The following is a 218407-nucleotide window of genomic DNA, read 5'->3' as shown; positions in this document are numbered from 1 at the left end:
CCCTTCGTTATCGTTGGGAGTGCAAAGGTAAGAATCTTTTTTTAACTTCCAAATAAAATATTTTTTATTTTTTCAGCCCTTTCAAATCCCTWAACCCAGCTTTTCATTCTTTCCCGTTCCTTCCGAACAGGGTTGCAAAGGTAATCACTTTTTCCTCACCCGCAAGAAATATTTTAAAATAATTTCAAGCTCTTTTCCCTCATCCTTTCAACCTTTTCCCTTCCTCCGAAGCGGGTTGCAAAAGTAGAAAAAAAATCCCTCTACACAAAACCATAGCATGAAATATTCGGTATTGCCCACTTAACTTATTTAAAATCAACAAGAAAAAATTTAATGAAGTTCAGAACTTTTTTAACAGATAGGTGTTTGGGTACCTCGGCACTGCTTAATACCTTACATTAGCACTTGATTTGGTGAACGGCTCATTATATATAGTGAGTTAAATAATACATGTATATATATAAGCCTGCCTGGAGAAATGGTTGTTTGGAACATGGGCTAAGGTTAACTAAACCCGAACCTAATGGAAAACCCGCAAGCTGAGGAACGAAGCGAGGATTTGAAATGGAGGGCGGGATTGACAATAATAGCCGTACAGAACCTGCTTTTCTAAAAAATTTATAGATGTTAAAAATTGTTAACTCCTATTTACTACTCAATTGCTTTGTATAGCTTAGCGCCAATTGTTTTTATTGATGTTATCGTATTATTAATTATCTTTGCAGAATGTTTAAAGTTAAACACATAATTGTATTAGTATTTGTTGCTGCTATTGGTATGGCAGGGTGTAAAAGCCGTTTTGAAAAGTTAAGGGCAAGTAATGATGTAAAAAAGAAATATCAGGAAGGTATTAGATTGTATAACAGCAGAAGTTATAGTAAGGCACTAGTACTTTTCGAGGATTTATCGCAAAAATATCGTGGTAGAGAGGAAGCTGAAGGCTTAAATTTTTATTATGCCAATACCTTGTATAAGTTACAGGATTACACAACTGCCAGGTACCAGTTTAAAAGTTTTGCAGATACCTACCCTGCAAGTAAGGATGCAGAAGAGGCACGTTACATGGCTGCCTATTGTTACTACTTAGAATCGCCTGTTTTTTCATTAGACCAGGAGAATACATATAAGGCGATTGATGCCTTACAGTTGTTTATAAACTTATACCCAACGAGCGAACGTGCCGCAGCTGCTGCTAAGTACATTACAGTATTAAGAGGCAAGCTTGAAGATAAGGTTTTTGAGAACGCTAAAATGTATTTAACTACCGGGCCAAGTAATGCAGACAACTATCGTGCAGCCGTTATTGCTTTAAAGAACGCTCAGAGAGATTACCCGGATATTAAGTATGCAGAGGAAATGGATTTCCTTATGATAAAATCTCAATATATGTATGCTAGGAATAGTGTTCCGGTTCGCCAGCAAGACAGATACAATGAGGCAACCGACTTATATAATGAGTTTACGGAAAATTATCCAAAAAGTAAGTTTACTGATGAGGCTAAAAGGTTAAAATCTGATATTGACGCAGGCATAGCATTTAATAAGCAAGAAATGGCTACCTTTGCAGCCGAACAAGCGAAGTATATGGAAATGCTCAAAAGAACCGGCAAAATAAAAGATACCACGAAAGTTAACAACACCACAGATATTAAAAACAAGTAACACATGAATACTAACAAACCTGCTGTACCAAATACTACGGTTACGAGAAATGTACACGATTTAGATAAAACTACTGATAACTTATATGAATCGTTAGTTGTTATTGCTAAAAGAGCAAATCAGATTTCTAATAACATGAAAGAAGAATTGCATGGTAAATTGGCAGAATTTGCTTCGAGTAACGATAATTTAGAAGAAATTTTTGAGAATCGTGAGCAAATCGAAATCAGCAAGCATTATGAGCGTATGCCTAAGCCTGTTTTAGTTGCTATTGATGAATTTTTGAATGAAAAAATTTACCATAGAAATCCTGCTAAGGAGCAAAAATAATTAGCATAGGGCACAAACCATGCTCAAAAATAAAAACATAATCCTTGGCGTTTGCGGCAGCATTGCAGCATATAAGTCGGCATTTTTAGTTCGGCTACTGGTAAAAGCAGGTGCAAACGTTAAGGTTATTCTTACCCCCGATGGCGCTAACTTCATTACGCCACTTACCCTTGCAACCCTTTCTAAAAACCCCGTTTACACCCAGTATTTTGAGGAAGAGACAGGCGTGTGGAGCAACCATGTAGAACTTGGACTTTGGGCAGATTTAATAATCATTGCCCCAATTAGTGCAAATACATTGGCAAAGCTTTCTACAGGGATTTGCGATAATCTTTTAACTGCTGTTTATCTTTCTGCAAAATGTAAGGTTTATGTTGCGCCTGCAATGGATTTGGACATGTGGAAGCACGAAAGCACGCAGCAAAACATACAGCGAATTACGGGCTTTGGGAATACTGTTATTGCTCCGGGCAGCGGCGAACTGGCTAGCGGGTTAGTTGGCGAAGGGCGTATGGCAGAGCCTGAAGAAATTGTTCGCTTCCTGGAGAATGCGATTAAGAAATCGATGCCACTCTTTGGTAAAAAAGCTATGGTTACCGCCGGACCAACTTATGAAGCAATAGATCCCGTTCGTTTTATCGGAAATCATTCCTCTGGGAAAATGGGTTTTGCTATAGCAGATGAGTTGGTAAGATTGGGCGCCGATGTAACTTTAGTTGCCGGTCCGACAGTTAATAATGGTGTTGAAAGCTATAAACGAATTGACGTTGTAAGTGCTGAAGAGATGTTTAAAGCCTGCTCGGCAATTTTTGAAACTACAGACATTACCGTTATGTGCGCTGCTGTTGCAGATTACCGGCCAAAGTTTGTTGCGAGCCAGAAAATAAAAAAACAAGACAGCGATTTTGTATTAGAATTAGAAAAAACCACCGATATACTGGCTGCACTGGGTATGCGGAAGAAAGGAAATCAAATTTTAGTGGGCTTCGCTTTAGAAACCAATGATGAAGAAAATTACGCGAAGGGCAAGCTGGAGAAGAAAAATCTGGATTTGATAGTTCTAAATTCTTTGAATGATAAAGGTGCTGGTTTTAAATCTGATACGAATAAAATTACTATTTTTAACAAGGCTTTGCAGAAGACGGTTTTTGAGATGAAGTCGAAAACTGAAGTTGCTAAAGACATATGCAAGGCGATTTTAAAAATATTAAAATGATAAAAAGAATTGTTTGTTTATTACTGGTACTTGGCCTTGGAAAAATCCAGGCGCAGGAGTTAAATGCAAGAGTACAGTTATTGGCTCCACAGGTATCGAACATTAGTAAACCAACACTGGATGCTTTACAAAAAACGATTCGCGATTTTTTAAACAACAACAAGTTTACCAACGAAACCTACAAACCCCAGGAACGGATAGACTGCAATTTCGTTATCACCATAAACTCATGGGATGGCGGTTCCGGATATACCGCGGAAGCGCAGATTCAAAGCAGCAGGCCGGTTTTTAACAGCACATACAACAGTACGCTGCTGAATATGAGTGACAAAAACTTCGACTTTTCTTTTAATGATGGGTCAGTTATTGATTTTTCGGACCAGAATTATATTTCCAATATCAGTGCGCTTCTCTCCTACTACGCTTATACCATTATTGGTTTAGATAAGGATAGTTTTAGCAAACTGGGCGGAACAGCTTATTTTAAAAAAGCACAGAATATAATCAATCTGGCCCAGGCGTCGGGCAATTCGGGATGGAGAGCAGCGGATGGATTGCGCAATCGTTTCTGGTTCAATGAAAATGCGCTAAATCCAATATTTGGTGAATTAAGGAGTTTCATCTACAGTTATCATTCTGCTGGTTTAGATCAGTTAACCGACAATGACAAAGGATTAATGCCGATTGTTAATGCGCTCTCTGCACTTCAACAAATGGACAAACAAAAGCTGGGCTCTATTTTCCCGAATGTTTATTTTGCATCTAAAGCTGAAGAAATTACCAATGTTCTTGCCAAGTTAAATACGCAGGAGCGCATGAAGGCTTATAATCTGTTAGCAGAAATAGACCCGGCAAATATTGGAAAATACGAGGGTTTAAAACAGAACTAATTCTTGTTGCAACACTTATAATCTCTTGGAGGATGAAAAAGTTTTTGTTACTTACGATTTGCCTTCTTCCATTAAGTTTATTTGCTCAATCATCTTTCACTATTCGTGGCTTTGGAAAAGGTTTTAAAGATGGTGATAAAATCTTTTTAAGCTACAGACAAAATGGTCAGATAGTTGATGATTCTACTTTAGTGAATAAGGCTACATTCGAATTTAAGGGAAGCATTAACACAATAGTAAGAGGCTATTTATCCAGAAACAACAATCCTAAATATGCTGAAGAGCTATTTGATTCTTTTAGTATTTACATTGAGGCAGGCGAAATTATGCTAAACTCTGCCGATACCTTGAGTAACTCGATTATTTCTGGAACACCATCAAATAATGATTATGCAGAACTCCTTAAAGTATTAGATCCTATTAATAAGCAAATAAAAAAACTAGACGATACTAATAAGGAATTGAAAGATACAGCATTGCTAAATTTGAACAAAACAAAATTAGAAGCTGCATATTATGATACATTTCCTATTCAATTTAACTTTATAGCTAAGCACCCGGATTCTTATGTAAGTCTCCTTACTTTGGGGAGTATGGCCCGTTCATCCAAATTTTTGCCACAGGTAGAACAAAGTTTTACAAAGCTAAGCACCGTACTTAAGGAAAGGCCAGAAGGCAAAGAAATAACCAGACGGATTATTGAAGGCAGAAAAATTTCAATAGGCATGCCCGCAAAGGATTTTATTCAAAATGACATAAATGTAAAGCCAATTAAACTCTCTTCTTACAAAGGTAGGTATGTTCTTGTCGACTTTTGGGCATCATGGTGCGCTCCTTGCAGAGCGGAAAATCCAAATATTTTAAATCTTTATAAGCAATACAATTCCAAAAATTTCACTGTTTTAAGTGTATCTATTGATGTAGATAAAACGAAATGGCTGAATGCAATTAAGCAAGATAAACTTCCGTGGATGCAAGTTTCGGATCTTAAAAAAGAAAATGAAGCGGCTAAACTTTATGGTGTTACGACGATACCATCAAATGTATTAATTGACCCTGATGGTAAAATTATTGCCAAAGATATTAAGGGCAAAGATTTACGTGATATGCTGGCTTCGCTATTAGATTCTAAGTAACCTAAATGTAATTTACTTAACTAATTAGCCCCGACAAACACGAAAATACTTTTGGTTACAACACCTTAACCCTTTGCAGAAACCCTAACCAAAAGATTGTAGTATTGGCGGGAAGGAGGTTAAAAAAGAACCACAGGTTTTGCGCTTCTACCCACTAATAAAATCGATGAGACAGATAACTGTCGCTTGGTAATTAATTAATCAACTTAGAGCAGTTTCTTAAACCCTCTCCTCTCCCAGATAATTGCCGAAAATTACATGCAACATTGTTGATAAAACAATGTTCTTTAGCAACATTATAGGTTCTCATTAAAAAAAAAATGTTAAAATATTTTGTCAATACGAATATCTTCGTACATTTGAATACGAAATAGTTCGTACATCTGTAACATATGAGTAACAACAACATCAAACCAACTGAAGGCGAAATGGAAATCCTGCAAGTGCTGTGGCAAAAAGGGCTTTGCACGGTTCGGGAAGTGCACGAAGCTTTGGATAAAAAGGATTCGGGCTATACCACTACCCTTAAGTTAATGCAGATAATGCACGAAAAAGGAATGGTAGAGAGAGACACCAATCAAAAAACACACATTTATAAGGCCGTTGTGAATCAGGATAAGACCGAAAAACAATTGGTAAATAAGATGATTGACAATGTTTTTAACGGTTCGGCCGCAAGATTGGTGATGCAAGCCTTAGGCAACCACAGCGCAAGTGCGGATGAGATAGAGGAAATAAAAAAGTATTTAGAAAAATTAGAAAAAAACAACTAATATGGAAACTCTGGTACAACAATTTATTAAAGCCTTCGGGTGGAGCATTGTGAATTCGCTATGGCAAAGTGCATTAATTTACGGCGCTTTGTTTATCATCATGTTGGGCATACCTAAAATGGCTGCAAGGCATAAACATAATATTGCTTTCGGCGCTATTGTGTTAATGTTTGGTTGTTTTGTATATAATTTTATTGATCATTTATCGAAATTTAAAGTTGGAAATGCAAGTATAAACAACGCTGCCTCCCCCGCAACTTATCAATATTTTACCAACGTTCCGCAAAGTTTAAGCAGTAAGGTTGAACAGTATTTTCCGCTAATCGTTGTTTTTTACCTTGTGGGTATAACCCTTCAATTGTTTGTAATAACTAAAGGCTATAGTCAGCTTTCAAAATTTAAAAGAAACGGACTTAGTAATATTCCAGAAAGCTGGAAACTAATATTTGAAAACGTTACCGGAAATCTAAAACTTAATAAGGCAATTCAGTTTCATATTTCGGAGCTGGTAAACGTTCCTTTGGTAATTGGTTATTTGAAACCAATTGTTTTGTTTCCGGTTGCGCTTGTAAATCAACTGGACAATGAACAGGTTGAAGCGATTTTGATACATGAACTATCGCACATAAGACGGAATGATTTCCTTTTGAACCTGATTAAAACGGCCATTGAAACGCTTCTTTTTTACAATCCATTTGTTTGGCTGGCGGGAAGGTTTATCCACATTGAACGCGAGCATGCATGCGATGATTTAGTGCTGAAAGTTACAGGCAAACCACTTAATTACGCCCATGCTTTGCTAAAGCTGGAGCTCTTAAAAGACAAAAGCAGTCCAGCTTATTCATTAGCAGCAACCGGCAAGACGCAAAATTTATATCAACGTATTAAACGAATAACCAATATGAAAACGAACTATTTAAATGCCAAGCAGCAAATGGCAGCCCTAACATTAGGCATTGCCTGCTTATTTTCAGTAGCATGGATTAATCCGGCTAAAGATAAAAGTGTAACAAAAAAACCTTTGAATAACCATGCGCTTCAGCTAAACGCAACAGCCGATAAACATGCTGTAGTTTACCTGGATACGACTAAAAAGCACAAAATAAGAATTGTGACAATTGATGCCAATGGAAAGAAAACAGAGTATAATTCCATTAAAGAAATGCCGGATAGCTTGAGAAAAGATATTTACGTAGATGAACTTTTTGGTGGCCGGAGGGCAATGATTTTCAAAAGCGATTCAGCATTTAAATTTAAAGATTCCTTGTTGAGGGCAAAAATATATCGCGATTTTTCTTCACCAGCAGCGCAGGCAAAATGGAAAAAGTTTGGTGAAGATGTTGCTAAACAATATTCATCACCAGAAGCCCAAGCAAAATGGAAAAAGTTTGGTGAAGATGTTGCTAAACAATATTCATCACCAGAAGCCCAGGCAAAATGGCAAAAGTTCGGCGAAGATGTTGCCAAAGAATACTCATCACCAGAAGCGCAGGCAAAATGGAAAAAATTTGGCGAGGATATCGCCAAAGAATACTCATCACCAGAAGCGCAGGCAAAATGGAGAAAATTTGGTGAAGATGTTACGAAACAATACTCATCACCAGAAGCGCAGGCAAAATGGAGAAAAATGGGCGAGGAAATGTCGAAGAAGTTTAATTCCATTGAGGAGCAAAGAAAGTGGCGAAGCGTTGGCGAACTTACCGCAAACTTGCCGAATATTGAAAACTTGGATAAGGAAATTAAACTAAGGATTCTTTCAACTAAAGACATCAAGAGGCTTAAATCAGGAAATGAAGGTGATGCAACAGATTCGGCCTTCGGAGATAATACAGAGGCATATTCGATTAGATCAGGGAAAGATAATATTTTATATCTTGAAGGAAAAAACACGGTACGAAACACCGAAGAATACAAAAAGCTAAAGGAGAAATTCGAGAAACAAGTTAAAGAGCTTGAAGAGAAAATGAAAAAAAAGGAAATAGCTGAGCGGAAGGAAAAACCAGAATCTACTGAAAAGCCTGAACAATAAAACCAACCAAATTATACTAAGTAAAACGGTGAAGATTAATCTTCGCCGTTTTGCTTTTATAGCTGATGTTAAAATAACTTTTTAGTATTTTCGCAATGGTATGCTACAGAAACTTTCAATACGTAATTACGCATTAATAGATAGCCTCGATATAGAATTTGACGAGGGTTTGAACATTATAACGGGCGAGACTGGTGCGGGTAAATCAATCATTTTAGGTGCACTTTCGCTTATTTTAGGTCAACGGGCGGAAAGCAAATATTTTTTCAGTCAAGACAAAAAGTGCATTATAGAAGGCACATTTTTGCTGGCGGATGAAAACCTGAAAACGATTTTTGAAGAAAATGATTTAGATTTTTTTAACGAAACCAGTTTACGCCGGGAAATATCTATCGATGGCAAATCGCGTTCATTTATAAACGACACACCAGTTAACCTAACCTTGCTAAAGCAAATTGGCGAGAAACTAATTGACATTCACTCGCAACATGCTACGCAGGAAATTAACGATTCCGATTTCCAGTTGTTAATTGTTGATTCACTTTCAAATCACAATTCGCTTTTGCTCGATTATAGAAACGGCTTTAAAAAACTAAAGTCGGAAGTTTCGCGACTAAAAAAATTAATTAGCGATGCAGACGAAGCAAGAAGCAGGCAGGATTATGAGCAATTTCTCTTTAATGAATTGGAACAAGCAAACATTAAAGAAGGCGAGCAGGAAGAGCTGGAACAAGAACTCGAAAGATTAACGCATGCTGAAACCATAAAACGGGCCTTACTAACTGCTTCTGGCTTACTAACGGAGAGTGAACCATCTGCCCTGCAATTGCTCAAAGAAGCACAGATACAATTTCAAGGCATCGAAAAGTTCGATTCGTCGATAAATACCTTGTTTGAAAGACTGCGCTCTTCAATAATCGAGATAAAGGATATAGCTGACGAAACTTCGGCAATTGAAGAAAATACCTTACATAGTGCAGAACGTCTTGAAATCGTAAACCAGAGGTTAGATCTGTTCTATTCTTTGCAGCAGAAACACCGGGTCGCAGATAATCAGGCACTCCTAATCATTAAAGAAGAGCTGGAAAGAGACCTGAATCAACTGCTATCGTCGGATGAAAATATTGAGCTGCTGCAAAAGCAAAATGAACAGCTTAAGAATGAACTCACTAAACAAGCCTTGCAGCTTAGTGCTAATCGAAAGAAAGCAATTAAGCTGGTAGAAGAACAAACAGCAAATACTCTAAAAAGAGTTGGAATGCCAAATGCAAAATTGGTTTTAGCTCAAACGGCGGTTACTGAACTAAACAGCGATGGTTTAGATGAGATTAGTTTGCTTTTTACGGCAAATGCAGGCCAGGCTCCGGCGCCGGTAAATAAAGTTGCATCTGGTGGCGAATTATCGAGGTTAATGCTCGCCATTAAAGCGTTGTTAGCGAAACATACTTCCCTCCCAACCATCATTTTCGATGAAATTGACACCGGGATATCGGGTGAGACTGCATTGAAAGTTGGTGAAGTAATTGCAGATTTAGGGAACAACATGCAAGTGATTTCTATCACGCATTTACCGCAAATTGCTGCAAAAGGGAAATCGCACTATTTTGTGCATAAAAATGAAGACGGTAAAAAGACAACCACCGGTATTCGAAAATTAAATGAGGAAGAACGGGTTGGCGTAATTGCTGAAATGTTAAGCGGTAAGAATCCTGGAATATCGGCGATTGAGAACGCAAAAGAATTATTGCGATAATGTTTTTACATTATAAACTAATTATTTAGTTTATATTTGAGTATGAAACAATTGTTATCTCTTTGTTTATTGCTTTGCCTTTCAGGGCTATCTTTTGCACAGCAAACTTTTACGTTATCGGGCGTGGTTAAGGACAAAAAAGGCGAATCGTTGCCCGGCGCAGGAGTATATGTTAGTGGTTACAAAGTCGCTACGGTTGCAGACAACAATGGCAATTTCAAACTGAATTTGAAACCTGGCAATTATGATATTCTTGTTCAGCTGATTGGCTATAAAGCATTAAACCAAAACATAATTATTAGCGATAAAAGCCTGGCAACAAACTTTACGCTACAAGAAGATGCGTTGCAATTAAATGAAGTAACGGTTAAACCAGATCCCAATCGCGAAGGTTACATCAGAATGTTTACCGATTTCTTCATCGGGACCACGCCAAATGCCTTGCAGTGCAAACTTATCAATCCAAATGTATTAATTATCGATTACAGCAACGATGATTCTAAGCTTACAGTGAAAACAAATCAGTTTCTTATCATCGAAAATAAGGCTTTAGGATACAGGATTAAATACCAGTTGAACAATTTTGAGTTTGACAATAAAACGCGTATTATTTATTATGAGGGCTATCCTTATTATGAGGATTTAAAGGGAGGCAAAGGACAAATGAAACGCTGGGCTGCTAAGCGAGAGGTTGCCTACAACGGTTCTACTCAACATTTTTTTAACAGTTTGTATAAAGGAACCTCAATGAAAGAAGGTTTTGTTATAAATAAATTGATAAAACAGCTCGACAAAACACGACCATCAGATAGCGTGATCACTTCAAAGATAAAACAATTTAGAAGTTTGGCTTTGGGCTCATCAAATAAATTAAACATTACGCTTGGAGGCAGCGACTCGTTAAGCTACTGGTTAAAGCAGAAAAATAAACCCAAAGAAATATCTTTTTTAAGTACGAAGGAAGTTTTACCAGATACTTTGGTTAAAAAATATAACGAGAGCATTAAGGGAATGAATTTTACAGACATCCTTTACGTTATTTACAATAAAGAAAGGGAGGCACCCACTTATGCAAACCAAATTGGAATGTCGATTTCCCGCCCTATGGATATGCCCGATTATCAGGTTTCGCTAATCAATCTTTTAGTTGCCCCGGTTTATTTTTATGAAAATGGTGGCACTTACAATCCTCGGTCTATGCTTTATCAAGGTTACTGGAGCTGGGAAAAAATTGCAGATAGCGTCCCGTTAGATTATGTTCCAAACACGCCGAAGAAATAATTTAATCGTATTATAATGTTAAAATTGTTAAAATAGCAAGTCAGTTTTACATTTATTATCCGATTTGGTTACATTCGCTCTTATGATCAAAAGCGCCATCCTGTCTTTGTTTTTCATCTTTTTTGGTTTCATTGCTTTCAGTCAGAACACTTTCTCCATTAGCGGCAAAGTGAAAGATAAGCAAGGCGGTTTACCTGGCGCAGGTGTATATTTAAGTGGTTACAAAATCGCGACTGTCGCAGATAATAATGGAAATTTTTCGCTGCCAAACCTAAAGCCCGGAAGTTACGATCTGCTGGTGCAAATGGTTGGCTACCTACCCTTCTCGAAAAGTGTTATTATTTCAGATAAATCCATCCAACTAGATTTACTTCTGAATGAAAACACTGTTCAACTTAACGAGGTAACGATAAAAGCAGACCCGAATCGTGCCAAATATATCAAGCAGTTTACCGAGTATTTTATAGGTATAACCCCAAATTCTAAACAGTGTAAAATTCTAAATCCTCAGGTTCTAAATGTTGATTTTGATGTTACAAAAAGTCTGCTTACTGTTAAAACCACAGAATTCTTAATTGTGGAAAATAAGGCTTTGGGGTACAGACTTAAATATATGCTCGATTATTTTGAATATAACAGCCGCACGAGGATAATATATTTTTCAGGACATCCTTTCTTCGAGGAATTAAAAGCATCAGCAGCTAAAAAGAAGAAATATATTGATGCTAGGGAAATTGCATATTACGGCTCATCGCAGCATTTTTTCAGGTCGTTATACGAAGGTCGAAGTAAAGAAGAAGGTTTTCTGATAAACAAAATCATTAAAATACCTAACCCAAACCGCTATCCTGAAGAGGTAATTAACCAGAATTTAACTCAAATTAGAACCCTGCCTGAAAAAACTGGGATAAGAAAAGTTGCGGGAAAAATTGATGTTGGCTTGCTTGATTTCTGGACGAAACAAAAAGAGATGCCAAGGTATATAGATAAATTCAGTCGTGCTGAAGTAAATCCGGATACCCTGGTGCACGATTACAATAATAACCTGAAGTGGATAAATTATACCGATGCGCTCTGTATTCAATATACAAAAGAGAAAGAATCACTGGCTTACTCAAACACCGGATTTTGGGTTTTTAGGCCAATGGATGTACCCGAAAATGAAATTTCGGTTGTGAACCACACAACGCCAGACCCGGTTAGGTTTTACGCAAACGGCGGCATTTATGATGCACGCTCCATGCTTTTCGAAGGTTATTGGGCTTATGAAAAAATTGGCGATATGGTGCCAATGGATTATATTCCGATCGTGAAAAAATAATTTATTTTCCACATAATTCAAAAACATAAATAAAAATACTAATAATATTAGCATTTTTATTGCTATGGATGGTGAACAAGATTTTCAATATTTCAAAGGAAGAGGCGCCCAGGTTAATCCGCATAATAAGTTTTTAAAGAATAGTTACGTTAAAGAGCACGATGAAGGGATTGATGATTGGGAGGAAACAGACCATAAAACTACTTTTCTTTTCGAAAGTTCAAAGTCGGTAGTAAATAAGGTAGACAGTCCGGATGTTGGCATGGCTTATTCACTAAATCCATACCAGGGTTGCGAGCATGGCTGTACCTATTGTTACGCTCGAAATTCGCATCAATATTGGGGTTACAGCGCAGGCATTGAGTTTGAAAGGAAAATAATTGTTAAGAAAGACGCACCTACCCTTTTTAAAAAGTTTTTAGAACGTAAAGGTTGGGATGCAACTACAATTTCGCTTTCAGGAAACACGGATTGTTACCAGCCTGCAGAACGAAAATTTAAACTTACAAGGCAATTATTAGAAATTGCATTGGAATACAAGCAGCCAATTGGTATGATTACCAAAAACTCACTAATTCTTCGCGACCAGGATATTTTGCAGGAAATGGCCAGGCAAAATCTTTGTATGGTTTACGTTTCTATTAATAGCCTTAACGAAAGCCTTCGTCAGGTTATGGAGCCGCGAACTACGACGGCAAAACAGCGGTTAAAAATTGTTGAGCAGCTTAGCGCAGCAGGTATACCAATGGGCGTGATGGTTGCCCCATTAATACCTGGGTTAAGTGATCACGAAATTCCTGCTATTTTAAAATCGGTGGCCAGCGCCGGTGCAATTAAAGCGGGTTACACTATTGTCCGCTTAAATGGTGCAATTGGTGGAATTTTTGAAGACTGGTTACGGAAAAATTTTCCAGACAGGTTTGAAAAGGTTTGGCACATGATTCAAAGCTGCCATGGTGGAAATGTTAACGACAGCCGTTTCGGCGAACGAATGCGTGGGAACGGTAATATTGCCCAGATGATTAGCGATAGTTTTAAATTACACTGTCGTTTAAATGGCTTAAATCAGCAAGAGATTATGCTAGATCATACGCTCTTTAAAGTTCCGAGCGACCAGATGAGTTTGTTTTGAAAAATGTACCTACCGGGCTGCGAAATCCTGGGTCCAGTATTTACCATCTTTGGCTGCACCCATTTCTTTAAAATTTGCAGCCATAATGTTCTTACAGTGTCCTTCGCTAGCAATCCAGGCGTCAAATACAGCCTGTTCTGTAGGCTGGCCCGCAGCGATATTTTCACCATAAGTGTTCCACTTGTAGCCTGCAGCCGTAATCCTGTCGCCCGCACTTGCACCATTTAAAGAGGTATGGCTAAAAAAATTATTCACATTCATTGCTTTACTATGTGCGAGTGCTGCCGAAGCCAATAAATCGTTCCAGGTTAGCGGATTTACGGCCGGCATAAAAGTAGAACCGCAATTACAACCCGATTTTCTTTTATTGTTAACCAATTTAAGCATCAAATCTGCATTTAAACCGGTAACAACTGCCGTAGCTGAATTTGCAGGCGCTTCGGCTGGTGTGTCAGCATTTTTTTTGCAGGCTGTAAACAGGAATATGATGCAAAAGCAAAGCAGTAAAGATTTGTTCATTGTGGGATAATGAGCGATGACTTATTTAAGACTTTTGGCGCAAATATAAAACCTTATCCGCTAATAGTAGAGGATTAAAAACAAAAAGCCCCTCAAGTTAAACTTGAGGGGCTCAAAATTATTTGCTAATTTGAAGAATCTTCTTCTTTTGGCTCTTCTTTTTTCTTCTCGCCTTTTTTGTGAACTATGGCGATTAATTCTGTGGTTTTATCGTAATCGATTTCCAAAACATCCCCCTCAGCCAATTCGCCTTTCAAAATTTCCTCTGCAATTGGGTCTTCGAGGTATTTTTGAATTGCTCTTTTTAACGGACGTGCACCGAAGTTACTATCGAAACCTTTATCAGCAATATATTCTTTTGCATTTTCGGTTAAAACGATTTCGTAACCTAATGTATGTACGCGGCCAAATAAGGCTTTTAGTTCGATATCGATAATTCTGAAAATCTCATCCTTACCTAAGCTGTTAAACACTACAACATCATCAACACGGTTTAAAAACTCTGGTGCAAATGCACGTTTCAATGCGCTTTCGATTACGCCACGACTGTGAGAATCTGCCTGATTTGTTTTTGCCGAAGTTGAGAAACCAACACCCTGACCGAAATCTTTTAGCTGACGGGCACCGATGTTCGAAGTCATTATGATAATTGTATTTCTAAAATCAACCTTACGACCTAAACTATCTGTTAACTGACCTTCATCCAAAACCTGCAATAAAATATTGAATACATCAGGATGGGCTTTTTCAATCTCATCTAACAAAATTACAGCGTATGGTTTTCTTCTAACCTTTTCAGTCAGTTGTCCGCCTTCTTCGTAACCAACATAACCCGGAGGCGCACCCACTAACCGTGAAACTGCAAATTTCTCCATGTATTCGCTCATATCAATTTGGATAAGCGAATCGTCGCTATCAAACATGAAACGAGCTAATTCTTTCGCCAATTCTGTTTTACCAACCCCGGTAGGACCTAAGAAAATAAAGGAACCGATTGGTTTCTTCGGATCTTTTAATCCAGCTCTTGTACGTTGAATCGCTTTGGTTAATTTCTTAATCGCATCATCCTGACCGATAATTTTCTCGGCCACTTTATCGTACATGTTCAATAGCTTCTGGCTATCTGTCTGCCCAACACGTTGCACGGGAATACCAGTCATCATGGCAACAACTTCTGCTACATTATCTTCAGATACTTCGTAGCGTTTAGTCTTGGTTTCTGCTTCCCACTCTGCTTTAGCCTTATCTAATTCTTCAATTAAATTTTTCTCTGTATCGCGAAGTTTTGCAGCTTCTTCGTACTTCTGGCTACGAACAACTTTGTTTTTCTCTATCTTAATATCTTCGATTTTCGCCTCGATATCAATGATCGTTTGAGGAACGTGAATATTCGTTAAATGAACTCTCGAACCTGCCTCATCCAAAGCATCAATGGCTTTATCTGGCAAAAAGCGGTCGGAGATGTAACGCGAAGTAAGTGTAACGCAAGCCTGAATCGCTTCATCAGTATAAGTTACACCGTGGTGTTCTTCGTACTTATCTTTAATTCTGGTTAAAATCTCAACAGTTTCATCAGGTGTAGCGGGCTCAACCATTACTTTTTGAAAGCGACGGTCTAAAGCGCCATCTTTCTCAATATACTGGCGATACTCATCTAAAGTTGTTGCACCAATACATTGAATTTCACCCCTTGCCAAAGCTGGTTTAAACATATTCGAAGCATCGAGCGAACCCGATGCGCCACCTGCGCCAACAATTGTATGAATTTCATCAATAAATAAAATAACATCAGTTGATTTTTCCAGCTCGTTCATTACGGCTTTCATACGCTCTTCAAACTGGCCACGATATTTCGTACCCGCAACAAGCGATGCCAAATCTAAAGTAACTACACGTTTACCAAAAAGTACGCGAGATACTTTACGCTGAACAATACGCAAAGCTAAACCCTCTGCAATTGCCGATTTACCAACACCTGGCTCACCAATTAAAATTGGGTTGTTCTTTTTTCTACGTGATAAGATTTGTGAAACCCTTTCGATTTCCTTTTCGCGACCTACAATTGGGTCTAAACGACCTTCTTCTGCAGCCTTGGTTAAATCACGACCGAAATTATCCAGAACCGGAGTTTTAGATTTAATATCCGAAACCTTTTTTGGTGTACTAAAGCTTTCTTCTTCACGATAATCATCATCGCCACCTGTTGATGCGCTATTTGAAATATCGTCTCTGAAACCGTTTTTATTTACTTCTACCTCTTGTTTAAAAACATCATAAGTAACCCCGTACTGCAATAAGATTTGAGAAGCAATGTTATCATCATCTCTCAAAACTGAAAGCAATAAATGCTCAGTGCCAATTAAGTCGCTCTTAAATATTTTAGCTTCTAAGTAAGTAATTTTTAAAACTTTTTCTGCCTGTTTAGTTAAGGGGATATTTCCTAAGTTAACAGTTACACTAGAAGTACCGCGAACAGCATCTTCAATTGAGCGGCGCAACTTACCTGTATCAACCCCTAACGATCGTAAAATTTTGATAGCCATACCATCGCCTTCGCGGATGAGGCCTAATAATAAATGCTCGGTTCCGATATAATCATGCCCTAAGCGGAGCGCTTCCTCCCTACTAAAAGAGATTACATCTTTAACCTGTGGTGAAAATTTTGCTTCCATAATACCTTTCTTAACAGCTCGCCTCTAAACTATAAAATAAATTATAAAAAGTGACTTTACTGTTTTCTTTATTTTATCAACAATTGCGCCATATCAGTGGATAAACAGCCATCTATCAGATTCGATAACGTAAAAATTACCTGACGAATAATATGGAAAAATGTTAAAAACCTAATTATATCTACGTAATAATGCTTTAGCGGGTTTTAAGAGTCGGATTTTCCTGTTCCACGCCGTTTGTCTGCATATTGTAAGGATTTAAACAGACTTTTTAACTGACAATTTGTTTCTCTCAGCTTATGCAATTTACATTTTTTGACAGAAAAATAAAAGACATCTGACAGCTTTTATCATTCTTAAGTTCGTTACCTTGAAATTGAATGGAAAATCCGAAACTTTCACGTCAGCATCGAATTGCGGGTATTGATTATCCAATGGAATTACATATCACCTTTCAGGCTGCTGGTAATTCGACAGCCCAATTCACTAGCGATTAGTTATAGCTATCAGGCAATATGATAAACGTGGATTGAATCAAAACGTTGAGCAGAAATTGAATTAAATTAAAGATAATGATAAAGCACTTTGTATTGGGCCTGTTGTTTTTATCTTTGTAACCAATTTAAAAATTAAGGGCCTTCAGCCTAAACTACACGTAAATTATGTCTGACGAAAAAATAATCTTTTCAATGGCAGGAGTAAATAAAATTTACCCGCCACAAAAACAGGTTTTAAAAAATATATACCTTTCTTTTTTTTATGGCGCCAAAATCGGCGTTATCGGTTTAAATGGCTCGGGTAAATCATCTTTATTAAAAATTATTGCCGGCTTAGATAAATCCTATCAAGGCGAAGTGGTATTTTCTCCTGGCTATTCTGTAGGTTATTTGGCGCAAGAACCAATTCTCGACCCTGAAAAAACTGTACGCGAAGTTGTAGAAGAGGGTGTGGCAGAAGTAACCGCAATTTTAAAAGAGTACGAGGAAGTTAATGAAGCTTTCGGATTGGAAGAAAACTATTCTGATGCCGATAAAATGGAGAAACTCATGGCTCGCCAGGGTGAGTTACAAGATAAAATTGATGCTTTAGGCGCCTGGGAAATCGATTCAAAATTGGAACGTGCAATGGACGCTCTGCGTTGCCCTGATCCGGAAACTAAAATCGGTGTGCTTTCTGGTGGTGAACGCCGTCGCGTTGCGATGTGCCGTTTATTGTTGCAACATCCGGATGTATTATTATTAGATGAGCCAACCAACCACCTTGATGCCGAAAGTATTGACTGGTTAGAGCAGTTTTTACAAAATTACGAGGGAACAGTAATTGCCGTAACCCACGACAGGTATTTCCTTGATAATGTTGCCGGATGGATTTTAGAGTTAGATCGTGGCGAGGGGATTCCATGGAAAGGAAATTACAGCAGCTGGTTAGATCAAAAGGCTAAGCGCTTATCTCAGGAAGAAAAAACGGAAAGCAAACGTCAGAAAACTTTGGAGCGTGAGTTGGAATGGGTTCGTATGGCGCCAAAAGCCCGCCATGCCAAATCAAAAGCACGTTTAGCCAATTATGACAAGTTAGCTTCTGAAGATGGAAAAGAAAGGGAAGATAAATTAGAGCTATTTATCCCGGCCGGGCCTCGTTTGGGTAATGTAGTAATCGAAGCAACGAATGTTACCAAAGCCTATGGCGATAAAGTATTGTTCGATAACCTTAACTTTTCACTGCCACCAGCGGGTATTGTTGGTATTATTGGCCCCAATGGCGCAGGTAAAACAACATTATTTCGTTTAATTACCGGCCAGGAAGAGGCAGATAACGGAACTTTCCGCGTTGGCGAAACGGTGGAGTTGGGTTATGTAGACCAAATGCACAACGATTTAGATTCTGATAAAACCGTTTACGAAAATATTACTGATGGGCTTGACAATATTCAGCTGGGAAATAAAGCGGTAAATGGCCGTGCTTATGTTTCAAAGTTTAATTTTAATGGTGGCGACCAGCAGAAAAAAGTTGGCATTCTATCTGGTGGAGAACGCAACCGGGTACACCTGGCAATTACGTTAAAAAAAGGTGCAAATGTGCTTTTACTGGATGAGCCAACAAATGATATTGACGTAAATACCTTACGTGCTTTGGAAGAAGCTTTAGAAAACTTCGGTGGCTGTGCTGTCGTAATCAGTCACGACAGGTGGTTTTTAGACAGGATTTGTACGCACATTCTGGCTTTCGAAGGTAATTCTGAAGTTTATTTCTTCGAAGGAAATTATTCAGACTATGAAGAAAACCGTAAGAAACGTTTGGGTGATGTTGCGCCGAAACGAATCAGATACAAAAAGTTAGATTAAAAAAAAACTCCCGATGAAAGTCGGGAGTTTTTTTTTGAATGCTTTAATTTCCAATAGTTTTCCTGATCGCTTCGTCGGTTACCACTTCCATTACTTTGTAACCTGCTAAATTGGGGTGTACACCATCCGTTGTGTATTCCGACTTCTGCCCGTTACGTTCATCAACCAATGGGGTAAAATAATCAAGAACAGTGAAATTGTTTAGTTTCGCGTAAGCAACGAGTGCTTCATTAAGTGAAATAATCTGGTCGGCAGTACCTTTAATCGCTTTATTCCATGGGTATTCGTAAATAGGAAGATATTTACAAATGATTACTTTGATGCGGTTTTTTCTGGCAAGTTCCGCCATCGATTTCACATTATTAAGAATTGTTTCGTTATTTACATGGCCCTTACTACCCGCTAAATCATTGCTACCCGCTAAAATAATAACGGCTCTCGGCTTAAGGTTTATTACATCCTGTCGAAACCGAATCAGTAACTGGGAAGAAATTTGTCCGCTAATTCCTCTGTCTATATAGGCATGAGCACTGAAATATTCGGGGTCTTTCTGTTTCCAGAATTCGAAAATGGAGCTGCCCAGAAATACCACTCGCTTCTCCCCCTTTTTTGGCAAACCGATAACTTCATTTTCCTTTTGGTATTTGGAAATGTTTGCCCAATCATCAGAAAAATCTTCCTTTTTAGTCTTGTTTTCGGCTGCATCAGTTTGCGCAGCAGCAATGCCTGCGTAAATTAAAAATGCAGTAAAAATAAACGTCAATTTCATCTTGCTTGGATTACGCTATATATGTTTTGTTATTTGCTCTCCGCTCTTGGCCCTCTTTTATAGATAACCAGCCCATTTAAAAAATTTCGTAAAATCTGGTCGCCACAGGGCTTAAAGTTTTCGTGATCTTCGTTTCTGAAAATATCGCCAAGTTCTGCTTTGGTAACTTTAAAGCCTACTAAATCGCATATTGTTATTATATCTTCTGTTTTTAAAGATAGTGCTACTCTTAATTTTTTTAAAATATCGTTGTTACTCATATTTCTTACTGAATGAATTCTGAATGATTGAATGCTATTTTACACTACTAACTTGCTTGCCCTAATTCCAATGAACCAATGAACCAATGAACTCCTAACTGGCAATTTCAAGTTTAAGTTTTTTTCCTTTTATTTTTTCTCCGCTAAGCGCTTTTAACAGTTTATCTACAAGTTCTCTTCTAACAGCAACATAACTTGTGGTATCTTTAACTTCGATAAGCCCTATATCGTCTTTTTTTAAGCCTCCCTTTTGCAGGAATAACCCAACGATATCAATCTTATTTATCTTATCCTTTTTACCATTTGCGATATACAAAGTAACCCAATCACTTGCTTCTGGCAGTTTATAGTTGTCTTCAAGCGTTTCTTCTTCAATATCCTCAGGCAAATATTTATAATGTTCTTCTTCGGTTACAATTGCATAGGCAGTACCTTTCGCATGCATTCGGGCGGTGCGGCCGTTGCGGTGTATGTAAGCGTCTTCTGTATATGGCAGCTGGTAATGCACAATATTTTGCACCTCCGGGATATCAAGTCCGCGGGCAGCCAAATCGGTAGTAACTAAAATTCTATGGCTTCCATTTCTAAACTTAAGCAAAGCTTTTTCCCTATCGGCTTGCTCCATCCCACCGTGAAAAACATCATGACCCAGACCATGTTCGAAGAGCAAATCGCTAATTCTATCAACTGTTTCGCGATGGTTGCAAAAAACCAGGGTGTTTGCGCTACCGATTTTGCTCAGAAGCTTAAACAAAACTTCAAGTTTATCGGCCGCCGGGGCGGTAACTTTTCTTAATTTTAAATCGGGTTTAGCTTTGATGTCTTTTGAAAAATCGATTTCAACGGGCTGACGCAACTTAACGAAAGCCGGAATTTCGTCCATTTTTGTCGCCGAGGTTAGCACACGTTGTTTTAACGAATGCAAGGAGCCGATAATGAACGACATATCCTGCTCAAAACCAAATTCCAGCGATTTGTCGAACTCATCCAAAACCAGATTTTCGATAAAGGATTCGTCGAAGTTACGATGATCCAGATGATAAGCAATTCGACCTGGAGTTCCGATAAGCACTGCCGGAGGGTGCGCGAGATTGTTTTTTTCAATGCGTACGGCATGGCCGCCATAACAGCAGTTAACTTTAAACGCAGTGCTCATCTGCTTAAAAACCTGTTCTATCTGCAAAGCAAGTTCGCGGGATGGCACAAGAATAAGCGCCTGGACGCCTTTAGTTTCAGGCTTCAGTTTAGAAAGCAATGGCAGTAAGAATGCGAGTGTTTTGCCAGAACCGGTGGGTGCTACCAACACGAGGTCGACATCCTTTTCTGCCGCTTTAACTGATGCCGTTTGCATCTCATTCAGGGCGGTAATATTTAATCTTTTAAGCGCTTGCTCTATCATTACGCCAAAGGTAAACATTTATTGGTTTTGCAAACCCACGAAAATGACTGTTAAAACTTCAGGAATCTCCTCTTGATATTTCTAACGAAAGAAAAATCTAATTTTTGGTCTAATAATAAAAGCATTTTGCCTCTTTGCGACATAGAATTCGTAACTTTCTCATTAACAGCATCAACTGATGAAATAATGCGCTCGGCTAAATCGCCGGCAAACTTGTTGGCTCTACTTTGTTGCAACAATTGGAGTTCTTGAATCAATTCTGCGATCATAGTGATGAAATTTGGTTAAATAATGAATAAATGTAACGTTTAATTACAAACAATTGTTGCAAAAAATATAAAATACTGTTTCACTTGTTGTGGTAACCTGTTGATAACTAAAGTTTTGTTAGCAAATAAACAACAGGATCTTAATACAGATTTAATTTATAGCGCTTATTTTTATAAAACCTGATTACCATTTGTTAACCCCAAAAAAACACAGCGTATGACATGGAAAAAATTTAGTGGCGAAGTGATTCAATCCTCAATCCTTGAAGAGATAGAACTCGCAATCATCAGAGAAACAGAAAACGGACACAAACTAAAGGTTTGTATTGGTACAGATTCGCAGGTTAAAGGTGCTGTTACGGATTTTGCAACTGTAATCGTATTGCTTAGAGCGCACCACGGCGGATTCATGTACATTCATCAGGAGAAATCATCTCAGCAGGTAAGCATTAAAGAACGTATGTTGATGGAAGTTCAAAAATCTATTGAAACGGCTTACTCCATATGCGATTTGCTGGATATTTATGATGTTGCCCTCGAAGTACACGCTGATATTAATACAAGCCCGCAGTTTAAATCCAATAAAGCCTTAAATGATGCAATGGGTTATATTTTAAGCATGGGCTTTATTTTTAAGGCTAAACCCGAGGCATTTGCAAGTTCTACCTGCGCAGATAAAATGGTGCACTAGATTTGTTAAAAGCTTAATTAGGCGTATCTTTAAAATATAAATTCAATGGTATGAAAAAGATATTCTTATTGCTGTTTGCGTTAACAATTACCTGTTCTGTATTTGCACAAATAGAGGATAATAACGCAAATACCAAAATTGGTGATGAAACACCGGTATTTAGCTTTGAGGTAGAAAAAGGCAAAACAGTAAATATTGCCGACTACAAAGGCAAACTGATTTTGATAAATTTATTTGCAACCTGGTGCCCTCCATGCAATATCGAATTGCCCTTGGCTCAAAAAGAGATCTGGAACAAGCATAAAGATGATAAAAACTTTGCTTTCTTCGTATTCGGTCGGGAAGAAGGCTGGGACAAGTTGCTGCCTTATAAAGCTAGCAAGGGCTTTACCTTTCCAATCTTACCAGATTTAAAACGCGAGGTTTTTAACAAATTTGCCAAGCAATCTATCCCAAGAAACATTTTGATTGATGAAACTGGAAAAATTATTTATCAATCTATGGGTTATGAAGAGAAAGAATTTCAGGCCCTGGTTAAAATAATTAACGACAAACTGAAAGCAAAAGCAACAAAATAGGCTTTTGGTTGTTACGTTATAAAATTTATAATTTGAAAACTTACCGGTTAGAATTCACTCAAAAAATTCCTGTTGATTTAGATACAGCCTGGGATTTTTTTTCCTCACCTCTTAATTTATCAGAAATTACACCGAAAGACATGACTTTTGATGTAACTTCTCCAATCACAAAGGAAACAAAAATGTATCCGGGGATGATAATAACCTATAAAGTTTCGCCGCTGCTGGGAATCAAATTAAACTGGATGACAGAAATAACCCATGTAAAGGATAAAGAATACTTTATTGATGAACAGCGCTTTGGTCCGTTTGCGTTTTGGCATCATAACCACAATTTTGAGTCGATTGAAGGCGGTGTACTCATGCACGACATTCTTCACTATGCCATCGGTTGGGGACCAATCGGCTTGATTGCAAATGAAATCGTAGTTAACAGCAAGATAAACGGGATATTTAATTTCAGGTATAAAAAAGTAGAAGAGCTTTTCGGCAAGCTGTAACCTTTTATGCTACCATTTTTTTGTTGAAATCGTTTCGCCTTTTATTTGTCGTTTTTCGGTTTGATAACTAGACAACGCCTTTTTGAGACGCTCTGCAAAGTTAACCGTTTTACTATAAGCAGCCTCCACGATGTCTTTCCATTCTCCTGCGCTGAGTTTGCCAGGCGTTTTTTCTAATGGTGTGGCAATTTTTGTAGTTGGCACATAATTACTGTATCTATCTCTTCCATAGGGGATGTACTCAAAATCTGTAAGCCAAAATCTGTATTTTTTATCTCTGGCTTCGCAGTTTAGCGTAAAGCTCACCTCGCCAGTTGGATGGCTCGCAACCAAAATTGTTTTGTCGATAACCATCACACCCTTCGCAGTAATTGATGAATCGGTACTATTCTGTCTCTTTAGTGTTTTGTTATAAGATTCTACAAACGCCTTAGCCCTCAGCATCAAACTATCCTTACCGGCAGCCTTTTCAACAACCTCATAGTAAATAAACTTTCCGTTATCATCAACTGAAAACTGCTTTTGCTGGGCAGAAACTTTAAGCGCAATCAATAAAAAAAATAAAATGGTTTTATAAGGCATAACGAATTTTATCAAATGAAAAATAAAGATAACAAAAAGCCTCCGGCTAATAAGGCGGAGGCTTATATTCAAAATAACTAAATATTAAAAGGCGTAAACTGCGGCAAGAGAAAACTGGCCTGCATTTGGTGCTACCCCACCTGTTTTATTAACAAACGGTTTATCGCCATTATGGTCCAGTCTAACTTCAGGAATAAAAGTTAAGCCTCCGGATTTAATGTTTGCAGTAAGTGTTACACCGGTGTAAGATGTGCCTTTAACCGCACCAACATCTTTATATTTGAAATATTCACCCCTCAAACCTATGGTTACTGCATCTGCAACTGCAACCTGAGGATATAGTGCAACGCCGGCATAACCGCCTGCATCATCTGCCATATCATAATTTGCCGCATTTAAACCAAGCTTAAAGGCTTTGCTAATCTGGTACGAAGTCGTTAAATCTTCAATGGTGCCATAGCCGTATGGGTCGGCACCCGATAATACGTTTAAGTAAGCTGTCCAGCCTTCTACTGGCGAAACCATCAATTGGCCACCAATACTTGATACACCTCTTGTTGCGCTATAAAGATTCCAATCATTAAATAAACCGGCCATTAAACTTACTTTATCTGAGAATTTGTAAGTTGCTTTAATACCCGCGTTTTGGAACGGACCATTGGTAAACAGGTATGATGTAGAATAGTTGAAATTACCTACTGGCGATATTACTTCGTAGCCGATAAAAGTTCCCATGTAACCGGCGGTCATCGAAAAATTATCAGTAAAATCGTAGTTGATATATAAGTTCTGAATGTGGAAAGAAGAACCGTTTGCAGCTGCATCAGGAATTGATTGTGTTTGCCCACGCGGACCAAACGAAATTTCACCAACAAAAGAAGCCTTACCGGTTTTTTTCTTCAGCGCCAGGTCAATCATTCCCAATGAAACGGAATTATGATCAGAGACAAAGGATGTCGGAATATTAGACCTTTTGGCGAAATCATATTTGTAATACGTATCAACCGACCCGGAAAATTCCAGCGGCGAGGACGGCGTCTCTTGCGCCAGGGCACACGTAGTGCTTGCTATACTAAATATAGCGGTTAAAAATTTCTTCATGTTTGAGCTTTATTGGGGTTTAGATATGGTATTCTTTTAAGAAACTGATTCTGTTAGAGGACTATTTTTTTCAATGTAAACAGCTCGCTCTTCAACAAGCAATGTACCCTGAGAGTACTTCTCATCATGTTGCGATGCATCAAGACCAATTTCTTCTTCTTCATCAGACACCCTGATTGGATTGATTAAGTTAACCAGTTTGAAAATTACGAATGAAACAACAAAACTGAATAGAATTACTATAACAGCGCCTTTTAACTGTGTGATGAAAAATGCCGGATTGCCGTAAAACAAACCATCAGCACCTGCCGCATTAACAGTTTTGGTTGCAAAAACGCCTGTTAATAACATGCCTACAATACCGCCAACACCGTGGCAAGGAAAAACATCTAAAGTATCATCAAGACTTGTTTTTTGTTTCCAGCTAACAACAAGGTTTGATACCACAGCCGCTATAGCACCGATGAATATGCTTGATGGTATGCTTACGAAGCCTGCACCTGGCGTAATTGCCACTAAACCAACAACAGCGCCGATACAGAACCCTAATACTGAAGGCTTTTTACCTCTTGCTACGTCGAAAAACATCCACGATAATCCTGCTGCACCTGCTGCCGTATTTGTAGTTAAGAAAGCAGAAACGGCTAAACTGTTAGCACCCAATGCAGAGCCCGCATTAAACCCGAACCAGCCGAACCATAGCAAACCTGTTCCGATTAAAACGTAAGGAATATTTGCAGGCGGCACTTCTTTGTGCTCCATGTGAGATTTTCTGCGTTTCAAAACCAATGCTCCGGCTAAAGCGGCCATACCAGCAGAGATGTGTACAACTGTACCGCCGGCAAAATCCAAAACGCCCATTTTGAACAAGAAACCTTGGGGATGCCATGTCCAGTGTGCTAAAGGCGAGTAAACAAATATTGCAAATAGAACGATGAATAAGATGTAAGATGTAAAGCGAATACGTTCTGCTACAGCGCCAACTACCAATCCTGGCGTAATAATGGCGAACATTAGCTGAAACACTGCAAAAAGTGAAAGCGGAATAGTTAAGTCTGCACCTCCTTGCAAATGTGGAGCTCCGGAATTTACCCCTTTGAAAAATAAAAAGGTTGATGGATTTCCGATAAAACCGCCAATCGTATCGCCGAAAGCTAAACTGAAACCGATAACTGTCCACAGAACTGTGATTACACCTGCAGCGACAACACTTTTAATCATTGTTGATAATACATTTTTACGATGTACCATACCTCCGTAAAAAAACGCAAGGCCTGGAGTCATTAAGAATACAAGCGCCGCAGCGATTAAAATAAAAGCGATGTCCGGACCGCTATATTTTCCTTCATCAAAGTTCGGGAGCAACGGAACAAAGAGTGATAATATTGCAAATACCATCAATATTACAAAAGGAGCATACTGTTTGACTAAAATTTTACCCATGTTTTTAAGTTTATTTGTTTGGTTTATTAAATAGTTTTGATTTTCTGATTTTATTTGCCTAAAAATACGACTTATTGTAATTTTTACACCATTAAATAGAAATATTCTAATAAAAACTATTAATTTTTACGAAATGGAGCTAAAAATCGATTAAAAAATACCATAGACAAAAAAAACTGCCAAACATTTAGCGCTTTTTTACCAAAAAGAAAATGTATCGAATTAGATGAATTGTAGAATTTTAGCTGAGTTTTCTGGAATATTATCAAAAAAATCAAGCTAAAAACAAAAAGCCTCCCAAATTTGGAAGGTTTTTTGAAAAAATATGTATTTTTTTTAGTTTTTATTGAAAATAAGCAGAACCCTGCACAACACCTCGTTTTTCTATTTCTTTGTCGATATAAGTTTGAATTGAAGATTTATTTAAGCCCCAGTTTGGCGCAATTAGCAAATCCCAATCAGAAATACCGAAAAGTCTTTGGATCACAATATCTGGACGCAGCAATGGAATCAACTCACACAGCAAGTCGGTATATTCCTCTAAGGAAAAAAGTTTGAAAGGCTCCTTTTTATACTTAACGCCCATTATCGAACCCTCTACAATGTGCAAGTGGTGAAATTTTACAAACTTAATTTGAGGAAACCGATTAATTTCGTGAATGTAATTGAGCATCATCTCCCTTGTTTCCCAAGGGAAACCGAAAATTGTGTGCACACACAATTCAAGTTTACTGTTTTCAAGTAGTTTTACTGCTTCTACAAATTCACCATGACTGCAACCTCTGTTAATTTGGTTCAAGGTCTCATCATAAATAGATTCCATCCCCATTTCCAAATCCACATCATACCTATCCGTATAACTTTCTAATAAGGCAACTTTTTCAGCATCAATACAATCAGGCCGTGTGCCTACAGAAAAACCAACCACATCATCTGGATTTACCGAAAGGGCCTCATCATACATCATTTTGAGGTAATGTACGGGGGCGTAAGTATTGGTATTAGGTTGAAAATAAACGATAAACTTATCTGCCTTATAGAAATTCTTGCCACGCTCCATACCTTTTTCCAGCTGCTCGCGGATGGTAGGCATTTTGCGGGAAATTTCAGGCGTAAAAGAATCTACATTGCAATATGTACATCCACCATAACCCTTACTGCCGTCACGGTTTGGGCATGTAAAACCTCCATCAACGATCGTTTTAAAAACCCGCTGACCGTTATATTTTTCACGCAAATGTGTTCCGTAATTGTTATAGCCTTTTATACCTAAATCTACCTGTGTTCCCATTGTTCGCAAAAATACACAAATACTATTAAGTTATCGATAAAGCCATCAGAGATTACAAAAACCAAATAATTAACGGGAAAACAAAACGTTACATAAAAACAACGCCCGAATCAGGTTCGGGCGTTAATCCATTACGATTATTCTTTAGGTTTTGTTAGGTAATATATTGGTACGCCCGCCAGCATAATGGCTACGCCCCAGCCACATGTACTGGTTTTGAAAACTAATAAGCCAATGCAAATTGCGATAGCCACTAAAATATAAAATGCTGGCAACACTGGATAACCGAAAGCCTTATATGGCCTTTCGGTATTGGGTTGAGATTTACGGAGAATGAAAATTCCATAAATGGTAAGGATGTAAAAGATCATTACGATAATGATAACGAAATCCAGCAAATCTCCATATTTACCTGTTAAACACAATGCCGAAGCCCAAACACATTGCGCCCAAAGTGCCCAGCTCGGAACACTTGCTTTATTTAAAACTGCCGCTTTCTTGAAAAACAATCCATCTTTTGCCATTGTGTAATACACGCGTGCGCCAGCCATAATTAATCCATTATTGCAGGCGAAAGTCGAGATCATGATCATAATGGCGATTATATATGTACCGATACTTCCGAAAATTGGTTGTGCCGCAGCTACAGCCACCCGATCATCCGCCGCGGTTGCAATTTCCTGTAACGGCAAAACAGCCAGGTACATCAGGTTTGCAAGTATATAAATGACGCTAACGATAAAAGTTCCTAAAAATAAGCTTAAACCAACGTTGCGTTCAGGATTTCTGATTTCACCGGCAATAAAAGTTACCCCGTTCCATGCGTCGCTGCTGAATAATGAACCAACCATAGCCGCGGCAATACCTGAAAGCAAAGCTTTTCCTGCTACGTCGGTCCAAACGCCCGCTTTTGGATCAAATGAACGTGTAGACCAGGCATCGGCCCAGTTAGCATGCCAGATTTCCGCATTAGCGGCCAAACTGAAACCGAAAATAATTAAGCCAAAGAGCGAGAGTATTTTAATAATTGTTAATATGGTTTGAAGAATTTTACTATCCTTTACGCCTTTACTGTTTATGTAGGTTAATAGAATTATAGTCGCAATTGATACCAGTTGGGCGGCATTTAGTTTGAAGCTGCCCGCATCATATAAAATATTTTTATCGCTTAGCGGTGCGTATAAATAGGCTGCAAATTTTGAGAAAGCTACGCCAACAGCGGCGATAGTTCCTGTTTGTATAACCGCGAAGAAACTCCATCCGTATAAAAAAGCGATAAGCTTATTATATGCCTCTTTTAAATAAACGTACTGACCACCAGCCTTCGGAAACATGGCACTCAGTTCGCCATAACTTACAGCTGCAATCATGGTAACCACGGCTGTTAAAACCCAAATCAAAATTAGCCACCCAGCCGAGCCAACCTGCCTGGTTATGTCTGCACTAACAATAAAAATACCTGAGCCAATCATCGACCCAACGACCAGCATTGTACCATCAAAAAGGCCAAGTGCTCTTTTAAAAGCATTGTCCTGTGGTTCTTTCTCCATAATTAAGTTTAGTTTGTGGCTAATTTATTTAAAAAAAACAATTCGTGGCGACTTGTACTGTATTATTTTAATCGAATAAAAAAATATTTAGCAGTGATGTTAATTTTCTTTTACCTGTTGATCAGTAGAAAATTATTTTATTATATTGCTAAACTAATAACCAAAATCAAAAAATCAATGTTCTTTAATTAAGTACTAACCATACTTATAAGATATGAGCAACAGAACGTTGAACAAATAAATCAAAAACCAAATATCAACTATGGACTTTTTACAAAACAATTTAATTTATGCTATTCCTGCACTTGGCCTTGTTGGAATTATTGTGATGCTGATTAAAAGCGCCTGGGTGAGTAAGCAAGATGCGGGCGACGAAAAAATGCAGGAACTTGCGGGATACATTGCCGACGGCGCTATGGCTTTTTTAAAAGCTGAATGGCGGGTTTTAAGTATTTTTGCAGTTTTTACGGCGGCGTTGCTGGCCTATTCAGGAACGATAACTGAAATTAAGGGAGTACCAATGCACTCCAGCTGGATCATTTCCATCTCTTTTATCATTGGAGCAGTTTTTTCCGCTTCAGCGGGATATATCGGCATGAAAGCCGCCACAAAAGCAAATGTGAGAACAACGCAAGCCGCCAGAACCAGCCTTAAGCAGGCACTAAAAGTTTCTTTTACAGGTGGTACAGTTATGGGTTTAGGTGTTGCCGGGCTCGCTGTTTTAGGTTTGGGAGGATTATTTATTGCCTTTCTACAAATATTTCATGTAACTAATGCAAATAGCGTAGAAATGAGAACCGCTATTGAAGTTTTAACAGGCTTCTCACTAGGTGCCGAATCTATTGCATTGTTCGCCCGTGTGGGCGGTGGCATATATACAAAAGCAGCCGATGTTGGCGCCGACTTAGTAGGTAAGGTTGAGGCTGGAATTCCGGAAGATGATGTTCGAAATCCTGCCACTATTGCTGATAATGTAGGCGATAATGTGGGTGATGTAGCCGGCATGGGCGCCGATTTATTTGGATCGTATGTTGCCACTATTCTTGCTACCATGGTTTTAGGACAAGAAATTACTGTTGTCGATAAATTCGGCGGCATGTCTCCTATCCTGTTGCCAATGGTAATTTGTGGATTGGGCATTATCTTCTCAATCATCGGTACTTGGTTCGTAACTATTAAGGACGAAAAATCAAATGTGCAGAATGCATTAAACTTAGGAAACTGGTCTTCAATAATTATAACTGCGGTTTCATCATATTTTATTGTTAAATGGATGCTGCCAGAAACTTTAAACCTTCGGGGATATGAGTTTTCGAGTATAAATGTATTTTATGCCATCATAGTGGGCCTGGTTGTAGGCACAATAATGAGTGTGGTAACAGAGTACTTTACCGCAATGGGCAAAGGACCGGTAAATTCAATTATTCAGCAATCTTCAACAGGCCATGCTACTAATATTATTGCCGGTTTATCTGTTGGTATGAAATCTACCGTGATTCCAATTCTGGTTTTAGCAGGTGGAATTATGGCATCGTATCATTTTGCAGGATTGTACGGTGTTGCGATAGCTGCCGCCGGCATGATGGCGACTACGGCAATGCAACTCGCAATTGATGCCTTCGGACCAATTGCCGATAACGCAGGCGGGATTGCAGAAATGAGCCAGCTTCCACCCGAAGTTCGTGAGCGTACAGATAATTTAGATGCCGTTGGCAATACAACTGCAGCTACTGGGAAAGGATTTGCAATTGCCTCGGCAGCGCTAACTTCATTAGCGTTATTCGCGGCTTTTGTAGGTATTGCAGGCATTACTGCAATTGATATTTACAAAGCACCAGTTCTGGCTGGCTTATTTGTTGGGGGCATGATTCCTTTTATTTTCTCGGCATTGTGCATTCAGGCAGTAGGTAAAGCAGCAATGGATATGGTGCAGGAAGTTCGACGCCAGTTTAGGGAAATTCCGGGCATAATGGAATACAAGGCGAAACCTGAATATGAAAAATGCGTTGCCATTTCAACAAAAGCTTCTATCCGTGAAATGATGATGCCGGGTGCTATCGCATTAATTACACCTATAGTTATTGGTTTCACCTTCGGACCAGAAGTTTTAGGTGGCTTATTGGCCGGCGTTACCGTTACAGGCGTGTTAATGGGAATTTTTCAGAGTAATGCAGGTGGTGCCTGGGATAACGCCAAAAAATCATTCGAACAAGGTGTAATGATTAATGGCGAAATGTTTTACAAAAAATCCGAACCACACAAGGCTTCCGTTACCGGAGATACGGTTGGCGATCCTTTTAAAGACACATCTGGTCCTTCGATGAACATTTTAATCAAATTAATGTCTATCGTTTCACTTGTTATTGCTCCATACATCGCTGTTAAGGCAGTAGCAGGGGAGCAACGTCAGGAAGTTCGCAAAGAAATCAGGATTCAGCAAAAAACGGATGCTTCAGGTAAAGTAATTATTGATACTTTGGTAAATACAACCGACACGCTCACGCATTAGTTGTAAAAACTAAGATATAATACCATTAAAAGGGATTTTTAACCAAAATCCCTTTTATTTTTCCGTAATTTTTAATTACGTTTGGAACTGAATTAATCTAAACAAAACTATAATATGGGTTTATTTTCTAAAAAGCCGATGCATTTGTTGCTTGAAGAAGCAGGAGATTCTGGCAAAGGCTTAAAGCGTACACTTAGTGCCGGAGCATTAGTAGCACTGGGTGTTGGAGCTATTATTGGTGCTGGTTTATTCGTTCGTACTGCAGCTGCAGCCGCTCAAAATGCCGGACCATCAGTTACAATCGGTTTCATTATTGCCGCTATCGGCTGCGCATTAGCTGGCTTATGTTACGCTGAATTATCATCATCTATCCCAATTTCGGGTAGTGCGTATACATATACCTACGCAACCATGGGCGAGTTGATGGCTTGGGTAATTGGCTGGGATTTAGTATTAGAATATGCTGTTGGTGCCGCTACCGTAGGTATTGCCTGGAGCGAATATTTAAACAAATTACTGGTCGAGGTGCTCCATGTGGCTCCAATACCTTATGAATGGTGCCACTCGCCTTTTCAATCACACCCTGATGGAACGGTTAATGGAATCATGAACTTACCTGCGTTGTTTATCGTTGGTATTTTGAGCTTATTGCTTATAAAAGGAACTTCTGAATCTGCCTTCGTAAATGGCGTTATTGTTATTACGAAAGTTGCCATCGTAATTTTAATCATTGTATTGGGTTGGGGTTTCATTCATGAAGCCAACCACCATCCATATATTCCACCTGCCACAACATATGTCGATCATGCAGGTATCAGTCATAGTTTTGGTGGCTTCTGGGGCGTAGTCGGGGCCGCTGGAACGGTATTTTTTGCCTTCATCGGATTTGATGCAGTAAGTACGGCTGCTCAGGAAACTAAAAATCCAAAAACAGCAATGCCAATAGGAATTTTAGGCTCATTGGCGGTTTGTACTATTCTTTACATCCTTTTTGCACACGTTTTAACAGGTATTGCACCGGTAGAGTTTTTTAGAACGAAAGGTGGCGAAGCTTCTGTGGTTGCCGCAATAAGTGAATATATGACCGGTTATGGCTGGCTTGCTAAACTGGTTACCGTTGCAATTTTAGCTGGTTTCTCTTCAGTAATATTAGTGATGTTATTGGGCCAGAGCCGCGTATTTTATTCGATGAGTAAAGATGGTTTATTGCCTAAAATGTTTAGCGATTTACATCCAAAATTTAAAACACCATACAAAGCCAACCTCGTAATTTTAGTTATTGTGGGCTTGTTTGCTGCCTTTATTCCTGGTGATGTTGTTGGAGATATGACAAGTATCGGTACCCTATTTGCATTTATGCTGGTATGTATCGCTGTTATTATTTTAAGAAAAACAGATCCTGATCTTCCTCGTCAGTTTAAAACACCTTGGGTGCCATTAATACCGGTTTTGGGTGTGCTTGCATGCGGACTGATGATTCTTGGCCTAGGCTGGACAAATTGGTTAAGGCTGTTTGGCTGGTTAGCTTTAGGTTTCATAATCTACTTTGGATACAGTGCTAAGCACTCCGTTTTAGGTAAAACAGGCAAAGGTGTTCACCCAACTGACCCTCCAAAACCAGAAATATTAGATTAGTATTTTTGACCGAAATATTTTAAGCCCTGCGAAAAACGCAGGGCTTTTTTTTGTGTTAAATAATTGTTAATAAATTACCTTTGCACAAAACGTAACCGATGAATTTTTTTCAGGCAATCATAAAAAGCAAGTTTATAGTTTCAACATTATTTCTATTCGTAGTTGGAGCCAATGCCTTTGCGCAAAGAACAATAAATGATGTTATGGATTCGACCACGGTTAATCACTTGCTCATCATATCCAAAAAATACGGTTCGTTATCTTTTAGTGGCTACTTACAACCTCAATTTCAGGTTGCCCAAACAAACGGAACGCAGGCAGAATATCAAGGTGGCAACTTTGGCGAATTTACCAATAACCGTTTCCGGCTAAGGAGAGGCCGGTTAAGGGCAGATTATATGCTGTTAACTGACGATGGAGCACCTTCAACATACTTTGTACTTCAGTTTGATGGCACCGAGCAAGGCGTGTCCGTTAGAGATTTTTGGGGAAGGTATTACGAAAACAAATGGAAAATTCTTGCCGTAACACTGGGTTTATCTGGTCGTCCTTTTGGCAATGAGCTACAATTATCTTCATCGGTAAGGGAGGCGCCGGAACGCGGCCGAATGTCGCAGATTTTAATGAAAACCGAACGCGATTTAGGCGTTACCTTTACATTGAACCCCAGGTGGAAAGATGCCCGCCTTAAAAACATCTCGTTAGATTTTGGAATTTATAACGGCCAGGGTTTAGCGGGAGCCGGGGAGTTTGATAACAGTAAGGATTTCATCATGAGGTTGAGCCACAAACCATATAAGCTAAAATCGTTTACGATAGCTGGTGGTATTAGTACGCTGCAAGGCGGACTAAATCATCGTTTGCCTGTTAGTTATAAGATGGAAAAGTTAAACGGAAACTGGTTTATGTCTAAAGATTCATCAGCTTCTACTCTAAATAAGGTAGCCCCCAGAAGATACTACGGCGCTGATATTCAGCTGTCGACAAACACGAAAAGCTGGAAATCTGAATTTCGGGCTGAGGTAATTACGGGGCTGCAAACCGGCACCTCAACAACCTCAACCACGCCGGGCTCTTATCCTGTTGATAATAAAGCAGTGCCGCTACCATATTACACCAGAAATTTTAATGGCGCATACATAACTTTTGTACAAACCTTGAACAGTACCGATAACCAATTGATATTGAAATACGATTGGTACGACCCAAATACCAAGGTAAAAGGCATGAATGTATCTTCTGCAGCCGGCCTATCTGCAGCCGATGTAAGATTTGATACCTTCGGGTTCGGTCTTCTGCATCACTTCAACACCCACTTTAAAGCTGTACTGTATTACGATGTAATCAAGAATGAATCTACCCAAATTTCTGACTATACAACCGACAGAAAAGATAATGTGTTAACATTGAGAACACAATTCTATTTCTAATAAATTATTTGATAAATAAGGATTTAAGTCAAATTCCTCTACCTTTGTCAAAATTGCCGGCCTATGAAATTCGATTTTATGAAATTTAACCTGAGTGAGATTTTATCTACTACGATGGTTCTTTTTGCCATCATCGATATTTTAGGCGCTATACCTGTGGTGATTGAGCTTCGCCGAAAAGCGGGCCACATCGAATCAGAAAAAGCGTCACTTGTTGCTGCAGGCCTTATGATTCTTTTCCTCTTTTTGGGAGAATCTTTGCTAAAAGTGATTGGCTTAGATGTTGAATCTTTTGCCATTGCCGGTTCCTTCGTGATATTTTTTATAGCGATGGAAATGGTTTTAGGCTTAACAATTTTCAAAGAGGAAGCACCTGAAACAGTTTCGATAGTTCCCCTGGCTTTTCCGTTGATTGCAGGCGCAGGAACAATGACAACCCTCCTATCATTAAAAACAGAGTACCACACTCAGAATATCCTGGTTGGCATAATTTTAAACATACTTTTTGTTTATTTCGTACTAAAAAACACCAACAGGCTCGAAAAGCTTTTCGGTAAGTCGGGTTTAAACATTTTGAGAAAGGCTTTCGGCGTAATTTTATTGGCAATCGCCATTAAGCTATTCAGAAACAACACAGGCCTTTAGGCTAATCTGTAACAAAATTTAAGTATATTTATCTAAACAATAAAGCTAAAATGAACAGCTTTGAAAAATATACCGTAATAATTGGGGCACTTGCCGTTTTAATAGAAGCGTTGAAACATTTGAAAAAAAGTTTTAAAGCCTGGCACAACCATGTTTAATAGTTCTGCTTCGTAAACTGGTGATCTTTTTAATCCTGGTTTTTTTTCAGCAACCTGGCTACAAACATCGTATCTGCATTTTGTTCATAACCTTTAATCAATTCCATTGATTCTAACTCTAACGGGAAGTTATCTGTTATGTATTTAACTACGTCTTCATTTTCTGCAGCAAAAGCCGAACAAGTGATATAAATTAAAGGTTTGCCTGGCTTTAGGTATTTTACAACATTGCCTACTATTGATTTTTGAATTGTTGAGAACTGGCTGATTTTGCGTTCTTCAAAAAAAGTCAGCATCTCTGGTGTACGGCCCCAGGTTCCTGAACCAGTACAGGGTGCGTCGAGAATTATGCCATCAAACGTGTAGTGATGTAAAATTTGGTCGTTATTTTTTAAAAGGTCTAACTCTTTTTTGTGGTATTTCTTAATTCCTGCCAGCCTGAAACGCTCATCTAAATTTAACAATATGCTTTCTCTTAAATCCGTTACCAGTAAATCAAGAACAGGCTCTAAACTATGTAACAGGAGTGTTTTACCACCCGAAGCTGCGCAACAATCCCACCACTTTTCCCACTTACCCGGCCGAAAATAGGTTCCGGTGTGTTGCGAAGATAAGTCCTGAACCTGATAGCTTCCTTCTTTTAAAATATTTTCGAGCTTTGTGCCGTTTGGTAATGATAAAGCGGTTTCGGTAATCTGTTTCACCGGAATCTGTTCTGATTCTAGTGTCGCCATAATCGATGGCGCAGCTTCGGCAGAAACTCTTATAAATAAATCGGGTTGCAGAAAGAACGACTTAAAAAATTGACCGGTATCAATACCATTGGACAAGTGTTTCGCAAAAGGATAAATGTCTTCTAAATTAAATTCGGGGTATTTCGAAGCGATTAAATCTATCTTCTCAATTTGAGAAGCCGTGATTTTGTGCACTAAGTCGGGAAGGTTTTTTTCTACAATTAAGCTCAATGTATCATGGCAAAGGAAATCAGCTATGCTTAATCTTTCCTCAGTTGTGAGCTTCGGCAAAGCCTTCCCTAACCTAAAAAAGCTATAAAGATGTCGCATTGCCCATCTTCTATCCGACGAGCCCATTTGCTTATTCTGCTTAAAATATGCCGGTAAAAATCGATGTAAGGGTAAAGTTCCATCGTAACTTTGCAAAACCTGTTCAAATGCCTTCAGCTGGTGCTCTACTCTCATTCTTTTAATTTATAGCTTTTACTCGATTATATTTAAGGCGAAAATTTTGTATTTCAAAAGCATTAAGCTGGTATTGATATAGCCAAACTGTTCATCATAAACAAAGGCGAAATTATTGTGTAAACCCTTATGTTTTTCTTTGGTTATGTATTGAAGATAATCTTCGCCATAGGTAGCCATAAGCTTCCCGAAATAAAAGCCTTCATCAAAGCCTTTAAAAGCATATTCCCCTGGTTCAAAACCATATTTGCTTCTATATTTTTTGATAAAGCTAATAACATTTGCGCTTCTGTAATCGATTTTGTAGGAGGAACTGATAACCGTATTTAAGCCCTGAAGTTTATCTGCCGGATAATTTTGTTTATACCAAAGCGGGTGACCGAAAAGATTCAAAGCATAACCGCCGGTAGGCAAATTTTTAAGTTTGTATAACTTTTCAATCGTCGGCAACACGAAGGCTCTATCTGAAGATGTAACTACAACCGCATACTGCTTCCCTTTTATCATCTTAGTTTCGAAGGCAAAGGCCGAGGGATATTCCTGTACAATAAATTTACCGTTTGTTAGTGTCTGAAAATATTTTCTAAACGGTGATGCAAATTGTTCATCTTCCGTTTTCTTTGTGTTGATAATCACAATTATTGAATTGGAAGGATTAAAAGTTTTAGAAATATAGGCGGCAATCTTCGTTGCATGTAAATCGATATTATTTACGACTGAAATGAGGTTTGGATTGTTAAAATCAGAAGGCTCCGATGCTGCCAGAGGCGAAACCACAGGAACATTATTTAGCTTGGAATAGTTGGAAATGTATTTGAGCCCTTCCGGAAAAACCGGACCAACAATCATATTACTTTTTCTAAAGTTCTCGTTTTTATACAATGCACCAATGTGGGCGTTATCATCCTGAGTATCGTAAACATTTAATTTAAAATTCAGGCCTGAAGCAGCTGCAGAATCAATGCCTAGTTTAAATCCCTGGTAAAAATCTATCGGCATTGCATACTTTTCTACATCTGCTTTGCTCATTGATTTTAAGTTAACCTCATTCAACTTAAAAGGAATAAGCAGCGAAATACTGGCTTGTGAAAACTTTTTAACAGTTTTCTTTTCAGCAGGCTTTTCTTTCTCAACGGGCTTTTTGACAGGTTCTGTTTTTACCGTAGTAATTTTTGGAGAGCAAGAACCCAAAATTAGAACAGTTACCAAGCCAAGCCAGTGTTTTTTATTTAACATCATTGTATGGTTGTTAACAAAATATGCTGACAAAAGTTATCTTTTCTGTCAGCATATATAATAATAGTGATAAAAAATTAAATCATTGCGATTGATTTCCTATTCCCATTCGATAGTTGCCGGTGGTTTAGAGCTGATGTCGTAAACAACCCTGTTAATACCTTTAACTTTATTTATAATTTCGTTCGAAATTTTTGCGAGAACCGGATAAGGTAAATGACACCAATCGGCAGTCATTCCATCAACTGATTCTACCGCACGTAAACAAATTACATTTTCGTAGGTACGCTCATCACCCATAACCCCAACCGATTGAACAGGTAAAAATATAGCGCCAGCCTGCCAAACTTTATCGTAAAGGCCTGCAGCTTTTAACTCATTGATGTAGATTGAATCTGCATGCTGAAGAATTTCAACTTTTTCTGCCGTTACATCGCCAAGTATTCTAATAGCCAAACCTGGACCCGGAAAAGGATGGCGACCTAAAATAACATCGTCTATACCCAAGGCTTTACCTACTCTTCTAACCTCATCTTTAAACAAGGTTTTAAGTGGTTCAACCACTTTCAGTTTCATAAAGTCGGGCAGACCGCCTACATTATGGTGAGATTTTATGGTAGCAGATGGTCCGTTTACTGAAACAGATTCTATAACATCGGGATAAATTGTACCCTGACCCAACCAGTTTACACCCGTAACTTCGTGAGCAGCATCATCAAAAACCTCTATAAAAACACGACCAATTGCTTTTCTCTTCAATTCGGGATCTTTTAATCCTGCAAGCTGACCAAGAAAGCGCTCTTTAGCATTAATACCTTTAATATTTAAGCCCATGTGTTTGTACTGCTCCAGCACTTGCTCGTACTCATCTTTACGCAGCAGGCCGTTATCAACAAAAATACAATGTAAGTTCGTTCCGATAGCCTTATGCAAAAGAACGGCAGCTACGCTGCTGTCAACGCCGCCAGATAATCCCAGCACAACCTTGTCATCACCCAAGGTTTCTTTTAACTCGGCAATAGTTGTTTCAATAAATGCAGCAGAGGTCCAATCCTGCGAACAGCCACAAATATCTACAAGAAAGTTTTCTAAAAGAACCTTACCATCGATGCTGTGCGTTACTTCAGGATGAAACTGAATGGCATAGGTATCAGAGTTTTTAATGTGATAAGCAGCAACTTCTACGCTTTCGGTGCTTGCAATTAACTCCGCACCTTCTGGCATTTTAGTAATTGTGTCGCCATGGCTCATCCAAACCTGAGAATCGATGTTGATGCCTTTAAATAACTTATTTTCCTGGTTTACGAAACTTAGGTTCGCACGACCATATTCACGTGTTGACGATGCACGAACATCACCACCAGATTTTTGTGCAATGTACTGTGCGCCATAGCAAACGGCTAATAAAGGAAATTTTAAATGATAATTGTTTAAATCAACCTGAGGTGCATCATCCTGACGAACAGAATAAGGGCTCCCGGAGAAGATAACGCCTTTAACATCCGGGGTATTTATATCAGGAAGATTGTTGAATGGATATATTTCACAGTAAATATTCAGTTCGCGAACTCTACGGGCAATGAGTTGTGTAAATTGCGAACCAAAATCGACAATAATGATTTTTTCTTGCATCCGCAAAGATAGGGAAAGAAAGGGAATTGTTAAATTGTTTTGTTGAGTAATTATTAAGAGATTATTGTTTGGTGAACAAGACTGGAATTCGCCATAAATTGAACCCACATTTCGTTTTGTTGCCAACCTATTTGCCAGCAAAGCAACCAATTTAACAATCTATCAATTTAAAGCCTTGCTTTTTTCAGGATTCCATAAGTTTAACTTCCACACCAAATTTTCTCAAAAAGTCCACGCCTTCATCGCTTGGCAAGCCTTTGTAAGCTGCATACGATTTTGAGTAATAAACTAATTTTATTCCGGATGAGAGAATCAACCGGGCACAGGCAATGCAAGGCGATAAAGTTGTGTACAAGGTACAACCTTCAATTTTCGCACCGTTTTTTGAGGCATACAGAATCGCATTTTCCTCGGCATGAAGCGCCAGCGAACAACTTCCCTTGCTGTCGCGGGCACAGCCGGTTTCAGGCCATTCTTCATCGCAATTATGTGTGCCCGCAGGCGGCCCATTGTAGCCTATAGAAATGATACGCGTATCTTTTGTTAATACAGCGCCAACGTGCGCACGAACGCAATGTGATCGCGTGGCAAGCTCAGTCGCCAAGTTCATAAAAATACTGTCGAAGCTCGGTTTGTTAATCATGCATAAAATGAAAAAAGCCACAGAAATATATTTCCTGTGGCTGTAAAATTAGTTTATTATATTTTAATGTCCGCCGGCAATTTTTCTGTCGAAATCGATGCCCTGCGATTTTAAAATTCCGCTAACCCTAACCGCATAAAAAGCGAGGTAAGCGAAGCAAAGTACGCCAACAATATAACTGTGCTGAATACCAGTAAACTCAGATACATAACCTTGCAACCAGCTAATGATGCCGCCACCCATAATCATCATAATTAAAAAACTACTTCCCTGACTCGTGTTTTTACCAAGTCCGCTAACGGCAAGTGTGAAAATACACGGCCACAAAGTGCTGCAAAATAAACCAACACTGGTTATCGCATAAACGCTCACCATGCCGGTTGTAAACATTCCTATTAATAAAGCGCTGATCCCAATAACAGAGAATATTAAGAGCATCCTCGCCGGATTTCCTTTACTTGCCATATCAGCAATGATTAAAACCAAAATTATTAATCCATACACATAAAATGGTGCAAGGTCGTGTTTCGCAATTGCATTAACGGCTAAGAAAATCCCGAAAGCAAGGTAAGGCGCAACAAATCTTAGTATTTTCTGGGTACTAAAGTTATCAGTAAATGCTTCAACAGCGCCAGTCCAGCGACCAATCATCATACTAGCCCAATAAAGCGAAATGTATGGTGCAATATCCTGAATGGCAAAACCCAAATCTTTTTCCATGTATGCCGGAAGGTTACTCGCTGTAGAAACTTCTACACCAACGTAAACAAAAATCGCAATCATACCCAAAACAAGTTGTGGATACTTTAACGCCGAGCCCTTAACGCCCAATTCTTTATCATCAGCCTCTACTAAAGCTGGTCTATCCGGTAAGGATGATAATTTTAAGAATACAGCCACTGCAATAAAAGCAGCCCCCAAAATTAAGTATGGAATTTTTACACTTTCTATGCTGATGTTCGAACTTGCATTTGCTGCCGAACCAAAAATGGCAAAACTCACAACCAGCGGTCCAATTGTAGTTCCGAAGTTATTAATACCACCCGCTAATGTTAAGCGCTGCGAACCTGTTCTTATCGGGCCGAGTGCAATGGCCAGCGGATTTGCCACGGTTTGCTGCAACGAGAAGCCCAAAGCCACAATAAATAAACCCGAAAGCATTAAGGGAAACGAGCCTAAGTTAGCAGCAGGGTAAAACAACAAAGTTCCAACTGCAGATATTACTAAACCTAAAGCGAGGGAATTTTTGTACCCCAGCTTGTTAACAATATCTTGCTTAATTAAAACTGAAATGGCATTATATATTAATGCACCAACGGTGTACGCAATATAGAAAGCCAGAGATACCCACTGACTTTGACTTTGTGTTAAATCGAAAGCTTTTTTAAATACAGGTATCAGGATATCATTACTGGCTGCTACGAAGCCCCAAAAAAAGAAAACTGTTACTAAGGGAATAAACTGCCCCCATTTGGTTTGCGCTTGTTCTTGACTCATTTTAAAATTTAGTTTTAGTGGGGCTAAACTTAAATAAAAAAAATTAAAAAAAAGCCAGTTTTACGAGGCAGCTTGTAACAAAAATAAAGTTGATATGTTTAGCTTTAAATCGCATATTCGCATATTCATAAATAACACAATGCATGTTTGAAGCCATATTGTTAGGTATAGGGGCAGGGATTATTTCGTCGTTTTTAACAGGTCCGGTATTTTTTGCAATGATAAAAACCAGTATCGAAAAGGGCTTCAAAGCTGGTTTTTCTTTAGCTATTGGTGTAATTATTAGTGATGTTATTTTAATAGCCCTTGTGCTTTTCGGCACGCAGTTTTTCGAGTATAAGGCCGATTTTGATAAATATGTTGGTGTGGTTGGCGGATTGTTTCTGCTTGCCGTTGGCATTTACTATTTAGTTTCGAAAATAACAATCCAATACGATAGCGCTACACTGCAAAAAGTGAGTAAGCGTGGCTATGTGTTAAAAGGCTTTTTAATGTGCATATTAACACCATCCACGTTAATGTTCTGGATTATCGTTAGTGGTATTATTTCGGTAAAACTAAATAATATGCTTAATGAGAAGCTGGTGTGCTTTTTCATTGCAATGGCTACACAACTTGCCATTGATGGTGCAAAAAGTTTCTATTCGAGTAAATTACGCTACAAGATTAAAGAAGATTCTTTAAAAAAGCTGAACAAAATTGCGGGTGTTATAATTATATTTTTCGCTTTTTGGCTGGTGATAAAAACTTATTTAAAGTTCTACGCGTAACTAATCGATAACCTTGTCCAAGTCGTAAAGGTCTACATAATCTAACAGGTTACCACCAGCGCAGTTCTTCATATTTTGTAACCTGTAATAGTTTCTGCCATCTTTTTTCATGAATTTCTGAGTACCTGTTTTTTCACATGGCTTGCCTCCGTTATTGTCTTTCACGTACGTTATTATTGTTCCCTCGAAAGAAAGATTATTGGCATCTAATCGCTTAATTTTTCCATCTATTTTTAAAAACTCATTTTTGCTGTTGGTTTGCCCGCCATTGATGGTATAGGTGCCATTAGCTTTCTTTATCAGTTTTGCACTTCCCTGTTCTTCAAAACTTATCCATTGCAACGAAACAGGAACGGTTCTAACCACGTCAATCTCTACTTTGGGTATACTCCTTTTAATGTCGTCTTTCACCCTGCTCAGCGTATCGCCAACCCTGTCAACTTTCGCAGCCAGGCTATCACTTGTTTCGTCAATAATGTCACCAACCTTTTTTTGGCTGTTATCCGAGCAACCCAGAGCCAAACAAGCAACCAGCAACAATAATATCTTTTTCATAACAGTTTTTCTTTGAACCTTAACGTTTTTGGCCGCAAATGGTTTGAGTGCTTAAAATATCCACCTAAAATATGTAAAAAAAATAGCCCGCATAAAATGCGGGCTATTAGATATCTAGTTAGTGTAAAAGAAATTCTGACTTAATAAGCCCTTTGATTATTTCCTTCTTTCCAGTTAACAAAAGCTTTATTTACTACCTTATTGCCGCCCGGAGTTGGGTAATTGCCAGAGAAATACCAATCACCTTTATTTTTCGGACAAGCTTCATGAAGGTTTTCCAAACTTTGATAAATAACTTCTACCTCTGCAACCGTACCTTTTGGCGTGATAATCTGCGCAATTTTTGCCGAAATTTCTTCGGGTGTAAACGGCTTGTAGATTTCCTTAACGTGGTTTACAATTTCTTCTTTTGGCAATAACAATGATGCTTTACATTTAGCGTAAACATCCTCTATCACCTGCCATTGGCCGCGTTCTGTTAACAATTGTATTGCAGCATCAAAAGCAACAAACTGTCCCATTCTGCTCATATCAATCCCGTAACAATCAGGATAACGAATCTGCGGTGCCGATGAAACAATAATAATTTTCTTCGGGTGAAGTCTGTCAACAATTTTAATAATGCTTTGCTTAAGGGTTGTGCCACGCACAATCGAATCATCAAGTGCAACCAACGTGTCTTTGTGGTTATTTATAATGCCGTAAGTGGTATCATAAACGTGGGCAACCATTTCACTTCTATCCGCATCCTGAGTAATGAAAGTTCTCAGTTTAACGTCTTTAACAGCAAGCTTTTCTACACGTGGCGCCATTGATAGGAGTTCATCCAGCTGCTCGTCGCTTAATTGCTCTTTATTATGCAGCAATGTGTTTTTTTGATGATTACGTACGTAACGCTGAACGCCATCTACCAAACCAAAAAAAGCAACTTCGGCTGTGTTGGGAATGAAAGAAAAAACAGTGTTCTTTAAATCGTAATTAACAGCTTGCAATACTTTATCGCTTAACAAACGACCCAGTTGTTTCCGTTCGCGGTAAATTTCAACATCACTTCCCTTTGAGAAATAAATACGCTCAAAAGAGCATGATAGCCGCTCAGTTGGCTCGCGGAATTGTTCCATGCTCACTTCACCATTTTTCTTAATGATTAAGGCATGACCAGGATCAATTTCTTTAACATCTTTAAATTGGATATTGAAAGCGGTTTGCAACGCCGGACGCTCAGATGCTGCTACAACAATTTCATCATCGTAATAATAGTAGGCAGGACGAATACCAGCCGGGTCTCTCATAATGAAAGAATCGCCGTTTCCTACCATTCCGCAAATTGAATACCCACCATCCCAGGTTTTAGCCGAACGGCGAAGGATGTTGGCAATATCTAAATTGTCAGAAATTTTGTGTGTAATCGCAACGTTATCGTGGCCTTCCTTTTTATATTGGTCGAAAAGGTCTTGATTTTCATCATCCAAAAAGTGGCCGATTTTTTCGAGCACAGTAACGGTATCCGCTTTTTCTTTCGGGTGCTGACCTAACTCATACAACTGCTCTAAAAGCTCATCAACATTTGTCATGTTGAAATTACCCGCAATAACAAGGTTTCTGGTCATCCAGTTATTTTGCCTTAAGAAAGGATGGCAGTTCTCAATACTGTTTTTACCATGTGTACCATAACGTAAATGGCCCATTAACACTTCGCCGATAAAGCTTACATTGTTTTTGAGCCATTCTGTATCCTGCATTAATTCAGGCGTATTTTCCTGTATATCTACGAACTTGTTTTGAACATACTCGAAGATATCTGCAACCGCATTTGATGCCATGCTACGATACCGGCTGATATACCTGCTGCCAGGTTTCATATCTAGTTTAATGGTTGCAATACCTGCGCCATCCTGGCCCCGGTTATGCTGCTTTTCCATTAAGAGATATAATTTGTTAAGGCCGTAAAGTGCTGTACCGTACTTTTGCTGGTAGTAAGAAAGTGGTTTTAACAGGCGAATAAAAGCGATTCCGCATTCGTGTTTTATCTGATCACTCATTGTGTGGGTTTGAAGCCGCAAAGTTATCCTTTTAAACAATTACAACCTAAACAAAAATGTTTTCTTTTATACTAGAAATGTAAAGGATTAAATATGAGCAACACCTGATTTTAACGCTTCACCGAAAAATATGGAAGCGTGCTCATCAAAGGCTTTTGGATCACCACTGGTGAAAAAGGCCTTCTCTCCCGTCCTGGATAATCCAGACTCAATTTCAGGATGTCTTTCCAAATAATTTGCCAGACTGTTGGCTACTATTTCACCCTGTGTTAGAATACGCGTTTCCGTTGGAAAAACAGCCTTAAGCTTTGGCAACAATAGCGGATAATGTGTGCATGCCAGTAGAACACAGTCAATAGCTGCAGATTGTGCGGTTAATGCGTTACAGTATTCCTGAACAAAAAAATCAGCGCCGGCCTGTAAATGTTCATTGTTTTCAATTAATGGCACCCACATTGGACAAGCCTGTTGATGAACTTCAATTTCAGGGAAAAACTTTTTGATTTCGAGTAAGTAGGATTCAGAATTTACAGTACCACGGGTACCCATTACACCAACATTGTTCGTGAGCGTGAAGTTGCCTATTACTTCAGCTGTCGGTCTGATAACGCCAAGTACCCTTTTATCAGGATATTTGGAAGGTAAGTCCTTTTGCTGGATGGTTCTCAACGCTTTTGCCGAAGCCGTGTTGCACGCAAGTATCACCAGGCTACAGCCTTTGCTAAACAACCATTCAACACATTCTAAGGTATACTGGTAAATGGTTTCGAAAGCATGGTCACCATAAGGGGAACGGGCATTATCTCCGAGGTAAATATAGTCATACGCCGGAAGTTGCCCGGCAATGGAACGGAACACGGTTAAGCCGCCATAGCCTGAATCGAAAATACCAATTGGTGATGGGTTCTGCATTTTTATTGATGATTCCAGATTACGGCTAAACTTTTTTTAAAAGTGTATTTTTAGTTTGAGCGAATACCCAATTTAGTAAATTATTAACGAACGTAATCCTTTTAAACAAAAAAGCGGAATTAAGTCCGCCTTAATTCCGCTTTTATAGTACTTAATGTTCTTATTTTTTAGGAGCCGGAGCTTTTGCAGTTGCAGTAATGCCTAATTTAGTTTTAACGGCTGCAGTGATGTCGTCACCACCTTCCCAGAATACTAAATTGTTACCACCTTGTCCGTTTGCAACATCGAAAACGTAAGCTAAACCTTTTTCTTTAGCGATAGCCGAAATTGCTGTTGCTACTTTACCTTGAATTGGTTGAAATAATTCGCCTTGTTTAGTACCTAAATCTTGTTGAGCTTTAGTTTGGGCGTCACCAATACGTTTTTGTAAATCCTGTAATTCAGTCGCTGCTGTTTGTAATTCTTTATCAACAGTTTCTTTATTAGCCTCGCTACGGGTTTTTTCTTTCGCCTGTGCTGCTGTTAATTTAGACTGATATTCTTTAATCATCACATCTATTTCAGCTTGCTTAGTTTTACTTAAGTTTTCTAAAGTAGTTTGTGCTGTTTTAGATTCGGGTAAGTTAGCAAATACCTCTTCTGAATTTACGTGACCGATCTTTTGCTGTGCATTTGCCATATTTGCTGTAAACAATAAACCTGCTGCTACAACAAATACGTTAATTAACTTTCTCATGTTTTATTTTACTTTTTATTTTTTTTAATTGTTTTTCCTTAATTCGAGGGGCGAATATACTAATTATTTACACTCCCTGGTTTGTAACCTAATTTTACAATCACATCATTACTAACATCGTAGCTGCTGCTTGCATAAATCATCATTGTTGCTTCACTACTCTTATCGAAAATGAAATCTAAATATTTCGCTTTAGCAATTTGCTTAATAACATCGGCAACTTTATCCTGGATAGGCTTAATTAATTTTGCCCTGCTTTGGAAAAGATCACCGTCTGGACCGAATTTCTGACGTTGAAATTCCTTAGCCGCCTTTTCTTTTTCGATAATTTCGTTTTCACGACGTTTACGCATATCATCAGTTAATAAAACCTGATCTGCCTGATAGGCTTTATACATCCTGTCGATTTCGCTGAAATTCTGATCGACCTGCGCCTGCCATTGTTTCGAAGCTACATCCAGCTGGCTCAATGCAGATTTGTACTCGGGCATATGCTTTAAGATATACTCGGTATCTACATAAGCAAACTTCTGGGCAAAAGCGCCAAAAGTTGTGCAAAGTAAAAATGCTATAAAAAGATACTTTTTCATTTGTGTGTGTGTGTTTAATGACTAGTTTTTATAAGATTAGCTTTCTATAAACTCAACTTATAATGTTTTATTGCATAATTAATTATTTTTTTAATCATAACCAATTAAAATCCACCTAATTGTTGTGCGATACTAAAGTGGAACTGACCTTTATTAGCATCTGGCAAACCAGGTATCGCATCGAAGCCATAACCATAATCAATACCCAGCAAACCAAATATCGGTAAGAAGATACGGGCACCTACACCAACAGATCTTCTGATATTGAACGGATTGAAATCGCCAAACCTATTCCAGGTATTACCACCTTCGGCAAAGGCCAAAACAAAAGCTGTAGCCTGTTGACTCGCAATTACAGGATAACGGGCCTCTAAAACATATTTTGTGTAAATCGGGCTACCTGATTGCTGTGCAATTGTAGGGTCAGAACCAACCGGAATTACGGTATTATTTGCGTAACCACGCATTGCAATTAATTCAGAACCTTGTAAGAAGTCAAATCCCTGCATACCATCACCACCCAGTTTAAATCTTTCGAATGCTGATTGGCCGACTGCCTGAGTATATTGACCTAAGAAACCAAACTGCGCCTGTGCCTTAATTACAAAGTTGCCGGCAACACGTTGAAACCATTGTGAATCGAATTTCCATTTGTGGTATTCCGTAAATCTGTATTTTGTTTTATCAGATGCTGTTGCATAGTTTACGTTGTTAAACAATGAATACGGTGGCGTAGCCTGAACTGTAAAACGGATAAACGAACCTGATTTCGGGAAAATTGGAGAGTCCCTTGAGTCGCGGCTAATCTCTTGTGTTAAGTTTAAGTTGTACGAGGTACCAGTGCTAAATAAGTAACCAGGATAATTCTGCAAAATGTATTGTTGCAGGTTTACAGAGTGCGTTAACTGGAAGTAGTTATCTGGCCAGTTTAATCTTCTACCCAAACTAACCGTTACACCATTTAAACGGATTTTGTAATAACCTTCTGCCCCAACAGCATTACCGCTTGATTGTAATGACGTAAACGCACTTACACCGAAGCTAACCGGTTTCTCGCCACCAAACCATGGTTGAGAAAATGAAAAACTGTAAGACTGGTAATACTTACCGTTGGTTTGTCCACGTAAACTTAATTTTTGTCCATCGCCTTTTGGCAAAGGTTTATAAGCTTTTAAGTTAAATAAATTTCTTAATGAGAAGTTGTTAAAGGTTAGGCCTAATGTACCAATGATACGGCCACCACCAAAACCACCTGAAAGTTCGATTTGGTCAGAAGGTTTTTCTTCTACGGCATATTCAATATCAACGGTTCCATCTGCCGGATTAGGGCGAGGCGTTGGTACGGTTTTTTGCTCATCAAAGTTACCTAAAGCACCAATTTCACGCACGGTACGTATTAAGTCGCTCTTATTAAATTTTTGTCCCGGCTTGGTACGAATCTCACGCAAAACAACTTTATCGTTCGTAATTGTGTTACCCTTTAACGTAATGCGGTTGTTGGTATACTGCGGACCTTCGTAAATACGCATTTCAACATCTACCGTATCATTATAAATTTTCGTTTGAACAGGGTCAATGTTGAAAGTCAGATAACCGTTGTCGGTATACAAACTATTAATATCACCACCGTTTTCACCGCCACCATTAATTTTTTTATCTAGCTTATCTTCACTGAAAATATCACCCTTTTCGATGGTTAAAACTTTATTTAAAACATCAGTACTGTAAATAGCATTACCAGCCCATGTTATTTTACCAAAGTAATATTTTTTACCTTCGTATAAATCCATTTTAATGTTCACCTTTTTATTGTTGAACTGGTAAATACTATCTTTTAAAAGTTCAGCATCGCGATAGCCTTTTTCGTGCATTTTGGCAATCATCTTAACTTTATTTTCTTCGTATTTTTCTTTGCTGAATTTACCCGAACCCCAAAAACGCCACCATGCAAACTGCTTCGGGCTTTTTAAATACTTTCTAAGTTTTGCGGCCTTAAAATCTTTGTTTCCGGTAAAATCGATATGCTGTACTTTTACACGATGGCCCTTATTAATATTTGCCTCTAAAACAACGCTGTTTTCCGAGTTAGGATCTTTTCGGGTAGTGTAATTTATTGTGGTAAAAAAGTATCCCTTATCTAAAAGGTATTTTTTTACGATAGCCGATGTTGTGTTGTATAAATTATCGTTAACGATTTTACCTGTTTTATCATTTAACTTTTCCTGAATGGCAGTTTTTTCTGACTTGCGAACACCTTTTAAATCGATAGAACTTAAACGCGGGCGCTCAACTACCTCAATTTCAAAGTAAACCGTATCCTGAACAAATTTTTCGATATTTAATTTCACATCGTCAAACAAACCTTGCGACCAAAGTGTTTTAATTGCCTCGGACGTAGCTTCGCCCGGCAAAACAACTTTATCACCTTTGGTTAATTTTGATAAGGTTACCAATACTTCTTTATCAAGGTATTCTGTTCCTATAATTTTTGTACCGCCGATGATGAATTCTTTTGGACTAAAATAATCTAGGTCTAAGCCGCCAACCTTCAATGAGGGAGTTGCCGGAGCCTGACCTATAGGACGAATTTGAGCAAAGGCCGGTGTGGCTAAAACTAATAGGATTAAAACTTGAAATATTCTTTTCATTAAAATAATTTGTTCAGTAATGGCCACGAAGGTAGCAATGTTTTACAAAGCAAAATTGCTTTATTTTCCATACCTCTGATGTGGTTACATTTATCGTATAAAAGTGCTGCTAAGTTAATTTAAACCCTTGTTAAAAAGTGTTAAAAGAAAAATTAGTTTAACTGCTCGCTAATTTTGCCAAAACGTCTTTCGCGTTTTTGATAATCTACAATGGCTTCGAAAAGGTTTTCTCGTCTGAAATCTGGCCATAAAACATCGGTAAAATAAAACTCGGTATAAGCCATTTGCCAAAGCAGGTAATTGCTTATTCTATGTTCGCCACTGGTGCGTATCATTAACTCCGGATCAGGAATATTTACAGTTGTAAGTTTCGATGAAAACAAATCTTCATCAATGCTATCTACATCAATTTCGTGGTTTTTTACCGCAGCGGCAATTTTCTTTGCTGCGTTTACAATTTCCCATTTCGAGCTGTAGCTTAAAGCGAGTGTTAAAGTACACTTTTCGTTGTGTGCGGTTTTAGCCATGGCCTCTTTCAAGTCATCGATACATTCTTGCGGGAGCGATTCGATATTGCCGATGGCATTTAATTTAACGTTATTCTTGTTCAGCGTTTCTGTCTCCTTGTTAATCGTGGAAATCAAAATTTGCATCAAAGCATCCACTTCTTCCTTGGGGCGACTCCAGTTCTCTGTAGAAAAAGCATATAGCGTAAGGTACTCGATGCCAACCTCAACACAACCTTCTACAATGTCTTTCACAGAAAGTACACCTTGTTCGTGTCCGAAAACACGCATTTTACCCTGGCCTTTAGCCCAGCGGCCATTACCATCCATAATTACGGCAATGTGCTTTGGCAGGCGGCTATAGTCTATTTGTTCTTTAAATCCCATTAATTATGTCAAAATCAGCTTAAAAGGAATAGCATTTTGAGGATACAAAGGTAAAAGATATGCCAACACTAACAAATAGATAAGTATCTCTTTTTCTAAAATCGCCTCTTTGTACGCCAGGTGCTCCGGTTTGATGTAAAGAAGGATCGGAAATATTCAGTGATGGGTTATCCCCAATAGAGACCTGCCTTACAGGATAAACACCACTAACATCATCAATGTAATCGGTAAATGCCGTTCTGTAGCCGATTTCGGAAAAGATGCTCCAGGCATCCTTATAGTTGTATCTGATGCCACCGCCGTAAGGAATTGTTAAAGCCGTGTTGCTGTAGCCATTTACCTGCCCTTCGGTTGCTAATCTGTCCAGCCGGTATTTTGTTCCCTGGTATTTTATTTCAGGCTTAAAATTTATGAGGCCAACCCCGGCAAATAAATAAGGTGTAAATCGCCTGTTGCCACCATTTATTTTGTAATCGAAAAAATTAAAATCGAAAATTGCGCTACCTTCATTCAATCCGGTTTTGAAACTTAAGTTACGTTCGCGAAACTGTTCGTTGTTTGAATCTGCATCGCTGGCCTGAATCTGCCCGTAATTATAGTTTAATCTAACACCCAGATAAGAGGAAAAGTTATGTTTAACGAAGATACCTGCATTAACACCACTTATTTTAACAGGGTTATTCTGGTTTAAATCACCCATATACCCTGCGCCCCCAGCCGAAACGCCTATTTCCCAGGTAGCAAAAGACTGCGCTTTGGAAATTTGAGCTATTGATACGAGAAGGAGGATGAATAAGACAGGTTTGTTTAGCGCCATACTTAGTAGTTACGGGTATCAATGCCCCATAATAATTTATTCCTTAACGTGTTTAAATAGGTTTCATTGTTAAGACGAATAAGATTTACGCAAAAATCTGCTTTTCTTATGGTAATTTTTACGGAGCGTTCTACGGTAACTGTTCTGCTATCGCAGGATACCAGAAACTTCGACTCTCTAGCTTCTACTTCAAACGATAAATTGTTATCATCGGGAATTATTACCGGACGAACATTTAAATTATGCGGTGCAATTGGCGTAATTACAAAACTTTGAGAATCAGGGTAAATTATTGGTCCGCCGCAACTGAGTGAATAAGCTGTTGAACCAGTAGGTGTTGCAATAATCAAACCATCGGCCCAATAAGAGTTTATAAATTCACCATTCATTGAAGCGTGGATAATCATCATTGCTGAGTTATCGCGGCGATGAATGGTAATATCATTCAGTGCAAAGTTTTCTTCACCAAAAAGGTTATTATCAGATTCTAAACGCAAAAGAGAACGTTCATCTAAAGTGTAATCGCCATGAATTAAAGCAGTTAACGCTGATTCGATTTCTCCTTTGTTAATACTTGCCAAAAAGCCTAAACGACCGAAGTTTATCCCGATAACAGGAATGCCAGAGTTTCTGATCAGCGATAGCGTATCTAATAAAGTTCCATCACCACCCAAACTTAGCAGAACATCAGCATGCTGTTTTAATTCTTCATGGTTATGGAAAATTACAGTGTGGGCTGGCACCTTTATTTTGCCATGCAAAGAATTTTTAAATTTGTGGTGGAGGACCGGTTGAACACCGTGGCGTTTTAAATGATCGAAAACCTCCTGTATGTAAGGCAATACGGTATCATTAAAATCTCTTCCATAGATTGCAATCCTCATAGTAAAAATTAAGCGTTTAAGCGGTAAATTACATTTGATTTTAATTTATCGCTGCAAAAATACCTTATTCTTTTTATATAAATGTTAATTAAAAAATTTCATTGCGTGCTACGCTAGAATTCATCAAAAAGAAATGGGGCAGTGAAGAAAGTCAATCTAAGATTACCAACCGGTATCGGCATTTAATTTATAGTTTGAGGAAAGAAAAATATATGTTGAATTATCTTTAGAAGTTGATACCGCCTTTTGCCAGTTAGACCTGTCATTTTTATTGTAAGCAGAAACCAATTCTTTGCTCAGGCAGTTTTTTATTGTGACGGATTTTTCCGAACTAAAATTGCTGAACAATAAAACTATTCAGATTCAGACAACGAATACTACACGTTTAAGTAGTTCATAAAAGAATCGAAACGCTCTTGAGAACCATCATCGATTTGAGTGTTGTTATACACCTCTTTTACCTGATAATCGTATCGTTCGAAGGACGCAACCAAAGATGTAATCTCAGTTTTATTCACTTTTAACGTTACCTCAAGCCGGGTAGAATCTTCGAAAGAATTTACGTATGATGACAGAATTTGTGCATTATCTGCTTCTACAATTTGAGCGATGTGCGCAAGGGAATTATCGCGGTTGCTAATTTCCAAAACAATGATGCCACCTGGCTCATTAACCGCATATAATTCGGCAACAGAATCGATAATGTTATTTATTGAGATTAAACCGGCGTAATTTTTCTGCTGGTCGAGTACCGGAACTGCTGTTAATTTAAGTGTACTTAACAATCTAAGTACATCGTAAGTATGCGCATTGTTAAAAACGAACGCGTTTAATAAATTTACAGATACATCTTTAATCAAAATATCATGGTTGCGTATTTCGAGTAAATCATCTTCAGAAAGTAAGCCTAAAAACTGCACGTCGTTTACCACAGGCATATGCTTTAGCTTAAATTCGTTCATACGATCTAAAGCTTTCTGCACCGTGTCGTCCGTTTTTATGGGCGGTATAACATTGGATATGATTTCTTCAGCAAACATTATTTTAATAGTATCCTATCTAAAAATTTTTCTAAGTAAGCGTTAAATTGTTCAGGATGCTCCATCATTGGCGCATGCCCACATTTATCAACCCAGTTTAATTCTGAATTGGGAAGCAACTGGTGAAACTCTTCTGCAACTTCTGGCGGCGTTACCTTATCATTTTTGCCCCAGATTAATGAAACCGGGATGGTGATTTTTGATAACTCCTTGCCCATATTGTGTCGAATGGCAGACTTAGCCATTGTTAAAATCCGAATTACCCTTGACCTGTCATTTACAGTTTTGAAAACCTCTTCTACAAGTTCAGGAGTGGCAGTAGCCGGGTCATAAAAAGTGAATTCAACCTTTTCTTTTATATAATCGTAGCTTTCTCTACGAGGAAAAGAGCCTCCAAACGCGTTTTCATACAATCCTGAACTGCCAGTTAGCACCAACGCTTTCACAAACTCCTGGTGCGCAACAGTAAAAACCAGGCCAACATGGCCGCCCAGCGAATTACCAATAAGCACCACCTGCCCAAGGTTTTTAAATTTTAAGAAGCGATGCAAGTATCTCGACAAAGCCTTAACCCCAAGTGTTAAAATGGGTAACTCGTAAATAGGAAGGATAGGAACAACAACACGGTAACGATCTTTAAACTGTTCAATAACCAATTCCCAGTTGCTCAATTCGCCCATTAAACCGTGAAGTAATACCAGTGTTTCACCTTGTCCGGCTTCTACGTATTTAAATCCTTCTTCTTCTGTTACCTGGTATTTCATATATTCTGAATAGTATATTGCTACTAAGTTAGTAGAGTAAAATTAATTTTATGCATTTCTGTTCCATTTTTCTGAAATAAAACGGAAAACGGTACATAAACGGCAATTTCAGCCAACTGAGGTATAAGTTAAATATTTTTCAATCCCTTATACCCGGCACGCGATGTGTGTAAATTTGTTTTAAGCTAATTTCTCTTTAACAATCTCAGCAATTAACTTCCCATCGGCTTTACCGGCAAGCGCTTTATTGGCCATGCCCATCACCTTCCCCATATCTTTAACTGATGTTGCGCCCGATTGTTTGATAACATCCGCAATTATACCTTCAACTTCACCCCTATCTAATTGCTTTGGCAAAAACTGATTAATAACCTCAATTTCTTCCTCTTCTACTTTGTATAAGTCTTCGCGATTTTGTTGCTTGTAAATGTCGGCAGATTCACGGCGTTGCTTAATCAGTTTCTGAAGAATTTTTAATTCCGTCTCTTCGGTAATTTCTTCAGAAGCACCTTTTTCCGTTTTAGCCAAAAGAATTGCGGCCTTTATAGCCCTTAGCCCTCTTAACTGAGCATCATTTTTAGCCAACATGGCTTTTTTTATTTCCTGATCTATTGTGTTTGATATCATCTTCGTTTGATTATTTAATCGTTAATCGGTCAGTTTTAAACCTTATAGCTAAATTAATTTAACAGTTATCCAGCTCTGTTTACAAGTGTAGCTGTTGCCTGGGCTGTAGGCATTATAAGCATATCGTTAATGTTTACATGTTTAGGCCTGCTTACAACATACCATATTGCATCGGCAATATCATCGGCAATTAATGGCTCTAAACCTGCATAAACGTTTTTAGCCCGTTCGGCATCGCCTTTAAACCGCACAACCGAAAACTCCGTTTCTACCATACCCGGGTTAATTGCAGTTACTTTAATTTCATGCTGTAAAAGATCTATCCGCATAGATTTACTTAGTGCATCTACAGCATGCTTGGTGGCACAATATACATTTCCGTTGGGATAAACTTCCTGCCCGGCAATGGATCCGATGTTTATAATGTGTCCGGATTTATTTGGAATCATCCAGTTGGAAACAATTTTCGTAACGTAAAGCAATCCTTTAACATTGGTATCAATCATGGTATCCCAATCTTCTGTATTTCCTTTATCAATTGGGTCTAAACCCTGACTCAGCCCTGCGTTATTAATTAACACATCAACATTTTTCCAATCCGCAGAAATTGTATTAAACGCCGTATTCAGGCTTTCTTTATCACGCACATCAACCAATACCTGCATAATTTCAACTGCATATTTATCTTCAAGGTGATGGGAAATTTTTGCTAAACGGTCTTCCCGGCGGGCAACCAGAATCAGGTTGTAACCATTTTGGGCAAAGCGGTGAGCGCAAGCTTCGCCGATTCCAGAAGTTGCGCCTGTTATTAATGCAATTTTAGCCATTTTTATGAATTTATAATCCCTGGAAAACATTTCACATGCTTTCCTCAATGGCAACAAAGGTAAGTTTTTTTGGATTGCTCTTTTACTCGAAAAACAAACTGAATGTAAAATGACGCAACTTAGTTTTATCAATCGGATTTGCGAAAGCAGTGTTATCGTGCTGTAAAATATCACTCATAGAATACGATAGCTTTAGCTCTGGCGACATTTTGAAGTACTCGAAATATAAATCAAACCCAATCCCTGTTTCGTAAGAAAGGTAATTCCTCTTGTTTTTAAGCAGTTTATTTATTGGTATTTCCCCTTCATCAAAAGTTTTCTTTTTTGAAGCGATGTCCATCGAGTATTTTGCACCGCCAAGCCAGTAAGCCCTAAAATTATTTAACCTGTTCGATTTAATTTTTATTCCAACAGGAATTTCGAACATGGTAGCCTGAACTTTCTTATCAATTGATGTTTGAAAGCTACTTTGTGCATCGAATGTTGGATTTTGCTGAGTACTTACCGGAGCCGGCTCATATTCGTAACGCACCACCCTGTCGCTAAAAATTAATGAAGGTGTAGCACGCAAATCAAAATTTTCAGAAATTCGCCTGTTTACAACAAAGCCCAATCCAAAACCTACAGATGGCGGACTGGAGATTGCTTTCATAGGTTGAGTTACCTGTTTCCCATCAAAAGGGTCGAAATAAGGATCACGCCAGTTTGCATTCTTTAAAATTTTATACTCGGCAGAAATATACTGAAAACTAAAGCCAAAATGTAAGTCTTCATCATCTACACCTCCACCCCAGTTTTGGGCAAATGATGTTGTTGCGATTGTAAAAAGCAGGATGATGAAACTTAATTTTTTTATCATTTAGAACCGGTGTATATCGAACTTATTCCAAACGTAAGAATTTTCTGTTTGGTACTTTTGAAACCTACTTTTTCCATCAAACTTGTAAATTCAATCCCATCCGGGAAAGCCGCCACTGATTCTGGCAAATAACTATATGCCCTGGCATCTTTAGAAAACAGCTTGCCGAAAAAAGGAGTTATATGTTTAAAATAAAAGTTGTATAGCTGCTTCACAGGAAAAACTTTTGGCTTGGAGAATTCCAATACAACAAGTTTACCTCCCGGTTTTAGCACCCTGAACATATCGCTTAATCCTTGCTCAAGGTGTTCGAAATTACGAACACCATAAGCCACCGTGATGGCATCGAAGGTATCGTCGGCAAAATGCAAACCTTCAGAATCGCCCAGTTGAACAGAGAAAGTTTCATTCAGGCTACGTTCATTAATTTTCTTCTTGGCCACTTCCAGCATCCCCTCAGAAATATCAACGCCAATTATTTTTTCGGGATGTAGTTTTTTGATTGCTTCAAAAGCGAAATCACCAGTTCCGGTAGCCACATCGAGCATAATTCTCGGATGGATGGAAACCAATTCTTTAATCGCTTTCTTACGCCATAAAACATCAATTCCTAGCGAAAGGAAATGATTCAAAAAATCGTAAGTGCCAGAAATGTTATTGAACATGGTTGCAACCTGCTCTTTTTTAGTTGCATCCTCTACTTGGTATGGTGTAATATTCTGATTCATGTTGTGTGGCAAAGATAACTTTATTGTTTCACTGTTTAAATTGTTTTAATCGGTGAAATGTCAAATGCGCAGCAGTAAAGCAGTTAAAAAACATCAGACGTTAACCATCCTCTCAAAATTACTACCTTTGTAACATGATTATCAAAACGGCAACATTTGTTTGCAGCAACACCCAAATCTCGGCTTTACCAGCGCCAACAATGCCCGAGTACGCATTTATCGGCCGCTCTAACGTGGGTAAATCTTCTCTAATTAACATGTTGGTTAACCACCACGGACTTGCAAAAACTTCGCAGCGCCCCGGCAAAACACAATTAATAAATCACTTCTTAATTAACGAAGCCTGGTACATTGTGGATTTGCCCGGCTACGGTTATGCCAAAGTTTCAAAAACCAGCAGAGAGAAATGGGAAAAATTTATCCGTGCATACATCACCAAAAGAGAGAGCCTTCAATGTGTTTTTGTTTTGATAGATAGCCGTTTAACACCGCAGCAAATAGATATTGAGTTCTGTTACTGGTTAGGCGAAAAACAAATTCCTTTTGCGCTGCTATTTACCAAAGCAGATAAGCAAGGCATGAATGAATCGCTGAAAAATGTTGCTGCTTTTAAGAAAAAGCTGGGCGAGTTTTTTGAAGAAATTCCAACTACTATTGTAACATCCGCAGAGAAACAAACCGGAAAAGAAGACGTTTTAAATTTCATTTATGAAGTGAATAAAGACTTTGTAAAACCTGTTATCAACAAATTTTAAGCAGTCTGCCGCTCCATAAATTTCGTACATATATAAAAATGAAGAAATACTTTTCACTTGTACTTTTCGCACACTCGGTATTCGCGCTACCGTTTGCCATGATTGGATTTTTTTTAGGTGTTACCACAACAGATGCCCCTTTTAGATGGGAAAAACTACTATTGGTGTTGCTTTGTATGGTTTTCGCACGCAATTCGGCTATGGCCTTTAACCGCTATCTGGATAGAAATATTGATGCTAAAAACCCACGGACTAAAATGCGTGATATTCCGGCCGGAAAAGTATCGGCCAATGAAGCGTTAATCTTTGTTATCGCAAATTGTGTATTGTTTGCCGTAACAACTTATTTTATAAATCCGCTTTGCTTTTATCTATCGCCTGTTGCGTTATTTGTTGTGTTGTTTTATAGCTATACAAAAAGATTTACTGCGCTTTGCCATTTGGTTTTGGGCCTCGGTTTATCGTTAGCGCCAATTGGTGCGTATATTGCTGTTACAGGCCATTTTGCCGTAGTTCCCGTTTTATATTCTTTAGCAGTACTTTTCTGGGTTAGCGGTTTCGATATTATTTATGCCTTGCAGGATGAAGATTTCGACCGTGAAGAAAAGCTGCACTCGATTCCATCTGCGCTTGGTATAAAAAACGCATTAAATGTTTCTGTTTTATTGCACATATTTTCAGCCTTGTGCGTAATCTTACCAATATTTTTTACTGAATTTAGCTGGGTTTATTACGTAGGCATTGTATTTTTCTGTTCAATGCTGGTCTATCAGCACCTGCTTGTAAAACCGAACGACATTAGTAAGGTAAACAAGGCGTTTCAAACCTTAAACGGCTATGCATCTGTAGTATTTGCAATTTGCTTCTTAATAGATGCGTATATAAGAAACAAATGATGAAATGAGCGGATGTTTTCCACCCTTTACAAAGCTTTGCTCCATCATTCAAAAATCACTTATTCAATAGTTTTAAAATTATGATTATCAATAAAAAACCCCGAACATATATTCCCGAAAATTTAACCATTACCTGGGAAGCCTTGGAACCACTTTTTACCGAATTGAAAAACCGGGAAATCAACAGTGCTGATGAATTGGAGCATTGGTTAAAAGACCGGTCAGAATTAGAAGCGGCCTTAGAAGAAGATTTCGCCTGGAGGTACATAAAAATGAGCTGCGACACAGCAAACGAAGAGTTGGTTAAGAATTTTCAATACTTTGCTGAAGAAATAGAGCCAAAGATTTCGCCTTTATCCAATGAATTAAATAAAAAATTTGTTGACAGTCCTTTTATGGATGATTTGGACAAAGAAAAATTCTTCGTTTACAGCCGTGCAATTAAAAAAGCGCTTGAGCTTTATCACAGTGAAAATATTGAATTATTTACGGAATTACAGGTAAAGCAGCAGAAATATCAGGGCATAACTGGCGCAATGAGTGTAGAAATTAACGGGCAGGAATATACGCTTGAACAAGCTTCGATTTTTGTAAAGGATTTAAACCGCGAAGTGCGTGAAAATGCCTGGAAAACGATTCAACAAAGAAGGCTTATCGACAAAGATGATTTGAATATTCTTTTTGATGAATTGATAAAGTTAAGAAATCAGGTTGCGCTGAATGCCGGTTTTGAAAACTACCGCGATTATATGTTTCAGGCTTTGGGGCGATTTGACTACACACCACAGGATTGTTACGACTTTGCAAACGCAATTGAAAAAGAAATTGTCCCGATTTTAAGAGCGCAGGCCGAAAAACGCCGCGAAGCTCTAGGATTAGAAGTGCTGAAGCCATGGGATTTGGAAGTTAGCGTAAGCGGAAAGCCTGCTTTGAAACCTTTTAATAATGGCGAGGAGCTTATTGATAAAAGTATTGCCTGTTTTAACGCGATTGATACAAAGCTTGGCGAGAAACTTTCAACGATGAAAGCGAACAAGCTTTTTGATGTTGAGAGCAGAAAGGGAAAAGCACCAGGTGGCTATAACTATCCTTTGGCCGAAACAGGTGCACCTTTTATTTTCATGAACTCAGCTAATTCACTTCGTGATTTAACGACAATGGTTCATGAAGGCGGCCATGCAATACACACCTTTTTAACGGCGAATTTGGAGTTGAACGATTTCAAACATTGCCCATCGGAAGTAGCCGAACTCGCATCGATGAGTATGGAACTGATATCAATGGATAACTGGAATGTTTATTTCGATAATGAAGAAGATTTAATCCGTGCTAAAAGAGAACAACTTGCCGACGTTTTGAAAACATTGCCTTGGGTGGCCGTGATAGATCAGTTTCAACATTGGATTTATACAAACCCAAACCATACAGCAGCCGACAGAGAGGAAACTTTTAAGCAAATTTACAATCGTTTTGGTGCGGGTTTCGCCGATTGGACAGATTTAGATCAGGAGTTCGGAAATGGTTGGCAGAAACAATTGCATTTATTTGAGGTTCCTTTCTATTATATCGAATATGCAATCGCTCAGCTTGGTGCCATCGCCGTTTGGAAAAATTATAAGGAAAATCCTGCCAAAGCGCTAGATCAGTACCTTGCTGCACTCGCATTGGGTTATACCAAACCGATGAATGAGATTTATGAAACAGCGGGCATTAAGTTCGACTTCAGCGCTGAATACGTAAAAGAGTTAGCTGCTTTTGTAAAAGAAGAACTTGAAAAGTTAGGCTAGATCAGTCAGCTATTAACAAAAAAAGTCGCGTTGTGCTAACGCGACTTTTTTTGTGGGCTAATTTTTTGTGATTTCGTATTTGTGCTGAAGGTTTAGAATAGCCGCCATCGGCAATGTTATCTTCAGGGTTAATTTCCCGTAGATTAAAAAAAAAATCAGCTAACTAAACTTCGGCTTCATCTTGTCTTCTTGTTTTCATAATTAAAAACATCACCAAAACTGAAATCACAATCATCACCAGATAACTAAAACTAAGGTTTCTTTCATCCTTTGCCGGAAACATATTAACAATACCATAACTCAGAAATGACACGATTACGTAGGTGATCCCTCCGGTTAAACCGCCGGCGATTCCAGCATTTTTGGGGAATTTGCTCAGACAAAAGGTAAAATAATTGTTAAATGTAAATCCTGCGCCAATGTGAATAATGAAGGCGAAAAAAATTAACGAAAAGAGGTTGCTAACAAAGTTTAAGCTTAAAATCATTAAAATAACGAAAGCCAACTGAAGTGCAGAGTTAATAGCTAAACGTTTAAAAAAGGGACGGTTAATTGTAGCCTTGCCAATAAAACCACCTACCATCCAGGCAAAGCCCAAAACCAAAGAGCTGTACCCGGCAATAACCGGAGAAAATTTTAACTCATGCTCGATTATAAATGGCCCGGTCATGTTGTAAACCATAACCATGCAGTAGGCCAACCCGAGCATTACAATACCCAAGGCAAAACTTGTGGTTTTAATCATATCGGTATAAATGCTGATAATTTTTCGCAGCTGAAAATCGGTGAAGTGACTTAGGGTTTCGCCACTAAAAACATACTCGAGAATAGCGAAAACTAAGGCAAAACCGGCCAAAAAGTAAAAGTTAGATTCCCAACCGAAAGCGGTTTGTAAATAACCACCTACAAAGGGCGCCACAATTGGGCCGGTAGACCATATAATCGAAAACAGACTTAGGTAATGTTTCAGTTTATCGCCCGAAAAAAGATCTACAAAATAGGCACGTTTGGCCACCACAATTGCACCCACAGAAAGGCCGTGGATAATTCTCATCAAATAAATTAAATAAATATTATGAGTTGTTGCAATAACAATACTGGCTGCAGTAAATATCAGTAAGCTGTACAAGCAAATTTTGTATCTACCGAAACTATCCAGAATACTACCAACAAAAAGTTGCGCTACCCCATAGCTTATCAAAAAAATACTCAGTGTAAGTTGCACCTGAACGCTGCTAACGCCCATTTCTCCTGACATTGTAGGTAATGAAGGTATGTAAATGTCGGTAGCGAAACCAGATAAAGGAATTAGAGCGAACGCTAAAATTGTAGCAATGCCCTGGTTTTTCTCTTTAATGTAGGATGTTTGTTTAGTAACCATTTCGGAATATGTTTAAAATCAAACAGAAGAATCTTTAAAAACTCCCTTCTGATTTAATTCTACGGCAAAAGTATACTTTTAGTTAATTCGACAATTATGCCATTCAAATAATCGCTTATGCTTTGCAAATATTCTGGAATTTTTACATTGCAACAATAAAAATCTGCTCCTAAGGAACGCTTTGAGAAGCTCTAAAAAGAAATTTATATCCTGCTTTAAACGTTTTTAACTGATATTTTTTTAAGTTTGAGGAATACAACAAACCAAAACAGATGTTCGAGAAGCTATTCAGGAAGAAATCAATTTCCAAGATATTACAAGATGCAGCAAAAGGTTATGGCGACCATGAAAGTTCGTTGCATAAAACACTTGGCGTTCGCGATTTAACTGCTTTCGGCATTGCCGCTATTATTGGTGCGGGTATTTTTAGTACCATTGGTAAAGCCAGTGCAGATGGTGGTCCGGCGGTAATTTTTCTGTTTATTTTCACGGCAGTTGCCTGTAGCTTTGCTGCTTTTGCCTATGCAGAGTTTGCTTCAATGGTGCCGGTTTCTGGCAGTGCATATACCTATTCGTACGTTGCTTTTGGCGAATTGGTGGCCTGGATTATTGGCTGGTCGCTGATTATGGAATATGCAATCGGAAATATTACGGTCGCAATTTCATGGTCTGATTATTTCACGGGGCTACTCTCCTCCATCCGAATACCGGCATTAGGCATAGACGGAATTAATATCCCCGCTTGGGCAACAATGGATTACCTAACTGCATTTAATGGCCATAAGCACGCCGAAGCGCTTCTGGCAGCAGGTAAAAATATTGGCGGACTAGACGCTGCCACTGCGGTTGCAAATAACGCCTGGTTAACCGCTCCAAAAATTGGTAATTTTCACTTAGTTGCCGATTTGCCCGCATTGGGAATAATCATTTTTATAACCGCTTTAGTTTACCGGGGCATGAAAGAAAGCAGAAATGCAAGTAACGCAATGGTTGTTGTAAAGCTTGCGGTTATTCTGTTGGTTTTATCAGTGGGCATCTTTTACATCGATACGAAAAACTGGAATCCATTTGCGCCTAATGGCGTTTCTGGAATATTGAAAGGCGTTTCTGCTGTGTTTTTTGCGTACATCGGTTTCGATGCAATTTCTACAACCGCCGAGGAATGCAAAAACCCACAACGTGATTTACCCCGAGGGATGATGTGGGCAATTATTATTTGCACAGTTTTGTATGTTGCAATTGCCCTGGTTTTAACTGGCATTGTAAAATCAGATACGCTCGCAGTTGGCGACCCGCTGGCATTCGTTTTCGACCAGATAGACTTAAAATTGATGAGCGGAATTATTGCAGTTAGTGCCGTGTTTGCAATGGCAAGTGTTTTATTGGTGTTTCAAATGGGGCAGCCCCGCATTTGGATGAGCATGAGTCGCGATGGTTTACTTCCGAAATCATTTTCAAAGATTCATCCAAAATACAAAACGCCATCTTTCGCAACTATTGTTGTGGGTTTTGTTGTCGCCGTACCATCACTGTTTATGAACTTAACCATCGTAACCGACCTTTGTTCTATAGGTACTCTATTTGCCTTCGTGCTGGTTTGCGCCGGAGTTTTAGTACTTCAAAACAGGCCTGATGTACAACGCGGAAAGTTCAAAATACCTTATGTAAACAGTAAATTCATAGTTCCGTTAGCTTTTATCGCGGCTAACGCTTTCGCGTTTATAAAGTATAATAAAGAAACCAAAGCATTTATATTAAACACTCCAAAAACAATTGAAACGGTAACTTTTGTTACTTCATTAAATGGAGATGAGCTAAAAATTATCAAAGAGGAGATTGTGAAAAACGTGGCGCCGCAAATTATCCTTACAGAGAAAGTTGATGCAGAATCATATTTGAGTAATTTACCTGCCGATAAATATGAGCAGTTTATTTCCGCTTCAAATATTCCGGTAGAAAAGAAGTATGAAAGTGGCTGGAGCTTGTTCAAACACAAAATACCGATGTGGATTTTTCTCATCATTTGCGTGTTTATCGCATACTTCAGCATTACTAAAAATCTATCTCTCATCCCTGTTTTAGGCTTAATTAGTTGCCTTTACATGATGTGCGAACTTGGAATTTCAAACTGGATAGGTTTTAGCATCTGGCTTGTAATTGGGTTAGTGGTCTACTTTGCTTATGGCTTTAAACATAGTAAACTGGGCCAGGAAGCCATCAGTTAATATTTTGTTAGATAATCACAAAAAAAAATCCCTAATGCTTTTTAAGCGTGAGGGATTTTTTGTTTTACAAGACCTTATCTAACTTTCTTCTTTACAAAGGCCATAACTGTTATCAGCACCAGACCAGCAAATGAGGCAATAATATATTTGTCTTCATTCGGCCAATGCAAAACCTTTGCCGCAGGGCCGATAAGAAAAAAGCAAATCGCAAGAATTAAAAAAACGCTCCTCATTTAAACCGGCAATCTGTGTAATTCAATATCATCCGGAGTTACAAAAATTAGAGGCACTTTTTCTACATCTACGTAACTGCTATCCAAGCCAAAACTTCTTTCTTCGGATAAACTTAGCTTCTTCAGGATGAAATAATAATCCATAATCTGGCGCTCATAGAAACTTAGTTTCGTAAACTTAGATAAGTGTTTTTCCAGGAGCACAAAGCGAAAATCACCCGCAATTTTATGTTTGTTTAATGAGGTGTATTGACTCGTGATATCGATTTCGCCATTCTTAACCAGTTCTTCTACAACTTTACGGTAAAGCAAATTTACACGTTGTTCGATACGGAAACCTAATCTAAAATCAATACGGATCAATTTACCCGGAATCAGGAATTCTACCTTATAATCGAGCGTATAGGGCTCATCCATAACATCTACGTGTACCAACCAGTAAACATCAGCACGCTTAGGTTCTTTTTGTATAATCGAATAAATAATTTTGGATTCTATTTCAGTTTTGAAATTCGCACTTGTTAAATAAACCAGCTGTGAAGAATATTTTGGAACCGATTCATCACTACTCAATTCGGTTAAAATCTGATAGTAATCTTCAATTTCGACATATTTAACAAAACGATTCTTAATTTTTCTGGCTACGAACCAACTCCACATTATCGTAAACAATAACGAACCAATCATTACTGTAACCCAACCGCCGTGCAAAAATTTGGTTAAATTACTAATCAGGAAAGTGCCTTCAATAATCACATACGTAAAAAAGAAAGTCGCAATTAAATATTTAGGAAAACGCTTACTCCGCAAATAGAAACTCACCAGAATGGTTGTCATGAGCATGGCAATCGTTATCGATAAACCATAAGCCGCATCCATCCTTTCTGCCTTCTGAAAAAGCAGAACAATTCCACAGCATCCAATCCAAAGCATCCAGTTTATAGACGGCACATACAATTGCCCTTTAGAAACTGAAGGATAAACAATTCTGATTTTTGGCCAAAGGTTTAAGCGAACGGCTTCGGCAATAAGCGTAAACGACCCGCTTATTAAAGCCTGACTGGCAATAACAGCTGCCATCGTTGCCAGAATAACCATTGGTACCTGAAAATGGCCCGGCACAATTTGGAAAAAAGGGTTCATTTTGGCACCCGGAATATAAGTTCCGCTATTTTGAAGAATCCAAACACCTTGGCCAAGGTAATTTAAAATCAGGGTCAGTTTCACAAAAATCCAGCTGATGCGAATGTTATTTCTACCGCAATGACCTAAATCGGAGTACAATGCTTCCGCCCCTGTAGTACAAAGAAAAACGCCACCAAGAATTAAGAAAGCAAGTTGATTGGTAACTAATAAATGTATTGCATAATAAGGATTAAATGCCTTAAGGATACTAAAATCCTTTACAATAAAAGAAATACCCAACACGCCCAAAACGGCAAACCACACAAACATTACCGGCCCAAAGAGCTTACCTACCAGGTTGGTACCAAACTGTTGGATGATGAAGAGGATTGTTAAAATGGTGAGTACAATTGGTATTACAGGTACATCAAATTTGTTTGTTAAGCCTTCAATCGCCGAGGTTACGGTAATACTCGGCGTTATAATTCCATCGGCAAGCAACGCACAACCACCAACAACTGCGGGTACAACCAGCCATTTAGCTTTTTTCCTTACCAACGAAAAAAGTGAAAATATGCCCCCTTCACCTTTGTTATCTGCCCTTAGGGTAATTATAACATACTTTATTGTGGTTTGTAAAGTTAGTGTCCAAATGATACAGGAAAGCACACCCAATACATTTGTTGGATTTATATCTTGCTTCCCTCCAAGTATCGTGGTAAAAATCGCGTTTAGTGTATATAGTGGTGAAGTACCGATGTCGCCGAAAACAATTCCCAAACTAATCAGAACTCCGCCGGCAGTTAGCGCATTTACATTTTTATGATTTGACACTTCTTTATATTTTTAGTGCGGCAAAAGTAAACTAACTATAACAATTTAACAACCAATTTATTGTGTATTTTACACACCATGAAATTTAAAATTTATTGTTAAATTGTGTTAAATAATGGCTTTTAAACAAAATGTTTAATTTCTTTGTTTTAAATTAATACATTTGCTATACAATTTGATGAAACTCTACCCAAAGATAACGCTTCTCTCAACAATTGCCTGCATTCTGTGCATGCTAATGTTTTGCGGGATGAATTCTTGGGCTCAACAAACCGATAGCATCCGGATTAGCCTCAAAACGAGGACCAAAAAAGCAAGTAAAATTCCCGAGATAAAAGCCAATATCCAGCCTTATAAACCTTTGTATATGTCGGTTGCCGGCGGGAGTATGTTTAATAGTTACTCGGCAACAAGCAAAAGTACGGCCTTAGTTTCTAAGGATAAGTTGTTAACTATTGTAAAAATCTATCCAAATCCGGTTGAAGACCAATTGAACATCATCTTATCAATTGGAAGAGATGGAACACAAACAACCATCAAAATAATTGATTTATTGGGCAATGAAGTTGTTACGCTAGCCAACGAACGATTAAATTCTGGTGAGCAAACCAAAAGTTTTGTCATCCCATCCCGCCTAAATGCAGGCATCTACTTTTTAAGGGTAGTAGCCGGATCAGAAAGTCAGGTTAAACGCATATCTGTTTTATAACACCATTTTCTTTTCTATTTTTGAGTCGATTTGAAGATTTCAACTCACCATTAAATTTCATATCCAAAGCAAATGAAGATAATCGCCATTGGCCGAAATTACGCCGAACACGCAAAAGAATTAAACAATCCTGTTCCAACCACGCCTGTAATATTTTTAAAACCAGATACCGCTTTATTAAAAGACAATAAGCCATTCTATCATCCCGATTTCTCTGAAGATGTTCATTACGAACTGGAAGTTGTTCTAAAAATTTGCAAGGAAGGTAAACACATTGCCGAAAAATTTGCCGCAAATTATTACGATGAAATTGGTTTGGGCATTGATTTCACTGCCCGCGATATTCAGGCAAAACACAAAGAAAAAGGTCTGCCCTGGGAACTGGCGAAAGCTTTTGATAACTCCGCTCCCGTTAGCATCTTCTTACCGAAAACAGATTTCGAAGATATGTATAATTTAAGTTTCGAGCTAAAAGTTAATGGCGGGCGCAAACAAAACGGGCATACTAAAGACCTGTTGTTCTCGTTCGAAAAGATAATCAGCTTTGTTTCCAAATACATTACACTAAAAAAAGGCGACCTGATTTTCACCGGAACACCGGCTGGTGTTGGAAAAGTTAACAGAGGTGATAAATTGGAAGCTTGGCTTGAGGGCAGGCAAATGTTAAACTTCGATGTTAAATAACCGGATGCAAAAAAAACCGATTTCTACTTTTAAATACTACGCTTCCATTTTTTGTTTTTTGCTTTATGCGACTTCAACTTATGCTCAACAAATATTTAGTTCCAACAAATATCCGCTAACTTATTTCAGGCAACCGCTGGACATTGCACCGCCGGCACTTGCCGGTTCTTTCGGCGAAATTAGAGGGAATCATTTCCACTCCGGCATCGATTTCAGAACCAATCAGCGTGAAGGCTATCCTGTTTATGCAGTTGCGGATGGGTATATTTCACGACTTAGGGTTCAAAACAGTGGTTTTGGTCAGGCGCTCTACATTAACCATCCAAATGGTTTTACCTCTGTGTACGGGCATTTACAAAGATTTGCGCCAAAAATTGCAACGATTGTAAAAAACCTGGAGTATGAAAAAAAATCATTCGAGATTGACGAGTTCCCTAATGAGACTTTAATTCCTGTTCGTAAAGGCGAGGTAATTGCCTGGTCGGGCAACAGAGGCAGCTCGGGTGGCCCGCATTTGCATTTCGAAATAAGAGATACAAAAACCGAAGAAACCATAAACCCGCAGTTTTTTGGCATTGATATTCCTGATAACATTCCGCCGGTTATTTATAGTTTGTACGCTTACCGCCTAAATGGGAAGGTTTTTAATGAAGCTACACCTAAACAGGCAATTGCAATTAGTGGTTCGAACGGTACCTACAAAGCAACTGCGCCAATAAGCCTCACCGGCGAAGTTGGCTTCGGAGTGGTAACAACCGACAGGCACAACGGTTTATCGGGCACCAATGGCGTTTATTCCATCCAATTAGAACTTGATGGCAAAATGATTTATACTTCGGCACTGGAGCGCTTTGCTTTCGAAGATAGCAAGGCCATTAACTCCCATATCGATTATCCCACTTATCTTAATACGAAGAGAAGTATACAAAAAAGCTTCGTAGAGCCGGGTAATCCACTAAGCATTTACAGTAACCTGGTAAACAGCGGACGGATAAATTTTAATGATGCTGAAATTCATCAACTTCGCTACATCATAACTGATTCGAAGGGAAATCCATCGACACTATCCTTTTCTGTGCACGCAGGTTCGGCACCAGCGATTTCGCCGGTTGTTCAACCCGGTATCATTTATCCTTATAACAAAACAAACGAATTTAATACTGACGATATCAAAGTAGTTTTTCCGAAAGGAACCTTATACAGTGATTTGAATTTTACGTACAAAAAGTTGCCCAAACCGCAGGCAAATGCTTATTCAAGCCTACATCAAATCCATAACCGTTATACACCGCTGCATATTGGTTTCGACTTATGGATTAAAGCTGACAACCTCCCCGAAGGCTTGAGAAACAAGGCGCTCATTGCAAATTCAAATGGCTCATCGCAAGGCGGAAACTTTGAGAATGGTTACGTTAAGGCGACACCGAGAAATTTTGGAAATTTCTACATTGCTGTTGATACAATTGCGCCAAGAATTGTTCCGGTTAACATTTCTGATGGGAAAAATATGGCAGGATTGTCGAAAATAATTTTAAGATTAAGTGATAATCTTTCGGGTATCAAAAGTTTTAACGGCTACATAGATGGACAATGGGCGCTAATGGAGTTCGATACTAAAACGGCAACCCTATGGCATACGTTCGACGAGCGCACCACCCCGGGCAAGCATCTGCTCGAGCTTGTTGTTGTTGATATGAAAGACAATACAAGAAAGTATTCAGTAAGCTTCTACCGGTAAAAAAAGGAAGATTCTAGAAATTTGTGCGCTGGGAATATTCTTTAAAACCATCATTTTATGATTAGATATGATAAACTTAAAACTGTCATATTTTAAATAACGATGAACACAATAATGACTTAAACTGTTTACATTGCAAATTGAACCAATTACCTATTCAGAAATCAATAAAACAAATATGGCAGAGTTAAAAGAAGGTGATGTTGCTCCTGCAATTACCTCGAAAGACCAGAATGGAGCAGAAGTTTCTTTAACGGATTATAAAGGACAAACTGTTGTTTTGTATTTTTACCCAAAAGATGACACACCCGGTTGCACTGCCGAAGCATGCGATTTCAGAGACAACTATCAAGGTTTGCAAGCAAAAGGAATTGTTGTTTTGGGCGTTAGTGTTGATGATGAAAAGTCGCACCAAAAATTTGTTACGAAACACAACCTGCCCTTTACTTTACTTGCAGATACCGACCAAAAAATTGTGAACGATTACGGTGTTTGGGCGGAGAAAAACATGTATGGAAAGAAATATATGGGTACAGTTCGAACAACTTTCATTATAGATGGCGAGGGAAAAATTTCGCACATTATTAAAAAGGTTGATACAAAAAACTCAACTCAACAGGTACTCGATTTAATCAATAACTAATTATGATATAGCAGGTAAAATATTACCTTTGCTATGTAACACAACTCTTATTTTAATGAAACATACGATAAAAGAATTAGAAGATATTGCTTCGCAGATAAGACGAGATATTGTAAGAATGGTTCACGGATGCCAGTCTGGCCACCCAGGTGGTTCATTAGGCTGCGCCGATTTTTTTACAGCGCTATATTTCGAAGTTCTAAACTACAATACAGATTTTAAAATGGATGGCGTTGGCGAAGATTTGTTCTTCCTGTCTAACGGCCACATTTCACCTGTTTGGTACAGTACATTGGCACATGCAGGCTTTTTCAATAAAAGTGAATTGGCAACTTTCCGCAAGTTAGATTCAAGATTGCAGGGCCACCCAACTACGCACGAAGGCTTACCAGGCATTCGTGTAGCTTCAGGCTCGTTGGGCCAGGGCATGTCTGTAGCTATTGGTGCAGCATTAACGAAACGTTTAAATGGTGATAAATCTTACGTTTTCACTTTGCATGGTGATGGTGAGTTGCAAGAGGGTCAAAACTGGGAGGCTGCAATGTTTGCGCCTTTTCATGAATTAGATACCTTAATTTGTAGCGTGGATTATAACGGACAGCAGATTGACGGGCCTACTAAAAAGGTACTTTCGTTAGATAGCTTACAGGCTAAGTTCGAGGCTTTTGGATGGCATGTAATCAATACAGATGGCAACGATATGCAGGCGATAGTTGAAGGCTTACATTATGCGAAAACCTTAACAGGAAAAGGCAAGCCAATTTTAAACCTGATGAGTACGCAAATGGGTGCTGGTGTAGATTATATGATGGGTTCTCATAAATGGCACGGAACGGCGCCTAATGATGAGCAATTAGCGGCTGCATTAGCGCAGTTACCAGAAACTTTAGGGGATTATTAATTTCTCCCAATCTCCGTTAAATGGGGATTAAAATTTAAATTTTACACTAACGAATAAAGCTCCTTTAGGGGTTGTGTTTATTAAAAACTGCGAAGCAAACTTTCAACGCAGACAATTCAAAAATATAAAACCGTGAAAAAATACACATATACAGAGAAAAAAGATACCCGTTCAGGTTTTGGTGCCGGTTTACACGAAGCTGGTAAAAAAAATGAAAATGTTGTTGCTTTGTGTGCCGATTTAGTTGGTTCATTAAAAATGGATGCTTTTATCAAAGATTTTCCCGAGCGTTTTACACAAGTGGGTATTGCTGAAGCAAATATGATTGGTATTGCCGCAGGTATGACGATTGGCGGGAAAATTCCATTTACAGGAACTTTTGCCAACTTCTCTACAGGTCGCGTTTATGATCAGATTCGCCAGTCGGTAGCATACTCAAATAAGAATGTTAAAATTTGTGCATCGCATGCTGGTTTAACTTTAGGCGAAGACGGTGCAACGCACCAGATTTTGGAAGATATTGGTTTAATGAAAATGTTGCCGGGCATGGTGGTTATTAATCCTTGCGATTACAACCAAACAAAGGCAGCAACCCTCGCAATTGCGGAATACGAAGGCCCGGTTTATTTAAGATTCGGTCGCCCGGTAATCCCGGTATTTACCGATCCTGACCAAAAGTTCGAAATCGGGAAAGCCTGGATGGTTAACGAAGGTACAGATGTAACCATTATCGCAACCGGCCACATGGTTTGGAAGGCAATCGAAGCTGGCGAAAAGTTGGCAGAGCTTGGTATCGATGCAGAAATAATCAACATTCATACCATTAAGCCTTTGGATGATGAAGCGATCTTAAAATCAGTTAAAAAAACAGGTTGTGTAGTTACCTGCGAAGAGCATAACAAATTTGGAGGGTTAGGCGAAAGCGTTGCCCGTTTACTAACTACTGAACTACCTACGCCACAGGAGTTTGTTGCTACAAATGATACTTTTGGAGAAAGCGGAACGCCTGACCAACTGATGTCTAAATATGGTTTAGATGCAGTAAACATTGTGGAAGCCGCTCAGAAAGTAATCGGCAGAAAGAAATAACATATCAACAGCCTACGTTAAAGACATAAAGAACACAAGGAAATATCCAAACCTTTGTGTACTTTGTGTCTTTATTATTTAATTCCTAATCGTTTTTAATGAAACAAGTTGAAGATTCAGAAATTCTCGCAATGTTTGCCGTTGAGCGCACTCGCAATGAAGCTTTTAATTTGTTATTAAAAAAGTACCAGCAAAAAATATATTGGCACATTCGGCGTTTGGTTCTAAATCATGATGATTGCGATGATTTGATACAGGAGGTTTTTGTTAAAGTTTGGAAAAACCTCGATAAATTCCGGTCAGATTCCCAGCTTTACACCTGGATTTACCGAATTGCAACAAATGAATCCATTACCTTTTTAAATAAGCAAAAGCAGCGAAATAATACACCTATGGACGAGGTTTCAGCTGAACTTGCTGAGAATTTGGTCGCTTCCTCCTACTTTAATGGTGATAAGCTGGAATTGAAACTTCAAAAAGCAATTCTTACACTACCCGAAAAACAGCGAATTATTTTCAATATGAAATATTTTGACGATATGAAGTATGAGGAAATCTCTGAAGTCCTCGGAACGTCGGTGGGTGCCTTAAAAGCATCATTTCACATCGCTGCTAAAAAAATCGAAGCTTTTATCACAAATGATGAAATAGACTATTAAACCTTTTCACTTTAATTGTATCATATATCTGTGATGAATGAAAATTTAGAAAATAACGATTGGATTAAAGATGCGCCTACCCTTGCCGCAATGGCGAGGCGCAATCCCTTCTCCATTCCTGAAGGCTATTTCGACAATTGTGAGGAGGCTGTTTCCAGCTACATTTATTTAGATGGCTTGAAACGAAATACTACTGAAAATGCATTCCTTGTTCCGGAAAATTATTTTGAGGAGCTGACGGAAATGATTGAAACCCGCATTGCTATTGAGCATTCGCTTAAAGCGGATAATAAATTTGCAGTGCCGGAAAATTACTTCGAAACTTTACAAAGCAGAATTACCGCTAAAATTGAAGCAGAGCAGGTCATTAACAAAGAAGCGAAAATTATTCCATTATGGCGACGAAGCTTTGTTAAATATGCAAGCGCAGCTTGTTTTGTAGTGATTTCTTCATTTGGCGTTTATTTTTATCAAAACAACCAAACGGAAGCTAATGTTAATATTCCGCAAATGCAGTCTGCGGACTTAGCTAGTGAACAAATGCTTTACGATATCGATGAAACTACAATCATAGATCATTTAGAGGCACAAAATATATCAAATACAAATACAACTTCTGCCTCAGATACAGAAGTGGAAAACTACATCCTGAATAATTATTCGTCGACGGATTTGGCTCAGGAATTATAAAAATTACTAAAAATGAGAAATTTATTTTTCGCCGCTCTATTGTTTCTTTTACCATCAATGCTTTGGGCACAAAGGCCCCGGGGCGAGGAAATAGAATCGTTGAAGATTGCTTTTTTCACTAAGAAACTAGACCTGTCGCCAGACGAAGCAAAAGTTTTCTGGCCTATTTATAACGATATGCAGGCTGAACAAAACGGGCTTCGTAAAGAACGTTTTCAAAAAATGATTTCGTTTAGAAAAGTTACAGAAATTGATAATTTAACTGATGCGCAAATTCAAAGCTTAATTACCAGCGAATTCGATTTCAGACAACGCGATTTAAACATTGAGAAGAAATATTACAATAAATTTAAAGCAGTATTGCCAATCAAAATTATAGGTAAATACTATCGGGCTCAGGAAGCGTTTAAGCGAGAATTGCTGAACCGTTTTAAGGATAAACAATAGATAAAAGTTCTTGCAGGTAAATCTGTAAGACTTTTTTTTTCTAGTGCCTAAAGTGCTTTATTGAATTATACTCATTAATCTCTTCCTGCTTTTTTAATTCAGGATATTTCAACGATAAACACTTGGTGTTGGAAAACAATTTTATCATTCCCGTTGGTAGAATTTACCGGAGTTCGTATTCAAAATTAATAAAGAAAAACTAATCAACCGCAAAACAGAATTCCATTTCATTTTCCGTATTTTTGCATCATGTTAACACAACGCCAGTTGTTTCTACAACACAATGCACAAACCTCTCCAGAGCCATTAATGCTCGAATTTGTAAAAGCCAGCGGTGTTTATATTTATGATGCACAAGGCAAAAAACACCTGGATTTAATTGCAGGCATTGGGGTAAGCAATGTTGGACATTGCCATCCGGCAGTGGTTAAAGCAATACAGCAGCAGGCAGAAACCTATATGCATTTAATGGTGTACGGAGAGTACATTCAGAGCCCGCAGGTTAATTTCGCAAAAGCGTTGGCCGATATATTACCCGAAAGCTTAAGCTGTACTTATTTTTTAAATTCGGGAACTGAAGCTGTTGAAGGCGCCATGAAATTAGCTAAGCGTTACACGGGCAGAAAAGGCTTTATAGCTTGTAAAAATGCTTACCACGGCAGCACCCACGGGGCGGAAAGCTTAATGGAAAGCGAATTTTATTCTTCAGGCTATGGTCCTTTTTTACCAAACGTTAGCTTTATCGAGCATAATAATTGCTCCGATTTAGACAAAATTACCACAGACATTGCTGCTGTTTTTATCGAACCTATTCAGGGCGAGGCCGGCATCCGGGTTGCAGATTTAGCTTACATGCAGGCGCTGAGAGATAAATGCAATGAAACCAAAACGCTGTTAATTTTTGATGAAATTCAATCAGGTTTCGGGCGGAGCGGTAAAATGTTTGCATTTGAACACTATAACGTTGTACCAGATGTTTTGCTTTTGGCTAAGGGGATTGGTGGCGGAATGCCGATTGGAGCATTTATCAGCTCGCTCGAAATTATGTCGGTACTCTCTCATACGCCCATTTTGGGCCATATGACAACCTTTGGCGGTCACCCGGTATGTTGTGCAGCCGGTTTGGCAACTTTGAGAACTTTGGTCGACGATAAAATTGTTGATGAAGTTGAAGAGAAAGGCCAGCTTTTTAAAAAATTGCTTATTCATCCGGAAATTAAAGAAATTAGAGGCAAAGGCTTAATGCTGGCGGTAGAATTTGAAAACTTCGAAATCAACAAAAAAATTATAGATGCCTGTATTTTAGATGGGCTACTTTCTGATTGGTTTTTACACTGCAGTAATTCTATGCGGATAGCTCCCCCATTAATTATAACACAAGCAGAAATCGAAGAAGCTTGCCAAATCATCCTTAAAAATATTAACTTAGTTCTGGAAAGACAATGATAAATCGGTGTTAAGTGCCAAAGTTATGTAATAACCGGAAAGACTTTTAATATCCTGCTCGTGATGCCAAACCCCTGACACTAAACACCCGTACATGATACTTAACACCAAATATTTGATGCAAAAATGAACGTTCTAATAGTTGAAGATGAAAAGAGCCTGGCGCTCGAAATGGATGAGTTTTTAAGTAATGAAGGGTTTATTATAGAGCACGCCTGGAAAAAATCGTCGGCAGAAGAGAAAATTTTCGTTAACAGTTACGATTTTATTCTGTTGGATTTGGGTTTGCCAGATGGTGATGGGTTTGAAATTCTGAAACAGCTTAAAGCAATTAAAGATCGAGATGACGCGGTTATTATTTTAACAGCCAGAAGTGCGGTAGATGATAGAATAAAAGGTTTGGACGAAGGTGCTGATGATTACTTGCCGAAGCCATTTTCATTAAACGAATTGTTGGCCAGGATGCACGCAATTATTCGCAGAAAGCATAAACTCGAGAAAAACGAAGTCGACATTCATGGATTTCTACTCAATATTCAAAACAGAACCGTTTCATTTTCTGATGAGCGCCTTAATCTGACTAAAAAGGAGTTCGAGATTTTTAATTACCTCGTGTTAAACAAAAACCGGGTAGTTTCGAGAATGAGTTTAACCGAGCATGTTTGGGGCGACATACTTGAAGTAAATTCCGATTCAAATTTCGTTGATGTTCACGTTAAAAATCTGCGTAAAAAATTATCAGCCGTTAATCAAACCGAGTGGTTTGAAACCGTTAGAAGTATCGGTTACCGGATAAACTGTTAGCTGGTAAGTTAATGAAACTACAAATCAAGTTTTCCTTATACAATGCCATCACTAAAATAGCCATTATTTTGGTGTTGGGCGCCATAATATTGTTTTCATTGGATAAGATTGCTTACAATCAGCTCGACAATCGTTTAATAAAGAAAAAAGGGAAAATTATTAAAAACCTTAACGACGCAGAAATTGATAGCCTGCTTAGTAACGAACAGAGTTTTACTGATTATAACATTTTAAAGGAAGAATTTATAATACTTACAGATATCCCCGATAACCAGACAGATTCAGAAGCAAAAATAATTACCGAAAAGCGGGAGATTGAAGGCGATGTTGAATTTTATCGAATTTTAAATTACAAGTTTCTTTATCATACAAACTGGTATAAACTGGAGCTGGGAGAAAGTATGACCGCAATGCAGTCTATAAAAAACTCGATAAGGTTTTATATGCTGGTTGTGCTTTGCGCCTCGCTACTGGTTACACTTCTAACCGATTTTGCTTTTACAAATTTTCTGCTTAAACCGTTTTATCTAATAATTGATAAAAAGATTAACAAGGTTGACGACCCAACTCATTTTAATTATCAGAACATTAGAACAAATACTGATGATTTTAAAATTTTAGATAACAGTATAAACTCGCTGATGCGGAAGATAAATACACTTTTCGCTTTAGAAAAACAGTTTATAGCTAATGTTTCTCATGAGCTTTTAACACCGATTTCTATTCTAAGTACCAGGTTCGAAAACATGTTAAGTACGCCCAACATTCCGGTAGAACACGAAAATAAAATTTTCGCATCGTTAAAAACACTAAATCGGTTAAAGGTTATCATCAACAGTTTGCTTCTAATTTCAAAAGTTGAAAACAATCAATATTTAAAAACTGAAAAAATAAACATCAGGGAAGAGCTAAACGATATTTATGATGATTTGGAAGACAGAATCATTGATAAAAATTTAAAGTACAACATAGATTTGAAAGGCGAATTCAGTTTTAATGGCAATAAGGCACTTATGCACACCTTGCTCGTTAATATTTTAAACAATGCCATCAAATACAATAATGATGGCGGCGAAATCAATGTTCATGGCGAAAGCAAAAATGCCCGCTATAATTTAACAATAGCAGACAGTGGCAAAGGCATGAGTGATGATTTACTCCAGAATGCCTTCGACCGATTTAAGAGAGGCAACACGGAAGAAAATGGCTTTGGCTTAGGTTTGGCAATTGTACAGAGTATTGCGAAGTTCCACAAAATAGACGTGGAAATTAACTCAATCGAAAATCAGGGAACAAGCATCAATTTGATTTTCCCCGAAACGGTATAAATCTGCAAACGTTAAATTTTTAGAGCGCAGGTTCTAAAAAGGCTCATCAGCAACGTTCGTTTTTTAATCCGTTTGCACATTTTTTTTTATCTTGCAGAACCTTCTAATTATAAATCACCCTAAAGCGAATGAAGAAATTTGTAGCAGCAATTGCGATAATCACCTCAATAATGGCATCTTGCCAAAGCGATGATAAAAAATATACAACGGTAGATTCTACAATAATGAGTGAACAACAAGGTGATTACAAAGCGCCAGATGAGTGTTTCACTTATAAAGATAAAGACGGCGGAACTGCATCGCTGGTAATTTACGGTACCGGATCAAACAAAGTATTAGGCAAATTAAACTATATACTTGCCGGCAAAGATAGAAACGATGGGCAGTTCTACGGTTTTATGAAAGGCGATACGATAATTGTTGATTACAAATTCGAGTCAGAAGGCGTATTTTCTAACAGGCAGGTAGTTTGGCTTAGACAGGGCGATAAGATTTTGGAAGGTTACGGCGATGTTTATGAAGCTAACGGAAATGTTAAGTTCAAAAATATAAAGAAATTAACGTTTGGTAAATCTATAATTTTCGAAAAAACTGATTGCAAATAAGCAGGCTTACAAATTTTCAAACCGCTCCCAAAATCCATCAACAGGGAGTTTTGCAAAAATATTTACCGGTTCTTTTTTAACGGGGTGCAAAAACCGCAACCGCCTTGCATGGAGGCAGATGCTGCCTTTTCTACTGCCTCTTGGATAGCCATATTTGTTATCGCCCACTATTGGGCAGCCCATTGATGATAGCTGAACTCTGATTTGATGTGAGCGGCCGGTAAGTGGATCAACTTCTATCAAAAAATAATCGCCAACCTGGGCCAATAGCCGGTAAGAAAGTTCGGCCCGTTGCGAACCCTGTACTTCTGTATTGTAATAAGTTACTACATTCTTCTGAGGATTTTTAACCAGCCAGTGAACCAGCGTTCCCGATTCGTTTGCGGGTTTATTTTTTACAACGGCCCAATAAGTTTTCTTAACCTCGCGGTTTTTAAAAACGGCGTTCATGCGTTCTAATGCCTTGCTGGTTTTTGCGAAAAGGATTACGCCACTAACAGGCCTGTCAAGCCGGTGTACTACGCCCAAAAAGGCACCGTTCGGCTTACTGTATTTTTTAGCGATGTATTTTTTTACCTGCTCATCCAGGGGCTCATCACCCGTTTCATCAACCTGTACAATATCGCCAGCCCTTTTATTAATGGCGATTAGGTGGTTATCCTCAAAAAGTATGTCTGTATCGTTAATTGGCATTATTGGCTAATGGCTTTATCTGCTTGTTAGTGTTTAAAACAAAAAACTAAACTTAATATTGTTCTTTTTCGTTAGGGAAGTCATTTGCTTTAACATCGCGGATATAAGATTGTGCCGCACCTAATATTTCATCATATAAATTAATATACTGCCTTAAAAAGCGGGGCTTAAATCCCTTGGTTAAACCAATCATATCGTTCACAACCAGAACCTGCCCGTCGCAATCTCCCCCAGCGCCGATACCGATTGTTGGAATATTTAAACTTTGCGAAACCTCTTTACCAAGCGCAGCTGGTATTTTTTCGAGTACTATGGCAAAACAGCCTGCGGCTTGCAGGGCAAGCACATCTGTTTTTAACTTATTGGCCTCTTCTTCTTCCTTTGCACGTACGGTATAGGTTCCAAATTTGTAAATGGATTGAGGCGTTAAACCTAAATGCCCCATTACAGGAATACCCGCAGTGATGATTCGCTGAACAGATTCGATAATTTCTTCACCTCCCTCCAGTTTCACCCCGTGCGCACCAGATTCTTTCATAATTCTGATTGCCGAATTTAAGGCTTCTTTAGAATTTCCCTGGTAAGAACCGAAAGGTAAATCGACTACAACGAAAGCACGCTTTACCGCTCTTATTACCGATGCCGCATGATAAATCATCTGATCTAAGGTTATGGGCAAAGTGGTTTCATGGCCTGCCATAACGTTTGAAGCAGAATCTCCAACAAGTAAAACATCCAGTCCGGCATCATCCAAAATGGTTGCCATAGAATAATCGTAGGCAGTTAACATTGATATTTTTTCTCCCCGCTGTTTCATCTCTTGCAAAATGTGCGTGGTAATGCGTTTTATTTCCTTATGTACCGACATGGACTTTATTTTGTTGAGCCAAAAGTATAAAGTTATAATTTAAATTATGCAGTTTAACTTGTGTTAAAATTTAATTGTTAGTGTTGTTACAAAAAACTGATGAAAACTTTAAACTTTTATCGTCGAAAACGCTATCTTTGTACCCCGAAATGGAAGGGATTTATTCATCTTTTTTTGCCCCTAGCAAACACGGCTCTTATGCCGAAAGCCTCCCGTTTTTTAAGTCTTTTTTAAATCATAATCCATATTGTAATTACCATGACTAACTACACCAAGTTACCTGCGATTCTATTACTTGCCGATGGCACAGTTTTTTACGGCAAAGCCGCCGGAAAAATTGGCACTACAACCGGCGAAATTTGTTTTAATACAGGGATGACAGGTTACCAGGAAATTTTTACTGATCCGAGCTACTTCGGGCAGATTATGGTTACCACAAATTCGCACATCGGAAACTATGGTATTCAAAAAGAAGAAATTGAATCTGATTCGATTAAAATTGCTGGTTTGGTTTGCAAAAACTACAACATCGTTTACAGTCGCAAGCAAGCTACAGAGTCTATTCAGGATTACTTTCAAAATGATAACCTTGTAGCCATTTCAGACATCGATACACGGGCTTTAGTTCGTCATATCAGAGATAAGGGCGCAATGAATGCGATAATTTCTTCTGAGATTACTGATTTAGACGAATTGAAAAAGAAGCTTGCCAAAGTGCCTTCAATGGAAGGTTTGGAGCTTTCGTCGAAAGTAAGTACAACAGAACCGTATTTTTATGGCAATCCTGAAGCGAGCTTAAAAGTTGCGGCTTTAGATTTAGGTATCAAGAAAAACATTCTACGCAGTTTCGAAAACCGCGATATATATGTGCAGGTTTTTCCGGCTAAAACAAAATTTGCTGAAATGGAAAAATTCAGTCCTGATGGCTATTTCATTTCAAATGGCCCTGGCGACCCATCGGTAATGCCATATGCAGTAGAAACAATTAAAGAAATACTCGCCGAAGACAAACCGTTGTTTGGTATTTGTTTAGGTCATCAGTTATTGGCAGAAGCCAACGATATTGGCACAATGAAAATGTTTAATGGCCACCGCGGTTTAAATCACCCGGTTAAAAACATCATTAAAAACCACTGCGAGGTAACTTCTCAAAACCACGGCTTTGGTGTAATTCCTGATGAGGTTAGAAACTCTGACAAAGTGGAAATTACACATGTAAACCTGAACGATAAATCTATCGAAGGTATCCGTGTTAAAGGAAAAAAAGCATTTTCAGTTCAGTATCACCCGGAATCTTCACCTGGTCCGCATGATTCCCGTTACCTTTTCGATGATTTTGTTGATGTAATGAAGGGCGAATTGGTTTGGTAAAATTGAATCGGGACTGGCTGGTTTTCAAAGACTGTGCAATTACCTGAACCAGTAACAAATATTAATAAAAATGCGAACCGACAAAGGTTCGCATTTTTATTTTAGGCAGCGTTCACCTGCTGAAAACATCATTTTACCGACATTTTAAAAGTTTGTAAATAAATTAATTTTAAAGGTTCTTAAATTCGCAGTATGGAAAAAAACAAAGCCATCATCAGTGTTAAAAACCTGGTAAAAAAATACGACGATTTTGTAGCTGTACAGGATTTAACTTTTGATGTTTTTGAGAATGAAATTTTTGGTCTGCTCGGCCCAAACGGCGCAGGCAAAACAACCACACTCGAGATAATAGAAACTTTACGCGACAAAACCTCAGGCGAAATCATTGTTGATGGGTTTTCGGTTGATAAGCAGGCGCATGAAATTAAGCAAATTATCGGTGTACAACTCCAGGCAGCCGGCTATTACCCAAACCTAAACTTAATCGAACTAATCGAACTTTTTGCGGGCCTTTACGGTGCCAGCATTAAGCCAATGGATATGTTGGAAAAGGTAAATCTTCAGGATAAGGCGAAGGCAAAATACAAAGCACTCTCTGGAGGCCAAAAACAACGTTTCTCCATTGCAACAACGTTAATTAACCAGCCAAAAGTTATCTTTCTCGACGAACCAACCACCGGCTTAGACCCGCAGGCCAGGCGCAACCTTTGGGATTTGATTACCGAGATACGAAACCAGGGCACAACCGTCGTAATCACCACACACTACATGGATGAAGCCGAGCAACTTTGCGACAGGGTTGCTTTTGTAGAACGCGGGAAACTTATCGCCCTGGATACACCCGATAATTTAATAGATAAACTTGTTGCTTCAGGTTTTGAACGGAAAAAAGAAGTAAAAAAGGCCAATCTGGAAGATGTTTTTATCAATTTAACAGGCAAAGAGTGGAGAGAATAGTGATTTTAAATTTCTTTGAAAAGCACCGTCAGCATTTCAATTAGCGCCACTCCCGCTTTTTGCTATAGTCCCGATGAAAAATCGGGAGCTGCCGCTTCAATCGGGTTTAACAAAATAAAACAGTACAACTATTACAAAACTTACATGCAAAAATACAGCAATACAACAGCAACATTAGCATTGGCGAAGGCGAGTTTCCGCTCTATTATGCGCAGTCCATCGGCAGTGGTTTTTACATTGGCTTTTCCAATAATATTTATTGTAGTTTTTGGCTTTCTTGGTGGTAAAGGTACACACATCGATGTTGGCATTGCCCCTGGCTCGGATGTAAACAATCCTGTAACGGCCATGCTGGAGAAGACAGGAATGATAAGGCTGGTAAAAAATAAATCGAAAGCCGATTTTGACAAGCTGTTGGAAAAAGGAAATGTTGATGCGATGATCGACATACACAAAAGACTAAACTCTGTTGCCTACTCTGTTAATGTTGTTTACACATCCGCATCGATGGATAAAGGGAACATTCTGAAATCTGTTTTAAACAATCTTTTTTACAACAAAACATTAAAGCCATCAGTAGCTGAAATTAAAGAAAGCACGGTTCATGGCCGGGAATACAAAACCATCGATTTTATTTTGCCCGGTCAATTAGGGTTTTCGCTGCTAAGTACAGGCGTTTTCGGAACTGCATTTGTGTTTTTAAGCCTGCGCCAAACGCTGGTAATTAAGCGGTTTTTTGCTACGCCCGTGAAGCGTTCGAGCATCGTTATTGGCGAAGGTGTAGCCAGAATAGGCTTTGCATTACTCGGCGCATTGTTTATAATAACGTTAGGTCACATATTTTTCGGTTTTACCCTGGTTCATGGCGTACTCACCGTTGTGAACATGCTTATTTTAGCAACGCTAGGTATAATTGTATTTATGGGCTTTGGTTTCATAATATCAGGCATCGCAAAGAACGAAAGCATGGTTCCGCCAATATCCAATATTGTAACATTGCCTCAGTTTCTATTATCAGGAACTTTTTTTTCAATAGATGCTTTTCCAGGCTGGCTACAACCAATAAGTAGAGCACTACCACTAACCTATTTAAATGATGCAATGCGGAAAGTGGCCTTTGAAGGCTTAAACTTGTGGGATGTTAAATTCCAGATAATGATTTTAGTAATTTGGGGAATAGCAATTTACGCAGTTGCCGTAAAAGTATTTAGGTGGGAATAGCAAGGTACTTGTATTAAAAAAAAGGGGATAACGCAACAAGCATTATCCCCTTTTTTGTTATTGTAATCTATTAAAGCGCTGCCTTCACCAAGAAAGGCAGTATTTCCTTCTGGAAACTTACGAAGTTCTTACGCACGTCAGAATCACTAACGGATGTAAATGCAAAAGAGAAAACAATACTTTTGCTTGCCTTGAGTAAAAAGGCTAAACCTTCTCTCCTGGCCGGGTTATTTTTGAAATTATCGAGTTGTAAATATGCTGCCAGTAATAATGCTTCTAACTGATCGGACAGGTGTTTTAAAAATTCCTGAGAGTTGGCATTTTCGCGAACAAAATCCCAACCTATAAATTCGTTACAAGCCGTAAAAGAAAGTCGGCTGGTTTTCATAACCAGTGCCTTTAAATGCTCCTCTTCCGAAGCATAACTTACCTTGTTCTGCAATATTTCGTGTAGGTTCTGATCCAGATAATCCATAAGGATACTATCCAGAACCTGCTCTTTACTTTCAAAATATTTATAAATTGTTGCTTTCGCGATGCGTGCTTTTTTAGCAATTTCGTTTACACTCGTTTTGTGGTAACCATATTTTCTAAACAGTTCTTTCGCTGCTTTTTTTACAGTTTCCTTAATCTTTTCGGCTTCCATTTTAGTTAGTTACATGTAAATTAAGACCGGAAATGGCCACTGTGTATTGTTTTAATCCTCGAACGGCCGGCGCTTTTACCGGACTACCATCCTCAAGTAGAAACTTAGCGCCAGAGCATTGATCGGTTACCGTTAACGTTGGGTCATCTAAAGTTACGGCGCATTTTTGTTCGGGATTCACCGTACTGCAACGATCGAATGCAACGTAACCATTGTCCGTTCTGCGGTAAAGCACTAAACCAGCAACACCATAGCCACTTATTAAAACTGCCCCACCAGGACTGCTTAATCTGCTTAAACGCGGATCAGTTAGTGGCAAACTGAAATTTACCCCAACCTCTGGAATATATCCTGTGTCTTTTCCGCAACCTGTTAAAAGCACGAGAACAAATAAAAGGCTATATACAGGCTTCATCATTAAATTAAAGCAGATTTATATTGCTTAAGGAAACGGACATCATTTTCTGAAAACAATCGCAAATCTTTAATCACATATTTTAAATTCGCGATGCGTTCGATACCCATTCCGAATGCAAAACCACTATATTTTTTTGAATCTATACCGCAGTTTTCTAAAACATTTGGATCGACCATTCCGCAGCCTAAAATCTCTACCCATCCGCTATGCTTACACAACTGGCAGCCGGCTCCGTTACAAATGGTACAGGAAATATCCATTTCGGCCGATGGCTCTGTGAACGGGAAATATGAAGGGCGGAAACGAACCTTGGTACCTTCGCCATAAAGCTCCTGTACAAAATAAAATAAGGTTTGTTTCAAATCCGCGAAGGAAACATTTTCATCAACGTATAAACCTTCTATCTGGTGGAAAAAGCAATGCGCCCTCGCGGAAATCGCTTCATTACGGTACACGCGGCCCGGCATAATTGCCCTAAAAGGCGGCTGTCCCTGCTCCATCATACGCACCTGAACGGAGGATGTGTGTGTACGCAAAGCGATGTCCCCCTTTTCACCACCTTTTTTAATAAAGAAAGTATCTTGCATGTCTCTTGCAGGGTGCTCTTCAGGGAAATTTAAAGCAGAAAAGTTATGCCAGTCATCTTCAATTTCAGGGCCTTCGGCTACTGTAAAGCCAAGTTTTGCAAAAATCTCTACAATTTCCCGGCGTACCAATGCCAAAGGATGGCGTGAACCGATTTCAAAACCTTCGCCAGGCAATGTTAAATCCTGGGTATGTGTAGCGCCCTGAACTTGTGTGGCTTCAGTTGCTTCTTTTAAAGTTAAGTATTTCGATTCTGCAAGCTGTTTAAACTCGTTAAGTACTTTTCCTAACGATTTCTTTTCCTCAACAGAAACAGATTTGAAGTCGTCAAAAATTTCTTTAATTACGCCCTTGCTTCCTAAATACTTGATACGGAACTGTTCTAATTCATCTGCTTTTTCTGTTACGAAAGCATTAATTTCTTCAGTGTATTGTGTTATTTTATCCTGTAACATGGCTTCAAATATACGTCAAATTATCTTATATTTTAAATGTGTGCCGGTTCAGAAAATCTGTTTACAATACCATTATAAAAGAAAATGAACCCGAAAACAAAAAAAGCCGCAAATTAATGCGGCTTCAAAAATCTCTTAGAGTTATCAGGAATTAAATTACGCCTAATTCTTTGCCAACTTTAGTAAAGGCTGCAATTGCGGTGTCTAAGTGGTGCTGTTCGTGGGCTGCCGATAACTGCACACGAATTCTTGCTTTTCCCTGTGGTACAACAGGATAGAAAAATCCTATCACATATATACCTTCATCGAGCATTTTTGCAGCAAATTCCTGTGCAACCTTCGCATCGTAAAGCATAACCGGAACAATTGGATGGAAGCCTGGCTTGATGTCGAAACCTGCTTCGGTCATTTTTTCGCGGAAATATTTTGTATTTGCCTCCAATTTATCTCTTAATGATGTGGTTTCACTTAACATATCCAATACCGCAATGGATGCACCCGCAATTGCCGGGGCCAAAGTGTTTGAGAACAAATACGGACGGGAACGTTGGCGTAGCATAGCGATGATTTCTTTTTTACCCGAAGTAAAACCACCCGACGCACCACCTAAAGCTTTACCCAATGTGCCAGTAATAATATCTATCCTATCCATCACATTGAAATGCTCGTGCGTACCACGACCATTTTTACCAATAAAACCAGTACAATGCGATTCATCAATCATAATCAGCGCTTCATATTTATCGGCCAAATTGGCAATTTTATCCAAAGGAGCAACAGAGCCATCCATAGAGAATGCGCCATCTGTAACAATAATTCTGTGCCTGCAGTCTTTCGCGGCAATCAACTGCCTTTCCAAATCTTCCATGTCGGCATTTTTATAACGGAAACGTTGCGCCTTGCACAAGCGTACACCATCAATAATAGATGCATGATTTAGTTCATCAGAAATAATTGCGTCTTCAGCATTAAACAAAGGCTCAAAAACACCACCATTGGCATCAAAGGCAGCGGCATATAAAATTGTATCTTCAGTACCTAAAAACTCAGAAATTTTTGCCTCCAGCTCTTTGTGTACATCCTGTGTTCCACAAATAAAACGAACAGACGACATGCCATAACCATGATTATCGATTGCCTTTTTTGCAGCTTCGATCACTTTTGGATGGGAAGAAAGCCCTAAATAGTTGTTTGCACAAAAATTGATTACTTCTGCCCCACTGCTAACTTTTATATCTGCGCCCTGTGGCGTAACAATAATTCTTTCGCGTTTAAATAGTCCTGCGTTTTCAATTTCTTCTAACTCTTTTTGAAGTACAGGTTGTAATGTTTTATACATGGCCTTAATGTGTTGATTGCCTTCAAAGTTATAAAAATGCCGGAAGAAAAAGGGGCGAAAATGAAAAATGGGCAATGTGTGCTCAAAATTTCCAGCTGAAAACCGAATGCCTGCTTACATTTATTTCGATATTAACAAACTTTAACACCTGCCTGTATGTATAGTGTAAAAACTTATTCGATATTTATAGCTTAACCGGTAAACACCTATGATAAAATTCTGCGCACTCGTAATCTTTTGTTCCATTACCAGCTTTGTGTTTGCACAACAATTTACAATTGCAGGCACCATAAAAGATATCAGCGGGCAACCGGTTCCTTTCGCATCTGTTTACATTAAAAGTACCACTAAGGGCACCTCGGCCAATGTGGACGGCAAGTACGAAATCAAATTAAACAAAGGTGAGTACACGCTAACTTTTAGGGCTGTAGGCTATAAACAGCAGGAACATATCCTGCGAGTTTCAGAATCGTCAACGCTAAATGTTTCTTTAACATCAGAAAGCTATACCTTAGAGAACGTTACCATTCGGGGCAATGCTGAAGACCCAGCTTATGAAATTATCCGCAAGGCGATAAAACAGCGGAAAGTACATTTAGAGGAAGTAAACGCTTTTACCTGCGATGTTTACATTAAAGGTGTGCAACGTTTAAAAAGCGCACCAAAAAAGTTTATGGGTCGCGATATCAGGAAGGTAATGGAACTCGATACAAACCGACAGGGCATTATCTATTTATCCGAATCGCAAAGTAAATTCAGCTTTAAGAGGCCAAATGAAGTGCACGAAGAGATGATTTCATCTAAAGTAGCCGGGAGAAACAATGCCTTCAGTTTTAATAAGGCATCTGATTTGATTATCAATTTTTATGATAATTACCTGCTCGAAAACAAACTCAGTGCCCGAGGCTTCATTTCGCCAATTGCAGACAATGCACTTTTTTATTATAAATACAAATTACTTGGTCAAACGCAGGAAAATGGCGAAACCGTAAACAAGATTGAAGTTATTCCCCGCCGCACAAACGACCCGGTGTTTAGAGGTATCATTTATATTATTGATGGCAGCTGGCGGATCTACAGCACAGATTTATTCCTCACTAAAAATGCCGGAATCAACTTTATCGATACCCTGAGCATAAACCAGGAATTTACCAAAGTAAATGAAGCTTACATGCCAACAGCTGTAAATTTTCAATTTAATGGAAATGTGTTGGGATTTAAGTTTGCAGGCTACTATGTTGGTATTTACAGCAATTACAACATCTCCCCTGTGTTTCCAAAAAACTTTTTCAGCGGTGAAATTTTAAAGATTACGAAACTGGTTAACAAAAAAGATTCTATCTACTGGAATACAAATAGGCCGATTCCGCTCACTCCCGACGAAAAAATTAATTATGTTGTGAAAGACAGCATTGCAAAAAGAAAGGAGTCGAAAACTTACCTCGACTCGCTGGAAAAGGAAAACAACAAATTTGGTGTCGGAAAGCTTTTATTGAGGGGTTACAGCATCAACGACAGATATGACAGCGTTTACATTTCGTTTGACCCGGTCTTGCGGTCTTTATTTTACAACACGGTAGAAGGCTTTGCAATTAAATATGGTGTTACCTATCGAAAAGTATTTGGCGACAGACGTTCGTACAGCATAAGGCCAGAGCTGCGGTATGGTTTTGCAAACCAGAAACTCACAGGGAGCCTCACCGGAAGTTATTTCTATGATCCGCTTAAGCGGGCCAGCATCGGTGCTTCCTTTGGTAACGGTATTTTCGATCTTAATAATTTAGGCTCGATGACCTTACTAGGCAATACGATTAACACCTTGTTGTATGAAAAAAACTTTCCGAAGTTTTACGAAAAATCGTTTTTCAACTTTAACACAACCAGGGAAATTGCCAGCGGGCTGCAGGCATCTGTAAGTTTCGACTATACCAGAAACCACACACTCACAAATACTACCGATTTTAAACTCTTCGACAATAAAGACCGGGAATTTACCTCAAATAATCCCTTTTATCCAAATACTGAAACACCACTGTTTCCTACATATACCTCGGCAAGTGCGTCAGCAAGCCTAACATACACCATTGGCCAACAGTATATCACCCGGCCTGATGGAAAATTTTATACAGAATCTAGATTTCCCCGGATAACAGTTTTATATAAGAAAGGCTTTAACGGATTACTCGGCAGCGATATCGATTACGACTTTGTAAAAGCAGAAATTTATCAGGACAGAATTGGCTTGGGCTTATGGGGATACACGTCGTTTCTTGTTGGAGCGGGGAAGTTTTTAAACAACGCTAAAATGTATTATCCTGAATACAAACATTTTGCCGGTAACATTTCTACAATTTTTCCTCCAAACTTAAGAAAGTTTCAATACCTGGAATTTTATCAGTTTAGTACCAATCAGCAATATTTCGAGGCGCACCTGGAACACAATTTCGCAGGCTTTTTCTTAAATAAAGTTCCATTATTACGCAAAGCGAAGCTTGAAGAATTTGTTGGTGGAGGATATTTGTCATCGCCCGAAAAGAGAAATTACAAAGAGTTTTATTTTGGTTTGCAGCGCCTTGTTTTAAGGGTAAGTTATGGTTTCGCATATGATGGTGCCAAGAAAATATCGCAGGGTTTTAGAATCAGTTACGGCTTTTAAGTTTTAGGAGTAAGTTTCAAAGCCTTTAGCTTCTACCTTTTTTTATTATCTTTGTAACGCTTTAAACGCCGTTTGCAACGGTATCAATGCGTTATGAAAAAATATCAGACACTACTTTACTATTGCTATAGTTACATAGCAGACGCGGAACAATTTGCCGCCGACCACTTAAAATTTTGTAAATCATTGAATTTAGTTGGCAGAATCATCGTGGCCGACGAAGGTTTAAATGGTACTGTTTCGGGTACGGCGGAAGCCTGCCAGGCTTATATGGAAGCCATACATGCCGACCCCCGTTTCGCTAAAACTGAATTCAAAATTGATGATGTAGAAGAACCTTCTTTCCTTAAAATGCATTGTCGTTATAAATCAGAGATAGTCCATTCAGGTTTAAGAGATACGTCCATTATTAACCCGAATGAGAAAACCGGCAAACATCTCGAGCCAGTCGATTTTATGAAAATGAAAGATGATGATGATGTTGTTATCTTGGATGTACGTTCTAATTATGAGCATAACTTAGGGAAATTTAAAAATGCAATAACACTTGATATTGAAAATTTCCGTGATTTCCCTGAACAGATAAACCAGCTAGCCCAGTACAAAGACAAAAAGATTTTAACCTATTGCACAGGAGGCATTAAGTGCGAAAAAGCATCTGCATTGTTGCTTCACCACGGATTTAATGACGTATACCAGTTACACGGCGGAATCATAAAATACGGTAAAGAAGCCGGCGGTAAAGATTTCGAAGGTAAATGCTACGTATTTGATAACAGAATCGCTGTAGATGTTAATGCAGTCAATCCGTCAATTGTTTCGGTTTGCTTTAATTGCGGAAAAACGACGCCAAAGATGATAAACTGCGCAAACCCCGAATGCAATGAACACATTACGCAGTGCGATGATTGTGGCGAAACCTTGCAAGGCTGTTGCTCCATTGCCTGCACAACCAATCCACGCAAACGCCCATATGATGGCACTGGCTACTACGTAAAAGTTCCTCAACCGGTAACAAAAAAAGCTGAAATTGTAGGGTAAGCCTGCTCCTGCTTTATTTACACCGATGACCTTACATTAGTTTTCAATCGTATGTAACTATCAGTCTAAAAAGATGATTTCAGCAAGAGCCTGTTTTTTTAAGGGGTTTAATGCATATTGTGCTAAAAACTTAAGCCTCGTTTGCATTCATTACTTGTTAAGCCTAAATTGCACAAGATAATTCGGCTGGCAATGCCCGTTTAGAAATATTTGATTTTAATACTTCCCTACATTTTCATTATTTTGGTAAAAAAGGTGTTGACGAAAATTTATAAATGCGAAAAATACTGAGTTGCCTTTTCTTATTTTTAATCCTCACTGCAAAAAGTTATGCCGCTGACATAAAAAGCATCGGTGTGCCTTACATAGAAAATTACCCTAAAGCCATATATGCATCTGGCAACCAAAACTGGAGTATTGCAAAAGATAAAAATGGTGTGATGTATTTCGGCAATGCCGAAGGCCTTCTAACCTATGATGGCCGCTACTGGCAAAAGTATAAAATGCCGAACAACCAAATTGTTCGCTCGGTTGCAACAGACGAAAATGGAAAAATTTTTACGGGTGGCTTTGGCGACTTTGGCTACTGGTCTTTCAAACACAATAGACTAACATACACATCACTAACCAAGCTCATTCCCAAAGCTGATCAGTTAAAAGATGAGATTTGGAAAATTCATATCTACGGCAATAAAGTTATTTTTCAGTCTTTCAGCACCATTTACATTTATGCGAACGGGAAAATTACAGTCCTGAAAAATGCCAGCAATTTTCTGTTTTCTTATAAAATTGGTAATCGCTTTATTGTTGAGGACAAAGGCTTGTATGAACTAAAAGGCACGAAACTCGAATTTATTCCGGGCAGCGATGTAATATGCAAAACCGGAGTGCTTTCCATCCTACCATTCAAAGAGAATACCTTACTTATCGGTACCGGCAAAAACGGATTGTTTTTATTCGACGGGAAAACATTTAAGCCTTTCAATACACCGGCAAATTCATTTTTATCGGCATTTCAATTAAACAACGGGGCGAAAATTCTCGATAAATATTATGCTTATGGAACCATTTTAAATGGCATAATCATTATCGACGAAGCAGGAAATATCATCCAAAGAATTAATAAATCGAGCGGACTGCAAAATAACACAGTTTTAAGCCTTTATAGCGACAACGAGCAAAACCTTTGGGCTGGTTTAGATAACGGCATCGACAGGATTGAACTTAACTCGCCACTATACTTCTACCTGGATAAAACCGGCGTTTTCGGTACCGTTTATTCGAGTGTTATTTTCAAAGGAAAAATTTATCTTGGCACAAATCAGGGTTTGTTTTACAGCGAATGGAAAGATGCTGGCCAGTTTTCCGATCTAAGCTTCAGGCTTATACCTAATTCTCAAGGGCAGGTTTGGGAGTTAAACATTATCGACGACCAGTTGCTTTGCGGCCATAATAATGGAACCTTTAATGTAGTGGGCGATAAAATCGAAAAACTAACCACTTACAGCGGTGGCTGGACAATTAAAAAATTAAACAGTAACCCAAATTTACTTATCCAGGGAACCTACACGGGCTTGTTGCTCTTCAATAAAAATGCATCAGGAAAGTGGCAGTTTTTCAAGAAAATCGCAAATTTCAGCGTTCCATCCAGGTATGTTGAACAAGACAATAAAGGGGAAATTTGGGTTAGCCATGCCTACAAAGGCCTTTACAAGCTGAAGTTGAGCAGCGATTACAGTGCTGTTGTATCGAACAAGTATTATGATGAAAAAAGCGGCTTGCCCACAAACTATAATCTAAACCTTTTTAATTTAGAAGATAAAATTGTTTTTGCCAGTGAAGCCGGATTTTACACCTACGACAACTTAAGCGATCGGTTTTCGAAATATACGGTATTAAACAAAGCACTAGGATCTTTCGCCTCTTCGAACAAAATTATCGATGCGGGCTCAAAAAAATATTGGTTTATTAACCATGGCAAAACTGCCCTTGCCAATTTTGGTGTGCCGGGTAAAATTTCCATAGACTCTAATCGCTTTAGTGTGCTTGATGGTAAAATGGTTCAATACTATGAAAACATAAGCCGGATTAGCAGTTCAATTTATTTAATTAGCGTAGATGATGGTTTTGTGTTCTACAATGCAAATCAAAAGATACAGTCGCAAGCCAATAGACTTCTACAAAATGTATTAATAAGACGTATAGAAGACATAACCGACAAATATTCGATAATAAGCGAAAATGGAAATGACGGTTCTGAAATTGAAATTAAAAACAACAGAAACAACATCCGGATTTCTTTCGCATTACCTTATTACAGGCAAGCGAAAATAAAATTCCAATACTACCTGGAAGGCTACTCCAAGGATTGGTCTGACTGGAGTTATGCAACTCAAAAAGATTTTACAAACTTGAGTAGCGGAAAGTATAAGTTTATGGTTCGGGCTAAAATAAACGATTCTAAAGTTACTGAAATTACAACTTTCGAATTCAGAATCCTGCGCCCATGGTATTTTAGCAACCTGGCGCTGCTGTTTTACGCACTAATAATTATCGTAGCCTTAATAATGGGTAAACGAATTTACGAAGCAAAATTGCGGAGAGACAGTCAAAAAATTAGCGACAGATTACAGGCCGAGCAGGATGAAATTTTGAAGCAGGAATCGGAAGCGAATGAAAAGCAGATTACCAAGTTACAAACGGAAAAGTTGCAGGCAGAGCTGGCCTCAAAAAACCGCGAGCTGGCTAATTCTGCTATGACCCTGGTGTACAAAAATGAGTTGTTGCAAAAGCTAAGTGAAGAAATCCTAAAACTTAAAGATGAAAACGGCAAAAAGCTGGCTGATGAACAGGTTCGAAGAATTCAAAAAGTTATAAACGACGGCATGAATGATGAACGTGACTGGCATTTGTTTGAAAACAGCTTTAACGAAGCACATGAAAGCTTCTTTAAGAAACTAAAAATCGGTCACCCTGATTTAGTTCCGAACGACCTCAAACTCTGCGCATACCTTAGGATGAATATGAGCAGTAAAGAAATGTCGTCATTGCTAAACATCACCCTTCGTGGCGTCGAGATTCGCAGATATCGCCTGCGGAAAAAACTGAATGTTCCTCACGATAAAAACCTTACAGAATTTTTGATGGAGCTTTAATCATCAACTATTTCCGCTTGAAAAGTTCAATGGTCAGAAATACACAACTCAGATTTTTAACAGTACTTTAACATCTTTCATCATTTCAACACTACATCATTACCTCTCATAACAAGTTTTCAACCCTTTCAAAACACTTCGTGTACATTCTACACTTGTGTAGTCGTAATTAATCAGTTACAATCCAGAAAAGTGCGTTTTCAGGCTGTTTCGGCAATTGGTATATCAGTTTGAGATACTACACATTCGACTATGATGTATTAATGTAGAGGTGCAATTGCTTGCACAAGCGGAAAAACAACCTCACATTTATCGTAACAATTAAACTAAATTTTAATAAAGCATGAAAAGAATTTTTACAAGAATTTCTGTTCTGGCCGGAATTTGTTTACTCGCAATTAACGTAGCATTTGCGCAAAACATTACCGTAAAAGGTAGGGTTACAGATGGAGGCGACAAAACCACCATCCCGAGCGTGAGCGTGTTAGTAAAAGGGACACAAATTGGCACTCAAACAGATGCATCAGGAGCGTACAGCATTAGCGCACCGGCAAATGCAACTTTAGTATTTCAATACTTAGGTTACACCCCGCAGGAGATACCTGTTAATAACCGAACAACCATTAATGTAGAATTGGCATCATCCTCACAGCAGCTCGATCAGGTTGTTGTGGTTGGTTATGGTACACAGCGCAAAATTGATGTGACTGGTTCTGTTGCAACAGTAAAAGGTGATGACATCGCTAAGCAGGCCTCAACAAATGCCATTAGTGCCTTGCAAGGTAAAGTGGCCGGTGTATCTATCACGAACAACGGTGCACCAGGTTCTTCGCCTCAGATTACCATTCGTGGTACAGGTACAATTTATGGTAACACAGGTGTACTTTATGTTGTTGATGGTGTTTGGTACGATGAAATTAGCTTTTTAAACCCAGCTGATATCGAAAACTTAAGTATTTTGAAAGATGCATCATCTCAATCTATTTATGGTATCAGAGCAGCAAATGGTGTTGTATTAATTACAACCAGAAAAGGTAAAACCGGCGAACCTGTAATCAGCTACAATGGATCAATCGGATTTAAAGCGGTAACAAACCAGGTAGAGATGGCCAATGCCACTGAATACGCAACCATCATCAATGAATTATCTGCTTCTAACGGCGCAAATGCATTATTTGCAAATCCTTCATCTTTCGGTACAGGAACTAATTGGTACAACCAGGCATTCAGAAATGCATTGCAAACCAATCACCAGGTTTCGGTAAACGGTGGAACGGAGAAAACAACTTATAACTTCTCATTAGGTTACACAAATGAGGATGGTATTGTTAAAACCCAGAATTACCAACGTTATACTGCAAAACTTTCTAATGATTTTCAGCTTGCAAAACCTTTGAAAGTTGGTTACACAGTCTCAGGAACTGCTATCAACACAAATGATATCGATGGCGGTATTTTCCGTCAGTTATATGCAGCCGGGCCAGTAGTTCCGGTTTATTATGCTGATGGTAGCTATGGCGATGCGAATGATTTCAGTTTAGGCGGTGGTAACAACTTCAACCCTCAGGTAACGCTGGATTATTTTAACCAGAAATCTAAAAATTATAGAATGACTGGTAATGTTTATGCAGAATTAACATTTTTGAAAAACTTTACTTTCAGAACCAGTGCTGGTGGCGATTTCGGCCAAAACGAAGTAAGAGGCTACACACCTGTTTATTCAGCAACACAAGGGCAGAGAACAACACAAAGCACCCTAAACATTAACAGGTCCGAAACCAGAAACTGGATTTTAGAAAACACGCTGACCTATAAAAACACTTTCGGAGACCATAACATCACCGTTTTAGCAGGTACAACGGCTCAACGTAGAAAATCATATTTCATCAATTCTACTGCATTCGATGTTCCTTACACAAGTGATGGCGATTTGTATCTTTCTTTAGGTACAGCGGCAACCCGAACAGTTGTTGATGGTGGTAGTTTAGCTACATCGAACTCTTATTTCGGTCGTGTAAATTACTCTTATAAAGATAAATATTTGTTAAATGCGACACTTCGTGGTGATGCCGCTTCACAATTTTTCGGTGGTGGCGACCTTTGGGGTTACTTTCCTGCAATCGGTGCTGGCTGGGTAATTACAAACGAAAATTTCATGAAAGACCAAAAAGTAGTTAACTATTTAAAGCTAAAAGGTTCTTGGGGTAAAGTAGGTAACGCAGGTGTACCGGTTAACCCGACTACTTTAACGGTAGCGCAGGGCGGTAATTTGGTTGCCTTCTTTAATGGTGTAGGTTATACTGGCGCTAATGTTAACTCTTTGGTACCTTCGTTCTTAAATTGGGAGCGCACAACCGGTACTGATATCGGCATTGAGGCCAGATTCCTGGATAATAAGTTAAGTATTGAAACAGGTGTTTACAATAAAAAAACCGAGCAGGCGATTTTCGCAATTCCAATCTTATCGTCTATTGGAACAAGTTCTGGTACTCAGATTGGTAATCAGGCAGATTTTCAAAATCGTGGTTTTGAATTTTTAGCTACCTATGCGGATAAGACGAAAAGTGGCTTCAGCTATTCAGTTAGTGGTAATATTGGTATAAACAATAACAAAGTTCTATCAGTTGTTACAGGCTTAAACCCAATTTACGCTGGTGGAGCGGGTATTGCAAATGGTGCTTTGGCAACACGTACCATTCAAGGTGGTGCAATTGGTGAATTTTACGGTTATAAAGTGGCTGGAATTTTCCAAACCGCAGCAGAAGTTACTTCTTCAGCGCAACCTGGCGCCAAACCTGGCGATTTTAGATACATTGACCAAAATGGCGATGGTGTAATTGATGGAAAAGACCGCGTTGTGTTAGGTAATCCAAATCCAAAATTTAACTACGGCATCAACACAACCTTCGGCTACAAAAACTTTGATTTAACAGTAGATATTCAAGGTGTTGCGGGCGTTGATGTTTACAATGCAAATATCGCTTACCGTTTTGGTAATGAAAATTTCAGCAAAGACTTTTATGATAACAGATGGCATGGTGCTGGAACTTCTACTACCTATCCTTCTGCTAATGTAGGGTCTAACTCAAACTCGGCTCCAAACTCATTCTATGTAGAAGATGGTTCATATATCCGTGTGAGAAACATTCAGCTAGGTTATGCATTACCGTCAATGTTAATGAGCAAATGGAAAATACAAAGAGTTAGGGTTTTTGTTGATGCACAAAATGCGATAAACATATTCGGTTACAAAGGCTTCACTCCAGAAATTGGTGGTACGCCAACCAATGCAGGAATTGATGCAAGTGTTTATCCTTTGTCAGCCATTTATAGATTCGGTCTACAAGTTACTTTCTAATAAACAAAGCAATGAAAATTTATAAAAATAATTATATACAAAAGATAGGCCTTATTGCTTTATGCTCTGGTCTGTTGATATTGCCTGCATGTAAAAAAAGCTTTTTAGATGTAGACCCACAAGCACAACAACCTGCTGTTAGTTTTTGGAAAACACAGGATGATGCAACTAAAGCGGTAAATTCTATCTATGCCAACTTAAGAAGCTGGGAAAATACAGCATTCCCGGCACTTGCAGTTGAAAGCATTGCAGGTGATGACGCTGAAAAAGGAAGTTCTGCAAATGATGCAAGCTATCTAAATGGCTTCGATTCGTTTACAGTTACATCAACCGAAGGCCAGTTGCAAGGTTTCTGGACAGGTCAGTATCAAAACATCAACCTTTGCAACCAGGTTTTGGATAACATTCCGGCAATCACCATGGATGCGAACCTTAAGGCCCGCTATATCGCGGAAGCTAAATTTGTTCGTGCTTATTCGTACTTCAGGTTAGTGCGTGCTTTTGGTGACGTGCCTTTGCGTTTAAAAGTACCAAAAGATGCAACTGAATTTAACATCCCAAGAACACCTAAGGCGCAAGTTTGGGCTGCTATTGAGCAAGATTTGAACGATGCTGCAGCAACTCTGCCACAAACCTATCCGGCAACAGATTTAGGTAGGGCAACAAAAGGTGCCGCACTGGCTTTACATGCAAAAGTTGCTATGTATCAGCAAAAATGGGCAGATGTACTTGCTTATACCAATACAGTTATGACCATGGGTTACGGTCTTGTTCCAAATTATGAGCAAAGTTTCCGTTTGAACAATGAAAACAGTGTTGAATCTGTTTTCGAAATTCAGTGTGAAATCAGACCGGCGATTGCAGGTTCAGCAACTTCTCAGTATAGCCAGGTGCAAGGCGTAAGAGGTAGCGTTGGAGGTTGGGGTTTCAATGTACCTACCGCCGCATTAGCTGCAGCTTACGAACCAGGCGATACAAGAAGAGATGGAACAATTATTTTCAGAGGTGAAACTACTCCTGAGGGTGACGCCATTGACCCAACTGGTGATAATCCAATGTATAACCAAAAATCTTACGTTCCGTTTAGTTTAATTATAACTGGCTTTAACGAAGGTGCACAACAAAATGTGCGGGTTTTACGCTACGCAGATGTTCTGTTAATGAACGCTGAGGCTGCTAATGAGCAAGGCAACCCAACTTTAGCTAAATCATCTTTAAATCTGGTTCGTGCACGTGCCAGAGGTGGTGTAGCAGGCGTTTTGCCTGATGTTACCACATCTGATAAAGATGCGCTACGTACCGCTATACAAAAAGAGAGACAAGTTGAACTGGCAATGGAATCCGATCGTTATTTCGATGTAATCCGTCAGGGCCGTGCAGCCGCTGTATTTGGTCCGAAAGGCTGGAAAGCTAATAAGAATGAAGTATGGCCAATTCCTTCAACAGAAATTGATTTAAGTGCAGGTACTTTAACACAAAACCCAGGTTATTAATCGCTTAATTTAAAAAAATGAAAACAAAATATTTTTTATTGATGGCTGCTGTAGCCCTGGGCTTATCATCTTGCCAAAAAGAATTTGAGCCGTCTAGTTATGCGCCAGCTTTAAATATTGGTGGTTACACCAGTGCAAAACAAGTTGCGCCCAGCAGTTTAGCTGCTTACTGGGCTTTCGACGGAAGTTTGGTTGATAGCGTATCAAACGGTGGAGGAACTAACACTGGAACGAGTTTTGGAACAGGCATCAAAGGTAAATCTCTACAAGGCGCTGCCAATAGCTATGTGCTTAGTGCGCCATCTGCAAAAGTAACGGGGCTTACAAGTTTCACCTTAACAGAGTGGATTAACACGCCGCCACCTTCAAATGGTATTGTTGGTTTATTCAGCCTTTCAAACAAATCTGAATTCTGGGGAAATATTGAAGTCTTCGTGGAAAACGGAAGTACCAACGAAAATGGAAAATTAAGAATCCACATTAACAAAGGCGGCGATAAAACTTACGCTGCCGATAATGTATTAAACCTTTTCGGAAAATGGACAGCTTTAGCCATTTCTTACGATGCAACTACAGGTTCGGTTAAAGTTTATGTAAATGGTTCGAGAGTTAGCGCTGGTACAGTTACTGGCTTAACTGGTCCGTTAGCTTTTACCAATTCAGGTAATCTGGTTTTCGGAACGGTTCAATTCCAAACCAATCCAAGCCAAACAACAGGCACGGGTAAACAAGACTGGGCTAGTTTCTTAACCGGCCAGATTGATGAGGTTAGGTTGTACAATAAAGCATTATCTGACGAAGAAGTTGGATACCTTTCGAAATTAGAAGCAAGAGGCAAATAATTCTTTTATTACTCAAGCTGAAGGCAATTAAACAATAAAGGGTTGTCAAAATTGACAACCCTTTTTAATTCTACACGATGACAAAAACATTTCCTTATTTAATGGTTGTCTTACTTTTTGTTTTTGGATGCAAAAAAGGAAGTACGCCAACACCAGTCGATCCACCTGTTACACCCACGTCTTTTTCGTTCTCCGACTTGAAAGTAAACGGCACTTTTACCGGCTTTACTTACTATGGATTAAACAATTCACCTGTCGTTAAAATAACCTTTTCATCTCCTATCAATCTTTCTTCCGTTGCCGGCAACGTTACATTTACCGACGCAGCAGGAACGGCAATTCCCTTTACCTCAACTTTAGAAAACAACGATAATACGGTTGTGATTACCCCAACTGCGGCTTTACAACCCATTACAAAATATACTTTAACGGCCACAACAAATCTACTGTCGAAAACAGGAAGTAAGCTTCAGAGCAGTGTTGCCGTTAACTTAATTACAGCAATTGATGAGACCGATAAATTTGCCAGAATAAGCGATGACGAATTGCTAACCCTGGTTCAAAAACAAACCTTTAAATATTTTTGGGATTTTGGTCACCCAACAAGCGGACTGGCACGCGAACGGAATACCGCTGGCAACACGGTTACTTCCGGCGGTTCTGGATTTGGTATAATGGCCATAGTTACGGGCATTAGCCGGAATTTCATTAGCCGTGCCGATGGTTTGGCGAGGCTGCAAAAGATGGTCGCTTTCCTGAAAACTGCTGAACGATTCCACGGCGCTTATCCACACTGGCTAGATGGAAATACTGGAAAAGTTATTCCTTTTAGTACAAAAGATAACGGTGGAGATTTGGTAGAAACATCTTATCTGATGGCAGGGTTGATAACTGCCCGTCAGTTTTTTAACGGCGCAGACGGCAACGAAACCGCTTTAAGAGCTGATATCAACAACATTTACAATGGTGTAGAATGGAGCTGGTATCGTAAAGATAACAGTAGCACACTTTACTGGCATTGGAGCCCAAATTATAACTGGGATATGAATTTGCCAATAAAAGGCTGGAACGAGTGTCTGGTTACTTATGTCATGGCTGCTGCCTCGCCTACTTTTTCAATTCCAAAAACTGTTTATGATGCCGGTTGGGCTCAGAATGGTGGCATGAAAAACGGAAATACCTATTACGGCGTTCAACTTCCATTAGGGCCAGCCAATGGCGGTCCGTTATTTTTCTCGCATTATTCATTTATGGGCATCAACCCGAAGGGATTGACGGACGCCTATGCAAATTATGAGACCCAAACCAAAGCCCACACTCAAATCAATTATAACTACTGCGTTGCAAACCCACTGGCATATTATGGCTATGGACCGAACTGTTGGGGTTTAACCGCAAGCGACATTAAGGGAGGCTATACAGCAAGTGCGCCAGGTAATGATGTGGGCGTTATTGCCCCTACTGCAGCACTTTCATCTTTCCCATACACACCTACTGAATCTATGCAGGCGCTAAAATATTTCTATTACAAACTTGGCAATAAAACCTGGGGCGATTATGGCTTCTATGATGCCTTTTCTCTGCAGGATCAGTGGTTTGCTTCATCTGCTCTTGCTATAGACCAGGGACCAATTATTGTCATGATAGAAAATTACCGTACAAATTTAATCTGGAATCTATTCATGAGTGCTCCTGAAGTAAAGACCGGGATGCGTAATTTAGGTTTCAGTAGTCCAAACCTTTAAAATACCTTCTACCAAATGAAATTTATATTCAGATCTCTTTTCGTTATTTTAATTACCTCGGGTATTCAATGCACAACCAATGCACAAACCTTTGAAACGATAAAAACTGCACCTCCAATTAAAAAAGGTTTATCAGACGATGCTTTGCTTGATGTAGTTCAAAAACAAACCTTCCAGTACTTTTGGGATGGCGCTGAACCCAACTCTGGCGCCGGCCGGGAGCGGTATCACGCAGATAACATTTACCCCGACAACGATAAAGGTACGGTTGCAACAGGTTCTACCGGCTTCGGTTTAATGGCTATTTTGAGTGGAATAGATAGAGGCTATGTAACTAAACAACAGGGTTTTGAGCGTTTAAACAAAATCTTGACTTTCCTTGAAAAAGCAGATCGTTTCCATGGCGCCTGGCCACACTGGATAGAAGGGCGCAGTGGTAAAGTTCGTCCGTTCGGTAAGAAAGACAACGGCGGCGATTTGGTAGAAACTTCCTTCGTTGCCCAGGCATTAATTTGCATAAAAGAGTATTACAAAAACGGAACATCACAAGAAAAAATGCTTTCTGAAAAAGCTAATGAACTTTTTCGGGGTATCGATTTCAGCTGGTATCGCAATGGCGGACAAAATGTGCTTTACTGGCACTGGTCGCCGGAATATGCCTGGGAAATGAATTTCCCGGTTAAAGGTTACAACGAATGCTTAATTATGTATGTAATGGCGGCGGCCTCTCCTACACATACCATACCTGCAGAAGTTTACCACGAAGGCTGGGGCAGAAACGGTGAAATTAAAGCAAAATTTAGTGTGTATGGCCATCCATTCACAATGGACTACCAGGGGCAAAAAAATTCGGTCGGACCGTTATTTTGGGCCCATTACTCATACTTGGGTTTAAATCCGAAGGGCTTAAAAGACAGCTACGCTGATTACTGGGAGAACAACGTTAACCATACGCTCGCCATCCACGATTATTGTGTTGCCAACCCTAAACATTTTAAAGGTTACGGCCAAAACAGCTGGGGCTTAACAGCAAGTTACTCGGTTAAAGGCTACGCAGCGCACAATCCTCAGGAAGATTTTGGTGTGATTTCGCCCACAGCGGCAATTTCGTCAATTCCATATACACCAAAAGAATCTATAAAATTTATCAGGCATCTTTACGAAGATTTAGGTGATAAAGTTTGGGGGAAATACGGTTTTTATGATGCTTATTCTGAAACCGACAATTGGTATCCAAAAAGATATCTAGGAATAGACCAGGGACCAATGGTTGTGATGATAGAAAACCATAGATCTGGTTTGCTTTGGAAGTTATTTATGCAAAACCAGGATGTAAAAAATGGTTTAACAAAACTCGGATTTGAGCACCCAACATTAAAAAAATAGCATGAAGAAAACGTTGCTCTTACTTGCAGTTACGCTGATTTGTTTTATTGCCGCGGCTCAAAAACAAAAAACATACTGCAACCCAATCAACATTGATTATGGTTACACGCCTTTCGAATCTTTTACGGAATGGGGAAAGCATCGTGCAACTGCCGATCCTGTAATTGTCAATTACAAAGGCGATTTTTACCTGTTCAGCACCAACCAATGGGGCTACTGGCATAGCCCGGATATGTTGAACTGGAAATTTGAAGAAAGAAAGTTTCTTCGCCCATGGAATAAAACGAAAGATGAACTTTGTGCACCTGCTGTTGGTATCCTCGGCGATACAATGGTTGTGTTCGGTAGCACTTATACAAAAAATTTCACCCTGTGGATGAGTACAAATCCGAAAGGAAATGAATGGAAACCGCTGGTAGATTCATTGGAAATCGGCGGTTGGGACCCTGCTTTTTTTACTGATGACGACGGACGCTTTTACATGTACAATGGCAGCAGTAACAACTATCCGGTTTATGGTGTAGAGCTTGATAGAAAAACTTTTAAACCCATCGGAACGCGAATGCCGATGTACATTTTAGAATCCTGGCGCTATGGCTGGCAGCGTTTTGGAGAAAATATGGATAATACTTTTCTCGATCCTTTTATTGAAGGCGCCTGGATGACTAAGCACAATGGAAAATATTATTTTCAATACGGGGCACCCGGAACCGAATTTAGTGGCTATGCCGATGGTGTTGTAGTTGGCTCTAAACCATTGTTTTACGATACTCAATTTACGCCACAATCAGACCCGCTGAGCTTCAAAGCGGGGGGCTTTTCTCGCGGGGCCGGGCACGGCGCAACCTTTGAAGATAACAGCAAGCAATACTGGCACGTTTCTACGAGCATTATCTGTGTTAAAAATACCTGGGAACGCAGAATAGGAATCTGGCCGACAGGCTTTGATAAGGACGATGTGATGTGGACGAATACCGCCTTCGGCGATTACCCGCTTTACCTTCCTTCTGAAAGAAAAGAAGGCGGTGCGGCAGGGCCGGGATGGATGCTAATTAACTATAAAAAGCCGGTAACCGTTTCTTCAACATTAGGTGCTTTCAATGCAAATAACGCAGTAGACGAAAGCATAAAAACATATTGGAGTGCAAAAACCGCAAATAATGGAGAGTGGATTCAAACAGATTTGGGAAGTTTGGCCACAGTAAATGCAATCCAGATTAACTATGCAGACCAGGATGCAGAATTTATTGGCAAACAAACCGGAATATACCATCAATACAAGATTTTATCATCAACTGATGGAAAAAAATGGACTACTTTGGTTGATAAAAGCAAGAACAAAACTGATGTTCCTCATGACTATATCGAGTTGGAGCAACCAGTAAAAACCAGATTTATCAAAATGGTAAACATCCATATGCCAACAGGCAAATTCGCCATTAGCGGATTAAGAATTTTCGGCAATGGAAATGGTGCCAAACCCGGTGAGGTTAAAAATCTGATTGTGCTGAGAACCGAAAAAGATAAACGAAGTGCTTATATCAAATGGCAACCGGTTGATAATGCTTTTGCATACAATCTTTATTACGGCACCGCACCAGATAAACTTTACAACTGCATCATGATTCATGATTTAAATGAATATTGGTTTAAAGCAATGGATCTGAAAAAAACATACTATTTCAGCATTGAAGCAATTAATGAAAATGGCGTTTCAAAAAAGACTGACGTAAAAACAGTTGAATAAATTTAAAAGAACAAACACACGAATACTAATGAGAAAAGCGAACATCCTATTTATTTTACTTGCGGCTATAGCCGTTAGTTCTTCAGCGCAAACCAAAAAACCCATTTCCGCCGATGAGGCAAAAATGAACACTTTTATTTCCAATCTAATGGCGAAAATGACCGTCGATGAAAAAATCGGTCAGCTAAATTTACCGAGCTCGGGCGACATTACCACCGGACAGGCGAATAGCAGCGATATTGGAAAAAAAATAAGGGCCGGACAGGTTGGTGGATTGTTTAACATTAAAGGTGTCGACAAAATTTCAGCCGTTCAAAAGATTGCGGTTGAAGAAAGCAGAATGAAAATCCCTTTGCTTTTTGGGATGGACGTTATTCACGGCTACAACACCGTCTTTCCTATTCCGTTGGGCATGAGTGCAACCTGGGATATGTATGCGGTTGAAAAATCTGCAAGAATTGCAGCAGTTGAAGCGAGCGCAAGCGGTATAAACTGGACATTTTCTCCAATGGTTGATATATCCCGCGATCCGCGTTGGGGCCGTATATCTGAGGGCAATGGTGAAGATGCTTTTTTAGGTTCTGCGATAGCTAAAGCTATGGTTAAAGGTTATCAGGGCGATCTTAAAGCAAACAACCAGATTCTGGCCTGCGTAAAACATTACGCATTATACGGTGCAGCAGAAGCCGGTCGCGATTACAACACCACTGATATGAGCAAGGTTAGAATGTATAACGAATATTTACCGCCATACAAAGCCGCTGTTGACGCCGGCGCAGCAAGCATCATGGCTTCGTTTAACGAAGTTGATGGCATTCCGGCCACCGGAAGCAAATGGTTAATGACAGAGGTTTTGCGCAATCAATGGGGCTTCAAAGGTTTCGTGGTGACAGATTATACAGGTATCCCTGAAATGATTGCACACGGTATGGGCGATTTACAAACCGTTTCTGCATTGGCTTTAAACGCAGGTGTAGATATGGATATGGTGGGTGAAGGTTTTCTTGGAACGCTTAAAAAATCTTTAGCACAGAAAAAAGTTACAATTGAACAGATTAACAGTGCCTGCAGATTAATCTTACAGGCTAAATACAAGCTTGGATTATTTCAAAACCCATACAAATTTTGTGATCCGAAACGAGCAGAAACAGAGGTTTTTACCCCGCAAAACCGCCAGGCCGCACGAGAAATTGCAGCAGAAAGCTTTGTTTTGTTAAAAAATCAAAATAATACTTTGCCATTAAAAAAATCAGGCACAATTGGTTTAATTGGCCCGCTTACAGATAATACAGCCAACATGTATGGAACCTGGAGTGTTGCTGCATTATTCGATAAATCGGTAACAGTTTTGCAGGGAATGAAAAATGCTTTGGGTGAAAATGCTAAAATTTTAACCGCTCGTGGTTCTAATTTCCTGGCAGATTCGGTTGCAGAACATCGCTACGTTAACATACACAACAATACTTATACACGCGATTCGAGAACTGAAGAAGAACTGATTAAGGAAGCCGTTAATGTTGCCAAAAAATCCGACGTGGTCGTTGCTGTGTTGGGAGAAGGCTCGGAATTTACCGGCGAAAGCAGTAGTGTTACTGACATTCAGATTCCGCAGACACAAAAGAATTTGTTAAGGGCCCTGGCACAAACGGGCAAACCGGTAGTATTGGTTTTATTTACCGGACGGCCTTTGGCTTTAAACTGGGAAAATGAAAATATTCCTGCAATATTAAATGTTTGGTTTCCTGGAAGTGAAGCCGGAAATGCCATTTCCGATGTCCTTTTCGGTGATGTAAATCCATCAGGAAAACTTAGCGCAACTTTTCCTCAAAATGTTGGTCAGGTGCCAATTTTTTACGCACACAAAAACACGGGGCGCCCACTTGCAGAAGGCAAATGGTTCGAAAAATTCCGCTCCAATTATTTAGACGTAAGTAATGAGCCACTTTACCCGTTCGGCTACGGCTTAAGTTATACAACTTTTACCTATGGTGATATTAAGTTAAGCTCAAATACCTTAACGAAGGGCAAAAGCATAACCGCGACAGTAGCAGTTACAAATAATGGCTCTGTTGGTGGTAAAGAGGTTGTGCAACTTTACACCAGAGATTTAGTCGGCAGCATCACCAGACCTGTTAAAGAACTGAAAGGTTTTCAAAAAATATACTTCAAAGCAGGGGAGACTAAAAATGTAACCTTCTCCATTTCTGAACAAGATTTGAAGTTCTATAATTCAGATTTAAAATTTGTAGCAGAACCAGGAGACTTTAAAGTCTTTATCGGTTCAAACTCCAGAGATGTTAAAGAGGCATCTTTTTCATTTAAGTAAAGCGTTAAAGAATGGTTAGTTAAACCCCAGACTATTGCAAAATGGCTGGGGTTTTTTAATTTTGTGTATGATGAAAACATTTCTAACCTTATTTCTGGTAGCATTTGTACTTTCTACTAAAGCACAGGATTTTAACAAATACGAAAAAGGAAGTTACATAAAAGGGAGCGATTCGATCTTTTACAGAGTTCTTTTCCCGGAGCAATTTGACGCGTCTAAAAAATATCCGATACTATTTTTTCTACATGGAAGTGGCGAAAGAGGAAACGATAACGAAAGTCAGCTGGTTCACGGTGGCAAACTATTTCTTAAGGATGAGGTTAGAAAAAACTTCCCGGCGATTATTGTCTTTCCTCAATGCCCCCCAAATGATTATTGGGCAAATGTAATAATCGCACCAAATGCCCAGGGCAAAAGAAGTTTCAGTTTCGTTGAAGGGGGCAGGCCTACAAAAGCCATGCATGCATTGCAGGCAGTGGTAAAAGATTTTCTCAAAAAACCTTTTGTAAATAGAAATCAGGTTTATGTTGGTGGGCTATCTATGGGAGGAATGGGAACTTATGAATTGTTGAGAAGGCAGAGAAAAACTTTTGCTGCTGCCATCGCCATTTGTGGTGGTGACAACACTAATAACATCAATAAATACAAAACCGTGCCTTTATGGATTTTCCATGGCGCAAAGGATGATGTTGTTGATCCGGCCTTTTCAATCGCAATCTCTGAGCGGTTAAAAGTAGTGGGCAATGAGGTAAAATTTACGCTGTATCCGTTAGCTAACCACAACAGTTGGGATAGTGCATTTGCCGAACCGGAGCTATTGCCCTGGTTATTTTCGCACAAAAAAAATTAGAAAAAACAAAAAAAGCTCCGGAGATAATTAATTCCGGAGCTTTTTTTCTTTGATTTGGTTAATCTATTCTGCCATGTTATGGTAAACAGCCTGAACGTCGTCGTCTTCTTCCAGCTTATCGATTAATTTCAAAACATCAGCGGCCTGTTCTTCAGTTACCTCGTGGTGCGACAATGCAATACGCTCCAGTTTTGAACTCTTCAATTCAATGCCTTTTTCTTCAAGGGCTTTTTGAAGCGAACCAAAGTTTTCGAAAGCACCCTGAGCAACTGCAACATCGTTTCCATCTTCATCAGCCTCTACGTACAATTCCTCCAGGCCGGCGTCAATTAGCTCAAACTCTAATTCTTCAAGGTCGAGCCCTTCTGCAGGTACAAAACGGAAAACAGATTTACGGTTAAAAACGAAATCCAAAGAACCTGTTTTGCCTAAAGAACCATCGGTTTTATTAAAATAGCTACGAACATTTGCAACTGTACGGTTCGTATTATCAGTTGCGGTTTCTATTAATACAGCAACACCATGCGGCGCATATCCTTCGTAAACAATTTCTTCATAATTAGCCATCGATTTATCGGAAGCACGCTTAACAGCCGCCTCTACCCTATCCTTAGGCATATTTACAGCCTTGGCATTTTGCATTGCTGTACGTAAACGCGAGTTAGTTTCAGGATTTGGACCCGATTCTTTAACAGCCATTACAATGTCTTTACCAATTCGGGTAAATTGTACAGCCATTTTAGACCAACGTTTAAATTTTCTTTCTTTTCTAAATTCGAATGCTCTTCCCATTTTTTAATATCACTATTTGGTATTTAGTATCAGTTGGTTGGCATCAGGTATCGCTTAAACACGCTGAGCCTTTTACCCAAAACCCTTTACCCTATTTTTTTAAGTTATTTAACATATCAACAGTCAGTTTCGATAAATCGAATGCCGGTTTCCAGTTCCAGTCATTTCTTGCCACGCTGTCATCTATAGAACGTGGCCAACTATCGGCAATTTGCTGACGTGGATCTTTGTCGCTGTAAGTTAATTTAAATTCAGGAATATGTTTCCTGATTTCGTCAGCTAAAATTTCTGGCGTGAAGCTTACACCGCCGAAATTGTAACTGCTTCTAACCGAAATCTGGTCTGCAGGCGCATCCATCAATTCGATTGTTCCTCTAATTGCATCTTCCATGTACATCATCGGCAGTTCGGAACCTGCATTTAAAAAACTTTGATAATTACCTTTTTTTAATGCATCATGGAAAATATGGATTGCGTAATCTGTTGTACCTCCACCCGGAGCTGCTTTCCAGCTAATTAAACCGGGGTAGCGGATGCTTCGTACATCCAAACCATATTTCTGATGGTAATACTCACACCAACGTTCTCCTGCGAGTTTACTAATACCATAAACCGTATTCGGATCCATAGTGCAATATTGCGGGGTACCATCTTTTGGCGAATTCGGACCGAAAACAGCGATAGAACTCGGCCAATAAACTTTTGCAGTTTTATACTCTAATGCTAAATCTAAAACATTTAGCAAACCGTTCATATTTAAATCCCAGGCAAGTTTGGGGTTTTGCTCACCAGTTGCAGATAATAATGCAGCGAGCAGATAAACCTGAGTTGGCTTATATTTTTGGAAAATGCCTTTAATCATTTCCTTATCTAACACGTTAACGAACTCGAACGGTGCCGAGTTTTTGATATCATAATCTGGCCGGCGAATGTCGCAGGCAACAACATGATCATCACCATATATTTTACGTAACATGGTAACCAATTCCGTTCCAATTTGCCCGTTAGAACCTAAAACAACTATATTTTCCTGCATATTTTCTCTAAAACTTGAGCAAAGGTAAAAAATTGAGATAAAAGCACTGTAAAATATTTAAAGTAAGTAGATCCTTCACATCTATTTTTTCCAATAAGCCACCGCAAACGTTTTAAAAGCGTTTCTACGCAATAAATAAAGTCCAGAAGAAATAATTTAGTACACTTACTTAGAGTCAAATATAATACGAGACCTCTTCAACCCGAAGATTTTACAGATTTAGTAAATCGCCTTAAGTTAGGAGAAGTGGCTACGTATGGAAAGATTTTATTAAGTTTCAGTTCAGAATAATTATCGCAGGCATACCAAAAAACGGGAGATAAGATTATTACCCGGGAACCTGTTGAAAACATTTTTATTTCGTTGTAGGAAAAACTTGAAACCGCAGCCATAAAAGAAATTACTTGTTTGGAGCCTTAAAATTAGTGGTGAAAAACCACATAAGAGCCGAAGTAATTGCCAACAAGTACATCGAACGTGAACAAATTGCTTAGAGGAAAACAGCCTCAAAAACCGCAGGTATAGCATACATTTTTGCAGAAAAGGATTTAGTGAGAAAAGACGTTTATCAAAGCATTACGGAAAGCTACAATCACATTAAAAATTAGTTGTTAGTTTGGCAGCCTGAGCATGTTAATTAAACGAAGGGAAATTTATTAGTAAACTATAATTTCATTAGCGCTAAATGTAATTTTTACACGAAGTTAAGATTGTTCAAAAAGGGCTTTAAAGATAGTTTAGAGCAAATAATTTTTTGCTATTTAGAACAATTCCATTCGGTAACAATCGCATTGCAGACAAGTAATTTACCAAAATTTTAACAGTATTTATCCCATATTTTCATTAATATTACCAACCAGTATATAGATAATAAATATATAAAATACACATAAACGATGCATAGAAGAGAAGCACTAAAAAACGTTGCATTTCTACTTGGAGGAGCGATTTCTGCAAGTACGATGGGCGTTTTGTTCGAAAGTTTTACGCTCCCTGAAAACGAAAAGAACTTCGTATCCTATTCTTTACAGGATGAAAAGATTTTTGCCGAATTTGCCGATGTAATTGTTCCCGCTACTAAATCATCTGGCGGAGCGAAAGCTGCAGGATTGGGCAAATTTATTCCAATGATGATGCAGGATTGTTACCCGAAAACGATGCAAACATCGTTCGCTAACGGCTTCAAAGCGCTTCAGGAAAAATCGATGAAAGATTTTAAGAAAAGTTACGCAACTTTAACAGCTGCTGAACGAACCAAACTGATGGTTGATTTAAGAGCAATGGCATTGGCGCAAAAAGAAACTAAATCAGAAGAAAATAAGGATTTGGTCTATTTCTTCGTTACCGCCAGGGATTTGACTTTATTAGGTTACTATTCTTCAGAAATTGGCTGTACGAAGGCACGCGAATATGTGCTTATTCCTGGCCGCTATGATGGTAGTGCACCATTAAAGCCAGGTCAAAAATCCTGGGCTACTTAATTTCTAACCACAACAACAAAACATCATGAATTTAAATACAAATTTAAAAGCTGAAAATACTTACGATGCTATTGTTATAGGATCGGGGATTAGTGGCGGCTGGGCTGCAAAAGAACTTACAGAAAAGGGCCTGCGTGTTTTAATGCTCGAGAGAGGAATGAATATCGAGCACATTACGGGATACGAAACTGCAATGAAAAATCCATGGGATTTTAAACATGCCGGTAGGTTAACCGAAGAACAAAAACGCACACACCCTGTTCAGAAACGAGATTATCCATACCAGGAGGCGAATGAAAAATGGTGGGTAAACGATTTAGAATGTCCATATACCGAAGATAAAAGATTCGACTGGTATCGTGGTTTTCACGTTGGTGGAAAATCATTAATGTGGGGACGCCAGAGTTATCGCCTTAGTGACCATAACTTTGAAGATAATGCTAAAGACGGGCATGGCAGTGACTGGCCTCTTCGTTATGCAGAGCTTTCACCATGGTATGATTACGCGGAAAAATTTGCAGGAATCAGCGGCTCAAAAGAAAACTGGCCAACCTGCCCTGATGGCGAATTCTTACCACCAATGGATTTAAATGTGGTTGAAAAATCGGTTAAAGCCCGCGTGGAAGAACATTATAAAAGAGAAAGAATTATTATGATAGGCCGGGTTGCAAATTTAACCGTGCCGCATAAAGGCCGTGGCAATTGCCAATATCGTAATCTATGCAGCCGTGGCTGTCCTTTCGGTGCCTATTTCAGCACACAGTCTTCAACACTTCCTGCGGCAATGGCAACAAAGCGTTTAACCTTAAGGCCATATTCTATCGTGAACCACATCATATATGATAAGGACACTAAAAAAGCTAAAGGGGTAATGGTGATTGATGCGGAAACCAACAAAACGATGGAATTTTATGCAAAAATCATCTTCGTTAACGGCTCTACGTTAGGTACTACATTCGTTTTATTAAATTCTACTTCAGAAGCACATCCAAACGGATTGGGTAATTCAAGCGGCCAGTTGGGTCACAATTTAATGGATCACCACTTTCGCTGCGGCGCATCTGGCGAGGCAGAAGGTTTCGACGATAAATACACTTATGGCCGCCGTGCCAACGGAATTTATGTTCCAAGATATCAGAATATTGGTAATGATAAACGCGATTACCTTCGTGGCTTTGGCTATCAGGGCGGTGCAAGCCGTTCAAACTGGCAAAGTGATGTCGCCGAACTTTCGTTTGGTGCGGGCTTGAAAGAGAAAATGACCACACCAGGAAACTGGACAATGGGCTTGGGTGGTTTCGGCGAAATGTTGCCTTATTACGAAAACAAGGTTTACATCGACAAAACTAAAAAAGACAAATGGGGACAGCCGGTATTGGCAATTGATTGCGAATACAAGGAGAATGAGAAAAAGATGCGTATTGATATGATGAACGATGCTGCTGAAATGCTGGAAGCTGCGGGAATGAAAAATATCAAAACGTATGACAACGGCTGCTACCCAGGTATGGCAATCCACGAACAAGGCACAGCAAGAATGGGTAACGACCCGAAAACTTCTGTACTCAATAAATGGAATCAGATGCACGAAGTAAATAATGTTTTTGTTACCGACGGAGCATGTATGCCATCTATTGCATGCCAAAACCCATCATTAACATTTATGGCCCTAACTGCACGTGCGGCAGATTATGCAGTAAAAGAATTAAAGAAAAATAACATTTAACAAAAAGTTCAATGCAAAAGGTTTAAGGTTTGTGGAAGCGTTCCATTTACCTTAAGCCTTTTGTCATTATCTTACACCTTATGCAAAGAAAACTTAGAATGGGCATGATAGGCGGTGGAAAAGACGCCTTTATCGGGGCCGTACATCGCCTTGCAGCTAACATGGATGGTTTAATTGAACTATCTGCGGGTGCTTTAAGTGTAAATCCTGAAGTTGGATACGAATCAGGTAAAATGCTGTTCCTTCCTGACAGCAGAATTTACAAAAACTATGAAGAAATGTTGTCTAAAGAAAGTGAATTGCCTGCCGGTGAGCGCATTGACTTTGTGACAATCGTTACCCCGAATTTCGCACATTTTGCACCCGCAATGATGGCGCTGGATTTAGGCTTCAACGTAGTTATAGAAAAACCTATGACCTTGACCCTGGAAGAGGCTAAACAACTTGACGCCAAAGTTAAAGAAACTGGCCTGACACTTTGTTTAACTCATACATACTCTGGCTATCCAATGGTTAAGCAAGCAAAACAGATGGTTAGCGAAGGCATGTTAGGGGCTGTTAGAAAGATCGTTGTGGAATACCCGCAGGGTTGGCTAAGTACACTTTCTGAAAGAGAAGGAAATGCACAAGCCGCCTGGAGAACTGACCCTTCAAAAACCGGAAAAAGCGGTAGCATGGGCGATATTGGTACGCATGCAGCACATCTGGCTGAATACATCTCAGGACTAAAAATTGCTAAAATCTGTGCTGATTTAAGCATCGTAGTACCTGGAAGAGCAATAGACGACGATGGAAATGTGTTGCTCAAATTCGACAACGGCTCAAACGGCGTTTTAATTGCTTCACAAATTGCAGCTGGAGAAGAAAACGCACTTAAGATTAAAGTATACGGTGAAAAAGGCGGCTTAGAATGGCATCAAATGGAACCAAATACCTTGGTTGTTAGGTGGTTAAACGAGCCGGCTCAGATTTATAGAACGGGTAACGGATATATGGGCAGCTTCGCTAAGCACAATACACGTACGCCAGGTGGACACCCTGAGGGTTATCTGGAAGCCTTCGCAAATATTTATAGAAATTTTGCGTTAACAGTTGATGCTAAGTTGAATAACCAGCAACCAACACCAGAAATGTTGGACTTTCCGAATACCGAAGATGGTGTCAGAGGGATGGCTTTTATCGAAAATGTGGTAAATTCCAGTAATGCTGACCAAAAATGGTGGGACTATAAAATTTAATTGATTATGACTACAACAAAAGGACCTGCAGTATTTTTGGCTCAGTTTATTAGTGATGAAGCTCCATTTAATTCATTAGAAAGTATCTGTGAGTGGGCAAAAGGATTAGGTTTTAAAGGTATCCAGATGCCAACACTAGATTCGAGGTTTATCGATTTACAGAAGGCAGCTGAAAGTAAAACTTATGCAGACGAGCTTAAAGGTAAAATTGCGTCGTATGGCTTGGAAATTACTGAGCTATCTACACACCTTCAAGGCCAGTTGGTTGCCGTTCATCCGGCATACGATGATTTATTCGATGCCTTTGCGCCGAAAGCTGTTCATAAAAATCCTGCTGCAAGAAAAGAATGGGCTGTGCAACAGATGAAATATGCAGCAAAAGCATCACAAAACTTAGGCTTAAACGCACACGCTACTTTTAGCGGATCGTTGCTCTGGCAATACTTTCACCCCTGGCCTCAACGCCCGGCGGGATTAGTTGAGGAAGGTTTTGCTGAACTGGCAAAAAGGTGGACACCAATTTTAAACGAATTCGATAATTGCGGGGTTGACGTTTGTTACGAAATTCACCCCGGAGAGGACTTATTCGACGGAGAAACATACGAAATGTTTCTTTCTGCTGTGAACAATCATCCTCGGGCATGCTTATTGTATGATCCATCTCACTTTGTGTTGCAACAATTAGATTACATTCAGTACATCGATTTTTACCACGAAAGAATCAAGGCTTTCCACGTTAAAGACGCAGAATTTAATCCTACAGGCAAACAAGGCACTTTTGGTGGATACCAAAGTTGGGCAAACCGTGCCGGCAGATACCGTTCGCCTGGTGATGGCCAGGTTGATTTTAAAACCATTTTTAGTAAATTAGCTCAATATGATTTTAAAGGCTGGGCTGTTATGGAGTGGGAATGCTGCATAAAAAATCAACAGGATGGTGCCCGAGAGGGTGCAGAATTTATCAAAAACCACATTATCAAAGTAACTGATAAGGCTTTTGACGATTTCGCAGCATCTGGAAGCGACGCTGAATTCAACAAAAAAATATTAGGTTTATAAATAAAATAGAAAACACACACAATGAAAACTTGCCAAATCCTTTTTTATAAAACGATTTAGGCAAGCTGAATACCTTTAAAAACAATACACACACATGAAAAAAACATTTTTAATTTTAGGCGCAGTGGTCATCTTCATGGCGTCTTTCTCGAAAGCAGATTTAACAAAGGAAAAGGCTGTTGCAGCAATCGCAACAAAAAGCAACCATGCTGTTTTTCAGGTATCACCTGGCGAAAAACTGATTAACAAGTCGGATTGCCTGGGATGCCACAACAAGACCAATAAAATTATAGGTCCGGCTTATGTAGACGTTGCAAAGAAATATCCTGCAACAGAAAAAAACATAAATTATTTAGCTGATAAAATTATTAAGGGCGGAACAGGTGTTTGGGGTACAATGCCAATGACAGCGCATGCAACCTTAAAAAAGGAAGATGCTAAATTAATGGCAAAATACATTTTATCATTAAAAAAGTAACAACCTGATAACAAACCCTATTGAATAATGAAAACAGAGCAAGAAAATAAAAACACGGGTAACCGCCGTGATTTTATTAAAACCAGCGCCATCGCTGCCGCTGCATTTATGATTGTTCCACGCCATGTTTTAGGTGGAAGAGGATTTTTAGCACCAAGCGATCGCTTACTCGTTGCCGGTATCGGTGCGGGTGGTAAAGGGCAAAGTGATATCGCAATGTTTGCGAAAAGCGGCAAGGCCGATATCGCTTTCTTATGTGATGTTGACGATAGAAGAGCTGCAGCAAGTGTAAAAGCTTTTCCGAAGGCAAAATATTATAAAGACTGGAGAGAATTGCTAGATAAAGAACATAAAAACTTTGATGCAGTTTCCGTTTCTACGCCCGATCATAACCATGCCGTTCAAGCTCTGGCGGCGATGCAGCTAGGTAAGCATGTGTATGTGCAAAAGCCATTAACACACGACATTTACGAAGCTCGTATTTTAACCGCAGCAGCAAAAAAATACAAAGTAGTAACTCAAATGGGTAATCAGGGTGCATCTAATGATGGTCCCCGCCAAATGAAGGAGTGGTATGAAGCCGGGCTTATTGGCGATGTACACACGGTTTACGCATGGACAAATCGCCCGGTTTGGCCTCAAGGTATTCCATGGCCTGATAAAAAAGCAGAAATTCCAAAAGAACTGGACTGGAACTTATGGCTTGGAACGGCTCCTGAGAAAGACTATGTTGATAAACTGGTTCCATTTAACTGGCGTGGCTGGTGGGATTACGGAACCGGCGCTTTAGGCGATATGGGCTGCCACCTGATTGAGGCACCATTTAGTGTATTAAATTTAAAGTATGCAAAAGAAGTTGAAGCCAGCGTTGGCTCTGTTTACGTTGATGAGTTTAAACGCGGTTACTTTCCGGAAAGCTGCCCGCCTTCTAGCCATGTAACTTTAAAATTCCCTAAAACCAATAAAACCAAAGGCGATGTAACATTGCATTGGATGGACGGGGGTATACAACCAGAACGGCCTCAAGAGCTCGAAGCAAATGAAACCTTTGGCGATGGTGGAAACGGTACACTGTTTATCGGTACGAAAGGTAAAATGATGAGCGAAACTTACAGTGCAAATCCGAAACTTTTACCACTAAGCAGGAATAACGACATCAAAGTAGCCGCAAAATATGCACGAGTTCCCGATGGCGCAAACGGACACTATAAACAATGGGTAGAAGCTGCAATTGCTGGTTACGGCAAGCAGGAAGTTAGTTCTCCATTTGAAATTGCCGGCCCGTTAACAGAAGCATTACTAATGGCCAATTTAGCAATCAGAAGTTTCGATATCCAAAAAACCGTAAACGGGAAAGTTACCTATCCTGGTCGTTACATGAAAATGCTTTGGGATAATGATAACATGAAAATCACCAATTTCGACGAAGCCAACCAGTTCGTGAAACGCGAATATCGTAAAGGCTGGAATAGTTTAACACTTTAATAAAACCACATTATTTACAACTTACCGGGCAAATTGACTTTATTTTTGCCCGGTAAATTGTAGTAACAGTAAATAAATTATAATGAAAAAAATATTGTTTTCTGCCTGTATTTTATTGGCAGTAACCCAAATATCGCGTGCTCAAAAAGGTTTTAAGCCACTATTTGATGGCAAAACGACTACCGGCTGGCATACTTACAACAAAGCCACCGTGGGCAGTGCATGGCAAGTTCAAGATGGCGCATTGCATCTCGATTTAGCCACAAAAGGTAAAGATGGCGGCGGCGATTTGGTTACAAATAAAGCCTACGGAGATTTTCACCTGAAGTATGATTGGAAAGTTGCTCCAAAAGCGAATAGCGGTTTAATCTTTTATGTTCACGAAGATCCTAAGTTTGGCGCAACCTATTCAACTGGTTTGGAAATGCAGGTTATCGATAACGATGGCCATCCAGATGGAAAAATTACAAAACACCGTGCAGGTGATTTATACGATTTAGTTAAAAGTTCTTCTGAGCTCGTTAAGCCAGTTGGCGAATGGAATTCTGCAGAAATCATAAGCAAAAAAGGTAATTTAACCTTGATATTGAATGGCGTTACCGTTGTAAAAACCACATTGTGGGATGACAACTGGAAAGCGCTGGTTTCAGGAAGTAAATTTGCAACCTGGAAAGATTGGGGCACTTTTAAAACAGGCAAAATCGCCCTGCAAGATCATGGCGACGAAGTTTGGTATAAAAACATTTCAATAAAAGAACTATAACAAAGACATTTTAAGTGGCGGTGCAAATTAACTGAGTTGCCGCCTTATACCTCTATTAACTTTTTCTAAACCAAATAACCAAATGAATAGCACTACTCGCTTTAAACTCTCTTTTATGATGTTCCTGGAATTTTTTATCTGGGGCGCATGGTTTGTTACTTTAGGCACTTTTCTGGGTAACAACTTAAAAGCAACCGGTGCTGAAACCGGCGCTGTATTTTCGACGCAATCCTGGGGGGCAATTATTGCGCCTTTTATTGTCGGCTTAATTGCTGATAGATATTTTAATGCAGAAAGAATTTTAGGTGTTTTACACATTATTGGTGCAATTTTGATGTATCAAATGTATAATGCCACAGAAATCAGCGTCTTTTATCCTTACGTTTTAGGCTACATGATTTTGTTTATGCCTACACTTGCACTGGTTAATTCTGTTTCATTCAATCAGATGAAAGACCCGGAAAAAGAGTTTTCTAACATTCGCATCTGGGGAACTATCGGCTGGATTGCAGCTGGATTACTTATCAGCTTTTTCTTCCACTGGGATTCGAAAGAAGGAACTGAATCGGGACTGTTGAGAAACACATTTTTAATGGCTGGCATCGTGTCGTTGGTTTTAGGACTATTCAGCTTTACGCTGCCTAAAACACCACCAAAAGTTACTGGCGAAAAAATTACGGTTTCTGATGTGTTAGGCTTAGATGCATTGAAACTATTGAAAGACAAAAACTTTCTAATTTTCTTCATTTCATCAATATTGATTTGTATCCCGCTTGCCTTCTATTACCAAAATGCCAATCCATTCCTATCGGATATCGGTATGGATAACCCAACCGGAAAAATGACGATTGGTCAGGCGTCGGAGGTAATTTTCTTATTATTTATACCAGTGTTCTTTAAGCGGTTCGGCTTTAAAATGACCATTTTGGTCGGTATGTTGGCCTGGGCGGTACGTTATGCCTTGTTTGCGTATGGAAACGCGGGAGAATTAAGCTTTATGCTAATTTTAGGGATTGCTTTACATGGTGTTTGTTATGATTTCTTCTTTGTATCCGGCCAGATTTATACCAACTCTAAAGCCGGCGAACGCTTTAAAAGTTCTGCGCAAGGCTTAATTACGCTGGCTACATATGGTGTTGGCATGCTTATCGGATTTGCCGTGGCAGGAAAAATTTCAGATGCCTATAAATCAGCCGAAGGTGTTATCGATTGGAAAATGGTTTGGATAATCCCGGCCGGTATCGCTTTGTTAGTATTTATACTTTTCGCATTGGTTTTTAATGATAAAACTAAAGCCGAAATAGAGCCTAAAACAATTTAAAAATGCAATCGAAATTAAACAGAAGAAACGCCTTGAAAAATATCATTGCCGGTACAGCCGCAATAGGTGTTACTTCCGGTTTTTCTGCATTGGCTATGGCTGAAGAAGATTTAACTAAACAATTCAAACTGAAAGGAAACATTAATCACGCTGTTTGCAGGTGGTGTTTCAGTAGTCTGGATGTGGAAACGCTTTGCATTGAAGCAAAAAAGCTTGGTATAACCGGAATAGACTTGGTTGGACCTAAGGATTGGCCTACGTTGAAAAAGCATGGCTTAACATCGAGCATGTGTAATGGCGCAGAAATCAACCTTGTTGATGGTTTTAACGATAAGAAATTTCATGACCAGCTAATTGCCAGTTATACGGAGATGATCCCTTTGGTGGCGGCTGCAGGTTACAAAAATCTGATTTGCTTTAGTGGAAATCGCCGGGGCAAAGATGATGAAACGGGATGGAATAATTGCGCTGAGGGATTGAAAAAGTTAATGCCACTCGCCGAAAAACATGGTGTTATTTTAGTGATGGAGCTTTTAAATAGCAAGGTTAATCATAAAGATTATCAATGTGATACTACGCCATGGGGTGTAGAACTCTGTAAACGTGTAGGTTCTGAGAACTTTAAACTGCTATACGACATTTATCACATGCAGATTGATGAAGGTAATGTTATCAGTACAATCAAAAGCAGCCATAATTACATTGCTCATTACCACACGGCCGGCGTACCAGGTAGAAATGAGATTGATGATTGTCAGGAACTTTACTACCCCGCAATAATGAAAGCCATATTCGAAACAGGCTTCAAAGGTTTCGTAGCACAAGAATTTATACCTAAAAATGCAGATAAACTGGCTTCGCTAAAAAAAGCCATTTCAATTTGCGATATTTAAAAATTATGATATCCAGAAGAAATTTTTTACTAAATAGCAGCATGGTGGCTGCAGCTGCACTTTTAGCGCCTTCATTTGCATTTGCTGCACGCGAACAGGTTGTCGGACTTCAATTGTACTCACTTCGTGATGATCTTCCAAAAGATGTAAAAGGTGTTCTGGAAAAAGTAGCTAAAGCTGGGTTTAAGGAAGTAGAAACTTACGGTTTTTCCATAAAAGATCAATTTTGGGGCTTAACGCCTCAGGAATTAAAAAAAATCCTGGACGACAACGGTCTGAAAGCTGTTAGTGGCCATTATAGTTATCTAATTAATGATAATGAAGCAGAACTTAATGCCGCGATAGCCGCTGCAAAAGTTTTAGGAAGTGAATATGTTACTGTTCCATGGTTGGATGAAAGCATTAGAAAAACGGCCGACGACTATAAAAAATTAGCAATAAAAATTAATAAAGCCGGGCAGGTTTGCAAAGATGCCGGAATTCGTTTGGCATACCATAACCACAACTTCGAGTTTGATAAACATGGAGACACAACTGGTTATGAGATTTTATTAACCGGAACCGATAAAAGCCTGGTCGATTTTGAACTGGATTTGTACTGGGTTGTCCGCTCTGGAAAAGATCCGATAAAACTTTTTCAGGAAAACCCGGGCCGCTTTACCATGTGGCATGTTAAAGACATGGATAAAAACAAAAAAGAGTGGAACACCGAGGTTGGTCAAGGTTCTATTAACTTTAAAAGCATTTTCGCCGCAGCAAAGCTTTCCGGCATGAAGCACTTCTTTGTAGAGCACGAAACCAATTATAAGCCAAATCCAATCGAATCCGTTGCTGCCAGTTGTGCTTACATAAAAAAAGAACTGATTTAACTTAAGCCTACCATGAATTCTAGAAGAACATTTATAAAACAGGCCGGCTTAGCAGCAGGGGCAGCATTGCTGATACCATCTTTCGCATTTGATAAAGTGAAGAAAAATGTTGGCTTGCAATTATATTCTTTGCGCAAAGAGTTACCTAATGATGTACGGAGTGTAATTGAAAAAGTTGCGCAGGCTGGTTTTAAGGAAGTTGAAACCTATGGGTTTGCTAATGGAAAATTTTGGGGTTTAACACCTAAAGAGTTCAAAAATTTGTTAAAGGACAACGGTTTGAAAGCACCTAGCGGCCATTACGGTATGGATGAATTCAGCAAAACCGGCAATACAGATAAACTTAAAGCTGATATAGAATCTTCAGCTGCAATTGGTGGAAAATACTTCACCATTGCTGGTGCGCATGTAGATATGGCTAAGGGCATCGATGGTTTTAAAAAAGTAGCAGATGATTTTAACAAAGTTGCTGCTTTGGCAAAGGAATCGGGACTGAAGTTTGCATATCACAACCACGATTTTGAATTCAAAAAGCTTGGTGATACAACAGGTTATGATGTTTATTTAACCGAAACAGATAAGAATCTTGTTAATTTCGAGCTTGATTTGTACTGGGCCGTACGCTCTGGAAACGATCCGCTTGCGTTGTTTAAAAAATATCCGGGTCGCTTCACGATGTGGCACGTTAAAGATATGGACAAGGCAAAACCGGAATGGAACACTGAAATCGGTAAGGGTTCAATTGATTTTAAGGCAATTTTTGCTGAGTCAAAACTATCTGGCATGCAACACTATTTTGTAGAGCACGAAACAAATTATAACCCAAATCCTATTGAATCAGTTGCTGCGAGCTGCGCATACATTAAAGCTAATCTAATATAATATTGAAAACTTTGAGGAGTTTGCAGTTGCGTCGGCAATGCAAACTCCTTAAAAATTAATAATTTGGCTAGCTTGCAAATCTGAATGCTACTTGTTTAATTTTCCTGCCAACACACAGGTATTTTTAAATCGATGCGTGTTGCCATTCAAATCGAAAACATCAAATAGGACAACATAAATTCCAATCGGTGCCGCCTGGCCGTTATCCGTAAAGCCATCCCATCTTAAAATGCCTTTCGTACCGATGCTTTGATTTCTCAGCAAACTTTTAACTAAGCGCCCTTTGTCTGAATAGACAGCAACAGTTGCAAAAGTAGAATTTTCGGCGACCTGATAATCGAGAACCAGTACATCTTCAAAATTATCGCCATCGGGCGAAAAGGTTTTACTCAAAAGTTTAACGAATCGCTCCTCTCCATTTGTTTTCTGTGAATTTTTGTAAGTTGGTGTACCAAACCCTGCTGATGCAGCAGCAGATGTAAAATTTCCCGGCTCATTTGCGCCTCTTGTAAACGAAATCCGTTCTAAAGACACACCGTTCGGGTCTTGCAGCAACGCAATGTGCATATTTTCTGTGTAGTCAAATCTATCGAGCTGAAGATTATTGCTTAATAAAACTACAGACCCTTTATCGTTATTATAAGATGGCAGCGCATTTAACTGGACAAAATTGTCGGGGTTTTCGCAGGTGTAGCCAGCCTTAACGCTACTCGTATTCGTACTTGCAACCCAGTAGGTTTTTGGCAACATAAGTGTAGTTTTAACAGATAAATTTTAAATGTTGGCCGCCTTCCCATCGGCACCGAGATTAGCTAGTTGCACGTCTTTTAAGTCCAGGACTTGATTTGAATTATTGTAAATTTCTACAAAGTCTACACCTCCAACTTTTGGATTGAACAGCACCTCAGAAAGCAGAATATCATTTAAAGCAATCTTCTTTGCTATGAAGAGTTTTGCTGTATTTTCTGTTGCACTAATAACATTCCCGGCGCAGTCTGTAAGTTTTGTAAGCGTTAATTTATGCTCTACTCCTCTTGTGATTTGAGACGAAAATTTGAGGATTGACACATTAAAGCCGGCTTCAATTGTGGCAGACTTTGGGTTGCCAATACCATTGTTTATTGAATAACTAGCAGGATTAGCTGCCGACAAGCTGTCGATAGCCTTGGAAAACTCTACCCTGACGGTTATACTATCGATTACGCTTGCCGACAATAATTTTGGAATTTCGCTGCTTATCTGGCTACGGTAAACCGAGTTCGGTTTTCCGGGGGTGCCACCCGAAACATCATTTGAGGCCGACCAGTTTTGCGTGCCACCACAAACATTTTTCGGGTCGACTAGCTCTAAGCTATAGCCGCCTTTTTTCTTTTGCTCATCTTTATACCAGGTATCGTAGTAAGCAACTTTATCAATAAGATTACCCGTGTTGTCAGTTAAAGTAAGCATATCTTTGTCATTATTTAAACTCGGCCATGGCGAAATTCCAATGGTTTTCCCATAGGGTTTAAATAGCAATTCATCGGCTTGTGTGGTAAGAATAAAGTGTTGATTTGGCTTAATCGTGTCGCGAAGAAACGTGTAGGTTGAGGTTTGGTCGGCGTATTTCCACCCTGCTGTCAAAATGTATTCACTTGTAGTATTCCAGATTTCTACAAATTCTTTCTGTGGCAAGGAAGGGCTTCCCGAGGGATTGGCAAATATTTCGTTAATAACTAAATCGCCATATTTTGGCGTGTAAGTTTTAATGTGAACAAAATTGATTAAACTATTCGCGGCAATCCCATTACCGGTTACATCTTTTACATTATTAACGCCCAACGTATAGTTCCCAGAAATTAATTCTTTCGGGAAAGTTAACCTGTAAACATTGGCTAATGCAGTAGAACTAGCACTTGTTGGAGCACCGTAACCACCAGATAAGTTATAGTTATTTGCAGCGCTGGCCGAACTTAAATCGACAGGTTTGGAGAAAGTAATATCCAGATTGAAGCCATCAACAACAGATACGCTTTTAATTGTTGGCGGTGTTGTATTCTCAGTTAAATCATCGATGCTAAAATCGTCAAATATGAACTGGTTGTATCTTGATGCGGTGGCATATCTGCAAACGAGACCTGAGAAACTGGATGTTACGAAACTTTTGTCGACCACGCTTTTCTCGAGGGTGAAGTTATTGCCACCGGTTATGTCGGTAAATAAATCCCATTTACCAAACGCGTCTCTGGTCACTTTTATCCTTGCTAAAAAAAGAGCAGCACTCGCCCTGGTTTTTTGATTTCCTGTGAGGATACGTACGGTAGAAGTTCCCGTTTGCTTGTACAGGTGGCAGGCATCGGCCGCTCCAGTCTCCCCTATCTGAATAAAATAACCATTTAAGCTGCCCTTCAGGTTTTCTTTGTCGGCACTGAGGTAAATCCGTACAAAATTAGTTGTGCTCGGGTTAAAATTTAACCGCACTAAAAAGGTCCAGCTTGCGTTTAAACTTAACTGATTTGCCGTGGAAAGCGAAATGGTTTGCGAGGCAAGCTGTTGCCCTTGCGATTGCAATTGCTTTTGAGGATTAACCTGAAAGTAACTTACATCACCGTTCCAGAGGGGATTTTGAGAGAAATTGCCGTCAGAAAATGAATCATTAACCTGGCAAAAGATAGTTTTGGAAAATAACAATAGGGATATAAGCAGAATTTTCTTCATATTTGGGCTTATATCAAATGTTTAATAAATATAATAATTAAAATTAAGAATGAAAGTAGCAGTAGTTGGTGCAACCGGTTTGGTTGGTACCGTAATGTTAAAAGTATTGGAGGAAAGAAATTTCCCTTTAACAGAGTTAATTCCCGTAGCATCAGAAAAGAGTGTTGGCAAGGAAATTACTTTTAAGGGTAAGAAGTTTCCAATCGTTAGCATGGATACTGCTATTGGCATGCGACCAGATATCGCTTTGTTCTCTGCCGGTGGAAATACATCGTTAGAACATGCGCCACGGTTTAAAGAAGCCGGAACAACAGTTATCGATAATTCTTCTGCATGGAGAATGGACCCGGCAATTAAATTAATTGTACCGGAAGTAAATGCGCACGAGCTTTCTATCGATAATAAAATTATTGCGAACCCAAACTGTTCTACCATTCAAATGGTGGTGGTTTTGAAACCGCTGCACGACAAATACAAAATTAAACGTGTTGTGGTTTCTACCTATCAATCGGTTACGGGAACAGGAGTTAAAGCGGTTGAGCAATTGATGAACGAACGTAAAGGAATTGATGGGCCTAAAGCTTACGCCTACGAAATCGACTTAAACGTACTTCCGCATATTGATGTTTTCATGGACAATGGATATACCAAAGAAGAGATGAAAATGGTTAAGGAAACGAATAAAATCATGAGCGATGACAGCATTAAAGTTACCGCAACTACTGTTCGTATTCCAGTAATGGGTGGTCATTCAGAATCGGTAAATATTGAATTTGAAAACGATTTTGACTTAGCAGAAGTGCGTAGTATTTTAGAGAAATCACCTGGTATTATCGTTGTGGATGATGTTGCAAATCTAAAATATCCTATGCCAAAAGATGCTCATGAAAAAGATGAGGTTTTTGTTGGCCGTATTCGTAGAGATGAATCTGCACCGAAAGCACTAAACCTTTGGATTGTTGCCGATAATTTACGTAAAGGAGCTGCAACCAATGCGGTTCAAATTGCAGAATATTTAATTCAGAAGGAATTAGTTTAATTTTTTAAGCCGGAAGGTTTCGAAAATCATTAATAAGTAATTACCAAAGTGATGTGTTTGTTACACATCACTTTTTTTATTTCATTTATTTTTGCCACATGAAATTTTTTAAGCCTGCATTATTTTTTATTTTCTTCTCTGTCACTTGCTTTGCTCAAAATAGAATTCAAAACCTGGAACGGGCTTTCAATACGTTATTGGCTGATGAACAGGCAAAACATGCCATCACATCACTTTGTGTTTTAGACGCCAACACGGGCAAAACACTGTTTGCTAAAAATGACCAAATCGGTTTAGCCACAGCATCAACCTTAAAAACCATTACCGCTGCCACTGCCTTTAGTATTCTTGGTAAAGATTTTCAGTTTCAAACAACCCTTGCGTACAGTGGAAATATCACCACCGACGGAACGTTGAAAGGAAACTTAATCATCATCGGTAGCGGCGACCCGACTTTAGGTTCGTGGCGTTACCAAAATAAAGAGAATGCAGTTTTAACGCAGTGGGTTTCCGCAATAAAAGCTGCTGGCATAAAAAAAATTGAAGGCGCTATCATTGGCGACGACAGGATTTTTGGCACACAAACTACGCCTGAGGGTTGGGTTTGGCAAGATATTGGAAATTATTATGGAGCAGGTACTTCCGGTTTAGCCTGGCGGGAAAATCAGTTCGACATACACCTAAACCCAGGTTTGAGCGCAGCGAACGAAGTTAAAGTGGTTAAAGCCGTGCCAGAAACTCCTTATATAAAAATTGTAAATGAGTTAAAAACTGGTTCTTCGGGCAGTGGCGACAGAACCTATGCCTTCCTCCCGCCGTATAGCAACGTTGCTTATTTACGCGGAAGTTGGGGAATGGGGATTTCCAAAGCGGGTATTTCTGTAGCACTACCCGACCCTGCTTTTGACTGTGCGTACCGCCTGCAGGATACGTTAAAAAGACTGGGAATTCCCGCTGTGCAACCGGCTACAACAACGCGGTTAATGGCGTTGAATAATCAGGAAATACCTGCCATAACTCAAAAAATAAATACAATCAGTTCTCCCAATTTAAGCGAGATCACCTATTGGTTCCTCAAGAAAAGTATAAATTTATATGGAGAAACGCTTTTGAAAACTATTGCGTTGAAAGCCGGAAAGACCGCTTCAACATCAAAAGGAGCAGAAACGGAAATAAGTTACTGGTCAGAAAAAGGAATTGATAAATCTGCACTGAATATTATCGATGGTAGCGGATTGTCGCCCGGCGACAGAATTACGACTTCGGCAATGGCTGGCATTTTATTTCAAATTCAAAAGGAAAATTGGTTTCCCGACTTCTACAAAGCCTTACCCGAATACAATGGCATGAAAATAAAGAGCGGAACCATAAACGATGTTTCTGCTTTCGCTGGCTACCATACCGATTCTGCAGGAAATAAGTATGTAATTGTAATAAACATTAACAACTACAGCGGAAGCGGCATTAATAAAAAGTTGTTCCGCGTGTTAGATGAACTGAAATAAGGAAATCGGGTTGCGCTTAATAGGGTAAGTGCTTAGCTTAACGGCCTTACCTGAAGATTAATTCCGGCTTCGCTTAAAACGCTCTTTACATCAATCATTGCCTCTGTTCGCACCTCGCCCGCTACAGATAAATCGGCAACCCACAATAACGTCCGTATGCCAACTGCGTATTCGCCAAAATCCTGAACAATAATCACGGGTTTTGGCAAGGGAAGGATCCGCTGGTTTTTTGCCAGCTTATCTGCGATTAAATTTATCACCAGTTCAATGTCAGTTTCGTAAGGGATGCCAACGGTGAACTCGACGCGTTTGCTCCTGTCCTGCATGGTCCAGTTAATTAAATGTTGCGACAATAAATCTCCATTTGGAACAATGATATCCGAACCCTCGGCACTGTGTATTTTGCTGGAACGAACGCCGATTTCTTTTACAACACCGGCTTTTGTTCCAATCTCAATCTGGTCGCCAATTTGAATTGGCCGTTCAAAAGCGATGATTACACCCGAAACGAGATTATTAACGATGTTTTGCAAGCCAAAACCTATACCAACACCCAAAGCACCTAACATTATCGATAGCTTATCAATCGGGATACCGGCTGCTGCAACTGCCACTAAAAAACCAATCGTCCAGATGGCCAGTCTAATCAGCAACATCATGGAGTTTAGGCTATTCCGTTTACCGCCTGCAACTGCTTTTTCGTGCCCAAAGAAGAAGCTTATAAAGCTCGAAATGATTGATGAAAGCCAGATAATGCAAATAAATATAGCAATGCTTGCAAAGGTAAATTTGTAACTGCCGATACTTCTGATTTCGTTAAAAAACTGCGATGTAGCGCTGGTTAACAAATCGTACAAGGTGATGTTTCTAACAAATGAGACGAAAAACACAACAGCAGCAATAAACCATAAATACCGCTGCAAACGAAACTGTAGTTCCTTATAGTTGATAAAATCAGAGAACCGGCTGGATTGATAAGCCTCTGTTTGGAGGTAAATTGCTTCTAAAACCAGCGTGCAAAAAACTTTAAGTGTTACGCCCAGCATCAAACATTGGATTGCGCTTACCCCAAAAATTTTTGCTAATGATAATCGTCCTGTCAAGTTGAAAACCAGCGACAAGAAAATTTGGAAAATGGTAAAATACACCAAAGCTTTTGTTGCCGGTGAGGCTTCTATTTTAACAAACAAATTGGTTTTGCTTTTGATGATTTGAACGCATATTGCCAGGAGTAACAGTGCTGCAATAAATAGCGCCCATCGTTCGCCAAATGCCGAATCGAGCAAGATATCATCTAATGCGAAAAACACCCACAGCGTGGATAAGGAAAACCAGATTAAGCGGCCGAACTTTGTTAAGAAAGGTATTAAGAGGTAAGATAGCGCTAATAAACGGCACAGCTCTAAGGCATGGAGCATGGACATGGTGGGGTTACCGAAAAGAAACGGCACGTAAGTAAAAAAAGCGAAGAGTGAAGCAATTATAACGTTCCTTTTTAAAAATTGAACCTGAGCTAAAATGCTTTCTTTTTCATCAAGCTTTTTTACCCGGCGCATATTTGACACCATCCACGCGGTTAAAGCGGCAAAAATTAACAAACTGAGTACCACAACGCCAATTTTCCCGGCGAGGTAAATAAAAATAATTTTTCCTGAGCGCTCAAAGGCCTTTGAAATTACCTGCGAAAAAGAACTATCATATTGCCCAGGCTTTGCTTTAAATAGTGGCGCCTCCTCCTGCGACCACATATTTATTTTCTTGGAAATAGACAGATAAACCATATCTGAAGAAAGGTTTTTTGTTTGCAAAAGGTTAACCGATATGTGGCTGCTTAGCAGGTTAATATTTGCCAAAATTTTCTTTTGAGTAAGGTTCAGTTTATTTCCCTCTACCAAAACATCGGCTATTTGAGCTTTCAAAGTAGAATCTTCAACATCAGCCTTTAAACTCTTGTCCGTTAATATCTTGTTTAAATCGGTTTGGGTTTTATTAAGCTGTAGGCAGTATTCGGCGAGTATTGCCTTGTAAGTTGTTAAGTTATCAGCTACCTCTGCAAGCATAATCACAGAGCTGTTTAAACTGCGCAAGTTCATGTTGCTGCCGTTTTTTTCAAACCTTGCTTTAAATCCCTTCACCTTTTTTTCGATGGCAGGTAAGGCATCTTGTATTTTACTTACATCAAAACCTCGTTGTAAAATAAATTTACTTCTATCAATAGTAAAATTATAAGTCTCGATTTTTGTAACCAATAGCGGAATTTGCGCCTCATCTATCTGCTTTGCTGGTTTATTTAGTAGCGAATCTTTCTTCTGCTGACAAATGCCCCGGGCTGAATACAACAGCATGAATGCGAGCGAAAAAGCAATGAAACTGCTCTTCTTTAAACTTGTTAAAGACATATATCTATTTTAAAAATCTTGGAGATGTATTATGTTTCTGATGACAGGGAAAGCAAAAGTAAGATTTATAACGACACAAATTTCCGATTTAACCTTTCAACACATGAAATAATTTGTAGATTGAAAAACAAATTAAACTACATGTTAAAGCACTTCTTGTTTCTCAGCTTGCTAGTACCAATCCTTTCGTCTGCTCAGATTAAAATTACACTTAAGATCAGCATTTCGCAAAAAACCACCGACAGCTTGTTCGTTGCAGGCAACTTTAACGATTGGAACCCGAAAAACGAGGCGTTCAGACTCAAACAAAAGGATAGCTTAAATTATACCATAGCACTAAATTTACCTAAGGGCAGCCACGACTTTAAAATTACGAGAGGAAGTTGGGAGAAGGTAGAATGCGAAAAAAATGGCAGAGCTATTGAAAACAGAAATTTAAATTTGACTGTTGATACCAGTATGAGTGTTAATGTTGCAAACTGGGCGGATAACTTTAAACAAGTGAAACAAGAATATCATTACGGCGACCATGTGCAGGTGGTGGACTCGGCGTTTTTTATACCGCAGTTAAACAAGCATCGGCAAATCTGGATTTATTTACCGAAGGGTTACTCAAAATCAACAAAGAAGTATCCTGTGATCTACATGCATGATGGACAAACTTTGTTTCATGCAAACCCGCCCCGTGCTGATGAATGGGCAGCAGATTCTATAATGGATAGCCTGATACGTGATGGTTTGAAGGAGATGATAATTGTGGGAATAGACAATGATGAGCAAGACAGGCTTAAAGAATATAATCCATATGATAGCAAATATGGTAAAGGAGAAGGCAAAGCTTACGTTTCTTTTTTAGTTGAAACCCTGAAACCTTTTATAGATGCCAAATACAGAACCTTTAAAGATGCTAAGAATACAGCCATTGCCGGCAGCTCCATGGGCGGATTAATTTCTTTGTACGCAATATTGAAATATCCGGAGGTGTTCGGTTCGGCAGGCGTTTTCAGTCCTTCGTTTTGGATAGCGCCAGAGATATACGCAGACGTTAGTGCTAATTTATCCCGCTTAAAAAACAATAAAATATTTTTTGTGGCCGGCGATTTGGAAGGGTCGGAAATGATTGAGGATATGAAAAAGGTTCATTCCATTTTGAACCCTGATGGTTTAAATAAAAACATGATTTTAGTTGAAAAGGAAGACGGCAAACACAAGCAATGGTTTTGGCACCGTGAATTTGTGCCTTTTTTAAAGTTCATAGCAAAATAATTTCGTTGAATGTTGATGATGGCAACTCCATGCTAACTGGTTAGAAACATTCGCTCGCCGAAGAATTACCGGATTTAAGTTATTTAAACCCGATTGCAGTGAAAACCAAAAGCTTTTTCTGCTTTTATTGTAACAAAAAGCGGGACTGGATATACCCAAAAGCTTCAGTAATTGCTTTCCAAAATATTGATGTCAACTCAAAACCTGGGCACTCGTCAGGCTTAATTTAGTATCGTAACATTAACGCCCAAAACGCTTTTATTAATTAAAAAATATACTAACTTTGGTGTTAAGCTTAGTAATTGTATTTTATACACTAAGCAGGTTAAAAATCAACAAAAAATCAAATAAAATGAGCATAATCGTTAATGTCCATGCCAGACAAATCCTCGATTCGAGAGGCAATCCAACAGTTGAAGTTGAAGTAGTTACAGAAGCAGGCGCTTTTGGCCGTGCAGCTGTACCAAGCGGTGCATCTACCGGGCAATATGAGGCTGTTGAGTTACGTGACGGAGATAAATCTACATATTTAGGTAAAGGCGTTTTAAAAGCTGTTGAAAATGTGAATACCAAAATTGCTTCGGCTTTGAGAGGTATTGATGTTTTTGAGCAAAACGCAATTGATAAACTGATGTTGGAGCTTGATGGTACTGAAAACAAAGGTAACTTAGGCGCCAATGCAATTTTAGGCGTTTCTTTAGCCGTGGCTAAAGCTGCTGCTGATGAAATTGGCCAACCACTATACCGTTATATTGGTGGCGTTAACGCAAATACTTTGCCTATTCCGATGATGAATATCATTAACGGTGGTTCTCACTCTGATGCACCTATCGCCTTCCAGGAGTTTATGATTATGCCTGTTGGCGCACCGTCTTTTTCTGAGGCATTACGTTGGGGAACAGAAGTTTTCCACAACCTGAAAAAAATTCTTCACGATAGAGGCTTATCTACTGCTGTAGGAGATGAAGGTGGTTTTGCACCAACATTTGATGGTACTGAAGATGCGATTGAAACGGTTTTAAAGGCAATAGAAACTGCTGGTTACAAGCCAGGTTCTCAAATCTGTTTAGCTTTGGATTGTGCTTCATCTGAGTTTTACAAAGATGGTAAATACGATTATACGAAGTTTGAAGGTGCTACCGGCGTAATTCGTTCAAGCGAAGAGCAGGCTCAATATTTAGCCGATCTTTCTGCAAAATATCCAATTATCTCTATTGAAGATGGTATGGACGAAAATGACTGGACTGGCTGGAAAAGTCTAACAGATAAAATTGGCGACCACGTTCAGTTGGTTGGTGATGATTTATTTGTAACGAATGTTACCCGTTTACAACGTGGTATTGATGAGGCTACTGCAAACTCGATCCTGGTAAAAGTTAACCAGATTGGTTCTTTAACTGAAACTATTAATGCTGTAACTTTGGCTCAAAACAACGGTTACACTTCGGTAATGAGTCACCGTTCTGGAGAAACTGAAGATGTTACCATTGCTGATTTGGCTGTTGCATTAAACTGCGGACAAATTAAAACCGGTTCTGCATCACGTTCTGACAGGATTGCAAAATACAATCAACTATTACGTATTGAAGAAGAATTGGGTGAAAATGCTCGTTTCATCGGTTCAAAATTTAAATACGCTAAGAAATAAACAGATATTATTGAGCTTTTGCGGGGACTTTTATTAAAATGTTTCTGCAGGCTTAACCTGACATCTAGGTTTAATGTTAACAAGTTGAAAAACTTATTTGTGGAACATCCGGAGATTTTAAATCTTCGGATGTTTTTTTATACATTTACGCCGTCAATATCTTAATATGAAACGTTTAATAGATCTTTTCCGCAATAAGTATTTCCTGGCTACGGCTGCTTTTGCTGTGTGGATGCTGTTTTTCGATAAAAATGATATGATGTCGCAATACGAATACCGTAGCCAGGCGAACAAGTTGCAGGAAGAAAAAGAATATTTCGAAAAGGAAACCGCCCAGGTTAAAAAGGATTTAAACGAATTAAGCACCAACTTAAATACCGCCGAAAAGTTTGCCCGAGAAAAGTATTTCATGAAAAAAGATAACGAAGATGTCTTTGTTATTATTCATGAAGAGAAAAAAGACTAATCAGAATGGTTAGGAGTTCAGGATAGACTTCGAACGATTAACCCGCTCTATGCTCCACATTTTATACATCATCGCAATTACGGCTGAGGCTATGACTGCAGCGCTTTCTGCTGGCAGAAGAGATATGGATTGGGTTGGTGTTTGTATCATTGCCTGGGTTACGGCTTTGGGCGGTGGTACGGTTAGAAACGTGTTATTTGGCCACTATCCTATGAGTTGGGTTGAACATCCTGAATATTTGGTTATTACAGCAGTCGCAGCGTTATTTGCTGCTTTCATCGCATCTGTTATGACGAAACTCAAAAAACTATTTCTTTTTCTTGATGCGATGGGCCTTGTTGTTTTCACGATTATTGGTTGCCAGGTTGCACAACAAATTCACTTACCATACTTAATTGTTTTGTTTAGCGGCATGATAACAGGTTGTGCGGGCGGGGTTTTACGTGATGTATTGTGTAATGAAGTTCCATTCTTGTTCCGCAAGGAAATTTATGCAAGTGCCGCAATTGTAACCGGAGGCGTTTATATTGGGATAGAACATTTCCACGGAAGTGAGTTTTTAGCCACTATCCTGGCTACAGTTATTGGTTTAACGCTGCGCTTGCTGTCCATAAAATATGAATGGCATATGCCTAAGTTTGTCTATAAAGACGAATGGCATTAAAGATTAAAGGCTAATTAGCGAAGCTGGCTGTACCAAATGTAAATTAATTTCAATTTACCTCAGCTTGGAGAGAACACGACTGGATGAAACATTTTGAAATTACAGTTCGCCGTTTCTTTTCCTTAAAAACCATTCGATGCTTAACAAAGCCACAATGAATGCGAACAACCATTTAAAATTGATAAGATCATCATATTTACGGTCTTCATAGCTAATGGTTTTTATGTTTTCATTCTTTAAAATTTCATCTGCAATCTTCAATAAATCGGCAGGCATAAAAAGCTTTCCGTTGCTTTGTTTCGATATGGTATTAAGCAACTGATGATTGGCGGTTGTCTGCTGATATTCTGCAATCAGGGCATTTACATAAAAACTTCCGGCGGCACTAAACTTTTGTCCGCCTAGAGAAGTATTCGCTAAATAAGAATAATTCCCTGCGGGCATGGGCCCTGCATCGAGTTGATAGGCATTTTCTGTTCTCGAAAACACATAATTGAATATTTTTCCAGCATCGCTTTTTACCTGCAAGCTAACTTCCGGTTGGTTAACCGGCTGATAACTTTCATTATAAAGTGTTGCATTAAACTGGATATTTTCATTTTCATCAAAGGCAGATTTTGAGGCGAAAACCTTGAATCTTCTTTTGTCGTCTTTTACGGAAAGGTATTGCACCGTGTTAGCAATCAAATTGTTCAGGCTAGATTGTTCCGTTTCGTTCTCTGCAACTGAAAGCTTCCAGCGCCACAATCCTTCCCCCATTAAATACCCTGCCTTTAAACCATTTTCGCTGGTAAAAAACAATAATGGCTGTTGCGTACTTACTTTACCGATTCGCTGATTAAAAATTATAGATGCACTTGCATTTAAGGTTAATCTGCCAAATGGCATTAACAGAGGGTCGAAAGTGGAGACCTGCTTTTTGTTTTCTTCAGATAATTTAAAACTGGTGAAATTGTTCGCAAAAGCAGGATAAACTTCCTGAATCGAGCCGTTGGCTGAACTCAAATTTACCTGATTCTGAAGTTGGTTAAAAGCATTGACGTTGCTTTGCGCACCCAAAATATACCAAACGGGCTTCTTTAAGGTTTTAACTCTTTGTAAAAAAGAAGCCGAAAGATTTTGAACATCCGGCAACTGGTATAACACAATTAAATCAAATTTAGAAGGATCTATTGCATTCAACTCATCTGCCAGCGCAAGTTTCGCCTCATAATGTTTGTTAAGTGTAATGGCTTCTCTTAAGACCCCCAAATCGGGATGCGGGGCAGCCGCAGCCAGCAGCACTTTTTGCCGGCCATCAATTACCTCGACATAAAAAGTTTGTGAATTATTTTTTGTGGTGATTTCATTTGGTACCGTCCCTAGTTGAACGGAATACTTTTGAACACCAATTTTGTTTGCATGTAATTTTACCGGAATCGTTTTTAAAAAGGAATTTCCATTGATGGTAATGTTCTGCTGCCCGACTTTTGCACCATTCTTACTAATGGTTAAAGCCGTGTTTTCCTTATCACTTTGGAAGGCCTGAACCTGCACTTCAACGGTAAAATCATCATCAAGGTAAACGATGTCGTTGTAATTCACATTTGAAATCAAAACATCACGCTTCGGAACGCTATCGCCCAGGGCAATGCTATACACCGGCGCATTAATTTGGTTGATGTTGTATAAAGGATTTCCGCCGTGGTTGAAAATACCATCGGTTGCTAAAACAACTGCACCAACGTTTCTATTGGTATATTCATCTCTAATTTTTTGAAAAAAGGCAGAAGCGTCTGTTAATTTTCCCTGGTTCTTAAAATCAAAGCCATTACTAACTGAATCGCCAAAACTGTAGGTTTTTACTTCATACTTATCCGAAAGTTTATCCTGTAAAGCCTTAAGGTTTTGTTCGTATAACTTTTGGTTGAAACCGGCCGGCCTAATCTGACCAACAGAAAGAGAATTATCCTGACCGATAATGATGACAGGTTTATCTAAGGTATAATTCAGTGTTTTAATTAATGGCGCAAATAGTAGCCAGGCAATAGCGGTTACAGCAAAAATTCTGGCGGCGGTTAAAGCAAATTGTAACTTTTTATCGAGGTTTTTATTACCTCTATAAAGTAACCATGCATATAAAATACCTAATGCGAGGCAACCCAGAAAATACAAAATAGAAGTACCGGCAAAAAAGCTATTCATATTTTATAAAGATGCTAATTTTGATTTTAACCGCAAAGAAAGGTGCAAAAGCTTTTATTATTGGAAATTTTAGCCGTTGATTTTTGCCAGTGAAATACTTTAAGTACATAAAAACGGTTTACACCAAATTCAAATGATCATTTTCGTGGCAAGCTTTGCAAATAAATATTTAGCTTTAGCCAAAGCAAGTTTATGAAAATACTCTTTTTAACGTTTCTGCTATCACTTAGCATTATGGCCAATGCACAAAACAATTTTAAAGCAAACCAAATTAAATTCGAAAGGGTAGCAAATGCATATGGCGGGAAGTGGGAAAGTTTGAAGAAATCTATCCAACAGGCTGGTTATGGAACTGATTTTTCGATGCTGATAAACGCTTACAAAGCCGAAGCAAAATTAGAAGTTTGGCTGAAAGCCAAATCAGACAAACAATATTCACGCTTTAAAACTTACGATTTTTGCGCACATTCGGGCACTTTAGGTCCAAAAGTTATTGAAGGCGACGGACAAACGCCAGAGGGGTTTTATTACATCAACGTTTTTAATCCCATAAGTAGTTTTCACTTATCCCTTGGTGTAAATTACCCAAATTCAGTTGACTCAGCGAGAACTGGAGCAGACCGAAAAACAGGAGGAGACATTTACATTCACGGCAATTGTGTAACGGTAGGTTGCATCCCCTTAACTGACGATAAGATAGATGAAGTTTACATTTTAGCTGTAGAGGCAAGGAATTCTGGTCAGGATAAAATTCCAGTTAATATTTATCCATTCAAAATGACAAACGCGAACATACAAAAGTATTCAACTCAATTTCCTGCACAGCTTAGCTTTTGGAAAAGCTTACAGCCAGGTTATTTGGCTTTTGAGAAGCACAGAAATATGGCAAATGTTAAAGAAATAAAAGGGAAATACATTTTGAGGTAAAAGCTAAAAGGCGTAAGGCTTAGGATAAAAACCCACCTTACGCCCATCTATATTTTAATAACTCTGGGAAAGAAAACCCGCTTCGCATAACCATCATAGAAACTATAAAAGGTGGAAGGTAAACCCTCCAACTAAAACCTTAAAGCCTATACTTTCTTTTACAGCATACCACCGCAAACAGAAAGCGTTTGCCCGGTTACGTAAGCGCTCATATCTGATGCGAGGAACACACAAACATTTGCAATATCTTCGGTTTCGCCAGCACGTTTTAATGGGATATCCTTTTCCCAGCCTGCAACAACTGCAGGGTCTAAAACCTCAGTCATTTCCGTGCGGATAAATCCTGGTGCAACTACGTTAGCACGAATATTTCTTGAACCTAATTCTTTAGCTACAGATTTTGTAAAACCAATAATACCGGCTTTTGATGCCGCGTAATTCGCTTGTCCGGCGTTACCTGTAACCCCAACAACCGAACTCATGTTAATAAAAACACCTTTGCGGGCTTTCATCATCACTTTAGAAGCAGCCTTGGTTACATTGAAGATAGATTTTAGGTTGATATTGATTACATCATCCCAGTTTTCTTCGCTCATACGCATGAGCAAGCCATCTTTGGTAATGCCCGCATTATTTACAACGATATCAATTGTTCCAAATTCTGCAACTATATCATTTATTAATTGCTCGGCCTGGTCAAATTTTGAAGCATCTGAACGGTAACCTTTAACTTTTGTACCAAAGCTTTGCAATTCCTGCTCCAAAGCCTCGCCTTTTTCTACTGATGATAAATATGTAAATGCTACGTTTGCACCTTGCTCAGCAAATTTTTCGGCTATTTTACGACCAATACCTTTAGATGCACCTGTAATTAATGCTGTTTTTCCTTCTAATAATTTCATTTTTTTTATTTCGTTTGTCAGTCTCTATATTGTTGTCAGTCTGAACTTGCCGAAGACCATTTAGTAATCTTCGTTGAAGACAATCTCAATTTTACTTTTTTAAATTTAATAATCTCACAATTTCTTCCTAATTCTCCTTAAGCGACGCTTCTTTATTGAAGTTACTGAATTAATTGCTCTTCACTACGCTTTCTTTGTCTTGTTGAGTTCTAGGAAATATCAATTTTCCGTCCACAAGCTCAGAGAGCAAGATAGTTAGTTTAAACCGCCGGTTCCTGCTGACTCAAACAGTGAAAACTGCCCAGCCCCCAGATAATATCTACAGAATTAATACCAATCACCTTCCTATCCGGGAAACAACCCTGAATAATTTCCAAAGCTTTGCCGTCGTTAACATCATCAAAAACCGGAACAATTACGGCAGCGTTTGCGATGTAAAAATTGGCGTAAGATGCAGGCAAACGCGTATCATCGTAAATTACCGGCGAAGGCATTGGCAGTTCAACAATATTAAGCTTACGGCCATCTTTTAGTTTCATTGCGCTCAAAGCCGCTAAATTTTCCTGCAATAACAGATAATTTTCATCCAACGGATTACTTTCAACGGCTGTTAAAACGGTATCTTCATTCACGAAGCGGGTAATATCGTCTATATGTCCATCAGTATCGTCGCCTACAATTCCATCTCCCAGCCACAAAACCTGGTCTTGCCCGTAATATTCAAGCAAGTACTTTTCAATCTGCTCTTTGTTTAAATGCGGATTCCGATTTTCGTTAAGTAAACAAGCCGTTGTGGTTAAAACTGTACCGGCACCATTAAATTCTACCGAGCCGCCTTCCATAACAATATCAGGGTTAAACAAGGGCAAGCTAAAGTGTTTTGCAATCTTTGTGGGTATAACATCGTCCAAATCATAGGGAGGATATTTTCCGCCCCAGGCATTATATCCCCAATCAACTACAACCTTTTCGTTACCTTTCTTTAGAAAAGCAGGACCATGGTCTCGGCACCATGCATCATTTGTTTCGTTAAAATAAAATTCAATCTGCGATAAGTCAGCCTCCACCTTAGAAAGTTCAGCGATGGCTGAAGCTTTCATCTCTTCATCCTTAACATTAATGCGCACTTTTTCACCTTCGGCAATGGCTTTAATAAACTCGCAGTAAGGGCCATATATTGCCTCAATTTTCCCCGGCCAGCTCGCCTCTTTATGTGGCCAGCTTAACCAGGTTGCTTCGTGTTTTTCCCACTCTGCAGGAAAAACATAACCCTGTTTTTTGGGCGAATAATCGAATTGATTGAGTTCTAAATAGTCTTTTGGAGGGAAATTTGACATTTCGTTTCGTCTTGTAAGTTTGGAGGTTGCGCCCGTCGAATTTTTCTCTTCGACGCGGCTTGGCTAATGCCCAGATAAGCTTTTAGGTTTACCTATTTAATCTCCGTCAATATATCTTTTTGTAATTGGCTGGTAAGAGTCAATCCTTCTATCCCTTAAAAATGGCCAGTGTTTACGCATAAAATCGCTTTGATCTAAATCCAGCTCAACAACTTCCGTTTCCTCCTTATCGTGCGATGCCAGATAAAGCAGCTTGCCTTGTGCATTCGTTGCAAAACTTCCGCCCCAAAACTTCATTCTGCCTTCCTGTTCAAAACCAACGCGGTTTACACTTACAACAGGAACGCCATTTGCAACCGAATGTGAGCGTTGAATGGTTTGCCATGCGTTATATTGGTCCTGGTTTGTTTCTTCATCCTGAGTTGTATCCCAACCAATTGCGGTTGGGTAAAACATAATATCTGCCCCCATTAAAGCTGTAATGCGAGAAGCTTCAGGATACCATTGATCCCAGCAAATCAGGATACCAATTTTAGCAAACTTCGTTTCGAAAACTTTATAGCCTAAATCGCCCGGTGTAAAATAGAATTTCTCGTAATAAGCCGGGTCGTCTGGAATGTGCATTTTACGATACTTACCCAGATAGGTGCCATCAGCATCTAAAACTGCCGTTGTATTGTGGTACAAACCTTCCGCACGTTTCTCAAATAACGAAGCGATAACAACAACACCTAATTCTTTAGCCACAAGTTGCAAAGCGTTAGTAGATGGACCCGGAATCGCCTCAGCTAAGTCGAAATTGTCATAATCTTCAACATCGCAAAAATACAATGACGTGAAGAGCTCCTGCAAACACACAATTTGTGCGCCTTTGGCAGCTGCTTCCCTAACTTTTACAATCGCTTTATCTAAATTTTCCTGCTTATCTTTAGTACAAGTCATTTGCACCAAACCAACCTTTACTTTCTTCATTTCTTTAAATTTTATGAGAGATTAATAGTATGAGTGAGTTTGCAAAGCATTCAATCATTCATAATCCGGTCATTCTAAATTAGGCTGCAAAGTTACTATTTTGTTTAAAAGTAGAACGGCATATTTATGTAATTGTTTTTTCGAAAAGCAAGGGCAGCATTTCAAACCTACGCCAGTCGGGCTATCCGTTTTAGCTATTGCTGCCCTTCAGCTACGCTCAGGACAGCAATAGGCTGCCACTTCTATCCCGTTTAGAAATGCCTTGATACTGCTCCTATCTTAAGTTGCACGCTGTTTAATTTTGCTAAAGCCATTCTTTATATTCAGGCAGCTAAAGCAGCCTGCAATAAATAATCAAACTGCATTTCATTACCGTCTGGCTTCAGCCGACGGAAATGAAAAAAGGGGCATTGATTTTCATCAAGCCCCTTTCACAATAAAAATCAAATTACGGGTTAATGTTATCTCGTTTAGGCTTAGGTTTTGTTTCCACAATTTCGGCAACTGTTACAACCTCTTTTCTTTGTTGTTGCGGGTCCATTAGTTCCATTAATTTCAAGCCCAATAAGCCATCCATCGCAGAACCACCGTTGTTTGCGCCATTACCACCAATCAATACATCAGGTATCAATTTTACGTTACCTTTTGATAGTTCTTCGGTGATTTTATAACGGGTAAAGTTTTCGCCACCCAAAGCTTTCACGGCCAATTCATAAGCTTCGGCGGTGGATTTACCAACTGCGAGAATTTTTCCGGCTTCGGCGTCGCCCGTTAGCGAAATTTGTTCAGCCTCTGCAGATGCCCGGAGTTTAATGGCTTCAGAATCGGCCTGCGCTCTTGCTTTTGTTGCTTCGGCTTCGGCATGGGCCCTCATCTTAGTCGCTTCAGCTTCTGCGCCAACGGCAAGTTTTACACCTGCGGCATCACCTTCAGATTTTTTAACCGTAGCACTGGCTGTACGCTCTGCTATTTCGACACTTTGCTGTGCTTTAACAATGTCTTTTTGCATATCGGCAATTGCGGTTTCTTTTTCCATTCCCTGGCGGGTTTCCTGCGCTTGCTTTTGCGTTTCGTAAGTTACCTTTTGCTCCTCAGCAATTTTACGGTCGGTTAAAGTTTTCATTAAAGATTCTGGCGGAACAATATCACCAATCAGGGTGTCAACGGCGTTTACATTATATTCATCAAGCACTTTGCGAATATGTTCTTTTGCCGATTCCTGACGTTCTTTACGTGTACTTAGAAAAGCAATAACGTCACTGCCCTGCGCTGAGTTACGGAAGTAATTACCAATGGTCGGTTCTAAAACCTGCGAAACCAAATTAACCATGTTGCCGAAGCGGGCAATAACTTTAGGCGCTTCGGTAGTTGGTACGTGGATAATTTGTGCCACATCTAAATTAAACGGGAAACCATCTCTTGAGCGCACGGTAATGGTTGATAAGTTCTTATCGAGGTTGTGGGCTTCACTCCGGGCGGAAGCCCAGTTTAAAACGAGGTTAGTCGTTGGCACCAATTCAACTTTCATAATGTACTTGTTAATTGGGTACTTACCCGGACCGAGTGGTTCAAGCCATACACCTTTTGAGCCTTTAGCCACAATATTGCCATGTTTAAAATCAGCACCGGTTAAATCACTTCCCTCTGTACCAATAAAAGAAATTACAACGCCTACATATCCGATTGCGATTTCGGTCATCGGGATTTCTTCCAGCTGAATTGCCCAGGGATTAAGGTTGTACGAACCTGCCAAAATTACCTGGGGCTGCAAACCGCGGTTACCACCATGTTTAATAAAAGCATCGAAATCCTGAAAATTGTTGTGGCCTTCAACAAGTTTACCCGCAATCTGATTGGCCTCTATTGGCAAACCATCAAGTGTGGTTACAATACCCACCATGCTTTCCTGAATGCGAATCATATCGGTAACCGAAACCTGAAAAAGCATGGTATTGATACGATAAGAGCCGGAAGTGATGTAAGAAGTTTGCCGACCGCGTTGACCACCATTCTCAAGAAACTTCACAGCATCCTGAAAATTATCAGACTCTACCCTTTTTCCGAGGATGTTTCCTGTCGGAATTTCAGAGCCATCTTTGGCCATGATGAGTCCGATTTTACCTTCCGGTATTACGGTAAATTGTTCCATGGTTACACTATATTGCCAAAACCACATTCCAAAATACAAGCCTGGCGCCAATGATTTTCCCTGAAAACCAGCTTCGCCTTTTACCGCAATTATACGTCCATCGGGCAGTTCTCTTGCTGCGCCAAATAACACAAACTTTTTGGTAATTAAGCCAATTCTATCTTCGGGAACAATAACCATCCCGAACAAGAATCGTAAAATATATTTGTATAAAACGATGCACAACAGTGCCACTAAAACCCACCAGTAACTAGAAATGAGCGCTTCCATAATGATATGTATTTTCTATTTTTTTTATGCTGATAAACCATTTATCAAGCATTACATTGATAGCAAAACAAGTGCTTTGTTACGCTTTTTAGAACCTTTTTCGAATATATATTTTCATGGCATTTAAGGCCTTAAAGAGAGACCAAGGCAGCGTTTCGCATCCAGGCCACCTGCACTTGATATTTATGGCGATCATCAATTAGAGTTGATAAAAAACTCATCTCCATCAATTTTGTAATCACTCTATTTAAGTAGGGAAAACTTGAAACTGTACTGTCCTTTTAGACGTAAAAAATGTCCTGTTTGCAGCATATCATCTTGACTAATAAAATAGACATTTTGTTTTTTACGAAGCCTGACAAAGAGACTATTGTAATTAAACCCGATTGAACGGACGCCAATTTTCTTCAAATTGGCTGGAGGGAAAGCGGGACTGTTAAATGCGAAAGGAACAGAACCCTGCTTTCCAAAAAAAAAATTGTCTTAAGTTAGGATTAATTACACCCCTATTTCTTCCCTATATTCCTGCTGCAATTCAAACAGGCATTTGGCACACAAACAGCCATCGTAAAGTTCGGAGATGTACTGCACTTCGTTGATGCTTAGCTGAACTACGCTGCACTGGCATTTAGTGTAAGCGTTTGCCTTGCACTCAATAGCGGTGCCGCATCGCTCGCAGGGAATGATTTCGTGTTTGCTATGTTTCAAAAGGTTGTTCATTGGTTCACTGCTCAGTAGTTCATTGGTATCAGGCGCATTGAAAACTAATGAACCAATGGCTAATGAACCATTAAACTAAATCAAAAGTAAGGACAAAAAATAAGGTTTTGAGCTTTTGCCCAAAACCTTATAAATTTATTGCTTTACAATGTTCATGTTTGCTGGCGAATTAGAAAGTAATGAACCAACGGCTGATGAACGATTGATTTTATTAACCTGAACAGCTGATACAGCCTTCTTCCATTGAGCAAACTGGCCCGTCTACAATTTCTTCCGCAACCTGGTCTTGCGTCATCTCAGCCGGAATAACCGCCTCGATAGCTTTACCACCCTGGTTTTCTACTGTAAACTTAACTGCCTGCGATGCCGCCTGGGTACGCAGGTAATACATACCTGTTTTCAAGCCTTTCTCCCATGCATAAAAGTGCATTGAAGTTAATTTCGACGTATTTGGAGCATTTACAAATAAGTTTAGGGATTGCGATTGACAGATGTATGCACCACGATCTGCAGCCATATCGATGATGTTACGCATCTTAATTTCCCAAACAGTTTTGTACAGTTCTTTAATATAGTCAGGAATTGATGGAATAGCCTGGATTGAACCGTTAGCCAATATGATTTGATTTTTCATATCGTTGTTCCACAAACCTAGCGCTACTAAATCTTTCAGCAAGTGTTTGTTTACAACAACGAACTCTCCACTTAACACGCGACGAGTATAGATGTTTGAAGTATATGGCTCGAAACATTCGTTGTTACCCAAAATCTGAGAAGTAGAGGCTGTTGGCATTGGCGCAACTAATAAAGAGTTGTATACTCCATCTTTAACTACTTTTTTGCGTAAGGCACTCCAATCCCAACGGCCGCTGTCTGGCGTTACATTCCATAAGTCGAACTGGAATTGACCTTTTGATAATGGCGAACCTTTAAACGTTTGGTAAGGACCATGTTTTACAGCTAAATCGTTAGAAGCTGTCATCGAAGCGAAATAAATCGTTTCGAAAATATCTTTGTTTAAGCGTTTTGCTTCATCGCTTTCGAACGGTAAACGCAACAAGATGAATGCATCAGCCAAACCCTGTACACCTAAACCAACCGGACGGTGGCGCATGTTCGAGTTCTCCGCTTCCTGAACCGGGTAATAGTTATGGTCGATGATTTTATTCAGGTTTAACGTAGCCTGATAAGTTACATCGTATAATTTTTGGTGGTCGAAAGCACCGTTAATTACGAAACGAGGCAAAGCAAGCGACGCTAGATTACAAACCGCAACCTCATCTTTAGAAGTGTATTCTATAATTTCAGTACATAAGTTAGAACTCTTAATTGTACCTAAGTTTTGTTGGTTTGATTTACTGTTCGCTGCATCTTTAAACAACATGTAAGGCGTACCGGTTTCAATCTGCGAATCTAAAATCGCGAACCAAAGCTCCTGCGCTTTAATTGTTTTACGTCCACGGCCTTCAGCTTCGTATTTAGTATATAAATCTTCGAATTCTTTACCGAAACAATCTGCCAAACCTGGTGCTTCGTGCGGACAGAACAAGGTCCATTCGCCGTTATCTTTAACACGCTGCATAAACAAATCGTTAATCCACAGGGCGTAAAATAAATCGCGGGCACGCATTTCTTCTTTACCGTGGTTTTTACGTAAATCTAAGAACTCGAAAACATCGGCATGCCAAGGCTCTAGATAAATTGCAAATGCGCCTTTACGCTTACCTCCACCTTGATCTACGTAACGGGCTGTATCGTTAAATACACGTAACATTGGAATGATACCATTACTTGTACCGTTTGTACCGCCAATGTAAGAACCAGTAGCACGTATGTTGTGGATGCTTAAACCAATACCGCCAGCACTTTGTGAGATTTTAGCAGTCTGTTTCAACGTATCATAAATCCCCTCGATACTATCATCTTGCATGGTTAACAAGAAACATGATGACATTTGTGGTTTTGGGGTAGCAGCATTAAATAAGGTTGGTGTAGCGTGTGTAAACCAACGCTCGCTCATTAAGTTATACGTTTTGATTGCACTTTCGATATCTTCTTTATGGATACCGACAGAAACACGCATAAACAAATGCTGAGGACGTTCTACAATTTTGTTGTTTACCTTTAAAAGGTAAGACTTTTCTAAAGTTTTGAAACCGAAGTAATCGAATCCGAAATCGCGATCGTAAATGATAGAACTGTCTAAAATGTCCTTATTCTTTTCAATAATCTCATAAACATCATCAGCGATAAGCGGTGCCGCTTTCTGTGCTTTTGGGTCGAAATATTCGTACAACATTTTCATTGTACCCGAGAATGACTTAGTTGTGTTTTTATGCAGGTTGGAAACCGCGATACGCGATGCGAGCAAAGCATAATCCGGGTGTTTTGTGGTTAATGATGCAGCAGTTTCTGCGGCAAGATTATCCAACTCTGAAGTAGTTACACCATCATATAAACCTTCGATTACCTTTTTGGCAACGTCGATCGGGTCTACGAGTTCTGGATTTAAACCATAGCACAGCTTTTGAATCCTAGCCGTGATTTTGTCGAATTGCACCGCCTCTTTGCGGCCATCTCTTTTTAGTACGAACATAGTTTACGAGATTTTTAAGCCCATCCCAACCCTCCACAAGAGGAGGCCCTTTCAAGGCGAATTTTATATTTAGTAGCGGGTATCAAGCATCAACACTTGCGCTCGCGTATGTAATTTGTTTATTTTTATTTTGCATTAAGGTTACATCGTCCCTCGCCATGACGGCGACTGGAAGCTTTCTGCTTTAACCTTTGTGCTTTAAGCTTTTCTTAAAAGTCTTCATCCAAAGAGAACGCTTGTTTATTATTATCTGCAGATGTTAACACTCCGCTTTTTTGATAATCGCCAACGCGTTTCTCGAAGAAATTTGTTTTTCCCTGTAATGAAATCATTTCCATGAAATCGAACGGGTTTGTTGCGTTGTATATCTTTTTGTAGCCCAATTCCTGTAACCATCTATCGGCTACGAATTCGATGTATTGGCTCATTAACTTTGCATTCATACCAATTAGGGCAACTGGCAAGGCATCGGTTATAAATTCTTTTTCAATTTCTACTGCATCGCTGATGATTCCGTGAACGGCTTCCTCACTCAATTTGTTGCTCAACATACTGTAAAGCAGGCAGGCAAACTCGCAGTGCGAGCCTTCATCTCTTGAAATCAATTCATTACTGAAAGTTAAGCCTGGCATTAGGCCACGTTTCTTTAACCAGAAAATAGAGCAGAAACTTCCACTGAAGAAAATGCCTTCAACGGCAGCAAAAGCTACTAAACGCTCTGCGAAAGTTCCGTTTTCAATCCACCGCAATGCCCATTCAGCCTTTCTTTTTACTGCCGGAACAGTATCAATAGCATGGAACAAACGGTCTTTTTCTTCAGGGTCTTTAATGTAAGTATCAATAAGTAAAGCATAGGTTTCTGCGTGGATATTCTCCATCATAATCTGGAAACCATAGAAACAGCGGGCTTCTGGCAATTGCACTTCGCTCATGAAGTTTACTGCAAGGTTTTCGTTAACAATACCATCACTAGCAGAAAAGAAAGCGAGAATGTGAGAGATGAAATGTCTTTCTCCATCATTCAGGTTATCCCAGTGTTTCTGGTCATCAGAAAGATCAATTTCTTCTGCGGTCCAAAAACTAGCCTCGGTCTTTTTATACATGTCCCATATTTTAGGGTACTTTATGGGTAAAAGCACAAATCGGTCTTTGTTTTCTTGTAGTAGTAATTCCTGTTCCATACGCTGATATTTTTTAATCTCATTATAAACAGAGCCGACAAAACCACGCATCCATCAATTTTATATGATGATTGTAACGTCTTTTATCAAAACTCTTTTAGTGAAAGTGCTAACTCCGTCGCCTTGCAAACAACTTGTTTTTTAGTTTGGGAAATTTCACATCCGCAATAGAGAAATGCATTTGTAAATTCCTAAAAATTAAGCTTTTGTAACTGTTTTAAAGGGTAAGAAGTTAAAGAACTTTGTTATAACAAATATATATACCGCAGCCCTTTTTCGATGATCAAAGTTGTTAACACTAACAAGATTTTAGTGGATAAATGCATCAGCTAAATATCATTTTCAGGCGAAAAAAAAGCTAATCATTTCTTTTTAAGGGTTTAGGAAACCTAAATGATTGTTAATAACTTAAATTGGGGGTTAAATTAAGGCCGAAATTCAGTATTACTAATACTACTCTAATGTATAACTGAGTTTAACTCTGGCAACGCCTTTAGTAAAGATACCAATCTGTTTAGCAGCACGTTCAGACAAATCGATAGCAAGCTTTTTAGAGAATGGTCCGCGGTCGTTCACCTTTACAATTACCGATTTGCCATTGTCTGGATTGGTTACGGTAATTAGCGTACCTAGTGGCAAAGTACGATGTGCGGCAGTAAGTTTTTTTGCTCTGTATTTTGCGCCGCTTGTGGTTCGGCGCCCTTCAAATTTTCTGTGGTAGTAAGTTGCTAGAACTGTTTTTTTAACGCTATCTGGTTCATTTAACGACCCAGAATTTTGTGCTTTACCTTGTAAAAACAAAAAACAAAAACTTAATAACAGAAAATATTTCATAGGCTAAAATTTCATTACCGAGCCTGCAAATATAAGCATTTAGTTTATAATCAATAATTTGTGGAAAAACTGCAGCCCAATGGGCATAAAATCAGATAGTGTAAACACCAAATTTTTGTTAGAAAACCAACAAATTTCTTCAACCGAAAGCTCAAAGAAATTTAATAAAAAAGGCGTACAACTTATCGCTGTACGCCCTTACCTAACCTCACTATACCCACCTTATTTTTTATCGGCAACAAAATTCATTGAGATAGAATTTACACAATGACGGGTGTCTTTATTGGTAAATCCTTCGCCCAAAAATACGTGCCCCAAATGTGCGCCACAGTTAGCACAAACAATTTCTGTACGCGAACCATCCGGATCGGGAATTCTTTTTACAGCACCTTTAATTTCATCATCAAAAGCCGGCCATCCGCAGTGTGCATCAAACTTACTTTCCGAACGGTACAATGCAGCATTGCAACGTTTGCAGGTATAGGTGCCTTTATCTGTTGTGTGTTCGTATTTGCCGGTACCAGGATACTCGGTGCCTTTATTTACAATTACTCTTTCTTCTTCGGGTGTTAATGGATTCCAGTTCATTTTCTTCTTCGGTGTAATATTTTCTGATTGCTCGGCTTGCTTTACTTCTTTTCTGTCTTGCTTTTGAGCGCAGGCTGATAATCCCGTAATTAAGACAACAGCTGAGACCAAAAATAGTTTATTTAACAACGTTTTCATACTCCAATATACGCTACAAATTTCATTTTGGTTTGCTGGCCTTGCCGATTGCTTTAGTGTTTACAAACTGATGATAAATAATGGCCCTTAAGGATTGGTAACCGCTGTTTTGTGATGCGGTAATGCTTCCAATCTGCAAATCGATCACTTTGAGAAGCGGGACAGCAGAAATTAGCCGGCGCAACAACTGTGACGGGGCGAGGCCAAAAAAAAGCGTCTCGGGATTAACCGAAACGCTTTCTCTTTATAAATGTTTTGAAATCTTATTTTGCTAATTCTTCTGCCATTGCAGCACCAATTTCCGCAGGACTTTCAACAACGCGAATTCCGCACTCACGCATGATTTTCATTTTTGCAGCAGCTGTATCATCGGCACCGCCAACAATAGCACCAGCATGGCCCATTCTACGTCCTGGAGGCGCAGTTTGCCCAGCAATAAAACCAACTACCGGTTTTGTACCATGTTCTTTAATCCAACGGGCAGCTTCAGCTTCCATACCACCGCCAATTTCACCAATCATGATGATACCATGGGTTTCCGGGTCATTCATTAATAATTTAACCGCTTCAACTGTTGGCGTGCCAATAATTGGGTCGCCGCCAATGCCAATAGCAGTGGTAATGCCCAAACCAGCTTTAACAACTTGGTCTACAGCCTCATATGTTAATGTTCCGGATTTAGAAACAACACCAACATTACCTTTTTTGAAGATAAATCCTGGCATAATACCAATTTTAGCTTCATCAGCAGTAATAATTCCCGGGCAATTCGGACCAATCAAAGTCACATCGCGGTCTGCAATATATTCTTTCACCTGAATCATATCCTTTGTTGGGATACCTTCAGTAATACAAACAATCACTTTAATACCACCTTCGGCAGCCTCCATAATCGCATCAGCAGCAAAAGCAGGTGGAACGAAAATGATAGATACATTTGCTCCTGTTTTATCAACAGCATCTTTAACAGTATTAAAAACAGGCTTATCTAAATGTAATTGCCCACCTTTGCCAGGCGTAACACCACCAACTACGTTTGTACCGTATGCAAGCATCTGCTCAGCATGGTAAGTTCCTTCGTTTCCGGTAAAACCCTGAACGATAACCTTAGAATCTTTATTTACTAAAACGCTCATGTATCAATTTTTTTTGTGCAAAGCTAATATTATTGACTGGAAAGTCAAGCCTAAAAATAGATTATTTAGCCCGTTTTTTCAGGAAAATGTAAGTAATTTATTTATGGCGACTACAGCCCTGCTTTACACTACAATACTTTTCCAACCAAACAGGTTTTGCAAACCTTTTCGGTTTTGTAAAAGCATTTTCGTTGCAATCAGGTTTATTTAACAAAAGTAATTCGCTTTTGGCAACAACCATACAAAACGCTTAAATTTACTCGAGCCGAGAGCGGAATGGCTGAAGCGAAGAACTTGGAGCTCAAAGCAAAAAGGTTAAAGCAGAAAGGTAGAAGCGAAAACCTTTGCGGCTAGGCCTATAATGGCCCAAGAATTTTTAATTTTTAGGTTGGAAAAGTTATGAAAATACAAATTACATTTATAATCATGCTTCTCTCGGCGCTTATGTGCACCGGGCTAAAAGCACAAACACCCGATACGGCAAAATACATTTTACAAAACGATGCCGAAGTGGCAAAAATAGAACCGGGAACGCATAACGGGGGTGGCGAAACCATTGGTTACAATTTCTTTGGCGAGGCTAAGAATCTCAAAACAGTTTTCCGAAAAAGGGTTTTAAAGCCTGGGTCATCCATTGGTTATCACCTCCAGAAAGAAGATGAAATTTATTACGTTCTCAGTGGCAACGGCACCATGCAAATGAACGGCAAAACCCTTGCGGTAAAACCTGGCGACGCCATTTTAACAAGGCCCGGAAGTTCTCATAGCATTAAGCCGAATGATGATAATGATCTCACTATCTTGATTGTTTACGAGAAAAAGTAGCTCAATTTAAGGACTAAAAATCCTTTGTTAAGTGGTCGGCATTGCTAATGCCGAACAGCAGAAATAGAATTAAATCAACATAAAAAAAGCCGAACCAATTTTTCATTGGTTCGGCTGTGGGTATATTTTTTTTATTTTAAACGGCTTTATCTTCCGTTTTTGGTTTCGGTTCCGCTTTCCAGCCTTTAGCCCACTCGGCCTGAGCAGCTTCATCATGGAAAGTCCATGCCACAAAGCGGCTAACTTTTTGTCCCTGGCTCATTTGAACTGTTGTAACTTCGAAAGCCTTGGCCTTAATTAGCGCACTGTAAATGCTTTTTAAGTTTGCACTTTTAGACACCAGCGACGTAAACCATAAACACTGATTGGAAATTTGAGCACTTTGAATAATCATCTGCTCTACAAAAGCACGCTCACCACCAGGGCACCAAAGTTCTGCTTTGTTTCCACCGAAGTTTAAAACATGTTTTACTTCTTTTTCGTTGCCACCAAGGTTGCGCCATTTTTGTCGGGTTCCCTGCTCTGCTTCTTTTAAAGATGAGTGAAACGGCGGATTACACACCACTGCATCAAATTTTTCTCGGGCACCTACAATACCTCTAAAAATCCCCATTTTTGAAGACTGCAAACGAATTTCAACCGCACCTTGTAAAGATTTGTTGGCATCAACAATGCGCTTCGCTGATTCTATTGAAAGCGGATCGATATCAGAGCCAACAAAGTTCCAGCCATACTCCTGATGACCAATAATCGGGTAAATACAATTAGCGCCAACGCCAACATCAAGCACTTTTATATTGCTACCTTTCGGAAGTTTTCCATCATTACTCGAACCTAAAAGATCGGCCACGTAGTGAATGTAATCTGCCCGGCCAGGTATTGGCGGACAAAGATAATCTTTCGGAATATCCCATTGCGGAATATTATAAAAGTGCTTCAACAACGCCTTGTTCAAAGCTTTTACTGCACTTTGATCAGCGAAATCTATTGAATCATCGTCATGTTCGTTTTTAAAAACAAAGCGTTTCAATTCTTTTGATGTTCCGATAAGTTGTTTAAAATTGTAACGCGAACGGTGTTTGTTGCGTGGGTGTAGCTCGCTTTTCTCCGAGCGGGCATTTTCTTTCTGAGCCAATGTGCTGTAATTTAATTAAACAAGCTGTGTGCTTATTTCTGCCTCAAAGATACAGAAAAGAGTTGGGAGTAATTCTACCGCCAAAACAGCTATACTTCTTCTGCTTTCTCTATTGATGCCGGTTGAATCGCTTTCAGGTATTTTTCATGGTCGAACTGGTTCTCGCTTTTTGCAATAACTATGGTTGCAACGCCGTTACCGATAACGTTAGTAATTGCCCTCGCTTCACTCATAAATCTATCCACACCAATTAAAATTGAAATGTGTTCTATCGGCATTATCTTTAATGCGGTAAGGGTGGAAACCAGTACAATAAAACCACTCCCTGTTACGCCAGCCGCCCCTTTAGAGGTTACCATAAGCACGCCTAAAACCGTAATTTGCTGGCCGAGAGATAAATCTACATGGAAAACCTGGCAAAGAAAAATCACCGCCATCGCAAGGTAAATCGCCGTTCCATCCAGGTTAAAAGAATAACCGGTCGGGATAACCAAACCAACTACAGATTTTTCGCAACCTATGGCTTCCATTTTCTGCATCATGCTCGGCAAAGCAGATTCTGATGATGAGGTGCCAAGTACAATCAGAATCTCCTGACGGATAAACTTAAGGTATTGCCATAGGCTGAAATTATAATACCGGCAAATGCCATTCAGCACAATAAAAATGAATAAAATGCAGGTAAGGTAAACAGAGCCCATCAGCTTTGCCATACCAACAATGCTTTGTAAACCATGCGTACCAATGCTGAAAGCCATACCGCCAAAGGCACCAATTGGCGCTAAACGCATAATCACTTTCATAATTTTGAATAAAACCTTTGAGATTTTATCGAAAGCGTTTAACACAGAGGTGCCTTCGCCACCCAGCTTGTTTAAACCATAGCCAAATAAAATTGCAAAAAGCAAAATCTGTAAAATGTTTCCCTCTGCAAAGGCTGCAACAACATTATGCGGAATGATGTGCAGAAAAAACTCTGCCCAATTCATGTCCTTCGCCTGTTCTGCGTAACCGGCAATCTTTGTGGTATCGCCAGCTTTGGCAATCATCCCTGCCCCTGGTTTAAGCACATTTGCAACCACCAGGCCAATAGCAATTGCAACCGTGCTAACAATTTCAAAATACAAAAGCGCTTTCCCGCCAACTCGACCAACTTTTTTCATATCACCCATGTGCGCAATGCCCAAAACGATAGTAAAAAAAATTATTGGTGCGATTAACATGCTTATCAGGTTTATAAAGCCCTGACTAATAAGCTTTGCTGTTGGCGCAAAACCAGGAAAATAAGTACCCACAAATATGCCTATGGCTATAGCCAGGATAACCTGAAATGTGAGGTTAGAAAATACCTGCTTTATTTTTTTTATAGAAATCATTACCCGATGTAAAAGAGTTAAAATTTGTTGCGTCTAAAATGGATTATGGTAATATGTCGATAACGTCGCCAGCGGTAAAAATCCCGAAATCAGCATGGCTAAATTTAATTAAATGTTTATCCGATACTTCTAAATTTTGAGGTCTTGCCATTCGTATTACCTGACTTTCGCCCACAACAGCTGCTTTACCTTCATGAACGATGATGGCTGTACTTTCATCAATCCCCACGCATACCAAATCAGGATGCGCTGCCAGTGCTGAAATTAGTCTGTTGTATCGGTTTCGTTTTAGAAAATGCTGATCAATTATGGTGTTTTGAAGTAAGCCCAATCCCTGTTCAAACTCAATATTTTTATCCCAAAGCTTATTAAAGGTTTCTTTATAAACGGTATCTAAAAGTTGCTTTCCGGTAATCATAAACCTACTCATCACCGCCGGACCAGCGCTGGTACCGGCAATTGTGGAACCGCTTTTGTAGGCCTGGTGAATTGCATTGTAAACTGGCGTATTTAAAACAGATTGCATGAAACGGCTTTGATCACCACCCAAAATGTAAATAAGTTTTGCAGATGACAGTGAGTCAATCCATTTTTTATCATTTACATTGTGCTTGCTGAAATTGAAATTTCGGACCTGATAGCTACCTATTTTCTTGAGTTGAGCGGCTATGCTTTTGAAACCCGAATCGGGAATTGTGCTGGCCATTGGCAATACAATAATATAATCACTTTGATTTAGACCTGCCGTTTTCAGCATTTCCTCCATTAAAGCATCTGAGCGGTTGCCGCCCCCAATTATGAACAAATTGCCCTTACTTTGAGCTTTAATCGTAAGGACACTAATGCATAAAAAAAGTGATACCAGAAGTATTCTCATTACTTGTAGATGTTAACCTCTATTTTTCCATCCGCGGTGATAGCGCCTCTGTACATCCCTTCAGTATTAAATGGCATCGTTATGTTTCCTTTCTTATCTAAGGCAATTAAGCCGCCATCGCCACCCATTTTCCCAACTTTATCCAATACAATTTTTGATGCCTCTGCAACACTCAAACCTTTGTACTCCATCAAATCGGAAATGGTTTTTGCAACCACGTTCCGGATATAATATTCTCCCCAGCCGGTACAAGAGACCCCGGCTGTTTCGTTGTTGCAATAAGTACCGGCACCAATAATCGGAGCATCTCCAACACGTCCGTATTTTTTATTGGTCATGCCACCTGTTGAAGTTCCAGCTGCCAAATTGCCGGCTTTATCCAAAGCGACGCAACCAACGGTACCGAATTTATAATCGTGATTTTTACTTCCAAGAAGCTCTGTTTTTTTGCTGCCATGATCTAAAACTGCCTTGGTAGAATCTTCCTTAATTGCTTGTTGCAAGCCATCCCAACGCTCTTTTGTCCAAAAATATTTCGGATCAACAATTTCCAGACCCGCATCTTTAGCAAACTGGTCAGCACCCGAGCCAACCATCATTACATGTTCAGATTTTTCCATAACTGCACGTGCAGCTGAAATTGGGTTCTTAACTGTCGTAACACCAGCTACGGCACCCGCCATCAATGTTTTCCCGTCCATTATTGCGGCATCAAGTTCATTTCGGCCATCATGCGTAAAAACTGCTCCCTTCCCTGCATTAAAATGAGGGTCGTTTTCCATTACATGGATTGTTGCCTCTACAGCATCCAAACTGCTTTTTCCAGCCTGAATCTGAGCATAACCGGTTTTCAAAGCCTGGGTTAAAACCGCTATGTAAGCTGCTTCCTTTTCAGGCGTCATATTTTTTTTCAAAATAGTTCCGGCACCACCATGAATAACCATAACATACTTTTTCTGCTGGGCAGAAATATTTAGAACTAAAAGGGAAAAAATTAGCGTTGCAAAAATTTTTAAAGACTTCATCTTCTATCGGATTTTAAAAGATGTTAAATTAAGAAATTAATCGAAATATTAGATTAGGCTTTGGCAATACCTTCAGAAGAAAACTGCAAATCGTACAACTTTTTGTAATAGCCGTTCAGTTTTAGCAATTGCTGATGCGTACCCTTTTCCTTTATTTCACCCTTATCAAGCACGATAATCTGGTCAGCTTTTTGAATTGTAGATAGGCGGTGGGCAATTACAATAGAAGTTCGACCATCCATCAGGTTATCGATAGCCTTTTGAATGAGCAGTTCGGTTTCCGTATCAACCGATGAAGTTGCTTCATCCAAAACTAAAATTGCGGGATTGTGAACCAAAGCCCTGATAAACGAGATGAGCTGTGCCTGCCCAGCCGAGAGCGTAGAACCCCTCTCCATCACGTTATATTGGTAGCCGCCCGGTAAACGTTCAATAAAATCGTGGGCACCCACTTTTTTCGCTGCGTTTACAACCTCTTCAATTTTAATCTGAGCGTTATTTAAAGTGATGTTATTCAAAATTGTATCCGAAAAAAGAAAAACATCCTGGAGCACTGTTGCAATATGGCTTCGAAGGTAATCGAGCTTAAAATCGTGGATATCGATGCCATCGACGGTAATTTCGCCCTTTTCAACTTCGTAAAACCTGTTTAAAATATTTATTGTTGATGATTTTCCGGCACCGGTTGCCCCAACTAAAGCAACAGTTTCACCGGCCTTTACTTCGAAAGTTAAATCTTTAAGCACATAATTTTCATCGTTATAAGCAAACCAGACATTTTTAAATTTGATATCGCCTTGTAATTTTAGCGGAGCAGCTGTACCGGCATCAGGCGTTCGCTCATCGGTATCTAAAATTTTAAATACCCGCTCTGCACCAACCATGCCCATTTGCAAGGTGTTAAATTTATCTGCCAGCTGGCGGATAGGTGTGTAAACCATCCCCAAATACATAATGAACTGGGTGATGGTACCCGGTGTTACATCTATCGGATTAGAAAGGATGCTCTTTGCCCCGAACCAAATGAGCAAACCTAAAGACATGGCAGAGATTAACTCAACTACCGGAAAAAAAATAGAATAGTACCAGTTAGAACGGATATTCGCATCGCGATACCGCTTATTAATAGCATAAAACTTTTTGTACTCCTGACGTTCGCGGGCAAAATACTGCACAATTGAAACGCCTGTAATGTGTTCCTGCAAAAAGGTATTCAGGTTAGATACCTCGTTACGAATTTCCTGAAATGCTACCTTGATGGCTTTCTGAAATTTGCGTGTAGCCATAATTAATAGCGGAACAGGCAAAAGCACTACTAAACTCAGTTCCCAATCGGTATAAAGCATAACGCCAATTATCACAATAACCTGCAGGGTATCGCCAATCATGGATATTAAGCCTTCTGAAAAGATATCGGCAATGGTTTCCAGGTCGGAAACGGTTCGTGTAATCAATTGACCAATAGGCGTTTTATCAAAAAACTTTAGCTTTAATTTTGTAATGTGATTGAAGACATTGATTCTTAAATCGCGAATAACCGACTGACCTAAAGTATTGGTTAACAAGGTATGGTTGTACTGAATCAGCGTTTGCAATAGCAACATCACAACCATTAAAATTGTCATATTCACCAGTCCGGAGTATTTGCCGGTGAGAATGTAATTATCCAGCGTATATTTTATTAAAAAAGGCCGTACCGGAGAAATTGCAGCCAATAGAATTGTTAGAACAACCGACCAAACAAACACAGCACGGTAAGGCTTTACGTATTGAAAAATACGTTTCAGCAATCCTGTATTATATACTTCGCCTGTTACTGCCATGATTTTAATTTTAGAATGTTTGTTTTTGAATCGGTGAATGGCTCCTCACCTTCATCCAAAAAGCAATCACGCTTTAATACTTACATTTATATATGGGTACTTAACGCTAACCAAATACAAGCCGCAAGCCGGTACAGATTGCCCTGCATTGCTCCTGTTTTTACTGTCTATTATATTTTTAAAATCTTCTATTCCAATTTCTCCTTTTCCTACACGCACCAAAGTACCCACAATGGCCCGAACCATGTTTCGAAGAAAGCGGTCGGCCTCGATCGTGAAAACGAGTCCTTCATTTTGCGTTTCGAAACCTGCTTGCATAATTTTACAATTATTGGTAAAAGTTTGCGTATTCGATTTACTAAAGCAAGAAAAATCAGTATAATTTAACAATTCTTCTGCCGCCTTATTCATTAAACCGATATCCAACCTGTCTTTCATTAGCCAGGAACGGTTTATTTTAAAAGGATCCTTATCAAAATGAAGGTAATATTTGTAGGCTCTTGCTGTCGCATCAAACCTGGCATGTGCATCATTATGCACCGGCAAAATTCGTTTAACCGCAATTTGATAAGGAAGCATTGCATTTATACCGGCTACGGCAACCAAAACTTTTTCTTCAGCGCAGTTTTCGACATCGAAGTGTGCAAAAAACTCAGTAGCATGCACCCCTGAATCTGTTCTTCCACAGCCCAAAGTTTCAACTGGTTGCCTAAAAAAAACCGACATGGCTTTGTCGAGCAGCTCCTGAACGGTTACGGCATTCGGTTGAGTTTGCCAGCCGTGATATAAGCTGCCATCATAAGCAATTTGTATGAAATACCTTTTTTTAGTCAAAGCGATGCAAAAATACTTTTTCCTTTTATTAGATAAGCTTGCAAAATGGAATTAAATATATATTTGTACAATTTATTAAATTAACATGATACAAAGAGTACAATCTATCTGGCTTTTATTGGCAACAATTGCTTTAGTTTTGATGCTGTTTTTACCCATTGCGGCAAAAGAAACAAATAGTTCTGAATCGGAAATTTTTACAAATGGTCTGCACCAAACATTTGCTACCAAAGGCGGTAAAACTTTAGAAACGCATACATTTCTTCCACTTTTAATTACAAATATTGCCGTTGCCGTAATGTGTTTTGCAAACATTTTCAATTTCAGAAAAAGAAGTTTGCAAAAGAGATTAGTGATTTTCACAATTGCAGCAATTGCAGGTTTCGCTTTCTGGTGCAGCGTTTATGCCAAACAACTTCCTGGTGGCGTTGATGGTGCAATTTTCGAAGTTGGTGCCTACATGCCCGCATTGGCGATTTTGTTTTGCGTTTTGGCAATTTTTGGGATTAATAAAGACGAAAGATTGATACGCTCTGCTGAAAGGTTGCGTTAAGATGTATTCTGTTTTTGCCCTTTAAACCCGATTGTAGCGAAAATACTTTTACCCCTCAAGAGCTTGTGTGAATTAAGGGGTAAAAGATTGCAGCGTAAAGCGGGGCTGCTTTAACCGATATCAAGAGGCTTTGATTTTCAAAAATTTAATAAATATCTCTTAACATTGTGACTGCTAATCTGCATCTCAGCCATCATTAGTTAGCCTTCTTGCCTTTTCCATCATTCCTTTCTTCCTTATTTTCAAATATTTAGCTTAAAAAAGTATTTATTTAACGAGCAAGAAAATACGAATTATTAACCGTACCTTTGCGGCTTAAATAAATAAAAGACGAATGACAAACCCATTTCAATTATTGGGGATAAGTGATGACGTCGTTAATGCCGTAAAGGACCTTGGATTTGAAACTCCAACGCCTATTCAGGAGCAAAGTATTCCTGTACTGTTAGAAGGCACTAATGATTTTGTTGGTTTGGCCCAAACAGGAACAGGAAAAACAGCCGCATTTGGTTTGCCGCTGTTAGAACTAATCGATTTTAAAGTAACAAAACCGCAGGCATTAATTTTATGCCCAACGCGTGAGTTATGTTTACAAATCGCTAACGACCTTAAAAACTTTTCTAAAAACGTTGCTAATGCACATGTTGTTGCCGTTTACGGTGGCGCAAACATTATGCAACAACTACGCGAAATACGCCAAGGCGTTCAAATCGTAGTGGCCACGCCCGGCCGTATGTTGGATATCATTGGCCGTAAAGCCATCGATTTTTCAAATGTTAAATATGTTGTGCTTGATGAAGCCGACGAAATGTTAAACATGGGTTTCCAGGATGACATTAACGACATTTTATCAACCACTCCTGATGACAAAAAAACCTGGTTATTCTCGGCAACAATGCCTGCAGAAGTTCGCCGTATAGCAAAAAACTATATGGATAACCCTGTAGAATTAACTATGGGCACAAAAAATACAGGTAACGTAAACATTGAACACGAATATTATATTGTTCGTGCCCGTGATAAATACGCTGCCTTGAAACGTATTGTAGATTTTAACCCTGAAATTTTTGCAGTAGTATTTTGTAAAACCAAACTGGATACACAAGATGTTGCCGAGCATTTAATAAAGGATGGCTATAATGCTGATGCTTTACACGGCGATTTATCGCAACAACAACGTGATAAAGTGATGCAACGTTTCCGTGAGCGTAACATGCAGTTGCTAATTGCTACCGATGTTGCTGCACGTGGTATAGATGTAAACAATGTAACACACGTAATTAATTACTCTCTACCTGATGAGATTGAAAGTTATACCCACCGCTCTGGCCGTACCGGCCGTGCTGGTAAAACTGGTATTTCCATCTGTATTATCAACTCAAAAGAGGTAGGTAAAATCCGTCAGCTGGAACGTATTATTGGCAAACAGTTTACTAAAGCTGAATTACCTACAGGATTTGATGTTTGCGAAAAACAATTATTCTCGTTAGTACACAAAGTACATAATGTAGAAGTTAATGTGGAGCAAATTGACCAGTACATTCCTCGTATTATGGATGAATTTAAAGATTTATCTAAAGAAGATGTAATTAAACGTTTTGCTTCATTAGAGTTTAACCGCTTTTTGGATTACTATTCTAAAGCACCAGATTTAAATGCAGCAGTTGGCGATGACCGTGGCGAAAGAGGTGAGCGTGGTGAAAGACGTGGACGTGGTAGCGATGGTTACACCCGTTTATTTATCAACTTAGGTTCGGTAGATGAATTTACCCGTGGCGATATGTTATCTTTTATCTGTAATAATGGTAAAATTGCTGGCAAAAGCGTTGGTAAAATAGATTTAAAAGGTGTTTTCTCCTTCTTTGAAGTTGAAGATGCTGTTGCTGACAAAGTATTTGAAGGCTTTAAAGCTGTTGAATTTAATGGTCGTCAGGTTCGCATTGAAAAAAGCGGAGATGGCGGTCGCGGAGAAGGTGCAGGCGAAAGACGCGGTGGCGGTGAAAGACGTAGCGGTGGTTTCGGCGGCGAACGCAGAAGCGGCGGTGGCGGTGGTTACCGTGGCGGAAGCGGAAGTGGCGAGAGAAGAAGCTCTGGTGGTAGCGGCAGACGTGAAGGCGGAAACAGCGGCGGTGGATTCAGAGATTTCTCTGGTCGTAGCCGTGATGAAAAAGGCGGAAGCCGTGAAGGCGGAAGTGGTCGCAAAGAAGGTGGAAATCGTGAGGGTGGTAGCGGCGAACGTCGTAAAAAGTGGTAAATCACTAAAACCAAATATTTTAGGAGCCGTTCTGTTTATTCAGAGCGGCTTTTTTTATTTATGAAAGATATCCCCCGAAACTTAATTCCACGCCATCAATTTGGAATGCCTCCTGCTTTGAAAACCATCCACATTTTAATTGAAACCTAGCGGTTGTGCCCTATCTCATAACCGACAGAATATGAAAAAATTCATTATTAACAGAATGTGAATATTATATTTAACAATTATATCTACCATCTTATGCGTTATTTAAAGCTTGCGATTCTAATGATGCCTTTCCTAATGGGAAATCGTCTTTCTGCACAACAAAATTCACGTGATCAAAAAATGCAATGGTTTGCTGATGCGAAGCTTGGAATTTTCATCCATTGGGGCATTTATTCTGTAAACGGTATTTCCGAATCATGGGCTTTTTATAATAACTACATCAATCACGATGCTTACATGAAGCAGCTTGAAGGTTTCGACGCTTCGAAATATAATCCGCAGGAATGGGCTGATTTGATTAAAGAAAGCGGTGCCAAATACGCTGTTATTACCACAAAGCATCATGATGGCGTTTCCCTATGGGATACAAAAGCACCCAATGCAACCACCACACTCGGGAATAGTGCGGCAAAAAAAGACTTGATTACACCATTTGTAAGCAGCCTGAAAAGAACCGGCTTAAAAACTGGCTTATATTTTTCGTTACCCGATTGGAGTTATCAGGATTACAATATTTTTACCCGCGAACGAAGTCGGTACGACATTAAAAAAGAGCCAAACCGATGGAACAAATTTTTAAACTATTACCAGGCGCAGCTTAGGGAAATTTCTAATTTGTATCATCCAGATTTGCTCTGGTTTGATGGCGATTGGGAACACAGCCCGGCAGAATGGCAAACCGATAAAGTAAGAAACCTGTTAACAGCGGATAATCCTAATGTGATCATAAATTCCCGGTTAGACAGTCATGGCGATTATGCAACGCCGGAACAAGGTGTGCCCGTGGTTAAACCACAAGCCAGATTCTGGGAATTATGTTATACGATGAATGATTCGTGGGGTTATCAGCCATACGACAATCATTATAAAACTTCTAACATGATAATCCGCACGCTTGTAGACTGTATAAGCATGGGTGGAAATTTGTTGTTAGATATTGGACCGAAAGCTGACGGCACTATTGCGCCCGAACAGGTAAAAATTTTGAAAGACCTGGGCAGGTGGACCAACAAACATGCAGAAGCCATTTACGAAACACAGGCTGGAATTCCGGCTGGCCATTTCGCGGGTAAAAGCACTCTGTCGAAAAACAAGCAGGTTCTCTACCTCTATCTCGATTATAAAGGCAAAAACGGCGTTTTGCTTAGCGGCTTGAAATCTAAAATAACAAATGTGGAACTGGTTGGAAATAATGCGCCGGTAAATGTGACAAAGTTGAATGAAACTGATTACACCTTTAGCTTAAAAGAGGATGGTTTTGATAGCGATGTCACGGTTCTGAAAGTGTCACTAAATGAACCAATCGAGCTTTCAGCAGCAAAACAAAAACCGGTATCGATAAATAATCTACTTGCTGATGCCGGGAAATCAGTCAATTTAACTAGACTCAGCATCGATTTAAATATCGGTATAAACATTTTTCAAGGTACTAACCTTGCTGCTGATGGATTAAATTTCAAATCAGGCGTTAAAAATTTTAGTGCCGAGGTAAACGACTGGATAATTAAAAATGCTGAGGCTTTATATAAAACCACTGCCGGCATCCCTGAAGGGCATTATCAGGGAAGAACGGCCTTATCTGTAGATAAGCAAACTTTGTATTTGTTTGTTGAAGGCGAACCTACCGGACCGATTGCGATTAAAGGGTTGAAAAATAATATCAGCAGAATCAGGGTAGTAGGTGAAGGAACTATGCTTCCGCATGAAATTTATAATAAGTTATACTGGAGCAAAATTCCTGGAATCGTGTACATCCCAATTCCGAAAGATAAGCTCGACAAAAACCTCACAGTTATAGCCGTGCTCTTAGATGGACCTATTAGCTTATATCGCGAAGAAGTTGGGGCCATAGAAAGCAATTTGTAATTATTTAAAAATTGTAAAATAGTTATTCAGCTTTATGATTATTCTTAAATTGCATTACTTTCGCTAATTATGCAGGCAAAATACATTTCCTACCAGGAAACCGGTTCCTTTTCGAAGTTAGTTTTAGATTATATTAACAACGAAGAGGCGCTCAAAGCTTTTTACAGTTACCGGCCCGACATGGAAGGCCTGGCTGAAGCGATTGAAAAACGAAAGTTTCTGGGCGATAGAAATGTTTTGGCTGATGTACTAAAACATCAATACAGGCATATTGCAGCCAACAAATCTGTAACAAAAAATATTGAGCTTCTCGCATCAGATAATACTTTTACAGTAACTACCGGCCACCAACTAAACCTTTTTACCGGCCCGCTGTATTTCATTTATAAAATTGTAACGGCCATAAATTTGGCCATCGAACTGAAAATAGCACACCCGGATAAAAATTTTGTTCCTGTTTATTGGATGGCAACAGAAGACCATGATTTCGACGAGATTAACCATGTAAGTGTTGATGAAAAAAATATTAGCTGGATACAAAATACCAATGGTGCTACCGGCAGATTAAGCACAAAAACGGTTGCCGCAGCCGTGTTGGCTTATCAGGGTTACCTTGGCATTTCTAAAAATGGAAAAAGGATTGCAAAACTCGTTCAACAAGCTTATTTACAACACGATAACCTTTCAGACGCCACCAGATATTTAGTTAATAACCTCTTCGAAAAATACGGCCTCGTTATTGTTAACGCAGATGAGCCTTCGCTAAAAAAACTGTTTTCGGGTTTTGTTACCGCCGATATTACTCAGCATAACAGTTCAAAAAACATTAGCGAAAGCTCCGCAGAGCTCGAATCATTAGGTTATAAAAGCCAGGTTAACGGTCGGGATATAAATTTCTTTTACCTTAAAGACGAACTTCGCGAGCGACTGATTTTTGAAAATGGGCAATATAAGGTGAATCATACTGAAATCAGTTTTTCTGAAGAGGAGTTAAAAGCTGAAATCAGTAACCATCCGGAAAGATTTAGTCCGAATGTGGTAATGCGCCCGATGTACCAGGAAGTTATTTTGCCAAACATCGCCTACATTGGTGGTGGGGCTGAAGTTGCTTACTGGATGCAATTGAAGGCTAATTTCGATTTCTATAAGGTTGATTTTCCGGTATTACTGCTCAGAAATTCGGCGTTACTTATCGATAAACGGAGTGCCGAAAACCTGTATAATTTAGGTTTTGCACTGGAAGACATTTTCTTGCCTGTTGAAGACTTAAAAAACATCTGGGTTAGACGCAACTCTACTGCTCAACTCGCCCTGGCGGATGAAACGAGGGCTATAAACAGCACTTTTGACCAAATAAAGCTTAATGCTTACAAAATTGACAAAACGCTTTCGGTTTCAACAGATACAGCGAAGCAAAAAACAAATCACCTTTTAGCTAATCTTGAAAAGAAATTATTCAGGGCAGAAAAGCGTAAACATGAAACTGCTTTGATGCAGATTGAAAATGTAAAGAAAAGGCTTTTTCCAAACGGAACGCTTCAAGAGAGGATTTTAAACATTGCACCTATGTATGTAAATTATGGTGAAGATTTTCTGTCATCCTGTATAGAAAATTTCGAACCATTGGGTGGCGATTTTACGCTACTTTTACCATAAAGAAATATAACAGCTGTAATATTCAACTTTAGCCAATAACATAAAGGCGTTATATTAAAAAGCTAAGCGTTGTAATTTATGCTGTGTTCCTTAATCAACAAATAAGAATGAACTTTATAACCTTTACCGAAACCAACCTTAGGGCTTTTACCTACGGTGTTTTCAAAAAAATGGGTTGTTCTGATGAACATGCCGAGTTGGCAACCGATGTTTTGGTGCGCTCAGATTTACGTGGAATTGATTCTCATGGCGTTGCTCGCTTAAGTGGTTATGTAAGGTTATGGGAGAAAAATAGAATTAATGCAACGCCTGATATCAGAATTGTACATGAAACGCCAACAACCGCTACCGTTGATGGTGATGCCGGTTTAGGCTTGGTTGTGGCACCTTTTGCAATGAAAGTAGCAATCGAGAAGGCTGAAAAATATGGTACTGGCTGGGTTTCAGTTAAAAACTCAAACCACTTTGGCATTGCCGGTTACCATGCTTTAATGGCTGTAGAGAAAGATATGATAGGCATCAGCATGACTAATGCCAGTCCGCTGGTTGCGCCAACTTACGCCAACGAAAGGTTGTTGGGTACAAACCCAATGTGTTATGCTTTTCCGGCTGGAAAAAATCCTGCTGTAGTTGTAGATATGGCTACAGCTGCCGCCGCAAATGGTAAACTGGAAATTGCCCAGCGGGCAAATAAAAGTATTCCTGACGGCTGGGTTCAGGATAAAAATGGAGAAAACTCAAACGACCCGAATGAATTAAAAAATGGCGGTTCGCTGTTACCTTTAGGGAGTGATAAAGACCACGGCAGCCACAAAGGTTATGGATTGAGTGCAACAGTCGATATTTTATCGGCAGTGCTTTCGGGCGCAAATTATGGCCCCTGGGTACCGCCTTTTGTCGCCTTTTTAGAACCGTCGGCAAACCCTGTTGGCGAAGGGCTTGGCCACTTTTTAGGTGCAATGCGTGTAGACGGTTTCCGACCTGCGGCCGACTTTAAAGAACATTTAGACAATTGGATATATCGTTTTAAAAGTGCAAAAACAGTAGATGCCGATAAAAAAGTAATTATTCCGGGTGAGCCTGAACATGAGTTTGAGGAGGAAAGAAAGGTAAACGGAATCCCTCTAATTGATGTTGTAGTAAACGATTTAAATGAACTTGCCCAGAAGTTAAAAATTGAAGGCTTAAAATAATTTTTTATTTTTCGACCGTCAGATTAGCTTTCAACTGTAAATCCTTGCTAGATGAACCGATCATTATTCTGAAGTCGCCAGGTTCAATTTCCCATTTCAATTGCTTATTGAGTATCTGAAATGCCTCAGGGCCTAGCTCGAGTATAACTTCCTGCTCCTCTCCGGCTTTAAGGTAAACTCTTTTAAAATTTTTAAGCGCCAAAACGGGTTGTGCAACGCTCGACAAAATATCCCGGAGGTATAGCTGAACCACTTCAGTGCCGTCATAATTGCCTGTGTTTTTAAGTTTGAACTTTACAGACACCTTGTCGCCAGCCTTAATTCTATTTTTCTCAATCGTCAATTCGCTATACTTAAACTGAGTATAACTTAAACCGTAGCCAAACGGAAACAGTGCTTCACCACTTAAATTATTGTAATCATCGCCACGGCCAGTTGGTTTATGGTTATATACCAGCGGCAATTGTGCTTCATGTACAGGGTAAGTTATGGGAAGCTTTCCAGATGGATTGGAATTGCCAAATAAGGTTTCAGCAACGGCAGTTCCACCAGCCTCACCGGGGTACCAGACATTTAAAATCGCCGGTACATCGTCAATCCAGTTCTGCATGTTTATCGCGCTCCCACCAACCAGTAAAACAACTACCGGCTTGCCTGTTTTTGCCATTTCCTTGATCAGTTTCTCCTGGTTTCCGGGTAAATTCAGCATTGCCCTATCGAGAAACTCACCTTCTTTTATACCAGCTGCAATTACAACTATGTCGGCATCTTTAGCCAGATTTTTCGCTTTTTCAAGCTCAGAAAATGTTTTATCTTCAACCTCATAGTTCCAAACCAACTTAATGTGCGCATTTCCTTTAGGTTCCCTAAATTCAATTTTAACCGGATAAGATTTGTTCCCCTCGAATGTAAAATCTGCCAACCTGGTGTGGTAAGAACGCTTATCCCACTGGTCTATAAGCAAATTGCCATTGATAAATAAGCGGTAACCATCGTTTCCTTCCAAACCGATTTTATAGGTTCCTGATTTGAGGACCTTTAAGTCACCCTGCCATCGAACAGAATAATTGTCGCTACTCAAATGCTCATCAGGCGCATAGAGCGTCCACATAAAATCCACTCGTTTATCAATTCTTTTAAACACGGGCGCTCCCGATAAATCTGTAGAATTAAAATATTCAGCCGATAAACCCTTCTTCCCGCCTGAAGTCAAAAAAGCGGAATCTATTACCACATAATCTTGAATGCTGCGAAAACTTCCCTGCGTATAATTAACGACCACATTTTTTGCGTAACTTTTGATACCATCCAAAATACTGATTTTACCTTTTCCTGTGCCACTATATCCACCCAAACGAGCTTCAGTTGCATCTTCACCCAATACCAAAATGTTTGATTGTTGCTTTAAAGGCAAAACCTGTTTGTTGTTTTTTAGCAAAACAAAAGATTCCAAAGCCGCTTGTTTAACCAGTTTTTTATTAGAAAAATCAGTAAGCGAAGCCTTGGCATCGCTTTCAGAAACGTAAGGATTTTCAAAAAGGCCTAACTCGAATTTTGCACGTAATACTCTTGAAACGGCATCGTCTATTCTTTCCTGAGGGATGCTACCATTTAGAAAGGGTGGGATGAAAAGCTTGTAATGGTCATACTCGACCTGAAAAATAACATCGAGGCCACCGTTAAACGCTTGTACCGTTGCTTCTTCATAATTAGCTGCAGTGTTGTGGAGCACATTCGCCCCTCCTACTGCGCCGGCATCCGAAATTACAAAACCCTTGAAACCCCATTGCTTTTTTAAAACATCCGTTAAAAGCCAGTAATTTGATGTTGCTGGCGTTCCATCAACGCTGTTGTAAGAAGTCATCACCGAACGAATGTTTACAGTTTCAACCGCATCCTTGAATGCCGGGAAATGAATTTCCTCTAAAAATCTTTCATTCTTTTCTATTGGGTAACTGTCCCGTCCACCATCTCCAACATTAGCAATGAAATGCTTCGGCGTTACGACCACGTTTTCCCTTTCTATTGCATTCATAAAAGCGTGTCCGAGTACCTTTGTTAAATATGGATCTTCGCCATAAGTTTCTTCCGTTCTCCCCCAACGCACATCATCGGCAATGTTGATAACAGGCGCTAACACATCTCGAATACCCCTTAATTTCGCTTCCTTGGCGATGGATTTGCCTATTTGGCCTATCATTAAGGTGTCAAAGGTGGCTGCAAGACCAATCGACTGAGGAAAAGCTGTTGCGCCTTGTCGTACTAAACCATGTAAAGCCTCGTCGAAAACGAGCATTGGAATGCCAAGCCTTGTCTCTTTTACAAAATAACGCTGAAGCTGATTTACTTTTTTCGCGAGCGTAAAGGCATTTTCAGTTGTATTGTAACTCAACATTTGCTGGGCTTCGCCGCCACCGCCCGACTGTGCACTAATTTGAAGTCCAAAAATTCCGTTTTTATAGATGCCATTTTTTATTCCGTTAACATCGCCCGGAACCATAAATAGCTGCCAGAATTTTTCCTGAGGCGTCATCCTCGATAAAAGATCCTTTACCCGTTCATCTATACTTATTTTTGGATTTTTATAGTTTGCCTGCGTATTGATTTTGTTTTGCTGGGCAAATAGGCTACAATTTAAAGTAATTAAAATAAGCAGGATGATGACAGTTTGGGATTTCATTTTATAATTTTAATATTAGTTTTGAGGACTAAACTCAAAAGCCAGAGCAGAATTTGAATTTATATTTTTTGGAATCTCTAAACTAACAGTTCCGTTCGCTTCCTTCCATTTTACGTTTTTACCCGTCGAAATTAGTTTAACATCCGATCCTTTCTTTGGTACATTCCCGCTCCAGTTAATTTTAGCTGGCAACTTCTCATCAGCTGTTAAGCAATAGATTGCAAAAAGTTTTTTACCATCCTTAGCCTGTGTAAACCAGGTTTGCCCGCTGTGGTAGTTTTTTGCAGCCCTTGTATTGTAAATGGCCTTACCATTGATGGAGGTCCACTTTCCAATATCTTCTAGTTTTTTTGTCACCTCAGCAGGAAAAGTTCCGTCAGGTTTTGGCCCGACGCCTAGCAGCAAGCTGCCACCTTTTGCTACAATTTCCACCAACTTATTAATAACCTCCGAAGCAGATTTGTAGTTGTCGTTTGGCACAAATCCCCATGCCCCACCCAACGTCATGCAACTTTCCCAAGGATAGTCTAACTGTTTTTCGGGAATCTTTTGTTCAGGAGTTTGGTAATTCTCATAGAGCCCGTGGACGGTCCTATCCACCATAATTAAACCAGGCTGCGCTTTTCGTGCCATGTCTGCAATTTTTGGCATATCAATGTCCTGACTCCATTTCGGGATATTTGCTCCCCAGGACAAAACTTCTGCATTAACGGATTCGAGGGGACGAACCCAGCCACCATCAAGCCACAAGATATCTACGTTACCATAATTGTGCATCAGCTCGCCGATTTGGTTGTAGGTGAAATCCTTAAATTTATTCCATCTCCACGGATATTTTCTTATGTCGTAATTGTTGTTTCTGTCCGCCGTAGCGTATTTCTGCCACCAATAATATTGAGAATGCCAGTCGGGTTTAGAGAAGTAAGCACCAATCATAAAACCTTCCTTTCTAAAAGCGTCGAAAACATATTTAGCAACATCAGCTTTAGGGTTGTTGGCAAATGGGCCTTTAGCTATACTAAAATCAGATTGTTTTGTATCAAACATGGCAAAACCGTCGTGGTGCTTGGTTGTAAATACGAGGTATTTCATGCCTGCATCCTTTCCTGCTTTTGCCCACTGGGTTGGGTCGAACTTTGTAGGATTAAACTTTTTGCTAAAATCCCAGTACCATTTCTTGTAGTCATCATATGATATAGTCGAGTCTCGCTCAATCCAATCTTCAGAACAAATAGACCATGATTCTATAATACCTGGAACTGCATACAATCCCCAATGGATAATCATTCCAAACTTTTTATCCTGCCAGTTATCTAATTTCTTTTTTACTAATGGATCAGCCGGCGCTTCGTAATGTGAAGATTGCGGCATAATGTCGTTTTGCTGGGCGCTTGCAAGCTTAGCTATTGCAATTAAACTTGTTAATAAAATGTATTTTACCTTCATTACATTTTTGAATTATTTTTTTTCATTTTTACATTTTGCAGCTGGTAAGCGGCTATAGCCCTACCCTGCACTTGCCCGTTTTCTATTGCAGGCCTATAATGAATGCCGCCGTACAGCCTGCTTATAGCCGCTTCATTTGCAGCATCATTAAACGAAGTAAACTTTCTTACGGGCAGGCCATAGTCGATTTCGGTATTGTCATCAAAGTTAAAATTATCGCCAAAAATTTTGGTTAAAACCACCGCCGCCGCTGTAGATGCAACACTATGTCCGCTTGGATATTCGGGAAAAGGTGGTGTTTGTAGAATAGGCTGCCAGCTTTCATCAATATTGGCATTTATAAAAGTTTCAGGCCTGATGTAATTACGCCTGTATTTTTCATCCCAACAGCTGATAAAGGCATCGAAAAGCGAAATGCATGTAGCAGTATAAGTGTAGCTGCTTTGCGCATAGCTTAGTTTTTTCGTTCTGCAGGCAATGCCGGCAATGGATATCCAATGTGCCCCTGGCGATATCTTTTTCGTTGCATAATTCATGTGCCCGTTTACATTTAAAAAAAACGGGTTACAGTCCCAAAATTTGGCAATACTTAGATTCTGACTATTTAAATTCTTAACCGTGAGGTATACCTCGTTAGCGTTTGCATAAAACGGACTGTCTTTATCTTTGCTGTAAACTGGTGGAGCGGCAGGTTTAAACTGATCAGCTGTTTTTAAAAACAGTGGCCTGATCTTATTCCAGTAAGGTTCAACGGCAGGCATATAGCCCGGAGGCGTTGGCGCCCAGTTACCTTCCTTTTTTACAATGCTGTAGCGTCTTGATTTTCGGGTTTCCTTATAATTATCCTTATCAACCCAGAATAAAATAGAATCAGCAACTGTTTTTCCATATGCCATAGAATTTTCTACAACATCGTCCGGATAACCTTTCGTTTTATACCATTTTAATATGCTGTTTAGGCTATCGAGCGCTACCGCATCTGAAAAAACAAGCCTTTTAGCAACCTGCCAATAAGCATAAGTTGATGATAATGAATAGCTTATTTGCTTGGGACTGAGATTCGGTATACCGCTAAAACCGTTTAACTGGCCGGTTAAAGACAATAACTGCTTATCTTTTTTAGCTTGCACCTCGTAGGCGGCTATGTTTGCGTACGCAAAAATCCGGCTCGCAACGGGAGGTGAAAATATATCATTTACAATAACATCAGACAGCGCTTTTTGCGACCTGTGCAAAGGTGTTGGGTCGCTTTCACTACTTTGCCATTGGGCATTTACAGTTATGTGAATACAAAAAAACAAAAGGGTTAAACAGGTTTTCATGATTCAGTTTATTAGTTATTAACTTTAATTACTTGTGCTTCATCGTTGTTTTTGACTACAATGATTCGCTTTGAAGGGCCATTAATTTCGAGCATATTGCGAACATCGCCATCAATATACAGCCCCGATTCATAGGGAGAGACAGCTTTGAAGTTCCCTTTTCCATCGCCAGTTAAAAGCAAACCCAAACTTGCATCAGCCTGCCCGAGCTGAACCCTGTAAGGATAAAAATTCCCGCTCAACAGGATATCTTTTATGCCGTCTTTATCAAAATCATCGATCACAATTCCCCAAACTCTCGAAAATTGAGCTTCAACAGATAAGGGTTTTACAGAGAATTTTCCATTACCGTCATTAATCAGTATAAGTGATTGAAGCTGTTTGCAATAAAATTTTTGACTTTTATCTATTTGCTCAGGAGTGAACAGCTGATCTATAGAAACCTCAGCGTAAGACCGATAATTTAAGAATTTCTTTTTGAATTGAACCATCTGGTCGAGTAGTTCGTCTCTCGAAGCCATAGGGTAGTTTTTGCCCTGTATATAATAGCACATGATGGGGTCTAAAACGCCGTCTTTATTAAAATCGTCAGCAAAAATCGTCATTGGTTGTTCTTGCGTTGTTTTGTATTGATTATTTATGCCGCAGTTTCCTACCACAAAGTCCATCTTACCATCGCCATTTACGTCCATGGCAGAAATCTTGCTCCACATCCCTTCGGTATTTTTTAACCCAGCATCTTCATCTTGTTTTAAGCTGCCCTTACTATTTTTAAATATCATCAACGGCATCCAATCGCCTCCTATCAAAAGTTCGGGGTAACCATCTTTATTCAAGTCTTGCCATAGTGCTGTAACCACCATCCCGGGATACTCCAATTCTGGTGCAAGTTCTTTGGTTATATCTGTAAATTTGACTATACCGTTTGCGGTTTCATTTTTAAGCAAGAAACTTTTGCTGCATAAGGGAAACGAACCCGGTTTACTCATACCACCAACAAAAACATCTATTTTTCCGTCGTTATCAAAATCGCCGGTAGAAATTGCCTGCTTACTACTTAACATTTTAGGTAAAGCGCCTTTGGCTTTGCTAAAATTGCCTTTACCATCGTTGAAATATAGGCGGTCCTGATATTCGGGCGCACCGTCGTCATATTCATTGCCACCACTTACAACCCATAAATCAACTGACCCATCGCCATTCGCATCGAAAAAAACGGCGTTTACATCTTCGCTTTGTGCATCTTCTTCCCAACATTTGGAATCAGCAACATTGAAACTTCCATCTTTCTGGGCTATAAATAACTTTCCCGGTTGGCCGATTGCACCGCCAATAAAAACATCTTCAAGTCCGTCCTTATTCACGTCTGCTTTAGCCATAGCCGGGCCAAATTTCGACAACTCATAAGGCAACAGGGTTTCTCCTTTAAAATCGATAAATTCATTTTCTACATGCTTGTATTGTAAATGAGATTGCAGTGTTACATCAGTAAAAACAGGCTTTTTCGCAATAACATCGTTTTTTATGATTTTGGCTTCCTCGTATCTGATGGTGAGCATTTGATTGGATTTTACATTTTGCAGCAAACTTTCCTTACCATCTGGCCAAACAACTCTAACGCGATCTGCCTTATTTTGGCTTCCCAACCCGAAGCAGTTTATTGGATCTACGCTTGATTGGTAACCACGTACGACATATTTTTCCTGGTATTGCGAGTTCTCTGCCGACTTTATATAAATTTTGGCACCCAAAGCTTCCGTATTTAAGCCAGAACCCACTAATTTGATTTTTAAATAGTTGGATTTTGATTGTTCCGCATTATTTTTATACACCATTACAGGAGCGTTAATGGTACAAATTATTAAATCCAAATCTCCATCATTATCCAAATCTGCGTAGGCAGAACCATTAGATACAGAAGGTGCGGAAATACCCCAATCTATTGTTTTATTGGTAAACGTTAAGTTTCGGTTATTGGAAAAAATATAGTTAGAAATTTGATTGGAAGGCATTTTTTTTACTAAATCGAAAGTTTGAAATTTCAAATTTCCCTGCTTTAGCGACTCCTTCTGCGCATTTGAAACCGTATATTTTAGAAAATCCATATCTGTAAAATCCCTCAGATAGCCATTGGATATAAATAAATCTTTCCAACCATCATTGTCAAAATCGGCAAAAAGTGGTGCCCAGCTCCAATCGGTATTGGAAACACCCGCCAGCTGCCCGATTTCACTAAAGCGCAAATACCCATCCTCTGCGGTACCTTCATTCAAATGCAGCATATTTCGCATTTGCTGTTTATAGTAACCGCTATCTAACAATAAATGATACTGGTCGTATTCATCAGCGCCTTTGAGTAGTTTTTGCCGGCGATTATCTTCCGGCAACATATCCAAGGTAACAATATCGGGCCTCGAATCATTGTTATAATCGGCTATATCAGCGCCCATCGAATACTTGGATATATGCTTTAATGAATGCCGGATGCGCTCGGAAAAAGTGCCGTTTTTATTGTTTATGTACAAGCAATCTTGTTCGGTATAATCACTGGATGTATAAACATCAGGCCAGCCATCATTATTTATATCGCTCACGGTAACGCTTAATCCAAAATTTAAGGCATTATTTATAATTCCCGAACTTAATGTAACGTCTACAAAAGCAGGCTTACCATCTTTGGAATCATTTCTGAACAGGCGGTTTCCAAATTTCATATTTGGGGTTGCCCGTGTTTTTCTGGTATTTAAGAAGGGTTTATAGGTTTGATTTGAGTGGTTGAGCAGAAACATGTCCAAATCGCCATCATTATCGTAATCAAAAAACGCCGCCTGGGTAGATTGAGTTCCAACGGCATCAAGGCCATAAGCTGTCGCCATTTCTTTAAAAACAGGCTGCCCGGCTTTTAAACCCAGGTTAATAAAGAGCTCATTTTTAAGCTTATCATCAGGGAACTTGCCCGAATGGCACACATAAATATCAGGCAAACCGTCGCCATTAATGTCTACCACACTAACACCCGTTGCCCAGGTGCCATTCCCCTTTACGCCAGCCTTATTCGTAATGTCATCGAACTTAAAATTGCCTTTGTTCAGGTACAACTTATTGTCGCCTGAGTTTGATGAAAAGAATATATCAGACAGTCCATCGCCATTAAAGTCTGCTATACCCACCCCTGATCCATTATAAAGATATTCGTAATTCATGATATGCAATGAATCCGTTTCTATTACCTTATTTACAAAACTGATATTCGTTTCTTTAGAAGGCATCAACGTAAATAGTGTGTTTTGTGCCTTAACCAAACCCACGGTAAATATTAAAACAGAAAACAGGGCTGGAACAAATAATTTAATTTTCATAATGTTTTAATTTGCTGGGATGTTTTCTCTGGCAATAAATTTTCATCAGCAATCAGAAAGAATGCATCAAAAAATGTTTCGGGCGATAAGGTTAGTCTTCGATTTAGCTGTGCGCTATTTTAAAATAATTTCTTCGTCATGTTCTCGATACGGCAGAAACACCAGCAATAATGTCATCATTTCATCTGTCGATTTCATATCATTTGCTGAATAAACGTTTCGTGGCGGGCTGCTCGGGTTATCTGGATTATCTTTCGAGTTATCATAGGTACCCTCAATGGTTAATACAGAGCCCTTTGGTATTTTAATAAGCTTTTTGAACTGATAAATTTCCTGCCATCTGAAATCCCAGGATGGGATAGAGACCAATTTTACCGTATCACGGGCAGGAGTTACCGCATAAGCCTTAAAAACCTTGCCCAGGTAATGCATGTGCGGCCAAATGTAAAGCAAAGATTGGTCTTGCGGTGTTGTAATCTTCAGCTCAAATTTTCTTATTGAATCTGCAGGGATAAAAAAATATGGGTCAATTGATTTTTCGCCGACGCCGGCAGAGCCCAGACTGATAACTTGTACCTTCCTTTCTATAGGTTCCTTTTTGAAAAAAAAGTTTATTCCTGAAACATTGCTCTCTTCTTTTGATGTTGGCGCAAAGTGAACAGTTAACAATATTACCCCGCGTTTGGGCATAATCCATCCAAAATTATTAGGATACGATTCGTAAGACGTTCCTGGAATCCAGCCTCCATAGTAAGTCATTGTTTTTTTAAATGGAAAATACTGTGCGTACTTGGTTCTGTCGTCTTCAGTAAGGTTCAAAAAATCGGCTCCCTGTTTTATATCGATATCATCTGGTACAGGATGAATCGCGAAGTTGGCATGATGAACTACCTTTTTATTTGATGAAATGAATTCTATGGCTTCCACGTTGCGCTCTGAACCAATATCGAAAGGAATTTTGAATACAATAAATCGCTCCTTGTTATCGCCCAAAACCTTAAAAGCAGATGCAGTTTTTAAAGTGAGGTCTGGAGTACGGGTGTATTGGGTTCCTTCAATATAAGTTTTAGCATCTTTTTGTTGAAATTGATTTGGATTTCCAATTGGCATTTTATCATCAACCCATTTCGCAATTAGCTGCTTTTCTCCGGCCGTTAAAGAGCGGTCGTTTTTAAAGTCTCTGTAGTGATTATCTGGTTTCCATGGTGGCATGTAGCCCGACTGAGTTACCTTTTTTACAAAGCTGCCTCGTTTTGCAACATCCTCGTAAGTTAACAACGAAAATGGCGCCGCCTCACCCGGCCGGTGGCATGGCTGACATTTATTTTGAATAATACGGGCAACGTCTTTATAATAAGTAACCTTTTGTGCGTTTGCTTTGGCTACGCAAACACATACAATGAACATGGCTACAATGCCTTTAAAAATATAATAAAATAATTTATTCATTATATATCATTTATTAAACATCCGATAGGGGTTGTTTCTTTATAACTAATTTTTCCTTTTAACAAATCGGATATGGCATCTTCCAAATACTTTTGGGTAACCACTAATCGTGTTTTACCTAAGGATGTAGGCCAGTTATCTATCATCCCTTTGTAGGTGATGGCACCTGTTGTATTTATGAGAAAAACCTCTGGTGTAGTTGTCGCTTTTAAATATTTCGATATTTCTTTATCGCGGTCGCTTAATAATTCAAAATTAATTTGATAATCAGCTTTAAGCGCCTTAATTTCTTTTAATGAATAACCTTTACCCGGAACGATTCCATAAAAGGTAATTTGTTTATTCGAGTTTTGGAGTTTAACCAGGCCTGGTAAGTAGTTTTTGCATAAAGGGCATTCCGGACTTAAAAAAATGAGTACTACCGGTTTGCTTAAACTAATTTTGCCAGCCTTACCATCTACCCCAACTAAATTAATGGATTTAATTCCCGAAACTGATGCAAAGTTCTGTGAACTGGCAAATTCAGCATTAAAAAGTATGGCAATGAAAGTTACTACTGCAATGGATAACTTTATTAGCTTCATTGTGTTGATATTAAAAAACCCCTAATAAACTATTAGGGGTTTTAATATTAGCAATTATTTTTTGTCCCACCAAACGCGGCCGAAAGCGTCGTTCGGACCAGCGCCAAAGTCAGGGTTTTTAGCCATTTCTGCTATAGCAGCCTGTTGGTTAGCATAGTTTAAGTTTGAAGAGCTTAAAATTTCGATACCTGCCCTGCGAGCTAATGGTAAAATTGTTCCATTTGCTTTCAGTTCAGACCAAGCTAACACCGAAGTGGTATTTGGGAAACCAGTTCTTTTCCACCATGCCCATGCTTCAAGCGGTTGTCTGTAAAAATCAAGGTAAGCCTGACAAGCAATTTGTTCTGCCGCTTTAGCTGCATCAAATTTCACCCCAACCTGATTGTAGTAGGCATCTACACTCGAAGTTGCAACAGCGTTGAAGTTCGAAATTTTTGCGTCAACAGCTCTATCGCTGTAAAACTGAACAGATGCGTAAACACCATTTTTGTACCAGTTTTCTGCTACATCGGTAGTAACACCACGTGCCGCAAAATCTGCTCTAAGGAAGCAATACTCTGCATAGGTTAAGATAGGGAAGAAACCTTTTCCCGTACCAGCGCCTAAACCGTCATTTTCGTTATAGTTTGGCGTAAACAATCTGTGCTGTAATTGCGATAGATTATTAATTGATGAATACAATGCCGCGTTTGCAGGTAATTTTGCTGCATCCGGGCTCGTAAAACTTCCTACATAATTTCCAGCCTGATTGGGACGGTAGTATATAGATAATCTTGGGTCACCTTTAGCAACCATAAAATCTAACACCGGTTTACCCGCTGCAAAGTTTCCTGGGTTGTAGTTTCCTGATGCATCAGCAAAGGTAGGTCCAACTTTAAGCATCCAAGAATCGCTCGGTGCAGTCATTTGTACCGGATCTGCCAAAACTTCTGTTGCAATTGCTTTCATTTTGGCCGGGTCAACCTTCATCAAACGTGCTGCGATTTTAAGACGTAAAGCATTCGCGGCTTTTGTCCATGAAACCACATCTCCATTAAAGAACGGATCGTTACCGCCAAGGCTAATCTGCGTTGCCGCCTGATTCGATTTTAAAGTTGCAACCGATGCTTTTAATTCTTCATCAACTTTTGCAAAAACTGCTTGCTGAGTGTCATAAGCCGGCGTGATGGTTCCACCATACCTAGCTTGAAATGCCTGAGTATAAGGAATGCTGCCGTTTATATCACTAACATAAAATGCATAGTACGATAAAAGTACTTGAGAAATCGCTTTCATTTTAACCCTTGCATTTCTGTCTGCATCCGGCATCGATTCTATGTTCTTCATTGCATCAACCAAAGCTGGTGCCAAACGACCATAAAATATTTTGCTGTAGCGGGTATTAAATTGAGAACCAACGTTATTAAAATTTAGTCCGTTACCCGTATTTAGCGTGCTATACTGCATCCAAAGATTTGCTGCACGATAAACATCAGCGAAATACTCAAAATCATCTTGCGAGCCACTCGCCGCTTTCAAAAATTGATCTTCTGGTTTAATCGTGTATAAAGTTTCAGGATTTAGGTTTGCTTCCACAAATTTTTCCTTCTTACAGCCTGTACCTAATAACAGGGCTGTAGATATCAAGAAAAAATATTTTGATTTATTTATAATTTTCATATCTGTATTATTTAAGAATTAAAACGATGCCCTGATGTTAAAGCCTAAACTTCTCACTAGTGGCCAACCTCCGTATTCTGCGAAAGCGCCTGCTCTGTTACTGAAAATACTTTCAGGGTTAATGCCATCTTTAGCTGTTTTATATAAATATGTTAAATTTCTACCGGTTAAATTCAGGCTTAAGCTATTTAATTTAACTTTTTGCAAATATTTGCTTGGAACCGAATAACCAACAGTTACCTCACGAAGCGCTACCCAAGAGTTCTCGAACACAGAATATTCTCTGATACCGCTAGACCACTGGCTTAGGTTTTCATAATAAGCATAGGCAGGTATTGGTTTTAATAAGCCTTGTTTAACTGCTTCAGCATAACTCATTCCACCTAAATCTACACCATTAGCTTTTAATCCATCATTTAACACGCCATCAGGAATAATACCATCATGTTGTAATACGCCGTTTGCATCCGTATATGAAATACCGCCTGATGCCTCATCTCTACCGAAAAGTGAGTTTGCGAAAGAGCCATTGGCAGATCCATATTGATGCGTTCCTGAAGCCATTAAACCTCCGATTTTAGCATCAATCTGAAATCCTATAGTAAAGTTTTTGAAAGAGAAATCCTGTCTGGTACTCGCCAAATAATCTTCCATCATTGTACCTAAATCCTTTTTAGTTCCGTCGTAATCTTGCGAACGTACAAAAGTATAGTAACCACCTGTTGTACCATAACCGGTGTTACCCAATACTTTTTTACCATTGCTTGGGCTAGCAACTGGATTACCGCTTGCATCTTTCTTTTGATAGTAAGAAAATGCCGAACCAGTAATAATTTCGCCATAGTAGCCACCCACTTTAGCAACTGAAGTAATGTCGTTACCAAACGCTAAATCTAAATCGTATGTATCAACTCCCGGTACCAGTGAAATGATTTTGTTTCTGTTACGTGTGAAGTTCACTGATGCATTCCAGTTAAAATCTTTAGAAACAATTGGCTTGCCTGTTACTAAAATCTCAATACCTTGATTTTGAATATTTCCAGCATTTAAAGCCTGAGAGTTAACTCCAGACTCTGCTGGTAATGAAAAACTTAAGATTTGATTTGTCGAATTTCTTTTGTAGTAAGACATATCAAATGCTAAACGGTTTTTAAAGAAACGGATATCAGCACCGATCTCCAATTCTTTTGTTAACTGGTTTTTTAAGTTAGCATTTTTCAAAATCGCATCAGAAAATCCATAAACCGATTGATTTCCGTTGTTGGCATTATTGAAACTTCCATTCAGGTTATAATAGCCAGCGCTGTTTGTGTACTGTGCATCAGCATCAAGACCTGTATAAGAATACGCAGCTCTAATTTTACCAAAAGACAGAATAGAATTACCATCCTTAAAGGCTGGAAGTTCTGTAAATACAAACGAAAGCCCTACACTTGGGTAGAAGTAAGAATATGCGCCTGAACCATCTCTGTAAGTAAGCGTAGAAGACCAGTCATTTCTTGCACTAAAGTTAAATGTAAGCATGTTTCTCCACGATAAGTCACCGTATAAATAAACTGCATCTGTACGTTTACCTGCATTCGGGAATGCTCTTGTATTAGCTGGGTTTAGTGAATTTGATATTGAATAAACATCTGGTATTTTCAAGCCACCATTGGTGAACGAGGTATTGTAAAGGCCAGAATTGTTGATGTTTTTTTGATATGTTTCTGCGCCAAGTGATGCATTCAATTCAAAATCGGTACCGAAAGTTTTCGTGGCGTTTAACAAACCCTGAATTCTAAATGATTTATTTACCGACTGTGTAAGTTCATAATCTCCACCTGCAAACGCGATACCCGAACCTCTGTTTTTGCGTTCATACTGCGTACCGTAGTAACTTGTGTTTGTTCTCAATAAACCAGATAACCAAGGAGTAAGTTTAATATTGAAATCTAAATTTGCGATTAAATTATTCTCCTTTTGTGTTCTGTTATCATTTTGAAGCGTGTAAGCTACACCACCGATTCCGTAAGGATCATACAAAGCAGCGTTGCTTGAATTTAACGAGCCGCCTGTAACCGGGTTAATATTGTTGTTAACATAGCTGGCAATATCAACATTTCTCGGACGGTAGTAAGTAAAAGCAAATAAAGGATTATTACCACTTCCTTGTCTTGCCGGGTTAAGTGAATTGGAAACACTATAGTTAACACTCGCATCAATAGAGATTGCTTTCGATATATTTTGCGTTGCACGCAATGCAAAAGCGTCTCTTTTTAATCTGTTACCAGGTAAAACGCTGGAGTTGTTTAAATTGGTGTAAGATAATCTGTAAGTTGTATTTTCTGATGCACCTTCAACAGATACGTTAGTATTGATGAATTTTCCCGTTTGAAAGAAATCTAAAGGGTCGTTCGCTACCCATGGACGCATCACGCCATCTAAATCTTTTACCATTCTACCATCTAAACGCGGACCAAATGAATATCCACCAACATAGTATCCTGCAGATTGATCTACAACATCCACACCGTTAGCATCTTTTGCAAAAGTTGGAGATATACCACCGCCATATTGATTTTGCAGGTCTACAAACTTATAAGCATCATCGAATGATGTTGTTTGTGCTACAGAAACACCAAGGCCTTTGGTTTGTCTACCTTTTTTGGTTGAAATTAACAAAACACCATTCTGCGCTTTCGAACCATATAAAGCAGAAGCAGCAGCACCTTTTAGTACCGTAATATTTTCGAAATCATCTGAATTTAAATTCTTCATTATGTTTCCAAAATCTGCATTATCTCCCCATGAATCTGCACCTGAAGTACCTTGTTCAAGAAGCACCCCATCTAACACAATCAGCGGCTGTGTATTATTACCTAAAGAGGCATTACCCCTTATTCTGATTCTTGAAGATGACTGCGGCCCACTGGCACCCTGGTTTATCATTACGCCGGCAACCTTTCCCTGTAACGCATTAATAACGTTTGCGGTATTGGCTTCGGCTAATTCTGTACCACTAACTGCAGTGGCAGAATAACTTAACTTTCTTACATCTTTCTTTACACCAAAACCGGTAACAATTACTTCGTTTAATACTTTAGAATCATCTTCCATAACAACCGTTAGGTTAGCTGAAGCGGATAGTTCACGCGTTGCCAAGCCTACTGATCTGAAGATTAGCGTTGCGCCATCTTTTACATTAAGTGTGTATTTACCCTCGGCGTTGGTAGAGGTTCCATTTTGAGTGCCTTTCTCTACAACACTTACGCCAGGTATTGAACCTCCTCTCGAGTCTTTAACTGTTCCAGTTACAGTTCTCTGTGCAAATGCAGCTATTGTTATGATAGATAACAACAGCGTACCTAAACACTTTAAGTACATTTTTTTCATAATTAGTTTTTTAGTTTGAATATTTATTTGTTTAATTTAAGGGAGTCGGGTTGTTGTTCCTTTCTTTTAATCCATAAGTTATAGGTTTTGAATTTATTTAAATAAACTATTTTCTATGATTAAGCTGGCTGCAGCAAGTAATTCTGCTTCATCAGATAAGTTCGAGATTTTAATGGTTGTTTGTTCCGCAATACGCGGAATACAGAATTCGTTTATCGCTTGTTGAATTGAGGGAATTAACATTTTTCCTGCTTTCGCGCCTCTGCCGCTAAGAACAATACATTCCGGGTTAAGGATATGAATTAAAGTTGATAAGCCTTTGCCAATTTTAAAGGCAGCTTTCGATAAAATAGATATTGCTAACGGGTCCTGGGCATTTACTGCAGCTAAAAAATGGTCTCCGTTATGTTTGCTTTTATCTTTAAACAGTTCTTGCATACTCGATTCTGCGCCATTCAATAAGGCCTTTTCTGCATTATCAGCCATAACAAGTAAAGAAGTGTCAACTTCTAAACAGCCCCTCTTGCCGCAAGAGCAAAGATTGTCGCTATCTGAGAGTGGTATATGGCTAAACTCACCGGCGTAACCACTGCTACCTCTGTAAAGCTGCCCGTTAATTATCATTCCCAAACCTGTACCCCAGCCAATGTTTACAACCATAACATGTTTACGCCCAACTGCCTCGCCAAAATTTAGTTCTGCAAGGGCAATTAAGCTTGAATCATTATCTATAAAAACCGGAAGCTTCAACGCGTTCTTCAGGTAGCTTTGTAAGGTGCTTCCATCTTTAGTTTTCAGGTAAGAATTATTTGCCCCGGTTTCTACATTCACAAATCCGGGCATCCCAATACCAATCCCGAGTAAATATTTACGGTCTATTTTGGAAGCATTTATACTGTTTTCAATAAACTTTATTAAACCGTCAAGATCATCCTTCTCAACGTTAAATTCAAGGTGTTGTACTGGTAATATCGCCTTGCCAGACAAATCATAAATGATTAGCCGGGTAATGAGCTGATCCATAGCTACGGCAACGAGATATTTGTTGTGGGATGGGTTTAATAGAAATGTTGATGCCCGCCTGCCGCCGGTTGAAGGCGCTAAACCCTGTTCAAGGATAAAACCTTCTGCAATTAAACTGTTAACAGAGGACGTAACCAGAGGCACGCTTTTTTGAGTAAGCTTACTCAAAGCAGTTAACGATAATACTTTTTTATAGTATAGATGCTTAATAATATTGGCCCTTAACCGCTGGTTTTTCTCAGTTATTACAGACATCTATTTGGATTTGTAAACAAACTTAATAATTTTTTAGAAAAGAAGTGTAAACTTAATAATTTTTTTTTAAAGTTTTTTATCCAAATAAAAAAGGCTTTAAATTACTTAAGGCCTTTTTTAATTTTGCATAAATGCTAGTGGATCCCCCGAAGCAACCTACCCCATCTTATTTTATTTAATAAAGAAGCCGTACTATCCCAGCTCATCCAAATAAACAGCGCCTTACCAACAACGTGATCTTCCGGCAGAAAGCCCCAGTATCGGGAATCAATGGAGTTATGCCGGTTATCGCCCATCATCCAGTAGTAATTCATTTTAAAAGTGTAGCTGGTTGCCACCTTGTCATTAATGTACCAAACATTATTTCTTTGCTCAACCTTGTTTCCTTCGTAAGTTCTTATTGCCCGATAATACAATGGCATCGTGTTGCTATCAATTTTAACTGTCCAACCCTTGGCCGGAATTTTAACCGGACCGAAGTTGTCCACATTCCATTTCCGGTTTGTATCCAATGGGAAAAGGTCGCCATCGTTTACAGACGGAGGTTTTACAAAAAGCTCAGCCGATTTTATAAAGTCCAGCTTTCTTAACTTCTGAGCCATTTCTTCAGTTCCATTTGCAACATATGTATTTGCATTAACCTGTTGCATCTCACCAATTCTGAAGCCGAGATCCTTAAATACGTCAAAGTTTATATCAGTAGTTTTCGTTTCTATCTTGTAAGGCATTTGCCCGGTGTTCTTCAACAGTTCCTGTTTGCCGTTAATGCTAACAACACCATTTTTCATACTAACTACGTCGCCGGAAATGCCGATGCATCTTTTTATTATATTTTCCCTTTTATCAACAGGGCGGCTGGTAATTGTGTATTGGCTATTAACCGCTTTCCAATCTGATTGGCGTAGCAGCGTGTAATAGCTGGTTTCCTGATTTTCAAGTGCCACGGTATCGCCAACCGGCAAATTGAAAACCACAATATCATTTCTTTTAATTTCTGATAATCCAGGCAAACGGCGATATTGCCACTGAACACCATCCCAGTAGGCTTTGGTTCCGGTTATTGGCATGGTGTGGTGTGCAAAGGGAAAAGCTACGGGTGTCATCGGAATCCTGGCGCCGTAGTTTACTTTGCTTACAAACAGAAAATCGCCGATTAACAAAGACCGCTCCATTGAACCGGAGGGAATGGTATAAGCTTCAATAAAAAAAACGCGGATTATAGTTGCAGCTACAACTGCAAAAACAATGGCATCAACCCACTCACGCGTTTTGGTTTTCTTCTTTTTATTGCCATCTGTTTCTTTTTGCCAAAATTTCCATTTCATAAAGATTAGTTTAGTTCTTTTTGGTGCATATAAACAACACAAATCTTAGATACCCGACTTAAAGCTTTGTTACACCGCCTAGTATCATTAAAGTTAAGCACAAAAAAAGCGGGTGACTTTATGTCCCCCGCTTTCAAGTATCGTTTGTATGGTTAATGAATACCTCTAAGCAATCGGCTCCAGCGTATTTTATGCAGAAATGATGCTTCGCTATCCCAACTCATCCAGATAAACAATGCTTTACCCACAATGTGATCTTCTGGCACAAAACCCCAATACCGAGAATCTGCAGAATTGTGGCGATTATCGCCCATCATCCAGAAATAGTTCATTTTAAAAGTGTAGGAAGTCGCGATTTTATCATTTATATACCAATCATTCCCTTTTTGCTCTACTTTATTGCCTTCATAGGTTCTAATGGCCCGGTAATATAATGGCATAGTATTGCTGTCAATTTTAACCGTCCATCCCTTTGCAGGAATTTTAATAGGGCCAAAGTTATCGCGGTTCCAAACCCGCTTCGGATCATGCGGAAAAACGCCACCGGCTTCAATCTCCGCACTGGTTGCGGCATCCATATTTACACTTTTTACAAAATCCAAGGCCCTCAACTCATCTGCCATTTCAGGAGAAATATTTACCACATAGGTATTTGGAGCTATTGCAGGATTATTTCCAAGGTCTAATTTAAACTCATCAAGTGCTGAGTAGTTAAAATCCATCGTTTTAAAAATGAGGCGGTAAGGCATCATGCCGGTGCTTTTTAAGGGCTCATCTTTGCCATTTACATTTGCCACACCGTTTTTCATGCTGATAACATCGCCGGAAATCCCAATGCACCTTTTAATAAAATTTTCACGTTTATCAACCGGGCGACTAATAATTGTAAACCGGCTATTCACAGCTTCGCGGCCGAACTGCCGTTTCAAATCATAGTAATTTGAAACCTGATCTTCAACTGCTACAGTATCACCTTCGGGGAAGTTAAATACCACCACGTCATTTCTTTTCACGTCAGATAAACCTGGCAGACGATGGTATTTCCATTGTACGCCGTCCCAATAGGCTTTTGTAGAAGTAGTAAGCGGCATGGTGTGGTGGGCGAAAGGAAATGCAACAGGCGTCATCGGAATACGGGCGCCGTAATTCACTTTGCTCACAAACAGGAAGTCGCCGATGAGCAACGAACGTTCCATAGATCCAGATGGAATGGTGTAAGCCTCAATAAAAAACACCCTGATAATTGTTGCCGCTACTACCGCAAAAACAATTGCATCAACCCATTCGCGGGTTTTGGTTTTCTTCTTCTTATTGGCATCCGTTTTCTTCTGCCAGAATTTATAATTCATATTTTATGTTTAGTTGGTTAACTGATTAATTGCATAAACGGTTACCTGTTATCTGTTTTTTTATTCGGTATGGTTACAACAAATATGTATCTGTACCAATTTGATTTATTTTTGCGCTTTGCGTTCTCGCTTTCAGCGTTATTCAAAGATATCAGTAATACTAAAAAATCCTTTTTTATTTTCCAGCCATTCTGCCGCTACAACGGCTCCTAAAGCAAAACCTGCTCTGCTGTGTGCGGTATGTTTAATTTCAATTTCATCAACTTCACTACTGTAAATTACCGTATGGGTGCCGGGGATATTTTCAATTCTATGCGATTCGATAAGAAGTTGTTCGTTCGTTGGAAAAACCTCTACGTTTGTGCCTACAACCTCATTTAACCATTCAGATTTTCTGTCCAGGTTATCCACAATGCCTTCTGCAATTGTAATTGCGGTTCCGCTTGGCGAATCTAATTTCTGCGTATGGTGAATTTCTTCGACCTGAACCTCATAAGCAGGGTAATTATTCATGAGTTTAGCCAGTGTTTGGTTCAATTTAAAAAATAAATTAACCCCAATGCTAAAGTTTGAACCATAAAGCAATGTATTGTTGGATGTATTGCATTCGTTTTTTACTTCCTGCAATTTACCATACCAACCTGTTGTACCCACTACAACGGGCACATTTGCATCAAAACAGGTATAAATGTTGTTCAAAACAGAATCTGGTGTACTAAAATCAATGGCTACGTCTGCAGCCTTTAAATTCTGACGGGTTAGATCTTCCTGGTTATCAATTGAAATTTTTAAAACGATTTCGTGGCCACGTTCTAGAGCAAATTTCTCTATAATCTGCCCCATCTTGCCATATCCTAAAAGCGCAATTTTCATTAGATGATTATTTATTTATCAAGTTAAAACCTTAAAGAGACTTTCAAAGCCGGCATAGTGTTAAAACCATACATCGAATTTGGGTTAGTCATTAAGGATGGTGTAATTTTTATCGCAACTGAATCATCAATATTAAAGAAATTTAACCTTGCTGCAACATAAGCGTCTATAACCTGCACTGCATAAACTGCGAAGTACGAAAAGATAATGATTTGGGTATTTCTTTTATAAATGGCCTGAGCGTCAGTAACATTGGCATCACCATAACGAACCAAATCGGGGTTAACAGGTTGCTTCTTTGTTGGGTCGGTTGTTAGTTTGTTAAATGCCCTAACCTGCGCTTCTTTCAGAAATATTTTATAATTGCTTCTGTTGTCGATGTAGGAAAGCGTGAGAAGCGTAAAACCACCATAAATGATACCAACTTTACTTAAGGTATACGTTTTCTGCCAGAAATGACCGGCTTTTTCGCCCCGGGCATTTAGCTTGTCGTTTAATAACTGGTTGTTATACAGTTGCCCCCAACCGGGAATAATCAGCGATTTAAAAATAGCTTTCCGGCCGGCAATTTTACCCGGATTAATGTATTTAACTTTTGCCGTATCTTGTTTTTTGGAAGATGAATCAATCCTTACCGGCCTTTGAATAACTGCCCGCGTTGTATCTAATGGCTTTAAAACAGTATCCCTAACCTGGGCAGAAGCCAGATTTACAAACAAAAGTGCTGGTATTGAAAGAAATATTAACCGCTTAGCTTTTAGCATTACCAATCTAATAATTCTAAAATTCTGTTGAGGTCATCATCACTAACAAAAGGAATTTCTATTGCGCCTTTGCCATTCTGACTTACCTTTAGTTTTACGCGGGTAGCAAATTTTGAAGCTAAATCATCCTGAAGTTTCTGATACTGGAAAGATGCACTTTTTGCTTTTGGCTTATCTTCTATTTTAAGCGGGGCATGCTGCAAGTTTCGAACCAGTTCTTCCACTTTCCGAACAGATAAACCTTTGTCTAAAATTTCCTGGTGAATAAACAATTGTTTGTCAACGCCATCAACACTAATTAAAGCCCTTGCGTGGCCCATAGAAATTCTTTGGTCGCGTATGGAGGCCTGAATCGCTGGCGGAAGTTTCAGTAAACGTAGATAGTTTGTAACGGTTGTCCGATTTTTGCCAACGCGTTCGCCTAACTGCTCTTGCTTTAGGCCCACTTCGTCAATCATGCGCTGAAAACTCAAAGCAACTTCAATTGCATTCAGGTTCTCTCTCTGAATGTTTTCGATTAATGCCATTTCCAACATCTGCTGGTCGTTAGCACTACGAATGTATGCAGGAACCTGCGTTAAGCCGGCAAGTTTCGATGCTCTGAACCTTCGCTCACCAGAAATCAGCTGATATTTATTGGCACCAATTTTTCTAACGGTAATTGGCTGTATTAAACCCTGAATTTTAATTGAATCGGCAAGTTCGTTTAATGCAACCTGGTCAAACTCGGTTCGAGGCTGGTATGGGTTGGTTTCAACTTCAGTTAAACTTACATGGCTAATGTTACCAATCTGTTCAGTTTCGCTAACGGCATTTACCTGCTGTTTGGGCGGATGAGCAGATTCGCTGTCATCTAAAAGCGCACTTAACCCTCTTCCTAAACCTGTTTTTCGCTGAAAAGATGTCATCTATAATTTATAAAGTTGCTGTATCAATGTTTTCTTCCTCTTTTAGCAAGCCGTTTTTCTTAACGATTTCACGTGCAAGATTTAGGTAATTAATTGCGCCTTTGCAATTAGCATCGTGCATAATTACCGAAACGCCGTAACTCGGTGCTTCACTTAAACGGGTGTTGCGCTGAATAATTGTATCGAAGACCAATTCATGGAAATGAGTTCTTACCTCTTCTACAACCTGGTTTGATAAACGCAAACGCACGTCATACATGGTTAGCAAAATACCTTCAATTTCCAATTCAGGATTTAAACGGTTTTGAACAATTTTAATTGTATTTAACAGTTTTCCTAAACCTTCGAGAGCGAAATATTCGCACTGAACCGGAATGATAACAGAGTCTGCTGCTGTAAGTGCATTAATTGTAATTAAACCCAGCGATGGAGAACAATCTATAATGATAAAATCATATTGATCTTTGATTTTTTCCAACACCGCTTTCATTTTGTATTCGCGGTTATTTAGGTTAATCATCTCAATTTCGGCGCCAACAAGGTCTATATGCGCCGGCAATAAATCCAAATTGGGGGTATCAGTTTTCTGAATTGCCTGTAGCGGGTCAATATCATTGATGATACATTCGTAAATACTGTCTTTAATATTTCTTGGGTCGAAACCAATACCCGAAGTCGAATTGGCCTGGGGGTCAGCATCCACTAATAGAGTTTTGTATTCTAGCACAGCCAGACTGGCAGCGAGGTTTATTGACGAGGTTGTTTTACCAACACCACCTTTTTGATTTGCTAATGCAATAATTTTGCTCATCTATGTATCAGAAATTTACTTAACGCTTATTTATTGGAAAATAACACATGCTTATTAATCGACAAAAAGTTCTATTTTTGCGTTGTCTACGCCCTTTTTCTCAATCAGCTAAGATACAAACTATATGGCAATTTTAGCAATTAGGGCATCTGCGTTTTAAACATCTTATTAACAATTTATCCATGATTACCATTATAGCTGCCACGAACAGACCGAATAGCAATACGTTAAAAGTTGCCAAGTATTACCGGCAGCAACTTAAAATCAAGGGCTTAGACGCTAACTTATTAAGTCTGGAACATTTACCACCTGATGTGTTAAATACAGATATGTATGGCAAACGTTCGCCGGCTTTTCAGAAAATTCAGGATTTGATAAACGATACAAACAAATTTTTATTTGTGATGCCGGAGTATAATGGCAGTTATCCTGGTGTTTTAAAGGTTTTGATTGATGCTTCGACATTCCCGGATAGCTTTTACGACAAAAAAGCTGCTCTGGTTGGCATATCATCAGGAAAATACGGAAACATTAGAGGCGTTGACCATTTTACCGGTGTTTGCCATTATGTACATTTGAATGTTTTACCCCTGCGCATACACATTCCAAACATTAAAACAGAGTTAGATGCTGAAGGAAACTTAATTAAAGAGGATACCCTTAAGTTTACAAATGAACAGATTGACAAGTTTATTCAATTCTAATTCAGGCTTTGGCCAAATTTAACTAACGATTTCGCTAAGTGAGCGGTACCAAACCAAATATCAACCTTATTTTTACTGACTAAGCGCCGAATCTAATCCATTTATCGCCCTCGTGCCCGAAAATGAACGAGCCTGGATGAATCATTTCTGCTATATCTTCGATTAAAGAAACTGCATTTTCTGCAGAACGACCACGATTTACATCATCGTTTAATAAAATTATCCTGTTGTTCTTTACCGCCTGCCAATCGGCATTTAAACTGGCGGGAATTTCACGCATTAAATCTGTCAAGGTTTTTCCAGGCTGGTAATAAATTACGAAAGCAGCATTAAAAACGTCAGTTTCCAACAGCCCACCGGCGAGCGTAATTTCTTCCGATAAAATATAACCTGGGTTATTATTCACATCGAGCAAGGCAACAGGCATTTTATCCATAAACTTAATTTTATGCTCAACAATAGCTAAACGTTCCTGTAAATCTTCCTGCTTGGTGCCGTCGAGGCCAATAAATAAATCGTTTAAAAAAGACATCTCCATTAAATTTATTAATTTGTGCAAAAATAACATTCCTTACCGCATGCGAGGCTCATTTAAATATATATTTTGGATTTTTTACAGCATTATTTTCATTTCATGCAAAGAACCGGCAGACAATAAAAACAAAAAGATTTTCAATATTAATTTGGATCAGGGGCTAACTTCTTTAGATCCCGCGTTTGCACGCAATCAAAATGCCATCTGGATGACTAACCAGGTTTTTAATGGCTTAGTACAGATAGATGCTAACCTGCAAACCGTGCCCGCAATTGCTAAAAGCTGGCAAATTTCAAAAGATGCCTTAACTTATACCTTTAACCTTCGAAATGATGTATACTTCCACGACGACCCGATTTTTAAAAACGGCAAAGGGAGAAAAGTTGTAGCCAGCGATTTTGCCTACAGTTTTTATCGTTTGATAGACCCAAAAATTGCCTCATCTGGCGGGTGGATTTTTAGCGACAAAGTAAAAGATGAGCGAAATTTTATCGCCTTAAATGATTCTACTTTCCAGATTAAACTCGTTCGCCCTTTCCCACCTTTTATGAGTTTGCTTACCTCTCAGTACTGCTCTGTTGTACCAAAAGAAGTTGTAGAGCATTATGGAAAAGATTTTCGAAGCCACCCCGTTGGAACCGGCCCTTTTAAGTTTAAATACTGGAAGGAAGGCGAAATTTTAGTGCTTTTAAAGAACGAGCACTACTGGGAAAAAGATTTGAATGGGCAACAAATGCCTTATATTGATGCACTAAAAGCTTCATTTATAACGGATAAGCAAAGTGGATTTATGAGTTTTCTGAAAAAAGATCTGGACTTTTACTATAGTGTTGATGGAAGTTATCGGGACGATATTTTAACGAAAAGTGGAAAAATGACTTCAAAATATAAAGGCAAGTTTACGCTGAGAAAAGGCCCGTATCTTTGCACCGAGTACGTTGGCATTCTGGTAGATTCCACATTAGATATCGTTAAAAATTCGCCACTAAGGTTTAAAAAAGTCAGGCAGGCAATAAATTATTCAATTGATAGAGATAAGCTGATTAAGTACCTAAGAAACGGCATTGGCATTGCGGCAACGTCTGGTTTTATTCCCAAAGGGATGCCAGGTTTTGATAGCGCCGCGGTACATGGCTATCATTACAATCCAAAACTTGCCGCAAAACTGCTTACCGAAGCCGGTTTCCCGGAAGGCAAAGGCTTACCTGAAATCACTTTGAACACCACCACAACCTATAAAGATTTAATTGAATTTATCCAGGGTGAGTTAAGTGCAATAGGCATCAAAACTAAGATTGATGTAAGTCCAAGTGCAAGCTTAAGGGATTTGATGTCGAAAAATAATGTAAACTTCTTCCGTGGAAGCTGGATTGCGGATTATGCCGACGGAGAAAATTACCTTTCAATGTTTTATTCAAAAAATAAGGTTCCATACGGACCAAACTATACAGCCTTTTATAATAAAGCATTCGACAAACTATTCGAAGAAAGTTATTACGAGCCTGATAACGAAAAGCGTTTTAAGTTGTATCGCCAGATGGACCAAATGGTGATGGATTATTCGCCTGTAGTTCCTGTATTTTATGATCAATCGGTGGTTATGCTGCAAAATAATATTAGCGGTTATCCGATGAATCCGCTGAGTTTAATGATTTTGAAAAGAGTAAAAAAGAAATAAAAAAAACTCCCGGTTAAAACCGGGAGTTCTTAATTTATATTCGATTGGGTTTTTAAACTTATTGTTGTACGCCACCCATACCGCCACCTTGTTGCTGCTGGTCTTGCTTAATATCGTCGTTTTTAATTTTCTTTTTCTCCGTAAATTTAAGCTTACCAAAAGTATAACTAAAGTTTAGCGTGTAGTTACGCAGCGGGTAATAAATATTCTGGCTTTGGTAAATTGTGCCTGTTTGGTTTACCGCATTATTGATTGTTTTGATATGCAAATCGCGGGTAAACGGATTCAGGGTTCCTAAACCAATACTTCCTTTTTTCTTAAATATTTCTTTTTTGAGGGATGCACCGTAAATATAGAAAGGGTCGGTAACACCTTGATATGTACGTCTTTTAGAAGTGATTACATTAAATAACTCGAAGTTAAAACCTTTACCGAAACCATAAGCCGAACGCACAAACCAGTTAAAATTGAAAAACGTACCGGTATTTACATTGGTTGTGTTATTCACTACCGAATAAGTATTTCCGGAAAAGTTAGTCATCAAAGTCCATTTTGGTTTAGGATTGTAAGATGCGAAAACGTTGAAACCATAAACTGGTGCAGTACCAACGTTTATATATGATGTAAGCGTTTTATTTACGCCATTTTCAGTTATCGGCGAAATCGAATTTTCGATAACATCACTTGTGCGGCGGTAGAAAATCGATGCATTAATTATCGACCCTTTAATAAAAGTATTGTATCCCAACTCTAAATTATCACTTAACTCAGGGCTTAATTGTGGGTTACCCTGCATAATGTTAAACTGGTCGCTTTCATTACGGAAAGGGTTTAGATAAGATTGCGAAGGCCTTTGTACGCGACGGTTATAGCTAAGTTTAATTGTACCGCCACCTTTTAAATTTTGAGAAATTATCGCACTTGGAAACAAGTTCAGATAATCATTTTTTTGAATTCCACTTGTTTGCGTGTTAAAGTCAATTCGGGTATATTCAGCTCTTACACCCCCTTTAAACTTTAGTTTCTTAGTTAAATCGAAACTAATTACACCGTAAGCGGCACCAACGTTTTGGTTGTACTCAAAATCTTGGGCGCTATTGTCGAACTGACTTTGAATATCACGCAAAATTGCTTTTGCACCAACTTCTAAAGTTGTCTTTTTATTAAACGGATAGGTATAATCTGTTTGAAAAGTATACTCATTATTTTTACCTGTATTATTGCTTATCGTAAGTAAACCCGTTGGATAAACTGCCGAGGTAAGCAAGTTACTAAAGCTCGTTGGCGTGCGGCCTGTAGATAATTGTGCGGAAACAGAAAATTCTTCTCCTTCTTTTTTACTGGTTTTTCTATAATCCACGTTCCAGTCTAAATTTCTGAACGTCATATCCATATCACCAATATTGGAAGCCGCCAAGTTATTTATAAGGTAGTTGGTTTCGCTCGGACCGCCGTTCGAAAAGCTATTCAATTTTACAGTTGTACTAATGTTGTTGTAAGCGTTGAAATCGTAATCGAGGCCGAAACTTCCATTATAACCATTGCGGCTCCATTTCGAAAACCCACTTTGAGAAATATTATTGGTTGTTCCGTTTAAATAAGTTGTATTAGTGATGAATTCTGTTTGAGATCTCTGTGCATAAGCCAGGTTTGTACCTATACTCGTATTAACACTTAAGCGCCCGGTTTTAGCAGTTAAGTTAAAAGAACCATTGTTTTGGCGTGTACCAGCTGCTGCGTTTACCGAACCACTTACTCCTTGCGCATTTGATTTTTTGGTGATGATGTTGATAATACCGCCAGATCCTTCTGCATCGTATTTTGCAGACGGGCTTGTTATTACTTCAACTGTTTTAATCTGCTCAGCAGGTATCATTTTTAATGCATCAGCAACACTACTAGCCATCGTACCAGAAGGCTTACCGTTTATTAAGACACGGACAGCACCGCCACGAAGCTGGATATTACCTGTCGGATCAACAGATAGCATTGGCACCTTACGCATTACATCGGTAGCATCACCACCGGCATTTGTTCCATCTGCCTCAGCGTTATAAACCATTCTATCAATTTTATTTTCGATAATTGCCTTGGTTCCGGTAACCTGTACATCGGCCAGGTTATTTTCTGTTGATGAAATTAAAACGTTACCAAGGTTAACATCTGGCTTGGCCGGCGTTGTTGTTACCAAAATTGATTTCGTGCGATAGCCCATAAAACCAATCACTAGTTTATAGGCATCAGGAGCAACGTTTTGAAGCACCAATTTTCCTTTATCATCCGTTACGCCACCATTAACAGATTTATTATCCTTAACTTTTAGTAAAGAAATGGTTGCATAATCTATTGGTTTTTTGTTGGCAGAATCTAAAATTGTAATCGAAACACGACCTGAAACAGTCGCTTTTTGAGCACCTCCCATTCCAAATTGAGCTTGAGCATTAAAAAATATTCCCAGGATGAAGGTTAGTAGTAGAATTCGTTTCATGTTAATAAATAGTATTTTGTAATTAGTCTGCGCAAATTGCAATTTGTTACATGTCAACAAAATAGTTTTTACGCAAAGCAGGTTATTTGGTCGGCAAAGGTGCGACTTTTATCGGTAAATATGATCGGAAATATCAGACTGTTAAGCGAAAAGCTCAATGAGCAGAAAGGATAATGGCAAAAAAAATGGACGAAGAGCCATTTGCTCCTCATCCATTCAGTCGTTTTCTGCGAAAGCAACGTAATTGTGCCGCAAAATTATTTTTTTTTACCTCGAAGTATTATTTGGCCTGGTGTAAACGAGTTGCATTACATTAATATTTCGCATGGCGAAAGCTGCTTCGCAATAGTTCAGGTAGTAATTCCATTTACGGATAAAATTATCATCAAAACCCAAAGCCTTTACTTTATCGAGGTGTTTATTAAATTCTATGTACCAAAGGTGAAGTGTTTTAGCGTAATCTAAACCCATATCCTTTAAATCAACCAGCGTTAAATCACCGGTGTTGTTAACCGCTTTGTTTATCGCAGCAACCGATGGTAAAAGCGAGCCGGGGAAAATATGCTTTTGAATCCAATCTACTCCATTTCTTAACTTATCGTATCTGCTATCTGGCGAAGTAATTACCTGCAGAGCAAAAATACCATCTTGTTTTAAGAGGGACTGGCACTTTTCAAAATACGTTTCTAAATACTGATGGCCAACGGCCTCAAGCATTTCGATAGAAACGATTTTATCGAAAGTACCTTCTATGTTGCGGTAATCCTGAAGAATTATAGACACTTTATCTTCCAAGTCTGCTTCTTTAACACGCTCAATGGCCAGTTTTTGCTGCTCTTTTGATATGGTTACAGAAGTTACCTGGCAGCCGTAATTTTTTGCCAGAAAAATCGCATTTCCACCCCACCCACTACCAATCTCAAGTACATGATCAGTAGGTTTAATTTTTAACTGCTTTGCCAGTCTATCGTATTTGGCATATTGTGATTCTTCTAAGCCAACACTCTCATCCAAAAAATAACCGCTAGAATAGGTCATCGTTTTATCTAAAAAGGTTGAGAAGAAATCGTTGTTTAAATCGTAATGCTCCGAAATATTTTTTTGAGCGCCTGCAAGCGTGTTTGCCCGGCGTACATGCGTAAGTTTGTTTAGAACTTTAAAAACGTTAAGCGCCACCGATTTTACTTTGCTACCGGTAACCGAAGGTGCGTTTTCGATGTTTAACAGCACCCATTTCACCACATTTGTTATGTTGGTGGTATCCCAGAGTCCGGAGGTGTAGCCCTCGCCAAAACCGATATCGCCATAAAGCGCTATCGATTTAAAAAAATCGGGGTGGTTAACCTGGATATTGGCAGAAATCTTGTCTTCACCATCGCCGAAGATCAATACCTCCCCACTTGTTAAGGTAAGTTCCAGTTTTCCCAGCGTCATTTTTGAAAGTGCGTTAAGCACCACTTTTTCGAAAAAACCTGTTGATGTTTTAGTAGCAGCAAGCGTATTCATAATCTTCTAAATCTATTTTGTTTGTGGTTTGTAAGGTTTATATACGTTGCGTTGCAGTTCAGGGTTTTTTGCCTTCGGATGAAAAGATAGTTTTTTTAGCCATAAACGTAAAGCCTGCCAGTGAATCATGCCCATTATTTGCAAAGGGATGAAAGGAATTGAACAGAAATATCCTATTAACGCACCATTCGTTAGTGGCTGGCGCTTCCCAAACAAAGTACTGATAAAAAACTTGTTACCGTTTTTATCAAGGTCATCGATTTTTATTTCGAGTTTGTCACCAGGTACTTTTAAACTAAAATCGAAGGAATCATCGTGGTCTATAAACGGCGATACATAAAAATATTTTGTGGTAATCTTTTTAAACACATCTCCCTTTAATTCTTCCTGTCCGAAAAAGAAAAGTTTCATCTCGCGGTAAGTATTGCTAATTTCTGCAACGCAGCAAACTGGTTTCTCGGTTTCATCGAAGCAGAAATAGAAAGAAACAGGATTAAAATTATATCCCAAAACATTCAGATTGGTCAGCAATTTTATCTTCAGGTCCTTTCCCTCAACACCGTTTTGCTTAAGGTAATCTTCCATATGTTGGCGGGTGCTCTTGGTCTTATCGGGATTTTCTGCTGGTAACTGCAAATGTTCGGCATCTTTGAAAGAGAAAAGATTAAATCTATTCCGGCTGAACCATCGAAGTTTTTCTGATATTAAGTCCAGCTCATCCAAATCGATGTAAAACATATATACATTGTACCAAAAAGAATGCTTCTTTGGCGCAAGGCGATGATGCATAACTTTCGCAGTATAAATGCTTGATGTGAAGTGTGGAGTTACAGACATTTAATTCTTAATCTACAATATTTTCTTATTATCCGTCGGCTTAAGTACGACGGCGCCGGATGTAGCATAGTGCGTAATTTGGAGCAAAATTACCTCCCTGCGCTCAGAACGGCAGCAAAATCAAACTAGAGGCCTTTGCACAAATCCACTGCACTCTTGTACGCATCTTCGTGGAAACCATATTTAAAATAACTACCGCAATAATACACAGGTCCGTTTTGATTTAGCTCGTGCAACCTTTCTTGTGCCTGCATTGCCGGAACATCAAACAATGGGTGATGATAATCGATTTCTTTAATCACCTTATCAGAATTTAACGTTGCTGATGGATTTATTGAAACAAAGTAGTTGTTTTTCTTTGAAACGCCTTGTAAGTTATTCATCCAATAAATGGTGCTCGGCAACAATTTTTCACCTTGTTTTTCTACCCTATAGTTCCAACTGCTCCATGCTAATTTCGCCTTTGGCATTTGCTTTTCATCGGTATGCACAACTGCTTTGTTAAGCTGGTATTTAAATTTCGAAAGCAATTCAGTTTCTAAAGCTGTTTTATCTTTTACAATTTGGAAAGTCTGGTCGGCATGACTAGCCATAATAACTTTATCAAATTCAAACTTTTCGCCACTGGCATTCTCCACTTCAACTGTTCCATGTTGTAATCTTTTTACAGAAACAATTTTGTTATTAATTTTAATTCTATCTCTGAAAGGTGCAATTAATTTTTCGCGGTAAGATTGGCTGCCGTTTTCCAACGTGTACCATTGGTGCTGAGTATCGAGGCCTAAAAAACCATGGTTTTTGAAAAACCTGATTAATGTAACAGCAGGGAAATCTAGAATTTGTTCCATAGGTGCACTCCAAACCGCGGCGCTCATCGGAATTAAATATTGCCAAAGCATATCATCGCTATAGCCAAATTCTTTAAAAAACCTGCCGATGGAGTAATTTTGATATTCAGGCTTGTCTAAAATTTCTACGCTTTGCTTGTTGAAACGGTTAATCTGCATCAACATTTTTAGGTAAGACAAATTAAATAAATTTTTGCGTTGGGCAAATAAATGGTTCAATCCCGAGCCGCTATATTCCAGTTTTTTAGGCAAAAACTGAACACTGAAAGACATATCTGTTTTAATAACCGGCGCACCAATTTCGGCGAACATTTCAGTTAAATTAGGATACGTTTGATAGTTAAAAACCATGAAACCACTATCAAGGTAGATGTTTTTTTCTGCTCCCGTCCCCGCTTCATCCGCTTCCTGGAGTGTAATTGTATTGGTATGACCGCCAATATAATCTGCCTGCTCAAAAACGGTAATGTCGTACTTGTTTTGGAGCTTGTGGGCGCATCCCATGCCTGCTATTCCGGAGCCAATAATGGCGAGTTTTTGCATAATATAAACTGAATTGAGGGTTTAAAATAGATGAATGATTTTTTAGTAAGTAGCCTCCAAAATATTGATGCTGATAATTAAGCGTGGCTGTTAACCGGTCGCTTCAGTTTCCGGCAACCAACCTTAACTGTTAATTATTTTTTTTCGAATAAGTAATGGCAAACCATCCATTCATTGCCTTTATTGTAATTAAACAATTCTGCACAACTCATGTAAAATAAGCGCCAGTAAACCCACCATTTTACGGCCTCGTCTTTACCATACGTATTTTCCAGCAGCGGCATAATTTCCTTCTTGTGCTTGTCCATATTGCTTAGCCAGGCTTCAGCCGTTTTGCCATAATTACTTCCATTTACAACCCAGTGTTTGTCGATTTTTAAATCATCGTTAAAGTAAAAAAACAAATGATTTGAGGGCATAATTCCACCGGTAAAGAAATATTTACTCATCCAATCGGTTTCGTCAATTACCTCAAATTTGTAGGCTAATGTTTTATGGGTAAAAATATGAACGAAGAGTTTACCATCAGCCTTTAAGAAACCGGCTACTTTATTAAGCAAAAATTTATAGTTGCGCATGTGCTCAAACATCTCAACCGAAACAATTCTGTCGAAACTGTCTGCAATGTTAAAGGTATTCATGTCGGCGGTTAAAACCGTTAAGTTTTGAATGCCTCGTTGCCTCGCAGTTTCATCGATAAAAACTTTCTGTGTTGCTGAATTTGAAACAACCGTAAAAGTGCTTTTCGGGAATTTTGCCGACATATAAAGCGACAAAGAACCCCAGCCGCAGCCAAGTTCCAGCACATTTTGTCCGCTTTGCAAATCGGCTCGCTTGCAAGTTAAGGCTAACATATCATCTTCCGAAGTATCTATATCTTTTACGCCGGGTTTCCAGTAACCACTACTGTATTTTAGGTTTTTGCCAAGGCAATACTGAAAAAACTCGGTAGGTAATTCATAGTGTTGCTCGTTTGCTTCAGCGGTATTCACGGCAATTGGCGACTGCTTTAATTCATCAACCAAATCCATAAATTTTTCCTGTTGCAACTCTTCGTCGCCCAGCGTTTCGTCATCCAGGCGCTGTTTGCAAAGCTTTCTAATTCCCAAACGCAACGCGGTATCGGGCAATTTGTCGTTTTCTAAAAGTTTATCGTACCACATATATTAAGGTAAAAAGGGTTGTAAGGTGAAGGGTTTAAGATTTCTTGAACCATGGAAAAAAGGCACTGGTAGTTTTCTGGTATTCTTTGTAAGCCTGGGGTTTGCTTCTTAAATTTTGCTCCTCGTTATTCGGAACGCCGGTTACTTTGGTTAATAAATATAAAATTATCGCCGGACTGATAACGGCTAAAATTCCCCACGGCGACGCCAGGGCAAATATGAAGTATGCCATCCAGCTTAACCATTCGAAAAAGTAGTTTGGATGGCGGCTGAAGTACCACAAACCGGTGCTGCAAACCTTGCCTTTATTTTTCGGGTCTTTTTTAAATGCCGCAAGTTGTCTGTCGGCTACCATTTCGCCAAGAAAAGCAATTATCCAAACCGCTAATCCGAGGTACTCTAAAGCCGAAATCTCGGTAGCCGTATTTGCTGCAATGATAAAAAAAGGTATAGCGAGCAACACGTTAGAGATGGCCTGAAACTGGAAGAAAATGAAAAAATTCCTGTCGGCTTTTTCGCCCCACTCACTGCGAAGTTGCTGATATCGACCCTCCTCTTCATGTAAATGACCAATTACCCGCTGCCACAAATGGATACCCAATCTCAGTTCAGCGATAATAAATACAGAGCAGATTAAAATTCTCCGGGCTTCAAAACCTTCGGATAGGAAGAAAGTTATCAGTGCTATTACCGGGAAATTCAGCGCCCAGAAAACATCAACAACGCCGGCATTTTTAATTCGCTTGGCCCAAAGCCAAACCAAGGCCATAATGGTGCAACAAGCGATTAAAGATATGAGGGCAATTAACAGTAAATGTTGGTAATCCATGTAAGGTTTAGGTTTATGCTCAAGATTTGAGTAACGGATTGCCGCCAAGGTTTTACCCTCCACCTTCAACCTTATACCTGCTACCTTTTTACGAGCAATTCTTTTATTCCCTCGCCCTCTTTTAGCTTAAACAAATGAACTAAAACATAGGCAAGAGTGGCAATACTTCCTAAACATACGAACAAAATTGTGATAGAGATTTTAAGAATAATGCTTTTTTCTTTATAAAACATCCAAAGGGTAATGATGAAGATGTTAGCATAAAAATCCCAAAGCGTTGCCCTCATCCAGGGAATACCGCCGAGAAAATCCCATTGCTCAAACAGATTACTTTCAAGCGAAGTTGAAATAACTTTGTAGCACATGAAAATCAATAGTGCAGAGAAAATAATCTTGAGAAAATTTATCATAGGATGAGATTTAATGTTCTTTTTTCGAAAAGCAAGGTATATTTAAAATCGGCTCCGAAAGCCCCGCCATCCGCGTTACTTCGCTACGCTTCGTGCCCGCTTTTGTCGGGTTTAAATAACAGGAGCCAGTGCAGGCCAAAACGAAAAATATCCGTGCCCATTATTTAAACATCGCCAAGCTTTATCCAGCTTATTAAACTAAACTTTTCTAATCTTAATAATCTTCATCCAGTGCAATACCTTCATTACCGGGTAGGTAGGGTCAAACTCCCACCATTTGGTTGCAAAATTCGGACTGTTTGGCTTTTTATGGTGATTATTCTGAAACAACTCCCCCATCAAAAGGAAATCCCAGGGTAACGAATTTTTACTATGGTCTTCGTTATCATGGTTAGCGTAACCATATTTGTGTCCGCACCAGTTTACAATGGCACCATGCAATGGTCCCATTAAAAAATGAACCGGCAACAAAATAAATAACCACCAATGGTTGGCAAAAATAAGGTAGAAACCGATATAAAATAAGCCGCAGCCAATTCTCCATAACCAGGAATTTCCAATTTTATCCACAATTGGCCATTCCGGATAATTGCCCTGAAAAGCAGGCTCAGGTTGAATTTTAAACTGCAAATAGTTCATGTACATGTTTTTGGTTGCAATCATCATCCCGAAAACATCTTTAAAGAAATGAGGTGAATGCGGATCTTTTTCGGTATCGCTGTATGCATGGTGCATACGGTGCAGAATTGCGTAAGCCCTTGGATTTAGAAAAGAAGAACCTTGGGAAATAAGTAAAACCAGGTAAAAGAATTTCTCCCAGAAAGGCTCCATCTTAAACATTTTATGCGATGAATAGCGGTGAAGAAAAAAGGTTTGACTAAAAAGGGATAAGAACCAATGGCAAAGAAAAAAAATGAAAATGATCATGTATTGTGTGTATACTTAATAAACGTAAAAAAGCTACGTTTAGTTTTTGATGGCCTTGAAACCATCATATTGAGCTAATGTTAAAATGCAAATAATCCTGTTCCAAGAGCCGGAACAGGATTTGAAAATATTTTTTACCTGCCGAAATCGTCCTGAACTCTAACGATGTCGCTTTCATCTGAAGGGTTTGAGGCATCAGTATGTTGCCAGATTTCTGCTACAACGCCCCAGTCATCTAAACCAATTAAACGGTGGCGTTCGCCTTGCTGCAATTTTATTTGCTGTTTCGGAGCATATTTTTTTACGTCTCCTTCTTCATCCGTTTCGCTGGTTTTAATGCCAACTGTTCCGGTTACTACTTGCCAAATTTCGGCTCTGCGGTGATGGTATTGCCACGAAAGGCGTGTATTTGGTGCAACAATTAAAATTTTCGGACTCAATTTACCGCCTATTTTCAAACCTTCTACATCTAATCCATCAAAATAAGTATCGGCGAATTGTTGGGCCTGAGCTTCATCAATTACAAAGAAACCACCCCAAGGCCGGGTTTCATCGCGGTTTACTACATTAAAACCTTCAATTTTTAAACGTTGTGCTACGTTATCGAATATTTCTTTTTTGTCGTTTTCCATAATTGGCGTAAAAATAATGCTTTGAAATTAAAAAAGCCCTTTCGGGCTTTTTATTTTTTCACAATCAAAACTACTTAATTTCAGTTATGGTAATATCTGTTGCCTGGCCTACAGATTGAACAATGAACGGAAAAGCAGCACTATTCATAATCCACAATTCCTGTTTCCCATCTTCACTAACCACGTGAAAAACATCAATCTCTTTCCCACTTATTTTAACAACTCCGGTATCCGGCGACTTAACTTTAAATTTTTGGCCGCCATAAGTAAATGCCTTGGTTTCACTCAGCATTTTAAAAGCGGCTTTAGAGATAATTCCAAATGTTTCTGTATCTCCTAACTTGGTAACCCCTAAAGCGGGCTGCGTAACTGCTGCAAGCTGAGTTCCGCTTTCTACTGCTTTTTCGCTCATTTCGAAAGCGCCATCGCCATAACCATCAACAGACCAACCAATGCTTACCGGCGCAGTAATGCTCTTAACAGTTAATACCAAAGGAAACTCTTGTCCCTGAACAAAAGCACTGGCAGACATTACGGTACCAGCTTTAATTTCGGGAATACTTTTTTGCGCTTTCGCCCCCACAAAAATGGCGAGGCAGAAACAAACAGCGATAATCTTTTTCATAATAAGGAAGTTTTTTTTGAAGATAGCTGTTTTTCAGTAAATTAAAAATAACGCACAAAAAAAACCTCCACGTTTTTATTTGGAGGTTTTATTATTTTTTGCCTTTAACAGGAATTAGTTTTCTAAGATGTTTTCTAAAACAGTTTCTATAAATATCAATTTGCCGTTATCCCAGGTTTTTGGCGAAGACAAATCTTCAATAATTGTTCTGATTTTATATTCGGGAATATTTCCCAGGCATCTAAATTCAGTAACCAGGCTATATGAGTTCATATCGCCGAAACCCCTTAATTGCTTTACTTTTTGCAAAAAAGTACATAACTCGGATTTTTGTTGTGGATTTTCCATGCCGCAAATTTAAAGTTTGCCCTAAGTAATCATACATTCAAACTCGCTTTTTGAAATTATTTGTGTTGATATAGATCAACATTTTACGATTTTCATCACGTTCTTTAAAACATATAGACTTTAACTTCTGACAGGCCTTCGGGACCCCAGTCTTTCAAAGCTGCTGTAATGATAGCACTTAAACCTTTATTGGTTGTCGATTTTCCTTTTGTTGGCGGTAAAAAATCTTTTTCAGGAACGGTTGTTTCAGTAACTTTTGTAGCAAACCAAGTCATATTTTCATGCGGCAAGGCTAAACCTAAAATCATTCCGGGCAGCCCCGTAAAAGATTCCGGGCCGCCCGAAACCTCAATCTGATTGGTAAAATAAGCAACAACGTAGATAGAATCCATTATTAATGCATTCGCCCTGCGGCAATCGTAACCTGCAATTTCTCTTGTTTCATCCGTAATTTTCCAGTTTATTTTTCGCAAACTATCTTTTACCAGGTAGAGTTCTTCGTAAACATTTTTCTGACTTAAACTGGTATTGCTATCAAAGTCAGTCAAAATCGTGTTTCGTAAATCAGCAAATGCGTCTCTTGAAAGCCAGGTATTGCCTGCAGCTTCATCGGTCGGCTGCCATTTGTAAATACTTTTGTTTCTGTTAAAGCTCAGGGTACTTTTAGACACTTTAAACTGCGGATTTGTTTTTTTGTATTGGTCAAAAGCGGGTAGATAATAAGTTTCATTATCCTTATTAATCTTCTTTTTTATGATGGCATACATATTCGATCGTTTTTCGAACTCTATCGTACCGTGCTCTACAAAGTGTGCATTTTGAGCCAAAGCATTTCCGCTAAATAAAACAGCGGCAAACAGCAGTATATTTATATATAGGTTTCTCATAATTATTTTTGTGTTTTAGCAGTACCACCCATTTTTGTAAAATCCCAGATTACTGAGAACATAAAATACCTTTTAATAGTTGTGTAACTGGTTTGCGAAATGTTGCTATTGGAAGCCGATCTGTCGAAGCCAACATTCTGATTTAAAATATCGTTAACGCTTAGCAACAATTTTAGATTTTCTGCTTTGAAAAATTTCTTTATTATTGATGCATTCCAAAGTACCCGCTCAAAAGTTTCGTTAAACCTTTGCGTTTTACCTCTAAATTCATATTGAACATCGGTGCCAATTTCCAGCTTGGCAGGCAATTTCACATTTCCATAAAAGTACCCATTTGTTCCCCAACCATCGCTGATACCGAAATTCCCCACACTGGCTCGAGATATATTATAAGTCGGACCGAAACGAAGATAAAAGTTATATTTTTTATCTTCATATTTCGACAAACTTACACCAGTCTGGTAGCTATAGTTTTTGGTATTGTTTAACTCATTGTTTATATAATTATAAGATGAGCTGCCGTTTGCACCTACAGATAAGCCAATATTTAAGGCCGCAAGTTTTAATTTCTTGCTCATGTTGGCATATAAGTAAAAATTAGTCGGGGTTTTATCAGCGATGTTAACCGAACGGATAGTGCTTTTACCAGTTGTTGCGTCCGTAATCACATCACTTACTATTGGATTGTTAACAAACCCGTAAGAGCCGTTTAGCCAAATAGATTGGTCGCTGATTATTTTGTAAGAATTGTAACTTGCGGCAAAATTACTTCTAAAAGATGGTTTCAAATCCGGGTTTCCAAGCACAATATTTAATGGGTCTGTGTTTACGCGAATAGGCTGAATCTGCTCGAGCGTTGGCTGATTGGTATTGCCGTTATAACTTAGTCTAAACGATTTTTGTTGAGAAAAACGATATTGAAAAGATGCCTGCGGCATGTAATTGATAAAGTTCCTGTTGTAAGTAACGTTGTTATAAAGGTCTGCCTGCTTAAAATTTACGCCGCTTAATTTCGAACCAAAGTTGATTACGGATTTTCCCTTCTTATAATTAAATATCGCCCCACCCTGATTGATAAGTTGATCAAGTTCGTAATCGTTGCTGAACTGCGTATCTAAAATATCATAATTACCACTGGCCGATTGGTTGAAAGATTTACGGTCCGATTTGCCATTCATTACATTTAAACCATAGTTAACAACCAGGGTAAGCGCTTTAGACAAGGGTTCTGTATACACCAGATTGGATCTGAATGCGCTATTGGTGATGTTATTTACTTTGTTCTGGTTTATCAGACTATCGCGGGTACCCGCGGCACTGTAAAATTTATTGTCAGAATTTAAAAATCCATCGCTATTGGTTTTGTTGAGGGATTCGATGAGACTTAAGGATAGTGTTCGGCCTTTTTTCTTAAACCGTTTAGATAACAAGGCGCTCATGTTAAACACTTGCTCATCAACATTATTTTGTAGCGTTCTGTCTGTAGAGTTTAGCAAATCATTATTGCCATCGCGGGTAACCGTGTTAAACTTATTGTCAGTATTACTTTCTTTAAGCGTTCCATCAACACTAACCTTCAGGGTAAAAGTGGTGTCCAGTTTAACTTCGTAGGTGAAATCCAGTTTCTGGCGAAACATATCATTACTGTTGTACTGGTTGGCAATGGTATTAATTACCCCATTCGATAAGTTATTCTGATTAATTGTATTTTTCTCTCCGGTAACTCTTATCGAACCGATTTTATAATTCGTGTTTAAAGATTCCTTGTCTTTATTCCATTTACTATCGAAATGTATGCCGCCGGTGCGTGCAACAGGGATGCCCTCACCATTGTACTGGCCATCATAATTATCAAAATCATCGTTACCGACACTCGAGAACGTGTAACCTTGATCACTATCCTGCATATTTGTGCCACCATATTTATCGCGGTCGTCCCAGCCTAAACCAACTGTTCCGGTATTACCGAAAATTCCGTAGGCAGAGAACTTCTTCTTGCCCCAAAATTTATTGAACATACCCTGACCAGTGTAAAATTTATCTGTGGCGATACCACCCTGTAACTTTCCGAAGTATCCGTTCTTTTTGTCTTCTTTTAATTTTATGTTTAGGGTTTTGGTTTTCTCACCGTCATCAACACCTGTAAAGCTTGCCTGGTCGCTCGCTTTATCATAAAGCTGAACGGATTCTACCATATCAGCACGAAGGTTCTTGGTAACCAAGGTTGGGTCATCACCAAAAAATTCTTCACCATCTACCAAAACCTTTGGTACACTTTTGCCTTGCGCAGTAATTTTACCATCTTTGTCAACCTGAAAGCCTGGAAATTGCTTTATTAAATCTTCTACTTTCGCATTAGCTTCAATGTTGTAGGCTTTAGGGTCGAATTCGGTAGTATCGCCCTTAATCTTAATCGCATTTCTATTGCCTTTAATAATTACATCGGCCAAAATTTTTGCCATCCCAGTTAAGTTGATATTCTTAAAATCTTTAACCTCTCTGGTCGAATCCAATGTAAAGGCCTCAACAAAATCAGCATATTTCGGATAGGTAACTAATAATATAAACTTTCCGTTTTTTAAGCCGCCAATGGTAAATGTTCCATTCTCTGCCGAACGCGTAAATTTTACCAAAGTAGAATCTTTTGCATTTAAAACTGAAATGGAGCTTTTGTAAAGTAGCGTTGTTGATGCGGTATCAATAGTTTTGCCTTTAATGGTGTGTGGAGTTTGCGCTTTAAGGTATGAGGAAATCAGCATTAAAAGGCATAGGGAGAGCAGTCGTGTTATCATTAAGTAGTTTGGTTTTTCACCGTCTAATGTAACTAATATTCTAGTTAAAAGCGCCTCATAACACTATTTTTACGTGAACGTTAAATACTTTAACAATTTGAAAAAACGGCGAAATTTATCGTCGAAACATGGTGTACTTTAAGCTAAAATCTGCTGAAGCAATTTTATTTATTTGCTGGAAAACCCAAAAAATACGGCCGGCAGTATTTAAAAATAATGATGCAAGAAACACTACTTTTGAATCGACTTACCCAATGCCTATGAAAACCCTGTTCCGAATAACACTAGCTTTAGCCTCGTTCTTAATGTTCCGAAACGTTTGCGTTGCGCAAACCGTTAGTGAGCCGGCAAATACGCCTGTTGAGTGGTCTGAATCTTATCCGCCTTTTAGGATTGCCGGGAATTTATATTATGTTGGCACTGCCGATTTGGCTTGCTACTTAATAGCTACTCCAAAGGGAAATATTTTAATAAACACCGGACTTGCAAACTCTGCTGAACTTATCGAAACGAGTATCAAAGTGCTCGGTTTTAAACTTGCGGATACAAAAATATTGCTCACTACCCAGGCACATTACGACCATATGGGCGCCATGGCGGCATTGAAGAAAAAAACTGGCGCAAAGGTTTTCGTAAACAGTCCGGATGCGCAGGTAATGATAGATGGAGGCAAGTCAGACTATGCATTGGGTAAGGGTTTAAGTACCTATTTACCGGTTAAACCCGACAAATTATTGAAGGATGGAGCAATAATCAGTATTGGCGGCACTACGCTTAAAATGCTTAGTCATCCGGGGCACACCAAGGGTTCTTGTAGTTTTATATTCGATGTGAAGGATAAGACAAGAACTTACAAAGTCCTTATCGCGAACATGCCAACAATTGTTACGGATAAGAAATTCAGCGATGTTAAACAATATCCCAACATTGCGAAGGACTACGAATTTACGCTGGCCGCGATGAAAGGCTTAAAATTCGAAATATGGCTGTCTTCTCATGCAAGTCAGTTTAACCTACAAAAAAAACATAAACCCGGCGATTCTTATAATCCCTCTGCATTTTTCGACCGGGCTGGTTACGACCAGGCCTTGGCAGAATTAAAGGCGCAGTACGATAAGAAAATGCTCGATAAATAATTTAGAAATCTGCGGTTCTTATAGTTCAGCTAAAAAATAGAATGGAGTTGAAATCGCATAGCGAAGTTTGGCTGGCAGCAGTTAGCGGGTATTAGTCCCACATGGTTCCTGCCAGGCCTAGCACTAAACTCATCCATAACCCGATGAAATAACCTACAAAACTTAAAACTAAGAACACTTTCCCAGTCCAGCCTTTTATTTTTCGAAGTGGCTCTGTAACGTCATAACACAGGCCAACAATTGCACCCAAAAAAGGTGTTAACAATAATGGTTTTATGCGCCAATAATCGCCCCAACTTGGGTTTCCGCTACCAGCACCGATTACAAAAGCACTTATAACGCCTAATGCAATTATTGCCCCTACGGCCATTCTTTTGCCTAAAGCAGGTGTAAAGATGGATTTTCTAGTTAGATTTTCTGTTTGTGTCATATCCTTTATTGATTAAACAACACAAAAATATTAATTTACTTTGAATTTCAAAGTGCTTTTTAAATTATTTTTTCCCGCCTGCTAATTGGCTTATAACTTTATCGCCCCAAAGAAAAGCCATCAAGGCAGTTATCGCTGGCTTCTTCGACTATTTTCCGAATATTAAAATGTTGTGCAATAGAAACTTATATCTTAAAAAGACTTTCCAATCTTTTCGGCTAATGGCGAAATTGACCGGAATTAGAACCTCAGATTAAATAGGATAATTATGCGCTGAGAAAAGCCGCATGAAAGTAAATTGAAAAATTAACTTGCAAAAAAATTTGAATTCAATATAATTTTAAGGCATTTAAACGTCTAAAAGATCTTCAATCGTTCGTATTAAATTTGAGGAATTAAATGGTTTTCCAATAATTGCATCGGCATCGCATTCTATTTCGCCAATTTCTTCGTGCGTTAGCGCCGTAAGCATTATTATTGGAATGTGCTTTGTAGATTCGCCGGTTTTTAATTGATTGCAGATTAACCTCCCATCACCGTCGGGTAGCCAGATGTCGAGTATAAGCAGGTGTGGGGCGAAACTTTCCATTGCATCGGCAAGCGACGTTGCCGAAGAAACGCAGCAAACCCGATAACCTTCACCTGTAAGCATCGCATCCAGACCAGTAAGTGCAAGTGGGTCGTCATCCAGAAACAAAATCTTCTTTTCCATAGGGGTAATTTAACGAGGTCTGAAAATTAAAGCAATATCAGATTTTGAATTCGATTTTCACATTAAATAAGTATTCAAAACGTCAAAATTTTATTTTTTCATTTTTAAAACCTACCTTCATGTGCGAAGGTGTAATATTTTATAATCCATTAACAATAAATCAGTTAAACAAATCCAAAACTCTCAATATGGATAATTCTGAAAAAATTGCACAGCTTAAGGTTCTGGTCGCACAAAAATCAGGACTTGATTACATCAAACCTGAAGACTGTAAAGGCCTTTCCGAACAGATTTTCATCAAAACAAACAACTATTTATCCGAAAAAACTTTGAAGATGTTTTTTGTTGAAAACAGAAAAGAGGCCACGCCTTTTATTCTAAATTGTTTAGCGCAATTTGCAGGGTTTGGCGATTGGAACCAATATCTTGAACTTAAATCTTAAGTAAAATCTTTAAATCCCTCACCCGGCCACTAACCATAGCATAAATACCTTTAGGCACTGTATTTTTTTTGATTCTAGCTCCCCGCAAAAATCCCCTTAAGTTTTTAGTGTGCTACTGTCCAGATACTCCATCGCCTTTCTTGTTTCAACTTCCCGCTAATATTTGACCCGGCTTTCTCAAGCCATTATTTTATAACTGCTTTGAACGGTAATTGTTTTTGATAAGGTAATAAACCGGAATACCCACTAAAGTAATTAATAAACCTGGCCAGGTAAAACGTGGTTTATAAACGATAAGCAACAGGCAAAATGCCATGCCCATTGCAATATAAATGATTGGAAGCACCGGATAGCCAAAGGCCTTATACGGACGCTCGGCATCCGGCCGTTTTTTGCGAAGGATAAAAATTCCAAAGATGGTTAGCATGTAGAACATTACGACAACGAAGGAAATCATATCAAGCAAATCGCCATATTTACCACTAACACACCATATGCACGCAAATAAGCATTGAACCCACAGGCCAAAACCCGGAACTGAATTTTTATTAAGCGTGCCAACCTTTTTAAAAAACAAACCGTCTTGCGCCATAGAATAGTAAACCCTTGCGCCAGCCATAATTAAACCATTGTTGCAGCCGAAAGTAGACACCATAATCATCACGGCAATACCAATTGTACCCGCCGTACCAAATATGTGATTTGCTGCAGAAACAGCAACCCGATCTTTATCTGCATAGGCAATGTCATGCAGGGAAAGCATGCCGGTATACATTATATTAGTGAGAATATAAAGAATGGTTACAATGATGGTTCCAAGCGCCAGACTTAAACCAATATTTCGGGCCGGATTTTTAATTTCCCCCGCAATAAACGTTACATTATGCCAGGAATCGCTACTAAAAATAGACCCGACCATAGCCGCAGCAATTGCGCCAAAAGCAGCCAGCGTAGAATATGACGATAGCGTATTACCGGCAGACAGACGCCCCAGGTGCCACATGTTTGTCCAGTTGTTCTTCCATACTTCGCCATCCAAAAAATATAAACCAAAAATGATTAGACCGAAAAGGCTGAGGAGTTTTGTTACCGTAAAGCTTGTTTGAATAATTTTACCGGCATTAACGCCCTTGTTGTTGATGTAAGTGAGTAAAATAATTATTGCTATGGCAAGCAACTGGGCCGGCGAAATGGTTATAAATCCTAAATTGACGGCTACAATATCTTCGCTTAAAGCAGGTATCAGATATGCTGTAAATTTTGCAAAAGCCACACCAACTGCGGCGATTGTAGCAGTTTGTATAACCGTAAAAAAACTCCATCCATACAAAAAGCTAATCAACGGATTGTAAGCCTCCTTTAAATAAATGTATTGTCCGCCGGCTTTAGGGAACATTGCGCTTAATTCGCCATAGCTTAATGCGGCAGTGAGTGTCATAAAACCAGTTATCAGCCAAACAATAAGTAACCAGCCAGAACTGCCCACATTACGGGTGATGTCTGCGCTAACAATAAAAATGCCCGAACCTATCATGCTTCCCGCAACCAACATGGTGGCATCAATTAACTTTAATGACGATTTAAATTGTGTATTTTCTGCTTTCATAAGTTTTCACATTAATTTGCCGGTCAGGAAATTTACGGTTTGCCAGGTTGGTCATAAAACTTCCAGGATGTGGTAAAATCTCTGGTTAAGGGTTGATTGGTTAAGGTTGCGCGAATCATTTCTACCGGGATAAGATTTTCTTTAATTATTGAATCATGAAATTGTTTAAAGCTCATTTTACCGCTATCAACAAGCGCTTTCTTTAAGGCAAAAAGCTGCAAACCTCCGGTTAAATAAGCAATCTGGTAAAGCGGACTATAATTTCCCTGGAATGACCTACGCACTTCACCTTCGGCATTGGCACGCTCATGCCCCACTCTATCCACCAGGAAATCGACACATTGTTGTGGCGACCATTTTCCAAGATGGTAGTTGAGTGAAAAAAGTATTCTTGCACAGCGATGCATGCGCCAGAATAACATACCAATTTTTTCTTCGGGCGTTTGCGCAAAACCTTCATCGTAAAGTAAAAGCTCCCAATACAAAGGCCAGCCTTCCAAACTGAAAGGTGTTTTAAATGGGTCCCTATAACCTTTATAGCGGCTGTTCATATAATATTGAAAATGATGGCCTGGTAATAGTTCGTGTTGAACTGTGCCCCTTGAGAAATATGGATTATTGCCCCGCATGCTCATTAACTTGTCATCTTCCTGCATGCTATCCGTTGGATAAGAGATGCTGATTTCTCTCCCGCCTGTGAAAAAAGGATTTACAAGTTGCCTTTCTGCAGACATCATTACCATCCCCCAGGTTTCCTCTGCTAGAGGTGGAATGTCGATAAGGTCATTTTCTTTAATAAATTTTAATGCATCTTCCTGGAGTTTTACAATAAGTTCAGGTTGCCTGCCTAAAGGCACGTAACTGTTTTTTATTTTTTCCTGTGCTTTTTTCCAGTCTTTCCCAAACCCCATCGCGGCTGATGCTTTTAACAATTCAGCATCGCAAAACTCAAACTCTTTACTGGCTATTTGCACAAGTTGTTCCGGACTATAAGGAATCATTTCAAAATCCAGTTGCCTGATAAGTTCTGTTCGTCCAACCGGAAATCCTTTTATCCCCAATTTATCGTGCTTGCTAATAAAAAGGCTATCGTTTTTAGCCACGAAACCCGCAGCATAGCTGGCTAAGGCAGAATCGGCCCGGGCATAAGGCTTTGGTACCCACCAGGTAAATGTGGGCTCATAATTCATATAAAACTGATAAAAGCCTTTTAACCGGTATTTCAAACTTAGGGCAATTTCTGCCGCCGTTTTTAACTGTTCCGAATTAAGTTTATTTGTGTTTTTAAAGTTTACAGATGATGAATCGATCAGCTTAGCGGTTGAGTTTAGCTGCGCCGCCAAAAGTGCGCCATCCTTGTAGGTTCCTCTTCTGCGAAGCGCTTCCAGGCTGTAAATAGAATCTGCAAAGGGGAAATACTTGGCCAGTGTTCGGTAATTTAGCTCCTCCTGGTTAAGGAGTGAAATTGAAGCCTCAATCTGTCGCTTTAGCAAAATGTAATCTACTTTGCCATAAATGCTGAACGAATCAAAACTCAGCGCTTTTAATTTTGAAAGATAGCTGTTATTTAAATCTTGAAGCCGCTTCCGTTGAAGAGGGCTTTTAAAAGTAGTTAGTGGCGATATATAAAAGCCACCAGTGTAAAAAGGATAGTAAAAGTCGTTTATGGCATCTACATCCTTCTGATAACCAATAATTGCCGTCCCCATTTCGCTCGTTTGCTCAAAAAGGCTCGGGTTTTGAGCGCAAAGTTTGGTAGAAAAAAAAGTGCATAAACCTATTGACAGTAATGCATACAAAATCAAATTATTGCGCATAAACTAAATTTGTTAAAAGCAGACAATCGCTGTCGCATCTGATGAACAGGATGAGACAGTTTCGTTGGAAAATAGATAGTTACATGACATAGCCTCGCCGTGCAGTATCGAATCAGGGATATTAAAAACAGCTAACCTCAGGCCATTCAATAAGGATAACCTAAGGCTTTACCGTTTAAAAAAAAATAAATCTTTCCTGTTTACAGACTAACCTGGTTTGGCATTCACAAAGCTGAAAATATGTATATTAACTTCATCATTCGAATCTTTACAGCATAATGTGAAAATATGGTTGCAACCAGATAATATTAAACAGTTATGTCTTTCAGACCTGAAATAGCGATAACTGAATGGCCAGATGATAGGTACTTATTTGTCTAGCTGTGTTCAATTGAAAGCTGTAAGCTTGCGGCATAATCCAAATTTAAACTGGATAAAAAATGCGTAGCATTTGCAAATTGTAAAGCTTATTTCCTTAAATATTTCCATTAATTTAGCTAAGGCACCGGCGAACCGTCAGCGAGTGGCGAAGTTATCCGCCAATAGTCTATAATTATAAGCCTTAAACATTTTCACCAGCGTGCAGAAAGTAAATCAAACCAAAATATCAAAATATGAGAAAAGTTATTACAACAGTTATTTTATTCTTTTTCGTGGTCAACTTTACCTACGGAAAAGATTTTCAGGTTAAGTCTCCCGATAAGCAGATAACCATTACAATAACCACAAACAATAAGCTTTATTGGAGCATTCGCTACAAGCAGGACCTAATTCTGCAACCCAGCCAAATTGCGCTAAGTCTAAAAAATAAACTTGAGCTGGGGATTAACCCCGTTCTACTAAAACAGAGTTTATACAGTGCAAATGAAACCATTTCGGCCGTTGTTCCTGTTAAGAGCCAAACGATAGCAAACAATTACAATGAACTTAAACTCGATTTTAAGGGCGGCTACAGCTTATACTTCAGGGCTTACAATGATGGCGTTGCGTATCGTTTTCAAACGGATTTAAAAGATGAGATAGAAATTGAACAGGAAACGGCCGATTTCGATTTTGGCAGCAACAACCGTGTTTTCTGGCCTCAGGAAAGCGACCCGAATTTCTTGTCGCATTTTGAAAGTTTGTACAAGGATTCTACCATCAACGCATTTAACGAGCAACAACATGCCGCTCTGCCAATGCTGATTTATGCTAAATCGGGTGTGAAAATGCTTATCAGCGAATCGGACCTGTATGACTATCCAAACATGTTTCTTTTTGGCACTAATGGAAATAAGTTAACAGCCGGTTACCCGAAAAATATTGCCGAAAGTAAGCCTGTTGGAGATAGAGGTATCAAGATTACTAAACTGCAGAGTTATATCGCCAAAACTAAAGGCAGCAGAAAATTTCCATGGAGAAGCATTGCCATTTGCCCCGAAGACAAAGATTTGCTCGTTAATAACCTCACTTACAAACTATCAACGCCATCTGCAATAAACGAAACCAGTTGGATAAAACCGGGCAAAGTAGCCTGGGATTGGTGGAACGACAATAACATTTACAATGTAGATTTTAAAGCAGGAATTAATACGCAGACTTACAAATATTACATTGATTTCGCCTCGAAGTTTGGCCTGGAATACATTATGCTGGATGAGGGCTGGACTAAAACAACGACAGACTTACTCCATACCACACCTGATGTAAATTTGCAGGAAATTATTGCTTACGGTAAAAGCAAAAAAGTTGGCGTGTGGCTGTGGACATTATGGGGCCCGCTCGATGCCGACATGGAAAATATTCTGGCAACCTATGCCAAATGGGGAGCAGTAGGTGTAAAAGTAGATTTTATGGCCAGAGCCGACCAATATATGGTGAATTTCTATGAACGTGTTGCCGCAACTGCGGCGAAGCACCACCTGATGGTTGATTTACATGGCGCATATAAACCAGTTGGCCTGAATCGTAAATATCCGAATGTGCTTAGCTATGAGGGTGTTCGCGGACTGGAGAATAACAAATGGAGCACAGACATTACACCGGCACATAACGTTACCCTTCCGTTTATCAGAATGGCTGCCGGACCAATGGATTATACACCTGGGGCTATGATAAATGCCAATAAAAAAGACTTTAGCATTGTATACAGCGAACCCATGAGCATGGGCACAAGGGCACATCAGGTAGCTATGTATGTAATGTATGAAAGCCCCTTGCAGATGCTGGCCGATAATCCGTCGAATTATTTAAAAGACCCCGCCTGCACGGAATTTATCTCCCGGATACCCACCACCTGGGATCAAACAGTAGCGATTGACGGCAAGGTGGGCAGCTACGCAATCATCGCCAGGAAAAAGGGCAACAAGTGGTATATTTCCGGCATGACAGATTGGAATGCCCGAAGTTTTAATATTGACTTGAGTTTTCTGGACGATAAAACTTACGAAATGGATGTTTTAAGTGATGGCGTGAATGCAGACAGACATGCGTCTGATTATAAAATCAGCCATTTACAAACTACTAAAGGAAAGAAAATCACCATCAACCTCGAAAAAGGCGGAGGTTGGTGCGCCATCTTATCGCCACAACCTTAGGCTAAACCAACTATTACGGCCATCAGTTAAACGAAACTGGTGGTCTTTTTTGTCGCCAGAACCGAAATCTTTTTCACAAAAAAAGGGTGCCCGGTTAAAGGCACCCAACTAATCAAACTTAACAAAAGGTTTTTAATTAACATCCCACCATAGCCTATCGCCCAGTTTAGCTTTTTGCTGTGGTTGAGGATTTGCTGTAATTTCTGCATTTGGATAAAGTACCCTTCTTGGTATTTCAGAAAGTGCATTCTTAACCTTTACCAAAGCCGGAAATCCGGTTCGGCGCCAATCGGTATAATTTTCTGGATTGAGAAAGTTGGATACGCCCTTTTCCTCGATAATTAAGCGAAGCGCATTTGTAGCGGTAAGTGTTCCTCTCAATGCCAGGTAAGTATTTATATCTGCAGTACTTACGCCTACCTTTGTCATATGTTGGCGCACACCGTCTTGATAGAAAGGTTGTGCTGCCGCAACACCAGAAACGATAAGCGAAGCTTCTGCTTTAATGAACAAAGCTTCAGTGTAATTTATAAGGTAATTATTTGCGCCTGCACCGGCGTAAAAATCACTGGGAATGGAGTAAGATTCCAAACTTCCAATGTCTTCCAAACCAATTTGCCTACCGGTATAAAGTCCCGTTTGCTTGGCCGGGCTAACCATTTTACTCAGCCTTGGATCGTTTCTGGTTGCAAAACTATTAACGAAAGTGTTGGCAAGCACATACGTTGTGCCTGGTAAAAAATTCTGTTGCCATGGGTTTTCTGCGCCCGCAGCACCACTAAATGCAATTTTAGCATCGTCGTTGTTACTCTGCATACCATTATTTAATGCAGTTAAAGCAAGTTGTGCCTGTGCAGCCGGTGTTATACCTGGCGCTTTGCTTAAATGGAGGTAGTAACGTGCCTTTAATGTGTAGGCCAGCTTACTCCACTTTGCCATGTCGCCTGCGTAAATATAATCGTCGCTTCCTGGTGATGAACCGGTATTTCGTCCAATATCGGCTATGCCCTCATCAAGCAGAGCTTGAATTTGAACGTAGATTTGTTGCTGGCTGTCGTAACTCGGGTTTGGAACTTCGACACCTAAAAAGGCTTTGCTGTATGGCAGATCGCCCCAGGCATCTGTAGCATAGCCCAATGTATATGCGGTTAATATTTTAGCGATGGCACCATATTTTGAATTGCCATTTGTAGCCGCTTTCGCTTTTAATAAAACAAGGTTGTTCAATGTTCTTACGTAAACATTATTCCAATCGCCATCCATATCTACGTTGTACATAAGGTAGGTACCCGCATTGGGCGCAACCTGGTTAAGCGCAATAACCTGCATATACTGTTGCAAAACCAAGCTTAAGTTTCCATCGCCACCTGCGTTAATATTTTGCGAAATCAGCATTTCGATAGGCGGAAGCATCAACGATTCCTTTACGTCTATCGGCCGGTTAGGGTCGTCGTTAACATCTATGTATTTTTTGCATCCCGCAAGAACGAAGATGAAGGCAAAACCTAAAATAAAATATATCTTTTTCATGTTATTTCTTTCTAATTGTTATCACCTATAAAGTCAATTTCAAACTAAAATCAATCGACCTCGACGTTGGTGTTGAAAATGAGTAAATTCCCTGTGCGCCGTTTGAAGAACCGAAAGAACTCACCTCAGGATCTCCACCTGTAAAGTGTGGTGCATAAATCCAAAGGTTTCTGCCAGTAACCTGGAAACCCAGGCCTTTAAAAGGTGTTTTCTTTAACCAGGCAGGTTTAACGTTGTAACCCAAACTAACGTTTCTTAATTTTACATAAGTTCCGTCCTGAATAACCGACTCCAGTACGCTATTAGCCCTTTGATAATAAGCCTGACCAGAAACTGAAATTGTGTTTGGCTGCCCTGTAGTAGCATTTACGCCATCAACAATACGTGGCCCGCGATCTTCGGTTACTTTTGGCGTACCATAGAAATAGCCATAACCATCAACGTTATTTTGTATGTCGCCTCCTTTTTTCATATCAAAGGAAAAGCTCAATGAAAACTGCTTGTATTTAAAATTGTTGACAATACCTGCCATCCAATCCGGGTTAATATCGCCAACAATGCCTTGTTCATCCGCTGCAAAGGGAAGGCCTGAATCATCTGTTAACAACTTACCTGCGGCGTTTCTGGCGTAGCGGGTACCGTAAATAACGCCATAAGGCTGGTCGACAAAGATAAATGTAAAGCCATTTCCAACCTGAGTTAAATCTTTATAAATTGAAAGCACTTTATTTCTGATTCTGCTGTAATTAAATGTTAAATCCCAGCTAAAATTCTCTGTTACAACCGGTTTTGCATTTAACAAAATTTCTATACCTCTGTTGCGCATCGATGCAGAATTTACACTTGTGGAGTTGAAGCCTGTAGACGGTGCGAGTGCAACCGAAGGAATAATGCCATTTTTGGTTTTCTTATCGAAATAGGTAACTTCCAGTCCTAGCCGATTTTTGAAGAAACCAGTTTCCAACCCGACCTCAAATTCGTTTATACGCTCATTTTTCAGGTTTGGGTCGCTCAGCGTTCCGCTGATTAAGAACCCGGATTGCCCCTGATAAGGGAATGTGATATTTCTAATCGTTTGCGATTCATATGGCGTTAGCAGGCTATACGGACCAATACTCGCATTACCAACGGTGCTGTATGATACCCTCAATTTGCCAAAGTTCATCACATCAGCCAATCCTTTTGAAAAGAAGTTAGAGAAAATAAAACTGGTAGCAGCAGAGCCATAAGGATAGAAACGGTTATTTGTTGCCAAAACGGATGTTCCATCGTACCTGCCTGTTAGCGAGAGGATAATAAACTTCTTGTAATCAATATTCGACTGGAGGTAAAAACCAATTTTTCTTGTCAGGTAACTTGTTTCTGAGAACTTTACGGTTGAAGTTGATGCGATATTATTAAAGCCTGGAATGGTAATGCCCAAGCCGTTCGCATAAGCATTTTCAGAGTAGGTAGAAATGATGTTATTACCTAACAAGGCTTCTAAGTTAAAATCGCCAAAGCTTTTGCTTGCGTTAACGATTAAATCGTTATTGTACTGCCTAAAATTGGTATTGCTGTTTACAATTCTTCCATTAGGATTAGAAACTGACAGCAGCGACTCTGTGTATTTGCCTTGCTCTACATATACATCGGCACCGAAACGTTCGGTAATGGTTAGCCAGTTTAGTGGTTTGTAATCGGCGGTAAAGGTCGGCAAAAAGCGATTTACAATAGATGTTTGGCTAATATTATCCGTTACCCAATAAGGATTGTTTCTTGAAAAACGGTACAGGCGCTGCGTTCCATCTGGGTTTGTAGCCGGTTGCAAATCGTAGGAAACCGGTGCGGAGAATATGGTCCAAACCGGACTTTCGAGCGCATAGCCCTCCGGAACTTTTTTGTTCTTTGTGTTTGCGTAGTTTAGCGAGAATGTAATATTCAAATCTTTAACTACTTGTGTGCTGAATTTGCCAAAAAGCGTATTTCTATCAAATGATGTTGATGGAATTGTTCCCTCCTGGGCTAGGTTTGTGTAAGAAAGGAAATATGAGCTGAAAGCACCACCGCCGTTTAAACT

General features: G+C 39.2%; 176 protein-coding genes (1 of these 176 cut by a window edge). 80 read left to right on the top strand and 96 right to left on the bottom strand.

From position 1 onward, the window contains the following. Window positions 1-726 precede the first annotated feature (726 nt). From ASG14_RS06550 to ASG14_RS06500, 11 genes are all read left to right on the top strand, one after another. Complete coding sequence (locus ASG14_RS06550; protein ID WP_056870171.1) at window positions 727-1662, top strand: outer membrane protein assembly factor BamD; 936 nt, start codon at window positions 727-729, stop codon at window positions 1660-1662. 3 nt (window positions 1663-1665) lie between these two features. Further along, a complete protein-coding gene (locus tag ASG14_RS06545) occupies window positions 1666-1992 on the top strand; it encodes a DNA-directed RNA polymerase subunit omega (protein WP_056094546.1) in 327 nt (108 codons plus the stop codon). Between the two features lie 19 nt (window positions 1993-2011). Then, window positions 2012-3208 carry a bifunctional phosphopantothenoylcysteine decarboxylase/phosphopantothenate--cysteine ligase CoaBC gene (gene coaBC, locus ASG14_RS06540; protein ID WP_056870170.1) on the top strand — a complete coding sequence of 399 codons (1197 nt, stop codon included), beginning with the start codon at window positions 2012-2014 and terminating at the stop codon, window positions 3206-3208. Then, window positions 3205-4098: a DUF4835 family protein gene (locus ASG14_RS06535; RefSeq protein WP_056870275.1), complete on the top strand. Its 894-nt coding sequence runs from the start codon at window positions 3205-3207 to the stop codon at window positions 4096-4098. Before coaBC ends, ASG14_RS06535 begins: the two co-directional genes overlap by 4 nt. A gap of 32 nt (window positions 4099-4130) precedes the next feature. Continuing rightward, a complete protein-coding gene (locus ASG14_RS06530; RefSeq protein ID WP_056870169.1) occupies window positions 4131-5234 on the top strand; it encodes a TlpA disulfide reductase family protein in 1104 nt (367 codons plus the stop codon). 392 nt (window positions 5235-5626) lie between these two features. Further along, window positions 5627-6007: a BlaI/MecI/CopY family transcriptional regulator gene (locus tag ASG14_RS06525; protein WP_056870168.1), complete on the top strand. Its 381-nt coding sequence runs from the start codon at window positions 5627-5629 to the stop codon at window positions 6005-6007. Window position 6008: 1 nt separating this feature from the next. Next, on the top strand, window positions 6009-8036 hold the full coding sequence (locus tag ASG14_RS06520; RefSeq protein ID WP_056870167.1) for a M56 family metallopeptidase: 2028 nt from the start codon (window positions 6009-6011) through the stop codon (window positions 8034-8036). Between the two features lie 100 nt (window positions 8037-8136). After that, entirely contained in the window at window positions 8137-9789 is a 1653-nt protein-coding gene (gene recN / locus ASG14_RS06515; RefSeq protein WP_056870166.1) for a DNA repair protein RecN, read from the top strand. Between the two features lie 42 nt (window positions 9790-9831). Beyond that, a complete protein-coding gene (locus tag ASG14_RS06510; protein ID WP_056870165.1) occupies window positions 9832-11070 on the top strand; it encodes a carboxypeptidase-like regulatory domain-containing protein in 1239 nt (412 codons plus the stop codon). Between the two features lie 82 nt (window positions 11071-11152). Beyond that, a complete protein-coding gene (locus ASG14_RS06505; protein ID WP_056870164.1) occupies window positions 11153-12391 on the top strand; it encodes a carboxypeptidase-like regulatory domain-containing protein in 1239 nt (412 codons plus the stop codon). A gap of 64 nt (window positions 12392-12455) precedes the next feature. After that, complete coding sequence (locus ASG14_RS06500) at window positions 12456-13523, top strand: PA0069 family radical SAM protein (RefSeq protein WP_056870163.1); 1068 nt, start codon at window positions 12456-12458, stop codon at window positions 13521-13523. Window positions 13524-13532: 9 nt separating this feature from the next. Here ASG14_RS06500 and ASG14_RS06495 read toward each other — a convergent pair whose 3' ends face one another. Next, window positions 13533-14042 carry a CAP domain-containing protein gene (locus ASG14_RS06495; RefSeq protein WP_056870162.1) on the bottom strand — a complete coding sequence of 170 codons (510 nt, stop codon included), beginning with the start codon at window positions 14040-14042 and terminating at the stop codon, window positions 13533-13535. Window positions 14043-14167: 125 nt separating this feature from the next. Next, entirely contained in the window at window positions 14168-16714 is a 2547-nt protein-coding gene (locus tag ASG14_RS06490) for an ATP-dependent Clp protease ATP-binding subunit (RefSeq protein ID WP_056870161.1), read from the bottom strand. A gap of 662 nt (window positions 16715-17376) precedes the next feature. Between ASG14_RS06490 and ettA the strand changes: the two genes are divergently transcribed. Beyond that, window positions 17377-19056 carry an energy-dependent translational throttle protein EttA gene (ettA, locus tag ASG14_RS06485; protein WP_056870160.1) on the top strand — a complete coding sequence of 560 codons (1680 nt, stop codon included), beginning with the start codon at window positions 17377-17379 and terminating at the stop codon, window positions 19054-19056. Window positions 19057-19099: 43 nt separating this feature from the next. Here ettA and ASG14_RS06480 read toward each other — a convergent pair whose 3' ends face one another. The 4 genes from ASG14_RS06480 to ASG14_RS06465 form a co-directional block, all read right to left on the bottom strand. Further along, window positions 19100-19825: a GDSL-type esterase/lipase family protein gene (locus ASG14_RS06480; RefSeq protein WP_082491376.1), complete on the bottom strand. Its 726-nt coding sequence runs from the start codon at window positions 19823-19825 to the stop codon at window positions 19100-19102. A gap of 29 nt (window positions 19826-19854) precedes the next feature. Further along, window positions 19855-20085 (bottom strand): DUF1456 family protein, encoded by a 231-nt coding sequence (locus tag ASG14_RS06475; RefSeq protein ID WP_056870159.1) that lies wholly within the window; start codon window positions 20083-20085, stop codon window positions 19855-19857. Between the two features lie 94 nt (window positions 20086-20179). After that, on the bottom strand, window positions 20180-21502 hold the full coding sequence (locus ASG14_RS06470; RefSeq protein ID WP_235528531.1) for a DEAD/DEAH box helicase: 1323 nt from the start codon (window positions 21500-21502) through the stop codon (window positions 20180-20182). 32 nt (window positions 21503-21534) lie between these two features. After that, window positions 21535-21753: a hypothetical protein gene (locus ASG14_RS06465; RefSeq protein ID WP_056870158.1), complete on the bottom strand. Its 219-nt coding sequence runs from the start codon at window positions 21751-21753 to the stop codon at window positions 21535-21537. Window positions 21754-21970: 217 nt separating this feature from the next. Between ASG14_RS06465 and ASG14_RS06460 the strand changes: the two genes are divergently transcribed. The 3 genes from ASG14_RS06460 to ASG14_RS06450 are packed head-to-tail and all read left to right on the top strand — an operon-like array spanning window position 21971 to window position 23522. Continuing rightward, entirely contained in the window at window positions 21971-22444 is a 474-nt protein-coding gene (locus ASG14_RS06460) for a ribonuclease H-like YkuK family protein (RefSeq protein WP_056870157.1), read from the top strand. A 50-nt stretch (window positions 22445-22494) separates the two neighbouring features. Beyond that, window positions 22495-23022, top strand: a complete 528-nt coding sequence (locus ASG14_RS06455) for a TlpA disulfide reductase family protein (protein WP_056870156.1) — start codon at window positions 22495-22497, stop codon at window positions 23020-23022. 32 nt (window positions 23023-23054) lie between these two features. Continuing rightward, window positions 23055-23522 (top strand): SRPBCC family protein, encoded by a 468-nt coding sequence (locus tag ASG14_RS06450; protein ID WP_056870155.1) that lies wholly within the window; start codon window positions 23055-23057, stop codon window positions 23520-23522. A gap of 9 nt (window positions 23523-23531) precedes the next feature. Here the strand turns inward: ASG14_RS06450 and ASG14_RS06445 are convergent, their stop codons facing one another. The 5 genes from ASG14_RS06445 to ASG14_RS06425 form a co-directional block, all read right to left on the bottom strand. Then, the gene (locus tag ASG14_RS06445) at window positions 23532-24104 is read right to left on the bottom strand and encodes a DUF4468 domain-containing protein (RefSeq protein ID WP_056870154.1); all 573 of its coding nucleotides are present in this window, start codon (window positions 24102-24104) and stop codon (window positions 23532-23534) included. An 84-nt stretch (window positions 24105-24188) separates the two neighbouring features. Further along, the gene (locus ASG14_RS06440; protein WP_056870153.1) at window positions 24189-25205 is read right to left on the bottom strand and encodes a porin; all 1017 of its coding nucleotides are present in this window, start codon (window positions 25203-25205) and stop codon (window positions 24189-24191) included. Between the two features lie 36 nt (window positions 25206-25241). Next, the gene (locus tag ASG14_RS06435) at window positions 25242-26648 is read right to left on the bottom strand and encodes an ammonium transporter (protein ID WP_056870152.1); all 1407 of its coding nucleotides are present in this window, start codon (window positions 26646-26648) and stop codon (window positions 25242-25244) included. A gap of 343 nt (window positions 26649-26991) precedes the next feature. After that, entirely contained in the window at window positions 26992-27939 is a 948-nt protein-coding gene (locus tag ASG14_RS06430; protein ID WP_056870151.1) for a TIGR01212 family radical SAM protein, read from the bottom strand. 137 nt (window positions 27940-28076) lie between these two features. Beyond that, window positions 28077-29489 carry an APC family permease gene (locus ASG14_RS06425; RefSeq protein WP_056870150.1) on the bottom strand — a complete coding sequence of 471 codons (1413 nt, stop codon included), beginning with the start codon at window positions 29487-29489 and terminating at the stop codon, window positions 28077-28079. 262 nt (window positions 29490-29751) lie between these two features. On the opposite strand from ASG14_RS06425, the gene ASG14_RS06420 reads away from it, so the two are divergent. The 4 genes from ASG14_RS06420 to ASG14_RS06405 all read left to right on the top strand — a co-directional run bounded on the left by ASG14_RS06420 (window position 29752) and on the right by ASG14_RS06405 (window position 35708). After that, complete coding sequence (locus ASG14_RS06420) at window positions 29752-31998, top strand: sodium-translocating pyrophosphatase (RefSeq protein ID WP_056870149.1); 2247 nt, start codon at window positions 29752-29754, stop codon at window positions 31996-31998. Between the two features lie 114 nt (window positions 31999-32112). Continuing rightward, the gene (locus tag ASG14_RS06415; RefSeq protein WP_056870148.1) at window positions 32113-33633 is read left to right on the top strand and encodes an amino acid permease; all 1521 of its coding nucleotides are present in this window, start codon (window positions 32113-32115) and stop codon (window positions 33631-33633) included. Between the two features lie 98 nt (window positions 33634-33731). Beyond that, window positions 33732-35063, top strand: a complete 1332-nt coding sequence (locus ASG14_RS06410; protein ID WP_056870147.1) for a hypothetical protein — start codon at window positions 33732-33734, stop codon at window positions 35061-35063. 78 nt (window positions 35064-35141) lie between these two features. Beyond that, the gene (locus tag ASG14_RS06405) at window positions 35142-35708 is read left to right on the top strand and encodes a MarC family protein (RefSeq protein WP_056870272.1); all 567 of its coding nucleotides are present in this window, start codon (window positions 35142-35144) and stop codon (window positions 35706-35708) included. A gap of 187 nt (window positions 35709-35895) precedes the next feature. Here the strand turns inward: ASG14_RS06405 and ASG14_RS06400 are convergent, their stop codons facing one another. The 5 genes from ASG14_RS06400 to ASG14_RS06380 form a co-directional block, all read right to left on the bottom strand. Next, complete coding sequence (locus tag ASG14_RS06400) at window positions 35896-37065, bottom strand: RNA methyltransferase (RefSeq protein WP_056870146.1); 1170 nt, start codon at window positions 37063-37065, stop codon at window positions 35896-35898. An 18-nt stretch (window positions 37066-37083) separates the two neighbouring features. Then, on the bottom strand, window positions 37084-38304 hold the full coding sequence (locus tag ASG14_RS06395) for an ABC transporter substrate-binding protein (protein ID WP_056870145.1): 1221 nt from the start codon (window positions 38302-38304) through the stop codon (window positions 37084-37086). 96 nt (window positions 38305-38400) lie between these two features. After that, a complete protein-coding gene (gene guaA / locus ASG14_RS06390) occupies window positions 38401-39933 on the bottom strand; it encodes a glutamine-hydrolyzing GMP synthase (RefSeq protein ID WP_056870271.1) in 1533 nt (510 codons plus the stop codon). 184 nt (window positions 39934-40117) lie between these two features. Continuing rightward, window positions 40118-40576 (bottom strand): dCMP deaminase family protein, encoded by a 459-nt coding sequence (locus ASG14_RS06385; protein ID WP_056870144.1) that lies wholly within the window; start codon window positions 40574-40576, stop codon window positions 40118-40120. 63 nt (window positions 40577-40639) lie between these two features. Continuing rightward, window positions 40640-42073: an MFS transporter gene (locus ASG14_RS06380; protein WP_056870143.1), complete on the bottom strand. Its 1434-nt coding sequence runs from the start codon at window positions 42071-42073 to the stop codon at window positions 40640-40642. 143 nt (window positions 42074-42216) lie between these two features. On the opposite strand from ASG14_RS06380, the gene ASG14_RS06375 reads away from it, so the two are divergent. After that, window positions 42217-42843 carry a LysE family translocator gene (locus ASG14_RS06375; protein ID WP_056870142.1) on the top strand — a complete coding sequence of 209 codons (627 nt, stop codon included), beginning with the start codon at window positions 42217-42219 and terminating at the stop codon, window positions 42841-42843. Here the strand turns inward: ASG14_RS06375 and ASG14_RS06370 are convergent, their stop codons facing one another. From ASG14_RS06370 to ubiE, 15 genes are all read right to left on the bottom strand, one after another. Further along, on the bottom strand, window positions 42844-43398 hold the full coding sequence (locus ASG14_RS06370) for a hypothetical protein (protein WP_056870141.1): 555 nt from the start codon (window positions 43396-43398) through the stop codon (window positions 42844-42846). It lies immediately after the preceding gene. Between the two features lie 140 nt (window positions 43399-43538). Next, window positions 43539-45440: a class II glutamine amidotransferase gene (locus ASG14_RS06365; RefSeq protein ID WP_056870140.1), complete on the bottom strand. Its 1902-nt coding sequence runs from the start codon at window positions 45438-45440 to the stop codon at window positions 43539-43541. A gap of 87 nt (window positions 45441-45527) precedes the next feature. After that, complete coding sequence (gene murI, locus ASG14_RS06360) at window positions 45528-46352, bottom strand: glutamate racemase (RefSeq protein WP_056870139.1); 825 nt, start codon at window positions 46350-46352, stop codon at window positions 45528-45530. Between the two features lie 160 nt (window positions 46353-46512). Beyond that, window positions 46513-47088 (bottom strand): OmpH family outer membrane protein, encoded by a 576-nt coding sequence (locus ASG14_RS06355; protein ID WP_056870138.1) that lies wholly within the window; start codon window positions 47086-47088, stop codon window positions 46513-46515. A 59-nt stretch (window positions 47089-47147) separates the two neighbouring features. Continuing rightward, a complete protein-coding gene (locus ASG14_RS06350) occupies window positions 47148-47678 on the bottom strand; it encodes an OmpH family outer membrane protein (protein ID WP_056870137.1) in 531 nt (176 codons plus the stop codon). Window positions 47679-47782: 104 nt separating this feature from the next. Continuing rightward, window positions 47783-50326, bottom strand: a complete 2544-nt coding sequence (bamA, locus tag ASG14_RS06345) for an outer membrane protein assembly factor BamA (RefSeq protein ID WP_056870270.1) — start codon at window positions 50324-50326, stop codon at window positions 47783-47785. A 152-nt stretch (window positions 50327-50478) separates the two neighbouring features. Further along, complete coding sequence (locus tag ASG14_RS06340; RefSeq protein WP_056870136.1) at window positions 50479-51219, bottom strand: isoprenyl transferase; 741 nt, start codon at window positions 51217-51219, stop codon at window positions 50479-50481. A gap of 19 nt (window positions 51220-51238) precedes the next feature. Beyond that, window positions 51239-52036: a DUF6089 family protein gene (locus ASG14_RS06335; protein WP_056870135.1), complete on the bottom strand. Its 798-nt coding sequence runs from the start codon at window positions 52034-52036 to the stop codon at window positions 51239-51241. Between the two features lie 2 nt (window positions 52037-52038). Continuing rightward, complete coding sequence (locus ASG14_RS06330; RefSeq protein WP_056870134.1) at window positions 52039-52920, bottom strand: NAD kinase; 882 nt, start codon at window positions 52918-52920, stop codon at window positions 52039-52041. A gap of 377 nt (window positions 52921-53297) precedes the next feature. Then, window positions 53298-53960, bottom strand: a complete 663-nt coding sequence (locus ASG14_RS06320; RefSeq protein ID WP_056870132.1) for a CBS domain-containing protein — start codon at window positions 53958-53960, stop codon at window positions 53298-53300. Then, complete coding sequence (locus ASG14_RS06315) at window positions 53960-54724, bottom strand: alpha/beta fold hydrolase (RefSeq protein WP_056870131.1); 765 nt, start codon at window positions 54722-54724, stop codon at window positions 53960-53962. Before ASG14_RS06315 ends, ASG14_RS06320 begins: the two co-directional genes overlap by 1 nt. A gap of 180 nt (window positions 54725-54904) precedes the next feature. Continuing rightward, a complete protein-coding gene (locus tag ASG14_RS06310) occupies window positions 54905-55351 on the bottom strand; it encodes a GatB/YqeY domain-containing protein (protein WP_056870130.1) in 447 nt (148 codons plus the stop codon). Window positions 55352-55416: 65 nt separating this feature from the next. Beyond that, window positions 55417-56178, bottom strand: coding sequence for an SDR family NAD(P)-dependent oxidoreductase (locus ASG14_RS06305; RefSeq protein ID WP_056870269.1), 762 nt, complete (start codon window positions 56176-56178; stop codon window positions 55417-55419). 82 nt (window positions 56179-56260) lie between these two features. Beyond that, window positions 56261-57037 (bottom strand): outer membrane beta-barrel protein, encoded by a 777-nt coding sequence (locus ASG14_RS06300; protein ID WP_056870129.1) that lies wholly within the window; start codon window positions 57035-57037, stop codon window positions 56261-56263. After that, window positions 57034-57765 carry a bifunctional demethylmenaquinone methyltransferase/2-methoxy-6-polyprenyl-1,4-benzoquinol methylase UbiE gene (gene ubiE, locus ASG14_RS06295; protein ID WP_056870128.1) on the bottom strand — a complete coding sequence of 244 codons (732 nt, stop codon included), beginning with the start codon at window positions 57763-57765 and terminating at the stop codon, window positions 57034-57036. The genes ASG14_RS06300 and ubiE overlap by 4 nt, the downstream gene beginning before the upstream one ends. Before the next feature lie 134 nt (window positions 57766-57899). Here ubiE and yihA point away from each other — a divergent pair, with 134 nt between their 5' ends. The 3 genes from yihA to ASG14_RS06280 all read left to right on the top strand — a co-directional run bounded on the left by yihA (window position 57900) and on the right by ASG14_RS06280 (window position 61203). Continuing rightward, window positions 57900-58520: a ribosome biogenesis GTP-binding protein YihA/YsxC gene (yihA, locus tag ASG14_RS06290; protein WP_056870127.1), complete on the top strand. Its 621-nt coding sequence runs from the start codon at window positions 57900-57902 to the stop codon at window positions 58518-58520. Window positions 58521-58558: 38 nt separating this feature from the next. Continuing rightward, window positions 58559-59416: a UbiA-like polyprenyltransferase gene (locus ASG14_RS06285; RefSeq protein WP_056870126.1), complete on the top strand. Its 858-nt coding sequence runs from the start codon at window positions 58559-58561 to the stop codon at window positions 59414-59416. Between the two features lie 80 nt (window positions 59417-59496). Next, window positions 59497-61203, top strand: a complete 1707-nt coding sequence (locus ASG14_RS06280; protein WP_056870125.1) for a M3 family oligoendopeptidase — start codon at window positions 59497-59499, stop codon at window positions 61201-61203. A gap of 163 nt (window positions 61204-61366) precedes the next feature. Here the strand turns inward: ASG14_RS06280 and ASG14_RS06275 are convergent, their stop codons facing one another. Next, window positions 61367-62584, bottom strand: a complete 1218-nt coding sequence (locus ASG14_RS06275; protein ID WP_056870124.1) for an MFS transporter — start codon at window positions 62582-62584, stop codon at window positions 61367-61369. A gap of 272 nt (window positions 62585-62856) precedes the next feature. Here ASG14_RS06275 and ASG14_RS06270 point away from each other — a divergent pair, with 272 nt between their 5' ends. Next, window positions 62857-64809, top strand: a complete 1953-nt coding sequence (locus ASG14_RS06270) for an amino acid permease (RefSeq protein ID WP_056870123.1) — start codon at window positions 62857-62859, stop codon at window positions 64807-64809. Window positions 64810-65042: 233 nt separating this feature from the next. Here the strand turns inward: ASG14_RS06270 and ASG14_RS06265 are convergent, their stop codons facing one another. Continuing rightward, entirely contained in the window at window positions 65043-67001 is a 1959-nt protein-coding gene (locus ASG14_RS06265; RefSeq protein WP_056870122.1) for a KUP/HAK/KT family potassium transporter, read from the bottom strand. Between the two features lie 250 nt (window positions 67002-67251). Here ASG14_RS06265 and ASG14_RS06260 point away from each other — a divergent pair, with 250 nt between their 5' ends. The 13 genes from ASG14_RS06260 (at window position 67252) to ASG14_RS06200 (ending at window position 78744) form a co-directional block, all read left to right on the top strand. Further along, window positions 67252-67710: a T9SS type A sorting domain-containing protein gene (locus ASG14_RS06260; protein ID WP_235528530.1), complete on the top strand. Its 459-nt coding sequence runs from the start codon at window positions 67252-67254 to the stop codon at window positions 67708-67710. Window positions 67711-67782: 72 nt separating this feature from the next. Further along, window positions 67783-68394, top strand: coding sequence for a fumarylacetoacetate hydrolase family protein (locus ASG14_RS06255; RefSeq protein ID WP_056870121.1), 612 nt, complete (start codon window positions 67783-67785; stop codon window positions 68392-68394). Window positions 68395-68398: 4 nt separating this feature from the next. After that, the gene (locus ASG14_RS06250) at window positions 68399-70132 is read left to right on the top strand and encodes a M23 family metallopeptidase (RefSeq protein WP_056870267.1); all 1734 of its coding nucleotides are present in this window, start codon (window positions 68399-68401) and stop codon (window positions 70130-70132) included. Window positions 70133-70310: 178 nt separating this feature from the next. After that, window positions 70311-70775 (top strand): thioredoxin-dependent thiol peroxidase, encoded by a 465-nt coding sequence (gene bcp / locus ASG14_RS06245; protein ID WP_056870266.1) that lies wholly within the window; start codon window positions 70311-70313, stop codon window positions 70773-70775. Between the two features lie 55 nt (window positions 70776-70830). Next, window positions 70831-71676, top strand: coding sequence for a transketolase (locus tag ASG14_RS06240; protein ID WP_056870120.1), 846 nt, complete (start codon window positions 70831-70833; stop codon window positions 71674-71676). 132 nt (window positions 71677-71808) lie between these two features. Further along, entirely contained in the window at window positions 71809-72765 is a 957-nt protein-coding gene (locus ASG14_RS06235) for a transketolase family protein (RefSeq protein WP_056094733.1), read from the top strand. Between the two features lie 98 nt (window positions 72766-72863). Then, the gene (locus tag ASG14_RS06230) at window positions 72864-73424 is read left to right on the top strand and encodes an RNA polymerase sigma factor (RefSeq protein ID WP_056870119.1); all 561 of its coding nucleotides are present in this window, start codon (window positions 72864-72866) and stop codon (window positions 73422-73424) included. A gap of 33 nt (window positions 73425-73457) precedes the next feature. After that, a complete protein-coding gene (locus tag ASG14_RS06225) occupies window positions 73458-74114 on the top strand; it encodes a hypothetical protein (protein ID WP_056870118.1) in 657 nt (218 codons plus the stop codon). 12 nt (window positions 74115-74126) lie between these two features. Next, window positions 74127-74561, top strand: a complete 435-nt coding sequence (locus ASG14_RS06220) for a hypothetical protein (protein WP_056870117.1) — start codon at window positions 74127-74129, stop codon at window positions 74559-74561. A gap of 249 nt (window positions 74562-74810) precedes the next feature. Continuing rightward, on the top strand, window positions 74811-76007 hold the full coding sequence (locus ASG14_RS06215) for an aspartate aminotransferase family protein (RefSeq protein WP_056870116.1): 1197 nt from the start codon (window positions 74811-74813) through the stop codon (window positions 76005-76007). Between the two features lie 126 nt (window positions 76008-76133). Continuing rightward, entirely contained in the window at window positions 76134-76811 is a 678-nt protein-coding gene (locus ASG14_RS06210; RefSeq protein WP_056870115.1) for a response regulator transcription factor, read from the top strand. Window positions 76812-76822: 11 nt separating this feature from the next. Beyond that, window positions 76823-78139, top strand: coding sequence for a HAMP domain-containing sensor histidine kinase (locus tag ASG14_RS06205; RefSeq protein WP_056870114.1), 1317 nt, complete (start codon window positions 76823-76825; stop codon window positions 78137-78139). Window positions 78140-78267: 128 nt separating this feature from the next. Beyond that, window positions 78268-78744 (top strand): hypothetical protein, encoded by a 477-nt coding sequence (locus ASG14_RS06200; protein WP_056870113.1) that lies wholly within the window; start codon window positions 78268-78270, stop codon window positions 78742-78744. 6 nt (window positions 78745-78750) lie between these two features. Here the strand turns inward: ASG14_RS06200 and ASG14_RS06195 are convergent, their stop codons facing one another. Together ASG14_RS06195 and panB are read right to left on the bottom strand one after the other, a co-directional pair. Continuing rightward, entirely contained in the window at window positions 78751-79437 is a 687-nt protein-coding gene (locus tag ASG14_RS06195) for an RluA family pseudouridine synthase (protein ID WP_056870112.1), read from the bottom strand. Window positions 79438-79489: 52 nt separating this feature from the next. Then, on the bottom strand, window positions 79490-80305 hold the full coding sequence (panB, locus tag ASG14_RS06190; RefSeq protein ID WP_056870111.1) for a 3-methyl-2-oxobutanoate hydroxymethyltransferase: 816 nt from the start codon (window positions 80303-80305) through the stop codon (window positions 79490-79492). A 258-nt stretch (window positions 80306-80563) separates the two neighbouring features. On the opposite strand from panB, the gene carA reads away from it, so the two are divergent. The 3 genes from carA (at window position 80564) to ASG14_RS06175 (ending at window position 83854) form a co-directional block, all read left to right on the top strand. After that, a complete protein-coding gene (gene carA / locus ASG14_RS06185) occupies window positions 80564-81676 on the top strand; it encodes a glutamine-hydrolyzing carbamoyl-phosphate synthase small subunit (protein WP_056870110.1) in 1113 nt (370 codons plus the stop codon). A gap of 192 nt (window positions 81677-81868) precedes the next feature. After that, window positions 81869-82633, top strand: coding sequence for an ABC transporter ATP-binding protein (locus tag ASG14_RS06180; RefSeq protein ID WP_056870109.1), 765 nt, complete (start codon window positions 81869-81871; stop codon window positions 82631-82633). Between the two features lie 15 nt (window positions 82634-82648). After that, window positions 82649-83854: an ABC transporter permease gene (locus tag ASG14_RS06175; protein WP_235528529.1), complete on the top strand. Its 1206-nt coding sequence runs from the start codon at window positions 82649-82651 to the stop codon at window positions 83852-83854. 70 nt (window positions 83855-83924) lie between these two features. On the opposite strand, the gene ASG14_RS06170 is transcribed toward ASG14_RS06175, so the two are convergent. The 4 genes from ASG14_RS06170 to kbl form a co-directional block, all read right to left on the bottom strand. Continuing rightward, window positions 83925-84500: a TetR/AcrR family transcriptional regulator gene (locus tag ASG14_RS06170; protein ID WP_056870108.1), complete on the bottom strand. Its 576-nt coding sequence runs from the start codon at window positions 84498-84500 to the stop codon at window positions 83925-83927. 1 nt (window position 84501) lies between these two features. Then, entirely contained in the window at window positions 84502-84918 is a 417-nt protein-coding gene (locus ASG14_RS06165) for a hypothetical protein (protein WP_056870107.1), read from the bottom strand. Further along, window positions 84918-85958 (bottom strand): phenylalanine--tRNA ligase subunit alpha, encoded by a 1041-nt coding sequence (gene pheS, locus ASG14_RS06160; protein WP_056870106.1) that lies wholly within the window; start codon window positions 85956-85958, stop codon window positions 84918-84920. Before pheS ends, ASG14_RS06165 begins: the two co-directional genes overlap by 1 nt. Before the next feature lie 151 nt (window positions 85959-86109). Beyond that, on the bottom strand, window positions 86110-87297 hold the full coding sequence (gene kbl / locus ASG14_RS06155) for a glycine C-acetyltransferase (protein ID WP_056870105.1): 1188 nt from the start codon (window positions 87295-87297) through the stop codon (window positions 86110-86112). 208 nt (window positions 87298-87505) lie between these two features. Between kbl and ASG14_RS06150 the strand changes: the two genes are divergently transcribed. From ASG14_RS06150 to ASG14_RS06100, 11 genes are all read left to right on the top strand, one after another. Beyond that, a complete protein-coding gene (locus ASG14_RS06150) occupies window positions 87506-89953 on the top strand; it encodes a DUF5686 and carboxypeptidase regulatory-like domain-containing protein (protein ID WP_056870104.1) in 2448 nt (815 codons plus the stop codon). Between the two features lie 93 nt (window positions 89954-90046). After that, on the top strand, window positions 90047-90994 hold the full coding sequence (locus ASG14_RS06145) for a rhodanese-related sulfurtransferase (protein WP_056870103.1): 948 nt from the start codon (window positions 90047-90049) through the stop codon (window positions 90992-90994). Between the two features lie 275 nt (window positions 90995-91269). Further along, the gene (locus ASG14_RS06140; RefSeq protein ID WP_056870102.1) at window positions 91270-94149 is read left to right on the top strand and encodes a triple tyrosine motif-containing protein; all 2880 of its coding nucleotides are present in this window, start codon (window positions 91270-91272) and stop codon (window positions 94147-94149) included. A gap of 343 nt (window positions 94150-94492) precedes the next feature. Then, window positions 94493-97507, top strand: a complete 3015-nt coding sequence (locus tag ASG14_RS06135; RefSeq protein WP_056870101.1) for a TonB-dependent receptor — start codon at window positions 94493-94495, stop codon at window positions 97505-97507. A gap of 11 nt (window positions 97508-97518) precedes the next feature. Further along, complete coding sequence (locus ASG14_RS06130; RefSeq protein WP_056870100.1) at window positions 97519-99000, top strand: RagB/SusD family nutrient uptake outer membrane protein; 1482 nt, start codon at window positions 97519-97521, stop codon at window positions 98998-99000. 17 nt (window positions 99001-99017) lie between these two features. After that, the gene (locus ASG14_RS06125; protein ID WP_056870099.1) at window positions 99018-99842 is read left to right on the top strand and encodes a LamG domain-containing protein; all 825 of its coding nucleotides are present in this window, start codon (window positions 99018-99020) and stop codon (window positions 99840-99842) included. A gap of 77 nt (window positions 99843-99919) precedes the next feature. Beyond that, the gene (locus tag ASG14_RS06120) at window positions 99920-101587 is read left to right on the top strand and encodes a glucoamylase family protein (protein ID WP_056870098.1); all 1668 of its coding nucleotides are present in this window, start codon (window positions 99920-99922) and stop codon (window positions 101585-101587) included. Between the two features lie 15 nt (window positions 101588-101602). Beyond that, a complete protein-coding gene (locus ASG14_RS06115; protein WP_056870097.1) occupies window positions 101603-102973 on the top strand; it encodes a glucoamylase family protein in 1371 nt (456 codons plus the stop codon). 1 nt (window position 102974) lies between these two features. Continuing rightward, a complete protein-coding gene (locus tag ASG14_RS06110; protein WP_056870096.1) occupies window positions 102975-104720 on the top strand; it encodes a discoidin domain-containing protein in 1746 nt (581 codons plus the stop codon). 28 nt (window positions 104721-104748) lie between these two features. Then, window positions 104749-107046 (top strand): beta-glucosidase BglX, encoded by a 2298-nt coding sequence (gene bglX, locus ASG14_RS06105; protein ID WP_056870095.1) that lies wholly within the window; start codon window positions 104749-104751, stop codon window positions 107044-107046. Window positions 107047-107113: 67 nt separating this feature from the next. After that, entirely contained in the window at window positions 107114-107896 is a 783-nt protein-coding gene (locus tag ASG14_RS06100; RefSeq protein ID WP_056870094.1) for a dienelactone hydrolase family protein, read from the top strand. A gap of 63 nt (window positions 107897-107959) precedes the next feature. Here ASG14_RS06100 and ASG14_RS06095 read toward each other — a convergent pair whose 3' ends face one another. Continuing rightward, complete coding sequence (locus tag ASG14_RS06095) at window positions 107960-108688, bottom strand: YebC/PmpR family DNA-binding transcriptional regulator (RefSeq protein WP_056870093.1); 729 nt, start codon at window positions 108686-108688, stop codon at window positions 107960-107962. A gap of 91 nt (window positions 108689-108779) precedes the next feature. After that, on the bottom strand, window positions 108780-109724 hold the full coding sequence (locus ASG14_RS06090; protein ID WP_056870092.1) for an NAD-dependent epimerase/dehydratase family protein: 945 nt from the start codon (window positions 109722-109724) through the stop codon (window positions 108780-108782). Between the two features lie 896 nt (window positions 109725-110620). Here ASG14_RS06090 and ASG14_RS06080 point away from each other — a divergent pair. The 11 genes from ASG14_RS06080 (at window position 110621) to ASG14_RS06030 (ending at window position 121919) form a co-directional block, all read left to right on the top strand. Further along, window positions 110621-111205: a gluconate 2-dehydrogenase subunit 3 family protein gene (locus ASG14_RS06080; RefSeq protein ID WP_056870090.1), complete on the top strand. Its 585-nt coding sequence runs from the start codon at window positions 110621-110623 to the stop codon at window positions 111203-111205. Between the two features lie 25 nt (window positions 111206-111230). Continuing rightward, window positions 111231-112931, top strand: coding sequence for a GMC oxidoreductase (locus ASG14_RS06075; protein WP_200940317.1), 1701 nt, complete (start codon window positions 111231-111233; stop codon window positions 112929-112931). Between the two features lie 80 nt (window positions 112932-113011). Beyond that, the gene (locus ASG14_RS06070) at window positions 113012-114169 is read left to right on the top strand and encodes a Gfo/Idh/MocA family protein (RefSeq protein ID WP_056870088.1); all 1158 of its coding nucleotides are present in this window, start codon (window positions 113012-113014) and stop codon (window positions 114167-114169) included. 6 nt (window positions 114170-114175) lie between these two features. After that, window positions 114176-115228: a sugar phosphate isomerase/epimerase gene (locus ASG14_RS06065; protein ID WP_056870087.1), complete on the top strand. Its 1053-nt coding sequence runs from the start codon at window positions 114176-114178 to the stop codon at window positions 115226-115228. A gap of 94 nt (window positions 115229-115322) precedes the next feature. Then, window positions 115323-115706, top strand: a complete 384-nt coding sequence (locus tag ASG14_RS06060; protein ID WP_056870086.1) for a c-type cytochrome — start codon at window positions 115323-115325, stop codon at window positions 115704-115706. A gap of 27 nt (window positions 115707-115733) precedes the next feature. Further along, complete coding sequence (locus ASG14_RS06055) at window positions 115734-117191, top strand: Gfo/Idh/MocA family protein (RefSeq protein WP_056870085.1); 1458 nt, start codon at window positions 115734-115736, stop codon at window positions 117189-117191. Between the two features lie 82 nt (window positions 117192-117273). Continuing rightward, window positions 117274-117954: a DUF1080 domain-containing protein gene (locus ASG14_RS06050; protein WP_056870084.1), complete on the top strand. Its 681-nt coding sequence runs from the start codon at window positions 117274-117276 to the stop codon at window positions 117952-117954. 82 nt (window positions 117955-118036) lie between these two features. Further along, window positions 118037-119275: a nucleoside permease gene (locus ASG14_RS06045; RefSeq protein WP_056870083.1), complete on the top strand. Its 1239-nt coding sequence runs from the start codon at window positions 118037-118039 to the stop codon at window positions 119273-119275. Window positions 119276-119277: 2 nt separating this feature from the next. Beyond that, window positions 119278-120168, top strand: a complete 891-nt coding sequence (locus ASG14_RS06040; RefSeq protein WP_056870082.1) for a hydroxypyruvate isomerase family protein — start codon at window positions 119278-119280, stop codon at window positions 120166-120168. Window positions 120169-120173: 5 nt separating this feature from the next. After that, window positions 120174-121037, top strand: coding sequence for a TIM barrel protein (locus ASG14_RS06035; protein ID WP_056870081.1), 864 nt, complete (start codon window positions 120174-120176; stop codon window positions 121035-121037). A 12-nt stretch (window positions 121038-121049) separates the two neighbouring features. Then, window positions 121050-121919 carry a sugar phosphate isomerase/epimerase gene (locus ASG14_RS06030; protein ID WP_056870080.1) on the top strand — a complete coding sequence of 290 codons (870 nt, stop codon included), beginning with the start codon at window positions 121050-121052 and terminating at the stop codon, window positions 121917-121919. A gap of 87 nt (window positions 121920-122006) precedes the next feature. Here ASG14_RS06030 and ASG14_RS06025 read toward each other — a convergent pair whose 3' ends face one another. Both ASG14_RS06025 and ASG14_RS06020 read right to left on the bottom strand, forming a co-directional pair. Further along, window positions 122007-122669 carry a FlgD immunoglobulin-like domain containing protein gene (locus ASG14_RS06025; RefSeq protein ID WP_056870079.1) on the bottom strand — a complete coding sequence of 221 codons (663 nt, stop codon included), beginning with the start codon at window positions 122667-122669 and terminating at the stop codon, window positions 122007-122009. A gap of 24 nt (window positions 122670-122693) precedes the next feature. Then, window positions 122694-124616, bottom strand: a complete 1923-nt coding sequence (locus ASG14_RS06020) for a lamin tail domain-containing protein (RefSeq protein WP_056870078.1) — start codon at window positions 124614-124616, stop codon at window positions 122694-122696. 49 nt (window positions 124617-124665) lie between these two features. Between ASG14_RS06020 and ASG14_RS06015 the strand changes: the two genes are divergently transcribed. Both ASG14_RS06015 and dacB read left to right on the top strand, forming a co-directional pair. Then, window positions 124666-125655 carry an aspartate-semialdehyde dehydrogenase gene (locus ASG14_RS06015; RefSeq protein WP_056870077.1) on the top strand — a complete coding sequence of 330 codons (990 nt, stop codon included), beginning with the start codon at window positions 124666-124668 and terminating at the stop codon, window positions 125653-125655. 98 nt (window positions 125656-125753) lie between these two features. Further along, window positions 125754-127160: a D-alanyl-D-alanine carboxypeptidase/D-alanyl-D-alanine-endopeptidase gene (gene dacB, locus ASG14_RS06010; protein ID WP_056870076.1), complete on the top strand. Its 1407-nt coding sequence runs from the start codon at window positions 125754-125756 to the stop codon at window positions 127158-127160. Between the two features lie 32 nt (window positions 127161-127192). On the opposite strand, the gene ASG14_RS06005 is transcribed toward dacB, so the two are convergent. Continuing rightward, window positions 127193-129559, bottom strand: coding sequence for a mechanosensitive ion channel family protein (locus tag ASG14_RS06005; RefSeq protein ID WP_056870075.1), 2367 nt, complete (start codon window positions 129557-129559; stop codon window positions 127193-127195). A 141-nt stretch (window positions 129560-129700) separates the two neighbouring features. Here ASG14_RS06005 and ASG14_RS06000 point away from each other — a divergent pair, with 141 nt between their 5' ends. The 4 genes from ASG14_RS06000 (at window position 129701) to ASG14_RS05985 (ending at window position 133603) form a co-directional block, all read left to right on the top strand. Next, window positions 129701-130825, top strand: coding sequence for an alpha/beta hydrolase (locus ASG14_RS06000; RefSeq protein WP_162238713.1), 1125 nt, complete (start codon window positions 129701-129703; stop codon window positions 130823-130825). Window positions 130826-131177: 352 nt separating this feature from the next. Further along, window positions 131178-132473, top strand: a complete 1296-nt coding sequence (gene eno / locus ASG14_RS05995) for a phosphopyruvate hydratase (protein WP_056870264.1) — start codon at window positions 131178-131180, stop codon at window positions 132471-132473. 166 nt (window positions 132474-132639) lie between these two features. Next, window positions 132640-132939 (top strand): septum formation initiator family protein, encoded by a 300-nt coding sequence (locus ASG14_RS05990; protein WP_056870073.1) that lies wholly within the window; start codon window positions 132640-132642, stop codon window positions 132937-132939. Window positions 132940-132988: 49 nt separating this feature from the next. Beyond that, the gene (locus tag ASG14_RS05985; protein WP_056870072.1) at window positions 132989-133603 is read left to right on the top strand and encodes a trimeric intracellular cation channel family protein; all 615 of its coding nucleotides are present in this window, start codon (window positions 132989-132991) and stop codon (window positions 133601-133603) included. 99 nt (window positions 133604-133702) lie between these two features. Here ASG14_RS05985 and ASG14_RS05980 read toward each other — a convergent pair whose 3' ends face one another. Continuing rightward, on the bottom strand, window positions 133703-135787 hold the full coding sequence (locus ASG14_RS05980; protein WP_056870071.1) for a hypothetical protein: 2085 nt from the start codon (window positions 135785-135787) through the stop codon (window positions 133703-133705). Window positions 135788-135979: 192 nt separating this feature from the next. Here ASG14_RS05980 and ASG14_RS05975 point away from each other — a divergent pair, with 192 nt between their 5' ends. Then, entirely contained in the window at window positions 135980-136714 is a 735-nt protein-coding gene (locus tag ASG14_RS05975; protein ID WP_056870070.1) for a murein L,D-transpeptidase family protein, read from the top strand. Between the two features lie 158 nt (window positions 136715-136872). Here the strand turns inward: ASG14_RS05975 and fabG are convergent, their stop codons facing one another. The 10 genes from fabG to sucD all read right to left on the bottom strand — a co-directional run bounded on the left by fabG (window position 136873) and on the right by sucD (window position 149537). Then, window positions 136873-137616 (bottom strand): 3-oxoacyl-[acyl-carrier-protein] reductase, encoded by a 744-nt coding sequence (gene fabG, locus ASG14_RS05970; protein ID WP_056870069.1) that lies wholly within the window; start codon window positions 137614-137616, stop codon window positions 136873-136875. A 260-nt stretch (window positions 137617-137876) separates the two neighbouring features. Next, window positions 137877-138953: an agmatine/peptidylarginine deiminase gene (locus ASG14_RS05965; RefSeq protein WP_056870068.1), complete on the bottom strand. Its 1077-nt coding sequence runs from the start codon at window positions 138951-138953 to the stop codon at window positions 137877-137879. A gap of 96 nt (window positions 138954-139049) precedes the next feature. Further along, window positions 139050-139925 (bottom strand): carbon-nitrogen hydrolase, encoded by an 876-nt coding sequence (locus ASG14_RS05960; RefSeq protein ID WP_056870067.1) that lies wholly within the window; start codon window positions 139923-139925, stop codon window positions 139050-139052. 448 nt (window positions 139926-140373) lie between these two features. Next, window positions 140374-142344, bottom strand: coding sequence for an SPFH domain-containing protein (locus ASG14_RS05955; RefSeq protein ID WP_056870066.1), 1971 nt, complete (start codon window positions 142342-142344; stop codon window positions 140374-140376). 498 nt (window positions 142345-142842) lie between these two features. Next, window positions 142843-143064 (bottom strand): cysteine-rich CWC family protein, encoded by a 222-nt coding sequence (locus ASG14_RS20000; protein WP_082491372.1) that lies wholly within the window; start codon window positions 143062-143064, stop codon window positions 142843-142845. Window positions 143065-143275: 211 nt separating this feature from the next. Beyond that, window positions 143276-145660: a ribonucleoside-diphosphate reductase subunit alpha gene (locus ASG14_RS05950; protein ID WP_056870065.1), complete on the bottom strand. Its 2385-nt coding sequence runs from the start codon at window positions 145658-145660 to the stop codon at window positions 143276-143278. A 209-nt stretch (window positions 145661-145869) separates the two neighbouring features. Then, on the bottom strand, window positions 145870-146892 hold the full coding sequence (locus ASG14_RS05945; protein WP_235528528.1) for a ribonucleoside-diphosphate reductase small subunit: 1023 nt from the start codon (window positions 146890-146892) through the stop codon (window positions 145870-145872). 402 nt (window positions 146893-147294) lie between these two features. Beyond that, window positions 147295-147675 (bottom strand): septal ring lytic transglycosylase RlpA family protein, encoded by a 381-nt coding sequence (locus ASG14_RS05940; RefSeq protein WP_056870064.1) that lies wholly within the window; start codon window positions 147673-147675, stop codon window positions 147295-147297. Between the two features lie 222 nt (window positions 147676-147897). Further along, window positions 147898-148401 carry a methionine-R-sulfoxide reductase gene (locus ASG14_RS05930; RefSeq protein WP_056870062.1) on the bottom strand — a complete coding sequence of 168 codons (504 nt, stop codon included), beginning with the start codon at window positions 148399-148401 and terminating at the stop codon, window positions 147898-147900. 263 nt (window positions 148402-148664) lie between these two features. Beyond that, window positions 148665-149537 (bottom strand): succinate--CoA ligase subunit alpha, encoded by an 873-nt coding sequence (gene sucD / locus ASG14_RS05925; protein WP_056870061.1) that lies wholly within the window; start codon window positions 149535-149537, stop codon window positions 148665-148667. A gap of 399 nt (window positions 149538-149936) precedes the next feature. Between sucD and ASG14_RS05920 the strand changes: the two genes are divergently transcribed. Beyond that, window positions 149937-150362 (top strand): cupin domain-containing protein, encoded by a 426-nt coding sequence (locus tag ASG14_RS05920; protein ID WP_056870060.1) that lies wholly within the window; start codon window positions 149937-149939, stop codon window positions 150360-150362. 136 nt (window positions 150363-150498) lie between these two features. Here the strand turns inward: ASG14_RS05920 and rlmF are convergent, their stop codons facing one another. The 6 genes from rlmF to truA form a co-directional block, all read right to left on the bottom strand. Beyond that, a complete protein-coding gene (rlmF, locus tag ASG14_RS05915) occupies window positions 150499-151497 on the bottom strand; it encodes a 23S rRNA (adenine(1618)-N(6))-methyltransferase RlmF (protein WP_056870059.1) in 999 nt (332 codons plus the stop codon). 89 nt (window positions 151498-151586) lie between these two features. Then, window positions 151587-152873: a C4-dicarboxylate transporter DctA gene (dctA, locus tag ASG14_RS05910; RefSeq protein WP_056870058.1), complete on the bottom strand. Its 1287-nt coding sequence runs from the start codon at window positions 152871-152873 to the stop codon at window positions 151587-151589. A gap of 43 nt (window positions 152874-152916) precedes the next feature. After that, window positions 152917-153750, bottom strand: coding sequence for a cyanophycinase (locus ASG14_RS05905; protein WP_056870057.1), 834 nt, complete (start codon window positions 153748-153750; stop codon window positions 152917-152919). Next, on the bottom strand, window positions 153750-154775 hold the full coding sequence (locus ASG14_RS05900) for an isoaspartyl peptidase/L-asparaginase family protein (RefSeq protein ID WP_082491370.1): 1026 nt from the start codon (window positions 154773-154775) through the stop codon (window positions 153750-153752). Before ASG14_RS05900 ends, ASG14_RS05905 begins: the two co-directional genes overlap by 1 nt. 53 nt (window positions 154776-154828) lie before the next feature. Next, window positions 154829-156598 (bottom strand): ABC transporter ATP-binding protein, encoded by a 1770-nt coding sequence (locus ASG14_RS05895; RefSeq protein WP_056870056.1) that lies wholly within the window; start codon window positions 156596-156598, stop codon window positions 154829-154831. A 66-nt stretch (window positions 156599-156664) separates the two neighbouring features. Then, window positions 156665-157432, bottom strand: coding sequence for a tRNA pseudouridine(38-40) synthase TruA (gene truA / locus ASG14_RS05890; RefSeq protein ID WP_056870055.1), 768 nt, complete (start codon window positions 157430-157432; stop codon window positions 156665-156667). 85 nt (window positions 157433-157517) lie between these two features. On the opposite strand from truA, the gene ASG14_RS05885 reads away from it, so the two are divergent. The 5 genes from ASG14_RS05885 (at window position 157518) to ASG14_RS05865 (ending at window position 165164) form a co-directional block, all read left to right on the top strand. Then, window positions 157518-157985 (top strand): DUF4293 domain-containing protein, encoded by a 468-nt coding sequence (locus ASG14_RS05885; protein WP_056870054.1) that lies wholly within the window; start codon window positions 157518-157520, stop codon window positions 157983-157985. 334 nt (window positions 157986-158319) lie between these two features. Continuing rightward, entirely contained in the window at window positions 158320-160239 is a 1920-nt protein-coding gene (locus ASG14_RS05880) for a DEAD/DEAH box helicase (RefSeq protein ID WP_056870053.1), read from the top strand. Between the two features lie 330 nt (window positions 160240-160569). Continuing rightward, entirely contained in the window at window positions 160570-162315 is a 1746-nt protein-coding gene (locus ASG14_RS05875; RefSeq protein WP_235528527.1) for an alpha-L-fucosidase, read from the top strand. A gap of 69 nt (window positions 162316-162384) precedes the next feature. Then, entirely contained in the window at window positions 162385-163971 is a 1587-nt protein-coding gene (bshC, locus tag ASG14_RS05870; protein WP_056870051.1) for a bacillithiol biosynthesis cysteine-adding enzyme BshC, read from the top strand. A gap of 107 nt (window positions 163972-164078) precedes the next feature. Further along, window positions 164079-165164: an Ldh family oxidoreductase gene (locus tag ASG14_RS05865; protein WP_056870050.1), complete on the top strand. Its 1086-nt coding sequence runs from the start codon at window positions 164079-164081 to the stop codon at window positions 165162-165164. 4 nt (window positions 165165-165168) lie between these two features. Here the strand turns inward: ASG14_RS05865 and ASG14_RS05860 are convergent, their stop codons facing one another. The 15 genes from ASG14_RS05860 to ASG14_RS05790 all read right to left on the bottom strand — a co-directional run bounded on the left by ASG14_RS05860 (window position 165169) and on the right by ASG14_RS05790 (window position 188346). Further along, complete coding sequence (locus ASG14_RS05860; protein WP_056870049.1) at window positions 165169-167844, bottom strand: glycoside hydrolase family 3 N-terminal domain-containing protein; 2676 nt, start codon at window positions 167842-167844, stop codon at window positions 165169-165171. Between the two features lie 15 nt (window positions 167845-167859). Beyond that, the gene (locus ASG14_RS05855) at window positions 167860-169290 is read right to left on the bottom strand and encodes an alpha-L-fucosidase (protein WP_056870048.1); all 1431 of its coding nucleotides are present in this window, start codon (window positions 169288-169290) and stop codon (window positions 167860-167862) included. Next, window positions 169290-170612 (bottom strand): vanadium-dependent haloperoxidase, encoded by a 1323-nt coding sequence (locus ASG14_RS05850; RefSeq protein WP_056870047.1) that lies wholly within the window; start codon window positions 170610-170612, stop codon window positions 169290-169292. Before ASG14_RS05850 ends, ASG14_RS05855 begins: the two co-directional genes overlap by 1 nt. A gap of 11 nt (window positions 170613-170623) precedes the next feature. Continuing rightward, a complete protein-coding gene (locus ASG14_RS05845; RefSeq protein WP_082491368.1) occupies window positions 170624-173971 on the bottom strand; it encodes a VCBS repeat-containing protein in 3348 nt (1115 codons plus the stop codon). A 114-nt stretch (window positions 173972-174085) separates the two neighbouring features. After that, window positions 174086-175420 carry a calcium-binding protein gene (locus ASG14_RS05840; protein ID WP_056870046.1) on the bottom strand — a complete coding sequence of 445 codons (1335 nt, stop codon included), beginning with the start codon at window positions 175418-175420 and terminating at the stop codon, window positions 174086-174088. Next, on the bottom strand, window positions 175420-176004 hold the full coding sequence (locus ASG14_RS05835; protein ID WP_056870045.1) for a redoxin domain-containing protein: 585 nt from the start codon (window positions 176002-176004) through the stop codon (window positions 175420-175422). Before ASG14_RS05835 ends, ASG14_RS05840 begins: the two co-directional genes overlap by 1 nt. Before the next feature lie 54 nt (window positions 176005-176058). Beyond that, on the bottom strand, window positions 176059-177663 hold the full coding sequence (locus ASG14_RS05830; protein WP_056870044.1) for a SusD/RagB family nutrient-binding outer membrane lipoprotein: 1605 nt from the start codon (window positions 177661-177663) through the stop codon (window positions 176059-176061). A gap of 18 nt (window positions 177664-177681) precedes the next feature. After that, on the bottom strand, window positions 177682-181038 hold the full coding sequence (locus ASG14_RS05825; RefSeq protein ID WP_200940316.1) for a SusC/RagA family TonB-linked outer membrane protein: 3357 nt from the start codon (window positions 181036-181038) through the stop codon (window positions 177682-177684). Window positions 181039-181131: 93 nt separating this feature from the next. Beyond that, on the bottom strand, window positions 181132-182316 hold the full coding sequence (locus ASG14_RS05820) for an ROK family protein (RefSeq protein WP_082491366.1): 1185 nt from the start codon (window positions 182314-182316) through the stop codon (window positions 181132-181134). Window positions 182317-182450: 134 nt separating this feature from the next. Further along, window positions 182451-183641, bottom strand: a complete 1191-nt coding sequence (lepB, locus tag ASG14_RS05815; protein ID WP_056870043.1) for a signal peptidase I — start codon at window positions 183639-183641, stop codon at window positions 182451-182453. Window positions 183642-183793: 152 nt separating this feature from the next. Beyond that, the gene (lepB, locus tag ASG14_RS05810) at window positions 183794-184990 is read right to left on the bottom strand and encodes a signal peptidase I (RefSeq protein ID WP_056870042.1); all 1197 of its coding nucleotides are present in this window, start codon (window positions 184988-184990) and stop codon (window positions 183794-183796) included. A gap of 138 nt (window positions 184991-185128) precedes the next feature. Continuing rightward, window positions 185129-185863, bottom strand: coding sequence for a 4-hydroxy-tetrahydrodipicolinate reductase (dapB, locus tag ASG14_RS05805; RefSeq protein ID WP_056870041.1), 735 nt, complete (start codon window positions 185861-185863; stop codon window positions 185129-185131). Window positions 185864-185886: 23 nt separating this feature from the next. Continuing rightward, window positions 185887-186627 (bottom strand): DUF5683 domain-containing protein, encoded by a 741-nt coding sequence (locus ASG14_RS05800; RefSeq protein ID WP_056870040.1) that lies wholly within the window; start codon window positions 186625-186627, stop codon window positions 185887-185889. Beyond that, window positions 186627-187535, bottom strand: a complete 909-nt coding sequence (locus tag ASG14_RS05795; RefSeq protein ID WP_056870039.1) for a ParB/RepB/Spo0J family partition protein — start codon at window positions 187533-187535, stop codon at window positions 186627-186629. The genes ASG14_RS05800 and ASG14_RS05795 overlap by 1 nt, the downstream gene beginning before the upstream one ends. Window positions 187536-187542: 7 nt before the next feature. Then, window positions 187543-188346: a ParA family protein gene (locus ASG14_RS05790; protein ID WP_056870038.1), complete on the bottom strand. Its 804-nt coding sequence runs from the start codon at window positions 188344-188346 to the stop codon at window positions 187543-187545. A 182-nt stretch (window positions 188347-188528) separates the two neighbouring features. On the opposite strand from ASG14_RS05790, the gene ASG14_RS05785 reads away from it, so the two are divergent. Next, window positions 188529-189050 (top strand): NADPH-dependent FMN reductase, encoded by a 522-nt coding sequence (locus ASG14_RS05785; RefSeq protein ID WP_056870037.1) that lies wholly within the window; start codon window positions 188529-188531, stop codon window positions 189048-189050. A 79-nt stretch (window positions 189051-189129) separates the two neighbouring features. Here the strand turns inward: ASG14_RS05785 and ASG14_RS05780 are convergent, their stop codons facing one another. Then, the gene (locus ASG14_RS05780) at window positions 189130-189582 is read right to left on the bottom strand and encodes a hypothetical protein (RefSeq protein WP_056870036.1); all 453 of its coding nucleotides are present in this window, start codon (window positions 189580-189582) and stop codon (window positions 189130-189132) included. A 211-nt stretch (window positions 189583-189793) separates the two neighbouring features. On the opposite strand from ASG14_RS05780, the gene ASG14_RS05775 reads away from it, so the two are divergent. Continuing rightward, on the top strand, window positions 189794-191263 hold the full coding sequence (locus ASG14_RS05775; RefSeq protein WP_235528526.1) for an ABC transporter substrate-binding protein: 1470 nt from the start codon (window positions 189794-189796) through the stop codon (window positions 191261-191263). Window positions 191264-191321: 58 nt separating this feature from the next. On the opposite strand, the gene ASG14_RS05770 is transcribed toward ASG14_RS05775, so the two are convergent. From ASG14_RS05770 to ASG14_RS05710, 13 genes are all read right to left on the bottom strand, one after another. Beyond that, window positions 191322-193751 carry a TonB-dependent receptor domain-containing protein gene (locus ASG14_RS05770; protein WP_056870034.1) on the bottom strand — a complete coding sequence of 810 codons (2430 nt, stop codon included), beginning with the start codon at window positions 193749-193751 and terminating at the stop codon, window positions 191322-191324. Between the two features lie 267 nt (window positions 193752-194018). Then, window positions 194019-195257, bottom strand: a complete 1239-nt coding sequence (locus ASG14_RS05765) for a cyclopropane-fatty-acyl-phospholipid synthase family protein (RefSeq protein ID WP_082491364.1) — start codon at window positions 195255-195257, stop codon at window positions 194019-194021. A gap of 12 nt (window positions 195258-195269) precedes the next feature. Continuing rightward, window positions 195270-196094 (bottom strand): DUF1365 domain-containing protein, encoded by an 825-nt coding sequence (locus ASG14_RS05760; RefSeq protein WP_082491363.1) that lies wholly within the window; start codon window positions 196092-196094, stop codon window positions 195270-195272. A 125-nt stretch (window positions 196095-196219) separates the two neighbouring features. Beyond that, window positions 196220-197485 (bottom strand): NAD(P)/FAD-dependent oxidoreductase, encoded by a 1266-nt coding sequence (locus ASG14_RS05755; protein WP_082491362.1) that lies wholly within the window; start codon window positions 197483-197485, stop codon window positions 196220-196222. Between the two features lie 134 nt (window positions 197486-197619). Next, a complete protein-coding gene (locus tag ASG14_RS05750) occupies window positions 197620-198648 on the bottom strand; it encodes a cyclopropane-fatty-acyl-phospholipid synthase family protein (protein WP_056870031.1) in 1029 nt (342 codons plus the stop codon). Window positions 198649-198682: 34 nt separating this feature from the next. Then, on the bottom strand, window positions 198683-199477 hold the full coding sequence (locus ASG14_RS05745; protein WP_056870257.1) for a DUF1295 domain-containing protein: 795 nt from the start codon (window positions 199475-199477) through the stop codon (window positions 198683-198685). 80 nt (window positions 199478-199557) lie between these two features. Then, window positions 199558-199887, bottom strand: a complete 330-nt coding sequence (locus ASG14_RS05740; protein ID WP_082491358.1) for a DUF1475 family protein — start codon at window positions 199885-199887, stop codon at window positions 199558-199560. A 198-nt stretch (window positions 199888-200085) separates the two neighbouring features. Next, window positions 200086-200814 (bottom strand): acyl-CoA desaturase, encoded by a 729-nt coding sequence (locus ASG14_RS05735; protein WP_056870029.1) that lies wholly within the window; start codon window positions 200812-200814, stop codon window positions 200086-200088. 134 nt (window positions 200815-200948) lie between these two features. After that, on the bottom strand, window positions 200949-201446 hold the full coding sequence (locus tag ASG14_RS05730; protein WP_056870028.1) for a phosphoheptose isomerase: 498 nt from the start codon (window positions 201444-201446) through the stop codon (window positions 200949-200951). 70 nt (window positions 201447-201516) lie between these two features. Next, complete coding sequence (locus tag ASG14_RS05725; RefSeq protein ID WP_056870027.1) at window positions 201517-202071, bottom strand: hypothetical protein; 555 nt, start codon at window positions 202069-202071, stop codon at window positions 201517-201519. Between the two features lie 114 nt (window positions 202072-202185). Next, entirely contained in the window at window positions 202186-202419 is a 234-nt protein-coding gene (locus ASG14_RS05720; RefSeq protein WP_056870026.1) for a hypothetical protein, read from the bottom strand. Between the two features lie 104 nt (window positions 202420-202523). After that, complete coding sequence (locus ASG14_RS05715) at window positions 202524-203306, bottom strand: GLPGLI family protein (protein WP_056870025.1); 783 nt, start codon at window positions 203304-203306, stop codon at window positions 202524-202526. Between the two features lie 2 nt (window positions 203307-203308). Beyond that, entirely contained in the window at window positions 203309-206098 is a 2790-nt protein-coding gene (locus ASG14_RS05710) for an outer membrane beta-barrel family protein (RefSeq protein WP_056870024.1), read from the bottom strand. 260 nt (window positions 206099-206358) lie between these two features. On the opposite strand from ASG14_RS05710, the gene bla reads away from it, so the two are divergent. Then, the gene (bla, locus tag ASG14_RS05705) at window positions 206359-207234 is read left to right on the top strand and encodes a subclass B3 metallo-beta-lactamase (RefSeq protein ID WP_056870256.1); all 876 of its coding nucleotides are present in this window, start codon (window positions 206359-206361) and stop codon (window positions 207232-207234) included. Window positions 207235-207325: 91 nt separating this feature from the next. Here the strand turns inward: bla and ASG14_RS05700 are convergent, their stop codons facing one another. Both ASG14_RS05700 and ASG14_RS05695 read right to left on the bottom strand, forming a co-directional pair. Continuing rightward, window positions 207326-207664, bottom strand: coding sequence for a hypothetical protein (locus ASG14_RS05700; protein ID WP_056870023.1), 339 nt, complete (start codon window positions 207662-207664; stop codon window positions 207326-207328). A 349-nt stretch (window positions 207665-208013) separates the two neighbouring features. After that, window positions 208014-208376, bottom strand: a complete 363-nt coding sequence (locus ASG14_RS05695) for a response regulator transcription factor (RefSeq protein ID WP_056870022.1) — start codon at window positions 208374-208376, stop codon at window positions 208014-208016. Between the two features lie 188 nt (window positions 208377-208564). Here ASG14_RS05695 and ASG14_RS05690 point away from each other — a divergent pair, with 188 nt between their 5' ends. Then, window positions 208565-208819 (top strand): hypothetical protein, encoded by a 255-nt coding sequence (locus ASG14_RS05690; protein WP_157274844.1) that lies wholly within the window; start codon window positions 208565-208567, stop codon window positions 208817-208819. 190 nt (window positions 208820-209009) lie between these two features. Here the strand turns inward: ASG14_RS05690 and ASG14_RS05685 are convergent, their stop codons facing one another. Then, window positions 209010-210425, bottom strand: a complete 1416-nt coding sequence (locus ASG14_RS05685) for an APC family permease (protein ID WP_056870020.1) — start codon at window positions 210423-210425, stop codon at window positions 209010-209012. Between the two features lie 32 nt (window positions 210426-210457). Further along, window positions 210458-212242 (bottom strand): DUF885 family protein, encoded by a 1785-nt coding sequence (locus ASG14_RS05680; RefSeq protein WP_056870019.1) that lies wholly within the window; start codon window positions 212240-212242, stop codon window positions 210458-210460. A 614-nt stretch (window positions 212243-212856) separates the two neighbouring features. On the opposite strand from ASG14_RS05680, the gene ASG14_RS05675 reads away from it, so the two are divergent. Then, complete coding sequence (locus ASG14_RS05675; RefSeq protein WP_056870018.1) at window positions 212857-214818, top strand: glycoside hydrolase family 97 protein; 1962 nt, start codon at window positions 212857-212859, stop codon at window positions 214816-214818. Window positions 214819-214950: 132 nt separating this feature from the next. On the opposite strand, the gene ASG14_RS05670 is transcribed toward ASG14_RS05675, so the two are convergent. Both ASG14_RS05670 and ASG14_RS05665 read right to left on the bottom strand, forming a co-directional pair. Then, entirely contained in the window at window positions 214951-216348 is a 1398-nt protein-coding gene (locus tag ASG14_RS05670; protein ID WP_056870017.1) for a SusD/RagB family nutrient-binding outer membrane lipoprotein, read from the bottom strand. Window positions 216349-216373: 25 nt separating this feature from the next. After that, window positions 216374-218407 carry the 3' portion of a SusC/RagA family TonB-linked outer membrane protein gene (locus ASG14_RS05665; protein WP_056870016.1) on the bottom strand. The gene runs 975 nt beyond the window's last position, so only the last 2034 of its 3009 coding nucleotides appear in the window; its start codon lies off the right edge, out of view — the gene reads right to left on this strand; its stop codon occupies window positions 216374-216376.

Origin of the sequence: Pedobacter sp. Leaf194, assembly GCF_001423945.1 — a bacterium.
Lineage (GTDB): Bacteria > Bacteroidota > Bacteroidia > Sphingobacteriales > Sphingobacteriaceae > Pedobacter.
Note: the sequence above shows the minus strand (reverse complement) of the source record. Positions and strands in the feature narration are given on the sequence as shown.

Excerpts from the sequence above, each read along its gene's own strand:
- ASG14_RS06550 (WP_056870171.1), top strand. The coding sequence starts at position 727 with ATGTTTAAAGTTAAACACATAATTGTATTAGTATTTGTTGCTGCTATT.
- ASG14_RS06545 (WP_056094546.1), top strand. The coding sequence starts at position 1,666 with ATGAATACTAACAAACCTGCTGTACCAAATACTACGGTTACGAGAAAT.
- coaBC (WP_056870170.1), top strand. The coding sequence starts at position 2,012 with ATGCTCAAAAATAAAAACATAATCCTTGGCGTTTGCGGCAGCATTGCA.
- ASG14_RS06535 (WP_056870275.1), top strand. The coding sequence starts at position 3,205 with ATGATAAAAAGAATTGTTTGTTTATTACTGGTACTTGGCCTTGGAAAA.
- ASG14_RS06530 (WP_056870169.1), top strand. The coding sequence starts at position 4,131 with ATGAAAAAGTTTTTGTTACTTACGATTTGCCTTCTTCCATTAAGTTTA.
- ASG14_RS06525 (WP_056870168.1), top strand. The coding sequence starts at position 5,627 with ATGAGTAACAACAACATCAAACCAACTGAAGGCGAAATGGAAATCCTG.
- ASG14_RS06520 (WP_056870167.1), top strand. The coding sequence starts at position 6,009 with ATGGAAACTCTGGTACAACAATTTATTAAAGCCTTCGGGTGGAGCATT.
- recN (WP_056870166.1), top strand. The coding sequence starts at position 8,137 with ATGCTACAGAAACTTTCAATACGTAATTACGCATTAATAGATAGCCTC.
- ASG14_RS06510 (WP_056870165.1), top strand. The coding sequence starts at position 9,832 with ATGAAACAATTGTTATCTCTTTGTTTATTGCTTTGCCTTTCAGGGCTA.
- ASG14_RS06505 (WP_056870164.1), top strand. The coding sequence starts at position 11,153 with ATGATCAAAAGCGCCATCCTGTCTTTGTTTTTCATCTTTTTTGGTTTC.
- ASG14_RS06500 (WP_056870163.1), top strand. The coding sequence starts at position 12,456 with ATGGATGGTGAACAAGATTTTCAATATTTCAAAGGAAGAGGCGCCCAG.
- ASG14_RS06495 (WP_056870162.1), bottom strand. The coding sequence starts at position 14,042 with ATGAACAAATCTTTACTGCTTTGCTTTTGCATCATATTCCTGTTTACA.
- ASG14_RS06490 (WP_056870161.1), bottom strand. The coding sequence starts at position 16,714 with ATGGAAGCAAAATTTTCACCACAGGTTAAAGATGTAATCTCTTTTAGT.
- ettA (WP_056870160.1), top strand. The coding sequence starts at position 17,377 with ATGTCTGACGAAAAAATAATCTTTTCAATGGCAGGAGTAAATAAAATT.
- ASG14_RS06480 (WP_082491376.1), bottom strand. The coding sequence starts at position 19,825 with ATGAAATTGACGTTTATTTTTACTGCATTTTTAATTTACGCAGGCATT.
- ASG14_RS06475 (WP_056870159.1), bottom strand. The coding sequence starts at position 20,085 with ATGAGTAACAACGATATTTTAAAAAAATTAAGAGTAGCACTATCTTTA.
- ASG14_RS06470 (WP_235528531.1), bottom strand. The coding sequence starts at position 21,502 with ATGTTTACCTTTGGCGTAATGATAGAGCAAGCGCTTAAAAGATTAAAT.
- ASG14_RS06465 (WP_056870158.1), bottom strand. The coding sequence starts at position 21,753 with ATGATCGCAGAATTGATTCAAGAACTCCAATTGTTGCAACAAAGTAGA.
- ASG14_RS06460 (WP_056870157.1), top strand. The coding sequence starts at position 21,971 with ATGACATGGAAAAAATTTAGTGGCGAAGTGATTCAATCCTCAATCCTT.
- ASG14_RS06455 (WP_056870156.1), top strand. The coding sequence starts at position 22,495 with ATGAAAAAGATATTCTTATTGCTGTTTGCGTTAACAATTACCTGTTCT.
- ASG14_RS06445 (WP_056870154.1), bottom strand. The coding sequence starts at position 24,104 with ATGCCTTATAAAACCATTTTATTTTTTTTATTGATTGCGCTTAAAGTT.
- ASG14_RS06440 (WP_056870153.1), bottom strand. The coding sequence starts at position 25,205 with ATGAAGAAATTTTTAACCGCTATATTTAGTATAGCAAGCACTACGTGT.
- ASG14_RS06435 (WP_056870152.1), bottom strand. The coding sequence starts at position 26,648 with ATGGGTAAAATTTTAGTCAAACAGTATGCTCCTTTTGTAATATTGATG.
- ASG14_RS06430 (WP_056870151.1), bottom strand. The coding sequence starts at position 27,939 with ATGGGAACACAGGTAGATTTAGGTATAAAAGGCTATAACAATTACGGA.
- ASG14_RS06425 (WP_056870150.1), bottom strand. The coding sequence starts at position 29,489 with ATGGAGAAAGAACCACAGGACAATGCTTTTAAAAGAGCACTTGGCCTT.
- ASG14_RS06420 (WP_056870149.1), top strand. The coding sequence starts at position 29,752 with ATGGACTTTTTACAAAACAATTTAATTTATGCTATTCCTGCACTTGGC.
- ASG14_RS06415 (WP_056870148.1), top strand. The coding sequence starts at position 32,113 with ATGGGTTTATTTTCTAAAAAGCCGATGCATTTGTTGCTTGAAGAAGCA.
- ASG14_RS06410 (WP_056870147.1), top strand. The coding sequence starts at position 33,732 with ATGAATTTTTTTCAGGCAATCATAAAAAGCAAGTTTATAGTTTCAACA.
- ASG14_RS06405 (WP_056870272.1), top strand. The coding sequence starts at position 35,142 with ATGAAATTTAACCTGAGTGAGATTTTATCTACTACGATGGTTCTTTTT.
- ASG14_RS06400 (WP_056870146.1), bottom strand. The coding sequence starts at position 37,065 with ATGAGAGTAGAGCACCAGCTGAAGGCATTTGAACAGGTTTTGCAAAGT.
- ASG14_RS06395 (WP_056870145.1), bottom strand. The coding sequence starts at position 38,304 with ATGATGTTAAATAAAAAACACTGGCTTGGCTTGGTAACTGTTCTAATT.
- guaA (WP_056870271.1), bottom strand. The coding sequence starts at position 39,933 with ATGCAAGAAAAAATCATTATTGTCGATTTTGGTTCGCAATTTACACAA.
- ASG14_RS06385 (WP_056870144.1), bottom strand. The coding sequence starts at position 40,576 with ATGATTAACAAACCGAGCTTCGACAGTATTTTTATGAACTTGGCGACT.
- ASG14_RS06380 (WP_056870143.1), bottom strand. The coding sequence starts at position 42,073 with ATGAGTCAAGAACAAGCGCAAACCAAATGGGGGCAGTTTATTCCCTTA.
- ASG14_RS06375 (WP_056870142.1), top strand. The coding sequence starts at position 42,217 with ATGTTTGAAGCCATATTGTTAGGTATAGGGGCAGGGATTATTTCGTCG.
- ASG14_RS06370 (WP_056870141.1), bottom strand. The coding sequence starts at position 43,398 with ATGAAAAAGATATTATTGTTGCTGGTTGCTTGTTTGGCTCTGGGTTGC.
- ASG14_RS06365 (WP_056870140.1), bottom strand. The coding sequence starts at position 45,440 with ATGAGTGATCAGATAAAACACGAATGCGGAATCGCTTTTATTCGCCTG.
- murI (WP_056870139.1), bottom strand. The coding sequence starts at position 46,352 with ATGCAGAACCCATCACCAATTGGTATTTTCGATTCAGGCTATGGCGGC.
- ASG14_RS06355 (WP_056870138.1), bottom strand. The coding sequence starts at position 47,088 with ATGAGAAAGTTAATTAACGTATTTGTTGTAGCAGCAGGTTTATTGTTT.
- ASG14_RS06350 (WP_056870137.1), bottom strand. The coding sequence starts at position 47,678 with ATGAAAAAGTATCTTTTTATAGCATTTTTACTTTGCACAACTTTTGGC.
- bamA (WP_056870270.1), bottom strand. The coding sequence starts at position 50,326 with ATGAAAAGAATATTTCAAGTTTTAATCCTATTAGTTTTAGCCACACCG.
- ASG14_RS06340 (WP_056870136.1), bottom strand. The coding sequence starts at position 51,219 with ATGGGATTTAAAGAACAAATAGACTATAGCCGCCTGCCAAAGCACATT.
- ASG14_RS06335 (WP_056870135.1), bottom strand. The coding sequence starts at position 52,036 with ATGGCGCTAAACAAACCTGTCTTATTCATCCTCCTTCTCGTATCAATA.
- ASG14_RS06330 (WP_056870134.1), bottom strand. The coding sequence starts at position 52,920 with ATGAGGATTGCAATCTATGGAAGAGATTTTAATGATACCGTATTGCCT.
- ASG14_RS06320 (WP_056870132.1), bottom strand. The coding sequence starts at position 53,960 with ATGTTTGCTGAAGAAATCATATCCAATGTTATACCGCCCATAAAAACG.
- ASG14_RS06315 (WP_056870131.1), bottom strand. The coding sequence starts at position 54,724 with ATGAAATACCAGGTAACAGAAGAAGAAGGATTTAAATACGTAGAAGCC.
- ASG14_RS06310 (WP_056870130.1), bottom strand. The coding sequence starts at position 55,351 with ATGATATCAAACACAATAGATCAGGAAATAAAAAAAGCCATGTTGGCT.
- ASG14_RS06305 (WP_056870269.1), bottom strand. The coding sequence starts at position 56,178 with ATGGCTAAAATTGCATTAATAACAGGCGCAACTTCTGGAATCGGCGAA.
- ASG14_RS06300 (WP_056870129.1), bottom strand. The coding sequence starts at position 57,037 with ATGATAAAAAAATTAAGTTTCATCATCCTGCTTTTTACAATCGCAACA.
- ubiE (WP_056870128.1), bottom strand. The coding sequence starts at position 57,765 with ATGAATCAGAATATTACACCATACCAAGTAGAGGATGCAACTAAAAAA.
- yihA (WP_056870127.1), top strand. The coding sequence starts at position 57,900 with ATGATTATCAAAACGGCAACATTTGTTTGCAGCAACACCCAAATCTCG.
- ASG14_RS06285 (WP_056870126.1), top strand. The coding sequence starts at position 58,559 with ATGAAGAAATACTTTTCACTTGTACTTTTCGCACACTCGGTATTCGCG.
- ASG14_RS06280 (WP_056870125.1), top strand. The coding sequence starts at position 59,497 with ATGATTATCAATAAAAAACCCCGAACATATATTCCCGAAAATTTAACC.
- ASG14_RS06275 (WP_056870124.1), bottom strand. The coding sequence starts at position 62,584 with ATGGTTACTAAACAAACATCCTACATTAAAGAGAAAAACCAGGGCATT.
- ASG14_RS06270 (WP_056870123.1), top strand. The coding sequence starts at position 62,857 with ATGTTCGAGAAGCTATTCAGGAAGAAATCAATTTCCAAGATATTACAA.
- ASG14_RS06260 (WP_235528530.1), top strand. The coding sequence starts at position 67,252 with ATGAATTCTTGGGCTCAACAAACCGATAGCATCCGGATTAGCCTCAAA.
- ASG14_RS06255 (WP_056870121.1), top strand. The coding sequence starts at position 67,783 with ATGAAGATAATCGCCATTGGCCGAAATTACGCCGAACACGCAAAAGAA.
- ASG14_RS06250 (WP_056870267.1), top strand. The coding sequence starts at position 68,399 with ATGCAAAAAAAACCGATTTCTACTTTTAAATACTACGCTTCCATTTTT.
- bcp (WP_056870266.1), top strand. The coding sequence starts at position 70,311 with ATGGCAGAGTTAAAAGAAGGTGATGTTGCTCCTGCAATTACCTCGAAA.
- ASG14_RS06240 (WP_056870120.1), top strand. The coding sequence starts at position 70,831 with ATGAAACATACGATAAAAGAATTAGAAGATATTGCTTCGCAGATAAGA.
- ASG14_RS06230 (WP_056870119.1), top strand. The coding sequence starts at position 72,864 with ATGAAACAAGTTGAAGATTCAGAAATTCTCGCAATGTTTGCCGTTGAG.
- ASG14_RS06225 (WP_056870118.1), top strand. The coding sequence starts at position 73,458 with ATGAATGAAAATTTAGAAAATAACGATTGGATTAAAGATGCGCCTACC.
- ASG14_RS06220 (WP_056870117.1), top strand. The coding sequence starts at position 74,127 with ATGAGAAATTTATTTTTCGCCGCTCTATTGTTTCTTTTACCATCAATG.
- ASG14_RS06215 (WP_056870116.1), top strand. The coding sequence starts at position 74,811 with ATGTTAACACAACGCCAGTTGTTTCTACAACACAATGCACAAACCTCT.
- ASG14_RS06210 (WP_056870115.1), top strand. The coding sequence starts at position 76,134 with ATGAACGTTCTAATAGTTGAAGATGAAAAGAGCCTGGCGCTCGAAATG.
- ASG14_RS06205 (WP_056870114.1), top strand. The coding sequence starts at position 76,823 with ATGAAACTACAAATCAAGTTTTCCTTATACAATGCCATCACTAAAATA.
- ASG14_RS06200 (WP_056870113.1), top strand. The coding sequence starts at position 78,268 with ATGAAGAAATTTGTAGCAGCAATTGCGATAATCACCTCAATAATGGCA.
- ASG14_RS06195 (WP_056870112.1), bottom strand. The coding sequence starts at position 79,437 with ATGCCAATTAACGATACAGACATACTTTTTGAGGATAACCACCTAATC.
- panB (WP_056870111.1), bottom strand. The coding sequence starts at position 80,305 with ATGTCGGTACATAAGGAAATAAAACGCATTACCACGCACATTTTGCAA.
- carA (WP_056870110.1), top strand. The coding sequence starts at position 80,564 with ATGACTAACTACACCAAGTTACCTGCGATTCTATTACTTGCCGATGGC.
- ASG14_RS06180 (WP_056870109.1), top strand. The coding sequence starts at position 81,869 with ATGGAAAAAAACAAAGCCATCATCAGTGTTAAAAACCTGGTAAAAAAA.
- ASG14_RS06170 (WP_056870108.1), bottom strand. The coding sequence starts at position 84,500 with ATGGAAGCCGAAAAGATTAAGGAAACTGTAAAAAAAGCAGCGAAAGAA.
- ASG14_RS06165 (WP_056870107.1), bottom strand. The coding sequence starts at position 84,918 with ATGATGAAGCCTGTATATAGCCTTTTATTTGTTCTCGTGCTTTTAACA.
- pheS (WP_056870106.1), bottom strand. The coding sequence starts at position 85,958 with ATGTTACAGGATAAAATAACACAATACACTGAAGAAATTAATGCTTTC.
- kbl (WP_056870105.1), bottom strand. The coding sequence starts at position 87,297 with ATGTATAAAACATTACAACCTGTACTTCAAAAAGAGTTAGAAGAAATT.
- ASG14_RS06150 (WP_056870104.1), top strand. The coding sequence starts at position 87,506 with ATGATAAAATTCTGCGCACTCGTAATCTTTTGTTCCATTACCAGCTTT.
- ASG14_RS06145 (WP_056870103.1), top strand. The coding sequence starts at position 90,047 with ATGAAAAAATATCAGACACTACTTTACTATTGCTATAGTTACATAGCA.
- ASG14_RS06140 (WP_056870102.1), top strand. The coding sequence starts at position 91,270 with ATGCGAAAAATACTGAGTTGCCTTTTCTTATTTTTAATCCTCACTGCA.
- ASG14_RS06135 (WP_056870101.1), top strand. The coding sequence starts at position 94,493 with ATGAAAAGAATTTTTACAAGAATTTCTGTTCTGGCCGGAATTTGTTTA.
- ASG14_RS06130 (WP_056870100.1), top strand. The coding sequence starts at position 97,519 with ATGAAAATTTATAAAAATAATTATATACAAAAGATAGGCCTTATTGCT.
- ASG14_RS06125 (WP_056870099.1), top strand. The coding sequence starts at position 99,018 with ATGAAAACAAAATATTTTTTATTGATGGCTGCTGTAGCCCTGGGCTTA.
- ASG14_RS06120 (WP_056870098.1), top strand. The coding sequence starts at position 99,920 with ATGACAAAAACATTTCCTTATTTAATGGTTGTCTTACTTTTTGTTTTT.
- ASG14_RS06115 (WP_056870097.1), top strand. The coding sequence starts at position 101,603 with ATGAAATTTATATTCAGATCTCTTTTCGTTATTTTAATTACCTCGGGT.
- ASG14_RS06110 (WP_056870096.1), top strand. The coding sequence starts at position 102,975 with ATGAAGAAAACGTTGCTCTTACTTGCAGTTACGCTGATTTGTTTTATT.
- bglX (WP_056870095.1), top strand. The coding sequence starts at position 104,749 with ATGAGAAAAGCGAACATCCTATTTATTTTACTTGCGGCTATAGCCGTT.
- ASG14_RS06100 (WP_056870094.1), top strand. The coding sequence starts at position 107,114 with ATGATGAAAACATTTCTAACCTTATTTCTGGTAGCATTTGTACTTTCT.
- ASG14_RS06095 (WP_056870093.1), bottom strand. The coding sequence starts at position 108,688 with ATGGGAAGAGCATTCGAATTTAGAAAAGAAAGAAAATTTAAACGTTGG.
- ASG14_RS06090 (WP_056870092.1), bottom strand. The coding sequence starts at position 109,724 with ATGCAGGAAAATATAGTTGTTTTAGGTTCTAACGGGCAAATTGGAACG.
- ASG14_RS06080 (WP_056870090.1), top strand. The coding sequence starts at position 110,621 with ATGCATAGAAGAGAAGCACTAAAAAACGTTGCATTTCTACTTGGAGGA.
- ASG14_RS06075 (WP_200940317.1), top strand. The coding sequence starts at position 111,231 with ATGAATTTAAATACAAATTTAAAAGCTGAAAATACTTACGATGCTATT.
- ASG14_RS06070 (WP_056870088.1), top strand. The coding sequence starts at position 113,012 with ATGCAAAGAAAACTTAGAATGGGCATGATAGGCGGTGGAAAAGACGCC.
- ASG14_RS06065 (WP_056870087.1), top strand. The coding sequence starts at position 114,176 with ATGACTACAACAAAAGGACCTGCAGTATTTTTGGCTCAGTTTATTAGT.
- ASG14_RS06060 (WP_056870086.1), top strand. The coding sequence starts at position 115,323 with ATGAAAAAAACATTTTTAATTTTAGGCGCAGTGGTCATCTTCATGGCG.
- ASG14_RS06055 (WP_056870085.1), top strand. The coding sequence starts at position 115,734 with ATGAAAACAGAGCAAGAAAATAAAAACACGGGTAACCGCCGTGATTTT.
- ASG14_RS06050 (WP_056870084.1), top strand. The coding sequence starts at position 117,274 with ATGAAAAAAATATTGTTTTCTGCCTGTATTTTATTGGCAGTAACCCAA.
- ASG14_RS06045 (WP_056870083.1), top strand. The coding sequence starts at position 118,037 with ATGAATAGCACTACTCGCTTTAAACTCTCTTTTATGATGTTCCTGGAA.
- ASG14_RS06040 (WP_056870082.1), top strand. The coding sequence starts at position 119,278 with ATGCAATCGAAATTAAACAGAAGAAACGCCTTGAAAAATATCATTGCC.
- ASG14_RS06035 (WP_056870081.1), top strand. The coding sequence starts at position 120,174 with ATGATATCCAGAAGAAATTTTTTACTAAATAGCAGCATGGTGGCTGCA.
- ASG14_RS06030 (WP_056870080.1), top strand. The coding sequence starts at position 121,050 with ATGAATTCTAGAAGAACATTTATAAAACAGGCCGGCTTAGCAGCAGGG.
- ASG14_RS06025 (WP_056870079.1), bottom strand. The coding sequence starts at position 122,669 with ATGTTGCCAAAAACCTACTGGGTTGCAAGTACGAATACGAGTAGCGTT.
- ASG14_RS06020 (WP_056870078.1), bottom strand. The coding sequence starts at position 124,616 with ATGAAGAAAATTCTGCTTATATCCCTATTGTTATTTTCCAAAACTATC.
- ASG14_RS06015 (WP_056870077.1), top strand. The coding sequence starts at position 124,666 with ATGAAAGTAGCAGTAGTTGGTGCAACCGGTTTGGTTGGTACCGTAATG.
- dacB (WP_056870076.1), top strand. The coding sequence starts at position 125,754 with ATGAAATTTTTTAAGCCTGCATTATTTTTTATTTTCTTCTCTGTCACT.
- ASG14_RS06005 (WP_056870075.1), bottom strand. The coding sequence starts at position 129,559 with ATGTCTTTAACAAGTTTAAAGAAGAGCAGTTTCATTGCTTTTTCGCTC.
- ASG14_RS06000 (WP_162238713.1), top strand. The coding sequence starts at position 129,701 with ATGTTAAAGCACTTCTTGTTTCTCAGCTTGCTAGTACCAATCCTTTCG.
- eno (WP_056870264.1), top strand. The coding sequence starts at position 131,178 with ATGAGCATAATCGTTAATGTCCATGCCAGACAAATCCTCGATTCGAGA.
- ASG14_RS05990 (WP_056870073.1), top strand. The coding sequence starts at position 132,640 with ATGAAACGTTTAATAGATCTTTTCCGCAATAAGTATTTCCTGGCTACG.
- ASG14_RS05985 (WP_056870072.1), top strand. The coding sequence starts at position 132,989 with ATGCTCCACATTTTATACATCATCGCAATTACGGCTGAGGCTATGACT.
- ASG14_RS05980 (WP_056870071.1), bottom strand. The coding sequence starts at position 135,787 with ATGAATAGCTTTTTTGCCGGTACTTCTATTTTGTATTTTCTGGGTTGC.
- ASG14_RS05975 (WP_056870070.1), top strand. The coding sequence starts at position 135,980 with ATGAAAATACTCTTTTTAACGTTTCTGCTATCACTTAGCATTATGGCC.
- fabG (WP_056870069.1), bottom strand. The coding sequence starts at position 137,616 with ATGAAATTATTAGAAGGAAAAACAGCATTAATTACAGGTGCATCTAAA.
- ASG14_RS05965 (WP_056870068.1), bottom strand. The coding sequence starts at position 138,953 with ATGTCAAATTTCCCTCCAAAAGACTATTTAGAACTCAATCAATTCGAT.
- ASG14_RS05960 (WP_056870067.1), bottom strand. The coding sequence starts at position 139,925 with ATGAAGAAAGTAAAGGTTGGTTTGGTGCAAATGACTTGTACTAAAGAT.
- ASG14_RS05955 (WP_056870066.1), bottom strand. The coding sequence starts at position 142,344 with ATGGAAGCGCTCATTTCTAGTTACTGGTGGGTTTTAGTGGCACTGTTG.
- ASG14_RS20000 (WP_082491372.1), bottom strand. The coding sequence starts at position 143,064 with ATGAACAACCTTTTGAAACATAGCAAACACGAAATCATTCCCTGCGAG.
- ASG14_RS05950 (WP_056870065.1), bottom strand. The coding sequence starts at position 145,660 with ATGTTCGTACTAAAAAGAGATGGCCGCAAAGAGGCGGTGCAATTCGAC.
- ASG14_RS05945 (WP_235528528.1), bottom strand. The coding sequence starts at position 146,892 with ATGCGTGGTTTTGTCGGCTCTGTTTATAATGAGATTAAAAAATATCAG.
- ASG14_RS05940 (WP_056870064.1), bottom strand. The coding sequence starts at position 147,675 with ATGAAATATTTTCTGTTATTAAGTTTTTGTTTTTTGTTTTTACAAGGT.
- ASG14_RS05930 (WP_056870062.1), bottom strand. The coding sequence starts at position 148,401 with ATGAAAACGTTGTTAAATAAACTATTTTTGGTCTCAGCTGTTGTCTTA.
- sucD (WP_056870061.1), bottom strand. The coding sequence starts at position 149,537 with ATGAGCGTTTTAGTAAATAAAGATTCTAAGGTTATCGTTCAGGGTTTT.
- ASG14_RS05920 (WP_056870060.1), top strand. The coding sequence starts at position 149,937 with ATGAAAATACAAATTACATTTATAATCATGCTTCTCTCGGCGCTTATG.
- dctA (WP_056870058.1), bottom strand. The coding sequence starts at position 152,873 with ATGATTTCTATAAAAAAAATAAAGCAGGTATTTTCTAACCTCACATTT.
- ASG14_RS05905 (WP_056870057.1), bottom strand. The coding sequence starts at position 153,750 with ATGAGAATACTTCTGGTATCACTTTTTTTATGCATTAGTGTCCTTACG.
- ASG14_RS05900 (WP_082491370.1), bottom strand. The coding sequence starts at position 154,775 with ATGAAGTCTTTAAAAATTTTTGCAACGCTAATTTTTTCCCTTTTAGTT.
- ASG14_RS05895 (WP_056870056.1), bottom strand. The coding sequence starts at position 156,598 with ATGGCAGTAACAGGCGAAGTATATAATACAGGATTGCTGAAACGTATT.
- ASG14_RS05885 (WP_056870054.1), top strand. The coding sequence starts at position 157,518 with ATGATACAAAGAGTACAATCTATCTGGCTTTTATTGGCAACAATTGCT.
- ASG14_RS05880 (WP_056870053.1), top strand. The coding sequence starts at position 158,320 with ATGACAAACCCATTTCAATTATTGGGGATAAGTGATGACGTCGTTAAT.
- ASG14_RS05875 (WP_235528527.1), top strand. The coding sequence starts at position 160,570 with ATGCAATGGTTTGCTGATGCGAAGCTTGGAATTTTCATCCATTGGGGC.
- bshC (WP_056870051.1), top strand. The coding sequence starts at position 162,385 with ATGCAGGCAAAATACATTTCCTACCAGGAAACCGGTTCCTTTTCGAAG.
- ASG14_RS05865 (WP_056870050.1), top strand. The coding sequence starts at position 164,079 with ATGAACTTTATAACCTTTACCGAAACCAACCTTAGGGCTTTTACCTAC.
- ASG14_RS05860 (WP_056870049.1), bottom strand. The coding sequence starts at position 167,844 with ATGAAATCCCAAACTGTCATCATCCTGCTTATTTTAATTACTTTAAAT.
- ASG14_RS05855 (WP_056870048.1), bottom strand. The coding sequence starts at position 169,290 with ATGAAGGTAAAATACATTTTATTAACAAGTTTAATTGCAATAGCTAAG.
- ASG14_RS05850 (WP_056870047.1), bottom strand. The coding sequence starts at position 170,612 with ATGAAAACCTGTTTAACCCTTTTGTTTTTTTGTATTCACATAACTGTA.
- ASG14_RS05845 (WP_082491368.1), bottom strand. The coding sequence starts at position 173,971 with ATGAAAATTAAATTATTTGTTCCAGCCCTGTTTTCTGTTTTAATATTT.
- ASG14_RS05840 (WP_056870046.1), bottom strand. The coding sequence starts at position 175,420 with ATGAATAAATTATTTTATTATATTTTTAAAGGCATTGTAGCCATGTTC.
- ASG14_RS05835 (WP_056870045.1), bottom strand. The coding sequence starts at position 176,004 with ATGAAGCTAATAAAGTTATCCATTGCAGTAGTAACTTTCATTGCCATA.
- ASG14_RS05830 (WP_056870044.1), bottom strand. The coding sequence starts at position 177,663 with ATGAAAATTATAAATAAATCAAAATATTTTTTCTTGATATCTACAGCC.
- ASG14_RS05825 (WP_200940316.1), bottom strand. The coding sequence starts at position 181,038 with ATGAAAAAAATGTACTTAAAGTGTTTAGGTACGCTGTTGTTATCTATC.
- ASG14_RS05820 (WP_082491366.1), bottom strand. The coding sequence starts at position 182,316 with ATGTCTGTAATAACTGAGAAAAACCAGCGGTTAAGGGCCAATATTATT.
- lepB (WP_056870043.1), bottom strand. The coding sequence starts at position 183,641 with ATGAAATGGAAATTTTGGCAAAAAGAAACAGATGGCAATAAAAAGAAG.
- lepB (WP_056870042.1), bottom strand. The coding sequence starts at position 184,990 with ATGAATTATAAATTCTGGCAGAAGAAAACGGATGCCAATAAGAAGAAG.
- dapB (WP_056870041.1), bottom strand. The coding sequence starts at position 185,863 with ATGAAAATTGCGCTTTTAGGATATGGCAAGATGGGGCAGATTATAGAG.
- ASG14_RS05800 (WP_056870040.1), bottom strand. The coding sequence starts at position 186,627 with ATGCTAAAAGCTAAGCGGTTAATATTTCTTTCAATACCAGCACTTTTG.
- ASG14_RS05795 (WP_056870039.1), bottom strand. The coding sequence starts at position 187,535 with ATGACATCTTTTCAGCGAAAAACAGGTTTAGGAAGAGGGTTAAGTGCG.
- ASG14_RS05790 (WP_056870038.1), bottom strand. The coding sequence starts at position 188,346 with ATGAGCAAAATTATTGCATTAGCAAATCAAAAAGGTGGTGTTGGTAAA.
- ASG14_RS05785 (WP_056870037.1), top strand. The coding sequence starts at position 188,529 with ATGATTACCATTATAGCTGCCACGAACAGACCGAATAGCAATACGTTA.
- ASG14_RS05780 (WP_056870036.1), bottom strand. The coding sequence starts at position 189,582 with ATGTCTTTTTTAAACGATTTATTTATTGGCCTCGACGGCACCAAGCAG.
- ASG14_RS05775 (WP_235528526.1), top strand. The coding sequence starts at position 189,794 with ATGACTAACCAGGTTTTTAATGGCTTAGTACAGATAGATGCTAACCTG.
- ASG14_RS05770 (WP_056870034.1), bottom strand. The coding sequence starts at position 193,751 with ATGAAACGAATTCTACTACTAACCTTCATCCTGGGAATATTTTTTAAT.
- ASG14_RS05765 (WP_082491364.1), bottom strand. The coding sequence starts at position 195,257 with ATGAATACGCTTGCTGCTACTAAAACATCAACAGGTTTTTTCGAAAAA.
- ASG14_RS05760 (WP_082491363.1), bottom strand. The coding sequence starts at position 196,094 with ATGTCTGTAACTCCACACTTCACATCAAGCATTTATACTGCGAAAGTT.
- ASG14_RS05755 (WP_082491362.1), bottom strand. The coding sequence starts at position 197,485 with ATGCAAAAACTCGCCATTATTGGCTCCGGAATAGCAGGCATGGGATGC.
- ASG14_RS05750 (WP_056870031.1), bottom strand. The coding sequence starts at position 198,648 with ATGTGGTACGATAAACTTTTAGAAAACGACAAATTGCCCGATACCGCG.
- ASG14_RS05745 (WP_056870257.1), bottom strand. The coding sequence starts at position 199,477 with ATGGATTACCAACATTTACTGTTAATTGCCCTCATATCTTTAATCGCT.
- ASG14_RS05740 (WP_082491358.1), bottom strand. The coding sequence starts at position 199,887 with ATGATAAATTTTCTCAAGATTATTTTCTCTGCACTATTGATTTTCATG.
- ASG14_RS05735 (WP_056870029.1), bottom strand. The coding sequence starts at position 200,814 with ATGATCATTTTCATTTTTTTTCTTTGCCATTGGTTCTTATCCCTTTTT.
- ASG14_RS05730 (WP_056870028.1), bottom strand. The coding sequence starts at position 201,446 with ATGGAAAACGACAAAAAAGAAATATTCGATAACGTAGCACAACGTTTA.
- ASG14_RS05725 (WP_056870027.1), bottom strand. The coding sequence starts at position 202,071 with ATGAAAAAGATTATCGCTGTTTGTTTCTGCCTCGCCATTTTTGTGGGG.
- ASG14_RS05720 (WP_056870026.1), bottom strand. The coding sequence starts at position 202,419 with ATGGAAAATCCACAACAAAAATCCGAGTTATGTACTTTTTTGCAAAAA.
- ASG14_RS05715 (WP_056870025.1), bottom strand. The coding sequence starts at position 203,306 with ATGAGAAACCTATATATAAATATACTGCTGTTTGCCGCTGTTTTATTT.
- ASG14_RS05710 (WP_056870024.1), bottom strand. The coding sequence starts at position 206,098 with ATGATAACACGACTGCTCTCCCTATGCCTTTTAATGCTGATTTCCTCA.
- bla (WP_056870256.1), top strand. The coding sequence starts at position 206,359 with ATGAAAACCCTGTTCCGAATAACACTAGCTTTAGCCTCGTTCTTAATG.
- ASG14_RS05700 (WP_056870023.1), bottom strand. The coding sequence starts at position 207,664 with ATGACACAAACAGAAAATCTAACTAGAAAATCCATCTTTACACCTGCT.
- ASG14_RS05695 (WP_056870022.1), bottom strand. The coding sequence starts at position 208,376 with ATGGAAAAGAAGATTTTGTTTCTGGATGACGACCCACTTGCACTTACT.
- ASG14_RS05690 (WP_157274844.1), top strand. The coding sequence starts at position 208,565 with ATGGATAATTCTGAAAAAATTGCACAGCTTAAGGTTCTGGTCGCACAA.
- ASG14_RS05685 (WP_056870020.1), bottom strand. The coding sequence starts at position 210,425 with ATGAAAGCAGAAAATACACAATTTAAATCGTCATTAAAGTTAATTGAT.
- ASG14_RS05680 (WP_056870019.1), bottom strand. The coding sequence starts at position 212,242 with ATGCGCAATAATTTGATTTTGTATGCATTACTGTCAATAGGTTTATGC.
- ASG14_RS05675 (WP_056870018.1), top strand. The coding sequence starts at position 212,857 with ATGAGAAAAGTTATTACAACAGTTATTTTATTCTTTTTCGTGGTCAAC.
- ASG14_RS05670 (WP_056870017.1), bottom strand. The coding sequence starts at position 216,348 with ATGAAAAAGATATATTTTATTTTAGGTTTTGCCTTCATCTTCGTTCTT.